Source organism: bacterium, assembly GCA_035419245.1.
In the GTDB taxonomy this organism is placed as follows: domain Bacteria; phylum Zhuqueibacterota; class Zhuqueibacteria; order Residuimicrobiales; family Residuimicrobiaceae; genus JAKPUX01.
Genome location: DAOLSP010000002.1, coordinates 288358 through 519043 on the forward strand (window position 1 = coordinate 288358; position 230686 = coordinate 519043).

The following is a 230686-nucleotide window of genomic DNA, read 5'->3' on the forward strand; positions in this document are numbered from 1 at the left end:
GCCGGTGTTCCAGAGCACCACCGACATGGCCGTCACGAACAGGATGATGAGGATCAAGGCGACGAGGCGGGTGTAATCGAGAAGCCGGGCCATGCCCTCCTGCTCGCGCATGGTGATCATCAGCGGTGAAAAATCATCCGTTGCCACCGAATGCCGGATGTTGAAGGTTTTCGCCAGGGCGTCCGCGCGATGCTGGGTGTAGTCGCCGTCATGAAAGAAACCGAGGATTTCGCCGGCCGCATCCTGCATGCCCAGGGTCTGACGGCCGGCCGCCAGGTCGATGATGAACGCCCCGTGGTCGAGCGCCTCGGTGCCGAAGCGTACGGTACCGGCGACAGTGAAGTTGTGAAAGGCCATGCTGCCCTCCATGGTGCTGCCGAAGAAGGTGAAGCGGTCACCGGGCTGGATGCCGAATTTCACCGCAAAATCGTGAGTCAACAAGGCTTCATCGGAGCGGACGGGCATTCGTCCGCTGAGCAGAGCGGCGGGCAAGTTGAAGCGTGCCGGCTCTAGTGAGCCGGGATGGAGCAGATCGATGGCATAGCCCATTGCCGGTCCCTGGGCGCGGGTGGCTCCGGCGGAGTCCGGAAAATCGATCAGGCCGCTGAAGCGGATGCGCGGAGCCCAGTCGACGCCCGGCATCTCCTGCCGCAGAGTATCGAGCAGCGCGCCGGCGCCGGTGAGGGCGAGATCGATGGGCAACTGTGCCTGCTCGCTGGCATAGGCGCGCGTCATCACCTTGAGGTGGCCGGTGCTGAAATGGGCGCTCATATCGATTGACTCCCCCATCACGCCGGTGACCCAGGCATGTCCCAGAACGGTTAACGCGACACCGATGCTGATGACGATCAGGGGCAACAGGCTGCGGTGTCGGTCCTGAAGGATGCCCTTGAGGAGAAAACGGATCACAAGGCTTTTCCTTTCAATGCGTCCGTCGGCTTCATCCGGGTGATCCGGCGGGCGGGCAGATAACTGACAATCGCGGCCGACAGGACGACGAGAGCAATGGAGGAGGCGAGCAGGCCAAAGCTGTAGACTGGGATCAGGGTGGCGGAGATGGTCATGCCCGTGGCGTCGGCGACTTCAGGCATCGAGATGCCGTGGTGACCCAGCCAGCGCAGCAGCGGCAGCCCATACAGGGTGGCTAGGAACAGGGCGAGTAGGCTGTGGGCGCTCCCCTCGATGGTGAAGAGGCGGATGATCTGGCCGCGCGTCATCCCCAGGGCCATGAAGGTGCCGATTTCGCGCTGACGCCGGAAGATCGCCAGAACCTGAGTGTCGAAAATGGCCAGGAGGGCGATGGCCAGCAGCAAGCCGTAAAGGATGCTCGAGCCGGCTTTTTTGGCCTGGATCACCTCCTCGTACTCCTTGAGCAGAAGGTCGGGCGGTTTCCATACCCAGCCGGCCAAGGGGGGGGCATTCTGGCTGCTGGAAGCGATCAGCAGGGTGGCCTCGTCCGCCAGCCCGGTCAGGGACTGCAACCGGTCCAGCGGCACCCAGATTTGACTGTTGTCAATACTGGGGACATTGGCGGAAAAGATTTGTACAATGGTGAGCTCGCGGGCATCGAAAACCCCGTTTCGGTCGCGCCAGCGTACGAGCAGGCCGTCTCCGGGCTGCACTTTCAGTGCAGCGGCCATGCGCCGGCCAACCAGGGCTGGGATTTCGGCGGAATCGCTGAGGAAGCAAGCGGTCGGCAGTGCGAGGATCTTCTGGCCAGCGGCGATGCCCTTGAGCTGCAAATTAACCATGCGTCCGCCGGGGAAGGCGACCGCTTGAGTGATGAGCACCGGAGTGAGCGTTCCAGCCGCGGCACGCTGCTGTATCTGTGGCGAAAGGGGGGCATGGGCCTCCTCGAGGGAGAAGGGATCGAAGCGGTCATAGCGCGGATGCCAATATTGGCCGCCTCCGATCTCCCAAGCCTGAGTGTCCTTGCGTGCCTGCAAATTCCAGCCGTCGAGCAGACCGTTGTAAAAGACCATAACAACGAAGGCGATGGAGAGGACCGCGGCAGTCAGCCAGGTGCGCAGACCGGCTCCGAGGAGGTTTTTAAAGGCCAGTTTAATGGCGAGCATCACCTTCCTCCTCCCCAAGACCGTCTGATGTGCCGGTGGTGCCGATAATTTTTTCGTCGCGCGCCACGGCACCATCGTTGAGGTGGATGATGCGGTCGAGATAGTGCATCACCTTTTCGTCGTGGGTTGCAAAGAGAAACGTAGTGCCGAGTTCACGGTTCAATGTCTGCATCGTCTGCAGGATATGATGTGAATTGGCCGCATCCAGATTGGCGGAGGGCTCGTCAGCGAGAACCAATTCCGGCCGCTTGACCATAGCCCGGGCGATGGAGACGCGCTGGCATTCACCGCCAGAGAGCTGGGCGGGTTTCGCGCGGGCTTTTGCGGCCAAGCCCACCCACTCCATAGCCGCCGTTACCGCCCTCCGGCGTGCGGCAGCGTCCATTTTTTGGAGCAACAGGGGAAACTCGACATTGTCGAAGACCGAAAAGACGGGGAGCAGGTTATAGGTCTGGAAAATAAAGCCGATGTGATGATTGCGCAGTTCGGCGGCGGCTTTGGGGGAGAGCCGGGCGATATCCTTCCCCAGCACTGTGACACGGCCCTCGCTGGGCCCATCCAGGCTGCCGATGATGTTGAGCAGCGTGGTCTTGCCGGAGCCGCTTGGGCCCACCAGACCGGCAAACTCGCCGGGTGCAAAGGCCAGGGTGATGCCGCGCAAGGCCGTAAAGTCACCCTCGCCGCTGGGGAAACGCTTGATCAGGTGGTGGATATCGATCAGGGGATGGTTTTGCATCGTTCTTCTCTCAGTGGGTGTAGACGATCAGGATCTGGGCGCCTTGGCCTCCATATGCAGAGGCGTTGCCTTCGGGCCGGCCGCTCAGGGCCGGAGTATGCGGATTCGAGAAAACGATCAGATGGAGGGCAAGATTCCCAGGCTCGCTCCGCCATTGCAGGAAGCGGTAGACCGCATTCTGCTCCCGGTCGACATACAGGATAGCGGTAAGTTGTGAGCTGGCGCCCAGCGAGTAGGCGAGGGAGAGGGCAAGCATGGTTCTGGCGCCGCTCAAGCCGGGAGCCGTCGAGGCCGTGCCGTACCAGAGGTTCTCCAGTACCGCATTCAGGCCGCTGCCAATCCCGAAGGTATAATCGGCTCCGAGGGTCAGCAGGGTTTGGCCGCTCGATAAATCCGGGCCGCGGCGCTGATGGATCCAGACCCCCTCAAACCAGAATCCCGCCATCCAGTCCCATCTTCCATCGAGGCCGATTCGGCTTTCCGGGAAAGATATGGCATCGGGCGCGCCCGGCAAATGAGTTTCCGCGCTGCGAAAGTGGGTGGTCAGGCCGATCTCGCCTTTCGGGACCGGGAACTGCAACCGGCCGCCTGTTTCAGGATGACCGCGGCGTGATTTATACATTTCCCATCTCTTGAAGTCCTCAGAGGGCCGGAGCAGCCAGAACCATAAGTTGGCGTTATTGAGGGCGTAATAGCGCCCGAGCAGTGCCCAGACGCCCGCGGTCAGCTGCAAGGGATCGCGTGGATCGACCTGATCGAACCACATCAGCGGGCGGATCAGTACCGCGGAGCCGAAGTTGATCTTTTGCAATCCCAACCGGATTTCCATCTGCGGCGTGGAATAACGCACCCAGAGACGATAGGCTTGCAGATTGCCGCTGCACGCAACCGGCCTGCCGGACGGCCGGTGCAGTAACAAGCGGAGGTTGGCTGACGCTTCGAGATCGACCAGGCGGCTGCCACACGTGCGCTGGAGATGGACCTGGGGGATATAGCGGCACCCTGTTTCGAGCACACTCCCCTCTGACCGGCGGTAATCGGTCCAGAGGGAGGCCTGGCCTTCGAACGGCAGGCCCGGATGGGCGTATAGCCCGGCGAGCGGCCCCATGCCGAGAAGAAATTGCAGGAGAGCTTTTTTCATTTCAGACCATGTCCGCGGCCGGTCGTAAAAAGTCCTTGCCCTCTTAGTCCGGGCTATGTATATTGAAGATAGATGTTTTTTTTCTTTTTCGCAACCACCATTTGGGCAACCCTGTCAAGGGAGGCGATCATGCATAGCGTACAGCTGACCGACGCGGAACGGGATCTGCTGCGTGAGATCCTGGAGAGCCATCTCAAGGAGATGCATACGGAGATTCACCACACCTGGAAAGCCGAATTCAAGGCCATGCTCAAGGAAAAACAGCATGTGATGATGCAGCTTATGGACAAGCTGCAGGCGGATTTGGCCTCATCGCGTCATGAAGTTCCGAACTGAACGCCACTCCAGCAAATAGAAAGGCCACTGCGTGACCGGGCATCCCATCCTGCAAGCCGAACGAGTTATGCTCCGTCCTTTTCAGCTTTCCGATGCATCGGAGGTACAGCGTCTGGCCGGGGATTTCGCCATCGCTGACACCACTGCTAATATTCCGCATCCCTACCCGGACGGAGCCGCCGAGCATTGGATCCAGAGTTACTCGAGCCGATTCGCAGAGGGCAGAGAGGTCGTTTTTGCGATCATCATCCGGGAGGAAAACCTCCTGGGTGGTGCGATCGGTCTGCATCAAATCGATACCGAGAACGAGCGTGCGGAGATGGGTTATTGGATTGGCGTGCCCTTTTGGGGCCGGGGCTATTGTACCGAGGCGGCGGCTGCGGTCATCACTTTTGGATTTACACAGCTTCAGTTGCAGCGAATTTTCGCTTGTCATTTCAAGCGCAATCCCGCTTCCGGGAGGGCGATGGCCAAGAACGGGATGAAATGGGAGGGATGTCTGCGCCAGCACCTGAAGCGCCGCGGCCGGTTTGAAGATCTGGACTATTATGGCATTTTGAGAGAGGAGTGGCTTGCTTTTCAGAACCACCGGCCAGATGCCGGCTGATCCATCCGTACAACGCTGACTTCGCCCGTTACTCAGAATGTCTACAGCAGAGGGGACCCGGATGAAAGACACGACCAAAGCCGTTGTGCGTACGTTTCTGTTTCTGATTGGCGTTTATATCTGTTATCAGGCCTATACTCAAAAGCCAGTGGAAAAGGATATATGGTGGATTTCCGGAATCTTTCTCACCGCCAGTGCATGGTTTGCCAAGCTCATTGGTGTAGCCCTCCTTGTGGTTGGAGCGGGATTCTGTGCCGTCAATTACCATAATCTCACCTCGACCGGGCCGCTGATGAATTTCTATCCGGGAGGATTCGGCTTTGGGCTCATCTGCCTGATCGCCGGCGGATTCTTTCTGGCGGTCGCGCCTTCCAAGAACAAAAAAAACAAGGACGGAGAAAAGTCCTGATCCCCCGTAGTGCAACCTGCCCATCGCTCACCTCACCTTTGACGGTTCTGCGCAACTGAAGCGGATGTGGTTTGCTGCCGCCGGCACACAGTCACCATGCTGCAAAAAAAAGGCCTGCCAGACCCACCCCTCATCTCCCTGGCTGGTCCTGATTTTGCCCCACCGGGTGGTTCGGATCAACTGGATTACCTTTTCCCCCTTGGCGATGCGGATCTTGCCTGGAGAGTCGGTGAGCCGTTTCACGGTATCGGGGAGCAGGAAAAGGGAGCGATCGGCACAGACCTCCTCTGTAATCGCGGGCCCGATGCGGCTCTCGTGCACCCAGCCGCTGGTGCCATCATCCAGCCGGATCTGAAAGGAAGCGCCCTGGATCAGCAGCCGTTGTGCCCGCATCCCGCGGCGCCGCCTCCCGCTTTTGGCGCCGGTGGTATCCGCCTAGCGATACGCGGCGGTCGTTACGCTGCCGGGTGTGGCGGCATGCAAAAGGCAGGGTAGTACAAGGGCTGGTAGGGCCAGAAGGCAGGTTCGCAGGGTCAGGGTCGTTCCTCGCAGGATCGTCTCTGTCAGCGGTTGATATTGTGGAACAGGGCTGGAGCGGAAGGCTTCAGGCCGGGCTTATCGCTCCTCGTGGGTGTAGATGACGCGTCGTGCCGCCAGATCGGCCATGATCGCTTCGAAACAGCCCGCCTCGGCGCCGAGATACTCCGGCGGGCAAATCCCTTTGCGGGCGAAACGGCCCGCGAGCACCAGGCGCGCCGCCGCAGTGGCGGTGTAGCCGGTCGTTCGCGCCATCGAGGAGGTGCGGGTCTCTTCGTCGTAGACGTCATAGAGATGATACAGATGCTTGCGCGGTCCGTCGGCTGCTCGTCCCTCCAAGATGATGCGCATGATGGTGAACTCTTTCTCCGCCTCACCCAGCTTCCATTGGGGCAGAAGAATAGAGCTCGTCAATTCACGCGGCGAAATCCGGGCGCCGTTGCACGAGATCGGTTCGTCAGATAAAAAGCCGGTATCGCGCAGGATCTTCATCAGCTGGCAGTGGCCGGGGTAGCGCAGGGTCTTTTCTTTCATGTCGGGAATGCCCGTCATGTTGAGCAGGGTGCGCAGACCGTCGGTGTTGAAGGCTTCGAGGGTGCCGACCGGGGCCAGGTTGACCAGCTCCGGTTCGGAGAGGGCCGGCCGCGTGACGATCCGGCCGTTTTCGATTAGACGGGCCGGCCGGAGGTACTCCTCGATGACGTCGAGAGGGGAGAAGGGCGCCTTGTATTCGAAGGGCCAGTCGCGCTTCAACGGCAGCCCGCCCACAAGGCACTCGAAGCGGTCGATGGACATGGCGCGCTGATGGTATCCGAGGATCAGGTTGCTCATACCGGGAGCTACGCCGCAGTCCACCACCGCGGTGACGCCCCTGGCTTGGGCCAGCGCATCGAGGCCGAAGGGGTCTTCGGGGAAGAAAGAAATGTCGACGCAGTTTACGCCGGCGGTGAGGACCGCCTCTAGGGTCCGGTATCCCATGAATCCGGGCACCGCTCCCAGGATCAGATCCTGACCAGCGGCAAGCCCGGTGACGGTTTGCGGCTGGGAAAGATCGGCTGTGAGGGTGCGGATGGGATATCCATCCTGCAGGGGTTGCAGGGCTGCAGGCTCCATGTCGACTGCGGTGACCTCAAAGTCGCGGCAGAGATCGATCGCCATCGCCTTTCCCACCATCCCGGCGCCGAGGAGCATGATCTTTTTCATGGTTGCTCTCGATTCTCAAGCTGAACGTGCATTTTTTGCAAGGAAAAGATACTCTGTTTTACGATATTAACCAACAAAAATCATACGGGGAAAACTATTCGAGAGCACTGGATATTTACTGGAAGGATGTTAATGCATGCGTCATGATGAACTGCATCGTTCGGAACGGATCGGCTGGTTGCGCGCGGCCGTCCTGGGTGCCAATGACGGTATCGTCTCAACGGCCAGTCTGATCCTTGGCGTTGCTGCGGCAGGCGGAGGCCGCGCTGAGGTTGCTGTCGCCGGCATCGCCGGACTGGTGGCCGGGGCTATGTCGATGGCTGCGGGAGAGTATGTTTCGGTGAGCTCGCAGGCCGACACCGAGCAGGCGGACCTGATGCGCGAACGCGGCGAACTGGCTGCACAATGGGAGAGCGAGGTGGAGGAGCTCAAGGGAATCTATATGGCGCGCGGACTTGATGCCGATCTGGCAGCTCAGGTCGCCGGCCAACTGATGGCGCACGACGCCCTCGGCGCCCATGCCCGTGATGAACTCGGTCTCTCCGAGATCCATAACGCCCGGCCGGTGCAGGCGGCCTTCGCCTCCGCGGGCACCTTTGCCGTCGGCGCCGGATTGCCGCTCGCGGTCGCGCTCCTGGCTCCTGAACCCGCACTGGCGTTGACGGTCGTGATCGCCTCCTTGCTCTGCCTCGGCTTCCTCGGCGGGCTGGCGGCAAAGACCGGCGGCGCCAAAGCCGGCATCGGTGCCTTGCGCGTCACCTTCTGGGGCGCCCTGGCCATGGCGCTGACCTGGGCGGTCGGTGCCCTCTTCGGCACCACCGTCTCCTGAGAGAACGAAAGCGGATCGCGCGTTTTGCCATCCATTGCCCGTTGCGGCCCTGCACCACAAGGCCGATAGCCTCCTGTGCAGCCGTACGGTAGCGGATCAGGGCTGGTTGCGCAACAGATAATAGTCGATGCCATCTGCCAGCGCCTGCCAGCTTGCCTCGATGATGTTCTCCGAGACCCCAACGGTTCCCCAGCTCGTGGTGCCGTCGGTCGATTCAATAAATACCCGCACGCTCGCAGCCGTCGCCTGGTCGCTGTTGAGGACGCGCACCTTATAGTCCGCCAGCTTGACCTTGCCGAGATCAGGATAGAAGGGGAGGAGCGCCTTGCGCAGGGCTTTGTCCAGGGCATCCACCGGACCGTGCCCTTCGGCGGCGGTATGTTCAACCTGGTCGCGGACTTTGATCCTGAGGATGGCCTCGGCGTAAAGAGAGCCGTTCTCGCTTTTATCGACGATCACCCGGGCACTTTCGAGGGAAAAATAGGGGCTGTACTGGCCCGAAGCCTTTTTGAACAGCACCTCGAGCGAGCCGTCCGCCCCCTCGTACTGATAGCCGAGATGCTCCATTCTCTTGAGTTGTTCCACCAGCTTGCGAATCTCCGCACGGTCGCTGCAGAGGTCTACCCCCATCTCCCCCGCTTTATAGAGAATGTTGCTTTGCCCGCTCTGGTCTGAGACCAGCACGCGGCGATGGTTGCCGACGCGCTCCGGCTCGATGTGTTCATAGGTGCGGTGATCGCGCTGGATGGCGCTGACGTGGATCCCCCCCTTGTGGGCAAAGGCGCTGCGGCCGACGTAGGGGCTCTCCTCGCGATGGGGGAGGTTGGTTACCTCGCTGACGTAGCGGGAGAGAGGGGTGAGTTCCTCGAGGGAGACCGCCGGGGCGAGCGGAACCTTGAGCTTGAGGGCGGCTCCGGCGATGATCGAGCAGAGGTTGGCATTACCGCAGCGCTCACCATAACCATTGATGGTGCCCTGGATATGATGGACGCCCATAGCCAGCGCCGCCAGGCTGTTGGCGACGGCGGTATCGCTGTCGTTGTGGGCGTGCAGGCCGAGCGGGATGTCGGGAAAGCGGTGCATCACCGTCCGGATGATCTCCACCAGCGGCAGAGTAAGGGTGCCTCCATTGGTATCGCACAGGACAAGGCACGCGGCGCCCGCCTCCCGCGCAGCCGCTAGGGTCTCCAGGGCATACGCCGGATCGGCCCGATAGCCGTCAAAAAAATGCTCGGCGTCGTAGACGACCTCCTTGCCATGGTCGTGGAGGAAAGCGACCGAGCTGCGGATGAGATGGAGGTTCTCTTCGAGGGTCGTGCGCAGCCCTGCGATGACGTGGAGGTCCCAGGATTTACCGAAAAGAGTGGTCACCGGGGTGCCGGCCTCGAGCAAGGCGCGGAGGTTGGGATCCTCCTCCGCGGACAGATCGACCTTGCGGGTGCTGCCAAAGGCGGCGATGCGGGCGTTCTTCCAGGGAAGCACAGCAGCGCGGCGGAAGAACTCGAGGTCCTTGGGATTGGAGCCCGGCCAGCCGCCCTCGACATAATCCGCGCCGAAGGCATCCAACCGCTGTGCGATTTTTATTTTGTCATCGGCTGAAAATGCGATGCCCTCGCCCTGGCCGCCGTCGCGCAGGGTCGTGTCATAGATGATGAGCCGGTTATCCATTTGATACTCCTTCAACTCTCGGTGTAGGCAGCGCGGATTTTATCTCCCATCTCCGCCGTGGTGATCCATGGCTCACCCGTGGTGGCGATATCACGGGTGCGCGCGCCGTCCTTCAGCACCCGGCTGATGGCACGATCCAGCGCATCGGCTTCCTTCGGCAAGTTCAGGCTGTGGCGCAGCATCATCCCCACCGAAGCCATCGTTGCGATGGGATTGGCGATCCCCTGGCCGGCTATGTCGGGCGCCGAGCCATGCACCGGTTCGTATAGGGCGGTGCCACTACCGAGGCTGGCGGAGGGGAGCATGCCGAGCGAGCCGGTGAGCATTGCGGCCTCATCGCTGAGAATATCGCCGAAAAGATTTTCGGTGAGGATGACGTCGAACTGTCCGGGATTGCGGACCAGCTGCATGGCGCAGTTGTCGACATAGAGGTGATCGAGGTGGACATCGGGGTACCCTTGCGCCACCTCGAGGACCACTTTTCGCCAGAACTGCGAGACCTCGAGGACATTGGCCTTGTCGACCGAGGTCACCCGGCCGCGGCGGCGCCGGGCGGCATCAAAGGCCACCCGCGCGATGCGCTCGACTTCATGACGATGATAGATCATGGTATTGTAGGCTCTTTCTGCCTCGATCGCTCGCGGCTGGCCAAAATAGAGCCCGCCGGTGAGTTCGCGGACGATCAGAATATCAATGTTACTGACCACCTCGGCCTTGAGGCTCGAGGCTCCGGCGAGACTGGAAAAAATGCGCGCCGGCCGAAGGTTGGCATAAAGACCCAGGCCGCCGCGCAGCCCGAGCAGACCACGTTCGGGGCGCTTCTCCGGCGGCAGGGTGTCCCATTTCGGATGGCCGATCGCCCCCAGGAGCACCGCGTCGCTCTCCTGGCAGAGCGCCAGCGTCGCCGCCGGCAACGGTTCGCCGGTGGCCTCGAGGGCGGCGCCGCCGATCAGAGCTTCCCTGAACTCGATGACGAGGCCGCTCTGCTCGCCGATCACCTGGAGCAAGGCCGCGGCTTCCCGGACGACCTCCGGGCCGATCCCGTCGCCCGGCAGAAGCGCAATGCGAATGGACATGAAGTCTCTCCTCTATTATTCCTTGTTCATCGGCGTGTCCGGCCCGGCGGCCAGAATGCGGTTGAGGGCGTGCAGATAGGCCCGGATCGAGGCCTCAATGACATCGGTGGAGGCGCCGCGACCCAGCCAGGCCACGCCGGCGTGGCGCACGCGCACAATGACCTCGCCGACCGCTTCGGTCCCGCCGGTCACGCCCCGCAGGCTGTACTCCTGCAAGGTTACTGGCAGGCGGACGATGCGGTTGAGGGCATTATAGGCGGCGTCGACCGGACCATCGCCGACCGCAGCTTCCTGCACCCGCTCACCTCCGCGGCTCAATCCCACCGTCGCCGTCGGTACGGTTGTGTTCCCCGAAAGAATATGGAAATAGTCCAGCTTCCAGGTTTCCGGGGTCTCAGCCGTCTCGGCGCTCATCAGGGCGAGGAGGTCGTCGTCAAACACCTCTTTCTTGCGGTCGGCGATCTCGAGAAACCGTTGATAAACCGAATCCAGTTCCACCGGCTGCAAGGTGTAACCGAGTTCCTCGAGCCGGGCTTTCAGACCATGGCGGCCGGAGTGGCGTCCCAGGACGATGGCGTTGGAACCGAGACCGATCTCCTGCGGGGTCATAATCTCGTAGGTAGCGGCATCCTTGATCACCGCATCCTGATGAATGCCCGATTCGTGGGCGAAGGCATTGGCGCCCACGATCGCCTTGTTAGGCTGGACCGGGATGCCCATCAACGACGATACTAACTTGCTGGTGCGCAGGATCTCCCGGGTTTCGATGCGGGTGCTCCGGCCGTAAAAATCGGTCCGGGTCTTGAGCGCCATCACCACCTCCTCGAGCGAAGCGTTGCCGGCGCGCTCGCCGACCCCGTTGACGGTTACCTCCACCTGGCCGGCGCCGTTTTGCACGGCCGCCAGGGTATTGGCCACCGCCAGCCCGAGGTCGTTGTGGCAGTGGACGCTCAGGACCGCTTGGTGCATGTTGGGGACCTTTTCGCGCACCGTGCGGATGAGCGCGCCGAATTGGTCAGGCATGGCAAAACCGACGGTATCGGGGATATTGATCACCGTCGCCCCGGCGGCAATGGCCGCCTCGACGATGCGCAGCAGGAATTCGATCCCGGTCCGCGACGAGTCCTCGGGCGAGAATTCGACTTCCTCGCAGTAGCGTCTGGCGCGGCGCACTCCGGCCACTGCCATCTCGAGGATCTCTTGCTCATTTTTACGGAATTTCTTTTCGAGGTGAATCTTCGAGGTGGCCACGAAGGTGTGGATGCGCGGCCGCTGCGCGCCCCTGAGGGCTTCACCGGCGGCGTCGATATCCTTGTCGATGCAGCGGGCCAGGGCGGCGATGACCGGACCCTTGACCTGGTTGGCGATCAAGCGCACCCCCTCATACTGCGCCTGTGAGGAGACCGGGAAACCGGCCTCGATGACATCGACCTTGAGTCGCGCCAGCTGCTCGGCAATGGTCAGCTTGTCGTTCACCCCCAGGCTGGCGCCCGGGGACTGCTCGCCGTCGCGCAGGGTGGTATCAAAGACGAAAATGGGCTCTTGCGACATAGGCTATTCCTTCTCTTTGCAGCATGCACGTCTTGAGTGCATGCTGCACTTTCACAACAAGAGGTTATTTTGTAAGCCAGCTCATCATGCTGCGCAGCTGTGCCCCCACCTGTTCGATCGGGGAACCCTGCATCAGCCGGCGCAGGGCCTTGAAGCGCGGCGCATGGGCCTGGTTCTCGAGCACCCACTCGGTGGCGAACTGGCCGGTCTGGATTTCATGCAGAATCTCGGCCATGGCCTTACGGCTTTCGGCGCCGATGACCCGCGGCCCGCGCGTCAGTCCGCCATATTCCGCAGTGTCGCTGACCGAATAATACATGCGCGAAAGGCCGCCCTCGTTGATTAAATCGACGATCAGCTTGAGCTCATGCAGACATTCGAAATAGGCGATCTCGGGCTCGTAACCAGCGGCGACCAGGGTCTGGAAGCCGGCCTGGATCAGTTCGGTTACACCGCCGCAGAGGACGGCCTGCTCGCCAAAGAGATCGGTCTCGGTCTCCTCGCGGAAGCTGGTCTCGAGCACGCCGGCGCGGGTGCCGCCGATCCCTTTGGCATAGGCCAAAGCCTTTTCGCGCGCCCGTCCCGAGGCATCCTGATGGACGGCGATGAGGCAGGGCACGCCATTGCCTATCTGGTAGACCCGCCGCACCAGGTGCCCCGGCGACTTGGGGGCGATCATGATCACGTCCACATCGGCAGGCGGTAGGATCTGGCCGTAATGAATGTTGAAGCCGTGGGCGAATGCCAGCACCTTGCCCGGCGTGAGGGCGGCAGCGATCGACTCGGCATAGACCTGCGGTTGGGTCTGGTCGGGCAACAGCACCATGATCACATCAGCGGCACTGCAGGCCTCCTGGACAGAGCGTACCGGCAGGCCTTCTTTCTCGGCTGCAGCGCGCGAGCGGCTGCCGGCGTGCAAGCCGACGACCACCTGGACGCCGCTGTCGCGAAGATTAAGGGCGTGGGCATGGCCCTGGCTGCCATAGCCGAGCACGGCCACGGTGGATTCTTTCAACAGGCTGAGATCGGCGTCTTGTTCATAATAGAGTTTCATGGTGCCTCCGGGGTTAGATCCAGTAATTAGTGACGGAAACATTTCTCACTGTGGCACAGGGGTCACGGAGAGGCAAGCATGGAGGTATTAAAGTCAGCCTGGTTCTGTTGTGCCTCCCTGTGACAGGACTTGATTCTGTACTACTCACTGCTCCTGGGATTGAAATCACGCACCATGGCGATCGGCCCGGTGCGCTCAACCTCCTTGATGCCGAAGGGCCGCACGGTCTGGAGAAAAGCGATGATCTTGGACTCGCTTCCGGTCACCTCAAAGGTCAGGGACTTGGCGGAGATGTCGACTACCTTGGCTCCAAAGATGTTGCCGACCAGCGAGGCCTCGGTCCGTTTGACCGGCGGGCAGTGGATCTTGACCAGCAGCAGCTCCCGGTTGACGAAATCCTCCTTGGTTACATCGGTTACCCGGATGACGTCGATCAGCTTGTTGAGCTGCTTGTTCACCTGCTCGATGACCCAGTCATCGCCGATCACCACCAGGGTGATGCGGGCGGTTCCATCCTCCTCGGCTTTGCCTGCGACGATGCTCTCGATGTTGAAGCCGCGGGCGCTGAAAAGCCCGACGATCCGCGCCATTACCCCGGCGCTGTTCTCCACTTCCAGATTGATGATATGTCGCATCAGGCCATCCCTCTCATCATTTCGTTCAGACCCGCGCCTGCAGGCACCATGGGGAAGACATTTTCCTCTGCGCTGATGACAAACTCGACGATCACCGGCCCGTCATGGGCGAAGGCCTTTTCGAGGAGCGGACGGACCTCCCCGGGTTGATCCGAACGATATCCGGGAATGTTGTAGGCCGCCGCCAGCTTGACGAAATCGGGCAGGTAGACAGGGCAGGATTCGCTGCGGCCGTCGCACGCCTCCGGGCAACGCGCGTCGCGGTTGAGGCAGATCCCCGAGAAACGGCGCTGATAAAAGATCGCCTGCCACTGGCGCACCATGCCTAGAGAGCGGTTGTTGAGGATTATGATCTTGACCGGCAGATGGTAGAGGGCGGCGGTTGCGAGCTCCTGGATGTTCATCTGAATGCTGCCGTCGCCGGCGATGTCGATCACCAGTTTGTCCGGATGAGCGATCTGAGCGCCGATGGCCGCTGGAAAGCCGAAGCCCATGGTGCCGAGCCCGCCCGAGCTGATCCAACTGCGCGGCTGGACGAAATCGAAAAACTGGGCGCTCCACATCTGATTTTGGCCGACCTCGGTGGCGATGATCGCTTCGTGCCGGGTCATCTCGGCGAGCGTGCGGATTACGGCCTGGGGCGAGATGCCGCCGTTTTGGGTGTATTGCAGGGGGTGGTCCCGTTTCCAGCTCGCAATCGTTTCCAGCCAGGCGTCGTGCCGCCGCGGTTCGATCCGCTGGTTGAGTTCGGTGAGGACGCACTTGATGTCGCCGACCACCGGGATCGCTACCTTGACGTTCTTGCGGATGGTTGCGGGATCGATGTCAATGTGGATGATGTCGGCTTTGGGGGCGAATTTGCTCACCTTGCCGGTGACCCGGTCGTCAAACCGCACGCCGATGGCGATGAGGAGGTCGGCTTCCTGGATGGCATAGTTGGCGTAGGCGGTGCCGTGCATGCCGACCATTTTTAGGGCGAGGGGATCGGTCTCGGGAAAAGCCCCCAGCCCCATCAGGCTGGTGGTCACCGGGGCCTGGAGGGTGCGGGCGAGGTGGCCGAGTTCATCGCTGGCGCCGCTGGAGAGGACCCCGCCGCCGGCAAAGACGACCGGCCGTTCGGCGCGGTTGATACGGGCGGCCGCCTTCTGGATCTGCGGCAGGTGGCCGTTGAGGGTGGGTTTGTAGCTCCGGATCGAGACTTGCTCGGGATAGGGCACTTCGGTGCTGGCCTGCTGCACATCCTTGGGGATGTCGATGAGCACTGGACCCGGCCGGCCGCTGCGGGCAATATAAAAGGCGGATTTGAGCAGGCGGGGCAGTTCGTCGACCTCCTTGACCAGATAATTGTGTTTGGTAATCGAACGGGTGATGCCGAGCATGTCGGCCTCTTGAAAGGCGTCATTGCCGATCAGATGGGTCGGCACCTGGCCGGTGATCGCCACCAGGGGGATCGAGTCCATGTAGGCGGTGGCCAGGCCGGTGACGAGATTGGTGGCGCCGGGTCCGGAGGTGGCCAGGCAAACCCCCACCTCGCCGGAGGCGCGGGCAAAGCCATCGGCCGCATGTACAGCGCCTTGTTCGTGCCGGGTGAGGTAGAAGGGAAAGCCCGATCGGTAGAGCTGATCGAAGATATCGATTACCATGCCGCCGGGATAGCCGAAGAGGGCACGGACGCCCTCCTGCCGCAAGGCGTGAATGATCATCTCTGCGCCGGTCATCTTGTCATTCCTTCTGCTGGGATTGCCGCCGGCAATGATACGGCGACGAACCATAATGGACCTATGGCTGCAGAGGTATACGCGGGTGGTACGAATTGGGGATGGTGTGGATGAGATTTGCGGTTATCCTCTTGCAGCCCTGATTTAGTAGATAATCAGAAGCAAGAGGCTAATAAGAATGAGATGTAGAATAGCGATCGTCTGCAGGTGGTCCATGGATATGGGGGGGAGAGAGCGCAGCACACCACGGCGCCAATGACCGGAGTCATTGCGGCGGAACGGAGCGGTGTGTTGCGGATGAATCATGGATTTCCTGCGAGCGCGTCTAATAAGGATTTTTTTAAATATAACCGAAATTCGCTTTAATGTCAAATCTTTTCTTGGCGCCGCAGAGGAATTTCGCACACAACGCTGCCCGGGCAGCACCGGGTGTCAGGATCCACTTCGGACCACCAGCCGCGCCGCTTCCAGTCCTGGCGAGCTGGCGTTGATTTCTATCGTTCCGGATTCCCCCCGCCTGGAGCGGATCACAGCCAGAACCAGACCGCTGAAGGCCTCGCGTTCAGGCGCCGGAAAGGGCACCAGGTTCGTCGGATCGCCGTTGTCGGTGGCGATGATATCCCCGGGGCCTTTTAGGGTGAATCGCACCGAATTCGTGGCGGTGGGCACTGTCCATCCCTGCGCATCGGCCACCCGGACCGTGATGAAAGCCAAATCCTCTCCGTCGGCGGTAATCCGGCTGCGATCGGTCTGTATCTCGAGACGGGCTGGAGCACCCGTTGTGTGGACGACATCTTCGGCCCATTTCTTGCACTCCTTGTAGACGACCGCTTTCAACTCGCCCGGTGTATACCGTACCTCATCCCAACGCAAGCGGGATTCGTAAGGCGCTTTGTGTTTGCGGCCGAGCGATTGGCCGTTGAGGAAGAGTTCGGCCTCGTCGCCAGAGGTGAAGAGGTGCACCGGCGTGATCTGGCCGTGACGATCCGGCCAGTTCCAATGCGGTAGGAGGTGCGCCATGGGCCGATCCGGCCGCCATCGCGCCTGATAAAGGTAAAAGCGGTCTTTTTTGAAACCGGCCAGGTCGATGATGCCGGAGTAGGAACTGCGGGCTTCATAGTAAGGGGTGGGCTCGCCGAGATAATCCCAGCCTGTCCAAACGAACTCCCCGGCCACAAAGGGATGGCGGTCGAGAGAAGCGAAGACCTTGTCCGCCGTCGAGCCAAAATCGACCGCATAGAGCTCATAGGCGCTGACCTGGTGGATCCTGGCATCTCCGCCGCGGCCCTCCCGGACCGGCGCACTCCATTCGGCTGAGACCGGAAAGAGGTAAATGCCGCGGCTGCTGAGCGCCGAGGCGGTCTCGGTGCTGACGATGACTTTGCCCGGAAAGGTCTTGTGGAAGGCCTCATACTGCGGCGCCGTGCGGATGCGGTCAGTCCCCTCGAATTCCGGCGCCTGGCGGATGCCTTCCCCCTGATAGTTGAGGCCGATGAGGTCGAGCACTGCGGGGAGCGGCATGTCCGGCTTGGCCCAGTTCATCGCGCAGGTTACGGGCCGTGTGGCGTCTTCCTCAAGGACGATGGCGCGCAGTTTTTGCGCCAATTCCGCTCCCTGCGCGCCGGTATACTGTTCACCCACTTCATTGCCGATACTCCAGAGGATCACCGAGGGATGATTGCGGTCTCGCCGCACCATGGCGCGCAGGACAGGTTCGTGCCAGTCCTTGAAGATGAGATGGAAGTCGAGCGGGGTCTTTTTCAGCGCCCAGATATCGAAGGCTTCGTCGAGCACCAATATTCCCATCTGGTCGGTCAGGTCGAGCAGTTCCGGAGCCGGGGGATTGTGCGCCATGCGGATGGCATTGCAGCCCATCTCCCGGAGGATTTCGATCTGCCGCTCAGCCGCCCGCACATTGAAGGCAGCACCCAGTGCGCCGAGATCATGATGCTGGTTGACGCCCTGGATGCGGACGGGGCGGTCGTTGACGAAGAGCCCGGAATCCGGATCGAAGCGCAGTGAACGAATGCCGAAGGGCGTTGTGAACTCATCGATAATTTTTTTCTGATGCCATAGCGTGGTGACGGCCACGTAGCAGTGGGGCGACTGCTCCGGTGGCGGGCCCCAGAGCCGCGGCTGCCGGAGCACAAGTGAACTTGAAAGCGTCGTGCTCCCGCCGGCCACTACGCTGGCCGTCAGGGGAGCAAAGCGGCCGACCGCCCGGCCGATTTTCTTGCCCCGGGCATCCAGAGCAAAGATCCGCGTCACGGCCCGGATGCTGGCCTCCTGGTGCGAATCATTGTCAATCGTGACTGTCAGATCGAGGGTTGCGGCGGCGGCGGAGATATCGTGCGCCTTGAGGGCGGTGCCCCACTGGCTGACGTGGATGGGATGGGTCTTGGTCAACCAGACATTACGGTAGAGCCCGCCGCCGGGATACCAGCGCGAGGAGGCGGGGGGATTGTCCAGGCGGATGGCCAGCTGGTTCGCGCTGTTCGGCATGATATAGGGTGTAAGGTCCAGACGCCAAGAGGAATAACCATAAGGCCAGCCGCCAACGAGGTGGCCGTTGAGCCAGACCATGGCATATGCCATGGCGCCATCGATGTCGAGAAAAATGGTTTTGCCGGCATCCGCAGCTGGAATGTCGAGCTTTTTCCGGTACCAGGCTACGCCGGGACTGGGGAGACGTCCCATACCGCCGCCGATCTCGTCGTCCCGATTCAGGATGAAGGGTCCGGCACTCGCCCAGTCGTGCGGGAGATCGACGCACGCCCAGTCGCTGTCATCGAAGCAGTCCTGCACAAAGGGAAAGGTGCTGCCGGGATCGCCTGCGGGGCGGAGATGGCGCGCGGCGGGATCCTGGATGAACCGGTTGCCGCTGGGCAGGATCCAGGCCTTGAGCACCGGCCTAGAGGTCACGGCTGCTTCCGCGTCCGTGGGCCTGGCGTCGGCGGGACGGCCGTCGGCATGCTCCTGTAGCGGCGGCCGCACGTCGTAGATCAAAGAGTCAGCGTCAGCGGCGGCGTCATACCGGAAAAACCGCCAACCCTGGTTGAGGGAGAGGCGCTGCCGGGACTCGTCCGCTGTGCCGGCTGTGGCAGCCGCCGGCAGCGGTGCGGAAAGCGTCCCTGCGGCTAGAGCAGCAAGGATGGATGCTGCCGCGATAGGGTGCTGGAAGACCGATCTCATCGTATGCTTTCCCTGTATTGGGAATCCCTTTGTGCTGTTAAAGATTCTACAACTTTACCGGCACATTCGCAAGACAATTTAATCCGGGGGAGCGAGCGTGTGGTACGCGGTGTCGGTTGGGAGCCGGATTTCCGGGACCACCCGGCTGGATGAATACTGCTTGTTTTTCATCGGACGAATGGCTAATTTGGCGGCGAAAGGTGCGACGTCATGCGAAGATCCTTCATAATCGGGAGACACCATGAAGATAAACCTTTGGGTTTTGGCTGCAGCGGTCCTGATCCTATTTCCGGCCCTGACGGCCGGCCAGAGCATGCGACTTTATACCGGCAAGTATAACGACCAGGGCGGGACGGGATTTCAGCTCATCGATCTCGATCTCAAAGCGGGCGCGTTCCGCATCGCCGCCGAGGCCGACGCCGGGCCCAATCCTTCCTATTTCTGCATCGCGCCCACCCGCGACCTGATCTACGCCATCAACGAGGTTGACGAAATGCACGGCCGGAAGGCAGGCGGTATCACCACACTCGCTGTTGATCCGGCCTCTGGCGCTGTCCGCAAGGTGAGCGAGCTGGCGGTACCGAACGGCGGCCCCTGCTTCATCTCGCAGACCGCGGATGGTATGTATCTTCTGGTCGCCAACTACGGCGGCGGCTCGGTCGCCGTTGTCCGGCTCGATGACTGCGGTATTCCTTCAGTGGTGACTGATACCCTCCTATTTCGGGGGCCTTCCGGAAGCTCCTCGCGCGCCCATATGATTGCTCCCGGGCCGGACGGAAAACGGATCTACGTCACCGATCTCGGCCTCGACCGCATCACGGTCTTTGTGCTGGATCGCGCCACGGGAAAGCTGCAGGCGCTCCCGAACGGCGAGACGGGCCTGACCAGGGGCGCAGGCCCCCGCCATTTCACCTTCAGCCGGGATGGATCCATACTCTATGTGATCAATGAGCGCAATTCGACCCTCACTGTTTTCGCTGTCTCCTCCCAGGGGTTGCTGCAGGAGATTCAGACGGTCAGCACCCTGCCCGAGGGGTACAACGGGACGAATCACTGTGCCGACATCCATCTCGGCAAGAGCGGCAAATACCTTTACGGCACCAACCGCGGCCATAATTCCATCGTCACCTTTCGCGTCGGCCGGAAGGGAGGCCTCACACTTGCCGGCCATACGTCCTGCGGCGGGGATTGGCCGCGCAATTTCGTCATTGATCCCTCGGGCCGCTATATGATCGTGGCGAACCAACGCTCGAATACCCTCAACCTCTTCGCTCTTGATAAACGAAGCGGCCTCCCGCGGCCGATGCCGGCCAGCTGCACAACGCATGCCCCAGCTTGCCTGCAGTTTGCGGTCCGGCCCGGGCCTTCCGCTGGTCAGATGGGACAGCAGGGCCGATAGCGCGGTGTGCCGGGCACACTTTTTTCGGGCGGCGGCCTGTCGCATGCCCACGCCCAGGCGACTTTGCCGCGGGTATGCATGGGCGCCGTAACCAAGAGTCGGAAGCCTTTGGCCAGTACAAAGGGGGTCTTGGCGGCGGAAGCTCGAGACGGGGTGGAAGTGGTTGCCCTCGGATCGGGGCAGGATAATTTCGATAGGGAGTGGCCGCAGCTGTAAGACGGTTCATCCAGCGCGCCTGGAAAGCGCGGGTGGTTCATCAAACAATGAGGTTGGCCAGTATGGAACAGACACGCAGGAATTTTCTCAAGGTCACTGCACTGGGGGTTGCCGGCATGGCCCTGGGGACGAGTGCGAAAAGCTACAGCCGTATTATGGGCGCCAATGAGCGTCTGAATTTTGCCATCATCGGCCTGCATGGGCGTGCGTATGCCCATCTCGATGGGGTTCGCTTTGGCGAGAACAGCGCGGTTACTCATGTCTGCGATGTCGACCGCCGGGAGCTGGATAAATTCGCGCGGATCGCCGAGGAGACAGCCGGTGCCGCCCCGGCCAAAATCGCCGACTTTCGCCGGATCCTCGATGACCAGGCGGTCGATGCCATCACCATCGCCACACCGGAACACTGGCATGCCCCTATGGCCATCATGGGACTTCAGGCGGGAAAACACGTCTACGTCGAAAAACCCTGCAGTCACAATCCCCGTGAGGGCGAACTCCTGGTGGCCGCGCAGCAAAAATTCGGCATGCTGGTGCAGATGGGCAATCAACAGCGTTCCTCCCGGCATACCCAGGAGATCATCGGCCGGATCCACGCCGGTCTGATCGGGCGGCCCTATTTCGGCAAGGCCTGGTATGTCAACTCGCGCAACTCGATCGGCGTCGGTAAAACCGTGCCGGTGCCAGATTACCTGGATTGGGAATTGTGGCAGGGACCCGCACCCCGGCGGCCTTATAAGGACAACATCCATCCCTACAACTGGCACTGGTTCTGGCATTGGGGTACCGGCGAAACCCTCAACAACGGCACCCATGAAGTCGATCTCTGCCGCTGGGCCCTGCAGGTTGATTATCCCCTGCGGATCTCGGCTGCGGGTGGCCGCTACCATTACCAAGATGACTGGGAATTCTACGATACCCTGGTGACCACCTTCGAATACCCCGAGGCCATGATCAGCTGGGAGAGTCTGAGCTGCCAGGGCAAGCAGAACTATAACCGCGGACGCGGCGTGACCATCCATGGTACCCAGGGCACGGTGCTTATCGACCGCGATGGGTATCAGGTCTACGCCCCGGATGACAAACTGCTCGAGGAGTTCAGACTGCCGACGGTGAACCGGACTCAGGATCTGCTCAGCCGGGATGAATTGACCAACATCCATTTTCAGAATTTCATCGACGGCATTCGCAAGGGAACCCCGATCAACTCGCCGATTGCCGAAGGAAACAAGAGCGTGACCATTTTGCAGCTGTCCAACATCGCCTGGAAAGTGAAACAGACCCTGGACATCGACCCGAAGACGGGGCATGTCCGCGGGAACAAAAAGGCCCATGCCTTGTGCGAACGGGAATACGCCCGGGGCTGGGAGCTGTCGCTCGGTTGAGGGGCCGGCTGTTGCAGCAATGCATACCAAACGCGAAGGGAAAGATCATGAAAAGAACTATAGGGTTTGTGGCCATGGCGCTGCTGACGCTGTGCACAGCGGCGGCGGGGAAAGACCTATGGATGGATCTCTTTAATGGCAAGAATCTGAAGGGCTGGCGGGTGCTCAACGGGGATGCCAGGTACGTGGTGCGGGACGGCACAATCGTCGGCATCAGCAAACTGCAGACGCCGAATACCTTTCTGGCGACGCAGAACACCTACGGTGATTTCATCCTCGAATATGAATGTCGGATCGATGACGGCCTCAACTCCGGCGTGCAGATCCGCAGCCTTAGCCTGCCGGAATTCCAGAACGGCCGGGTCCATGGTCCGCAAGTCGAGCTCGATCCCTCCGCGCGCGCTTGGAGCGGCGGCCTATACGATGAAGCCCGGCGGGGCTGGCTCTACAATCTTGAATGCAATCCTGCCGGCAAGGCGGCGTTCAAAGCTGGGGCATGGAATCGCTTTCGCGTTGAGGCCATCGGCCCTTCCATCCGCGTTTGGGTCAACGGCATCCCCACCGCCGATATCCTCGATGACCTAGCCACCAGCGGCTTCATCGCTTTGCAGGTGCACGCCATCGATGGCGATTCGAGCATGGCGGGCAAGGAGATCGCCTGGCGCAACCTGCGCATCCGGACGCAAGATCTCGAAGCGGCCCGGACCCCGGTCACCCGCGCCATCGCGCAGGTCAGCTACCTCACCAATCAGCTGAGCGAGCGCGAACGGGCCGAGGGCTGGCAGCTGCTCTGGGACGGTCGGACGACCGCGGGATGGCGCGGTGCCAAACTCGACCGGTTCCCGGACCATGGCTGGAAGATTGAAAACGGCGTCCTCGAGGTGGAGGCGAGCGATGGCGACGAATCGCACAATGGCGGTGATATCGTCACCATCAAGTCATATGCCAATTTTGAGTTGGAAGTCGATTTCAAGTTCACCAAGGGTGCTAATAGCGGGATCAAGTATTTCGTCGACACCAACACCAACAAGGGGGAGGGTTCGGCGATCGGCTGTGAATTCCAGATCCTCGACGATGAGTTCCATCCCGATGCCAAACTCGGCACGGCCGGCAACCGTACCCTGGCCTCCCTGTACGATCTGATCCCTCCGGAAGCCCTGCGCTATGCCCCCAACGAAAGCAGCGCCAAGCGGGTGAACCCCTACGGCTGGAACCGGGCTCGTATCAGCGTTCGGGGTTCAAATGTCAGCCATTACCTGAACGGCATCAAGCAGGTCGAGTATCAGCGCGGGACGCAGATGTGGCGGGCGCTAGTCGCCCGCAGCAAATATGCCATCTGGCCCGATTTCGGCGAAGCGCCATCGGGGCATATCCTGCTGCAGGATCACGGCAATCAGGTCTTCTTCAGGAATATCAAGATCAGGGAACTGGATTGACCCGCCGCCCGGGAGACGGGATGGTCAGGAGGCCATGAAGACGCTCCCGGCTCCCGCGGGCGCAAGCCCCTCCGAGCGGGTGACGTAAGCGGCGGTGACGACATCTCCGGTCACATTCAGCATTGTCCTGCCCATGTCGAGAATCCGGTCCATGCCGAGAATGATGGCGATCCCTTCCGGGGGCACACCCACCGCGTTCAGGACCATCATCAACATCGGCAGCGAGGCGCCGGGAATGCCAGCGGTCCCGACCGCCATGAGCACCGAGAGGATCACCACGATGGCCATGGAACCGATGCTGAGGTGTAGGCCGAAAACCTGGGCGAGAAAGAGCACCGTCACGCCCTCATAGAGCGCCGTGCCGTTCATGTTCATAGTGGCGCCCAAGGGCAGGACAAATCCAGCGATATCAGCGGGAATGCCCAGCCTCTCCTCGGATTCCTTCAGCGTCGTCGGCAGGGTGGCGTTGCTCGAGCTGGTGGAGAAGGCCGTTACCATGATAGGGATGATGCGGCGGAAAAACTCGAGCGGCCGGACCCGGCAGACGAAAAACAACAGGAGAGTGTAAACCCCGAAGAGGAAGATCAGATAACCGCCAAGGGTGATGAGCACGAAATAGAGCAGTTTTTCGAGCAGATCCGTGCCAAAGCGGGCGACGACATTGAAGATCAGGGCCGGAACGGCGATGGGCGCCAGGCTCATCGCAAACCCGACGATTTTGATCATCGCCTCGGAGGTCACCTCCAGTGCTCCTGTCACCAGCGCTGTTTTATCCGAGCGGACAAGGGTCAGGGCCGCGCCGAAAAGCAGCGCAAAAAAGATTACAGCGAGCATGTCCATGTTCACCATGGCCGCCAGGGGATTGCGTGGGATGATGTTGATGAAGGTATCGACACCAAAGCCGCCCCTCTCCTTGAAGGATTCACTCCTTTGCGCAATCTCGCCGCGGTAGGTCTCCAGGAGGCGTACCTGGGTGGCCGGATCGAATCCTTCTCCGGGCTTGAGCAGGGAGACGGAACTCATCCCTAGGAGGGTGCTGAGGGCGGTAAGCACCAAAAACATTGCGAAGGTTTTCATGCCGATGCGCCCGAGCCGCCGCATATCGCCGAGGTTGGTGATGCCGACGGTAAGGGTGGAGAAGACCAGAGGGACCACGGTCATGAAGAGCAGATTCAGGAAGATGCGGCCGATCGGCCCCGTGATGTATTTGATCAGCGTCTCATTGAGGAAGCGATTGAAGACGGGATTCCGGGCGCCGAGAAGGTTCGCGAGGATACCGAAGAGCATGCCGACAGCGAGGCCGATGAGGATTTTTGAATGGAGCGCGACTTTCTTCCTGGTGCTCATGAAGTCTCCCGTATTAGATGCGGCGGGCTGACTGCCGCTGCGAACCGTATCGGTGCCATCCGGCAAAAGGATTTGGTATCGCTGATGTTACAAATCCAGGGCACAAAAGTCAAGCAAAATGGTGGAGAGGATACGCTCCGGAATCCGGCCGACATCCGGCGCCTGGAGCCGCCGGCCGGCTGTCTTCCCGTCCTTTGCCGCACTCGGACTGCCGTCCCGGCCTGAGAAAAAACGCTTGCGCACCAGAGGAAAAATTCCGATATTCCCCAATGAAGTAACCTTCAAGCCAGCGGTTTCCGGGCAGTCCGGATGCCCCGGAGCGCCATGCTGCCGGAGACGTGACGGACGGTTCGGGCCAGAGGGCTGGCCGCATTCAAGCCGAGGATGAATATGAGATCGGACCTGATCAAAAAAGGCATCGACCGCGCCCCTCATCGGGGGCTGCTCAAAGCTTCCGGCCTGACCGATGCGGACATGGGCAAGCCTTTCATCGGTATCTGTAATTCCTACACCGATCTCATCCCGGGGCACGTCCATCTGCAGACCTTCGGCCGCAAGGTTAAAGAGTCGGTGCGCCAGGCCGGGGGGGTTCCCTTCGAATTCAACACCATCGGTGTGGACGACGGCATCGCCATGGGGCATGCCGGAATGCACTTCAGCCTGCCTTCGCGCGAATTGATCGCCGACTGTGTCGAGACCATGGCCACCGCTCATTCGCTCGATGCCCTGATCTGCATTCCAAATTGCGACAAGATCGTGCCCGGCATGGCGATGGCGGCGGCGCGCCTCAACATCCCGACCCTGTTCATCTCGGGCGGGCCGATGGCCAAGGGCTACACCGCTGCGGGTGAAGCGATCGACTTGATCTCCATTTTTGAGGGGCTCGGCCAATACCATGCGGGCCAGCTTTCAGCGGCGGCGCTCAAGGAACTCGAGGACCGCGCCTGTCCCGGCTGCGGCAGTTGCGCCGGAATGTTCACCGCCAACAGCATGAACTGCCTTCTGGAAGCCCTCGGACTGGCCTTGCCGGGCAATGGCACCCGCCTCGCGGTCGACCCGCGGCGCGAGGAACTGATCGCGCGTACCGGTCCGACCATCATGCGGCTGCTCGAACTGGACCGCAAGCCGCTCGACATCCTCACCCCTTCTGCTTTTCAGAATGCGCTGATCCTCGATCTGGCTATGGGCGGATCGACCAATACCATCCTGCACACCCTGGCGATCGCCCACGAGGCGGGGGTGAAAATCGAACTCGCCGGGCTCAATGCCCTGGCGGACCGGGTACCCTATCTCTGCAAGGTCTCGCCCGCGGTGAAGACGGTGCACATAGAGGACGTTGACCGCGCCGGCGGCATCTCCGCCATCCTGCGGGAGCTGAGCCGGATCGGCGGACTGCTCGATCTGGGTGCGCCGACGGTGACTGGCCAGAGCCTCGGTGATAACATCGCCGCATCGGAGATCCTCGATGATACGGTGATCCGCCGGCTTGAAAATCCTTACACCAGCCGGGGCGGCCTCGCCATCCTCTTTGGCAACTTTGCACCCCTCGGAGCGGTCATCAAGACCGGGGCAGTGGCGGCAGCGATGTGGCGCCACAGCGGACCGGCGCGGGTTTTCGATGGGGAGGAGGCGGCCCTCGCGGCTATCCATGCGGGCCGAATCCAGGCGGGCGACGTGGTGGTGATCCGCTACTGCGGACCCAAGGGCGGGCCGGGTATGCCCGAGATGCTCTCGCCGACCTCGGCGATCATGGGGATGGGGCTGGGCGAAAGCGTGGCCTTGATCACCGACGGCCGCTTCTCCGGCGGCACCCGCGGCGCCTGCATCGGCCATGTCAGCCCGGAGGCCGCCGCGCGCGGCCCGATCGCTGCCCTGCAAGACGGCGATCTCATCGAGATCGATTTGCACCAACGCACGCTCAACGCCCGGCTGGAGATGGCCGAGATCGCGAGACGGCTGGACCTGCTGCCGCCGTTCCAGCCCAAATATACCCGCGGCTGGCTGGCACGCTATACCCAGATGGTGACCTCCGCCAATACCGGCGCGGTGCTGGAGTAAGCCAAACCCGACCGGGAGAGTCATACTATGAGGGATCGAGTCCCCACTACCCTGTTTGAAAAGATCTGGGAAGATCATGTCGTCAGCCAGGAGCCCGAGGCTCCGGCCCTGCTCTATATCGATCTCCAGCTCATCCATGAGGTCACCTCACCGCAGGCCTTTCACGGGCTGCGCGAGCACGGCCTGCCGGTGCGCCGGCCCTCCCAGACCGTGGCGACCATGGACCATTCCATACCGACCACCGCTCCCGGGGTGCCGTGGCGCGATCCCCTCGCCAAAGCCCAGCTCGCCCAACTCGAGCGCAACTGCGCGGAATTCGGCATCCCGCTATACAGCGCCGATGATCCCGGACGCGGGATCGTCCATGTCATCGGACCCGAACTCGGACTCACCCAGCCGGGGATGACCATCGTCTGCGGTGACAGCCACACCGCCACGCACGGGGCCTTCGGTGCCCTGGCCTTCGGAATCGGCACCAGCGAGGTAGAACATGTCCTCGCCACCCAGACCCTGCTGCAGAACCGCCCGCAAACCATGGAGGTGCGAGTGGAAGGGACCCTGCAAAGGGGCGTTACCGCCAAGGACCTCATTCTGGCGCTGATCGCCCGCATCGGAGTGGGCGGTGGCACCGGCTGCGTCATCGAGTATACCGGCAGTGCCATCCGCGGCCTCGATATGGAGGGCCGGATGACGGTTTGCAACATGAGCATCGAGGCCGGAGCGCGCGCCGGAATGATCGCCGCGGATGACGTCACCTTTGCCTACCTGGAGGGCCGGCCTTTTGCCCCTGCAGGGGCAGCCTGGGAAAAATGCGTACGGGAATGGCGTCGGCTGGTCAGCGATCCTGGCGCCCGATTCGATGCGACCGTGACGCTCGACGCCGGAGCCCTCCAGCCGATGATTACCTTCGGCACCAACCCGGCCATGGGCATCGCCATCGACGGAGTCATCCCGGATCCTGCCGACCTGGCCGACCAAGAGAAGCGGCTGACTCTAGAAAAGGCTCTGCGCTATATGAAGTTAACCCCGGGCGAGGCGATCCGCGGACACAAGATCGACGTGGTCTTTATCGGATCCTGCACCAACGGGCGCATCAGCGACCTCCGTGCCGCCGCCAGTCTCCTCAAGGGCCGCAAGGTGGCGGAGGGGGTGCGCACCCTTGTGGTGCCCGGCTCACAGGCGGTCAAGCGCCAGGCCGAGGCAGAAGGGCTGGATCGCATTTTTCTCGCCGCCGGGGCCGAGTGGCGTGAACCGGGTTGCAGCATGTGCATCGCCATGAACGGCGATGAGCTCACCGCTGGACAATACGCGGTCAGCACCAGCAACCGCAATTTTGAAGGGCGCCAGGGCAAGGGGGGAAGGACCTTCCTCGCCAGCCCCCTGACCGCCGCCGCCAGCGCCGTTTGTGGCTGCATCACCGATGCGCGCGGACTGGCCTGATCCCGGCAGGCGAGAGCTCGAACTGCGGCGCAAGCCCGATATCGATGGGAGAACCCAATGGAAAAATTCAGCAGGCTGACCAGCCGCTGCGTCATCTTTCCGCTAGCGAATATCGACACCGACCAGATTATTCCGGCCCGTTTCCTCAAGGGAACGGACAAGAAGGGGTTGGGTGAGAACCTCTTTTATGACTGGCGCTATGACCAGCAGGGCCGACCGATCCCCGAGGTTCTGCTCAACCGGCCAGAGGGGAAAGACGCCAAAATCCTCATCACCGGCGACAATTTCGGCTGCGGCTCCAGCCGGGAACATGCATCCTGGGCGCTGGCGGACTATGGTTTCCGCGCTGTGATCAGCAGCAGCTTTGCTGATATCTTTCGCAGCAACGCCCTGAAAAACGGCATCCTCCCGGTGGTCCTTGCCCCCTTCGATCTCGACCGGATCATGGCCTCTCTCGCAACCCACGGGGACGCGGAGTTGACGATCGACCTGGAAGCGCAGATTGTGACGCTGCCGGACGGCGGCAGGATTGGATTTGATATCGATCCCTTCAGCAAACGCTGTCTTCTCGACGGCATCGACACCCTGGGGTATCTGCTGCAACGGGAGGGCGCGATCGCGGCCTTTGAGTCCAGCCATCCGCCGCGGGTGCAGACCCGCCCGGCTTGAACACCCCGTTCCATTCTTTCGAGGTCAGGCATGGCTAAACACGCACTTTTTCTTTTCCTCGGCACACTTTTGCTTACGGCGGTCTGCTTTGCAGTCCAGGCCCCGGATACCCTGTGGATCTCCCGGCTGGATTTGAGCGGCATCGAGCAGGGATGGGGAAATCCCCGCGCCGATATCTCTCTGGAGGGCAAGCCCCTCACCATCAACGGCCGCACCTGGAGCTGTGGTCTGGCAACCCATGCCGCCTCTTTGTTCCCGATCGATCTCAGGGGCGATGCCCTCCGCTTCCTGGCCGAAGTCGGGGTTGACGATGATGTCAAACAGGAGGCTCCTTCCAGTGTCGTCTTTGTGGTTCGCGGCGACAAGCGCGAGCTTTGGCGCAGTGCGGTTGCCAGGGCCTTTCAGCCCGCCCAGCGGGTTGACCTGAATTTGACCGGGATCCGACAGCTGGAGCTGGTGGTCGAGGATGGAGGTGATGGCATCAACTGGGATCATGCCGACTGGAACGATGCGCGGATTGTCTACCGCGGCCGCAAGCCGGCGGCGATTGTGCCGCCCAGGGTGGCGCCCTATCGGCTCACCCCTGCCCCCGGTGCAAAACCGCGCATCAACGGCCCCTCTCTTTATGGCGCCCGTCCCGGCCATCCCTTTCTTTACAGAGTTCCCGCCACCGGCAAGGCACCCCTGCGCTATGAGGCTGAGGGGCTGCCCGGTGGGCTGACGCTGGATCCGACGACCGGCATCATAACCGGTCGGGTGAATGCACGCGGGACGTACCCGGTCCTGCTGCGGGTCCTGAACGGCCGTGGCCGAGCCGAGCGGACCTTCACGATCGTGATCGGTGATCAGATCGCCCTCACACCGCCGCTGGGATGGAACAGCTGGAACTGCTTCGCCTGTGATGTCGATGACGCCAAGGTGCGCGCCGCCGCCGATGCGCTCGTGGAAAGCGGACTGGCCAGCCACGGTTGGAGCTACATCAATATCGACGACTGCTGGGCGGTCAAACCGGATGATCCCGATCCCCGGCTCTCCGGGCCGGTGCGCTATCCCGATGGCCGCATCCGCCCCAACGCCAAATTCCCCGACATGAAGGCACTCTGCGATTATGTCCATGCAAAGGGATTGAAGATCGGCATCTACACCTCCCCCGGATCGCTTACTTGTGCCGGCTATGCCGGCGCCTGGCAGTTCGAGCAGCTGGATGCGGAGCAGTTTGCCGAATGGGGTATCGATTACCTCAAATACGACTGGTGTTCCTACGGCGAGATCGCACCGAATCCCGATCTTGAGGCGCTGCAAAAACCCTACCGGGTGATGCGCGCTGCGCTCGATCGGGCGGAGCGTGATATCGTATTCAGCCTTTGTCAGTATGGCATGGGGGAGGTCTGGAAGTGGGGTTCGGAGGTCGGCGGCAACTGCTGGCGCACAACCGGCGATATCACCGACACCTGGGCGAGCATGTCCACCATCGGATTCGGTCAAGCGGGGCATGAGTCCTATGCGGGGCCAGGCCACTGGAATGATCCGGATATGCTGGTGGTCGGCTGGGTGGGCTGGGGGCCTCAACTCCATCCGAGCCGGCTCACTCCCGACGAGCAGTATACCCACATCACCCTTTGGTCGCTGCTGGCCTCGCCGCTGTTGATCGGCTGCGACCTGACCCGCCTCGATGCCTTTACGATGAACCTTCTCGGCAACGATGAGGTGCTGGCGGTCAATCAGGATGCGCGAGGCCTGCAGGCGCGGCGGGTGGCTCAACGGGATGGATGTGAGATTTGGGCGCGGCCGCTGGCCGACGGCAGCACGGCAGTAGGGCTCTTCAACCGCAACCTTGAAGCGCGGCGAATCACGGTCACTTGGTCTGAACTGGGTCTACAAGGGGAGCGGCGGGTACGCGATCTCTGGCGGCAGAAGGAGGCCGGCCGCTCCAAAACCGCCTGGGGGCACGAGGTCCCGGCCCATGGAGCGGTGCTGGCCAAGATTTACTAACAGGAATTTGCGGAAGAGCTCTAAAACCCGATCTCGATCTGATGGCGGAGAAGGCACTATGAAAAACCGGCTTTTAATCCTCTTTTCAGGCTTTTTGACACTATGCAGCTGCAGTACGCTCTATTTCGCCGGCATGGAAAAAATCGGCATCCAGAAACGCGAAATCATGGCCGACCGCGTCAAGGCGGCGCGTGACACTCAGAAGGAGGCCAAGGAGCAGTTTGTCAGCGCCCTTGAGCAGTTCAAGAGCGTCGTCGCCGTTCAGGGCGGGGATCTCGAAAAAAAGTACAACGAACTCAATGCCACGCTCAAAAAGAGCGAGGCCGAAGCCGACGCGGTGCACAGCCGGATCAAATCGGTCGAGGAGGTCTCCGACGCCCTCTTCGAGGAGTGGCGCGCCGAGATCGCGCAATACTCGAGCGACAAACTGCGCCAGGCCAGCCAGCGCAAGTATGATGCAGCCGAGGCCCGGTACCGGCTTTTGATCGGGGCGATGAAAAAGGCTGAGTCGCGGCTCGAGCCCGCCCTGATTCCGCTGCGGGATCAGGTGCTTTTCATGAAACACAATCTCAATGCCCGGGCCATAGCGGGATTGAGCGATGAGGTGGTCACTGTGGAGACCAGGGTTGATAGTCTGGTGGCGGACATCGAGGTTGCCGTCAAGGAGGCCGATGCCTTCATCGCCACATTGCAGGAAGAGGAGTAGAGATTAGCCAAACGGAGCGAGTGAAGTGAAAAAAGAGATAGCCCTTGTTGCCGTCATGACCCTCTGGATGTCCGCTGCAGGAGCACTGCGCGCGGCCCAGAATCAGCCGGCGTCGCCTTCCTGTCTATTGCGGGTCGACTATCACTACGGCGAGATCAACCCCTGGCTCTTCTACGAACGACCCATCGCAAAGGATATCGGCCTTTCGGTGGTCGTGCAGATGTCGACCCAGGGCTTCGCCCAGATTGATCTGGGAAGCGCCTTTCATCGGGGCAACTTGGCCCTGATCCCCGAATTCGGCTTTGAGTTCATCGAGACCGGAGCGAAGGGCGCCCGTCTGGGACACGTCGCACCCGAGTTCTTCGCCACCTATAATGACCCGGCATGGACTTTTGAAAGCCAAAACCTCTATTTCATCAAGGTAGCGGACGAGACTTATCCCACCTACTTTTACTACCGCGACTACCTCGGCCACCGTCTTTACCGGGATTCCTTCATCGGACCACAAGTGGAGGGTAATATCTACCGGCATGCAGCTCCGGATCATTACTTCGGTGGTCATCTCGACGTCAGCATCGGGGTCGGGCTGCTCGGCCTTTTCTACGGCCAGAACCGCGACGACCGCGGTCTTTTCCGCATGACCTTCATCCGGGGGTTGTAAGGTTCCGCTGCCGCCCGTCCGGGCGAAGCGGGTTCTATTCCAGCTGATAGCGGAAGGTGATGATCCCCTGAACCGGTTTCTGCGCGGCACCGGCCGGCAGCGGACTGAAGAGCCACTGCCGCAGGGCGGCCAGGGTGATCTTTTCCAGGGTGGGATCGCCCTTGCGCATCGGGATCAATCCGCTCAGGCGGCCGTCCGGCTGGACGGTAAACCTGAACCGGATCACCTCCTCCTGCTGCAGGCCCTCGGGATAGTCCGGGATGACCTGCTTGATGATCAGCCGCTGCGCCGCATCGCCCTCGATTGTAAATGGCTGGCCGGCGCCGGCTCCCTGACTGACCCCGCTCCCCTGTCCCGTTCCGGCGCTTCCCTGATTGGCGCTCCCCAAAGCGGAGCCCGCGCCGCCGGCGGGTACCGTGACGGCTGGCGGTGCGGCTGGGCCGCTGCCGGTCTCACCGCCGCTCCCGGCTAACCCGGCGGGCCGCTCCGCCGTGCGCCCGGGCGTGATCTTGCCATTTTCCTGGCTGCTGAGGAGGGGCTCCTCCTCTTCCAGCATCCGCCGCTTGGGCGGGACTACCGGTGAACTGCGCGGCGGCGCGGGCGTGGCACGCATCGCAGGCGGTTTTTCCTGTCGTGACGCGAGCGGGACCGCCTGCTCTTGCGGCCGGCGGACGGCGGGGCGGGTCACCGCGGCCGGCACCTGGGGTCGGCTTCGGGGCGCGGAAGAGAGGCCGGTCGGACTGGCCGCAGTGGTTGCGCCCCCCGGCGTACCAGCGATGAAAGCCACTTCGGCGAAACTCGCCGGCGTCACTTCAAAGCTCACCTGCACAAGAACGAACACTACCAGCAGCAGCAGGTGAAACAGAACCGAGGCGATGATCCCCCGCCGCAGCTCCGGCGGCATCTCTTGAATGAAAGCCATTCGATTACCTCACTTGCCGGGCTCGGTGGCGATGAGAAATTTTTCAGCCCCGGCCATCTTGGCGATATCAATCACCCGCACCGTCGCCTCGAGCGTCAAATCCTTGTCCGCGCGGATGATCACGGTTTTGTCCGACGCCATCTTGAGCTGCGCTCCCAGCTTGGCCCCTAATTCCTCGTGGCTGACAAGCTGACCATTGAGAAAAATCTGATCCGATTTGGTCATGGTCAGATAGATCCGGTTGGCCCGGTCAAAATCCCCGCTTGCAGCGCGTGGCAGCTGGACCTTGATGCCAGGGTGCACCATGAATGAGGAGGAGAGCAGGAAATAGATGAGCAGCAGCAGGACGATATCGGTCAGGCTGATCGCGGCATAACTGATGATACGCTTGCGTGAAGTCGTAAAGGTCATCTCGCCTCCCTCTCCTGGAGCATATCGAGGAATTCATTGGAACTTTCCTGCATCTCAAAGACATGGTGCTCGACGCGGCCCTGGATCCAGTTGTAGGCGATGAGAGCGGGGATGCCGACGATGAGGCCGGCCGCGGTGGTGATCAGGGCTTCCCAGATGCCGCCCGCGAGCACGCCGGCGTCGACGTTGCCGCCGCGCGTCTGGATCTGCATGAAGGCCTTGATCATCCCGGTGACCGTCCCGAGAAATCCGAACATCGGCGCCACACCGGCTACGGTTGCCAGAATGCCCATATACTTTTCCAAATGATAGATCTCGGCCTGTCCCGCACTCTGGATAGCCTCCTTGATCTCATCGCGCGGCCGGTCCTTTTTCAACAGGGCGGCCTTGGCCACACCGGCGATCGGACCCGGCGTCTCCTTGCACAGCAGGATGGCCTCATCGATGCGCTGATGTGCGAGCAGGTTGCGGATCTGCAGGGTGAATTTGCGGGAGTTGAGGCGGATCTTGCGCAGGGAGAGGTAACGCTCGATAACGATGATCGCCGCTATGAAGGAACAGATCGCGATCGGGATCATCATCGATCCGCCCAGGACAAACATATCCCACATCGACATGCTGGGGCCTCCGTTTCTGATGAAAGGTTCTTGCTTGGGGTTGCGTTAATAGATATATTTGATCTGAGCCATGATCCGGGTGCCGGGCTCGTTATAGCCCTCCCAGACGACGTATGGGCTGTTGAGCAGATTGTACAGATCGATCCCTGCAGAGAGGTGACGTCCGAAGGTCCGGCCCAGTCCTGCGCTGATCAGATTATATTTGGGCAGGCGTCCCTCCAGATCGAGGCCGCGGCGGCGCTCTCCGGCCATTTCAAGACGGCTGATGAGCTCGAGCTGCCAGGGCAGCGGCACAGTCACAGCAGCCCGGACCGTAAAGTCGGGCCGGTAGGGGATCCGGTCGTCATTGCCGAGGGAGACCGCATGCCGCAGATGGTCGCTGTTGATCTGCATCTCTCCCTGCAGCGTCATGCCGCTCTCAAACCGGATCTGCCCGCTCGCCTGAAACTCGGTCAGCGCGACATCTCTGGCTTGCTGCAGGCCAAAGAGTCCGGTCGCGCCGTCGCGTTCCCAGTAATGGAGGCGGTCGAAACGCCCGTGATAGGCGCCGAACTGAAAGAGCAGACGTCCGGCGGGCCGGAAGTCGGCGCGTGCTTGGAGCGAGAGCGGCGAATCGTCCGCCGCCAGCGGCATCGCATGGTCGATGTAGGGATTCTCGCGCAGCCGCTCGCTGTAGCTGCGATAGCGGAGTCCGGCCCACGCCATGAGCGAGAGGCCCCAGCGGTCGTTGGGAACCCAGGCCAGCCGCAGGGAGGGGGCGAACCGGCTGCCGGAGCAGCGTTCGTACCCGACGGCGGCGGTCAGCTGCAAGGGGGCCAGCAGCGAGGTCTGCACCTCGGCGCGGATCCGGCCAAAGCCGGCCGCTCCATCGAGCGAGTCGGCGCCGGGGGAGAGGGATTCGCGCTGATAGGCGGCCGAGGCGCGCAGGGTCAGATTTTCCAGCTGCCGCTGGTAGTCGCCGTGCATGCTGATGGTAAAATCGCCGGTGTGCCGCCATTCCCGGCCGCTGGTATCGCTGCTGACGCCCGCTCCGGCCAGACGCAGACCTGCGCGGGCGGAGGAGGCCTGATCGAGGGCGAACTCCGCCTCGCCCTGGAGGCTGGTGAACCGGGCGCTGCGCGTGGGTTGGGGGAGCGCTGCGCCATGGAGGCCGCGCGTCAGCCAGTCCGCCGCCGCTTCGGCACGGCCATGAAGCGCAGGCCGCAGGGGGGTGGTTGCCGACGCCGTCAGGCCGCCATCGCGATGCTGGCTGTTGTGAAAAGCACCGTTGCTGCGGTCGAACCAGCCTGTGAGACGGGTGGAGCCCCAGGGGTACTTGCCGGAATAGCCGCCGTTGGCTGTCAGAGTGGAATAGGAGCCGGTCCCGGCCCCGGCCCAATACATCCGCTCCCGAGCTGCCGCGGCAGCGTTGACCAGCGGCCGGTTGTTGTCCCGACGCTCGAAAATGGAGAGGGAGAGATACACCGGCCGGATCAGACGCGGCAGGTCATCGCCCGAGCGCTGCTTGCTCTCGACCTGACGTACGCTGCGGTCGCGGCCGAGGATCAGAACCTCGGGCAGTTCGATTCGGCTGCTGTCCGCTTCGATCTTGGCCGGGGTGCGCCGGGCTGCGAGGGTATCCGATGGAAGGGTGATGCGCGTCGGCGGCAAGGGGCGTTCCTGCGCTACAGCGGAGGTGATGCCCGTCAGCAGCAGGAGAAGGGGTACGGTTCGCATCATCGCCGCCTCACTTTCCTGCAAGCGCATCAAGACGCACGCGCGATTTGGAGACGTAATCGGTCCGGCCGGGAAAGTCATTGATCAGCGACTGGTAGAGCCGGCGCGCATCCGCAAGCCGTCCGAGCGCCTCGTTGCACCGGGCGGCCTGGTAGAGGCCGGCTGCCACCCACTCCTCTTCCTCCGGATAGAGATATTTGATCTTGACGAACGCCAGGCTCGCCCTGGACCACTCCTTTTGCTCCTGCAGGATCGAGGCCAGGAGGAACTGGGCCTCGGCGCTGATGGCGGGGGAACCTTCTCCCAGCAGCTGCTCGAGCAGGGTCTGGGCCTCTTCGTACTGCTTCTTGCCGATCAGGACCCGCGCCTGTCCGAGTCGGGCAAGCGCCCGGTCGGCGGCACTCTTGCCCTCGCTCTCCAACGCCTTGAAGCGCTCTATCGCCTGATCCGGCTGGTCGGCATCGATATCCAGTACACCCCGGGCGTAAGCCGCGGCGGAACTCAGCTTATGGTTGGGATATTCAGAACTCAACCGGGCATACCATACTGCCGCCTCCTTTTTGTCGCCTCGCTCGGCAAGCATCTGGGCGCCGGTGAAAAGAGCCTGCGGCGCCGCGGCTGCTCCCGGGAACCTGGTCCACTGCTGACGGAATGAGGCGATAGCCTGGTCGGGTTGCCCCTGGGCCTGCTGACACCGCGCGATCCCATACCAGGCGGATTGTCCCGCAGCCGTGGCGCTGTAACCGGAGAGGAGCTTCTCATACTGCGCGATGGCCTCGGGATATTGACCGTTGTCGCGAAAGTATTCAGCCTGGCGCTCCACCACCCTGGCTGCGATTTCGCGGTCCGGCAGGCGTTCGACATAGCCGGCTACGACCTGGTCCGCTTGAGCGGTCTCCCCCTTCTGCATCATGGACCACTTTAATCCGGTCAGGGCGTCGGCCACCAGCTCACTCCCGGGATAGGTATCGACCACCTTTTTATACTGGGCGATGGCTTTGTCGTATTCGCCGAGGTTGTAATAACAGTCGGCAATCGCATAGGTGGCATCGTCGAGCAGGACAGAGGACGGATAGGATCGGATCAGTTGGCTGAACAGGGTGATGGCCTCCTCGAACTCATTGGCGCGGAAGCAGGCCCGGCCGCCCAGATAGAGCGCCTCCGGAGCGAAGGAGGATTCGGGCCAGCTCTTGACGACCTCCTGGAGGTACGCACGCGCCTTGCTGAAATCGCCGCTGCGATACCAGGCCAGTCCCGTCTGATACCGGGCTTCGGCGCGGATCTTGCCGTCTCTGCTGCCTTCATAGGCGACCTGATAGGCCCGGATGGCTTCGAGAAATTTCCTGGCATTCATCCAGGCATCGCCTTGCCGCAAGCGGGCATCGTTTTGCAGAGCTTCGGAGGTGGATTTTTCAGCAGCGGTGGCGAACGCCGCGGCGGCATTCTGGAACTGACCTGACTTGAGGGCGGAGTAGCCAAGCCCGTAATAGGCCTCAGGGGCGCGTGGGGAGCCGGGTGTCTCCCGCAAAAAGAGCTGATAGGCGCTCAGGGCATCGGCATAACGGCCGAGTTTGAAAAGGGTTTCGCCGTGCCAGAAGCGGGCATCGGCCGCCACCGCGCTCCGGGTGTACACGCGCAGGATGTCTTCGAAATCCTTCAGGGCGAGGTCGTATTCTCCCGCCTGAAATCGCGAGAGCCCGAGCTTGAAGATGGCCTGGGCCTTGACCTCCGGATTGTCATACCCGCCGGCGGCCTGGCGGAAAATCCGATTGGCGGCTTCGACGTTGCCTTCGCCGAGAAAACACTCGCCGACCATCACGGCCGCATCACCGGCGACGCCGGCCTTGGGAAAGCGTTCCACGATCTGGCTGAAGAGCGCCCGGGCCCGCGTGAACTCTTTCGCCTGAAACAGGAGGCCGGCTTGCTCGAAAAGCGCGTTGGGGGCATCGGCGCTGCGCGGATATTCGGTGATCAGCCGCTTGTAGCGCTCGAGCGCCTCCTCGCTGCGGCCGCTGCGCTGCAGGGCGTGACCACTCTGGAAGAGCGCCGCCGCCTTGAGATCGGCGTCCGTGCTGGTGGCCAGCAGCTTGTCCCATGCCGTCAGCGCCTCCGCCGTTTTGTTGAGATGGAGATGGGCCAGGCCCAGACTGTAGAGGGCATCATCCGAATACCGGTTCCCGGGCATCTCGGAGATCAGGGCGAAGGCTTTGGCTGCTTTCTCATGCTCCCCTTTGCGGGCGAAGGATTCGCCAATGAAGTATTGCGCCTCGCCACGCCAACGGCTTTCCGGCCAGGCGACGATCGCCGCGGAGAGCTCCTGGATCGCCAGGTCATACTCCTGGTGGCCATATCGCGCCATGCCCTGGCGATAGGTCGCTTGTTCAGACAAGGGACTGCGCGGATATTCCTTCAGTAGCCGCTCATATGCGGCGAGTGCCGCTGCCCATTGATTCTGTTGTTCCTGGATGTCCGCCATGGCGAAGAGGGCATAATCGGCGACCTTGCTGCCGGGATATTCGGCGACGAGCTCGCCGAAATGGCGGAGCGCCTCCTCCTTGCTGCCGCCGCGCAGCAGGGCTTCGCTGTACCAGTACCGTGCATCGGGCACCAGCGGGCTGGAGGGATAGTCTCGCGGAAACTGAAGCAAGGCGATTTTGGCCTCCGCAAGTTTGCCGCTGTAAACCAGCGACTGGCCGATACGAAAGGCGGCCTGGTCGCGCAGGGTCAGGGCGGCATGGCGCTGCAGCAAGGCGCGGTAGGCCGTGATCGCCTGATCGAACAGGTTTTGCTGGAAAAAGCTCTCACCGAGGAGGAACCAGGCCTCTTCGGCCAGCGGCGAGGAGGGATATTTCTGGACAAAGGCGTTGAACTGATCAGCGGCAAGCTCGTAGAGCTGGTCCTGATAGACCTGCCGGGCCAGGGCGAAAGTGCGCTCGGTTTCGGGATCCTGGAGCTGGGCATTGGTAATCCGGGCGGTAAAAAGGGCCAGGATCAGGAACAGAACCGGATGGGCCTTGATAGGATGCATCATATCGACACGTTCTCTGAGTGGACAGGCGGTTTATTGTATAACTCGCATTGGAGCAACAAGTTCCTCATAGCCGGTAAATATAATAATTTTAGCAATTTTATGCCAAAAAAGCAAGCTCTATATAGCCTTTTTGTGATTCGAGTCAGGGCGTAGTCCGCCTCCCAAAACCCACAAGCCCCCGCCTACCGGCTCCCCCGGCGCCCAGCCGTCCACTTCAGAAAATCCCCTTGAAATTGCCGGAAATGTTCTTATTTTTAGTTTCAACATCTACAACAAAGGAGAACCCCATGCGCCTTTTTCTCTATGCCCTCTGTACCCTGCTCATCATCCAACTCAGCGCCGCCTGCGCCTTTGCCGCGGGCTTTATCGCCGTCGATCAGGCTGGTTTTCTGCCCGGTGATGTCAAGGTGGCCTACATCACCCAGCAGGCGGACAGTTTTTATGTCATCAAAAAGGGCACCCAGACGGTGATGCTCGCCGGGCGGGTAGAACTGCGCAAGCTCAAGGATCCCGCAACGGGCATGGATATTTATACCGCCGATTTCAGTGCCCTGAATCAGCCCGGCAGTTATCAGATCAGGGTGCCCGGTGTGGGGACTTCATATCCCTTCAGGGTGGGGGAGAGGGTCCATGAGGAGCTCTATACCAAGTCCCTCCGAGCCTTCTATTTCCAGCGCTGCGGCATGGAACTCAAGGTCGCCATCGCGCTGCAGTACAACCATCCCGCTTGTCACCTTCAGGATGGCTATTACCATGCCAGCACCGGCCAGAGCGGCCAGGCGCCTAGCACGGGGGGATGGCATGATGCGGGTGATTATGGCAAGTATATCGTCAACGGCGGGATCAGCGCCGGTACTCTGCTGATGGCCTTCGAGACCTTTCCAGTGAGCTGCGCTGCCGACACCTTGAAAATCCCCGAGAGCGGCAATGGTGTGCCCGATCTCCTCGACGAAGTGCGCTATGAACTGGCCTGGTTCCTCACCATGCAGGAGCCCGACGGCGGAGTACATCATAAATTAACCCGGGTTGACTTTGAGGCGATCATCATGCCGCAGAAGGACACCGCCAAGCGCTATTTCATGCCGGTCTCGAGTGCCGCGACCGCTAATTTCGCGGCCGTAATGGCTATGGCGGGCCGCATCTATCGCCCCTTCGATGCCGCGTTTGCAGACACCTGCCTGGTCCGGGCCGAGAAAGCCTGGCACTGGCTTGAGAGCCATCCCGATATTGTTCCGGTCGGTGGCTTTAAAAATCCCTCCGGCGTTTCCACCGGCGAGTACGGTGACGGCGACGACCGCGATGAGCGCCTTTGGGCTGCAGCCGAGCTCTGGCGTACCAGCCGCAAGGTCGCCTGCCACCGCTGGTATCTCGATCATTATGCGGGACTGAATCTATTCACCGCTGAGATGGGATGGGGCTCTCTGGCGCCGCTGGCGCATCTCAGCTACCTGGCTGACACCAGCGCGCTCGCGGATCAGCAGGTGCAGGGCAAACTGCGCGACGCTCTCAACAGGTATGCCGACGGCATGCTGCAGCAGGAAGCCGGCAGCGGCTTCCGCTACCTCCTCAAGCCCGGTGAATTCAACTGGGGCTCCAATTCGCGTGCGCTCAACCGCGCCATACTGCTGGCCCTGGCGGCTGAATTCGGCGGCCGGTCAAGATTTCGCGCGGCGGTTCTCGATCAGCTCCATTACATGCTCGGTGCCAATCCCCATAATGTCTCCTATATCACCGGAATCGGCACCGCCAGTATGAAAAATCCGCATCACCGGCCCTCCTGGTCCGACAATGTCCCCGCCCCTGTTCCCGGCCTCCTCGCGGGCGGCGCCAATCAATATCTGCAGGACGACGCCCTCAAGGCGACCTTCACCTCTTCCACACCGCCGGCGCTCTGCTGGATCGATGACGCCAACAGCTACGCCTCCAACGAGATCTGCATCAACTGGAACGCCCCGCTGGTCTTCCTGGCCGCATGGGCCTCTGCCGAATCCGGCGCCAGCGGAGTCGGCGCCCGGCCGGTACCTCCTGTCCGCAGCTTCCATCTCGGACAGAACTATCCCAACCCCTTCAACAGCACCACGGTGATCCCCTTCCGCCTTGAAGAGGAGGGCGAGGTAACCCTTCAGGTTTACAACATCTGCGGCGAGCTGGTCGACGAACAAGCGCTCGGCCATCTCGCCTCGGGCGAGCAGCGCCATCCCTGGCATGCGCGCGGCCCCAGCGGCCTCTACTATTACCGCATCAAAATCCGTTCCGCCGGAACGCTTCTCACCCTGGCCGGAAAAATGGCGGTGGTGCGATGAGGGGGGCCCCGGGTCTGCGGCGTGCTGTTGCTCCTGCTGCTGGCTGGCGCCGCCTCTTCGAGTGAGGCCGCAAGTCCGGCCGCGGGATCGTTTGCGCTTAAAAAAGTTGTGACGGGGATCAATATTTATGCAATTTCCGGATTTTATCCGTATATTATTTAAATGACACATCGGAATACCTTCAAGGATAACGATCATGAGAGGAGTTCGTCTTTTATTCTGGACCGCCACAGCGGTGCTGTTCATGGCCCTGCGGAGCCTGGCCCAACCCGCTATCGCGGTCCGCGTCGAAAACCTGATGGACCAGATGACGCTGGAGGAAAAGGTCGGGCAGATGACCCAGTTCACCCTCGAAACCGTCTGTGTGATGGACCAAAATGGCATCCGAGAACCTTTGACACTGGACCAGAAAAAGCTGCGCGAGGTCATTCTGGATCATGGTGTTGGGGCGTTATTCAATGTCGGCACCCATGCTCATACAGTCGAACGCTGGAACGAGATCATCAGTGAAATCCAGAATATCGCACGTGAAGGCCGGCTCAAGATCCCGGTCCTTTACGGGATCGATGCCATTCATGGCGCCACCTATACCCGGGGCGCTACGCTTTTCCCCCAATCGATCGCGATGGCCGCGACCTGGAATCCGGAGCTGGTGCGCAAGAGCAGCGAGATCACGGCAGTCGAGGTTCGCGCTTCGGGGATCCCCTGGAATTTCAATCCCGTCCTCGATTCCGGCCGGCAACCGCTTTGGCCGCGTCTGTGGGAAACCTTCGGCGAAGATGCCTACCTGACTTCAGCTCTGGGCTCGGCGTATATCCTCGGCCAGGAGGGAGAGCCCAACAATATCGCCGCGCCGAATAAGGTGGCGGCCTGCATGAAACATTTCATCGGCTACGGTGCGCCCCTCTCGGGTAAGGATCGCACCCCCGCCTGGATTCCCGATCACTATCTGCGTCAATACATCCTCCCGCCGTACAAGGCGGCCATCGCCGCCGGAGTCCACACCGTGATGATCAACTCCGCCGACGTCAACGGCGTGCCGGTTCATGTCAGCCATTACCTTCTCACCGATCTGCTGCGCGGCGAGCTGGGATTCACAGGCGTGATCGATAGCGACTATGGCGATATCAGCAAACTCTACCAGACTCATCATGTCGCCGCCGACAACAAGGAGGCGGTGCAGATGGCCGTGATGGCGGGCATCGATATGTGCATGGTTCCAGGTGATTACAGCTTCACCCGGGATTTGATCGAGCTGGTGAAGGAGGGCAAGGTGCCGATGAGCCGGATCGACGAGGCTTGCGGCCGCATCCTCACGCTTAAATATCAGCTCGGGCTTTTCGACAATCCCTATCCCAACAAATCGCTCAGGGCGCATTTTGCGACGCCGGAAGCCGCGGTGGTCAATTTGCAGGCTGCTCAGGAGGCCATGACCCTGCTCAAGAACGATGGCGATTTGCTGCCGCTGCGGAAATCAGCCCGGGTGCTGGTGACCGGGCCTTCCGCCAACCGCCTCTCGGTTCTCAATGGCGGCTGGACCTATACCTGGCAGGGTGACCGTGAGGATCTGCTCCCCAAGGACAAGCTCTCCATTCTCAAGGCGATCGTCGCCAAGATCGGAGCCAACAACGTCAATTTTCTGCCGGGTAGCGCTTATGCGACCGCTGTGGACATCCCGGCCGCGGTTAAAGCGGCGAAAAAGGCAGATGTGGTTATCGCCTGCCTCGGTGAGGAGGCTTACTGTGAAACGCCGGGCAATATCGTCGACCTCACCCTGCCGGATGCCCAGCTGGATCTGGTCAATGCGCTGGTGAAGACTGGCAAGCCGGTCGTGCTGGTGCTGGCCGAAGGGCGGCCGCGCATCATCCGCCCGGTCGTGGAGGGTGTGAAGGCCATCCTGCTCGCCTGGCTGCCCGGCATGGAGGGAGGGCGCGCAGTCGCGGATGTGCTCTTCGGCGATGCCAATCCCAGCGGCAAGCTGCCGGTCACCTATCCCCGCTATCCCAACGATTTGGTGCTTTATGACCATCTCTGGACGGAGAACACCGGCGGCACCAATACCTACAATCCCCAATGGCCCTTCGGGTATGGACTGAGCTATACCACTTTTGCGTACAGCAACCTGGCCCTTGACAAAACAAGCCTGGGCAAGGGCGAGGTGGTCACCGTCAGCGTCAGCGTGACCAACACCGGCAAGATCGCCGGCAAGGAGACCGTCCAGCTCTACCTCAGCGATCTGGTGGCTTCGCTGGCGCCGCCCAACAAGCGTCTGAAAGGATTCCGCAAGATCGAACTGGCGCCCGGCGAGAGCAAGACGATCACCTTCACCCTGAGCGCGGACGAGATGAGTTTCATCGGCCTTGACGGCAAACCCGTGCTGGAACCGGGGGATTTCAAGGTTACCATCGCCGGACTGTCACAAACTTTCTCACTCCATTGAAAGAGCGGCAGCAGGGCCGCCGCCTTGGGAACCTTTTTAAAACCCCGTTTGCAGGCGGGCAGGGTGTGACATGACTTCTGCCCGCTTTTTTTCTGTCGGCCCCAGCAAAACGCTGCAGCCGCGCCAGCGATGATTTTTTTCTTTACAAATATAAAAAAATATATTAATTTACTTCCTTGAAGCCCGGCGGCGGGAAGGGCTTCCATTCCAGTACTCCTGTGCCCAGAATAGTGTGGTGATTTTGAGGAGAACGCATGGGTCCATTGCGCTACGCCGTGGTGCTCTTTCTGATGTTGACATCCAGCGTTTTTGCCGCAAGCTATTGGGGAGCGGAGTACCGCACCCTCGAGGGATTTGTCTATGGCCGATTCGAAGCCTCTTTCAAACCACCCCGGGGCAATGGTGTCCTCGCCTCCTTTTTCACCTACCATGATATCACCGATTCCACCGCCTGGAACGAGATCGATTATGAAATCCTCGGACGTTACACCGACGACATCCAGGTGACGACGATTGGCCCGGGACAAAAATGGCGCAACAGCCATCATGCTGTTGATTTCGTCCCCCAGGATGGCTTTCATACCTATGCTTTCGAATGGACCCCCGATTACATCGCCTGGTTCATCGATGACCGCGAAATTTACCGCCAAGACCAGTTCCATATCCCGCAGTTCGTCTTCCCGCAAAAGATCATGATGAACCTGTGGAGTTCCGAATCGGCTGGCTGGGTCGGCTCCTGGGATGACCGGATTTTGCCCCTCTTCGCGTATTACGACTGGGTCAGCTACGCAAGCTATACCCCGGGCACCGGCAACACCGGCACCGGCAACAATTTCACTCGGCTATGGAATGACGATTTCGAGCGCTGGGATTCGACGCGATGGACGATGGGCACACATTCTTTCAATGGCAACCGGGTAACCTTTCGGAAGGAAAATGTGGTGTTCCGCGATGGCTGCATGGTCCTGTGCATGACCAAAGGCACCGACCTCGGTTTTACCGATAAAACGCCTCCTAGTGTGCTTTGGGCCCGCGCCGATCAGGATACCGTCACGGTCCGCTTCTCCGAGGCCATCGATCCGGCCACCGCTACCAAAGCCAACTTCGCCATCTCCGGAATTACCATCCTCAACGCCGCTTTGCAGTCCGATCAGCAAACCGTAAAACTAGCGGTCTCTGAGCTCGATACCAGCAAGCGCAACAATGTGGTGGTGATGAACATCAAGGACACGTTCTCTCCACCCAACAAACTCAGCGCCCAGCTGCAGCAAATCCTCATTCGTAAACCACTGGCGCTGCCGGTAAAAATCAATGTCGGTGGCAAAGCCTGGCGCGACTATCTGCCCGATCAGGAGTGGGGCCCGGAGGTAGATTACGGCTACCAGGACGGGGCGCCGCGCGACCGCAGCAAACCCGTTGTCGGAGTTGATGTGCTCAACACCGAAGAGGACACCCTTTATCATTCCGAAATGCATGAGTTGGTCGCGTACAAGGTGCGGCTGCCGCGTGGATCCTACAGGGTGACCCTTAAAATGGCGGAGATGAGTTTTACGGAGCCGGGAAACCGCGTCTATAACATCTACGTCGAAGGCCGCCAAGTGGCGGACCACCTCGATCTCGTGGCCCATCCCGGGCCGAAAACGGCCCTCGAACTGACCGCCGATCCGGTAGCGGCGAACGACGGCATCCTCGACATCCGTTTCGAATATCTCTGGGGATATGAACTCAGCGGCTGGGGTTCGTTGCTCAACGGATTGGAGATCGAGCCGGCTGTTTCGGGTGTGCAGAGCGGCGCCGTACGCCGGCCGGAATCTCCTGCCCTGGTGCACAACTATCCCAATCCCTTCAATACCGCCACGACGATCACCTACGAGATCCCCCGTGAAGGCCGGGCGCGGCTGCGCGTCTATGACCAGCTCGGCCGGGAGGTCGCCGAATTGGCGGATGGACCGGTGAGTGCCGGGCGCCATTCCCTCACCTGGTCGCCGGAACTGCCAAGCGGCCTTTATCTCGTGGATCTTGAACACAGCAGCGGTGCCTGTTCGGAACGCGTTCTCCACAAGATTGTCCTTTTACGGTGAATCTTCAGGGATCCAATCAACCCCGTCGCCATCATGCTGAAAGGAGGTGGGCAAGCAGGCTACATGAAGGGCTTTTAACACGCACGCAGGATCCCTGTCTTCATCCGGTCTCCCTGCGCGGCGGCATGTACCTTTAACCTGTTTTATCAATCCCAAATGGAGGAAGAAGCAATGAAGAAAGTGCTATTGGTCATGGTCTTCGCCCTGCTGCCGGTCCTGGCATTCGGGCAGATGATCTTCAATTTTGATTCCGCACCGGCGGATACCAATTTCTGGAACTGGAAAAGCAACCACGGCGGCCAGCACTATGAGGTCAATACCAACGCCTCGATCGAGCACGGCTGGGTTAAATTCTCCTATGTGACGGATCCCAAGCAGGAAGGGGCCGGCTCGATGCTGTACGAATACAGCGCCCACAACAAGGAAAGCTGGGGCGGCTACTCCAAGATTGAGCATTTCAACCCGGATACCAACGCCGTCTGGGATTGGACCAAATATGATTCGATCGGCTTCTGGTACAACATCAAGACCAAGCAGTCCCTCCCCGGCCGCGCCCATCTGCGCTTCGAGCTCTATGAAGTCAGCGACGCCGCTAATGGCAATGCCACCTATAGCGCCAGCCAGACTGAATTCTACTACAGCTTTGAATACATCCTCGATAATGACCCGGGTTGGACCTGGTTCAAGCTGCCGCTGCTAGATGGCCGCAATGAGGATCTGATGGACGAATGGAATGGCGGAGCCTTCAACCGTACCGGTTGGGCCGGCATCTCCGGAAACGATAAACTCAATACCAACAAAATCAAGGGCTTTGGCTTTGAGATCTCGATCAGCGGCGCCGGCGAAGGCGATTTTTCCACCGGCGCGTTCTATCTCGATGATTTGAGCCTGATTCACCTGGCGAAGAAGCCGATTGTCTTCTTCAACGGTCGTGAAGCCGCCGGTTTCATGGCGGGGCCCTGGACCTGGGGACAGTCCAGCTGCATCTATGACGAGGGCGCTGGCGTGGTTGCCAAGACCAACGCCATAAAATGGACCCAGGGCAACGAATGGAATAACGGCTGGTCCGGCATGGGCTGGAATCTCTCGCCGGCGGTTGACATGTCCACCATCTGGGATTCCGATTCTCTCTCCTTCTATTGCAAGACCGATGAAGGTGTTGGCCCGATCCGCTTCCAGTTCGAAGACGGCACCGCCAAGGTCGGCTCGGTCTTCACCCCGATCTCCGATGGCCAGTGGCACCGTTATGCCCTGAAACTGAGCGAATTTGTCCCCGAGGACGGGACCTCCGGTTTCAAGACTGAAGCGGTCTCCGTACTTGGCATTATGGCGGAAGGCTCGGCCATCGCCGGCAAGCAGGTCTGGTTCTCCAATGTCTGGACCGGCACTCCGGTGATCGACGTGGTCGCTCCGAACGCCCCGGCAGGCGTTTCCGCCGTGCCGCAGGATGGTTACAACCTGGTAATCTGGGAGGATGTCCCCGGTGAGGAGGGCGAGGTTTACAACGTCTATGCCAGCACCAAGCCCATCACCGATGTCACCGCCCCCGGCGTCTTTTTGATCGCCGCCAAGGTAGCGGAAGGCACCCAGACTTTCGCCCACTACATTTATACCCCCCTGGTCGACAAGACCAAGGACTATTATTACGCCGTGATCTGCAAGGACGCCTCAAGCAACGAGAGCCCGGCTGGCCTCAGCGGCGCCATTTCCAACGTCGCTAAGGGCATCGCTACAATTTCGCTGAACCCCCCGGCCAATTTCGTCGCTGACGGTGACATGAGCGAGTGGATCGCCTCGGGGATCAAGCCTTTTACCCTGAAACCGTCGACTTCGAACATCGCTTATGGTGATTTCTCGAGCGATGACGACCTGACCGTGAACGCCTATATAGCTATCGACGATAATGCCCTCTACCTGGGCATGGATGTCGTGGATGATGTCTATATGTATGCGGACGGCGGCAACTGGTACGAGGATGATGCGATCGAGCTCTACATCGGCCTCTACAACCAGACAGCGGTTCACACGGTCTTCAAACGCGGCGCCGAGCCCGATTACAGCTTTTATTTCATCACCTCCGGTCTAATGTGGGGCAACGGCAGCGGCGGCGATTTCGCCCTCTATCCGAATTCGACCCCGACCAACTATGCCTTTGTTCCCTTTGGCGCAGCGGATTATGCCTGCGAAGTCAAGATCCCGCTCGATTCGCTGGTGACCCACGGCGGCGTCAACGACACCCGCTTCCACCCGGTCAACGGGATGCGCATCCCGATCGAGATCATGTTCCATGATTCGGATGTGGCCAATGCCCGCGCCGGCGTCCTCTCCTTCTCCACCAACAACAGGGACAACGCCTGGACCAGCCCGCAGTATTGGGCTTTCACCTGGATCGGCGACCAGGAAGAGATGGTGGGCGTGGAAACCAAGGATGTGACTACGGTCGAGAGTTACACCCTCTCACAGAATTATCCCAATCCCTTCAACCCGACCACCACGATCAGCTACACCCTGCCCAAAGCGGAAAAGGTGACGATCGAGGTTTTCAACATGATCGGCCAAAAGGTGGCTACACTGGTCAATGCCAATCAGACCGCCGGTATTCACACCGTCGATTTCGATGGCGCCAACCTGACCTCGGGCGTCTATTTCTATCGCCTGCAGGCTGGAACCTTCAGCTCCATGCGCAAGATGGTGCTGATGAAGTAAGCAGGTTCAGGGCCGCCGTGGATCGACCGATCCGCGGCGGCCTCTTTTTTGCCATCGAGTCTGACCAGTGCGGCTTGGGCTTCCACGTCCGGAACGCTGTGCGCGCTCCCTTTGCACCCGGTGGAGGGAGGGCGCAAAGTGTTTCGAGACAAGATGGAAATCTGCCGGCACGTTCAAGCCCCGATGTCCGCTTGAAATGCTGTGAGCAGTACCAACGTAAACAGCAGTACAACAAAAGGAAAGAGGCATGCGAAAGATGAAACGGAACCTCGGTTGGCTCCTGCTTTTACTTGTGGTGCCCGGACTCCTCCTGGCACAAACCACAGGCAAGATTTCCGGCAAGGTCATGGACGCCAAGACTGGCCAGCCCCTGCCGGGCGCAAACATCATCGTCGAAGGGACCAGCTCCGGTGCCGTCGCTGATCTCAACGGTGATTTCTTCATCCTCAACGTGGCGCCGGGTACCTATACCCTGCGCGCCCAGATGATGGGATACGAAACCGTGCGTATGCAAAATGTCCTCGTCTCGGTCAACCGCACCACTGAGAGCAAAATCCGCATGAAGGAGACGGTGCTCGAGGGAGAGGTCGTGGTCGTCCAGGCCGAGAAGGTCGCCATGAAAAAAGACCAGACCAGCACGGTGCGTAACGTGTCGTCGCAGCAGATCGCTGCCCTCCCGGTCGAAAACATGGGGGCGGTGGTCTCGATGCAGGCCGGCGTCGTCAACGGCCATTTCCGCGGCGGCCGCAGCAACGAAGTCACCTACCTGGTGGACGGCATGCAAGTCACGGAGGCTTTTGGCGGCAGCGGCCGTAACGTGGAGTTGGAGACCGAAGCAATTCAGGACCTCGAGGTCATCACCGGGACCTTCAATGCCGAATACGGACGAGCCATGAGCGGCATCGTCAATGCCGTCACCAAGTCGGGCGGCCAGCACTACAGCGGCTCGATTGCCGAGGACCTCGGTAACTACTATACCAACCACAAGAGTATTTTTATCGGCCTCAAGGATGAGGATGTCCTGCGCAATCAGGACTTTAAATTCCAGCTCAGCGGCCCGGTCCTGCCGGGATGGAAATCCGGCCCGACCTTCTTCGTCAACGGCCGCTACCAGGACAACAAAAACCACCTCAACGGCGTGCGCCGTTTCAATCCCTGGGACCTGAGCAACTTCATACCAATCGATCCGATGATGTGGTATTCCGAACACACCGGCGACAGCTCCTATGTGCCGATGAACAAGAGCCTCAACAAATCGCTCATGGGCAAACTCGCCTTCGACATGATCAAGAACATCCGCATGTCGCTGCTGTATACCCGCAACGACGACGAATGGCACGGCTATTCGCATATCTGGAAATATAATCCCGATGGCCGCGCCACCTCATACCGCACCTCGGACCTTTTCTCGTTCGAATTCAACCACATGATCAGCAAAAAGTTTTTCTATGAGGTCAAACTCTCCTATCTCGATAACTTTAACGGCTACTATCTCTATCGCAATCCCACCGATTCACGCTACCTCCACGATAAATATCTGACCAGCGACGGCCCCGGTTTCTATACCGGCGGCCAGGACAAGAGCCACTCCCTGCGCTGGCTCAAGGATACCAACGCCAAACTGGATGTGACCTGGCAGGCCACCAAGAACCACAGCCTCAAGAGCGGCATCCTCTACACCCTGCACGACCTCGATCAGCAGTCCCGCACGATCCGCAACAAATACTATGGCACCGACCTGGAAAATGAACTGTACGAGCCGGTCGTTTACTCCGATTCCTCGGTCTATTCCGACATCTACAAGGTCAAGCCGAAAGAACTTTCTGCTTACATCCAGGACAAGATCGAGTACGACGAGATGGTGATCAATTTTGGCTTGCGCTATGACTATTTCGATCCGAATACGGTCTATCCCTCGGACTTACGCAATCCGGCCAACCAGCTGGTCTTCGCCGACAGCTTGAACCGCAAGACCACCTATCCCAAGGCGGATGCCAAAGTGCAGATCAGCCCGCGCCTCGGCCTTTCCTACCAGCTCAGCAATGCCGCGCTGCTCCATTTCAGCTATGGTCACTTTTTCCAGATGCCGCCCCTTTATGCCCTCTATGATAACCACTCGCTGCAGGTTTCGCCGACCGATTACTCGACGACCATGGGCAATCCCCAGATCAAGGCGCAGCGCACCGTCCAATACGAGATCGGCCTCTGGCAGGAGCTGATCAAGGGGATGGGGCTGGAAGTGGCTCTCTTTTACCGCGACATCTACGATCTTCTCAGCGCCAAGGTGATCACCACATACGATCAGATCGAATACGGCCTCTACAGCAACAAGGATTATGGCAATGCCAAGGGTCTGGAGGTCAAGTACGATTTCGTCTCGGGCAGTTTTTCGGCCTACGCTAACTATACTCTGCAGTACTCCCGCGGCAATGCCGACAACCCGACGACCACCTTCACCCGCGCCGGAAGCAGCATGGATCCGATCAGCCGACTGATCCCGATGAGCTGGGACCAGCGCCATACCCTGAATGTGACCCTCGGCTACAATACGATGAAATACGGCACGACGATGACCGCCTATTATAACTCGGGCGCCACTTATACCTGGTCACCGCTGGACGAGAGCCAGCTGGCCAAGGTCAACCTCTATCCCAACAACGCCAAGATGCCCAGCACCTACAGTGTGGACATGAGCGCCTATTACGATATCAAGCTCATCAAGCAGCTCAAGACGCGGATCACCATGAATATCTATAATCTCTTTGACACGCTCAACGAATGGGGCGTCAACGGCAACACCGGCCGGGCCTATACCGCCATCGTCCGCGACTCGGACCTGGCCAATCACCGCAGTAATTTCAACACCTACTACGACCGGATCCACAATCCGTCGATGTATGCCACGCCGCGGATGATCAAGCTGGGCATGGGCATCATGTTCTGAAGCGTTTCCGGAGCAGCAGTCAAGACGGATCCCTAAGAAAAGGAACCTTGCATGAAAAAATCACTCCTGTATATGGCGTTCATCCTGCTCACGACTCTTTCGCTGGTTCAGGCGCAAGGCCAGCTGTACGACGGGCCCGAGGACGAGGCGGGCGATATCACCGCCCGCCGTGAAGGGTACATGAGCGGCAACCGTGTTTTCGAGTATTTTCAGAACACCACCGAGTTGGGCAAGTGGGTGAGTGGCGCCACCGGCGGCCTTTGGTCCAAATGGCCCAATAATGACCAGGGCACTCGTATGACCGACGGCATCGGCCTGCTGATCGGCGCCAAGGTCTATGTGGACAATAATTCTGTGCCGGTGACCGATACACTGCAGATCCGCTCGCGCACGGATGTGCACGACCTCTATTTCCTGCAGACCAGCTACCGCGAGGAGATGGATACCGATCCCACCGGTACCGTGGAATGGGGCTTCTACCCCTGCTTCGGCTATTTCAATCCCGCTAGCGACTATCCAGCCTTGAGCAACAAGCCGGGATCCTGGCCTACTGCTGGCTGGCCCGCCAAGGGGCGCAGCCTCAAATGGCCCGGTGAATGGGACGGCCGCTTCGGCCGCGGCGTCATTTATGCCCAGCAGGAGACCTATTTTGTCGTCAACGACGCCCAGGATCAGGAATACCTCGGCCCCGAAGACAAGTACAAATATTACCCGCGGCCGGGCGTCAAGATCGGCTACCTTGACCCCTCCAAGGTGACCAAGCAGGTCGGCCTGCCCTGGGGCGGCATCGGCATCCGCGTTGAACAGCGCGGCTTCCAGTGGTCGAATCCCCAAAGCCGTGATTGCATCTTTTGGGAATACACGGTCGCCAACATCTCCGATTATGATCTGCCCTATATGGCCTTCGGCTACTGGGTCGATAACGGCATCGGTGGTGATAATGCCGACGACGAATACGGCTACTTCAACCGCAAGCTCGACCTGGCCTATTCCTGGGACAAGGACGGCCTGGGCGGCGGCGGCCTGCCAACCGGCACCATGGGCTTCGCTTACCTCGAGAGCCCCGGCCTGGCCTATGATGGCATCGATAACGATGACGACGGCTTGATCGATGAAAAGCGCGATAACGGCTATCCCGGCGACCCCACCAATGTGATGGTGGGACCAACTGATGGCATCGCGGACCTCAACAAGTTCCTCGAAACCTATTCATACACCCTTGATGAGCTGAAACCGCACTACGCTGCCGATGAGGACCAGGATTGGGAGGACGGTGAGGACCTCAACGGCAACGGGATCTATGAAATCAGCGAGTATGCGGGCGATGATGTCGGCCTCGATGGTGTCGGCCCCTCGGAACTCAATTATACCGGCCCGGACGCGGGCGAGTGCAACCACAGACCGGATTACGATGGCGCCAACGGCTGTGAACCCAACTTTGCTAAAACCGACGTCACCGAATCGGATATGGTCGGTTTGACCTCCTTCCAAATGTACCCGATCCCGTCCCACTCCTCCGAGGATCACTGGTTCCGCGGCGACAAGTCGATGTGGTACGTCATGAGCGCCGACACCCTGATCGAATACCTCGGCAAGGTCTCCAATCTCGTCGAGACCTTTGCTTCCGGACCCTTCCCTCTCTATCAGGGCCGCGTCGAGCGCATCTCCATGAGCGAATTGCACTCCTACGATCCGCTGACCGGTCTGACCGCCTCGGGCCACGATGCGCCGGCGCTTTTCGAACAGAAAAAGATCGTCCAGATCATCTACGAGCGCGACTATCGCTTCGCTTCCCCTCCCAAGATGCCGACCCTGACGGCGACCGCGAGCGACGGCAAGGTCATCCTGACCTGGGACAATATCGCCGACACCCGCACCAAGGACCCCTTCATCGGCAACAAGAACGATTTTGAGGGTTATAAGCTTTTCCGCGCCACCGACAAATATTTCGCCGACGCCCTGACCATCACCGACGGCTATGGCACGGCCAGTCTCTACGATCCGATCTTCGAGTGCGATCTCAAGGACAGCATTTCCGGCTTTACCAACTTTGGCATGGTAAACGGCATGGGCTACTATCTGGGAGGGGAAACCGGCATTGTCCACTTCTTTACCGATAATACCGTCCAGAACGGGCGCACCTACTATTATGCCCTGGTGGCCTATGATTACGGCGCCCCCGAGATCGAACCCGGCATCGCCCCCTCCGAAAACGAGATCGTCATCGAAAAGAACGAGGCCGAGGAGGTCACCGCCTACGGGAAAAATATCCAGATCGTCGTGCCGCGCACGACTGCTTCCGGCTATACCCCGGCACAGATTAAAATGGATACCACCGGCGTCCGCTTCGGCAGCGGTCGGATCGTCCCCAGCATCCTCGCCGAGGCGAGCCTCAAGGAGGGCCATGAGTATAAGCTCAAGTTCATGGTCGATACTTTATATACCGTCTCCGAATACGACCACGGCTTCACCTATCACAACAACGGCCTGGCGGTTTATGACATGACCGACCATAACACCCTGGTCTATTCGGAAACCCCGAAACATTACGCCTACAACAACCTCGTCTACAAGGACACCCTGGGCTACTGGATCTTTAACCAGAATGGACCTTTCAGCACGGACATCTTCGACGGAATCAATCTTACTCTGGCCAATATTCCGCTCAAGGCCAGCTACAATTACGAGAAATCGGGCTGGCTGACCGGCTCCGCCAATATCCGCATCACCCTGACCTCGGTCGAGACCGGTTATTTCCCGTGGGATTATGATATTGTCTTCACCGATAATCCCGCTGCTTACACCGGCCGGGTCCTCAACAAGACCACGATCCGCAACGAGGCCAACGCGCGCATCACGCCCAGCAGCCTGCTGCTGACGGGCCAGAATTTCAGCTTTTACGTCCTCAACAAGTCCTTCATGAATGCGGACGGCAGCTATGAAAAGATGGATCTGGTGGTGCAGGATCTCGACAAGGATGGTACGTTCAATATGCTCAAGGACCGCATCCTCGTCGGGCCGCTGAACAAAAAGGGGTGGTGGGCCGGCACGGCCTTCATCATCGACTTCAACAATGTTGCGGATCAGGCCAATCTGCCCAAACCCAACGATGTCTATCGCATGACCTTCACCCGGCCTTACATGGCAACCGACTCGGTGACTTTGAAGATCCTGCCGCAGGGTGAGGTGAACAAGGCGCAGATCAGCTACAACATGGCCAATATCAAGGTGGTGCCCAATCCCTATGTGGCCACCAATTCCATGGAACCCTCGGTGAGCAACTGGCAGCTCAACCAGCGCCGCCGTCTGATGTTCACCCACTTGCCGGCGCAGTGTACCATCAAGATCTTCACCATGAGTGGTGTCATGATCGATGAACTGGATGTGCAAAACGATGCCGCCAACGGCATGGCCCAGTGGGACCTGAAAACGAGTGAGGGGCTGGAAATCGCCGCGGGGGTGTATGTCTTCTACGTCAAGTCCGATCTGACGGGAGACACTTTCATGGGCAAGTTCGCGGTGGTCAAATAAGCGGCCGGGAGCCGGATCCCGGTTGCAGAACCCGGCTCCCGCAATCCCCTTGGGAGTTGAATACTCAAACGTTTACGAGGTACAAGACATGCATATCAAGAATTCAGGTCTCACTCTGCTCGTCGTGCTCCTCTGTTGTGCCGGAGCAGCCGTCGCGCAAAAGCCGTACCGCATCGGTACCACCGCGGCGAACTTTCTCGAGATCGGCTATGGCAGCGCCGGCGCCGCTATGGGCGACGCCTATGTCAGCGTCGCCCATGATCTCTCGTCCGCCTACTGGAATCCGGCCGGTCTCGCCTTCATGCCGCGCAGCGAAGCGCAGTTCTCCATCCAGCCCTGGCTGGTCAATATCAATACCACCTATGCCGGTGTAGGACTGGTCCTGCCGCGCGTCGGCACCCTGGCCCTGGCTATCAACCAGGTCGGCTATGGCGACATGAGCGTGACCACCATGGACTATCAGGAGGGGACGGGGGAGTTGTTCAATGCTTCCGACCTCGCGGTGAGCTTTTCCTATGCCCGTAGTCTGGCCCAATGGTTTTCGTTCGGTGCTTCGGCCAAATATATCACCTCTCAGATCTGGCATATGAACGCCAGCGCCATGGCCCTCGACCTCGGCGTGATGGTCAGCACCAACTTTTTCTCCTTCTCGGGTAAGCGCGAGGATGGCATGACCATCGGCATGAGCATCTCCAATTACGGCACTAAGATGAAGTTTGATGGAATGGATCTGACCTTTCCCATCGATATTCTCCCCGACCAGGCCGGCAACTATGCCAACACCGCCGGCCAGTTCAAGCTCGAGAGCTGGGAACTGCCGCTGATCTTTCGCGTCGGCATCGCCCTGCATCCGATCGCAACCGCCCAGAACCGTCTGACTCTGGCCGTGGACGCGCTGCATCCCAACAACAACGCCGAATCGATCAATGTGGGCGCGCAATATGCCTATACGCTGCCTTCCACCGGCACGCTCTACTTGCGCGGCGGCTACAAAGCCCTAGGACTGGCGGAGACTGAATTCGGCCCGACCGTCGGCGGTGGCATCTACCTGAGGATGATGGGCAATGTCGGAGTCAAATTCGACTATGCCTACCGCTCGGTCGGCGTCCTGGGATCAGCACATTGTTACAGCATGGGTGTTTCCTTCTGATCCGGCCTCAAGCGATCTTCCCCCTTTCATTCCCACCCGGCCCGGCCTCGGGCTAGGGTGGGAATGTTCATTTTCAAGGAACACATTTAATGGTAAACCATCATAGATACCCCTGGTCCGCCGTTGCGGCACTTGTGCTTATATTCTTCACCGCCTGCCATCGCGCCAAAGGCCCCGAAGAGACCATTCTCGCCCGCGTCGGCGACCGGACGATCTCGACGAATGAATTCATCATTCGCGCCGAGTACACCATCCGCCCGCCCTACTGCAAGGGTGACAACTATATCCAGCGTAAGATCGTCCTTAATTCCCTGATCGCCGAAAAGCTCTACGCCCTTGAAGCGGGCGAGAATAACGAACTCAGCAGCAACGAACAGTTCCAGCTTTACCTCCGGGGCCGCAAGGAACAGGCGATGCGCCAGTGGCTGTTTAACGAAGAATTCTATTCGAAGGTTGTCCTGGATACCATGGAACAGAAGACGCAGTACAAGCTGGCCGGAAGGACCTACAAACTCTCCTATTACTCGATGTCCGACAGCTCCATGGCGAGGCGGGTGCGCGAGAGCTTGCAGGAGGGCCGCAGTTTTGAGGAGGCCTTTGCACGCTACGGCGGGGCGATCGCCGCCATTCCAAAACGGGAAGTGAGCTATTCGGGGCCCGAACCGGATGCCTTCAAGGAGCACTTTTTTGCCAAACCGCTGCAGAAGGGCCAGGTGGTGGGGCCGTTCGAGGCGGAGAAAGGCCTGTATATGGTCGCCAGGGTCGACGGCTGGACCGATCGCCTGGTGATGGGCGATAAGGAGGTCCGGCAGCGCTGGCAGGATGTCACCGAGAAGCTGCGCAGCCAGCACGCCACCGCCGCCTATTCGGAGTGGGTCGGCGGGCTGATGCGCGGCAAGACCCTGCGCTTCGACGGCCAGACCTTCCCGCGGGTGGCTAAGGTCATGGCCGATTTCTATCTGAAGAGCGAGGCGGAGAAAAAACAGCTGCTCAACAAGCAGCTCTGGAACTCGGAAGATACCACCCGGACCCCGATACCGGTCGAATCGCTCGATGAAATCGCCGACCTGCCTTTCATGGTCCTGGACAAGCAGATCTGGACGGTTCGCGATTTGCAAAAACTGCTGCTCCGCCATCCCCTGGTCTTCCGCAACCGTCAGATCGCCCGCAGCGAGTTCGGCCTCGAGTTTCGCAATGCCCTCGCCGACCTGGTCCGGGACCTGGCGGTGACAGAGGCCGCCTACAAGAAAGGGTATGACCGTTCCCCCCTGGTGCAGCGCACCGTGCAGATGTGGCAGGACAACCTGCTCGCCACCTATCAGCGCAACCGCTACTTGCGCGAAAAGGGTAAGGAGGCCGATTTCTACAAGAGCTACCTCCCGGTCATCGAGAAGGAACTCAATCCGCATTTCGTGGAGTTGAGCAAAAAGTACGGCGACAGGATCGAGATCAATACCGATGCCTTTGAAAAAATAAAACTGACGCGGATTGATATGTTTGCCACCGAGCAAAATGTTCCCTTCCCGATCGTCTCGCCCAACTTTCCCTTGCTCACCACGCACAATCTGCTCGATTACGGGAAGAGGATGGCACCCCAGAAATAGGCTTGCATTTGCCTGAAAATTTATGTATTATAAAAGGTTTAGGACTTGAGAAAGTCAGGAACCTTTCCCGGCCTTTCGAGTAAAATCATGCATACAGGGGAATGTCTGTCAAGGCGGATGCAATCCGGGACCATCGCAGCCTCGGGCGAGTCGCCGCTATAATACTGCAAAGAGAGGGTACTATGACCAACGGTTTTCGCGGTCCAAAGGGACTGCACGCTGTCCACTCCCACAATGGATTCCGGGGCGTTCAGGCTCCGGCTGTCGTTATGGCTGTCGCGCTGCTGTCCCTGGCGCTGATCGTCCTCAGCGGTTGCGGCAACAAGAACAACGATAATAAAGAACTCATCGGTAACTGGTATAAGCTTTCCGATTTTGACGGTGTGCCACGCTCCGATGCCGTCGCCTTTGTTATCGGCGGCAAAGGTTATGTCGGCACTGGCTATGATGGCGAAACCCGCCTCAAGGACTTTTGGGAGTATGACCCGCAGCTGAACAACTGGACGCGCAAAGCCGATTTCCCGGGCGCCGCCCGGAATGGAGCCGTGGGGTTCGCGACCTCCACCAAGGGCTATATCGGCACCGGCTATGACGGCAGCAACCGGCTCAAGGATTTTTACGAGTACGATCCCGCCACCGACACTTGGCGTCAGATAGCCGATTTCGGCGGCTCGGCCCGCTTCGGCGCGGTCGCTTTCGCGATCAACGACAAAGGGTATGTCGGCACCGGCGATGACGAAAATTACCTCAAGGACTTTTGGCAGTATGATCCCGCCGCGAATAAATGGACGCAAAAGGTGAGCTTGAGCGGCGCCAAACGGCGCGACGGCGTCGCCTTCGTCATCGACGGCAAGGCCTATGTCGCCACCGGCCTCAATAATGGCACCTACGAAAACGATCTCTGGCAGTACGATCCGGCCAACGACAAGTGGACCAAGAAGAACGCCATCGCCGATGTCTCCAGCCAGGATTTCGACGATGATTATACCAATATCGTGGGGATGGGGAAGGTCGCCTTCGCCATCAACGGCACCGGTTTCATCGCCACCGGCGGTCAGGGCACCGCGGGCACCACCGTCTGGGCCTATAATCCCGTCAGCGATCGCTGGACGCAGAAGACCTCCCTCGAGGCCTCGGGCCGGATCGATGCGGTCGGCTTCGGCATCGGCGATCATGGCTACCTCGCTACCGGGAGAAACGCCAGCTACTATTTCGATGACCTTTGGGGCTTCACCCCTGGCGCCGCCCAGAAGGACCTCGACAAGCCAACAATTCTCGAACCCTGATTTCGGACTGCCGGACCGAAGCTGCCCCGCGCGCTCGTGCGCTGCGGGGCGGTGTCTCCCGGCTCTGGGCGCGCTGACCGCAGCAGCCTGGCTTGTATCCCCGAATCCCTACTTAACTGGATGACGACAGAGATATGACAGTTTTTCCCCGGCTGGCCGCCGGGATGCGCATCGCGCTCTTCTCCTTGCTCCTGGTTACCGCCGCGCTGTTCGTCCTGGCCTGCAGCAAGAATACCACGGAACCCGTTCTGGGCCAAAAGTACATCGAGTCCCAGACCGGTTTGACCGTCATCGATACCTTCAGCGTCCGCCTCTCCACGGTCATCCTGGACACTTTTATAACCTCGGGCACGGGGAGCATGCTGGTCGGCATCTCAGAGGATGACCGCTTCGGCAAGATCTCTAGCACGGCCTTTATGCAGCTCGGCATACCGGCCAGCTATAATGTCAAAGCCGACGACGTCTATGACTCGCTCCGCCTAGTTCTTACCTATGACCAGTACGCCACAGGCGACACCACGGCAAGCCAGAAGATCAACGTCTATCAATTGCGCGAAAAGATCAACCTTCAGGATGAACAGATCAATACCGGAACCGTTGCCCTGGACTACGATCCTGTGTCCATCGGCACCCTGATCTATTCGCCCAGACCGCACTGCATACCGGATACCCTTGTGATCCCGATCAGCGACGCGATCGGCCAGGCGCTCTTCTCCCGGATGCAGGAGAACGCGGCGGATCTCTCCGACGACAGCCACTTTATCGAATACTTTCATGGCCTGATGTTGCAGCCCGATGAGGCCTATCCGGGCGCCATCGTCGGCTTCACAGCCAGCAGCGCCAAGGCTGGCTTGCGGCTCTATGCGAGCCGGAGCGGCCTGGAGCGCGAAAAGATCGTCAACACCTTCAGCCTCTACGACGTCAGTGCCCAGTTCAATTCCATCCACCATGATTTCGCAGCCACCCCGTTCGCCTCGCTGACTGAACAGCGCCATGCGCTCGCCAGCAGCCTGACCGGCGGGTGCTCCTATATTAAGGGCGGCATCGGCGTGGTGATACGGGTCGACTTCCCCACCCTCAGTGAGCTGCTGCTGCGCGAACGCGGCAAGCTTGTGGAAGCCAAGCTCATGCTCGCTCCGCAGAAAAACAGCTACAAGGAGTTTGAACTGCCCTCGCCACTGATCCTGCAGCAGGCCGACAAGCTGAACCGGATTTCCGCCACCCAGATCACAACCGGAATGCTGACCGTCGATGAATTCTACAATGAAGAGACCTATTACACCTTCAACCTAACCGATTATCTGACCAGAGAGCTGGCCGACTCCTGGATTGATCCGGATAAAGGCCTGATCGTTTCTCTGTCCTCCAGCACCCTGAAGAGCAGGTTGGATCGTCTGGTCATCGATGCCGGAAACAAGCGCACCCGATTAAAACTTTATTATCTATCATATTGAGCCCATTCCATGATTAAAAAAACCGTCTTGCTGCTTTTGCTCACGGCCTTGCTGCTGGCGCCTGCTCTACAGGCGCAAACCAAGAATTCGGTCTATTCGATGTTTGGCATCGGCCAGGTGATCGATGACAGCTATGGCATCAACCAGTCCTTCGGCGGCGCCGGGATCGCCTTTCAGTCCGGACGGTTTATCAATCATGCCAATCCCGCTTCTTACCTGGGCGTGCTGCCACATTCTTTTATCGCGGAACTCGGGGCTTATGGCATGCTCAACCGCTCCGAATCGAACCAGTCCAACCAGCATTCCGCCGCGGTCAACATCAACTATTTTTCGATGGGGCTCTATTTAATGGACCGCTGGTCGGCCAGTGCCGGGTTCGTCCCCTATAGCTACATCGATTACGAGATCCACTCGCAGGATGAGATCGGCGGCGAGCTGACCACCTACAAGAAGGTTTTCAAGGGAACCGGAGGAATGAGCAAGGTCTATCTGGGGAATGCCGTTCAGCTGATCAAGGGGGTATCGGTCGGCGCGAATATCGCTTATATCGGCGGACCGATCACCCAGACGGAATCGGCGGCCGCGTCGGGAAGCTTTTCGGGCTATCAGCTCAAAACCGAGCGTTCCGCCTATGGCCTCTGTTTCGACTATGGTCTGCAGGCGTCCGTGCCTCTCCGCGAATGGGTTTATTCGATCGGACTGACCTATGCTCCGGCCAAAAGCCTGACCACGGACAACGAGCGCACTTTTACCTACGACAACAAGACCAGCAAGCTGGAGAAGGACCGCACACAAGATATCCGGCTCCCACAGCGGTTGGGAATCGGCGTGGCCTTGCGGCATGGCAACCGATGGCGTGCGGGCGCCGATTACGAGCTGAGCAAATGGTCAGAGATCGATTTTTCCAACCCGGTGTTGAGCACCCGCAACAGTCAGCGCATTTCAGCCGGAATGGAGTTTGTTCCAGGTGCCAAAGGCAAAGGCGCCGGGATCTTCTCTTGGAGGCTGGGCGGGCGCTACAAGAGCACCTATATGGAGATCAGCGATACCCCGATTGACGCCATGGCTGTCGATCTGGGGATGGGCATCGCCATCAACCCGGTCTTCAATTTTAACCTGACCCTAGAATATGGCCGGGAGGGGACGCTCAGCAGCCATTTGATCCGCAACAACTACCTGGCCTTGTACGTTAACTACTCTCTGCATGATTTCTGGCGCCGGCGCAACTACTACTAGGATTCAGCCAGACCCCGATCGGGCGTTTTCCGCTGGATGACGCGGGCCGGCCGGGCTGGAATTGAATTGCAGCGCCTTCTTTCCATCGCATCGCCCCCCTCATTTTGTCCCGACGCACCTGCACCCTTCAGCACCTCAGCGCACCAGTGCCATCTTGTGCACCGCCACGGCTTCGCCATGACGCAGCCGCAGAATGTAGAGGCCGCTCGGGCAGTTCGCGCCGCTCTGGCTGCGCCCATCCCAGAGTAGTTCATGCTCCCCGGCTGGCATCATCCCATGCCAGATTTGCCGCACCCGCTGCCCCAGTGCATTGAAAATCTCCGCCTCGACCGGCTCCACCACCGGCAGGGCGAAGCGAATGGTGGTACGGCTGTTGAAGGGATTCGGATAGCTGCCGGCGAGATGGAAGCGTTCGGGTGCAACGGCCGGCGTCTGTCGGGCCACTCCGTCAAGATTGGGGAGGAGAAGGTGCTGCTCCCGGGTGGCGATGGTGTAGATGGCCACACCATATGGCGGCAGGCTCACTCGCAGGGTATCGAGATCCGTGCCCCGGATGGATGTTGTGGTACCGGCATAGAGGTCGTTGAGATAATAGCGCCCCCCCGGCCGCAGGGCCTCACTGAAGAGCATCCACTCCGCGGCCTTCAGCGGCAGGGCGATCTCCTGGACCAGAGCGGAGAAATTCATCAGCGCCAGGCCATTCGCGTCGATCCAGGGGCGGGCCATGGCGTAGAGACCGGCTCCGGTCTCCAGAGGGATCTGGACGTTGCGGTCGCTGCCTGTGATCTGGCTGTCGCCGTTGGAGTCCTCGAACTGTGTCCGGAAGGCGGGAAACTGGGCGCGGATTTGTGCCAGCTTTTGGTAATGCGGCGTAAGCAGCGGCGCGTAAAGGCCGCTCCAGTTGATCGTGCCGCGGCGGCGGGCATCGAGCGTGCTGCCGTAAAGCCCCATGCCCGCCTCCTGACCGGCATAGAGCAGGGGGATACCAGTGGCCATGAACACCGCGGTGGACACCGGCAGGGTCTTCTCGCCGCCGCCGTAGCGGAAGATCACCCGGTCCTCATCCTGGTTCTCGAGGAAACGCAGGAAAAAGCTGTTGGGACCCGGGCGATAACCGCTGTTGGTGAGGCGCAGTTGCAGGGTGGCGGGCGCCGGGTAGCTGCTGAGGGAGCCGAAGAGGGTCCAGTCATAGCCCATGTCCATCCCCCCGCCTTTGTCGGCATAATTATCCTCGGTGCCGCTGCCGGTGCCGGCGGTTTCGCCCAGCAGTAGGATATCGGACTTGACGGTGCGCAGAGCGAGACGCAGGGGCTTGTCGAAGGTATTCACGCCGTAGCGGCGGTGCGGCCCCCACCAAACATCGAAGCGGAAACCGTCAATATCGAACTCGCGCAGCCAGTACTTGTAGACCTCGAGCATATAGGTCCGCGCCTCGGCATCGCTCCAGTTCCAGTTGAGCAGGGCATCCGAGAAGCCGCTGTAGTAGACGATTCCGTCGCTGGAGACCGATTGTCCCAGACCATTGGTGTCGTGGGTGATCATCTCATGCTGATAAAAATCGTAATACCGGCTGTATTTGCGGTTGGCCCGGGCATCGAGCGCGAAGGGGTGAGAGCGGCTCGAATGGTTGGGAGTGATATCGAGGATCACCCGCAATCCGACCTGGTGCGCGGTCTCGACGAACGCCTTGAAATCCGCATCGCTGCCGTACACGGGGTCGACATGCTGGAAATCGATGATGTTGTAGCCGACATTGGCGCCTTGATCGATGATGCCCTCGACATCCATCACCGGCAGCACCCAGATCACATTGAAACCTAGGGCCTTGATATAGTCGAGTCGCGGGATGGCGTCGGCGATCCGGCCGCTGGCCGTGAAGGCCTTGAAGAAGAGGCAATAGATGCGGGCGTCCCGCACCCACTGCGGCGCTGTGGCCAGGTTCGGCAGCACCACCGTGCTGTCGCTGCGCAAAGTGAAGAAGGTTTCGGCGCTGCCGCTGAAACCATCGGCGTCGGTCGCGGTCAGCTTCAAGCTGTAATCGCCGGGAAACGACGGCGGATCGATCTCGTGGACCAGTTCGCTGCTGCCATCGAGCCCCGGCAGCGGCGCCGGATTGAGCGCCGAGGTGGTCCAGCGGTAGGTCATGGTCTTGTTCTGCGGATCGCGGGCACTGCCGGTGATTTTGATCCGGTCGCCGCTGCGCGTCAGGGAGATGCCGGGAACCGGCGCCTGCGGCAAAGGATAACGCAGCCGCAGGGTATCGCTGTAGATAATCCCTCCTGAAATCTCGTTTAGGCTGACGACAAAGGCATTTTCGCCGCGGGCGCAGGTGACCGTACGGCTGTATTCGCCATCCGGCTCGGGGAGCAGCGTGACCGGGCTCTTGCCGGACTGCATGAACGAGAGCGACTTGATCTCCGTAAAACTACGGTTAACCCGCCAGCGGATGGTCCGTTCGGAAGCGAAAAGAGAGTCGCAGGAGGGGGTCATGAAAAAGAGATCGCCGGTCAGGGTGGAAAAACGGGTGGAGCCCTCGACCGTAGCACCGCTGCGGCTGACCAGCCGGATGCGGACGGCATGCTCGCCGTTTTGCAGGCGGGGCAGCGGGTAGCGGATCAACCCCAGCGTCGGCAGGTAACAGGATTCAAGGGTGGTCGACACGGTCCCGTCGATGGCGATCGTGGAGGCGGACGGCAGCAGAGAGTCGCCCGCGGCGGCAAAGGCGCCGGCGGTCAGCCAAGCGCGTTCGTCCGTGACCAGAGCGCCCGCAGCCGGAGAAACCTCGAAGAGCATCAACGGCTCTGGGATGAGCACCGAATTGTTGTTGTCGCCGGTATTGATCAGCGGATTGAGCGGATCAGAAAGCCATTGCCAGGAAGACCCTGAGGCATTGAGATGCTCGTGGAATTTATAATTGTAGGTCGTACCGACCGCGAGTTGTACCTGCTTGACGTAACAGCCAAGGCTGTCGACCCAGCTCATCTGCGAGGGCGCCCCGACGGTGATGACGCCGCTGGCATTGGGACCCCAGTTATTGAAGGTGCCGGGCACAAAGGCACGCTGCACGGTGGCGGCTGTCGGATAATGACGGAAGGTGACGGTGATGGCGGCGGGCGCTGCGGCCGTGGCCAGCACCAGCAGGAGGAAGAGCGTGAGACGTTTCATGGATTAATCACTTTCGTAGGCGAGAGATGAGGGGCACCAGAGGGCGACCGGGCATTCGGCGCAGCGGGGCTTGCGCGCCTGGCAGATGGTCCGGCCCAGTTTGAGCAGGTTCATGTGCAGCGAATAGCTTTTCCCCCGCGGAACAAGGGGCTGCATGAGCGCATGAGTTTTTTCGGCGCTGACTTTTTGCGGCACCAGCCCAAGCCGCCGGCAGATGCGGTGGACATGGGTGTCGACCGGGAATACATCTGCGCCGCAGCTGACCATCAGCACCACGCTTATGGTCTTGATGCCGACGCCCTTGAGCTGCAGGAAGGCCTCCCGGACCGCATGTGGGTCCTGGTCGCAGAGAAAGTCCAGATCGAAGGTTCCGTATGTGGCGTGAATCCAACGCAGGATGTCGCGGATGCGGACGCTCTTCTGGTTGGCCAGACCGGCCGGCCGGATTGCTTCGGCGATGTGTACCGCTGTGGCGCGGCTTACGGCCTCCCAGTCGGGGAAGGCCTGCCGCAGCCGGGCAAAAGCCTGGTCGCGATTGCGGTCATTGGTGGACTGGGAGAGCACTGTAAGAATCAATGTATCGAGCAGGGTGTCGCCGGAACGCCAGCGGGGTTCGCCAAAGGCCTCCTCGAGCCGTGCCGTGATCAGGGCGGTCCGCCGCCCCGGCCGAATGGCGGCGATCCAGGCACGGCGCGCGGCAGGGAAACCCGGCTTCAGCCCTGCCGTTGCGGCAGGGGGGATGGCGGTGCGAAAAGCCCGCGAGAACGCCCGGGTAGACAGCGCGGACTCAAGACAGGCGGGGGAGGGGCAGAGATGACAGCCCCGCCCGGGGCGCTCATGCTGAGGATCGAAGCACACCGCGCCCTGATCATCGCGGACCAGGCGCAGCAGCCTATCGGCGGGTTTGGCACTGCGGCAGCCGATGCATGTGCGGACAGGATGATGGCGGTTAGACTCCAGAGGATCTCCTTGTTATCTGGTGTCAAGTTAGCGTATTTTCCGGCTAAATTCAAGTAAAAAGCAGTTGGAGAGATCCCTTGCAGGGGATGGGACATGAATGTCACAAATATGACGAAATTATAAAATATTTAATAAAAATATAATAATTTTGTTGCATCAATGGGGCACTTTTGCTATATTGAAGTGGGACAATCAGGTAACAGCTTCTCATGCCCCAGGCAAGGCGTTCGCAGACCAGACATCAGACGGGCAGCGGTGCGGTTCGGTTTCGGAGCGATGATCGGTAGAGATGGATTCTCAGACGAACGCTACTCCTTTTCTGCAATTGCTTGCGGCCCAGGCGCTCTCGCGCATGGCGATCGGGGTGATTCTCACCGACCGCGACGGCCGGATCCAGTGGGTCAACGACCGGCAGCAATGGTTCACCGGCGTCCCGCCCCAGGGACTGATCGGATACTCCCTTTTTGAACATCCCGGGCTTTTTTTTGAGGCCCTGCATGATGCCCTCCAGTTCACCCTGGTCAAGGGCAAAGTGCGGCAGATTGTTCTGCGCCAGCACCGCCTTCACTGCCGCATCGAGGTTTCGCCCCTCACCCTCGAGGGCCGGCTCCTGGGTGCAGCGGTCTGCTTTTACGAGATGGAGACCGCCGCTGCGGAATCAGCCGCCGAGGATCCGCTAACTCAGTTGGTCGCTGATGAGCAACGGGCGATGGTGCGCTTGCTTTCCTCGTTGCTGGATGTCCTGCCGCTCGCTGTGGCCGCAGTGACCCGGGACGGCGGCGTCTTGTATACCAATACGCCTTGGCGCTCAGCCTTTGCCGGCGACGTCTTGGACCGGCCCCTGGCGGCGATGCTCCCTGCGGCGGCCCGGAGTGAGGTGGAAGAGGCGCTACAGGCTTGCTTCCGGGAGGGGCGCGGCCGGCTGGCCGGCAGTCGGGCGCAAGGCGCAGCCCGTCTGTTTTGGGTCGCCCCCCTTCAAGCCAATCCCGAGCTGACTCTCGGCCTGGTGGCCGCCCTCCCTGAATGGGCTGAGGCCGGCACAAGCCGGGATCACCCGGCTCTGCCAGTGACCCACCTCGGCCAACTGGTCTCGCAGATTGTGCACGATATCCGCAATCCCCTGACCGCGCTGAAATGCCAGATCGAGGTGTTACGCGACAAAAAGCTGTACGAGCCCGGAGGGGAGCATGTATTCCAGGAGACGATCGATCTCTTCGATAAGGAGGTCCGTGAGATCATCACCATTCTCGAGGAGATCGAACCCATCGGCGGCGGCGAACCGGGCGCAACCGACTCCTATACCCTCAGCGAGTTGGTGAAGAACGCACACTTTGTGGCCGAATGGCGCCGTCCCTGCAAGGAGGTCCACATCGCTCTTGAGCTGCCCGAGGATCTGCCGTCGATTACCTGCGACGGCGTTCGCTTCCAGAAAGCGCTCACCGGCTTGCTGCTCGAAGCGCTCGATCAGGCCGGAGCAGCGGGACGGGTCGCCCTCAGGGTCCACACCCGGGATGACGGAGCGATCGGCCTACGGCTGCTCCATAGCGCCGCCCGGATGGAGAACAAGCCATCACGGGGGCCCTCCCCGGGGGGGCGCACCTGCAATCTTCGTCTCGCCATGGCCTATGCTGTAATCGTCGAACTGGGCGGCACGCTGGAGATCCGCCGGCACGAGAGCGGCGAAACGGAAATTGCCATCACCCTCCCCGCAGTCACGCAAACGCCCATGGAGCCGCTCGGGGCCGCCCCGATCTGCTGAAGCAGATCGGGTATCTGCAGCCCCCGACATCGCATCCCTGTTTTGTGAGGAAGAATTGAAAGAGAAGGTGCAAAAAATATCGGTAGACCGGCAACTGCGCGTCGAGACCTTTTTCGGCGACCTGCTGCAACGCCGCCTCGGCGAGACGCTCAAGGCCGGCCTGGCTTTGCCGCGCCGTCTCCAGGCCATCGGCTGGCGGGAAGCGGCAGAGGCCTTGCAACAGTCGGTGCAGCAGGGCAAGAGCTCCGGGGGAGAGCAGGAGTATGCCTCGCCGCTCTGTACTTTGCAGTGGCAGGTCGAGCCCTGGATCGAAGAGGATCGGGTCCGCGGCGCCTTGCTGACGATCCGGGATATCACCATGGAGAAGCGCCGTCAGCGCCAGCAGGAACTGAATGCGAGGGTGGCGACGATGGCGCAGTTCGCCCATCAGGTGGTGTCGCGGCTTAACAATCCGCTGGCGGCCATTCTCAACCAGATCGGTTGTCTGCTGCTGGAGGAGGACGCCCACCACGACTGGCTGCGGATACGCGGAGAGCTGGCCGCCGTCCAGGAGCAGATCTATTCGCTTTCGCAGCTCACGCAAGCCCTGGATGCCTTTAGGGCAGAGGAGAACGGCAGCGGCAAACTGGTGCAGCTCACGGCTGTTCTTGAAAAGGCCATCGAGGTGAGCCGGCTCCTGACCGTGCAGAAGGGGGTTCTGCTGCGGATGCACGCTGGCCCGGAACCCCTGATCATCTATGCGAACGAGATCTTGCTGGAGCAATGCCTGCTCCAACTCCTGCGCAATGCCATCGAAGCCACGCCGGACGGGGGCGAGGTGATCGTGCGCTGCGAACAGAGCGATGGCATGGCCGCGGTGATTGTTCAGGACAATGGTCCGGGGATGAGCCCGGCGGAGCTGGCCCGCGCCTTGGAGCCTTTTTATACAACCCGGAAGCCCGATCATCTCGGGCTGGGGCTTCCGATCAGCTACAGTATTGCCGCCCAATACAGGGGATTCCTGGAACTGGAGAGCACGCCCGGCAACGGCACGACCGCGCGCCTCTTTTTTCCCATTGCTCGAGGCCTGGTCAAGAAAGGATAGAGAATGAGTGAGAAGCAAGCCAGCGATCGTTCTGTCCTGGTGATCGATGACGATCGCTCGGAGCTGGATGCCCTGGTCCGTTTGCTCAAGAAAAGCCAGTACACGTGTCTCACGGCGATGAACGCGGAGGATGGCATTCGCCTCTTCGCCCGCGAGAGGCCGCTGGTCGTCCTCTCGGATATGCGCATGCCCGCTGGCGACGACGGTATCCGGGTCCTTGAGGAGGTGCGCCGCATTGATCCCGATGCGGTGGTGATCCTCTATACCGGCTACGGCAACATCCCCAATGTGGTCGAAGCCTTTAAAAAGGGGGCTTTTGATTATATTCAAAAGGTGCAGACGCACATCGATATCCTGCAGCCCATCGAGCGCGCCCTGAAATTTGCACGCATGCAGCATGAGAATGCCTATCTGCGCAGCCGCCTGGATCTGACCGACAATACGATCTTTTACGGGGCGGTCGGTAGCACCCCGGCGATGCTCGAGCTTTTCGAAAAGGCGCGGCGGATCGCCCTCACCAACGCTTCGGTCATGATTGTCGGCGAGACCGGCACCGGCAAAGATGTCATCGCACGCGGCATCCACTATCACAGCCAGCGCCGCGATGAGTCCTTCGTACCGGTGGCGATCGGCGCTCTCCCTGACAACCTGCTGGAAGGCGAGCTCTTCGGCCATGTCAAGGGGGCCTTCACCGGCGCCACCATCGACAAACCCGGCCTCTTTGAAGCCGCCGACAAAGGGACAATTTTTCTCGACGAGATCTCGGAGGTCAGCTTCGACCTGCAGCACAAGCTGCTGCGCGTTCTCCAGGATCACAAGGTCCGCCGGCTCGGCAGCCTCAAGGAACGCGAAGTGGATGTGCGCGTTATCAGCGCTACCAATCAGGAGCCCGACCTGCTAGTCCGAGAGAAGCGGCTGCGCGAGGACCTTTTCTACCGGCTGCAGGTCATCCGCCTCTCCATCCCGCCACTGCGGGAACGCCGTGAGGATATCCCGCTGCTCGTCTATCATTTCCTGCGGCAGTACCGCCATTACGGTCCGATCGAAGTCGAAAAGATCTCGAGCGATGCCCTGCTTGCGATGCAGCAATACAACTGGCCCGGCAATGTCCGCCAGCTGCAGCATGCCATCGAACATATGATCGCCATGGCCCAGAAGAGCGAACTCGAGCTCGAGGATCTCCCGGAAGAGATCTTGCCGCGGCAGAAAAAGATGTTTGTTCAGGTGACCGACGACATGGATTTCAAGCAGGCCAAGGCGGTGATCATCGCACAATGGGAAAAACAGTACATCGAGAACCTCCTCGACAAGCACAAGACTATTGCCAAGGTGGCCAAGGTGGCGGGATTGAACCGCAAAACCATCTACCGCCTGATCGAGCATCATCACATCAAGTGGCCGCGCCACAACGCGGCAGCTTCAGAACCCGAGGAAGAAGAGGAGTTTCCGGAGGAGGAGCTGGAGGATGATCTCGCCACTGAGGAGGAGGAATAGCAGGGAGAGGCACCCCGCGCAGCGCGCGGGGTTTTTTATGGCGTGTAACAAAGCTGGTACGATTGCGGCGATGGATGTCCATTAAATGCAACGATTGTAACTATTTGATTAATATAATAATAAAGATTAGCATCGAATGAATTATCTTCACTGGTCACATTTACCGTCGCGCATGTGGCTCTCTCCCCTGGTTCCCTGCGCTCACACTGATATAATTACAGTAAAAACAAGACCAAAAAATCCCGTCGGCAATCTCCAGGTTCTGGCACAATAGTTGTTTATGAGGGAAGTGAAATCAGCTGCAACCCTGCGGGTGTCATCCGTCCGGGCAATGGGGCGGGGGAGAGCTCAGGTCAGGGTTTTGTGCCATCACAACCTAAGACAGGGACTATACGAAAGGTGCAACAGTGACCATGCAAACGACGCGCAAACCGGCCAGGATGGTCGTTGTCGCCACGAGCGATCGCCAGTTGGAGGAGACGCTGCGCGAACAGATGGCGACCGAGTACCGTGTGGAATGCGTCCGGCGCGGTGCAGAGGCGATCCTGCAGATGTTGGAAAAGGAAATCGACCTGTTGCTGGTGGACATTGATATGAACGGACAGATCGGCACGGAGATTCTCCCCGTGATCCGCCGGTTGCGTCCCCGGCTTCCGGTAATTCTCATTTCCGACGATTTCACCTACCGCATCCGCAAGACTGCTGCTGAACAAGGGGTTACCTTCCAAAGCGTCAAACCGCGTTCCTCCAGTGAAGCCCACGAGATTATCAACGTCGTGGACAAGATCATCGCCCATAAAGAGGGATTGCCCATCAATTGAAGTAACGCCCACAATCTTCCGGGTTGATGGCTGCGCACCTGCACCCCGACACTGGTTCAACAGCCACCGCATTCGCGCCGTATCCATGGGATACCGGCTATCAACCCGGCAGACTTATCCCCTCTAGCGCCTCCGTTATCTCTCCATCCCCATTCCGCAGCATGAGACATCAGTGCCACACCCACGCCCCCGCTTTGTCCCTTTCACGCGCTTTAACCAGAAATAAATATTTACTAAACAATTATTAAACCATCCGCGACAGTAATTCTAACATTATTAATATCAATTGGATAAATCTATAGAATCCATTGAAGATTTTATTTTCCGGCCCGCAGCAGAACTTGGCACGACATATGCCTAAGGAGATGCGAATGGTGTCACTCTATCCGGAGCCGATTCAATGTTGGCTGGTGGAGCGGGCGCCGCGATCAGACAAGAGTAGGCCGTGAATAAAGCAGAGGAGTAGATTCATGATTGAACATGCACGTGGTGCCCGTAGTGGCCGTGGCGAGGGTGGACGGGGATGGTATTTAACCCGCATGGTGCGTGCTATCAGCCTGTTGGCGGTAGGGCTGGCGTTTGCCGCCCCAGGGTTTGCCGGCGGATTGCTGGTGACCTGGGATGCGAACACAGAAAGCGATCTGGCCGGCTACCGTATCTATTATGGCGTCGAATCCTCCGTCTATACCCAGATGGTCGATGTCGGCAATGTCACCGCCTATACCCTCCCGGACCTGACTGAGGGGCAGACCTACTATCTGGTCGTCACAGCCTACGATCGTACGGGCAACGAGAGTCTGCCCTCGACCGAAGTGTCCGCAACGGTGACCGCCGCCGAAATTTATATCACGCTTGCTGCGGATGGCATCCAGGTTTACTGGACCGCCCTCGCCGGCGCCGACCGGTATCGCATTTATGCCTCAGGCGATCCCTATTTCACACCTGCGGCGCCAGTCGCCGAGATCACAACCTCCTCCTACAAGGAGACCATCAATTACAAAGCAGTCCCCTTCGCCCGCTATTATGTCGTTGAAGCGCTCACCGGCGGCATGGTGCTGCACACCTTTGACCGGATTGGGGTTTTCAGCCGCGGTCTACGCAAGGGGCAGAACCTGGTCTCGATGCCCCTCATCCCGGCCGACAACAGCCTCAAAGGCATTTTCGGCACCCAGCTGAACGGCGCTCCCAATGCCGGCCAGGCCGACAAAATCTTGAGCTGGAACGGAAGCGATTACGAAATCGCCTGGCTGGTGGAGGGGACCAACACTGCGTATGACGGCAAATGGATGACCCAGGCGGGTGATCAGGAATCCTCTCTGAAGCTCAACCCCGACCATTCGTTCTGGGTGGTCCTGCGCTCCTCCTCGGTTGATACGGTTTTGACCTTCACCGGCAAGTTGAGCCAGGCCGCCAATCGCGAGATCACCATCGTCCAGGGGCCCAATTTTATCGGTACCTGCTATCCTGTCAATGTCAGCCTGGCTCAAAGCGAGTTGGCGGCGGACGGCGTTGTTGTCGGCAGTTCCTCCAGCAGCAAGGCGGACAAGATCATGTGTTGGCTCGGCAGTAAATATGAAGTGGCATGGCTGGTCGGCGGCACCGGAACCGCTTGGGATGGGACGTGGCTCAACGAGAGCGGCTCGGCCTCCACGACCATTCAGTTCAATCCCGGCGTCGGTTACGTGCTGTGGATCAAGGGCAACAATGCCGCCAAGACCTGGACGTATCCCAATCCGAATCGTACTCTTTAATCAGTTTGTCTCAAAGGAGAATGACCATGAAACATCTGACCCTCTCTTTCCGGCTCCTCGCCCTGCTGTTGGGCCTCGCCGCCCTTGGCGCCTGGGCGGGCACCTTCGAAGCCATGTCCACATCCGGCATTCTGGATGTTGACAACACCTTTCTGAAGGGTAATGTCATGAGGATGAGCGGCGACCTCGTCCAACTCATCTGCACCGGTCCGGACGGCGCCATCGATGATCCGGATTCTCTCGGTCGTCCCACCGATGACGACTCCCTGCTCGGGACCACTTTCATCGGCTATGGCTACCCCTTCGAACCCGATCAGGGCAAGTTCAGCATCATCTGGACCCACGATCTGCTGACCACCGGTACGGTCGTCTACATCCGGGCCTGGAACGATTCGGTGGTCGTCCCCGGCCAGCGTATCTATTTTGGCAACTCGGAGCCTTACACCCTGGCTTCCGGCTTCGACAGTCACGATTTCCGCACCTTTGGGATGACGCGCGCCGTCTCGACGCCGGTGGAACTGGCGGCCTTTACGGCGACGGCGTTCCCCGGCGTCAACGAGATCAACTGGACCACCCAGTCGGAAACCAATAACCTCGGTTTCAATTTGTTGCGCAGCACCTCGCCCCATGGCGAGCGGGTACAGATCAACGAGAAACTCATCGAGGGTGCGGTCAATTCCCAAGTGCGCCACGATTATACCTTCAAGGACCATGATATCGTCGACAAGACGGTCTATTACTACTGGCTGGCCGACATCGCTCTGGACGGCCAGATCAACTATAACGGACCGCGGACGGCCGTAGCGGTGGCCAAACCCTCGGAATACCAGCTGGCACAAAACTACCCCAATCCTTTTAATCCGTCGACCAGCATCAGTTACACGCTGAAGGACAATGGGACGGTCAAGCTGGCGATCTACAACATCCGCGGCCAACTGATCCGCTTGCTGGTCAATCAGACCCAGATGGCGGGCCAGTACAATCAGGAGTGGGATGGCCGTGATGAAAATGGCATTGTCGTCCCGACCGGAACCTACATCTACACCCTGGAGATCAACGGATTCAAGGCGGTCCGCCGCATGACCATGGCCAAGTGATGCCCCTGTGGATGGTATGGCGAATGGCACGTATCTGAAATTAGGAGATTTCATGAAGCTGCAAGTGGTGAAACATGGGGTATTGCGAATCGCGGGGATGTCCCTTTGGCTGCTCGCCATGACCTTCCAGGTCTTCGCACAGTCGGGGACCAAGGTGCTGGAAATCGACGATCCGCTCACCAATGCGAAAACGGTCGGCACCCAGCGCGGCGGGACACTGAACAGCTCGGGCTGGACGACCAAAACGGCACTGGATTATATCCAGTATAGCATCCCCACCTGTTCCGCCGGGGAAATTTCTTTCGATGTGAAGGGCATTTATGCCAGCAATGTGGTCTTTCCCAATATAGGCCATGACAAAGCCGGCGTCGAAGTCCCCGGAAGCGAGGATGTGCACTACAACCTCTTCAGCATGTGGGATGAGGACGTGGATGTGAGCTGGTACGGGATCACCCAATGGCATAATCCCTACAAATGCTATATCCACATCTATGGCTACACCCCGGGCGATATTTACAAGTGGGGTCGGATGAAACTGCGTCTCAACGTCGCAGCCTTCAACGGCGGTTATGATGACGATCCCCATTCCTTCGAAGATCCCGCCGTGGGTCCCTTCGCCTGGGATAAAAATCATACCTATCACCACCGTCTGGTTTGGGGTGAGGGCATGATGCGCTGGTATATGGACGATGTGCTGATCAAGACCTGGGATTACTCCTCCTTCGGCGCAGAATATGCCCCTCCGGACCACCGTATCCGCATCGGCTCCGGCATGCTCTCGCGCAGCGGCGGCTTTCAGGTGCCCATCGGCATCGTCTACAGCAACTTTAAATTCTACCGTTACAAAGACCTCACCCCGCCCCAGGTGGTCCGGCTGGATCCTGTGACGACGGGTGAGGGCGTGGCGGTGGATTCCGATATTCTGGTGCATTTCAGCGAGGCGATGAATCCCACGGCGACGGCAGCGGCTTTTTCGATCTCTCCCGCCGCGGCGGGGACGACTAGCTGGGTGGGCAATGCCCTCTATTTCCGGCCATCCGGCCTTTTGCAGTCGAACACGACCTATACCGTGACGGTCACCACGGCGGCCAAGGACAACGCGGGCAATGCGTTGGTGGCGCCTTTCTCGGGCAGCTTTACCACCCGCGCCCTCAACCCCACCACCGTCGGAAAATACGAGGCGATTGACATCACCCTGATCGCGACCGGCCTGACGCCAACGACCAACCGCTATCGTGATGTGACCCTGAAAGGCGTTTTCACGGGTCCGACCAGGACCCTCGAAATCGAGGGCTTTTGGGATCTCGGCGATATTTATAAGGTGCGGATTGCGCCGACCGAAGTGGGGCAGTGGACCTACAAGATCACCAGCACCAACGCCGGCCTCAACGCGACCGGCTCCTTTGCGTGTGTCGAAAGCGGTCTGCACGGTTTCGTCCGCCGCAACCCCAAACGCCCATACAGCTTTATGTATGATGATGGCACCCCCTGGCAGTGGCGCGGCGACACCTCCTGGCGCGGCTTCACCTCGATGCTGCCTTATGAGAGCCGCTGGAAAAGCTACATCGACCTGCGAGCGGCGCAAGGCTATACCGCCATGCAATCCATTGTCGTAAGCTATATCAACGGCCTCGGCTTCTGGAAGAACGAAGGCGGAACCTGTTTTGTTGAGGGCGTCGAAACGAAGGATTATAATCGCCTCAATCCCGGCTATTTCCAATGGATTGACAAGCGCATTGACTATGCACTCAGCAAGGGCATTGTCCCGGTCATCTTTTTTACCTGGGCGCAGGAGTACGCCAAATTCAGCGAAGCCCAGTTCAACCGTTTCTGCCGCTATCTGGTGGCCCGCTATGCGGCCAAGAATGTGATCTGGGTGATTTCGGGTGAATACGAGGAGATCGTTGCCGATTACGGCCGTCCGATCTCCGAATACGAGACCTGGGGCCAGCTGATCTATGCGATGGATCCCTACGACCATCCCATCACCCTGCATCCCTCAGGCCGCGGTACCAGCGCCCCGTTTGCTTCCCTGGCCTGGTCCGGCGCCATCATGCAGCAGACGCCCTATTACGTCCGGGATATCCGCCGGGACCGGATCTACAACAAACCGGTGGTTAACGGTGAACCGCGCTATTTTTACCCGGCCGATGAGGACGAGGGCCCCAATGGACCCAGCCGCGTCGGCTTGTGGGAGATCATCTCAAATGGCGGCTATTTTACCTCCGGTTTTTTCAATACCTATGCCCCGGACAAGGGCGGCTATGACCCCGCCGCCTTGCCGGAAGAGCAGCGCTGGGTCGAGATTCTCAACAAGTTCATGGATACCCTCCCCTTTGCGGAAATGGATCCGCATCCCGAGCTGATCAGCACGGGCAATCTGATGGCCATCCCGGGCAAGTATTACTTCGCCTATAATGGTGTGGGCGGAGCGGTGACCCTCAATCTCTCGGGGTATCTCGGCAGTCTTCCGGCGCGCTGGCTCAATCCGGTGACCGGTGCGGTCAGCGCCGATTTCACGGTCCAGCTTGGCGGCACGACCGCCTTGACACCACCCTTCAGCGGTGACTGGGTCCTGACGATCGGTCTGCAGACCGCAGCCGACACCGTGCCGCCGCTGGCGCCCCGGGAACTGGGCGTCGACAACCTGACCACCCAGAGCCTGACTCTGACCTGGCAGGCCCCGGCGGCCGCTGCAGACGGCGACCTGCCGGTCAAGTACCGCGTCGTGCGCGACGGCGTGGAACTGGCGGTGGTGACCGATACCCGCTATTCGGACGCCAACCTCAAGGAGGCCAAAGAGTATCTGTACGAGGTCTATGCTGTCGATGATGCGGGCAACAATAGTACCAGTGCCGTCAACGGACGCTTTGCCTGTCACGCGGATATCGAGCCGCCCTATCTTTGCCGGGTCTCGGTGGTTGCGCCGGATACGCTGATCGCCTGGTTCTCCGAGCCGGTTCAGGCCGCCTCGGCCACGGCGGTGGGCAATTACCAGATTCTGCAGCAAGTCCCCATCTACTCCGCCATTCTGGCGGCTGATCGCAAGTCGGTCAAGCTGGTGACGGGACAGCACCAGGCCGGCAAGGTCTACACGCTGATCACACGCAACCTGCTCGATCAGGCCAGCGTTCCTAATCGCATGAGTGCGAACAATGCGCGCGGGTACTGGCTGCAGACCGATTATTCGGTGTTGCAGGTCATGCCGTCCCGATACCAGTGGGCCTGGTTGCACACCGGGGATACCTATTATCTTGACCGTACCCTGGCTTTGCTCGATATCCCGGCGCCGCTGCAGAATCTCATCTGGCTCAGGACCGCGAACGATGACCGGCAGATCAGCAGCGCGCTCTATGTCTCTTTCACCATCCCGAAGGCCTCGACCATCTATGTGGCTTTCGATTCCCAGGCAGCAGCTGTCCCCTCCTGGCTCTCGAGCTGGACGAAAACTGGGATGACCATCAAGACCAGCGATACGGCGCCCTTGATGGTTTATGCGAAGGCCTTCGACGCCGGTACCGTGCAATTGGGCGGCAATGGCGGTTCCAGCAGCGGCCGGATGTATGCCGTCCTGGTCAAGCCCAACGAGGAACTGGTCATCGGCAAACGTCCAGCCGTGCCGGGCCGTATCCGGATGATGAGCAATTAATAACACAGTCCTATTGAAAATGCGCGAGGATGAAATGAAAGGAAATCGCATACGCCGGTGGCTGGCTGCCAGCCTGGCCCTCCTCTTCACGGTGGTAACGTCTTCCTGCAGCGTGCGTCCGCATGCCGGCGGGAGCAGCGTGGAGGGCAGTAAGGTGATCGTCGCCGCCGCCCCGGTCAAAGAGAACCGGGTGGAGAAGATCAAAGAACAGAAACGCAGCAAGGTGGTGCAGGCCGACAAGAAGAAAGCGCAAGCCAAACAGCAGACAGCCCGGAAGGAAACGGCCCAGAACAAGGCGCCGGCCGCGCAAACGCAGCTGGCGGCCCAGGCCGAGGCGGTGAGTCCCAACCAGGTCGTGATTGAGCCCCGGGTTGCCTCGGTGCAAGCGCCAGTCCTGCCAATGGTCTACCGGCTCGGTTTCGGTGATGTCCTCGACGTCAAGTTTCTCGCCAGTCCAGAGTACAACGAGACCGTGACCATCCGTCCCGATGGCCGCATCTCCCTGCAGGGTGTGGGCGAACTGGATGCGCTGGGCTTGTCGCCGGCCGCCCTCGATTCGGTGATTACCGTGGCCTACAGCCAGATCCTGGTCAATCCGGATGTCACCGTGATCGTCCGCAATTTCGGCGGCCAGAAATGCTATGTGGCTGGCGAGGTGGAGCATCCGGGGAGCCTGGATATCGCCAAGGACATGACCCTGCTGCGCGCAATCGCGGCAGCGGGCGGCCCCAAGAAGAGCGCCAAGCTGGGAAGCGTCATCCTGATCCGCATGGATGCGCGCCAGCGTATCGAGGCCACGCGTCTGGATCTCTCCTACACCTCCCTGAAGGGGGGCATTGAAAATGACCTGCCGGTGGTGGGCAATGACATCATCTTTGTGCCGCGGACCTTCATCGCCGACATCAATGCAGTCGTGTCGCAGATCTACGATATCCTTCTGCCGCCGTTCGATTCCTGGACGCGGTATTACTACTGGTATCGCGGTTTACGGTGAGCCATCGAACGTTAGCACGAGGAGAGTGCCATGATTCAGTATAGCAAATATGACAGCCCGATGTCGCCGCAAAGCTTCATGGGGGTATTGCACAAGCGTCAGGGCGTGGTGTTGTTCCTCTTTTTCCTCATCGTGGGCGTGATTATCCTGGCCGCCTTTCTGGTGCCGCCGACCTATCGCGCCAGCGCCCGGCTGATGATCAACTATCAGCTCGATATCGAGAAAGAGCATCTGTTGAGCCTTATTCAGGTGCATGACAAGTCCTATTATGAGCGGCTCAGCTCGGAGCCGATCATTCTCACGATGCGCAGTGTGCTTGAACCGGTGGTGACTTCGCTGGGGCTGGACCGCAAGAAGGGTTCTGCGGCCGAGCCAAGTGCGACGGATCGCGACCGCGCCATCGAGCAGTTGGGTATGGAACTCAAAGCGGAGCGCGAAAAGGATTCGAACGTCCTCAAGGTCAGCTATGAAAGCCGCAATCCTGAACTCGCCGCCGGCATCGTCAGCCAGGTCGTCGAGCAGTATGTGAAACAACGGCCTGGGCTGGAGCGCGATGACCGGGACGCCCAGTATTTCGATCAGCAGATCCAGCAGGTCAAGGCCCAAATCAACGAGCTCGAGAAAAAGGGCATGGAGTACAAGGCGCGCGAGCGGGTGCTCTCGGTCGACCACCAGTCCTCCATTCTCTTCGAGACGCTGGCCGATTACGACAAGCGCCTCACCGATGTCCGCGCCAGCCGGCTCTCCAAAGAAGCCCGGCTCAAGGTGATCCGTGAGCAGCTGGCCAAGGGCGGCGAGATCGTCATCCCCAACACCGAAAGCGGCAACTCCGGTGGCCGGTACCTCTACATCAACGAACTCAGCAAGACCCTCCTTGGCCTCGAGATCAAAAAGAGCAGCCTGGAGCAAAAATATACACCGAACCACCCCGAGCTGGCCTCGGTGTTAGCCCAAATCGACGAGAATAAGAAGAAGATCAACCAGGCGGTCCAGGAGCTGATCCAGGGTGAAGAGCTCGATATCAAGGCCAAACAGGCCGAGGAACGGGCCCTTGCCGGGAGCATGGGCCAGGTCGCCAGCGATGTGACCGCGCTTTCGCGCAAGGAATATGAACTCGATAATCTCACCATCGGCATCGATGACCTGAAGTCGGTCTACTCCATGCTGCTGAGGCAGCGCGAGCAAGCCAAGATGGCCGCCAATCGTCAGGAGTACTTGGTATCGGTGAAGGTGTTGGAGGCCGCTTCCGTGCCGCAGCGCCCGGTCAGCCCGAACCGCCCGCTATGGATCGCCCTCGGGCTGGTGCTCGGACTGGTGGTTGCCCTCGGCGTCGCCTTTTTCCTGGAGTATTTCGACCACTCCATCAATAGCGCCGATGATGTCCATTCAAGCCTGGGACTGCCCATCTTGGCCTCCATCGGCAATATCCAGGGGCCCGGCGGCAAGCCCAATCGGCCACCCGCTGGCGAAGATCCTTCCACCACCAGGTAAGCAACGGCAGGATGGCAGCAGAAGCGAACCAACAACGAACCAGCGGAAGCTGTTGACCAAGACAATGGAGATCTGGTTATGAAGAATATGTTGAAAATCAAGCGCTGGGAAGCGGAACTCAAGCAATATGAGTTGGCCTTTCTGCTCGGCTGCAGTGCAACCTATCTTTCGATGGTTGAGAACAACCGGGTCGAGGCGACACAGGAGTTCAAGCGCAAAGCAGCGGAGATTTTTGGCGTCCCGGTCGATGAACTCTTCGGTGCCGAAGTCCATGCCACCCAGGAGATCAGGAAGAAGCAGCTCGAATCGAAATCTCACGATTGATTGAAGAGGATGCCATGTATTTGAAGTATTTCCATCTGCGGGAAGAGCCCTTCTCGACGACTCCGGATCCGCGGTTTCTTTACAAGAGTCCCGTCCACCAGGTGGCGCTGGACCGGATCACCACCTCGGTGGCCAGCCGGCGTGGCATCAATGCGATTATTGGCGAACCGGGCCTGGGCAAGAGCATGCTGATCCGGACGCTGCTTAAGGGATTCAACACCGCTGTGCAATTCGCCTGGGTGTTCAATACGACCATGAATTCCCGCGAGCTGATCCGCTATATCTGCCGCGATTTCGGCTTCAAGCCGAAAGGGGAAGACCTCGGCGATCTGCTGATCGAGCTCTATTCCTTTCTCATTCGCGAATATGAACAGGGCCGCTTTTCAGTACTGATCATCGACGAAGCCCAGAACCTTCAACCCGAGGTACTGGAAGAGATCCGTCAGCTCTCGAATCTCGAAACGGCGAGCCAGAAACTGCTGCAGGTCATACTCAGCGGCCAGCCACAGCTCGATCTCTACCTTAACGATCCGGGGCTCATCCAGCTGAAACAACGCATCAGCCTCAAGGCGACGTTGCACCGGCTCAACGCCGGCGATACCGCCGCCTATGTGCAGCATCGCCTCAAGGTTGCGGGGGCGCGCAAGCAGGAGATTTTTACGCCGGCGGCCCTGCAAAGCGTCTTTGAGATCAGTGACGGGATTCCCCGGCTGATCAATCAGGTTTGTGACAACGCGCTGAGAGCGGCAGCGGAAGAGAAAGTGAAGCAGATTGACGCTGCGCTGGTCCTCGATCTCCTCAATACGGACCGGGTGATGGCAGCCCCGCCCGAACCGGTTGCTGTGCAACCGCGCGCCGGATCCTTCGAATCTGCAGGGGTGGCCGTCCGGCCGCAAGCGGACGTTATACCAGCAGCCACTGCGGTTCAATCCGGCCAGGCGGAGAGAGTGGAGCCGGCATCGCCGGTTGCACCGGCTCCGTTTCCGGAACCGGCTCCCGTCGTGGCGCCGCAGGCGATCCCGACGGGAACGCAAACGGCCGACCGGTCGGTGTTGCCCACTGCCGAAAGGTCGCAGCCGCGGCTGGCCCCGGCGGTGGAACTCGAATTGGTCTCCGGGTTTGACGGGCTCGACCTGGGTGAACTTGCTATTTTTTAGTAAATTATTAATTTTACATTTCTGAATGTGAGGTGTCAAGATGAGTGCAATCTTCGATGAGCTGGAAAAGATCGATGCCCAGGAAGGCATTGCGGCTCCCCCGTGGCCGGACGCCGCTGCATCCGGCCTGGCTGTGAATTTTCCTGCCAATCTTCCTGCGGAGGTTCTCTCCGATTTCTATGATCTGCGCGAATATATCCGCATCGCCGGACAGCGCAGCCAGATGCGGGTGCTTTCCATAACCAGCTCGCTCTCGGGAGAGGGTGCTTCGACGATCGCTACTGCCCTCGCCTTTCTGCTAGCCGCCAATGTTTCGACGGCCGCCGCGGCCGGCGCGGAAGCAGCGGCCGACAGCGTCGCCCCCGAGACAGCGGAACTGGATGCACGTCTCGGAGGCGCCGGCGGTCGTGAGACCGATTCCATGTTCCAGGCGGGCTTTACCGATTACATCCAGAAAAAGGCGGCCGAAGCCCTGATCCAGTCGATCCGCGAAGGCGGCGTGCTTCTGGTCGACGCCAATCTGCATCATCCCGGGATCCACTCCTCGTTCGGGCTGGAGGCGGGTGAAGGCCTGGCCGAGATCATCGAGCAAGGCCGGGATTGGCGGCAGGTGATCCGGTGCATGCCTCAGAACGATTTACACATCATCACGGCCGGCACGCCCCAGGGCAACCCGGCGGATGTAGTGGGATCGGAACGGCTGGCCGAACTGGTCGCGAGCTGGCGGGAATCGTTCCGTTATGTCATTCTCGATACCCCTGCCGTCCTCAATTATGTCGATGCGCTGGCGCTCTCAGCGCTCTCAGATGGAGTGATTCTGGTCGTGCGGGCCGGTCAAACCCGGTGGGAGGTGGCCCAGAATGCGAAACGCAAGTTGTCGGTCGCCCAGGCCAATCTGCTGGGTGTTGCGCTCAACCGTCAATAGGCCGCGGCAGTCGCTGTCGGCGGCCGAGGAAAGCGAATGGATCAAGACCCTTAAGGAAGGTATACAGCCGCTATGAGTTCTTATTCGTTGCAGGAAGAGAGACCGTTAGTCCAGCAGATTATTTTCATGCTTTTATTGACCGCATTGGGCGTCGGGATATCCGCCGCAGCCTGGTTCATCTGGGGGCTGCGGGCCGGTTGGTCGATGTTCGCTTTCATTGGTTTGCTCATGCCGTTTATGCTGGCGATGGTCAAGGATGTCCGCCGCTTTGTGATGTGGTGGCTGCTTTTCCTGATCCCGTTGGGACTCGACTACAAATTCTTTTATCAGCGCAGCATCTCCGGCCACAGCGGTATTGCCGTGGGAACGACGGAGATTCTGCTCCTGCTGCTGGTGGTGCAGTGGCTGGTGAATGCGGTCCGCGAACGCCATCAGCGGCGTATCTACTGGTTTCCGGCGATCACCCTGCCCACCTTGGCCTTGATCGCAATGGCTGCGCTTTCGCTGCTCGCCGCGCGAAATGTCACCCTCGGTCTTTTCGATATCGCTATGTATTTCAAGATGCTGGTATTTTTCCTTTTTTTGGCTAATAACATCCGCGACCAGAAGGATGTGATTCTGGTCGTCTCGGCCCTGCTGCTGGGCCTGGTGATGGAAGCGGGGGTCATGGTAGCGCAGTATTATACGGGATCGGCTCTGGGCCTGGTGGGTACAGAGGAATTGAGCAATTTTGTCGCCTACAAGCGCGATGCGCGCATGATCCTGCGTCCCGGCGGCACGGTCGGCAATGTCAATGGTTTTGCCCGCTACCTCGGTTATATCTTGCCGCTGGCCTCCATTCTCATGCTGACGACGCGGGAGCGCAAGCTGTTTTTACTCTCGTTTCTCTCCGCGCTCGGCGGTCTGGTCGCCCTGATCCTGACCCAGTCGCGCAGCGTCTGGGGAGCCTTTCTGATCGCCATGTTCCTGGCGCTCTTTTTTGTATTGATGCGCCATCTAGTCACTTTGCGGACGCTCAAACGAATGGGCGGTGCCCTGATATTGATCGGCGCTCTGATCTTTTTCTACGGTGACACCGTCTATAACCGCATTGCCGGGGATGATCATGGTTCAGCCAAGTCGCGTCTTACCACAGCGCGCGTCGCCCTCGAGATCATCAATGACCACCCGGTGATCGGGGTCGGTGTGAACAATTATGACAGTTATATTCGTCAGTACTGGCATATCGAGGATCCCTTCACCAAAGTCGCTGTTGTTCATAATAACTATCTGCTGATCCTGGCGGAGATGGGGGTCATCGGTTTCTCCGCCTTCCTATGGCTGCTGGCAGCGCTGCTGCTGCGCACGGTGCGGGCCATGCGCAGCCGCGTCAAGTTTTTCCGGGAAGTGGCGGTCGGGCTTTTTGGCAGCGTCGTCTGTTTTCTCCTGGCCAGTCTGGCGGATGGCTATAAATCGAGTCTGACGCTGATGTATCTCTTCTGGACGGTTGCGGCGATCACGGAGGCGCTGATTTATCTTGATGCCAGCTGGCGCGAGCAGACCCTGGACTATCTTGAGAAAAAGAGATCCTGAAATGAACTCCAAAGAGATCGCCCGCTTCATCGGCCGGCGGCCTTGGCTGCGCCGGATCGGCTACAGGTTCATCTTTCTCACCACCTTGCGCGAATGGTATATCGCCCGGGCGCTGCGGCGTCTCCTGGCTGTTGACCCGGACATCCGGTCGGCGCTCGATGCCGGTTGTGGCATGGGACAGCACACCTATGCGCTGTCCAAACGGCGGCCGGGATTGCGTATTACGGCGATGGAGCAGGATCCGGAGCAGAGCGCGGACCTCGCCGATTTTTTCCAGCGCAGCGGCATCAAAGAGGTGGCTGTGCGGTCCGGCGATATTACCTGCGCAGACCTGGGCGAGCCGGTGGATCTCGTGCTTTGCTGCAGTGTGCTCGAGCATATCGAGGACGATCTTGGCCTTTTACGGCGTTTTCATGACCATCTCCGCGAGAATGGCAGCTTGCTGATCTATGTGCCGCTTGCGGAACGCCGGGTGCTCAAGTCGCTGGAACGCCGGATCGCGGCCATGACCCAGACAACGGGCGATCACCTCCCCCACGGCCATATACGCTATTATACCCCGGAATGGCTCGAAGCGCGGCTGCGGCAATGCGGTTTTTCTGTTTTCCATCGCGAACTCAGTTACGGCCCCAAGGGGCGCCTGGCTTATGATCTGGTGACGCGCGTGCAGTTTAGCCGCTTTTTTCTGGTGCTCTTTCCCTTTTATCTGGTTCTGCTCCATCCCCTGGTGATGGTGCTCATGGCCATCGATTATTTCGGGACCCAGCGCGAAGGCAATGGCCTGCTGCTGGTCGCCCGTAAATTGCAGGTGCTTCCCAATCTGAGTGATCAGAATGCTGCAACGCTTAATTAGGAATACCCTCTGGCGCTCGCTGGCCGATGTCGTGGCCCGTCTGGGGTCGGCGCTTTTCTGGATCCTGCTGGCGCGTTTTCTCGGCGCTGGGATTTTCGGGGCGCTCTCCTTTGCCCTGGCGCTGATGGGTTTTTTCGAGCTGGTCTCCAGCTTGGGGCTCGGGTCGATTCTGACGCGTGACGCGGCGCAGGATCCGGCCGCTGCCGGCCGTTATTTCGGGCATCTGCTGATCATAGGCATGGCGAGCGCCGTGGTGGGCGCCATGGGGATGGTGGCGGCGGCCTGGGCGATCCGTCCTGATCCGGCGACGCTGTCGATTGTCATAGTCCTCGCGCTGCTCCTGCCGCTCTCCAGCATCTCGTACTGGAGCCGGGCCATGCTCGCCGCGGCGGAAAAGATGCAGTACATCAGTTTCGGTACCCTGGTCGAGAACGGCCTGTTGATTCTCCTCGGTCTGGGATGGCTCCTGACTGGTCGTGGTCTGACCGCGGTGGTGACGGCCCTTGTGGTCAGCAAACTGGCGGCGTCGGTGCTCCTCTTCACCCTGGCCCGGAGCCAGGCAGCCCGGCCGGTCTGGCGGATTGAACGCGGCATGCTGCGCACCATCCTGTGCCAGGTTCCGCTCTTCCTGACGATCGCCGTCTGCAATGGCCTCTTCTGGTCGGTCACCGTCGTGATGATCACCTGGCTGCAGGGTGAGGTGGCGGCTGGCTATTTTTCCGCGGCTTACAAACTGATCAGCTATGCGCTGCTCTTTGCGGTCGCCTTCAGTCAGGCGCTCTTTCCTGTCGCCGCCCGTCTGGCGCAGCAAAACCGGGCGCTTTATCTTGCCCTGCTGCGGCGCGCCCTCTATTATCTGCTGATGCTCTTTCTCGGTGTGGCGCTGACGCTGAGTCTGCTGGCTAGGCCGATCATCTTGCTGCTCTATGGACCGGGGATGGCCGGGGCGATTCCGGTGTTGCGGGCGTTGGCGTGGATGGCGGTACCCTACGGCCTGATCCCGGCCCTGGCCTACACGCTGGTGAGCCATCATTATCAGCGCCGCGACATGTGGGCCAATCTGGCGGGCGCCCTCGCCGTGATAGCCGGCAACCTGGCGCTGGTTCCCGGCTGGTCCGCCGCCGGAGGCGCGCTGGCGATGGTGGCCGGCGCCTGTGTTTTCGCAGGGATCGAATTCGGATCGGTCTGCACCCTGCTCTATCCTCTCAAACCCGGCCGTAGCCTGCGCCGCCTGGGGGCTTCGGCAGGTGCGCTGGCGCTGACCCTGGTGCTGCTGCGCGAAGCACCCCTCGTATTGAGCCTTTCGCTCGGTTGTGGCATCTACGCGCTCGCTCTCTGGCTCTCACGCGCCATCGACCATCAGGATCTGATCCAACTCTGGCGCTCCGCTTTGCCGCTGCGGGAGGAGGGACTGGCATGAAAAAATCATGCGTAGAAGTGTCGGTAATCATCCCTTCGCGCAATCGGCTTGCCGTCCTGAGCCGGGTGCTCGAGGGCCTGGAGCAGCAGGATCTCGAGCCGCGCTACTTCGAACTCATCATCGTCGACGACGGGGGCAGCGACGGGACCTTCGCGTTCTTGCAGAAACAGGCTGCTCGCACGCCCTTCGCGCTCATTCCGCTGCAGGGCAGAGGAGAGGGAGCCGGCGCTGCGCGCAACCTGGCAGCGGCGGCTAGCCAAGGGCGGGTGTTGCTGTTCCTCGATGCCGATACCATCCCCGCCGTCGGCTTGCTGAGAGCGCATCTGACGCTGCATGAGCACGGTGATGCGCCGGCCTGTCACATGGGCCGCATCGAGATGTCGGTCGAGCTTCAGGCGCCCGGCCAGGCGCGCTGGAATGAACTGATGCTGTGCGCTGACCATCCGGCCACCGGAGAGATCGACTTCCGCCGCTACCGCACCGCGAATACCTCGATGCCGCGTGCTGCTTTTACCTCAGCCGGCGGCTTTGATGAGCGGTTGCCGGCCGCCGAAGACCTGGAGCTGGCTTACCGGCTCGATCAGCAGGGCGTGCGCTTTTTCTTTCATCCTGAGATCGTCGCTGTCCATCATCACCCGCTCAGCCTTGCGGAGTATTACGACAAGGGATCGATCTATGGCCGGGCGGTGGCGCGCTGGCACGCGGCTTACCCTGAACATCACCTTGAGTTGGCCCGCCGTTTCGGTCTCTATGATGCCGGACTGGACTGGCGCGAGCGCTGGCGCTACGGGCTCAAGATTCTGCTGGTCAACCGAGTCTCTGTTCATTTGCTCTCGGCCCTGGGGCGGGGATGCCGCCGATTCTGGTTTGCTGCATCCGAACGGCTCTTCAAGGCCGCCTATGGCTATCATCTGCGCCGAAGCTATCATGCTTCCCGGCTGCAGCTGGATGTGGATCAGGTCCTCTTTGGGAGGTGACGCTACCATGAAGATCAGCGTCTTTGGACTGGGATATGTGGGGTGTGTTTCGGCCGCTTGCCTGGCTGAGATGGGGCATGAGGTGACTGGTATCGATATCAATGACGACAAGGTGCGTCTGATTAATCAGGGCCACTCTCCGATCGTTGAAGAGGGGCTCGAGGCGTTGATCCTGCGGCAGCGGCAGTCCGGCCGGCTTCGGGCCACCATCGAGCCCGTTGTAGCGGATCGTGATTTGGTCTTCATCTGCGTAGGGACGCCGAGCAACAGCAACGGCAGCCTGTATCTGGGCTATGTCCAGCGCGTCTGCACCGAGATCGGCGAGGCCCTGCGCGGCGCTGAAAAGCGCGTTACCGTAGTTCTACGCAGCACGGTGCTGCCCGGCGTAGCCGAAACGATCGCCCTGCCAGCCCTCGAGGCGGCCAGCGGCCTGCGGGCGGGAGTGGATTTCGGTTTCGCCTTCAACCCCGAATTTTTGCGCGAAGGCTCCTCCATCCACGATTTTTATCATCCGCCCAAAACGGTCATCGGGGTCTTCGACCAGGATTCGGCCGACCGGCTGGTGGAACTCTACCGTGACCTCAACGCCCCGATATTCCAGCTCTCCCTGGGTGAGGCGGCGATGATCAAGTATGCGGACAACGCCTTTCATGCCGTCAAGGTCGCCTTTACCAACGAAATCGGCCGGCTGTGCAAGAACTTTCAGGTGGACAGCCGCCAGGTGATGAACGTCTTTGTGCAAGATACCAAGCTGAATCTCTCGCCCTGCTATCTCAAACCCGGCTTCGCCTTCGGCGGTTCCTGCCTGCCCAAGGATATTCGGGCGCTGAGCCATTGGGCCAAGCAGGAAGATGTCGATATCCCCTTGCTCAATGCGGCGATGACCAGCAATGAGGAACACATCCGCCATGCGCTGCGGCTGGTCAAAGCCTCCGGGCATAAAAAAATCGGGGTGCTCGGATTGAGTTTCAAACAGGGCACGGATGACTTGCGTGAAAGCCCCGTTGTCGCTTTGGTCGAAGAGCTGATGGGCAAGGGATACGAGGTCGCCATCTTCGACCGGAATGTTTCACTGGCACGGCTGATGGGCGCCAACAAGGAGTATATCGAACGTGAGGTACCCCATATCGCCCGGTTGATGTGCAGCACCATGGAAGAGCTGATGGCACGCTCCGAGGTGGTGGTCATCGGCAATAATGGCGAAGAATACGAGCGGGTTCTGGGTGATCTGCGCAACGGGCATAAAATCATTGACCTGTCAGGAATGAAGAATGGCAAGCACAAGCATATTGAAGAGGTTAACTATGAAGGGATTTGCTGGTAGAATTCTGATCATCGTTCAGAACCTGCCCGTGCCGCTGGACCGGCGGGTTTGGCTCGAGTCGACGACCCTCCGCGACAACGGCTATCAGGTTTCGGTCATTTGTCCGGCTTCCAGAGAATATTCGGCCACCTTCGAGATCATCGACGGCATAACCATTCGCCGCTACCGCATGCCCTTCGAGGCACGCGGCTTCGCAGGTTATTTTGCCGAATTCCTCTATGCCTGGCTCCAGACCGCCCGGCTCTCGATCAAGGCGCTGCGGCAGGAGGGCTTCGATGTCATGCAGGCGTGTAATCCGCCGGATACCTATTTCCTGCTTGGATGGATCTACAAATTGCTGGGCAAGGAGTATGTTTTCGACCATCACGACCTCGCGCCCGAGATGTACTCGGCCAAATTTGGCGGCCGCCGCGACCTGTTGTATTATGCCCTGCTCTTCCTCGAAAAGATCACCCTCAAGACGGCCCGGGTCGTGCTGGTCACCAATGAATCCTATCGCCAGTCCGCCTTGAAACGGGGGCACAAGGATCCGGATGACCTCTTTGTTCTTCGTACCGGTCCGGATCTCACCCGTCTGCATCCCGTGCCTCCCGATCCCGCCCTCAAGGAGGGCCGGCCGTTCCTGGTCTGTTATCTCGGCGAGATGTGCCCCCAGGACGGGGTTGATTATTTGCTGCATGCGGCGCACTATCTGCGCTTCTGGCTCGACCGGCGCGATGTCCGCTTCGTCCTGATCGGCGGCGGGCCGGCGGTGCCGGATCTGAAAAAGATGAGCCATGACATGGGCATGGATGATTTTGTCCACTTCACCGGCCGGATCAGCGACGAAGACCTCGAGCGCTATCTCTCGACCGCTGATATCTGCGTCGATCCCGATCCCTGGTCGGAATGGGCGAATAACTCCACCATGAACAAGATCCTGGAGTACATGGTATTCGCCAAGCCGATTGTCTGTTTTGATCTCAAGGAGATTCACTATACCGCCCGCCGGGCCGCGCTGTATGCCCGGCCGAACGACGTGCGGCTTTTCGCCCAGAAGATCAACGTGCTGCTGGACCATCCGGAGATGCGCAGCGAAATGGGTGCCTACGGCAGGCAGCGGGTGGTCAACGAACTGGCCTGGAGCCATACTCATCCACCGCTGCTGGCTGCCTACGCCCGGGTCTTCAACCGCACGGCGCTCGCCCGCAAAGCGGGAATGACCAAGCCTGTACTGGCTTTGCCAATGCAGCCCATAGAACTCGATCGCTTGAATTATGAACATCTGGTGCATTGAGGAGACAGCAATGCGCATCGATCACCTCCTGTTCGCTGTGATGCTCATGCTGCCGCTCGGATTCCTGCAGTGCGGCAAAAATCCCGCCGGACCTGATAAGAAAACAGAGAAGGGCTGGAGCGCCCTGCCCCTGGATATTGCAGAACGCAAAGTTCAGTGTATCGCTGTCCAGTCGGATAACGCCGCTACCCTCTATGTCGGCCTTTTCGACGGACTCTACAAGAGTACCGACAGCGGCAAGAGCTGGCGCGGGATCACCGCCGGGCTGATCAGCCGCGACATCCATTCCCTCGAAATCGTCGCCGGGAAGCCGCAGGTACTGTACGCCGGGAGCAATGGCTTCGGCATCAGCCGAAGCGAAGATTACGGGGAGAGCTGGGTCAACATGCGCGGCGGGGTTGAAAATACCCTCGTCGACCAGATCCATCTCGTCAACCAGCATGACGAGGTCATCTGGCTGGCGACCGCAACCGGCCTCTATAGCAAAAAGAGGGATGAGCTGACTTGGACCGATACCTATCCCGGTTGTCGCCTGGTCCATTCGATCACCACACTGCCCGGGAAGCCGGACACGGTACTGGCGGGACTGCTCTATATAGGGTTTATACGCGGCGCTTTCAACGCATCACTCAGGCGCTGGTCCTGGACGGCGGTCAATAACGGCATCCCGGAACGCAGCGGCAATCATGATTGTCCGAACCAGATCGGATTCGCCGGGCCCGATTCCAGCCTGGTGTACGCCGTCACCCAGGATGGTCACTTTTATATTTCTCAGGATGACGGCCTCCATTGGGAGCGGAAATATTACACCGCTGACACCGAGACCGGCGTGGCCATGATCACCCATCCCAAACTGCGCGATCGCCTCTATCTGGCGACCCGGCATCAAGTCTACCGCAGCACCAACCGGGGTGCAACCTGGACCCGGTTGACGCGCAACATGCCGGCGGTCACCATCACAGCCCTGCAGGTGGCACCAGGAGACCCTGGGGTGATCTATATCGGCACGGAGGACAATGGCCTTTATCACTATGTCGAAGCTGAATAGCCGCCGAGGCGGAGCAAGGATGTGACCCTTTCAGGCAGCCATATGACGCGGCGCAGCGGCTGGATCCTGTTTGCGATCCTGATCGCGGCCTTTGCCGCCCGCTTCATCCTCATCGCGCGGCTTGACCACCGCATCGTCTACAGCGATGAAAAGAAAAACCTGACCCTGGCAGCCAACCTGACGGACGGCACAGGCTATGTTCTGGATGATGGCCGGCCGACGGCGGTCATCCCTGCAGGATACCCGCTCTGGCTTGCAGCGCTGCGTCTGGCTGGCCTCGACCAACCCGGCGAAATCCGCCTTGTCCAGGTTGGCCTCAGTCTGCTCACCCTGATCACCCTCTTCGGCTTTGCGCGCAGCCTCTTCGGCGTGCCCGCCGCCCTTGCGACAGCGGCGGGATGCGCCCTGTACCCCTATTTTATCTTCCTTCCTGGCACGATTTTGGCGACTACACTCTTCAGCCTGCAGCTGGTGCTGGGGTGTTGGCTCTATCTTCAGGCGATAAGTAATAATAATAACAAGCTCTTGTTCTTTGATGGAATCATCTGGGGATGGGCGGTTTTGACCGTAACCACCGCAGGTGTCCTCGCCGGCGCCACATTACTGTGGCATGCATGTCACTTCCGCAGCGGCGGACGGGCCCTTCTGCGCCAGGCAGCACTCTTTCTGACCGGCATGATGCTGGTACTCCTGCCCTGGATGATCCGCAACCAGGTGAAGCTGGGACATGCGGTGCTGGCCACCAACGGCGGCTACAACTTGTGGCTGGGCAACAATCCGCATAGCAATCTGGATGAACCTTGCAGCCAGCTGACGCCACCGGAGATGGATGCGGACATCATCCGTTCCGACTCGGAGGTCTTTGCGGACTCGCTCTTCCGGGCCACAGCGCGTTCCTGGATCCTCGCCCATCCCGGTGCCTTTGTCCGCCGCAGTATGCTAAAGGCCCTCTATTTCTGGAGGCTCGATCCCTCCCCGGTAACCGCGTCCTATTTGCACGGCGGCGCCTGGATCCGGGTAGCGGGCTTGTTATCGTTCACGCCTCTCCTGGCGCTGGCCTTCTGGGGTTTCCGGAAGGCGCCGCCGGCGGTGCGAAAGCGGCTGCTCCTTTTTCTTTATTATGCCGTGGCCTTCACCGTTGTGCATGCCGTGATGATCGTCAAAGTGCGTTTTCGGCTGCCCTTGGACCACTTGGTCGTCATGATGGCCGCCTATGGGCTCATTGCCGCCTCGACCTCCAGGCGGAAACGTTTCATGGAGAGGACTAGGCCGTGAATACCACTGAGAAGAACCAACCCTCCGCCGGACCATCGCCGCTTTCGGAACGGCAACGCCGGCTTGGGCATGAAGTGCGCTCCACCGCGCAAGGGCTTCTCGGCTATATCAGCATTTTCAGCGATGAGATGAAGCAGCGATTGACACCGGAAGAGATGATCCTGATGGAGCGCATCGGGCACTATGGCAAACGACTTTCTGAACTGAGCATGGAACTGTTGAACGAGATTCAGGATCTCACCCGGCAGCTCACCTCCCGGTAATTGGAATAGCATATGAGGATTGGCATGAAGCGGAGAGCATTCACAAGAAAGCGGAAGTGGAACGTGCGGGTGATTTTCGGCTTGCTGCTGGCTGGGCTGCAAACGGCCTTGACGGCCGCAGACCTGCCCTACCGGTGCACGGTTGTCGAATCGTCCGACCGGGCCCTGGTGTGTGATATCATCTTCGATTCGGTCCAGGTGACCCAATCCTTGAGCAAGGGAGAATGGATCACTGAGGTCGCGCTGCCGGGCGCCTCCTTTACCGATGACTACGATCTGCCGCGTCTCCCGGTCACCAGTCTGGTGCTGGGCGCCCCTGCCAGCGGGCGCGTCCAGCTCACCCGGATCTCCGAAGAAAGCACGACCCGCAGCGTGGGCTCACTCCGTCTGGCCGACAAACCGCTCTATACGCCGGTCGATTCCGAAGGCCGCGAACAGGGGAGGCTCTCTCTGGCCGACCGCGAGGAATGGTATCCGGCGCAAACAGCGGAGCTTGGCCTTGATGGTTTTTTTCGCAGCCAGCGCCTGGTCCAGGTTTATCTCCACCCGGTCCGGTATGCCAGCCGGACCCAGACTCTAACCATCCTGCGCCGGCTGCGGTTGCGGCTCGACTTCGTGACCGAATCCGGGACCTACAGCCTGGCGCGGACGGCTGCGACGCCGGTGGAACCGGTGGAGTGTGAAGAATTCTTGCGGTCCATGCTGGTCAATTACGAATCGAGCAAGCAGTGGCGCAGCGCCGGCAGCGCCCCGGCGGTATTGGCCAAAACCAGTGGTGCTGCGGAGCCGCGTCTGCGGATCGCTATCCGCGAGGACGGCGTTTATGCCATCACCGGCAAGGAACTCGCCGACGCCGGCGTCAGCCTCGCCGCAATCCGTCCCACTGGCCTCAACCTCACGCATCGTGGCAAAAATGTCGCCATGCTGGTGGAGGGTGGCAGCGACGGCCGCTTTGACGCGCAGGACCGGATCATTTTCATCGGCCGTCATAACAGCGCAGAGACCTTTTATTACTCGCAGTATTCCGATAATGCCGTCTACTGGCTGAGCTGGGGGGAGGGCGCGGGCGCTCGCTTCGCCGAAACACCGGCCGCACCACCGCAGAACGCCGCCGATACGCTGAACAGCGGGCAATTCCGGATCCACCTTGAACGGGATCTGCTCTATGAGCGAACCCTCGACAACAGCGATGCCACCCTCGACCATTGGTACTGGGCTTCCGCATCGTCCGACTATGATTTTACCGTGCCGCTCCCGATCGATCATATGGTCCCCGGCGGACCGCTCGAGATGACCGTGAACATGCTCGGCCTGACGCATATTTATCAGGCCAATCCCGATCATCACGTCCGTCTTTATCTCAACGATCAGCAGGTGGATGAGGCCTATTGGGACAACCAGACGGCGGTTACCCGTACCCAGACGATTGCGAATCCGAAGATCCTGGCGGCCAACAACACCCTGCGGTTCAAGTTGCCGCTTGATCTTAAAAATGTCAGCATCGACAAGATCCTGGTCAATTCGATCGATCTCCGCTTCGCCGGCCGGCTGGTGGCGAAAAAGGATTCGCTGCGCGTCCTTCTGCCCGCCAGCGGGATAAGCATGGTACGTCTGGACGGATTTTCCAGTGAACGGATTTACGCCTTCACCGAGGAGGGGCAGATCCTTACCGGCTACCAGATGAAGCGGCAGGGGGGCAGCTGGAGCTGCTATCTCGGCTATCAGGCCGAGGCGCCGCGGAACCTCTACGTCGTCGGCGGCAACCGTCTGGCATCGGTGGCCTCGATCACTCTAGACAATCCCTCCGATCTGCATGACCCGACTAATGGCGCCGATTATATCATCATCACCCACGCCGATTTCAACGCGCAGGCCCAGCGGCTGGCGCAGTACCGCGCCGCTGAGGGATTCCGCACCGCGGTGGTGGATGTGCAGGACATCTATGACGAATTCAACGATGGTATCTACGACCCCAATGCTCTGCGCGATTTCATCTCCTATGCCTATTATAACTGGACCCGTCCTGCGCCGCTCTACGTGCTGCTCTTCGGCACCACCACCCATTTTATGGACAAGCAGGCTGGAGAGCGCCAGGGCTTGAAATCCTTCATCCCGACCCTGATGGTCTATACCAATTCCTGGGGCATGACCTCCTCGGATAATGCTCTGGTCTCGGTGAGCGGCAACGACATTCTGCCGGATCTCTATATTGGCCGATTCCCCGTAAGCGACAGTGAGGGGGCGAACACGGTGGTCCAGAAAACCCTCGATTACGAACAGCAGCCGGTCATCGATGAATGGCGGCGCAGCATCGGCATGGTGTATGCCGAAGGCGACGGCGGCCGCTTCATTCGTGACGCCAACGAACTGATCGCCAAATACACCCCTCTGAGGGTCGTGACGAATCGTCTCACCACCCTGCAGGGTTCAGTCTATTACGGCAATACCGAGACTCTCGCCGGCCTGATCAACAAAGGGCAGAGCCTCGTCAATTTTATCGGCCATGGCGGCGGTGGCGTCTACTTCGATAACGAGCTGTTCAAGATCGAAGATGTCAAACGGCTGAACAACAAGAACCGCTATCCGGTCGTTTTCAGCATGACCTGTTTTGTCGGCCACTTTGATAATCCCGAGATGCCCTCGCTGGGCATGCAGCTGGTGCTCGCCAAGGATCGCGGTGCGGTCGCTCATTTCGGCTCGGCGGCCAAAGCCTCGGCCGATGGCGATTATTATCTGGATATCGCCCTCTTCAACGCCATCTTTGCGGAGAATGCGCGGCGCATGGGTGAAATCATCACCCTTGGCAAACTGCTGTTAATCCAGAAGACCAATGGTTATTGGGACAACGTCCGTCACTTTGTCCTGCTCGGGGATCCGGGCCTTCGCTATCACATTTCCGAGGAGGCGGTCACCATCGAGCCCGCGAAAAGCGCCTGGCTCGATGGTGAGACGATCCATCTCAGCGGCCGGGCCAGCGCCATCAGCCAGGGTACGGCGGTGGTGACTCTAGCCAACGAGGCCGACTCCGTGGTGGCTCGCAAGGAGGTGCCGCTCAGGAATGGCGAGTGGCAGTGCGACCTCATGACCCTCGACACCGCTACCCTCAGCCTGTTCGGCACCGGAAAGGCGACCGCGCGGGTCTTTGTCAGCGACAGCCAGCATGATGCCGCGGCGGCGGTCACTCTTTCTGTGGCAGGGCACGCCCTGGTTGGGATCCAGACCGACCCGGTTTCGCCGGTCCATCAGGAGCCCTTTTATTTCACGGTCACCGTCGATGAAACCGCCCTTGCCAACCGCGGCGGCGTGGCCGGCGTAAGCCTCAACCTCTCCACCAATTCGGTGGAATGGCAGTCGGTAGCCCTGGAACGTCAAACCGGCGGGTTTTGGCGGACGCCGTCCGGCCGCAAGCAGAATGAAGGCTCGCGGATTTATTATCAAAGCGTGGTGACCGCGGGCAATGGTGACAAGATCGTCGGCGAGATCCGTAACACCCTGATCGGCTATCGGCCCGATCTGTCAATCGATCCGACTTCGATTAAGATCTCCGGCAATCCGACCCGCATCGCCTTCCGCCTGAAAAATTCCGGCGACAAGCCGGCGGCCAATTTCAACATCATGGTGACCGAGGGGGTGAATGCCTCCACCTACAAACCGGTTGGCGACAAGCTCAGGGTAGGCTCGATCCCTGCCAACAGCGACTCTGTGCTCACCCTCCTCTGGAACGCTCCCAATGCCGGAGAGCGCAAGTTCTGGTTCCAGTGCGATGCCGACAACCAGGTCGAGGAGAGCAACGAGGGCAATAACGTCACCCTGGCTACCGCTCGGGTGGTAACCGCTGAAGCCGGCACCAACGGGCCGCTCTACCTGCCCGAGAGCAACGGCTACATCGATATTCCGGCCGGAGCGGTAGGCCGGACGACCACCCTGACGTGGAATCAAGGATGGGATGATAACCAGACCAAGTCAGCAGCCTGGTCGGGACTGCTGCCACTCAAATTCCGCTTCTCCACTGGGACCATGCTCTACAGCTATAGCCTCGCCGACACCAGCCAGGCACTGATCAAGGAGGTCACGGTGGTCGCGCTCTTCGATCCGCAGGATGCCCAGAACCAGCTGCTTGTCCGTAACCACAGCCTGCGGTTGTATGGATGGAACGCCCGGACCGGCACCTGGAGCGGATTGAAATCGGTGGTCGATTCCACGCAGGGGACGGTTACCGCCATGCTGCCGGCCTCGCTGCGGGCTTTCAGCTTGTTGGCCAGCCAGGATGCCGAGCCGCCGGTGATCACGCTCAGCGTCGGCGGCCAGAACTTTGCGGATGGCGACGCGGTCTCACGCACGCCGGTCTTTACCGCCTACATGGAGGACGCAAGCGGCTTCGATCTCGGCGGATCGGGGATTCACGTCACCCTCGACCACCAGGCGGTGGAGCCCGGAGCGTATTCGCTCTTCCAGAGCCCCGACGCGCGCCGTTCGCTGACCCTGACCTTTTCGCCCACGCTGGAAACCGGCTCCCACACCCTGGCGGTGGAGGTCGCGGATATCAACGGCAACCCGGCTTCTCTTGAGGCGCAATTCTACGTCGACGGCGTCTTCGCGCTGGTCAGCCTCGCCAATCACCCCAACCCATTCCAGCAGGAGACCACCATCGCTTTCAATCTCAGCGAGACTGCCGCCCGCATCCGGATCGGGATTTATACCGTATCTGGACGGCTGATCCGCAGCTATGAGCTGCAGGGCGTCACGGGTTATGTGGAGGTGGATTGGGATGGAACCGATGCCGACGGCAATACGGTCGCCAATGGAGTCTATTATCTCAAATTCGTCGCTGAACAGGGCGGTAAACGTCTGGAACGTATCGAAAAAATGGCCAAATTGCAATAAGCGAGAAAGGGCATCGCGCATGGCAACGACATTTCAGCCCCGGAAGCGCAACGGGTTTATACTGTTCCTCATGGCACTCCTGTCAGGAACGACGGCGTTACAGGCAGGGGAGTATGCGGCGGATTTTACGCGCATCGGTGTGGGGGCCAGGGCCATGGCCATGGGCGGCGCTCAGGTCGCCATCGCCAATGATGCCAGTGCCAGCTATTGGAATCCGGCGGGATCCGGAGGGCAGGGGCATGGGGCCATCCAGTTCGAACATATGCCGATGTTCGACGGCCTGGCCCACTATAATACCGCCAGCGTCCGTCTGGCCTTCAATCCCCAGACCAGCGTCAGCCTGAACTGGATCCGCCTCGGCGTGGACGATATCCCCCGCTACGACGCCTTACACGGCAGTCGCCTCGACCGCTATACCACTGGCGCCGGCCGCTCCGACGGTACCCCGTTGGGTTATTTCAGCGACCGCGAAGATGCCCTCTTCATGTCTTTCCGGCGTAGCATGCTCTTCGATCTGACCATCGGCGGGGATCTCGCCGGGACCGTCCTGCCCGCCGAACTCTCCTTCGGCGTCAGCGGCAAGTATCTCCAGCAAAAACTGGACGGTAACTCCGCCAGCGGCCAGGGGCTCGATGCCGGCATGCTGCTGCGGCTCATGCCTGGCTGGCAGGACGAACCCGAGCCGCTGCATTGGGTCGGCATCGGTGCTGCGGTGCATGACCTTTCGCGCACCCAGCTGAGCTGGAATACCGCCACGAATCACAAGGATGCAATCGGCCGAGGCCTGCAGGCTGGGGTGGCGGCCTGTTATACCTGGACCCCGTTGCGCCTGCGGATCACGGCTGGATACGACCGTCTCTTCTGGAGCGAAGAAGGCAACCGCGCCGGGGCCGAGCTGACCTTTTTCAAAGTGTTGAGCATTCGCGGCGGCTATTACCGCAGCGAGCTGACCGCCGGGGCCGGTCTGGAACTGGCGGGCTTTTGTCTGGATTATGCCTTTATCGGCGGTGATCTCGGCAATTCGCACCGCATCACCGGCGCATTTCGCTTCTAACCGGGGGGTGCCTGTGGATCTGAATTTCTGGCTGGATCGCTGCTGGAGCCGCCGCTGGGGGCTGACCGCCCTGTTGGTCGCGGCGTTATACGGAGGAACCCTGACCTTCGGCCTCACCTATGACGACCTCCTGCTGGTCCGGAATTGGCCGCTGGCCAGCTTGCTCGCCGGATGGCATGAGCCCTGGTCCGAACGCTTCTACCGCCCCCTGGTCAACTATTTCTTCACCGCTGAATACCATCTCTTCGGCGCCGCGGGCTGGGGGTACCATCTGGTCAACCTCGCGCTGGCGGTGGTAATCGCCGGCCTCTACCAGGAGATCCTGAGCGGATTTCGCGTCCGAGCGTTCCCGGCCCTGCTTTGCGCCCTGCTCTGGCTCGCCTTGCCGGGAAACGGCGTCATCATTACCTGGATTTCCGCCCAAATCGATCTCTTCGCGCTTGTTTTTATGTTGGCTTCCTTTTGGCTGGCCCAGCGCGCAGCGGCGACCGAACACGGCCGCGCGGGCCATATTCTGCTTTCGCTCTTCATGGCCGCCCTGGCCTATGCCTGCAAGGAGATCAGCGTCACGCTGCCCCTGCTCATCGCCGCCTGGCTGGTCATCCTGCGCCCGGTATCGCGGCTCAGGGCCCTACAAATCGCCCTGCCCCATTTCGCGCTCTGGAGCGGCTACTTCCTCTGGCGCGCCATGGTCCTCGGAGCGCGCACGGTGGGGGAGCGGGGATTTTCCGAGCAGCCCTGGGTGGCGGCGCGGCCGCTTGCCGGCCTGGCCGGCATGGCCCTGCGTTACCTGGAAGCCCTCGTTTCGACTGTTTTCCCCGTATTTCTCATGCCGAGTTGGCTGACCGCTATACTCCTGCTCACGCTTCTGCTCTTGCTGCTGCGCTGGAGTGGGCGCGGTGCACTGCTCCAAGCCGGCCGGCCGGGATTGCTGCTGGCGGCCTTCGCCCTCCTTGCAGCCCTGCCGAATCTACTGGACGCTTCGCCGCGGCTTCTGGGGGTGCCGACGCTGGCGACGGCGGCGATGACCGTTCTGATCTGGAGCGCATCGTTCCGCCGCATGGCGCGGCGCCGTCCGCAGCTGCTGCTCCTGGCGGGGCTGCTGCTGCTATCCTATGTGCACATCAACGGCCGGGTGCAGGACTGCTTCACCCAGCCGGTTTATCAGTCGACACTCCAGTACGATGTCAACGATCGCCGCCGTTGGCCCTTCAGCGACCTGCATAATGTGCGGTATCATCTGCGTGAAACCCTTTTGAAGATGGTTCAGTGAAACCTTTCCCGAAAATTCCTCCGGCAAACGCTTATCGGCTGGCGCAGGCCGCGGCGGTGCTCCTGTTGGTGCTGCTGGCGGTTTCGCTCTGGCCGGCGACCCTCGATGATGCCTTCATCAGCTACCGGTACGCCCGGAACTGCGTCGAGGGGCATGGCCTGGTCTTCAATTGGGGCGAGCGCGTGGAGGGCTATTCCAACCTCCTCTGGATTCTGGTCTTGACCCCTTTCCTCAAGGCCGGAGCCGGGATCGAGTGGGTCTCCAAACTGATCGGCCTTGTCTGCGCCATCGCCGCCCTGCTCACCGCCCTGCGGCTGCTGCAGCGCCAGTATGGCGCTTCTGCTGCGACGGTTCTGCTCTTTGGCGTCTGGCTGGCTTCCTGCACCGGTTTTGTCTACTATGCCATTTCCGGACTCGAGACCCTCTTGTACACCCTGCTGTTGCTGCTCCTGGTTCGCTTTCTGATGGAGGAGCGGCACGCCTGGGCCGCGCTGGCCAGCGCGCTGCTCACGATCACCAGGCCGGAGGGGATGCTCTTGCTACTGCCGCTTGTGTTGTGCGCCTGGATGGGCCGGCGGCCAGCGGCAACAGCACCTGGTGCGGTGGGGCAGAGGCGTCGTCTCCCCTGGTGGCTCTATCCGGCCTTTCCCGTCCTGTTCCTGGCCCTGATCACCCTCTGGCGCTGGAGCTATTACGGTGCCCTGTTGCCCAATACCTTCAATGCCAAGATCAAGACGCACTGGGGCGTGCTTCACTATATCCTTTGGCATTCCCAGACCTTTGTTAATTATGCCTTCAAGAGCTTTGCCTGGAATGAGTGGGTCCTGGTTTTTGCTCTTTTTTATCTGCTCTTTCACCTGCGCCGCCGCGACACCGCTCCGGCGGCGGTGCTCGGCTGTCTGCTCTTTTTTGTCTGGTTCAGCGGTTCCGACTGGATGAGTTTCGGACGCTTTTACGTTCCGGCGCTGCCGCTTCTGGGTCTCTTTGCCTGGGCCGGAATCAGCAGACTCGGAGCCGCCACCGCGGATCGCGGGATTCGCGGTCCGCGGCTCAAAATCTGGCTGGCGCTGCCCATCCTATTCAATCTGGTCTCGTTTTACTATGCCGATGAGGAATTGGCCGGAGGGGGGACTATCAATCCGGCGATGCATAGCCGTCCGCATCGCACCATCGGAATGTGGCTGCGCAATCATGCGCGGCCGGAGGACCAACTGGTCGTCAACGAGATTGGCGCAATCGGCTGGTATTCGCGCTTGCCGATCATCGATTTAATCGGTCTGACTGACAAGACGATCCCAACATTCTGGAAGAGCGGGGATTTCGGTGCCTGCGCTAGGTACATCCTCAGCCGGAATCCACGTTATATCGCCTTGAACGACCGCCAGGCTCCCGGAGATGAGGGAATGGACCCGGTCCACCAGGCTCTCTACGACCGGATGATGGCCGATGGCTGCTACCGCCTGCTTTGCACCTTTCCCCTTGCCCACGGCAAGAATCTGCTTCTTTTCGAACGGCAGGGGCCATGATGAAGCCGAGTGAGCGGGGCCTCGTCCTGGTGCCGGGCCTGGCCGGGAGCGGGCTGCAGATCGCGCTGTGGGTTCTGGGCGGATACTACCTGGCTGTTTTTCTATATCTTGCGGCGCATCACATCGCCTGGCCTTTCGAGCTGGAGTGGATGGAAGGGGGGATGGTCGACCATGTACGCCGGCTGCTGCAGGGCAAGGCCCTCTATGCACCCCCCGCGCTCGATTTCACCGCCTTCAGCTACGGCCCACTCTATTTCTATGCCGCCGCGGCGATGGGCGTCCTCTTCGGGGCGGATTTCGCGCTCCTGCGTGTCCTTTCGGCCGTTTCCTGCCTAGCGAGTCTTCTGCTCATCGGCCGCTGGGTATGGGAGGAGAGCGGTTCCCGGCAAGCCGGGTTTCTGGCCGCTGCTCTTTACTTGGCCTGTTATCCGGTCAGCGGTGCCTGGTACGATCTGGCCCGCGTGGATTCCCTCTTTCTGCTGCTCCTGTTGAGCGGGTTCTATCTGATTCGCCGCCACCGGAGCGCGAGGAGCGACGCAGCGGCTGCGCTGCTGCTGGCCCTCGCCGCCTTTTGCAAACAGACCGCCGTGGTCATCACGTTGCCGTTGCTCTTCTGGCATATCGTCAACACCCCGGGGCCGCGCAAATGGATTTGGCCGGCTCTCTATCTGACCCTCCTGGGAAGCGGGTATGCCCTGATGCAAGACCTTACCGGAGGCTGGTTTTCCTACTACGCCTTCTACCTGCCGAGCCAACATCCTCCGGTCTGGTGGCGCGTCCACCATTTCTGGATCGATTACTTTTTCAAACCGCTGCCGTTCGCCACCCTGCTGGGTGCACTGGCGCTTGTCACCGGGGGCCGCCTGACCGGCCGTCGGGAGGGTTTCTGGCTCTTTTTCACTGCTGGATTTTTCGGGGGACCTTGGCTGGCCGTAGTCCCCTCGGGGGCTTATCATAATGTGGTTATGCCCGCCCACGCCGCTCTGGCCTTGCTCTGCGGCCTGGCTTACAACCAGCCCGGCCGCTGGCACCCGCTGGTTTCGGGAGCGGCGGTTGCGCAGCTCCTTCTGCTGGTCTATCTTCCGGGGCGCTACCTGCCCCCCCCGGCCGACCGCCTGGCGGGGGAAGAGCTGGTGCAGCGCCTGGCCGCTGTGCCCGGCCCGGTCTGGATACCCAGCCAGGGCTATCTCGCCGAGAAAGCGGGCAAGGCGGGCTCGGCGCATCGATGCGCCCTGGATGACGTGCTGCGCGGAGGGGTTAAAGCGGATAAACGGATGCTGCGAAGGGAGATGGAAGCGGCGCTGCGGGAGGGTCGCTTCGCGGTGGTGGTCACCGGCGCGGAGGGTTTGGCGGACAGTCTGGCAGGAGCCTATCAGGCCGGCGTCAAAATCTTTGCAGAGCCCGGCACCTTTCGGCCGATAACAGGGTGGCAGGCCCGGCCGGAATGGTGGTTTGCGCGCCGCATGGAGTGATCAGAGTCCTTCCGGAGCCGCCCCACTCCGAAAGCGGGCGATGGCCCGGGTAAAGCAGGCCATCAGACCCTCCAGGTAAAAGGTCTCCGAAAAATCACTATGGATGCGCTCCCGGCCGGCGAGTCCCATCTGCCGCACCAGCACCGGATTGGCGGCGAGACGGTCGATGCGCTCCGCCATGACGGTGGTATCGAGCCAGGGCACCATAAAGCCGGTGACATTTTCACGCAACCACTGCGGGATGCCGCCAACCTCAAAGGCGATGACAGGAGTGCCGTTGGCCATCGCCTCCAGACCCACCAGCCCAAAGGGCTCTGCCCACAGCGAGGGCATCACCACCGCCATCGCTTGACGATAGAGCTGTTGTAATGCTTCCCCCTGAACCCAGCCCATAAAGCGCACCCGGTGCAAAATCTCCTTCCTCGCCGCCAGGGACCGGATGCGGGCAGCATACCGTCCCTCCCCGGCTATCACCAGACGGACCTCTTCCCGGCAGCGCTGCATCACCTCAAGAAGCAGGTCAGCCCCCTTGTAGCGATCGGTAAGACGGCCGACAAAGAGGATCACCTTTTCCCGCGGGTACGTGGAGATGGGGTCAAAGGTACGCTCCGCTGTGAAGAGGGGGAGGGTGCTGACGCGCTCGGCGGCAAAACCATTACAGAGATAGGCCGTGCGCGCATACTCGCTCGCGGCTAGGGCCTGATGACACTGCTGTAGGGCGGCGAGCCGCTTGCGGGCCTGTTTAAGACTCTGCAGGCGCGGCCACAGGGATCCTGCTGCCGGGCGGCGGAGGAAATGGCCCCGGAGCAGACAGCGGTATCCGAGGGGGGCATCACAAAGACGGGGGAAAAAAAAGTCGCGGCGCGTCTCCTTGAGGCAGATGGGACGATAGTCATGGAACATCACCACCACCGGCCGGGCTTGCTGCAGAGCGGCTAATGCGTCATAATGGACGATATCCTGGACAAAAACGACATCGGGGTTCACCCTGGCCGCGAGATCGAGGAGTCGGCCGGGCAGATCTGCATTCCCTTTTCCCGGCAGCTGATCCAGGCCGGCAAGTTCGTAAGTGCCTGTGACCGGCAGGGATGCGCCGATATACTCTCCCTTGCGGCGGCCGTAGGCTAGGGTGACCTGATGGCCGTTGCGGTGGAGCAGCTGGATAACCTGCGTGATATAGCTCTCGATGCCGCCGGGATGACCGCCCCAGACGCTGTTGATCAGGAGTACCTTCATCATTCGCCCAGGTTGGCGGCGACTCGGGCGACTATCGCCTCCCCCGCCTCTGCACTCCTGTGGCCGGTCACACCCACTATCCAGTGCAGATGGTGCACGACGAGGACGCGTCCCTGATAGGGAAGTTCCACCTCGATTCGCCCCGGAAGTTCCGCGATCAATCTCCCCCGTTCCTTGAGGTTGGCTGTAAAGGCCGAGAAGGCGGCCAGGGACTGCCGGGTTTCCGCTGTGAGAACCAGGAAGGCCTGGAGCGTGTCGCCGGCTACCAGATACCGGGCCATCAAGCCCGCGGGAAAAGCCGATTGCCCGAGCATGCCCCGGGTGAAATACTGCAAAGAATGCGGCTGCTGTTCCGCTTGCGGCAGGAGCTGCAGTTCATGTGCCGGAGCAGCGGGCGGGAGGGAAGCGACGATGGCGCGGGCGACGCGGAGCATTTCATCCTGAACTTCTCCCTCAAAGGAGCCGGCGTTGATCTGCACAAAATAGCGGTTCTGGTAAAACCGGAGGTTCAATTCGGAGAGCGTTGCTTCCTCGCCAATCGCCGCAAAGGACAGTTCGGGGGTGCGATGCCGGCTATACAAGCCGAAGGCATCCAGCGGAGAGGCCAGTTCGCTGATATCGACGGTGTAGCTAAGGGCCATGTCGCTGCCCTTGATATAGGCAGCGGTGACCATTCCGACGAAGTGATAATCGTTGTAGAGTTCCGCCTCGCCGTCAATGTATTCGAAGAGATTGTCCGGACTATAACTTTGGGGTTCGAGGTCAAAACGCCAGCCCTTGTCAGCCAGGGGCGCCGGCAGCAGGCTGGTGAGTTGAAGCTCCTGCGCGCCGCAGCACGTTGCGACAGCGATCAGGGCGATCCAGGCTGCGCTCATTCGGTTCATGACAGGCCTTTCAGGCAAAACGCTGCACGGCGCGCTGGAGATTCGCGGCGATATCCACGCCATTACTGCAGGTGGCCGTGCATCCGGTGCAGCTCTGGCAGGCGGTGAGATTGACAGCGGGCGACAGTTCAGCGTAGGCGGTGCGCGCCAGCGCTTCGTCGCCATATCCTTCGGCATACATCAGGCAGCGCTGGATATCGCTGATGGCGACCCCGGAGGGGCATTGGGCTGAACACCGGGTACAAAACCGGCAGAGGCGGCTGTTGATCACCCGCCCGTAACGGTCGAGCGTCTTGCGGTCATTCCAGCCGAACGGTGCGCTCATGACTAAAAAGTTCTCGTTGAGCTGGTCGAAGGTGACCATGGCGGGAATAGCGCAGCAGACGTTGGGATCATTGAGGACCCATTTGAGGGCCGCCTGATGCGGATTGAGTTGGCCCATTTTGGCGTCCTCATAGCCGCCGGCCTGAGTCTTCATAGCGATGAGGCCCAGTCCGGCGGCGGCGGCCTCGGCGATGGCCCGGGTCAGATCGGGTTCGCATTTGAAATTGTAGGCGGCGAGTACGACATCGAAGAACCGGCCCCTGATGGCCGCGCGGATGACCCCGGCCATGTTGTTATGGGTCGAAAATCCGGCGAAGCGAATCTTGCCCGCTTGCTTGGCCGCTGCGAGCACCTCCAGCCACTGTGGGTTCGCCACCTCGTCATCGCGCTTGAGGCCGTGCAGCAGGAGGATATCGATATAGTCGGTGTTGAGTGCGGTCAGACTGGCCTCGATATCGGCGCGCATCCGTTCGCTGGTACCGACGGGGATTTTGGTAGTGATGACCACTTTTTTACGCTGGTCGCCGAGGGCCTTGGCGAGGATCTCCTCATTGTGGCCGTCCATATAGCGCCGGGCGGTATCGAAATTATTGATGCCGAGATCCAGGGCGTGGCGGATGACGGCCGGATCGGAGGTGCGCATGGCGCCATATCCGAGGATGGACATCTGCACGCCGGTCTTGCCGAGTTTGCGGTAGCGGACGGCTGCTTCGCGTTTCTGATCGCCGGGCGTACCGGCGGAAGCCGGAATGCCCCCCACCCCGAGCAGTAATCCGGCCGTAGTCGCATTTTTCAGAAAATGTCTGCGGGTGATTTGAGCTTTCATGGGGAGCCTCCATATGAGGGTACAGGCTTGCATCCAGCCGGCCGTTGGCCGTTCAGAATCAGGCTCTTGAAAATAAGCATAATTAGGCTCTGACGCAAGTAGATATTATCCTCGTGAGGTCCGCGGTGCTCCAGTGCGATTTGAACCGCAGGCCGCTCTTCCGCAGGTCATGGGCCGTTCGATGTATTCATCTTCGGCGGAAAAGAGGTAAAATTGTTCTTGTTTTTATGCCCTTTTGCCTTTATAATTAAAGAAACTGCTCCCATCGTTCGCAACGAGATCGCCATGCCCAAGCAAAGACTGACCAGCACCCAAATCCTGAAGCTGGTATCGCGCGTCTTCCCGCCGCTGTCCCAGGACCATAGCCTCGCCATCCTCGTCGATCTGCCGGCAAAGGAAGAGGACGATTCGGCGGCCTGGCAAGCACGCCGCCGTTTTGCGGTCACTCTGTATCAGACTCTGGCTGGTGCCGCAGCCCGGCTGGGGCTGGAGGAGGTGCTCCTGATCGCCTATGAGGCGGTCGGCGCCAACAATGGCGACCTGCCCCCGGTCTGTTACGCCCTGGATGGGCCGCTGCCCGCAACCGCGCCGGGTTTGCAGGGGGCGCTCGGCCGCATCGAAACCGAAGCACTCTTCGGCCGCTGTCAGATATTCATCGCCCCCACCGAATTCTCGGCCACGGCCCCGCTCAAGATTGCCGCCCGGCACCATGCCTTCCGCGCTGCGACCATGCCGGGGTTTTCGGAGGCGATGATCCCCGCCCTGCAGATCGACTACGAAGAGGTGGCGCAGCGGCTGGAGAACTTGAAGGGCAAACTGGATCCGGCCGACTCCGCCAGCATCCTCTTCCGGGTACGCGAGACCGAGCATTATTTTTTCGATATCGACCTGCGCCATCGCACCGCTCATCTCAGCACTGGCCGTTTTCCCGGCGCCGGCATGGTGGGCAATCTGCCTAGCGGTGAGACCTATATCGTGCCCTATGAGGGCGAACAGGAGCCCGAAAGCTGCACCCGCGGCGAACTCCCCGTCCAGTTCGGCGATGAGATCGTCCTCTACCATGTCGAACGGAACCGCGCCCGCAGCGCTTTCGGCAACGGTCCGGCCGCCCAGACCGAGAGCACACGGCTGCAGAACGAGCCCGCCTACGGCAACATCGCCGAGCTGGGATTCGGCATCCTCGCCGACTTTGGGATCGAGCCGGTGGGGGAGATCCTTCTCGATGAAAAACTCGGATTGCATATCGCCTTCGGGCGGAGCGACCACTTTGGCGGCTTCGTCGGCGCCGGACAGTTCTCTTCGCCGCAGGCGCTGGTGCACATCGACCGGATCTATATCCCGCAGTGTCAGCCCTTAATCGAGGTCGCTTCTCTCAAGCTGAATTATCCGGACGGCCGATCGGAGGAGATCATGCGCGGCGGCCGCTACCTCGATTTCGCTCCTTCCCGTGCCTGATTTTTTTGATAGGCGACGGGTATCCGGCAAGTTTTTCCTTGCATTTTAGCCTTTATTGCTGTATTTTTTAATATTTGTTGATCGAACCCATTATCCTGCCCCTGAGTTCGCATCGGCCTTCGCGATTCACTGCCCCATGCTGTTCCGCACAGGATGTGTGAACCGATTCCGCAGTATGAATGCCCATCCGGCCTATGCGCATCCTTTCAGGGTTGCAGGGGGAACCCCATGCTGAGTTCTTTGCAGCGAAAGACCGATGTGCGTATATTCTATATACCTTGTACGAAATTGCCCGAAGAAGATGGCCAAGACGGCGCCGCGCGTCAGTTGGTACTGATTTAAAAGTGCATCCCATCCAGGTGCACTTTTTTTTGTGCTTATCATCCCGCAGACCATGCGCAAAAGCAAGGAGAGACCACGTTGAGAGAGACTCTGGCAGCCCTGATCCACTTGCAGGACATCGATTGCGAACTGCGCGCCCTTGAACAGTCCAAGGGCGACCTGCCCCAGCGTATCGCCGCCTTGACCCAGGAGATCACCCGGTTCGAGGAGAGCATCACCGCAAAGAAGGGGGAGCTCGCCGCCAGCCGGCGCGAGCGGGACAGCGGTGCGCTGGAAGTCGCCTATCTGCGGGAGCAGCTGAAAAAATACCAGAACCAGCTCTACCAGGTCAAGAACAACAAGGAGTATGATGCGATCACGGTGGAGATCGAAACCACCGAGAAAAACATCGAGGCGCGAGAATTTCAGATGCTCGAGATGGAGGAGAAGGAAAAGGTGCTCCAGGCCGAGATCGAGGCGCTGCAACCCGTGCTGGCTGAAACCCAGCAGCAGCGCGGAGAGGCGCAAAACCGGCTCGATGCCATGCTGGCGGTGACCCGCGAAAAGGAGGAGATACTGCAAGCCCGGCGCCAGGAGACCCTCGCCACCCTCCCCAAGCCGATTTACAGCACCTACGAACGGACCCGGATCGGTCGCGGCGGCATCGCCGTCGCCTTTCTCAAGGACGGCTCGTGCAGCGAGTGCTCGACTCGCATTCCACCCCAGCGCGGCCTCGAGATCCGCATGATGAACCACATCTACCTCTGTGAGGTCTGCGGCCGGATTATGCTCTATGATCCCGACCGCGTCACCGTCTGTGGGGGAAGATAAATCAGTTTCAGGCTCCAAAGCAGGACAGGTGATCGCGTTCTCCCCTGCCAGGCAGGGGAGGATGAGGAAAGTCCGAACTCCGAAGAGCAGGGTGGTCCGTAACACGGACGCGTCGTGAGACGGGGAAAGTGCCACAGAAAGCAAACATCCCCGGCCCAGGCCGGGGTTAAGGTGAAAGGGCGAGGTAAGAGCTCACCGTCCCGGTGGCGACATCGGGAGCATGGCAAACCCCACCCGGAGCAAGGCCAAATAGGAGGGAAGAGGCTGCTCGTCTCGTCTGACCCTCGGGTAGGCTGCTTGAGGTGCGGAGCAATTCGCATCCCAGATAGATGATCACCCTCCCTGCAACCGCAGGGGGACAGAATTCGGCTTATCGGCCTGCTTTGGAGCCTTATTTGTATCGCCGGCAACGGCCGCCGGCTGCTAATCCCGTTAAATTATGACCATGGCTGGAGTACCGGCTCTATGCAACTCAGGTGGGATATCCTGAACCAGGTTTCCACAGAAGAGATCAGCAAGCTCTCGCAATCGCTGCGCATTCCCCCCATCATCGCCAGAATGCTGCTTTGCCGCGGCATTTCCGGCAGCACGGCCGCGCAGCGCTTCTTCGAGCCCTCCCTCGACCTGCTCTATGATCCCTTCCTTCTCCACGATATGCAACGCGCCGTGGACCGGCTGCGCAAGGCGATCCTCTCGGATGAAAAAATCCTCATCTATGGCGATTACGACGTCGATGGCATCACCTCGGTCTCCTTCCTCTACCTCATCCTCAAGGAACTGGGAGCGGAGGTCTCCTATTACATCCCGGACCGCCAGAGCGAGGGGTACGGCCTCTCCATCAACGGCATCGAGGAGGCGCGTCAATTCGGCACCAATCTGATTATCACCGTCGACTGCGGCATCACGGGGCATGTCGAGATCGATGCAGCGCACGCCTTGGGGATCGATGTCATCGTTTGCGATCACCATGAACCGGGCGAGACCCTCCCCAACGCCTATGCCGTGATCGACCCCAAGCTAGAAAATTCGACCTATCCTTTCCGCGAACTCGCCGGAGTCGGTGTCACCTACAAGCTGTGCCAGGGGCTGCTGCTGCGCATGGAGATCGATCTCTCGATCCTTGAAAATTATCTTGAACTGGTGGCGATCGGCACCGCTGCCGACATCGTTCCCCTGGTCGACGAAAATCGTGTTTTCGTCAAGGAGGGCATCGAGCGGCTCAATGAGAGTGAGAACATCGGCATCAGGGCCCTGCTCCAGGTGGCGGGATTGGGCGGCAAGGAGATCAGCACCGGTCACATCGTCTTCATCATCGCGCCGCGGATCAACGCCGTGGGCCGTATGGGCGATGCCCAACGGGCGGTCAAGCTGCTCACTACCGCTGATCCGGATGAAGCGATGGAAATCGCCAACATCCTCGAACAGGAAAATCGTCACCGCAAGAATGTCGACGAGGAAACCTACAGCCAGGCCTTGACCATCGCCGAAGAGCAGTATGCCCAGGGCAGCGCCCGCTCGCTCATCCTCCATCAGCGCGGCTGGCACCCGGGGGTTATCGGTATTGTCGCCTCGCGCGTCGTCGAACGCTTTTACCGCCCGACGGTGCTGATCTCGGTGGACAACGGGGTCGGCAAGGGCTCGGCTCGCAGCATCGAGGGATTCGATTTGCACGATGCCTTGAAACAGTGTGAAGATCTGCTGATCGGCTTCGGCGGCCACAAGTATGCGGCCGGGCTCTCGATTGCTGAGGAGCAGATTCCCGCGTTTCATGAGCGCTTCGAAAAGGTCGCGGCGAGCCGCTTGCAGGCGGAGCAGCTCATTCCCAAGCTGACCATCGATGCCGAACTGCGCCTATACGAGATCGATGCCCTGTTTCTCAAATTATTGCGCATGTTCGCCCCCTTCGGACCGTTGAATACGCGTCCGGTCTTTATGAGCCGCAACCTGCAGGTTTTCGGAACCCCCACCATCGTCGGCGGCAACCACCTGAAATTCAAGGTACGCGATGGTGGCGCGGCCTTCGAGGTGATCGGCTTTAATATGGGCGGCATGCTGTCGCGCATCCAGCAAACCGAACGTGCTCTCGATCTGGTTTATGTTATTGAGGAAAATGAATATAACGGCAGGAAAACCATCCAGCTGCGGGCCAAGGATTTACGGTAATTCCGTGCAATAGACCGCCCAACTGAGATAAGGAGAGAATGATGGATGCAAGAGACGAAAAAAGCAAGATCTGGATGAATGGCAAGTTCATCCCCTGGCATGAAGCGACCATCCATGTCATGTCGCATGTGATCCATTATGGCTCGAGCGTTTTCGAGGGGCTTCGTTGCTACGACACCCCAAAAGGGCCGATGATCTTCCGGCTCCGCGAGCACATCCGCCGTCTTTTTGACTCGGCCAAGATCTACCGGATGGAGGTTCCGTTCAGTCAGGAGGAGATCGTCCAGGCGTGCAACGACCTCATCAAGGTCAACGGCTTTACGGCAGCCTACCTTCGTCCTGTAGCCTATCGCGGTTATTTTTCGCTTGGCGTGGATCCGCGCAAATGCCCGGTCGATGTGGCCATCGGTGCCCTCAATTGGGGCAAGTACCTCGGAGATGAGGCGCTTGCTGCGGGCGTCGATGTTCGCATCGCCTCATGGCAGCGGTTCGCCCCCAACACCCTGCCGGCTATGGCCAAGGCGGCCGGCAATTATATGAACTCGGCCCTGATCAAGCAGGAGGCCAATGCGGATAACTATGTGGAGGGGATCGCCCTCGATGTCAATGGCTTTGTCAGTGAGGGCAGCGGTGAGAATGTCTTCGCCGTCCGCGATGGCATCGTCCACACCCCGCCGGTCTCGGCGAGCATTCTCAGCGGCATCACCCGCGACAGCGTGCTCCGCCTCTGCGCCGAGCTCGGCCTGACAGTGCGGGAAGCCCCCATTCCGCGCGAGCTGCTCTATATCAGCGATGAAGTCTTTTTCACCGGCTCGGCTGCCGAGATCACGCCCATCCGCTCAATCGACCACTATGTGATCGGGTCTGGCAAGTGCGGTCCGGTGGCAGCGCAGCTGCAAAAACGTTTCTTTGAATATATCAACGGGGAACGCGAAGACCGGTATGGCTGGAACCACTATGTCCGCTGATTTCAGCGAAGATGAGGACATTTATCACGCCTCGGCGCCCGGCTCGCGGCGGCGCGGACGCGAGATCGCGCTGCAAGGACTGTACGCCATTGAACTCTCAGGCGAAGCGGTAGCCAAGGTCCTCCGCGACCTTATGACCTTCCATGAGGAGGAGAGCATCATCCGGGACTTCGCCCGGGATGTGGTGGCCAAGGCGGTCGAACATCACGACGAGCTGGACCGGCTGATCCGCCAGCACGTCACCAACTGGGACTTTGACCGGATTGCCATCATCGACCGCATCATCCTGCGTATGGCCATCTGCGAGTTTTTGTACTTTTTTGATATTCCCCCCAAGGTCTCCATCGACGAGGCCATCGAGATGTCCAAGCTCTACAGCACCGAGCAGAGCGGCCGGTTCGTCAACGGCATTCTTGACGCGGTGCTTCTTGACCTTAAAAAGAGCGGCCAGCTGGTTAAAAGCGGCCGCGGCCTCCAGAATGGATCCAGCATCGAAAAACCGGAAACATCCTGAGCGCTTAAGTCGTTGTAATAGGCATACTGGTCCGGATGCCGCCCGTTCTCAGGGCGGCGCCTTTTTTTTGGGCCGGTCCTTTTGGCCCCCCATTCCCGAACTGAGGAAAATACTGCATGAGTTCATTTACCAATATGCTCTCCCGGCTGGTCGGCGGCACCAGCAACGAAAAACAGATCAGACGCATGAATCCGATTGTTGCCAAGGTAAACGAATACGCCGCCGCCTACCAGCAACTCAGCGATGATGAGCTGAAGGCCAAAACCCCCGAGTTCAAATACCGGCTCAACACCGGCGAAACCCTCGATGACCTCTTGCCGGAAGCCTATGCCGCGGTCAAGGAGACCTGTCGGCGCTTACTGGGGAAAAGCTGGCTGGTCCGCGGCCAGGAGATCACCTGGAATATGGTGCCGTATGATGTGCAGATCCTTGGCGCCATCGTTCTCCATGAAGGCAAGATCGCTGAGATGGCGACCGGCGAAGGCAAGACCCTCGTCGCCACGATGCCGCTTTACCTCAACGCTCTGAGTGGCAAGGGCGCCCATCTGGTGACGGTCAACGATTATCTCGCCCAGCGCGACTGCGAATGGATGGGCAAGATATACGAATTCCTGGGACTTACAGCCGCCGCGCTCCATGGCGAGATGAGCCCCGAGGAGCGCCGCGAAGCCTATAATGCCGACATCACCTATGGCACCAACAACGAATTCGGCTTCGATTACCTGCGCGACAATATGGCCGCCGATGTCTGGAACGTTGTGCAGCGCAAGCTCAACTATGCCATTGTCGACGAGGTCGACAGTGTTCTCATCGACGAATCGCGCACCCCGCTGATCATCTCCGGGTCGGTTGGTGCGCCGCGCAATATCTATTATGAGCTCAAGCCGATTGTCGCCAATCTCTACCGGCGGCAGATGGAGCTGGTGGCCGAACTGCTGCGCAAGGGCAAGGAACTGCTCGAATCGGACCAGGATGCGGGCGGCATGGCCTTGTTGCGCGTGCTGCGCGGGGATCCCAAGAACAGCCAGCTTCTGGAACTGCTCACCTCGGAGTTCTGGGTCAAGAAGCTGATCGAGGGCATCCAGGCGCAGTATGAGATCAACAAGGAGATGCATATTGTCGATGCGGAGCTCTACTATACCATCGACGAAAAGAGCCACGTTGTCGATATCACCGAGAAGGGCCGCATCTTTCTTTCAGGCGGCCGCGATCAGGATATTGTGCGCAAGATCGGCCTGCTCGACGCCCTCGACGAGCAGCTTGGCAAGCTGGTCGAGCAAAAGAATCCGCAGCGCTACTTCTCGACCGACGCCCTGACCGGCCTGTGCAACGGCATCTCGCTGGCGGGTCAAGTGGCGCTCACCGGCGCCGCCAAACCGCTCGACGAGGGCCTAGCCGCGGCCGCGGACCGGCTGGCCGCCCGTATCGCCGGCATGGCCGAGGCCGCCGCCGAGATTGCCCAGCAGCAGAAAGTGGACAAGGCGGCTGCCTGGCGCCAGCTCTACACCTGGTCGAAAAAGGCCGACCGCCTCGTCATCGGCCTGACGGAACGGGGCATGACCCGGCTCACACAGGGCGAAGAGGATGCCCTCGATCTCGCTCTCGCCCAGAGTTACGACCGTTTGCTCCATCAGCTCGAGCCCGGGGATGGCGAAGACCGCCAGGAAACCGAACGCCGCCGCGAGTTCGCCGCCCAGCTCTTTGAACTCGACAAAAACAGCAACGCTCCCGTCGCCCTGCGGCCCGAGGGCCGGATCGCACTCCTTGCTGTGCATCTGCAGGGCGATCCGCAGGGCGCTGCGTTCATCGCCCGGATGGATCAGCTGCTGCACGGGAACGATCCCCTCGACGCCCGGCGTCAAGAGTATTTCGAATTCAGCGACAAGGGCGGCTTTCCGCGCCATGTGTCGGAGAAAGGGCGTATCGCCTTGCTCGGCGGCAATCCGGACCTTTACATCCTGCCCGATCGCAGTCTGGTGGAGGAACGCGACCGCCATATCCAGGAACTGCTCGACCGTACCCTCAATCAGAATACCTTTGACTATACCGAGCGCGTCCGTGCCATCGAGGCGATGGATCACGATCTGGAGCAGCTCCATGCCCTGAACGGCGTCGAACAGCGCTTTTTCAAGCCGGAGGAAGGCGACGCAGCCCGCTTTCAAATTACCGCGCCAGGAGCAGCCTTTCTGGCCGATTTTGTGGAGGAGGCCCTCGCGGTTGTGGCGCAGTTCGATCGCGATTTGCGCGCCGAAAAACACCCCGCCGGAACGGTTCTGATGCCGGACGACCAAGGTGGCTATGCCGGACTCGCCAAGCCGGAGCGCGACCGCCTGCTCGGCGCACCCGATGCGGCGGTGCGCGCCAAAATCGCCGAGTGGCAGTCCCGGCAGAATCCCGGCACCCACGCCCAACCGGTCGCCCTGCGTATCAGCCTTGATGCCTTCCTGGCCGAGGCCTTTCCGGATCAAGCGGGGAACACAGCAGGCAGCCTTTCGCGCCGCTTCGAGGAGGTGGAACGCCTCGACCGCGCCCTGCAGATGATCTTCTCCTGGTACCGTCGCGGCGACTTCAGCGACAGCGAACGCTTGCGCCATCTGCGCCGGACTTTTGATGTCGACCCCCTCGTCATCCACGCCCGGCCGCTGCAGGAGATCCAGCTCAATGGCCTCTCCGAAAGCGGCATGCGGCTGCTTCCCGGAGCCGCTGAAGCGCGCAGTCAGGTCAGCAGCCGGCTCCTGCACCTCGCCGCCGACAAGGAACTCGAACCGCAGAATCTTTTCGATCTAGATGCCGAAGGACTCCCGGTCCGCCTGAAAAAAGGAGCGCGGGCGTTGCTCCTCGATGGCCTCCCCTTTTACAGTTACACCGAAGAGCTGACCCGGTTCCGTGAAGAGGTGCTCTTCCTCGCCACCAAAAAGGTCAACAGCCAGCAAGAGTATGAAAGCCTCCTGGCCAAGGAGAAGGCCCACCTGCGCGGCAAACAATTCCTCCTCGACGACCGGGAGATGGCGGAACTGATCCTCAAGGCGCACGCCCCCAATGAAACCCTCGCCGCGGAAGAGATCGAACAGTGGTGCCGCCTCCAGTTCGAGCGCAAGCCGCGCCGGCTCCTCGAGGAACAGCGCGAGGCCCTCTGGCAGGATTATACCGCGATCGAGGAGCGGGTGCAGAACATCTCACAGCTCTTACGCGCCTATACCCTCTATCAGCGCGACGTGGACTATGTAGTCAAGACCCTCGATGATGCCGACCTGCGCGGCCGCGTCTCCGGGCGCAAGGGGGCCAAGGCGGTGATGATCGTCGACCAGTTCACCGGCCGCCTCATGCCGGGGCGCCGCTACAGCGACGGACTCCATGAAGCCCTCGAGGCCAAGGAGGGGGTCGAGGTCCAGGCCGAATCCCAGACCCTGGCGACCATCACCATCCAGAACTTCTTCCGCCTTTACGACAAGCTCGCCGGCATGACCGGTACGGCCGAGACCGAATCCCAGGAGTTTTTCAGCACCTACAAACTCGAAGTGGTCGTCATCCCCACCAACCGGCCGGTCATCCGGAAAGACGAGAATGATGTCATCTTCCGGACGCGGAAGGAAAAGTATAACGCCATCGTCGAAGAGGCCATCGCCATGCACGAGGAGGGGCGCTCGGTGCTGGTCGGTACCATTTCAGTCGAGGTCTCGCAGCTGCTCAGCGACATGCTGACCCAGCATGGTGTGCCCATTGCCAACTGGCTCAAGAAAGGCGACGTCAGCCAGGAGCTGGAGTCGGGCCGCTTTCATACCGTGCTCAACGCCAAGTATCACCGCCAGGAAGCGGAGATCGTCGCCAAGGCGGGTCTACCCGGCAGCATCACCATCGCCACCAACATGGCGGGGCGCGGCACCGACATCAAACTTCATCCTGAAGTAGCCCGCCGCGGCGGACTCCACATCATTGGTTCGGAGAAGCACGAAGCACGGCGCATCGACCGCCAGCTGCGCGGCCGTTCCGGCCGTCAAGGCGACCCCGGCTCCTCCCGCTTCTACCTCTCACTCGAGGACGACCTGATGCGCCTCTTCGGCTCCGACCGCATCAGCACCATGATGAGCCGCCTCGGCCCGATGGAAGAGGGCGAACGGATCGAACACCCGCTCATCACCCGCTCCATCGAACGGGCGCAGAAAAAGGTCGAGGAGCGCAACTTTGAAATCCGCAAGCACCTCCTCGACTATGACAACGTCCTCAATGATCAGCGCAAGATTATCTACAAGCGCCGCCAGAACCTTCTCGGATTTGCCGGGGCGGAGGATTTCGTCGAATCCAAGGCGAAACTCTATTTCAATGAGGAAACCGACCGCACTGAATGGGATCTACAAGGCTTGATCGACAACCTTCAGAGCTTTTTCAAATCCGATACCCCCTTTGATGCCGAAGACCTCGACCGGCTCAAGCAGGAGGAGATCAAGGAGACGCTGCGCGAATGGGTGACCGGACAGATCGAAGCGGAGAGCCTGGAGCGCCAGCTGCAAATCCGTCACCGGCTGATGGGGTATGCGCCTTTCAGCCGCACGCTGGAGGAACTGGTGCGGCTCAAGATCCGGCTGCACAACGGCGGGTCGCGGGATCTCTCGCGCTGGAACATGGAGGGCATCCGCTACGAGCTTGAACGCATCTTTGGGAGTGCTCCGGAGTGGTTGAATACTCAGGCTGCAGGCGCGGAGGCTCCGGCTTTTGAGAACCGCATCGTCGCTTGGGCTGAGGCCCTTTATCGAGACTGCCTAGAAGCGGATCACGCCGGCCTCGATTTAGCCCTCTTCGCTACTCTGGCGCCGGAGGAAATGGTCAAGGCCGCGCTGCACGGCCTGATGACGCTGCATCTCAACGAGAACGCCGCGCAGATCAACTGGACGCCCGAGGAGTTTCTTCTTGACCTCGAACACCTCTTCGAGGAGCGCCCCCAGCTGGGGATCAACGAGCTCCGCACGATCCAGCGGCCGCGCATCGCCGCCATGGTTGAAAAATGGGCTCTGGAGCGCCTCCACAACATCGAGGAGAAGAGCCTGCGCCATCGCATTGTCGGCTATTTTTCCATGGGCTTTTTCATCGATGTGCTGATTCATTACGCCCTGGCCGAACTGGGCGATCCCCAGGCCCGTGCGCTCAACCCGGGGCAACAGGAATTTTTAGCCGCTCACTTTGGCAACGAAGCCGTGATCCACGACAGTCAGGAGAATGCCAGCGCACTGGCCCGGGCCCTGAGCCGGAGCGTCCATATTGCCTGCAATGAGCGGCTCGATGCAGTGCGCGAGGGGTATCTTCAGGCGATGCTCACCCGCGCCTCGATGGATGAATTCCTGACCGCCGCCATCCTGGCGTTGATCAAATCGATCGCCGCGGGCGAAGGCTCCATCGAGCTGCGGCAGCGGCAGCTCAGCAGCCGGGTGGAATTCATCCTACAGCAGCGGCCTCCCAAATCGCTTCCCGAGAGCCGCGACGAGGCGGTGATCGCCTCCTACGCTGAGGATATCCGCGCCTGGGCGTTGAAATGGTACGCCACCTTTGCAGACCGCCAGGAGCGGCTGCATCAGGAGAGCTTGAGTTCCGAGATCGTCCGTGATTCGGTTCTGATGATGATCGATGACACCGTCTATACGATGATCAACAACCTCCTCGGGGAGGAGGACGTACTCGACGATGCGGCGATCCGCCGGCTGGAATCGGAGTGCCGGCTGGTTTTCCGGCAGGCGCCGCGTCTCGCGGACGAGTCGGCCGAGGGCTACGAGCCCAAAGCGGTGATGGCGCAGGTGAGCCAGTGGGCACGGGCGATCTACCAGAAACGCATTGCCGAACTCGGCGCCGATCGGGCGACGCGCTACGAACGCTACTTTGTCCTCGAAAAGATCGATGAGAACTGGCGTCAGCATCTCAATGCCACCGATGAGTTGCGCGAGGGTATCGGCTTGCGCGGTTACGGACAGAAAGATCCGCTGCTCGAATACAAACGCGAGGCCTTTGATCTATTCCTCAAGATGAATGAGCGGGTCAACCGCGATGTCGTCAGCCAGCTGTTCAAGTTCTTCGACGTCGGCGGCGAGCTGGAGGAGCGGCAGATCCGTCGTGCCGAGCCGAAGAATTACAGCGCCACCCATTCGCAGGTGGAGACCTTCAAGCAGGCGCCGGCACCGCAGCCGCAGGCAGGGGGTGCCGCCGCGGTGACGCCGCAGGCGCCGGCCAGGGCGGCACAGGTGATCAAGGCGGCGCATGTAGGCCGTAATGATCCCTGTCCCTGCGGCAGTGGCAAGAAGTACAAGAACTGCTGCGGCCGCAACTGAGCAACCGCCGGCCCGGCCGCGCTCAGGCGCACCCGTTCGCGCCGTACCAGCCGCTCCGGCGCGGTTTTTCCCAAAAGGCGGCCGCAGCGATGGAAAGAGCTTGCTTTTGCAAATTTATTTCTTATATTGAGGTGGATGTCCGATATGTGCCATCCAACACGCCAGCATGGAGAATTGAATGAATAAAAGACTGCTTGAGATCATAGCGTATGCAATGAAGGAAATTAAAGAAAACTCTATTGAAAATATTGATTTACAGTTTATCACCGAGGTATTGCTGGAGCGGGGTTTTTCGGAGGAAGAGATTTCCGGGGCCATGGCTTGGCTTGTCAGCCATGGCGAAACCATTGACCGGATCATTCAAAAACAGCTGGAGGGCATGCCGCGGCCGGTTTGGCGCATGCTGAATGAGACCGAGCGTCAGGCGATTTCCCCAGAAGCCTACAGTTACCTCTTTCATCTGCGCGAGATGGAACTTTTGAATGATGATGACATGGAGACGATCATCGAGCGCGCGGTAAATATCAAGCTGCCTTCTTTGGATATCGAAGATATGCAGGATTTGATTGCCATCGTGGTTCTCGATTTTGAGAACAATGCATCCGAGGGTTATTTTCAGTATACAGCCAACCACCTGCCCAACTGAGGGGCAGGCCGGCCGGTGGATAGTGCGGCCGGCGCTGCATGGCATGGGGTGACACTAGTCAGGCCTCGCGGCGGTATGGGGAAGTGAATTTGACCCGCCGAAGAGCACGTGGGCTAATTTGGGCTCTACATGGCGATCTCATCATCACCGGATACCCTTCCGTACTGGATTCAACGTTTCGAACACGCCCTGGAAGTCGAACGACACTGTTCCGCTCATACCCGTCAGGGGTATAGGGCTGATCTCGCGCAATGGCGGGCTTATCTGACCGAGCGATTTCAGTCTGATCCCCCGGGTGTCGCTTTGTTGACGCGCCCGGCAGTCCGCGGCTTCCTCTCCCACCTCCTCCGTCATGGTTATTCCCCGCGTTCGATCGCGCGCAAACAAGCCACGCTGCGCTCCTTTGCCCGGTATCTGGTGCGGGAGTCGGTGCTGCCGGTGAATCCGCTCATCGCGCTCCGCACACCCCGGCTGCCGAAGCGGCTGCCGGATTTTCTCAGCCGCGAGGAGGTTCAGGAACTCCTGCGTCTTCCGGATTCGAGCTCCTTCACCGGTCTGCGCGACAGTCTGGTGTTGAAACTTTTTTATGTCACCGGCGTTCGCATCAGTGAGGCAGCTCAGCTGCAGGTTGCTGATGTGCAGTTATGGGATGGTGCGCTGCGGGTGCATGGCAAGCGCGACAAAACGCGGCTGTTGCCGCTGGGCCGGCATATGATTCAGCTCCTGCAGGCCTATCTGCCCTTGCGCCAGGAGATCGCCCGGCATACACCCCCCAGCGGTGGCCCGCTGCTGCTCACGGATGCCGGTGAGCCCTACACCCGCCAGCAGCTGGCCCGGGTCATTCGCGGCTATATGCTCCGCGTAGTCGATCCGGACAAGGCGCATCCGCATGCCCTGCGCCATAGCTTCGCTACCCATCTGCTGGATGAAGGTGCGGAAATCCTGGCCGTCAAGGAGCTTCTCGGGCACGCCAGTCTGTCAACCACCCAGATCTATACCCATGTTTCCGCGGAGCATCTGCGCCGCGTCTATAAACAGGCGCATCCTCGCGCCGAAAAGGAGTAACCACGCAGCTCTGGCTGCGGGACTCGAGTGCAACCAGCAAAGGAGGTCCATCCGATCGAACCTGCTTCCTTATTTGGCGCCGTTGTCCAAAGCATTCTTTGAAAGGAGGTCTGCCATGCGCGTCACATTCACGGCTCGTCACTTCAAACCTTCGGAGCGTCTAAAAGAACATGCTATTTCTGAGGCAGAAAAGCTTAAAAAATACAGCGATGGTATACTTGACATAGAGATAATTTTGGATTATATTAAGCAGGTGCAAAAAGCGGAGGTGGTGGCCAAGGTCTATGGCACGCGCCTCACGGTGGTCGAGGAGAGCGAAGATATGTACAAATCGATCGACTTGGCCATGGACAAGTTGAGCCGGCAGCTGCAGCGGCACAAGGACAAGCTGCGCGCCTTTGAAAACGACCGGATTGCGGAGAATGTCGAGAATCTGGAATCCTGAATGCATGGTCGGGCCCCCACGCGGGGCCCGACCGTTCTTCGAGAGCAGAAAATACGATGGCCGAACAAAACGAAGCTGATTTCATCACCGTTGAAACCCTCTATCAGATGAGCCAGAAGCAGGTCGGGCTGAGCATCGTCAATAATACGGCCAGTTTTTCCCGCAAGATCCGTGAACGTGAACTCCATCGGCCCGGATTGGCGCTGAGCGGTTTTGTCGACGTCTTCACCTACTGGCGCGTTCAGATCATGGGCAATACCGAAATCGGCTATCTGAACACACTGCCCCCCGAGGAGCGACGGCGCTCGATCATGACTGTCCTGGGATTCGAGCTGCCCTGCATTATCATCACCAACAATCATCCCCCGCCTGCAGAACTTCTGCAGATCGCCAATCTGAACGGCATCACCCTCTTCTCCACGGCCTTGAGCACCACCGCGGTCACCCATCATCTAAGCGAGTACCTTGATACCGTGTTCGCGGAGACGATGATCCAACACGGCACGCTGGTTGATGTCTACGGCGTGGGGGTGCTGATCACCGGAGAACCGGCCATCGGCAAAAGCGAGCTGGCGCTGGATCTCATCGAGCGCGGTCACCAGCTGGTCGCGGACGATGCGGTGCGCATTACCCGTATAGGCATGAACCGGCTGGAGGGCGCGCCCAGCGGAAAGCTCAAACATTATATGGAGATCCGCGGCCTGGGTATCATCGATATCCGGAGGATGTTCGGCATCCGTGCCATCCGCGGCAAAAAGATCATCACCATCAACGTCCATCTGGAAAGATTTTCGCCCGACCGCGACTATGAACGCATTGGGATCGACGAAAAGACCACCACATTCCTTGGGGTGCACGTACCGCTGGTGGAACTGCCAATTATGCCGGGAAAAAATATCACGGTCATCACCGAGGTGGTGGCGATGAACCAGAAGATGCGCGATCTGGGCGAGAATCCCGCGGAGGAATTCAATGCACAGCGCATCGCATCCATGCGCGCCCAACAAAAACCATAAAACTTCAGGCCCACGGCTACGCCGCTGGTGGGCCGAATTTCAAGGAGAGCGATGAAACACGCCATTCTGCTGACCCACGGTCCCATCGGCGAGGCCCTGATCGAGGCGGTACGGGGCATCATGGGCCTGGATGAGGGACTGCATGCCCTTTCGGTCACCGATATGTCGATCACCGAGATTGCATCGCGGCTGGAGGCTATGGTGAGCGGACCGGATGAGAAGCAGGACGGTGTAATCATCATGGCCAGCCTGCGGGGTGGCAGCTGCTGGAATGTGGCCGTAGGTACGGGCAGCGGCCGGTCCAACGTGAGGATCGTTTCGGGGGTGAATCTCCCGATGGTGCTCTCGTTCATCACCAAACGGCAGGATCTTTCCCTCGATGCCCTGGCCGAGGAGGTGGAGCAAGACGGCCAGCGCGGAATCTGCCGGCCCGTTCCCGGAAAAGGCTGTTGAGAGAACGCAACCCCGATTTAACGAGCGACCGGATGTAAGGGAGAAAGATTGATATGCCTTTGGTGCAAGTGCGAATAGATGACCGGTTGATTCATGGACAGGTGGTGGTGGGGTGGCGGCATGTACTTGATCCGCAGCGGATCATGCTGTGCAGTGACGAAGTGGCGACTTCAGACTGGCAAAAGACGATCTACATGTCCGCGGTGACCAACGATATCGCCGCCTCGGTGCTGACGCTGCAGGAGACGGTTGCAGAGCTCGGCAGCGGCCTCCTGGAGAAAGAGCGGGTGCTCTTGCTGGTCGACTCCCCCAAGATGCTGGTGCAACTGGTGGATGCCGGCGTGCCCATCACCGAGGTCAACGTCGGCGGCATGCATTTTCGCGCGGGCAAGAACCAGATCGCGCCCTTTATTTTCGTCGATGAGGAGGATATCAGCCATTTCCGGACGCTCTATGAACGCGGCATCAAGCTCGAAGGCCGGGACGTCCCGACCCGATCGCCCATCGATATCGCCCATGCGCTGCGCTTTGAGCCGCTCTAGGATTGTGCAAAATGTACACAATCGCCGGGTCCGGTGTTGCAAAAATAACACATAATCCCGATTTCCAGCTTTGGCGAAAATGATATAAAATTTGATTTAACAATATATTATTACGATAGGCCATTTCTGGCGCGGTTATTGCCTCTCTATTTTTGCCGAGGGAGACTTTCAGCCCATGAGGGGAAAGTCGCTGTTTGTCAGACAACAGCGGCTTTTTTTTATAAGGGCTCTGCCCGGTTCAGGACCGGCCCTCAACGCCTGCGCGATCGGCTCGCGCTGCCTGCCCCACGATCACCTGCTTCCCGGTGCACCAGACTCAGGATCGAACCGTTTGCATACCCCACACTGCAGCCGATCAGCACATACCAGGGCCAGGCGATATGCGGTGATGCGATCTGCGTGATCAGCAGGAGCATCGCTGCACTCCAGAGGACCACAAAGATCCGGCCGCTCCAGCTGCGCAGCCGGACCAGAAGCCAGATCCCCGCAGCCAAAGCGAGCAGGGCCGGTATCCATATCCCTGCCCCTTTCTGCCCGATAATCCAGACCATGAAAAATATGGCGCTCCACATCGCTAAAAGTCCTTCATCCTCTTGTGCCCGCTGGTTGGTGATACCCAGGAAAAAGGTGCCCAGCAACCCGCCGTAGGTGAACGAGGCGATGGCGAGGCCGAGTTCGACCACGGGATTCTTGGTGTCCGTAAAAAATGTGGCGCTGAGGATGAATACGGCACCCCAGAGGACGGTGAAGGAACGGGAGATATACAGTTCGCGCCCAGGGTTGTCCTCCTTTTTGCCGCGCAGCGGTTTGTAAAGATCGAGCATACTGGAGGAGGCGAGTGAATTAAGAGATCCGCTGAGGTTGCCCATCGCCGCTGCAAAGATCCCGGCAATGATGATACCAGAGAGGCCGTGCGGCAGCCCCTCGACGATGAACCGCGGCAGCACCTCATCAGAGCGCATCGCGGCGCCCTGGTAGTAGGCATAGAGGGCCAGTCCTAGAGTGAGAAAGAGGGCAAACTGGATGAGAACGACTACCCCGGAGCCGATGAGCGCTTTCTGGCTTGAGCGGAGGTCGCGGCAGGTCAGCAGCCGCTGGACGATCAATTGATCGGTGCCGTGCGAAGCCATCGATAAGAACGCCCCACCGAGCAGGCCGGATAGCAGAGTATAGTTGATGGTGAAGAATTCCTTGAGGGAGCGATCCAGACCCACTTCGAGAATGGCCAGCTTGTGACCGGGCGCAGCGGCGGCGACGACACTGTCCCAGCCCTGCGGCAGCCGCCCGAGAATCAGCGCCAGGGCCAACACCGCACCGGTGATGTAGACGCTCCACTGCAGCACGTCCAGCCAGACGACGGCGCGGATGCCGCCGATAAAGGTATAGAGGATGGTGACCAGAGCGATGACGATGATGCTGGTGCTGTAGTTCCAGCCGGTGATGATGTGCAGCGGGATGGCCGTCGCAAAGAGCCGGACTCCATCCGCCAGCAGCCGCGTGAGCTGAAAGACGATCGATGAAAAGCTGCGCATGCGTGGACCAAAGCGGTTGCCGAGCAGATGATAAGCGGTCTGCATCTCGCCGCGATAGTAACGTGGCAGCAGGACCAGGGCGATGACGATACGGCCGATCAGATAGCCTGTGGCGAGCTGGAGAAAATTGAGATTGGTGAGATAAGCGAGGCCGGGGATGCTGATGAAGGTGAGGGTGCTGGTCTCGGTGGCGACGACAGAGAGGCAGACCGCCGGCCAGGGGAGATCGCGGCCGCCGAGGAAATAGTCCGCAGTACTGGTTTGTTTCTTGCCGAGCCAGGCTCCGAGCAACGTGACGCCGGCCAGATACATAAAGACGATGGCGAGATCGAGGGGCGCAAAGTTCATGGGTCCGCTTCCTTTCGGGAGTTTAGGTTCTAATTTACGAAAAAACGGGCGATTTTCAAGGACAAACTGCTGCGGCCGGCGGGCCGGCAGCCCGAAGCAGACGCCCTGAAGTTGACAAGAATTTACTTGCTTATCAGCGGTGACATAATTATATTTTAAATTATTTAAAGGAGTTATGAGCTCAGGGCATGAATAATCCCTACAAGCGGAATGACCTCTTCGCCTGCCATTACGCCCGGCATGCTGCCTTCGCCAACCGCGTCTCTGCCTGGCATGTGCTGGTGGCCAAAAAGTGCTATCCCCAAGGCTGCCTTGAATTCAGGTGGTCCTGTGCCCTGCTCAACAAGGGCAAACGCTGCAGCCGTGGTTTCAACCGGATGGGGCGCCTTTGCCCCGGCTGTGCGCAGTACCGCGACGAAAAGGTCCATTACCAGCCGCGCCTGCTTCTGACCCCCGCCGAGTTCGCCCGCTTCCAGCAGGAGCGGGAGGCTTTCGATGAATGGGTTGATGAGAATCAGGGACGGGAGAAGGATGTGACCTTCCGCATCGATGCGCTCAAGCCGCGGTTTCGGAAAGAGCTCGATGCCCACGGCGCCCGCTTGCGGCTCGACGGCTTTCTCCTCATCGCTCGTGCGGGATTCATCGGCAGCGAGGCCTTCGATGATTATTTATACGCGATCATCACGCCGCAGCAGCAGGAACGCTTCCTTCTGGCCCCCGGCGATCTCCTGGATGGACGCGGCACCTTCACTCTGGACCAGGGTCGGCTGCTTTTCCCGCGCTTGCACGCCATCGAACCCACCGAGCGTTCGGGCGCAGCAACCTGGCGCAGCAGTCAGGCACTGATCGCCCGGCAGAGCGCCCGGCCACTGCAAGGCCAGCCGGAGCGCTGCCTTCATTGCCGCCAGGGTGCACTCATCGACGTCCTTGACCGCCGCAGCCGGCCGGAGCGCCGCCGCCGCGAACTGATCTGCCTTGAAGGTTTAGAGGGCGAGTCATCCTGTTATTATCAGGCCGCAGAGCAACTCAACACCGGGAGCATAGGCTGTCCGGCCCAGTCCGAATCCCGTCGTTAACAGAATCCATCAGGCAGGAGCTTATGGCCAAAGGAATCACCACACGCGAAGCTGATTATTCACAATGGTATCTGGATGTTGTGGCGGCAGCCGAACTCGCCGAACATGCCGCAGTCAAAGGCTGCATGGTCATTAAACCCACCGGCTATGCCATCTGGGAGATGATCCAGTCCCAACTGGACAAGATGTTCAAGGCCAGCGGGCATGTCAACGCCTATTTCCCCCTCTTTATCCCGGAGAGCTTTCTCAAGAAAGAGGCCGAGCACGTCGAAGGCTTCGCTCCAGAATGCGCAGTGGTCACCCATGGCGGCGGCAAACGGCTTGAGGAGCCGCTGGTGGTCCGCCCCACCTCGGAGACCATTATCTGGTCGACCTACAAGAACTGGATCCAGAGTTATCGCGACCTGCCCATCCTGATCAACCAGTGGGCCAACGTTGTGCGCTGGGAAATGCGCACCCGCCTCTTTCTGCGCACGACCGAATTTCTCTGGCAGGAGGGGCACACCGCCCACGCCACGGCCGAGGAGGCTGAAGCGGAGACCCTCAAGATCCTCGATATTTACCGCCGCTTCGCCGAAGAGTACATGGCGACGCCGGTTTTCTATGGCCTCAAGACCGATGCCCAACGCTTTGCCGGCGCGGTGCGAACCTACTGCATCGAGGCGATGATGCAGGACCGCAAGGCCCTGCAGGCGGGAACCTCGCATAATCTCGGCCAGAATTTTGCCAGGGCTTTTGATGTCACCTTCCAGAGCGAGCAGGGGCGGCTCGAGTATGTATATGCGAGCAGTTGGGGCGTTTCGACGCGGCTGATCGGGGGGTTGATCATGACCCACAGCGATGACAACGGCCTGGTCCTGCCGCCGCGGCTGGCGCCGGTCAAGGCGGTCCTCGTACCGATTTGGAAAGAGGATGCGGAGCGGGAGAAGATGACAGCCCGGGCGCGCGAGCTGACGGCCGGTTGGGAGGAGTCGATTTCGTTCAGGATTGACGATCGCGACCAGTACCGTCCCGGTTACAAGTTCAACGAGTGGGAGAAAAAGGGGGTGCCGGTCCGGATCGAGATGGGGCCGAAGGATCTCGCCGCTCACCAGGTCGTCCTGGTCCGCCGTGACACCGGCGTCAAGATCACCGTGCCGCAGGAGAATCTGCTCCCCCGTCTCCAGAACTTGCTGGAGGAGATTCAGAAGAACCTCTTCGAGCGCGCCAGGGTCTTCCGCGATGCCAATACCTTCACTGTCGATGCCTATGCCGATCTCGCTGACCAGATCGAAAAGCCGGGCGGTTTTTTCTGGGTTCATTGGTGCGGTTCTCCGGCGTGCGAGGAAAAATTCCAGGAAGAGCACAAGGCGACCATCCGTCTTGTGCCCTTGAATGAGAAAAAGGAAGAGGGCGCCTGTATCGTGTGCGGCAAACCCTCCCACCAGCGCGTTCTGGTGGCCAAATCCTATTAATCCCCGGGCTGCTGGTTCGCGGCCCGGAATTTTATGGTGCGGAGGATGCATGTCCAAGAACAAGGATATCGTCGAACTGGAAGTGCCCAGCAAGGTGCTGCGCATCCAGAACGCCAGCTGTCCCAACGGCCATAGTCTCATGGATGAAAACCATCTCATCAATGGCTATGCTTCTGTAACAGTCCTGGCCAAATACAATGACGAGATCGGTCAAATCCATCTTGATCCGATTTACGGCAGCTTCAAAAACATTTCGCAAATCAATGTGCCTGAGGGCGCATTGGTCGAGTTTCTCTGCCCAACCTGCAAGGTGACCCTGCAGGATGCCGATCAGCACTGTTCGGTTTGTTCAGCGCCCATGTTCGCCATGCAGCTGCCCAAGGGCGGCATCGTTGAAGGGTGTCTGCGCAACGGCTGCCAGTTCCATAACCTCAAGCTGGTCAGCAGTGATGAGCTGGTGAAGCGGCTCTACGAATCCCACAGCCTCGACTCCTACCTGTGAGCCAGACTCCACAGCAGGAAGAAAAGGGGGGCGCGGGCCCCTTCCGCTCCGGCTACGTTGCTATCGCCGGGCAGCCCAACGTCGGCAAGTCGACCCTGATCAACCGGCTGATGCAGTTCAAGCTGTCGATCACGACCCCAAAGCCGCAGACGACCCGGCACCGCATCATGGGCATTCTCACCGCAGAAGCCTATCAGATTGTCTTTCTCGACACCCCGGGCCTGATCACCCCCAGCTACCGGCTTCAGGAGGTGATGATGGAGACGACGCACCGGGCGGCGGCCGACGCCGATCTGGTGCTCTTCATGGTAACCGCTGCGGGCAAGCCGGAGCCGCGCGACCTCGAGATCCTGGCCGACCTTGCCGCGCTCGGCAAATCCTTACTGCTCGGGATCAACAAGATCGATCTGGTGGAGAAGACCACCTTGCTGCCTTTTCTCGACGCATGGAATGGCCACCATCGTTTTGCCGCCATCATCCCCTTCTCGGCGCGCAGTGGTGAAAACTGTGAGGTCCTGCTGGAGACCCTGGTCGGACTCCTGCCGGCCGGAGCGCCCTTTTATGACCGAGAGACCTTGACCGAGCATCCGGAGCGTTTCTTCGTCAGCGAGATCATCCGCGAGAAGATTTTTGCCCATTACGGCGAAGAGATCCCGTACTCGACCGCGGTGATCATTGATGAGTTCAAAGAGGGGCGGCCGGGCCGCAAGGACGTGATCAAGGCGCGGATTGTGGTGGAGCGGCAGACGCAAAAGGGGATCATCATTGGCAAGGGCGGGGCGATGCTACGCAAGCTGGGTGAGGAGTCGCGGCTCGAGATCGAGGCCTTTCTGGAACGCCCTGTTTTTCTCGAGCTTTGGGTGACCGTGCGGGACAAGTGGCGCACGAAGGATACGTTTCTCAGGGAATTTGGCTATCAGGGGTAGAGGGCAGAGTATGAAACGGACTAATAGATTCATTCTCGCAGGATTGCTGTTGCTGGCCGCCGGCTGTGCGCGGATGCGCTACGTCCCCGTTGTCGGCGATCCAATCATCCGCGTCGGCATCGTGGAAGATCAGGATGCGATCTATTTCGAGCCGCAAAATGAGTTCACCGTCCTCAGTTATGAGGAGAAGGAAAATTTTCGGGCTTTGGAGAAGGGCCTGTGGAAAGCGACGATTCACTCGCTGATCCCCAACGCCCTGCAGTATCAGATCCAGCTATATGAATCCCTCGAAGCAACGCGCGCCGATGAGCGGGCGCGGCAGTATCGCAGCAGGGGCATGGCGGTCGTCCTCAAGAATCAGGGGGAGCAGCTTCAAGCGGGCGACAAGATGCTGATTGACCGCACCTATCATCGGGTTTTGCTCGATCGTAATTTTGCCAGCGCCGAGGAGGCCGAAACCTATCTCAGATCCAGCAACTCGCTGGCCGGCGGCCGGGTGGTGCGAAGCCTGGACGATGTGGTCATGGGCAAGATCGCCCTGCAGTCCCCCTCCAGTCGCACCACTATCATCACCCAGGCCCTGCGCATCACCGGTGCCAACGTCATTTTGCGCGATGTCGAGGTGGGCAGCGGGTATCACTGGGCGCGCAACGAGGCCCGCACCTACGGCGGTGAGATGGAGCTGCGTATCAGCGCCAAGGGCAAACTGACGGCGATCAACGTCGTCCCCCTCGAATTGTATTTACGCGGCGTGGTGGCCGGTGAAATGGCCAACACCTTTCCGGATGAAGCCCTCAAGGCCCAGGCGATCATCTCACGCACGATGTTCCTCAACAGTTTCGGGCGTGTGCATCGCGGTGCCGAATTCGATGTCTGCGACGATGTTCATTGCCAGGCTTACGTCGGGATTGCCCGTAACAGCGAGGCCGTCGATAAGGCGGTCTCCGGGACCAAGGGTTTGGTGCTGACCTGGCATGACGAACTCTGCTCCGCGAGTTACTCGGCCATGTGCGGCGGACATACCGCCAATGCCGCTGAGGTTTGGGACGGCGGCGGCGAACCTTACCTCAAGGGTCTGCTCGACACCCGCACCCCTATCGGTCAGTTCGATCTGAGCAAGGAAGAGAATGCCCGGATCTGGGTCCGCTCGAGACCCGATGTCTGCTGCAATCTCGAGGCTGCCGGCCACCCCGATTTCGGCAAATACGCGGAGAAATACTTCCGCTGGGTGGAGCGTATCCCGCGCGTCGAACTGGAAAAATCGATCGCCGAGTATGCCGGCACTTCCATCGGGCAACTGGTGGACATCGTGCCCTTGCATCGCGGCGTCTCGGGCCGTTTGGTGAGCATCAATTGCGTCGGCACCGAGGAGAGCGTTCAGGTGCGGAAGGAATTGAATATCCGCCGGGCGCTCTCCAAATCGACGCTCTATTCCTCCTGTTTCACCATTGAAAAGGAGGGCGTGAAGAATGGTCTGGCCGAAACCTTTGTTTTCCGGGGCGCCGGCTGGGGCCACGGTGTCGGTTTATGTCAACTCGGCGCCGGAGTCCGCGCCCAGAAAGGCGAGACCGTCAGTGAAATTCTGGCCTGGTACTACCCCGGCACCCAGATCAAGCAGCTCTATTGAGGAAAAATCCCATGACCGTGCATGAACCTTCCATCTGGCTTTACATCATCCTCGGTCTCTGTGCCGGCACGCTTTCGGGTTTTTTCGGGATTGGCGGCGGCATCATCATCGTCCCGGCGCTGGTCTATTTCGCCGGATTCACCCAGCAGATGGCGACCGGCACCAGCCTGATGATCCTTCTGCCGCCGGTCGGCCTGGCTGCGGTCATGGTCTATTACCAGAATGGCCAGGTCAACATCAAGGCCGCGATCATCATCGCCCTCTGTCTCTTCATTGCGGCCTGGGCGGCCGCCCACATCGCCAGCAAACTCAACCAGATGTATTTGCGGCTGGCCTTCGGCGTGGTGATGATTGGCATGGGGATCTTTATAGCTCTTGATTCCTGGGCCAAGATGCATAAATGAAGCGGATTGCGGCGTTGCAGCATATCCTTCTGGTTTTTGTTGACGGCCTCGGGATCGGACCGCATGATCCCGATACCAATCCCTGTTGCCGGCCGGGCCTACGGCTACTCCACCAGTGCTGCGCGGCTCTCTTCCCGAACCGGGTCGAGCCCGATGGGGTGGCCCTGGGCCTCGATGCCACGCTCGGCGTCGAAGGGCTGCCGCAGAGCGCCACCGGACAGACGGCGCTGCTGACCGGCGTCAATAGCGCGCAGCTCCTCGGGCGCCATCTCAATGCCTTCCCCAACAAGGCGCTGCGCGAGGTCATCGCCGGGCACAATATCCTCAAACGCTGCACCGATTTGGGCTACCGCGCCGCTTTTCTTAACACCTTCCGTCCGCCCTTTTTCGATCTTGATCCCTTCGCGATTATCTCGCATCTCTCCGTCACCTCGGTCAGCAATCTCTATGCCGGCCTGCGTTTCTTCGACCTCGATGATCTCCGCGCCGGCCGCTCCGTCTATCAGGACATCACCGGGGCCTCGCTGCGCGATCATGGCTTCGACGTTCCGCTCCTGTCGCCGCGGGAGGCGGGGGCGGTCATCGGACGCGCCAGCCGGCTCTACGACTTTAGCCTCTTTGAATACTTTCAGACGGATGTCGCCGGCCATAGCCGCGATTTCGGCCGCGCCCTGCCGATATTGCTCCGCCTCGAGGATTTTCTCGCCAGCTTGCTCGAGACCGTCGATCGGGCCAATACCCTGGTTCTGGTCACCAGCGATCACGGCAACATCGAAGACCTCTCGGTCAAGGGACATACCCGCAATCCTGCCATGACCCTGCTTTTCGGCTGCGGCCGCGAGGAGATCGCTGCGCAGCTGCACACCCTCACCGACGTCACGCCTACCTTATTGCAGGCGATGGCTTGCGGTGTTAATGGCCAAGGGGCAGTGACGTCTTCAGGTTGAGCGGGAGAAAGAATGCCCGCCCTCATCACATCCTTCAGTACGGAAAGGTCACTGTTTTCATCGGCGCTGCAGCCGGCCAGTTTCCGAATACATTATGCCAGGGATCATAAACCCCGGTTGCGTGATGGATCGTTGACACTGCAAGGGACAAGGGCCCGATTTTCGAATTACGCAACGGGTCGCCAGCGACAGTTATATACCCTTCTACATCAGGGGGACCGGCAACCACCGATGTTGTCAACAGTCCGCCCCATGCGCCATAAATATATGCCCCAGTAACGGTTGATGAGACAGCCTATTCGATCTGGCAGCCATCTGAGAGATTCACGACAGGATGACCTGTCCGGTTTTCGGGATCGACAGCGAGAAGGTTTTGGCCATCCATCGCGAAAACATCCATGGTGGTATTACGATCGGGCGGGACTTTTTCCGAGACTGGGCGCCATCCTGAACTTCAGTCTTCGTCGGCGCCTCGCTCTGAACCGGATTGTGGGATTTCTCGCAGCGTGAGAGTATAAACAGCGAGACAGCCAGTGACTTTGGCGCCTTAGGTTAGGAGGACAATCGAAATATTGGTTGAAAAATTCAGTTTCAATCCTTACAATAAGTATCAGTTCATCGATCTCTTCCGGAGGCGATTGATTTTCTCCCATACCTATCCTGTGCTTTCTCATTTTGCCGCGGCGGAGGTTCCTGTATGAATGCCATACCCCTCGTCCCCTCGCCTGAGCCGATCCCGGCACCCTGGCCGGTATTCGAAATTCTCGGGGTCCTGCTTTTTATGCTCCATATCCTTTGCATCAATGTCGTTCTGGGAGGTTCACTCCTGGCGCTTCTCAGCAAAGGGCCGAAGGAAAACAGCGTTGCAGAGGCGATCCTGAAAAAGATCCCCTCAGCGCTCGCTTTGGGTGTCACCCTGGGCATCGCGCCGCTGCTTTTTCTTCAGGTCCTTTATGGTCATCTGATTTACACCAGCTCGATTCTCATGGCGCTCTGGTGGATCCTGATTATCCCGCTGCTCATCATTGCCTATTATGGTACCTACCTCCATGCCCATACCCCGGTACGCTGGCTGGGGAGGGTGTCGATTGGCCTTGCGGCCCTGATCTTCCTCTATATCGTTTTCATCTATACCAACAACATGACCTTGATGCTGCAGCCGGAAAAGTGGTCCGGATATTTCACTCAACGCGGCGGAACCCTCCTCAACTGGAGCGATGCGAGTCTTTGGCCGCGCTATCTCCACTTCGTCGTCGCATCGGTGGCGGTCGCCGGCCTCTTTACCGGCCTGGTCTGGCAGATCCGTCTGAAGAAGGGCGTGCCGGGCGCTGCGGAGGAGGTCCGCAAAGGGTTGCGGCTCTTTGCCATCGCCACCACACTCCAGGTGGCTGTCGGCCTGTGGTTTCTTGTCACCTTGCCGCGGGAGATCATGCGCGCTTTTATGGGGGGGCATCTGCTCTATACAATCCTGCTGGGGTTGGGGATCATCCTGGCGATCGGAGCGCTGGTGCTCGCATTTAAGGGCAAATTCTGGCCTGCCTTTGCTCATCTGATCGCCCTGACCCTGGTCATGGTCCTTAACCGGATGGCCGTGCGCGACCTCTACATCGGCCGTTTTTTCAGGGTCTCGGATCTACCGCTCAAACCGCAGTATGATGTGATGATCCTGTTTGTCCTCATCTTGTTCGCCGGCCTGGGGGCGGTCTGGTATATGGTGCGCGTTGCCATGGCCGCCGGTGAAAGGAGGGAGGGCTTATGAATTACCCCATCTGGGAGCTGACGTGGTTCGGCGGCAGTTCGTTGATCGCGCTGATCGCTGTACTGCACGCCTACATCTCACATCTAGCCGTCGGCGGCGGGCTGTTCATCTGGCTGATGGACTGGAAAGGATTCCGCGAAAACAATCCCGAGATCCACGTCTTCGTGCGCAAGTATACCTGGTTTTTCCTGCTGCTGACGATGGTCTTCGGCGGCATCACCGGCGTGGGCATCTGGTTTATCATCGCCCTGGTCCATCCCGCAGCCACCTCCAGCCTGATCCATACCTTCGTCTTTGGTTGGGCGATCGAGTGGGTCTTTTTCGTCGGCGAGATCACGGCGCTGCTGGTCTACCACTACCAATTCAGCAAGCTCGAGAAAAAGCCCCGCCTGGTCGTCGCCTTTCTCTATGCCCTCTTCGCCTGGCTGAGTCTGGTGGTCATCAACGGTATCCTGACGTTCATGCTCACCCCGGGCGAATGGTTGCAGACCGGACGGTTTTTGAATGGATTTCTCAATCCCACATTTTTACCTGCAACCTTGTTCCGCACCGGGATTGCGGTGATGATCGCCGGGCTCTTCGGGATTTTCGGCGCCGTGCGCATTCCCGGCGGCTACTCGCGAAATGAGATCCTGCGCACGTGCAGCCGCTGGATTCTCACGGCCCTGCCCTTCATGGCCGTGACCGGATGGTGGTACTATCACCGCCTGCCCGCCGCGGTCCGTCTGACCGCCTTCAGCCTCAATCCTCAAAGCACGCCGTTCATCACCATCGGCTTGGCGGCGGCTGCGGCGATTCTCCTTCTGGCCTTCTTTTTCCTGTTCAGAGCGCCGCGTGGCCTGCAGCGGATCTTCTCGGTCCTGCTTGTCCTCCTCGGCCTCGGGGTCTACGGCGGCTTTGAGTATCTCCGCGAGATCGCCCGCAAACCCTATATTATCTATGATTATATGTACAGCACCTCGATCCTTGGGGCGGATCTCAACCGCCTGAATGACGAGGGCGTGCTGGCGCACGCCAAATGGAGCACGGTTCACGAAGTGACCGCCGACAACCAACTCGAGGCAGGCAAGACCCTTTTCGAGATTCAGTGCCTGCCCTGCCACACGGTAGGCGGCGTGCGTAATGATATCCTCACGCGTACGGCAACCTTCCCGCTGGATGGGATACGCGCCTCCCTGCACGGCCAGGGTAAAGTGAAATCCTACATGCCGCCGGTGGCAGGAACCCCGGCCGAGCGGGAGGCGCTGGCGCTCTATATCATCCAGGGCTTGCAGAAAAAGCCCGCTGAGGCGGCGGAATCGCACCCGCCGACAGTGAAGGCCCAAGAGACAATTCCCCCCTTCGACAGCCGTAAGGCCGAGTATGTGCTGCTGGCCTGGAATGACCTCGGCATGCACTGCATGACCGACTGCGATGCCTGGTTTGTGGTGCTGCCGCCGGCCAACACCCTGCATGCCCAGCTCATCCGCCGCGGCGATCCCCCGATTCTGGTCCGCGAAGGCGTGACCCTGCACTATCAGGTGGAGAAGGGTCATGAGGATCCGGCGGCGCAGATTCCCTTCTGGGACTATGCCCGCTTCACTTTCACGACCGAGCTCGAGCATAACATCGGCCTCGGCGGAAAGGGGCTCATTGGCACCATGGATTGGAAGCCCGATTTCTCCAGCTTTGTCGCCGAGATGCTTCCGGTTGCACCCTATGATGTAAAGGGAAACTTTGCGCCTTTTCCGACTTTTACAGTGGAGGCTCAGGAGGCCGGCAGCGGCAAGCTGATCGCCAGCACCCGGGTGGTGGCGCCGGTCTCCTCGGAAATGGGCTGCCGCTCCTGCCACGGCGGCGGCTGGAAGAGAGGCGTCGCAGGGGTCAGCGATGAAACCGCCATCAACATCCTTACCGCGCACGATCGCGACAGCGGTACGACCCTGCTGGCGGAAGCCCGGGCGGGGCGTCCGGCGCTGTGCCAGAGCTGCCACGCCGATCCGGCCGTGGGCGCCAAGGGCGACGGCCGCAGCCTCAATTTTTCAGCCGCCATGCATGGCTGGCACGCCAACTATGTCCATCTCGAGGGAGCCGCCGCCTGTGCTTCCTGTCATCCGGCCAAACCCGACGGCGCCACCCGCTGCGCCCGCGACTTCCACAAGGAACTGGGCGTCACCTGCGCCGAGTGTCATGGCACCCTCGAGGAGCACGCCATGGGCCTGCTGCGCGGTGAAGAGGCCAAGGCTCCGGCCGCACAGCTCATCCGGAACCTCAAATCAGACCGGGTAGCGGGTCCAGCCGAAGTCCATCCCAGAACCCCTTGGCTGCAGGAACCCGACTGCCTAAACTGCCACAGCGGCTTTCAGCCGCCGCAAGATCTCGCCAGCTTCAACCAGTGGACACCAGGTTTCAGTGCGCTCTACCGCGTCCGCACCGACAACGCCGGCCTCCGCTGCGAAGCTTGCCACAGCGCCACCCATGCCCTCTACCCGGCGGATAATCCCTTCACGCTCTATCGGGACAACATCCAACCGCGGCAATATATGGGCCTCTCGTATGCCATCGGCGCGAACAAGAATTGCGCGGTTTGCCATAAAAAGGCCATGACCGATCCGATCCATCATGAAAACATGCTCGGTATGGCGCGTAATCCCTTCGATTTTTAACAGCAGGCGCACATAATAAAGCCTCCTTGATGGAGGTGTAAAACAGGAAAGGAGCACATATGGGAACTAAAGGACGCGAAATCGTCGGCATGGATGTCAGTCATGTCATCGAACTGCTCAACAAGGCCTTTGCCGATGAATGGCTGGCCTATTATCAGTACTGGCTGGGAGCCAAGATCATCACCGGCCCGATGAAAGATGCGGTTATCGCCGAGTTGATGCAGCATGCCGCCGATGAACTGCGGCATGCCGACATGGTTTCACTCCGCATCATCCAGCTCGGCGGGACACCGTTGACGACACCGAAAAAATGGTTCGAGATGAGCAATTGCGGCTACGATGAACCATCGGATCCTTTCGTACGCAGAATCCTAGAACAGAACATCCACGGCGAACAATGCGCCATTTCGGTCTATAACGCCCTCATTCAGGAGGTTGGGATGAAGGATCCGGTCACCTATAACATGGCCATTCAGATCCTGCAGGATGAGGTGACGCATGAGGAGGATCTCCAGGCGCTGCAGGAAGACCTGGATTTTATGCTGAAGCGATAGGCGGGAGCAGCCCGCCGATTTGAAAAGGATCCGGCTCTCCGGCGATTCGATATAGCCGATCGTATAGCAGGGCACCCACTTGCCGTTCTGCAGGCACTCGGCTATGTTATGCCTGCTGCCGTCAGCCCGGAGCCCGCTGAGGATGACGAACAGCGTGTTTTGCATGGTTTCCTTCGAAAAACAAGGCCGTTTATGCTGGTAGACATACCAACACAAACGGCCTATTTTTTCACACCGGCGTCTCCGATCTCGAGGCCGTACCGCCTTTTGCTGTCTTTAACAGCCTGGCCCCTTAATAGCTGTGCGAATCGAGCTTGACCTTGCCGCGGAAGATCCAGTAGATGCTGCCGGTATAGGCGAGCACCATCGGCACGCCGCAGAGGGCGATGATCAGCATGATCTGCAGGGTCTTGTGCGACGAGGCGGCGTTGTAGATGGTCAGGCTATGGGCCGGAAGGGGATTGGAATAGATCAGATTCGGATAGGTTCCGATGCCGAAGAGTAGGAGCAAGGCGATCACCGCCGCGCAGCTCGAAAGAAAAGCGCGCATCTCGCGGCCGTGAAAAATCTCGCGCGGGATGTTGGCTATGGCCAGCATATTGGCCAGGGCCACCATGAAGAGCCAGGGATTGGCGCGGATGGTATCGGTCATGTGTGGTACATAGAGCAGGGTGAACATGGTGACGGTGATGTAAAAAAGGATGAAGGAGATGATGGTCGAACGGGTCCATTCGCGGATCTGCTGCTGTAGCGTCCCCTCGGTCTTCATCACGAGATAGATCGATCCGTGCATGGCGAAGAGGGCGACCGTGCAGAGGCCGACCAGCAGGCTATAGGGATGGATCAGGCTCCAGAAGGAGCCGTTGAAATTGCCCTGGGCGTCGAGGGGCACACCCCAGGCCATGTTGCCGAGGGCCACGCCGATGAGCAGGCTCGAGAGAATGCTGCTGAGACTGAAGCTCACGTCCCAAAAGCGCCGCCACCAGGCCATCGGCTGTTTGCTGCGGAACTCAATGGCCACCGCCCTGAAGATCAGTCCGAAGAGTAGGAGCATGAAGGCGATGTAAAAACCGGAGAAGGCCGTCGCATAGACCTCGGGGAAGGCGGCGAAGAGGGCGCCGCCGCCGGTGACCAGCCAGACTTCGTTGCCGTCCCAGATCGGGGCAATGGCGTTGAGCAGAATACGGCGGTTCTCATCGCCGCGGGTGAAGAGGTGAAGGGCGCCGACGCCGAGGTCAAAGCCGTCGAGTAGGGCATAGCCGGCGAAAAGGACCCCCACCAGAAAAAACCAGATGGTATTGAGATCAAAGGCCAGGTTCATGCGCGGTGTCCCTCCAGGCTGGTGCTGTCGTCCGGGCCATGCTGGATCTTGTCGTTGAGCAGATAGATAAAAAGGGCCAGAAGCAGCGCGTAAATGATGAAAAACATCACCAGAGAAAAGAGGAGTTCGCCTCCCGAGACATTGGGCGAGAAGGCGTCGCGAGTTCGGAGCAGATTCTGCACGATCCAGGGCTGACGGCCGACCTCGGCGGAAGCCCAGCCGAGCTGGTTGGCGGCCTGCGGCCCGAGCACGGCAAAGACGAAGATCCAGAGCAGCCAGCGCTGCACAAAGAGCCGGTTGCGTAGTTGCAGCAGCAGCGCGAGCAGAGCCAGGCCGATCAATCCCATGCCGAGGAGGACCATGAGATGGTAGGTCTGGAAGACCAGATTGACAGGCGGCCGCGCATCCGGCGGAAAGGCCTGCAGTCCGGTTACCGGGGCCTTGCGGTCGCCGTGGACCATCCAGCTCAGCATTCCGGGGATCCTGAATCCGAGCTGCACCCGCTCCTGTTTCTCGTTGACCCAGCCGAATAAAAACATGTCGGCCGGGGCGCTGGCGGGGTAATGCCCCTCGAAGGCGGCCAGTTTGGCCGGCTGGTTTTGGGCAACGCCGCTGGCGCTGGCGTGGCCGGTCAGCAGCTGCAGCAGAGAGGCGATCACCGCCACGGGCAATGCGATCCGGAAGGAGGCCTTGCTGAATTCGAGGTGCTTCTTGCGCAGCAGGTAAAAGGCGGCAACGCTGAGGACGAGAAAGGCTCCGGCCTGCCATGCGCCGGCCACTGTATGGCTGAGGCGGTGCAGGGAGGAGGGGTTGAAGACCACCTGCCAGAAATCGACGATCTCGGCGCGCACGCTATCGCCAAAGCCCACAATGTGGTGCCCTGCGGGTGTCTGCTGCCAGGAGTTGGCGACGATGATCCAGACCGCGCTGAAGTGGGCCCCGAGTGCCACCATGCAGGTGGCGATAAAATGAGTCACGGGTTTGACCCGGTTCCAGCCGAAGAGAAGGATGGCCAGAAAGCCCGATTCGAGGAAGAAGGCGAAGATCCCCTCCGCGGCCAGGGCGCTGCCGAAAACGTCGCCGACGTAGCGGGAGTAGACCGACCAGTTGGTGCCGAACTGGAACTCCATGACGATGCCGGAGGCGACCCCCAGGGCGAAGATGAGCCCGAAGAGGCGCGACCAGAATTTGGTCATCTCCAGATAGAGCGGATCCCGCGTTTTGAGATAGCATGCTTCCATGATGACCAGGAGCACGCCAAGGCCGATGCTCAGCGGCGGAAAGATGTAGTGAAAGGCGATCGTGAAGGCGAATTGCAGTCGCGAAAGCAGGAAGACATCCATAGGAGCGCTCCCAGGTAGGATTAGCCGCTCCGCTCACGGAATGAGGGCCCTGAGCAGAGGCAGATACCATTCGTTTTTATTGAGATTATAGACGGCGAAACCCGAACCGAACTCCCAGTAGCCCCAGCTCATGGCGCGGTTCTCCGCCTGCCGCGCCACCGCTTCGGTCCATAACTTGCGGCTGTTCATATCCGCTTTGTTGAAGGCGCCGAACTCACCCATGAAGAGCGGCCGGTTGTTGGTCCGCGCCCAATTGCGCGCCACCTCCAGTTCGTTTTGCAGGGCCGCCAGATCGGCGGCGGACCCCCAAGTCGTGCCGAGCCAGGCGTCGGAGCCAGCAACCCAGCCCGCCCCCTGGTGGGTGAAGTGAAAGGGATTGTAGTAATGAAAGGTGATGATGAGATTGTTTTCGCCCGGCGGCAGCACCAGTTTATTGAGCGAGGCGTAACTGTTCCAGTCCACCGGCCCAATCACCAGGGTGCGGTAGGGATTGGACTCGCGAATGACGGCGATCACTTCGGCCAGATACTGATTCCAGAGGGGAGAGGTCAGATTGGTGTTGGGCTCGTTGAGGGGCTCAAAGAGCAGGTCGGCTGGATACGCCTTGTAATGCTCGGCGATCTGCCGCCACATCGCCAGAAAGCGCTCCTTGTGGCTGGGGGGATCGGCAAAAATTTCCTCATAATGGTGCATGTTGATGACGATGGCCATGCCGCGGTCGAGGGCTTGCGCGACTGCCCAGTCGATGCGGTCGAAAAAGTCGGAGGAGATGGTGTAGGGGTTGGCGCTCTGGGCATGGGTTGACCAGCGGATGGGGAGACGAATGCCGGTGAAACCGGCCTCATCGAGGAGCTGGAAATAGCGCGTTTCCAGGGTGATGCCCCATTCGCCCTCTTTGGGGGCCTCGAGCGCATTGCCGAAATTGACCGATTTGGCGAGGCGCTGGTTGACAGCGAAAGGATCCAGCGGCGCGGTGATCGGCGGGTATTTGGGCGTGATCTTTTTAGGCGCGGTGCTCTGCTTTTCGCAGCCGTTACCGGCCAGTAGGGCCGTGAAGAGAAGGGGCAGAAAGACGATGGTCCGGGGGTGGCAATGTGGCATGGCAGGTTCCTTGCAACGTAAATGGCTCACGATAACCTGCCAAATTAGGCATTCCCCGGGAAAAAGGCAACGGGAATCTCGCATCCGCAGTGTTTTACCGGCCTAACCTGCCTCCCGGCGGGAGCCGGAAACCAACAGGCGCGGGATCGACTGGATTGGCGGATTATTTCTGTTGATTTTGTCCAGAATATCCATCACTTTAAAGCGGACGGACAAGCCGTGCAGTTCAACCGCAAGAGGAAATTGAGTATGCGAAATTTACTGTTTTCATTGGCCCTGCTGCCGGGCCTGCTGGGGACGGCAGCAGGGAGAGGGAGCGCCCCGGCGCCGGATTATGCGGACTGGGTCAATCCTCTCGTCGGCACCGATTCGGATGTCGGACTATCTAATGGCAACACCTATCCCGCCATCGCTTTACCCTGGGGGATGAATTTCTGGACGCCGCAAACCGGCCGCATGGGTGACGGATGGCAGTATACCTATAGCGCCCGCAAGATCACCGGATTCAAACAAACTCATCAGCCTTCACCCTGGATCAACGATTATGGGGCGTTCGCCATCCTGCCAGAGACCGGACGGCTCAGGGTGGGGGAGATCGAGCGGGCCTCATGGTTCAGCCACAAGCGCGAAACCGCCAGGCCCTATTATTACCGCGTCTACCTCGGCGACTATGATGTCTGGACGGAGATCACCCCGACCGAACGCTGCGCGCAGTTCCGGATTACCTATCCGGCGACGGATAGCGCTCGCTTGGTGATCGATGCTTTTGATGGGGGATCCTGGATCAAAGTCCTTCCCGAAGAGAAAAAGATCCTCGGTTTCTGCCGCAACAACCACGGCGGGGTGCCAGAAAATTTCCATAATTACTTTGTCATCCACCTGGATGCGGAGATTGCATCCTTTGCCACCTGGGAGGGCGATCAGCTGTTTCCCGGCCGCGCGGAGCGGCAAGGCGGGCATGTCGGCGCGGCGGTTCAGTTCAACCTCCAGGCCGGCGGAGCGCTCCACCTCCGGGTGGCCTCTTCTTTCATCAGCATCGAGCAGGCTGAGCTCACCCTCGCCCGCGAAGTGGGCGGGGACTCGTTCGATCAAACGCTGCGCAAGGCCAAATCGGTCTGGAACGAAGGATTGGGGAGGATCGAGGTTTCGGGTGGCACCCCGGCCCAACTGCGCACCTTCTACACCGCCCTCTATCGCACCATGCTCTTCCCGCGGAAATTCTTTGAATTCGATCGCACAGGCCAGGTCGTCCATTACAGCCCCTTTAACGGCCAGGTGCGGCCGGGCTATCTCTTCACGGATAATGGCTTCTGGGATACCTTCCGGGCGGCCTTCCCCCTGATGACCATCCTGCATCCCACCCTGGTCCGTCAATTCATGGAGGGGCTGGTCCATACCTATCGGGAGAGCGGCTGGCTGCCGGAATGGGCCAGCCCGGGTCACCGGGACTGCATGATCGGCTCCAACTCCGCCTCCATCATCGCCGAAGCCTGGCTCAAGGGGATCCGCGGCTATGATATCCAGACCCTTTATGAAGCCCTCCTTAAGAATTCAGAGCAGGAGGGGCCGCTGCGATCGGTGGGCCGCTTCGGCGTGGACTTTTATAATACCCTGGGCTATATTCCCTATGATGCCGGTGTGAACGAAAATGTCGCCCGGACCCTAGAATACAGTTATGATGATTTCGCCATTCAGCGGCTCGCCCAGGCGCTTTCCCGGCCGGCGGAGGAGATCGCCCGCTTTTCCCGGCGCGCGCTCAACTACCGCAACGTCTTTGATCCCTCCACCGGCTTCATGCGGGGCCGCAATCGCGACGGCCGCTTTCAGATCCCGTTCCGCCCCGACAAATGGGGCGATGCCTTCACCGAGGGCTGTGCCTGGCACTATACCTGGTCGGTCTTTCATGACCCCCAGGGATTGATCGATTTGATGGGAGGAAAAGCCCCCTTTACCGCCCGGCTGGATTCCGTCTTTACAGCCCCGCCAACCTTTGATTTTTCCTATTATGGATACCAGATTCATGAGATCACGGAGATGGCAATCGCCGGCATGGGGCAGTACGCCCATGGCAATCAGCCTATCCAGCATGCCCTCTATTTGTATGATTGGGCCGGTGAACCCTGGAAAACCCAGAGACGGGTGCGCGAGGTGATGGATCTTCTCTATACGCCCGATCCAGACGGCCTTTGCGGTGACGAGGACAATGGCCAGACCTCCGCCTGGTATGTTTTCTCTGCCCTGGGGTTTTATCCGGTCTGTCCGGCGACTGGGCAGTATGCCCTGGGATCACCTCTTTTCAGCCGGATGGTTCTGCATTTGGAGGACGGAGCACGCTTTACTGTCGACAGCGCGAAAAACAGCCCTGAAACGGTCTATATCACCGGGGCGTGGCTGGATGGCAAAGCCTGCACGAAAAACTATATCATGCACCAGGATGTGATGCGGGGAGGACGGCTCAAATTCACCATGAGTTCCCAGCCCAATACCAGGCGGGGAACGGATCCCGCGGATTATCCCTACTCCTTCTCGAACGAAGTGAAATATCCTTGAAGCGAGTCGATCACAGGTTGGTCGCGGGTGGTTTGTTCCGCCGGATTCTCCTGTCAGATCCTCCGGCCGGATCAGCGTGGGCTCACCCCTTGAGTCCGCGCCGGAGGAGCGCGAGCAGGGCGGGCAGATCGCCGGCAGCTTCGATACCGGCGTGGAGGCCGGTCTGCTCCATGATCCTCTCCCGCGATTCCAGCCGGTCGAGCCGCAGCGAGAGGGTGCCGCCCAGGGTTTCGGCAATGCGGCCCTTCATGCCCTGCGGTGTGGGGGCATGCAGCAGACCGGCTCTAGCGCGCTCGGCGCGGATATGGAGGCGGTGGTGGCGGTCGCGCACCTGTAGAAGGATCTCCGCGTCGCCGATCTCGAGGGCTTCGACCTGGGCGCCGGTGTAGGTGGCGAAACGGTAGAGGTGGTGGCGGTGGTGCAGCCCGATGATAAAACCGGGGAACGCGCTGCGCAGCCAGGGGATGATGGCGACCGAAGCCATGAAGCTCGTTTCCGCCGCCGGGAAATGGTTGCTCTGCAGCCAGATATACGCATGCGGAAAGGAGCGGCCCCAATCCTTCTCGATATAGCCGCGGCCACCGGCAAAGTCGATCCCGCGGCCGTTAAAGAGCACGGTGCCCTTGAGTTCGTGGGAAAAGCTGACCACCCCGTGATAGCATTCCATGAAGGGCACCCATGCATACCAGCCCATGGCGCCAGGGGAACGCAGGGTGACCGGCCAGGGGCTGAGGGGGCCGAAAGTAATCTCCCCCTTGAGCTGCCAGCCTTCGGCTTCGATGTCGAGTGCCAGCCCGTTTTGGCTGAAACAGCAGGCACCGACGTGCTGCTCGAGGCCTCGGGGATCGGCGTGGAACTGCTCTGCCGGCACCCGATGATAAAAGCTGCGGCCGCTGCTGCCATCGAGGATCTGAAGGAAGGCGTGATCTTGCTCCGGCTCCCGATGACGCGCAATGCCGGGGATCAGCGCCAAGCGGTTCTCCCCAGCCCCGTCGACGCATTTGTAATACCAGCCCTCGAAAAATGGCGCTTTCTTTTTTTCACCGTGATAACCCTCCAGATGGAGGAGTGAGCGTATGGCAATCACCAGAACTCTCCACAGGGTGAAAGCTCATTGCAGGATCAGGACTGCCAACAAGCCGAGAACCAGCAAGGCGGACATGCCCAAATGGATTTGCACATTCCAGCACGCCGCGGTCTTGAGTTCCTCCGGCTGGTCGTGGTAGCGCGCAACCTGCTGCCAGGTGCGCGGCAGAAGGGCGTAAGGCAACAGGGCTGCGAGCAAAGGCCAGCCGTGCGGCAGGACGGCCATCGCCAGGATGAGCAGGTTGACGATGAGGAGGAGATGAATCAGCAGTAATCCCCACCGTCCGCGCCGGCTGCCCAGGCGCGCAACCAGGCCGTGCTTGCCGGAGCTATAGTCGGCCTGAAGATCGATAAGCTGCCCCATCCAGAGAATCGAGGCCGTACTGAGTCCGGTGACCGGCATGGCGGTGAGGAGGTACGGGTGGAAGAGGATATTTTGGCTTATGGCGGCAACCAGGATGGCCATGGGCCCGAAGGCGAACCAGACGGCCACTTCGCCAAAGCCGCGGTAGGCCAGTTTGACCGGGGCGGCTGTGTAATACTTGCTGAAAAAGGCCGAGAGCAGATAGAGGCCTGCGAGCCAGGGCCAAAGGTTTTTGCGGGTAAGAAAGAGGAGGAGCAGAACCGCGGCCCCAGCGACAATCAAAGCGAACCGGGCGACACGGTACATCCCGGGGAGCAGATCGGGGTGCTCAAGCAGAAAACCACTGCCGCCGCTGAACTCGTTGCGGTGCAGGTTGATACGGTCGGTCCCTTGCAGGGTATCGAAGATGTCATTATAGACATTGGTGGCCGCATGCAGCGCGACACCCATCACCAGCACGACGGCGAAACCGGCCGGAGAAAAATGGCCGGAGGCGATGACCGCCAGCAGGGTGCCGGCGCAGAGGGGAGCGAGAATCGAGGAGAAAAAAGGCGCCCGCATCAGGGCGAAAAGACCGGGCCTTGTCGCTACCATGGTGTGTACTCCTGTCTGGTTGGCTGCTCTCTTCTTAACAGCGGTTCGCTAAACTGCATTCCTGAACCGAGTGAATTTATTTCCTCGCCTGAAGCTCCGGATCCTGGCAGGGCGCATTTGGGGAGCCGAATTCCGCTTAATTTTTTCGATCCAGACGATAAGTTCTTGCCTGATATCCTCTTTTTCCCTATACTTTAGGGATTGAAAACAGGCTTCCGTACCTCCCACGGAGACGTGCGCTATGGATTTTCCCATTTTCCATCTCGATTTCATCGGCGACCGCATGCTCATTGCCATCACCGCCATCGTCCATGTCATCATCAACCATCCCATGGCGGTGGGGGCCATCCCGATGGCGACGCTGCTGGAGTGGATCGCCTACCGCAAAAAATGGGCGGACCTGGACCGGCTTGCCTACAAGATCACCTTTGTCTTTTTTGTCATCACCACCTCGCTTGGTGCGATGACCGGCGTCGGCATCTGGTTTACCACCTCGCTGGTCAACCCGGATGCCATCGGCAGCCTGATCCGCGTTTTCTTCTGGGCCTGGTTCAGTGAATGGGTGGTCTTTTTCCTCGAAGTGGTCTTCATCATGGTCTATTTCCTCACCTGGAAGCCCTGGAACAGAGCGAGGAAGCGGCTGCATCTCTGGACCGGCTTGTGCCTGAGCCTTTTCTCCTGGCTGACCATGGCGATCATCACCGGCATCCTTGGATTCATGATGAACACCGGCCGGTGGATGCCCTACAGCCATGAATGGGTGCCCGAATCGAGCCTCTTCATTGCCTTTTTCAATCCCCTTTATCTGCCGCAGCTCATCTTCAGGACTTCCGTGGCCTTTCTGGGCGCAGGACTCTTTTTTCTCTTTCTCATCCCCTTTTTCACCAAGCGCACCGCGGAGGTGCGCGGGCGCGCAGTGCGCCCGATCAGCCTCTGGGTGTTGGGCTGGCTGCCGGTCGCCATCGCCGGGGCGTTTTTTTACTGGCACCGCATCCCGGTCTACATGCAGGCCAACGCCCCCGTCGCGCTGGCGACGCAGGATTTTACCCGATGGTACCAGACCATCCTCTGGTTTCTCTTCGGCATGGCCGCGATCGTCCCCCTGGCCGCCCTCTGGGGCGCCCTGAAACCGAAAAAGCTGCCGGCCGCCGCCCTGGTCATCCCCTTCATTGCAGTCGCCACGCTGCTCGGCACCTTCGAACGGCTGCGCGAGTTTGTACGCAAGCCCTGGATCATCCAGGGCTATCTCTATGCCAGCGGCCTACGCGCCCAGGATTACCCGCTCTACAAGGAGGAGGGCGTGCTTTCCCGGGCTACCTGGGTGCGCCATCATCAGGTGACCGAGGAGAACAAACTGGAAGCGGGGGGAGAGGTCTTTATGGTCTCCTGCAGCCGCTGCCACACCCTGAGCGGGGTCAACAGCGTCCGCACCCGGTTTCAAAAGCTTTTTCCCGCCAACAAATGGCAGGAGGATCAACTCGCCGCCTATATCAGCACGATGCATAATGTGCGCATTTTCATGCCGCCGTTTCCGGGAAATGATGCGGAGCTCAAGGCCTTGAGTGCCTGGCTGACCGCCAATCAGCATCTTGCCCTCCGCGCAGAGGGGGGGCAGACCGCCTTGCTGCCCAATGCGCCGGTGTTGAAATAGCAGCGCGGAACAGCGCAGTGCGTTGCCACGGCGTCCGCACCTCTCGATCTGTGCGCAAGAAGCTCACTTTTGAATCAGGACCTATCCATGAATCCTCTGACTGTGCCTCATGACATTCCCTTGCAGTTACCCCTGCCTGCGGGGCTGGTCAAGCACCTGCTGGTACTGCTCTTTCTGGTTCATATCCTCTTTGTCAATTTCATGCTCGGCGGCCAGACTCTGGCGGTGCTTTTCGAGTTCGCCGGACTCTGGCGAAAAAAATACGACCGACTCGCTTATGAAATCGCTTCCACGGTCACGGTGAACAAAAGTCTCGCCGTGGTCCTCGGCGTGGCGCCCCTGCTGGCCATCAATGTGGCCTATACCCTTTTTTTTTACTCCTCGACGGCCTTGATAGGCTTCGCTTGGATCATGATCATCCTGATGGCCACGGCTGCCTTTCTCCTCACCTACCTGCATAAATACACCTGGGAGCGCTGGGGCGAACGCCATCGGGCCCTTCATTTGACCGTCGGCGCGGCGGCGATGGTGCTTTTTTTCAGCATCGCCCTGGTCTTCATCACCAACATCAATCTGATGATCCTGCCCGGCTGGTGGCCGCGCGTGGCCGGTTTCCTCTCGGCGTTGCTGCTCCCGAGCGCCCTGCTGCGCTATCTCCACTTCATCCTCGCCACCCTGGCCATTTCGAGCCTGTTCGCAGCGGGCTGGTTCGGCCGTTCTGGTTTCGCGATGGAACGATTGCCCGGGTTTACCCGCGGCGAGGTCATCACGCTCTTTTTCCAGATCGCTTTCCTGATCACCCTGCTGCAATTCCTCGCCGGACCAGCTTTGCTGCTCTCCCTGCCGGTGCAGGGCCACTCCCTGACCGTTTGGCTGCTCTTTCTCACCGGCGCAGCGGTTGCCATGTTCCTCGCCTGGCTGCTGTGGCGGGAGGTGGATCGGCCGCATGAGGTGTTGCGCGGCAGCTACTTGGCCCTTCTCGCCCTGCTGACGGTCACAGCCCTCTTTATGGCCTACGGCCGCCATTTTTACCGCGAGCGCGCCGTCGCGCCATACCATCAAGCGATGCTGGCCAAGACCGAGACGATGATGTGGGATTCGCGCGCCGCCGCCTCCCGGGCGCGTATGGGATTAACCAAGGTCGTCTATGCCTCCGAGGGGGAGAAGGGTTTCAAGACCAGCTGTGCCGCCTGCCATGGGGCGACCACGACCATCGTCGGACCACCCCTCACCGAGGTGCGCACCCTTTACGCCGGCAAACCCGATGCACTGATCGCCTGGGCCAAGGCTCCGGGTGTCAAGCGCGGCGGAGCGCCGATGCCCTCCTTCAAGCATCTGCCGGACCAGCTGCTCCACGACATCGCAGAATATATCCTCCGGGGTCAATGAATGACGCAGTGAAATAATTCTCCCTGGACCACTGTTATGCACAATGATATTCATCTGAGAAGGGAAATTATTTCATGCGAAGTCGGATTCCGTTCACACTCGTACTGCTTTTTGCCGCTGGTAAGCTACTGGCGGATCCTCTTGAGGTGCAGCGCTTCGGCCGGATCACCGGCCATGTCCATGATGCGGTCACAAAAGAGGCGCTCATCGGCGCCAATGTCCAGGTGGTCGGCACAACACTGGGGGCGGTCTCGGCCGCCGATGGCACTTTCACCATCGAGCGCGTGCCCGAGGGCATGATCGCTCTTCAAGTCTCCATGATCGGTTACAAACCGGTCATCCAGCCTGACCTGATGGTCACGCCCATCAAACCCCTCGAGGTCAATATTGGCCTCAATCAAACGGTCCTGGCTGGCGCCAGTGTCACGATCAAACCCAGCTATTTTGAATCGGTCAGCGACAAACCGCTGAGCGTCCAGACCCAATCTTATGCTGAAATCCGCCGTCTGCCCGGCGGCTATGAAGATGTGGTGCGCGCCATTTCCATCCTCCCGGGCGTAGCTCAGGCCCAGAATGGCCGCAATGACCTGATCGTGCGCGGCGGTGCCCCCTCCGAAAACCTCTATGTCATCGACGGCGTTGAGGTCCCCAACATCAACCATTACGGCACCCAGGGCGCCACCGGCGGTCCCCTGAGCTTTGTCAATCTCGATTACGTTGAAAACACTACCTTTTCGACGGGCGGCTTTGGTGTGCGTTACGGCGACCGTCTCTCGTCGGTGACCAATATCGAGATGCGCAAGGGTCGTGAGGACCGCTGGGGCGGCAAGGGCACCATCTCCGCCTCCCAGTTCGGTCTCAATCTCGAGGGCCCGATCTCGGAGAAGGGGAGTCTGGTCTTTTCCGCCCGGCGCAGCTATCTGGATTTTATTTTCAAGGCGGCCGGCTTCGCCTTTGTGCCGGAATACTGGGATTTCCTCGTCAAAGGCGATTACAAACTGGGGCCACATGACCAGCTCTCACTGACCGCCCTGTCCGCCATCGATAACGTCAAGCTCTTTAACGATACCGCCGAAAAGCGCTACGACAACTCCCGGGTTGTCAAGACCGACCAGTATGAGGCCGTCGCCGGTCTGACCTGGCGGCATCTCTTCACGTCGGGTTACACAACCCTCAGTCTCAGCAACAACCGGTTCCGCTATGATTTGCTGCAGTCCGACACCACGCAAAAGTCGATCTTCAAGAACAACTCGCTCGAACGCGAAACCTTGCTGACGGCTAATCTGGTCCTCAAACCGGCGCGGCGCACCGAGGTGACCCTGGGCGGACAGGCGCGTGCTGTGCTCTTCGAAAGCGCCATCGCCGTTCCGCCCTTCACCAGTCCCTTCGGCCAGCTCTTCAGCATCGATGCCACGCTGGATACGACAGCGGTCAAGGGATCGACCTGGCTGCAGCTGGTTCAGAAAAGCGGTCCCTTCAGCCTAACCGTCGGCGGCCGCTACGATTACTTCAACCTGATCAATCAGGGATCGGCGTTCTCGCCCCGCGCTTCCCTCGAATACGCATGGGGCCCGCTAACGCGACTGAGCCTGAGCGCCGGACGCTACCATCAGGCGCCCGCCTATATCTGGCTGGTCGCCAATCCGCTCAATCGCCGCCTCCGGCAGATCCGGGCGGACCAGTTCATCCTTGGCGTTCAGCATCTCCTGCGCGATGACCTCAAACTCAATCTCGAGGGCTATTACAAAAAGTACAGCCGCTACCCGGCCAGCACCCTGCAGCCCTGGCTGGTGATGGCCAACACCGGTGCGGGCTATGGCGGTGCGGAGGAGGGCTTCGCCTCCTACGGGATCGATCCCCTAATCAGCGAGGGGACCGGCTGGGCGCGCGGCATCGAACTCTTCGCGCAGAAACGGTTGTCGCAGGCTCCCTGGTACGGCCTGCTCAGCGTCAGCTATAACGAGGCGCAGTTCAAGGGTCTGGATGGCATCGGACGCCCCGGGAGTTTTGATCAGCGCTGGATTGCCAACCTCGGCGGCGGGTGGATCCCCAACAGCCGCTGGGAGTTCAGCACCCGGTTCCGGCTGGCTACCGGCCGGCCTTATACGCCCTACAATGCCGACTATAGCAGGTCGGGCGGCTTGTACAACACAGTCCGTATCGGGGTGAATCACTCCCTTGATCTCCGCGTCGACCGCCATTGGCAGACAGGCGGGATGGGTCTGATCACCTTCATCGATATTCAAAACATCTATAACCGCAAGTTCAAGGATGTGCCGCGCTGGAATGCCTTCAAAAAAGAACTCGACGAGACCTCCAGTATCGGCATTCTGCCGACTATCGGCATCAGTGCTGAATTCTAGGTCAGGTCGTAAAAAAAGCCCGGCTGCAGCCGGGCTTTTTTTTGCCCACCATCAGCGGCGCCGGTCGAGTACGGCAGGGAGCGCGGAGGCCAGGTCAGGGTGGTGGAAGTGAAAACCGGCTGAAGTGAGGCGGGCCGGGAGGACCCGGGCGCTGCTCAGCAGCATCTCCTGTGCCATCTCGCCCAGAGCCAGGCGCAGCGCGAAGGCGGGGACGTTGAAGAGGACGGGGCGGTGGAGGGTGTGAGCGGCGATGCGGGTGAACTCGGCGTTCGTTACCGGCGCCGGAGCGGTGACATTGACCGGTCCGCTCACTCCAGGCGTTTCGATCAGGAACGCCAGGGCGCGGTGGACATCGGTCATCGTCACCCAGCTCCAGTACTGTCGGCCGCCGCCGAGCTTGCCGCCGACGCCCCCGCGCAGCAGCGGCAGCAGCCGCCCCAGCGCACCGCCGGACGGATCGAGGATGATCCCGAAGCGGCTGTGCAGGACCCGGATCCCGGCCTGGCGGGCGGGCTCGGCCGCACTCTCCCAGGCTGCGCAGACCTCCGCGAGAAAACCACTGCCGCCGGCCGACGATTCATCCAGCACCTCCTCGCCGCGGTCGCCATAGAAACCGGTCGCTGAAGCGCTGATGAAGACGGCCGGCGGCCTCTGCAGCCGGGCCAGCGCAGCGGCCACCAGCCGGGTCCCCACCCGGCGGCTCTCCATGATCTGTTCCTTCTTTCGGGGTGTCCAGCGGCCGGCCAGATTCTCTCCGGCCAGATGGATAACGGCATCCATGCCCTCCAGGCCGGTGTGGTCGATCTCCCCCTTGTCTGGATTCCAGAAAATCTGCCGGGCGGAGTGCAGCGGCCACTGCCGCACCAAAGGATGAATATCGTGTTTTTGCATTTGCAGATAAGCGGATAATCCGGCTCCAATCAGACCGGTCGCGCCGGAGATGGCGATTTTCATGGTCACCTCGCGTGAAGCGGTGTATGACGGCGTCGTGCGGGACGCTTTCGCCGAAGGACAGGGCTTAAAACAATATATAACAAATTGTCCGGCCAATTGCAAAAAAAATCTTGATTCGCATCCGATATATTGCATAATTGTAGCCACTGATAAGAATGCCCGCTCCCGCCTCTTTACTACGGGAGCGATGCCGTGAAGCCCACTTCGGACATTTGAAAATGAGCGCCAGCCCGATACTTGAAATGCGCCACATCCGCCGGGTTTTCCCCGGTGTCGTCGCGCTGGATGACGTTCACTTCGATCTCTTTTCGGGCGAGGTGCATGTTCTGCTGGGTGAGAATGGCGCCGGCAAATCCACCCTGGTCCGGATCCTCAGCGGAGCCCTCCCGGCTGGCAGCGGCGAAATCCTCCTCGACGGCAAAGCGGTCCGCATCGATTCCGCACGCCGGGCGCAGCAGCTGGGCATCGCCAGCATCTATCAGGAGCTGAATCTCATCCCCGCACTGACAGCCGCGGAGAATATCTTCCTCGGCCGGGAGCCGCAGCGATATGGCCGCATCGATCAGCGTGCGCTGAACGAACGCGCGCAGGCCTTCCTGGACGAGCTGCATGCGGGCATCGACGCTCGCAGCCGCATCCGCGATCTGGGCACCGCCCAACAGCAAATGGTTGAGGTGGCGCGCGCCCTCTCGCTGCAAGCACGCATCCTTATCATGGACGAACCCACCTCGGCCCTGACCGAACAGGAGATCGCAGCGCTTTTCGCCCTGATCGGCCGCCTCCTCAAGAACGGGGTTGCGGTGATCTATATCTCCCACCGCTTCGAGGAACTCTACGAAATCGGCAACCGCGTCACCATCCTGCGCGACGGCCGCTTTATCGCCACCCGGTCGGTCGCCGGGAGCTCCCGGGAGGAACTCATCCGCCTGATGGTCGACCGCAAGCTCGAGGACTTTCCGCGAGTCAAGACCACCCGGGGCGAGGAAGCCCTGCGCGTCGAAGGCCTCAGCCGCAGGGGCGTGCTCGACGATATCTCCTTCACGTTGCACCATGGCGAGGTGATGGGCATCGCCGGGCTCCTCGGCTCCGGACGCACCGAGCTGGCGCGTGCGATCTTCGGAGCCGACCCGATCGACCGCGGCCGCATCCTGGTCCACGGACGCGCGGTCCGCATCCCTTCGCCGCGGGTGGCCATCCAGCTGGGGATCGGCCTGCTGACGGAGGACCGTAAGCACCAGGGGTTGGTGCTCGGCCTCCCGGTCACCGACAACATCACGCTGCCGAGCTTGAATGCCTTCTCGCGACTGGGATGGATCCGCCGCAAAGCAGAGCATGCTGCTGCAGCGAACTACGCCGGGAGGCTGCACATCCGCGCCCTCAGCCTCGGCCAGCCGGTCCGCTATCTGAGCGGCGGCAATCAGCAAAAAGTGGTGCTGAGCAAGTGGTTGTGCTCACACGCAATGATCCTTCTCTTCGACGAGCCGACGCGCGGGATCGATGTGGGGGCCAAATTCGAAATCTATCATCTGCTGAACCAGCTCGCCGCTGATGGCGCCGCCATCCTGATGATCTCCTCCGAACTGCCGGAGATCCTCGGCCTGAGCGACCGGATCCTGGTTATGTGCCGCGGGCGCATCGCAGCCGAGTTCCCCACCGCGGCGGCGACACCGGAAAAGATACTGAGTTACGCTCTGGGAGAAAACTGAGTTGCGCACGAAATGCCTCGTTTTGCACTACGGCCGCCAGTTGGGCACTCTGATGGTGCTCATCCTCCTCTCGCTCCTGCTCTGGGGGCTCTCCCCCCATTTCATGACTCTTTCCAACGCCCTGAATATCGCCCAACAAACCTCCATCAATGCCATCATCGCCGCCGGAATGACCTTTGTGATCATCAGCGCCGGCATTGATCTCTCCGTCGGTTCGGTCCTGGCGCTGGCCGGCGTGACGATGGCCAGCAGCCTCAAGGTCGGTGCGCCGATCCCATTGGCCATCCTGCTCTGCCTGGCGATTGGATTCCTCTGCGGCAGCGTCAACGGCCTGCTCGTCGCACGCGGCAAGCTGCCTCCCTTCATCGCCACGCTGGGCATGATGAGCATCGCCCGCGGCGGCGCCCTGATCTTCACCGATGGCCGGCCGGTCTCGGGCTTTGCCGAGGGATTCCGCACCATCGCTAATGGCGAATTCCTGGCCGTGCCCATCCCGGTTTGGGTGATGCTGCTGGTCTATTTCGCCGCGCACCTGGTACTGGGGCGGACCAAAATGGGACGCTATACCTATGCCATCGGCGGTAACGAGGAGGCCGCGGTGCTCTCCGGGGTTAATGTCCCTTTTTACAAGACCCTGGTCTATGGGCTTTCTGGCGTGCTCAGCGGACTCGCGGCGGTTTTGCTGACGGCCCGTCTGAACTCGGCCCAGCCCATCGCCGGCATGAACTACGAACTGGACGCCATCGCTGCGACGGTGATCGGCGGCGCCAGCCTTTTGGGCGGAGAGGGACACATCACAGGCACTCTGATCGGGGCTTTCATCATGGGGGTATTGCGCAACGGACTCAACCTGCTCGGCGTTTCATCGTTCGTGCAGCAGACGGTGATCGGCACTGTGATCATTGTCGCCGTGCTGCTCGATATGGCGATCAAAAAACGCCGCATCTGACCGGAGAATGGTAATGGAAAAACGCGTTTTGTTGCTGCTTCTGTTGGGCCTGCTGACCGGCTGTCAGCAGCAGCCGAAAGGGAGCGGCGCCCCCGCCGTAGCCCTGGTCATGAAGACTCTCAACAATCCCTTTTTCGTGGAGATGCAGCAGGGAGCAGAGGAGGCGGCCGCCCGGTTGCAGGTGCAGCTGATCGTCCAGGCGGCTGAGCGTGAGCTCGATGTCGAAAAGCAGATGCAGATCATCGAGAATCTCATCCAGAGGAGGGTCGCCGCGATATGTCTGACCCCGTCCGGCTCCCGCGAGGTCATCCCCGCCATTTGCAAGGCCAACCGCGCCGGCATTCCGGTGCTGATCATCGACTCGGGGGTCGACTCGGCTGCGCTGGCCGAGGCCGGCGGCAAGGTGGCTACCTTCATCGGCTCGGACAATTTTGAGGGCGGCCGCCTGGCGGGGCAGATGGTCGTCGACAAACTCGGTGGCAAGGGGAATGTGGCGATCCTCGAGGGCATTCCGGGGCACGAGACCGGCGATTCGCGTTTGCGGGGATTCCATGCCGCGATCGACCGGGTGCCCGGCATCCGGCTCGTCGCGTCCCAGACCGCCAACTTTGAGCGGGATCAGGGCTACACGGTCTTCCAGAATATTTTGCAATCTCACCCCGAAGTGCAAGCGGTCTTTGGCTGCAACGACATGATGGCGCTCGGCGCTATCGAGGCCATCGCCGCGGCGGGCCGGACGCAGGATATCCTTGTTGTCGGTTTTGATGCTATCACCGATGCCCGCGAAGCCATCCAGGCGGGTCGAATGGCGGCTTCGATCGCCCAGAATCCGCGCGCCATGGGCAAGCTGGCGGTTGAAAACAGTCTCCGCGTGCTCCGTGGTGAGCACCTTCCGGCTGTGATCCCGGTCCCGATCGAACTGGTGCATTAGCCCGCTCTCAGGCTGCCTCCGAGGATTGGAGCAGCGATTAATCAGGAGAGTGCGGCGCCGATGGCGGTGGCATACTCCGCATCCGCGGGATATTCGAAGCTGACGGGGTAGAGGCGGGAAATTTCGCCGAGGATGTTCTGGCCGATCCGGTTGTTGCTGCCGTTGCCGGTGACCACGACCATATCGTATCCTTTCCCTTGCGCGGCGAAGACGGCGAGCATGCCGATGACCTGATAGGTCAGGTTGATCAGGCCGAGGGCGATATCCTCCGGATGGGCGGTATCGAGCATCTTGCCAAAGTTGGCCGCGGTCGCCTCCTTGTTGAGAAAACTGATGCGGGCGTCGGTAATGTCGCCGATCAGCAAGTCCACCTGCCGCAGTTCCCCCTTGCCGGCCAACTTCATGATATGGGCGAAATCGGTGGTCTTGAGCAGCGCCTTGGACAACCCGATGATCGTCCCGCCGCCGATGCCCGTTCCGCCAAGGTGAGTAATCCGCTCTTTTGTAGCCTCGATGAAAGCGGTCCCGGTGCCGATGTTGGCGATGAGCACCCGTTCCCGCTGCTGCAGGAAGAGGGCGCCTTGGCCGATGGCGGTGATCTCATCGACCTTGCTGGTCGGAATGGCAAAGATATCGCCGTGGATCTTGCTGGCGCCTACCCCGGTGATGATGATCCGTTCGATCTCGCGGATCTGGACCTCCTTTTCCAGCGTCAGTTTGCCGATGATGCCGGTTGCGGAGGTGATGGCGTCGATGGCCCGGGTTTTCAGCCGGCAGAGGATGCCGTCCGCGGCCATCGCGACGGCTTTGGTGGTGGTGCTGCCGATATCAATTCCGACGATCATGTCGACTCCTCAAGCTTGCTTTTTCGTCCCCGGCGCATCTGTAAGGTATTCCCTCATTTACAGCGTGCGGCCCGAAGCAGTCCGATGATTTAGACGGGGCGGAATTGCTGTTGTCCGGGGCTCGAACCGCCCCTAGCGCAGCAGCAGCATTTTTCCGGACGATTTTTGCTCTCCGAAGCGGAGGGTGAAGAAATAGAGCCCGCTGGGCAAGGCGAGTCCGGCACCATCGCGGCCGTCCCACCGAAAGCGGTGCTCGCTGCCGGCGGGGAGGGCCTCGAAGCGGCCCACCTCGCGGCCGAGGGCATCGGTGATCAGGAGCTGCAACCACTCGCGAGGGTGTGATGCCGGCAGCAGGCAGAGGATGGAAGTGGAGGCATTGAAAGGATTGGGCCAGGCGCCGGCCAAACGAAACCGGTCCGGTGCGCTCTCGCAGCGCGCTTCGACTCCGGTTGTCAGGGTAAAGTCGATATAGTTGAGGTTGAATCCTCCCCTTGAGGCTTGGATGCGCAGGGTATGGCTCCCCTGGGTAAGAGCGGCCGTAGTGCTGATGCTCTGCCAGATTTGCCAGCCGCCGGTGACCGGCAGGTCGAGTGTGGCGAGCAGGCTGCTGCCATCGATCACCTTGATCTGGCCGGACTTGCTTTCCGCGGCAACGCGAAAATCCATCCGGTAGCTTCCCGCCGTCGCCACTTCGACCTGATAGACCAGGTAATCCCCGGTATCGATATAGCCGACATTCAAGCCGCCGCCTGTATCCGTCGTGTTCTCGGTCTGCACTCCCTGCATCAGGATATAATCCTCCGCCTGGATCCGGCCAGGCACCGGGTCCTTGCCGGCGATATCATTGCACAGGTTGTAAACCGGCTGGGCTGCGAAGGGTGCGAGCTGGCCGCCGTCGGCGCTGCGCACCATACTGCCATTGTAGACCACCTGAATCACATCATGCTTGACCACGGCATGGCCGAGGGCGAGGCGAAAAAGGGTGGGATCTTTCGGGTCGCGGGCGATTCCGGTGATGCCGCTCAAGCCCCAATTGACCAGGACCGTCCACTCCGCCGGGGTGCTGGCGGCGGGATCGGCCATCGCCTTGTTGAAGCCAACCAGCACGGTATCGCCGGCCGTATTGACCGATGCCGCATAAAACTCCGGAGCGCTGCCTGGATCGGAATCGGCGAGGCGGGTTATACCGTAGCCGTAGGGGTAGAGGGGCCTATAGGGATCATCACCGCAATTGATCGGGATATCGCCCATGACGCGCGGCCAGGAGTGCGGGAGCTTGCCGGAGGGTGGGTAGCTGCCGAAGAGGACGTCGGTGATGCCGCGGGCCTCGGTGCCGGGGAGCCAGGCGGCGATGAGGACGTCCGCCCAGGGCAGGATGGAATCGATGAGCATCGGCCGGCCAGAATAGAGGAGGACCACGGTCTTCAAGCCCGCTTTCTTCAGTGCCCGCACCGGCTCGACGATTTTGGCGGCGAGATGGAGATCGTTCCTGTCGCCCTGGCCCTCGGCGTAGGGGGTTTCGCCGATGACGGCGATGCCGAGGTCAGCCCCCTCGGCTCCGGAGCCGTCGAGGGAATAGGTGAACTGGACCGCCGGGGCCTCGGCGCGCAGAGCCTCGAGCAGGGTGGTGCCGTCGGTGATGTCGCCGCTGGAGCCCTGCCAGCTGATGGTCCAGCCGCCGCACTGGTTGCCGAGGTTGTCGGCGCCGTTGCCGGCTACGTGGATGCGCCGGGCGCTGCGGGAGAGGGGCAGGATCCCGTCCTTTTTGGCAAGCAGCACCAGGGATTCGCGCACGCAGGCGCGGGCCACCTCGCGGTGGGCGGCGCTGCCGATCGCCGCGGTGAGAGCCGGATCGGTCGAGGCATCCTCGAAAAGCCCCATGCGGAATTTGACGGTGAGGATGCGGCGGACCGCATCATCGATGCGCTCCAACGTCACCTCTTTGGCGTTGACCGCGGCGGTCAGCTCGCGGATGAAATCGCGGTAACTGTCCGGCACCATGCCCATGTCGACGCCGGCGTTGACCGCGGCAACGATCTGGGCATGATAGGTGCTGCCCGGCAGCCGCTTGATACCGTCCCAGTCCGACACGACAAAACCCTTGAAGCCCAGCTCACCCTTGAGCACGGTGGTCAGCAGATAGCGGTTGCTGTGCATTTTGGCGCCGTTCCAGCTGCTGTAGGAGGGCATGATCGTGGTGGCGCCGGCCGCGATGGCGCGGGCGTAGGCGGGGAGGTAGAGGGCGCGAAGGGTGGTCTCATCGCACACCGTGTTGCCCTCGTTGACGCCACCGCTGGTGCCGCCATCACCGAGATAGTGCTTGGCGCAGGCGAGGATGCGGTCGCGCCGTCCCAGTGTGTCGCCCTGGAAGCCGCGGACTTGGGCAACGCCCATCATCTCCGCCAGCTCCGAGGTCTCGCCGAACGCCTCATAGGTGCGGCCCCAGCGCTCGTCGCGGGCGACGGCCACGCAGGGGGCAAAGGTCCAGTCGATGCCGGTTCCGGCCACCTCAAGAGCGGTGATTTCCGCGGCCCGGCGCACCAGGGTGGTGTCCCGGGTCGCGCCTAGGCCGATGTTGTGGGGAAAAATGACTGCACCCTTGACGTTGTTGTGGCCGTGCACGGCGTCGATGCCGTAGAGGAGCGGGATGGCCAACCGGGTGGAGAGGGCCTGCGATTGCATCCGATCGTACATTTCCGCCCAGCCCGCTGGGGAATTGTTTTCCGGGGCCGAGCCGCCGCCGCTGAGTACCGAGCCGAGGTAATATCCGGCGATGTCGGCCTCGCTAGCGAGACCGCCGCGGTCAGCCTGGGTCATCTGGCCGATTTTTTCGGCCAGGCTCATGCGGCCGAGCAGATCCTCGACGCGGTCAGCGATCGGGGCGCCGGGATCGAGGTAGATCTGGGAAGCTGCTGGCAAGGCCAGGCTGATGAGGCAGAGTAAAGCGGCCTGAACGGCCTTTCTATACCTTTTATGCATAACCGGTCTTTCAGTATTTGAATGAAGGCGGGATCGTCGATTTTGCCGCGGTGCCGTTTTGATCACCGGGCCGTCGGATCGCAATGGTTCGGCGGATTACTCCCGGATCTTGTCCTATGCCGGGAATTTACTTTACTTGACCCACGATCACCGTGTAATTTTTTCCATATTTTTTCGCACATTTGGGGCAGGTCGTATACCACATGTACCATTTCCGGACCTCCAGCCCCTTGTCCTTGGCCCGTGCGCTGAAATCTGCACACCATTTCCCGGTGTCCCGAAAGGGTCCTTCATAGACTTTAGTCATGAAGGATCCGGTCAGGGTGGTATTTTCTGCACCGGGGATCTCCCGGTCAACGGCGAGATAGACATCCATGTTCCATCTGGAGGTGTGATCGGACAAGCAAAGGCTGTGGGCAAAGGTCCCGCCCGCTGCCGTCACTTTCTCATCCAGACGTTTCATGACCGAGCCGAAATTGAGCGGCATGAAGAAGAAGGTGCGAACCTTCTCCTTGATGAATTTTTTATCCGACCATTCCATCATCTTGTCCTCCCAAGGATCCGGGTCGAATTTCGGACAGCAGGTTATCTCGTCCATAGGTTTCTCCATGAAAGATTGCGTTCTATTCCAATAGGCAACGAGCCCCGGCGCCACCTCGGCGGCGGGTTTCCTGTTCAATAAAGGTGCAGGGCCATCCTGCCGCCCTATCGGCCGGCCGCGGCGGTACAGCTCTCTACTCCGGGCTGAAGCGATGCGCCGCTTTCATTTGTTCCAGATGGCTCAGGAGATAAGCCCAAAGGGCCTTCGAGCCGTCCGCGACCAGGGCGGCGTTCAGCGCCACCACCCGGTCAAAGGAGATGCCGTTTTTTCTCCAGGTCTCACCGCCATGGTGGATGTTCTGCAAAATCGGCTCGGCGCGGTCGATGGCATTGGCGTAGCGCGCCTCGGGCGTCGAACGGGCCTCGAATTCGCGCAACAAGGCGGAATACTCTTCCTGCCGGACTGGTCCCAGCAGGCCAAGAAATGCCTGCGCGGCTTCCATCTCCCTGCGCTTGTGATCCTCATTCTTGGCGTAGACGATGGTATCGCCGCAAAAGATCTCCCCCAGATCGTGTAGGATAAGCATCTTCAACACAGTGGCGATGTTGACCGCCTCGTTGGCATAAGGCTGCAGGGTGATGGCCATGAGACCGATGTGCCAGGAGTGCTCGGCATCGTTTTCGAAGCGCTCATTGGAAAAGTTCCGCGTCTTGCGGAAGATATTCTTGAGCTGGTCTGCTTCCTTGATAAATTCGATGGCTTGATCCATCCGGCTGACAGCCTCCTTTTCCTGATACCGGGCAAGTGCCGGTTCGATGGGTTATTTACATTACAAAAAAGAAGTGTGGCATGCAAGGAAAAACCGGGAGCACGACGCATGGCCCCGGTCACCCGTGCCGTTCCGGCGCGCCGAACGCGCTTCAGGCCCCGAGTTTCTCCGCTGCCAGGACAAAGAGGGGAAAATGCCGCAGGACGCCGCCGGCCATGCGGGGGATCTCGTAGGCCGTCTCGAAACGGATGTTGACAAAGCCCGCCTTCTCGACCATGTGGCCGAGTTCAGCTCGGTCAAAGCCGTGGTGGCCCGTAAAATCTCCGCTGTGAAAGGAGCCGTCCTCGCGATCGAGATCGGCAATGCAGAGCCAGCCGGGTGCCACCAACATTTCGTTGAACTTGTCGAGGATGGCCGGGATATCAGGGATATGGTGCAGGGTGAGGAGGGTGAAAAGCAGGTTAAAGCGGTCCTCCGGCAGGGGGTCCGTGAGCAGATCAAGTTTCATGACCCGCATATCTTCGTCCAGACCGGCATTGGCAATCTTGGCATCGGCCACCGCGAGCATGCCCGCGGAGGTGTCGGCGAGGACGATGCCGCCGATCCATTGCTGGAGTGCAAAACTGAGTAACCCGGTTCCGGCTCCGTATTCCAGGCCGTACATCATGGGATCCAGGGGTACCATCCGGGCGATGGTGTCGGCCACAGCGCGGGCGCGCTCGACTCGGATATGATCATCGTCCCAGGTGCGAGCGCGGGAATCAAAATCGGTCATTGTTCTCTCTTGGCTCTTTTCTGCCAGGACCGTCATGGCGGTGATAAATACAGGGCGATGCAGCGCTGTCAGGATTGCACCTTTTGCCGACGTGGCAGGAAGAAAACCGCCAGCGCCAGCAGTACGATCCCGACGGTGGTGAGCGCCACCATCCACGGGTGCGTCCTGCGGCTTTGCGCCCACATGGTATAATCGGCGAGAAAAAACTGCTTGGCGGAGACCGGCCATGCGATCCCGGATGAATCATCGGCCTGGCCGTTGCTCGACTGGATTTTTCCCGGCATCACGACACGGTTGAGATATTTCGCATGGCGCACATCGTCGTCAAACTCCAGTTTCTCCTCGATGACCTTGTAGGTGGTATCCAGCGCGGGTTGGAGGCGACGGACCGCGGGCGTGCCGAGAATCCGCTCGCAAGTAGCTACGATAGCATTGAGATCATCCTCCTTGGCCGAATCGATCAGGGCGGTGCGCAGCCGCTCTTTACGGGAGGCGATCCAGGCCGGGGTCAATCCGGGATCCTGCAAACGCGCGGCATGGTTCTGCAGCGACTGGTAGAACTCTTCAAATACTCCGGCCATCAGCCAGCTCTCCACCTTTTCATCCAGGGTATCATCGCTGTCGGGTGCGGCGATCCAGGCGGCGAGATCCTTTTCACTCAGATAGCCTGACCGGGGCGGCAGCTGATAAGGATTGAAGGCATGGTAGGTTTCGCGGTACTCATAGCTAGTATAAAACCAGCGAAATTTTTTCCTGACTTCCACATCGATCCGGACCTGCCAGGGACGGGCACTGGCGCGATTGTAGAGCGCTTGCAGCTCACCGGCGGAAGTAAAACGCTTGCGCGCAACCGTTTTGGCATCCCGCCCCTCCTTGGCGGCCGGCGTCGTGGAGATGCTCCAGGTGGAATCGACCGGCAGGGTGAAGCAGCTTTTCGAAAACCGGCCCGGCTCGCGGTTGAGGACGATTATGCGCTCAATGCTGCCATCGGCGAAGATCCGCGTCGTGGTCTCGATCTCTTTGCAGTTTAGGAGGATAGAGGCCAGGAGAGATCCGCCGACAAGGAGACGCTTCGCTTTTTGCATGTCTATCTCCTGATCGCTGTAAGGTCCGGACTCAATGAGGCGTTTCGCGCCGAGTGGCCGAAGCTCCCGTCTCGGTGCACGGGATCGCATGGGCCGCTGCAAATTCCTTCAACAGCGACTTGAGGCGTCGGTTTTCGCCATAATCGAACGCAGACATCGCAATGGCACGGCGGGGGTCCGTTTTCAGAAAGAGATCCACCCGGGATGGATGAATTTCGAGGTGATCGATTTCGTTTGAGGAGAAGGAACGCCGTTTTTCCAGAAAAGCGGGCTTGATCGCCACCCCGGCCTCGCCCAGCTCGACACGCGGGACGCCGCTGCGACGGCTATAAATCAGTAACGTGATGCCGGCGATGACAAACACCAGCAAAAAGGCGGCGTAGAGAAGGGCCAGGGGACGCCGCTGCAGGATCATCAAGATGGCCTGGCTGGCGAACACCAGCAAGCTGAAGAGATAGGCGATGATCAACCACTTGTTGGTGGCTTTTCCCTTGTAACCGAGGTATACGGTTTCTTCCATGGCGGGCCTCACGGTGTGGTTTTCTCGCGAACGAATCCGATCGACTCCAACCCATGATCCAACATACAGCAAATTTGTACAACGGTCAAGGGAAAAAATCGCTACAGCGGCGGCGCGGGTGGGCGCCAGAGGCGGGGCAACCCGGGCAGGCCAACCCTAACTCTATTAGCTTAAGCTTGGGTGCGGCTAAGAATTTTTATAAAATATGAGAATTTCCTTGCTATTCTAATTACCATTTTGTACTTTATTTTAGTAATCGTCTCCGCAGTTGGGCCGCTTTCTGAATTCGGTAACCAGACTCTCGATTATACCCGCAAATCCATACGAATCGTGTCGGTGAGCTCTAATAAAGCTTCTGGTGCGATTTTTTGTTTTGGGGCAAAGAGCGGCCTCGAGCGGAACCAGCAGTAAACGTTTTAAGGAAAGGTTGAGTCGATGGAAACCGGTACTGTAAAGTGGTTCAACAGCTCCAAGGGGTATGGCTTTATTACGCGCGAAGCCGGCGATGACGTCTTCGTGCACTACAAGAACATTCAGGGTGAGGGCTACAAAACCCTGGATGAGGGTGATCAGGTGCGGTTTGACGTCGGCCAGGGCCCAAAGGGCCTCCAGGCTACCAATGTCACCAAAGTCTGACTTGACATAGCCCTCCTTTTCGCAGCCCCGTCTGCAAGCAGGCGGGGCTTTGCTGTCTTGGCCCTTTTCCGCCCGTCATCTTCTCATCCCCTTCAGATCGTTTCCGCAGCCGGCCCGATGAGGCGCAGGCTGTCGAGTCGCAGCCGCGCTTCGAGCACCGATTCCTCCAGCAGGGTTTCCTCGGTGGCCAGCGCGGCCATCCGCGCGGCGTTCTCCGGGTCATCGGCCGGCGCCAGCTCGCGCAGCCGCCCGATCTCCTGCTGCAGCGCTTCGTGCAGGCGTCCGGCCGCAGCCGCGATCAGAACCGATCGCCGCTTCTCCGCCTCCCGCTGCGCCGCGTCCAGCAATCCGGGAAGCAGCGTCTGCTTGAAGGAATCGGCTGCGGCGAGCCGGGCGTGGGGGTCGTTGCGTACTGATGTGGAGAGCGAGTGCATCGGCCAGGCCGCGGTGCACTCTTGCAGATTCTGATCAATGACGACGCGGATCGGGGTCGGCGGCAGAAAACGGTCGGGATGGACGCGCTGGTGGCGGATGCATTCAAGCAGGAAGAGGGCCTCGAACAGGAGTTCTCCTTCACCAAGATCCGTCATCAGGCAGACCGCGCAGTTGCCCTTCTCATGGCCGAGAAGGAGATCGATGGCGCCGATGACCATGGGGTGGTCCCAGGTCAGGAATTCGATCGCTTCGTGGCTGAGGGCGGTGCGTCGGTCGAAGGTCACCACCAGCTGTTCACGTTTGAGGGCGGGGAGGGGGAACTCGGGCTGTGAAAGGAGGGAGAGGTTGAGCTGGAAGGTGCGCCGGCCGATCTCCTCGGCGAGGATGCCATAGAGGTCGAAGAGTTTCAGCATGAATTTATCCAGCTCGAGCGACTCGTCCATGGTGGCGATGTTCTCCTGCAGGGCCCGCGCCGCCTCCGGCCGGCAGGAGTTGAGCGCCAGCAGGCGGTCCTGCCCCTTTTGCAGCACTGCGGCGATCTCGACGCGCAACGCGCATGTTCTTTGAATGAACGCCTCTAGACCATCCAGATCGGCGGAGACGGCGCGTTCGGCCAGCTCTGCGCCGAGGGTGGCATGTATTTTCCAGGATCCCGGCAGGTTGGAGGCAAAAGCGTTCAGTCCCTCGTGGTGCCAGCGGGCGATCACCTCCTGGCCGCTGCCCTCGAGATAGGGGACGAGGATGTCGATCGTCTCCGTCTGGCCGATGCGGTCGAGTCGGCCGATGCGCTGCTCGAGCAGTTCGGGATCGGGCGGCAGATCGAAGAGGAAGAGCGTGTGACAGAACTGGAAGTTCCGGCCCTCGCTGCCGATCTCCGAACAAACCAGCACCCGCGCCCCCTCCGCCTCGGCGAACCAGGCGGCCTGGCGGTCGCGCTGCAGCAGCGAGAGCTGTTCATGAAAGAGGGCGATGCGGATGTTGATCAGCTTCTGCAGGGCGGCTGCGACGGCCACCGCCTGGCCGGCGGTGTGGCAGATCAGCAGCACCTTGGTGCGGCGGTGCTGGCGCAGATGCTGGGCCAGCCAGACCAGGCGCGGATCGTCCTGATAATCCATGACGCCCGCAGCGGCGGAGTCGAGAAATCCCGAGATCTCCCGGGCCGCCCGTTCCCGATCCGCTGTTCCTCCCGCCAGCGGGATCATTGTCACGCGCCGCTCCGGGAATCCGCTCATTTCCGCCCGGCTGTTGCGAAAGACCGCACGCCCTGTCCCCTGGCGATCGACCACTTCGGCGATGAAGGCTTCGCGAGCCGCTGCATCCTCGCGCAGCCGCCGGACGAGGTTGCTCCCTTCGCGCGCAGCCCAGGAGGGGGCTAACTCCGCCAGCCGGCCCGCCTCGCGCGACGTCAATCGGCTGCCATCGAGGATCTTGTTCAGCAGGGCCGCCCGCCCGGCATAGGCCTGCTCCTCCGCCTCAAAACGCTCCGGATCACTGTATTTGACCGGATCGAGCAGCCGCAGCCGCGAGAAATGGCTGGCGTGTCCCAGTTGCTCGGGCGTGGCGGTTATCAGCAGCACGCCGTCCGCAGCCGCGCAGAGAGCGCCTGCCAGATCATAGGCGGGACCCGGATCGACCAGATGATGCGCCTCATCGATCACTACGATGTCCCAGCCCGCGGAGACCGCCTGTTCCGCCCACTCCGGATGACCGGTGAGAAGGTCGATTGAGCAGAGCACCAGTTGCTCCTCGAGAAACACATTGGTCCCGGGCTGGCTTGCCAACAGGGATTCGATGTATTCCACATCGAAAATGCGAAAGAGGAGATTGAAGCGGCGTAGAAGCTCAATGAACCACTGGTGCACCAGGGGATCGGGAAGCGCGATCAGGACCCGCTCGATCCGGCCGATGGCCAGGAGGCGGTGGAGAATCAACGCGGCTTCGATGGTTTTGCCCAGGCCGGTCTCGTCGGAGAGGAGGACGCGGGGATGTGGCCGGGAAGAGACGGTCGCAGCTACATAGAGCTGGTGCGGGATGAGGTCTATGCGCCCGCCGATAAGGCCGCGCAAGGGGGAGTGGCGGTAGCGGTAGCGGGCCAGGTGGGTGCGGTACCGCAAAAGATAGTCCGAGTTGGAATCGATATAGAGGTTGATCAGCCGGTCGCGCGGGGTATTGATACGGATGGTGTCGGCCAGCATCTCTTCGCCGGCGCCCATCTGCTCACCGCTGTAGCGCATCAGACCCTCCGCTTCCACGGCATCCAGGATGCGGAAGGAGGTGCCATCGCGCAGGGTGATCGTATCCCCCGGCTGAAAGCGGATGCGGCGCAGCGGGGCGGAGGCGATGGCGAAGCAGCGGGTGCAGCCGCTGGCGGGAAAATCAATAGTCACGACGCGGCGGTGGACTGCCGTGACGCTCCCCAGGCCCAATTCGGGCTCCATCTCACTGATCCAGCGCTGGCCGATCCTGAACATGGTGATGCGGACTCTCGCAATGATAAGGTGCACGCTTCGGGGTGGCGCCGGCAGCACACCCCCGGCAAGCACTTAGGGATTCACGTAGCGGTTATGGAAGGCGATCCACTCCGGCAACACCTCATTGAGCAGATTCTGGGGCGGTAGAAAGGCGATGCGCAGGTGATGGGTGCCGGACTTTTGTCCGAAACCCTGGCCGTTGACGGTACAGATCCCGGTCTCCTCGAGCAGGTTCATGCAATAGTCGAAATCGCTGGTGCCGGCCGGCAGCTGCTCCATCTTCGGGAACAGATAAAGCGCGCCGATGCGGCCGTAACAGCGCATCCCCTCCATTTTAGTGAAAGCCCGCTTGATGGTCAGGGCTTTTTCGTAAAGCTCCTCGAGGATCTGTTTTCTCTCCGCCTGCATCTGCAGATGGACGGCCGAACCCTCGCGCGGCGGCGTCACCATGAGATAGGTGAGCACCTGGCCGACGGTATTCGAGCAAAGGCTGACCGAAGCCTGCTTGACCAGGAGGTCGATGAAGGTGTGCTTGCTGTTTGCAATCCGCGGCGCGTTGCGCACTTCGAGATAGCCGCCGCGGTGACCGCACTCGCCGAAAAAGCCCTTGGAGATGCTGTGCAGGCTGAAAAGGGGTATTGGATCGTCACCGACCAGGCGGGCGAAGGAGGTGAAGCTGCCGTCGTAGACATTTTCCTGATAAACCTCGTCTGCGATGATCGCCAGCCCGTTTTTGGCGGCGAACTCGATCACCTCGCGCTGGCTGCGCTCGCTGAGGATGGCCCCGGTCGGATTGCCGGGATTGATCACCACAATCGCCTTGACCTGAACCCCCGCACCCTGCGCCCGCACGAGTGCCTCCTCGAGCATCGCCGGCTCCAGGTTCCAGTCGGCCTCCTCATCGGGATAGTAATTGACCTGGTTTCCGCCAAGCTTCTTGATCGCCGCCGAATAAAGGGGATACTGCGGAATCGGCACCATAATGCCGTCCTTTGGGCCGGCGATCAGCATCTCGAGGATGTATTTGACGCCCTCGCTGGCGCCATTGGTCAGGAAAATATGATCGGGATCGGCTGGCACCCCCTGTCCCGGAACGACGCCATCACGTCGGTCGATGAAACGGGCGATCGCCTCACGGATGAAGGCGGGACCGCGGCTCTCGGTGTAGGCTCCCATGCCCGACTCCATCTTGTCGACAATGGTTTGCGCCTGATCGAGGAGCTCCGCCGCCAAGGCCGGAACACCCGGTGCCGCCAGCGCCTGCAGCTGACGCTCGCGCTCCAGCCGGCCGGGATCCTCGACCAGACTGAGGACCTGGCGCAGGTACGTCAGCGGTTTTTGCCCGAGCGCCTGCGGATTGCCGATGTTGCACAGGATCACACGGCGGCCCTGTCTTTTCATCTCCGCAGCGCGCGCTGGGATGGGACCGCGCACCGCATATTCCATCTCGATGATATTGGGATTGACCGTCGTTTCGGTGGCGGATCGGGACGGCATAGAGACCTCCGGAAAGTGACGTTATATCAAAGACGGCTCTCGCCGTCCTGCAATATTCCGGGGCCAATATAGCGCAAATTCGCATATAAAACAAGATTTTTAAGCGGCGCTTTCCCGCTTGACTCTCTCCCCGATCCTGAGTAAATTGGAGCGATATGGACCGCACGATTTGAAGGAGGACCAAGGTGGCCCAATCCATAACAGCGATGAGAGCGGAGATCGTCGAGGCGGGACGGCGCCTCTGGAGCCGCGGCTACGTTGCCGCCCATGACGGCAATATCAGCGCCCGCATCGACGCCCGTCGCGTGCTCATCACCCCCACAGGCGTCAGCAAGGGCTTTATGAAACCCGCCGATCTGATCGTCGTCGATCTCGAAGGGAAACCTCTGTCCGGTACCCGCAAGCCGAGCTCGGAACTCTCCCTGCACCTGGCGATCTATCGGGAACGACCAGACGCCGGCAGCGTCTGTCACGCCCATCCTCCGATTGCCACCGGCTTCGCCGTGGCGGGCCTGCCGCTCGACGCCTGCATCCTGCCGGAGGTCGTCATCGCTCTCGGCAGCATCCCCATCATTCCCTATGGCACCCCCGGGACGGCTGAACTCTATGCACCGCTCCTCGAGCGGCTCAAGGAGCATGATGCCTTCCTGCTCGCCAACCACGGCGCGGTCACGGTCGGCGCTGATATCTATAATGCCTACTACAAGATGGAGACTCTCGAGCATTTTGCGCAGATCAGTCTGACGGCCCGCCAAATCGGCCGGGTACGGGTGTTGAGCGAAACCGAGGCCGAAAGCCTCTACGCCCTGCGCGAGCGTTTCGGCGTAACCGTCACCGCCAGGGGCAAAGCGCGGAAACGCTGAGGCTCCCGAAATAAAAAGCCCTGGCGGTTGGGCCAGGGCTTGGGCAGGGCACTGTCGCGGCGTTCTCAGCTCTTGATGTTCGGCAGCTGCAGCCCATATCCCTTTTTGCTGTCCTCCATCTTGAGCAGGAAAGCGAAGATCAACGAGAGCACGCCGATTACGGCGAAGAGGATCATAGGCAGGGTGTAGCTGTAGACCGTGGTCGTCACCCCGTTCACGGTCGATTGCGATGCGATGCAGTAATGATCGAGGACCCAGCCGATCATGGCCGGGATGAACATCAAGGCGATCATATTCTGAATCCAGAAAACCAGCGCATAGGCGCTGCCCAGCCGCTTCTCGGGGATAATTTTAGCCAGCGAGGGCCACATTGCCGAGGGCACCAGGGAAAAAGCGATTCCGAGGATGATCATCAGCAGCACCGCCACGGTCCAGTGGCTGAAGGCGGGCACGGCGAAGAGCGAGTGGACCAGGATGATCAGCACCGCACCGAGGATCATAATCGTCGCCCCCTTGCCCTTGCGGTCATAGAGATTGCCGAAGAGGGGGGTGAGCAGGATCGTGCCAAAGGGCAGCAGCCCGGGAATCAGCCCCGCCAGGTTTTCGGAAACGTGATATTTGTTGATCATCAAACCGGTTGCGTATTTAAGGAAGGGAAAGACGGCTGAATAAAAGAGCGCGCACAGGATCGCCAGATACCACCAGCCGCGGTTGCCAATGATCGCGCCGATGTCGCTGAGATGAAACTCCTCGTCGGCCTGTTTTTCGGATCCGCCGTGGAGCGTGGCCAGCGAGGCATCGAGCCTCTTATCGTTGAAGGTATAGACGAAGAAGGCGAGTAGGCCGATGCAGAGCATCACCAGGCAGATGAGGAGGGGGGCGCTGACCGTATTGAAATGCTTGGAAATCGGCAGCGAGGTGGAGAGGGCCAGAGCAGTGCCCATGCGGGCGATGGCCAGCTGCAGCCCCATGGCCAGGGCCAGCTCATGCCCCTTGAACCACTTGACGATCACCTTGGAGACCGTGATGCCCGCGACCTCGACGCCGACGCCGAAGATGGCGTAGCCGAGGGCGGCCATCCATACCTGCGCCGGGAAGGTCCAGAAGAGGATGTGCCAGCTTTGACTGGTGAGGCTTTGGGTGGTGATCGCCCAGTACTTGATCAAGGCGCCGCCGACCATGACGATGGCGGCGGTCAGGCCGGTGAAGCGCACCCCCATCTTATCGAGAATGATGCCGCCGATGATGAGGAAGAAGAGAAAGACGTTGAACCAGCCGTAGGCGCCCGTGTACCAGCCGTAGTCGGTGGCGCTCCAGCCCAGTTGTTTCTGCAACATGACCTGCAGGGGGGCCATCAGATCGGCCATATAATAGCCCGCGAACATGGTAAAGGAGACGATAAGCAGGGCGGTCCAGCGTGCCCCTTTGGAGTCACTGAGCAGACGGTGCAGTTTTTCAGCCATAGGTCGTTCTCTCGGGAAGAGTTGAAAAATTTTATAATTATAACCAAATTGGCGCAGATTTGCAAGTCAATTCTCAGGCACCCCACGAGAAGGGGACGATAATACAGAGGATGGTCTATGCCCCGCTGGCTGAACACTCGTCCCCACCTCGACAATGGGCATCCCGGCCTGACTCGGACCCGACTCATTCTCGTCATCACCTGGAGATCAAAATCGGGGCGTGACAGGATGATGTATCAGGATGGGAGTGTAAAAAGGGGGCGTGTTAGGATCGAGATCTGATGAAATGAAGAAGAAATGCGCATCCTGTTCTTGCCGCAAACAACCCGGCAAGGTACATCCAGCCGTGCGCGTAGATTGTAAGCCATGGCAGGAAGGGGTGAAATTACACAAGGTGTTCATAGCTTGCTTCGTTGGCGGTGTAGAACTGGTCTGCAAACTAATGCAGCAGGGCATATCTGTCCAGGTCCTGAATTATCTAAATCCGTTCCTGTTTTTAATCAAGTCGTGCGGTCGGTCAGGCGGGAGCGGATCGGGGTGGTCCGGACACATGGCGCGCGCGGAATTTCTACGCCCATTTATCTGCAGAATTGTTGGCGCCCGATACATTATATCGACCTGACGCTCTTGGACAATTCGCTCTTGCAGGAGGCCTTTGGTAAAAAGGCTCGGGCCAACCCGGTGGAGAGAGACGCGCTGGCCCGTATGAGCCTGTCCTGGGAAGAACTATATTCGGAGGGAGTGCAGAATGGCTAGCGGCAGACTGAAGATGCTATCGATGTTTAATAGCTGGGCGAAATGGCCAACGGCCGGCATGAAGGTCGCTTTACTTGGGATGCTTTTCACCGGAGCGTCTCTGGCGCAGTATCCCGGCCAGTTCGCGGGGCGGTTGAAGGCCGACTGTAAGGTCCCCGTCCAGGCCTATGCCTTCGATCTGGAGGCGGTGCAGATCACCGCATTCCGCTTCCGGCACGCCATGGAGATGGATGCCGCCTACCTGCTGGCCCTCGATCCCGGCCGCCTTCTGCACCGTTTCCATGCCCATGCCGGCCTTCCGGTTCAGGGAGCGCTCTATGGCGGCTGGGAAAGTGAAGGCCTCTCCGGCCATACCCTCGGCCATTACCTCTCCGCCTGCGCCATGCATTTCGCCAACAGCGGCGATGCCCGGTTCAAGGAGCGCATTAACCGGATCGTCGACGAGCTGGCACGCTGCCAGCAGGCACGACGAAGCGGCTACGTCGGCGCCATCCCGGGCGAGGATACCCTTTTCGCCCGGGTGGCCCGCGGCGATATTCAATCCAGCGGCTTCAACCTCAACGGTAGCTGGTCACCCTGGTACACCGTCCACAAGCTGATGGCCGGACTCGTCGACGCCTATCTCTATGCGGGCAGCACCCGGGCCCTGCAGGTCGTTTGCGGCATGGCCGACTGGGCCGCCGGCGTGGTCAATCCCCTCTCCGAGACGCAGCGCCTCGCCATGCTCAATTGCGAATACGGCGGCATGAACGAAGTCCTCGCCAACCTTTATGCCATCACAGGGGAGCAAAAATACCTCGCACTCTCGCGCAAGTTTCACGACGAATTCGTCCTCGGGAAATTGGCCCAGGGCATCGACCCCTTGCCCGGCAAACACTCCAATACCAATGTGCCCAAGGCCGTCGGCGCCGCGCGCCGCTACGAACTCACCGCCAATACCACCGACCGCACCATCGCCCGTGTCTTCTGGGAGAGCATGGTCCGGCACCACACCTACGTCATCGGCGGCAACAGCAATTATGAATACTGCGGGGAGGAGGACAAACTCAACGATCGTCTGAGTGACAACACCTGCGAGACCTGCAATACCTACAACATGCTCAAGCTCACCCGCCATCTCTTCTGCCAGGCCCCGGATCAGGAGCTGGCCGACTATTACGAACGCGCCCTCTACAACCACATCCTCTCCAGCCAGAATCCGGCTGACGGCATGATGTGTTATTTCGTGCCGTTGCGCATGGGTACGCACAAGGTCTTCAGCGACTCGTTCAACACCTTCACCTGCTGCGTCGGCAGCGGGATGGAGAATCATGTGAAGTACGCCGAAGCCGTTTACTACAAGGCCGCGGATGGGGGGCTCTATCTCAATCTCTTCATCCCCTCCGTCCTGACCTGGAAAGAGCGCGGCCTTGTTCTCACCCAGACCACCGACTTTCCGGAGAGCGAGATGGTGACGCTGACGCTGACCGCGAAAAAGCCGCAGCATTTTGGCCTCTATTTGCGCCAGCCCGCCTGGAGCGCAACGATCGAGGTGCAGGTCAACGGCAAACGCGCCGCCCCGCGCCGCAACCGGCAGGGTTTCTGGGTTGTTGACCGAAAGTGGCGCGACGGCGACCGGGTGGAGATCCGCCTGCCGATGCACCTCCGCACCGAAGCGATGCCGGACAATCCCGAGCGCATCGCCTTTCTCTATGGCCCGATCGTTCTGGCCGGTCAGCTCGGCGATACCCTGCCGGATCCGGTTTACGGTACGCCGGTGCTACTGACGGATGACCGGCGCCCTGAAAGCTGGATCGAGCCAGCCGGCGCGCCCCTCGCATTCCGGACTTGTGGTGTCGGCATGCCCCGGGATTTCCTGCTCAAACCCTTCTACGCTATCGCAACCGGCTATTACAGCGTCTATTTCGATTATTTCACCCCGGCGGCCTGGGCAGCGAGAGCGGAAGCCTATACGGCCGAGAAGCGGCGGTCGCAGGAGATCGAGGCACGGACGATCGATCACTTCCGCATCGGCGAGATGCAGCCCGAGCGCGACCACGGCCTCGAGAGCGGTGAGCGTTCCTACGTCGACCAGGCCCTGGGCCGTTCCGGCCGCGAGGCGCGCGCCGGAAGCTGGATCGCCTTCACCATGGCGGTCCGGCCGGAATGTCCCAACGCCTTGCTCCTCACCTGCATCGGCGACGACCGCGACCGCGCCTTTGACCTGCTGATTGAGGGAGTTAAGATCGCTGAAGTGGATTGGAAGGGAGGGGAGACCGGCCGATTTTATGATCTCAGTTATTCCCTGCCGGCCGCGTTGATCGCAGGCAAGAGCCGCGTGACTGTGCGGATCGAGGCCAGCCACGGCCGCACCGCCGGGCGCTTCTTCGGCTGCCGCACAGTCACAGAAGTTAAAAAATAAAGTCGGTGGAGAGGAACTGGGATTTCCGCTCCGTGACGATGGTTTTGATGATCTGCTGATTGACCGCGCTCTCCTTGGCCGCCACCAGGGCGCGGATGGTGAAGACCCGCAGGGCATCCGAGACCGACAGGGTGCCCTCAGCCGAATCCTTACGCCCGGTGAAGGGAAAAGTGTCGGGTCCGCGCTGGCACTGGCTGTTGAGATTGACGCGGCAGACCTGGTTGACCAGCGGATCGATCAGACCCGCCAGCACCGCCGGATCGCTGCCGAAGAGGCTCACCTGCTGGCCGTAATTCGATTCGGCGATATACTGCAGCGGCTCATCGATGGTGCGGAATGAGGCGACCGGGAGGATGGGACCGAACTGCTCCTCGGTGTAAAGCCGCATCCCCGCCCGGACCGGATAAACGATGGCCGGGAACATGCAGGTCGCGTTGACCGTTCCGCCCCCTTCATTGACAACCCGGGCGCCCTTCTCCACGGCGTCCTGAATCAACTCGAGCAGTCTGCTCGTCTTGCCCTCCTCCGGCAGCGGTGTGATCTGAACCCCGGCTTCCCAGGGCATGCCGCATTTCAGCGCCCCCACCGCTGCAGTGAGCTTGCCGAGAAAGGCCTCGCGGACCTCCTCGTGCACAAAGATCATCTTGAGGGCGGTGCAGCGCTGGCCGTTGAAGGAGAGCGCGCCGAGCACACACTCCTTGACCGCCAGGTCGAGATCGGCATCCTTTAGGATGACCGCCGGATTCTTGGCGTCGAGGCCGAGCACACAGCGCAGACGGTGCGGTTTGGGATGCTGCTTGCGCAGGATATCCGCTACCCGGCTGGTGCCAATGAAGGCGAGGACATCGACCCGGCCCGATTCCATCAGCGGCCCGACGATCGTCGCCCCATCGCCGTACACCGTATTGATGACCCCGGCCGGGAAACACTCCTGGAAGGCGGCAAGCAAGGGCTCGAACAGCAGCACGCCCAGCTTGGGCGGCTTGAAGAGGACCGGATTGCCCATGATCAGGGCCGGGATCAGCGTCGTAAAGGTCTCATTGAGGGGATAATTGAAGGGCCCCATACAGAGCACCACCCCGAGCGGAGAACGGCGGATCTGGCCGATCACTCCCTCTTCGATCACGAAACGCGAGGAGACGCGGTCGAGCTCCTTGAGCGCGGCGATGGTATTGCGGATGTACTCGACCGTGCGGTCGAACTCTTTCTCCGAATCCACTTGGCTCTTGCCGATTTCCCACATCAGCCGCTTGACGATCTCGCCCCGCCGCTCCTGCATCCGTGCCGAGAAGGAGGCGACCCGGCTGATCCGTTCGGCTACCGGCATGGTCGGCCATTCCCCCTGCCCCTGATCCCAGGCTCGGACAGCGGCTTCCAGGGCCTGAAGCGACGCCGCCCCGGTCATGAGCGGATAACTGCCCAGGAGTTTGCGCCGCGGTTCGCCGGCGCCGGGCTCGCAAACCGGCGAGAAGACCGGCTGCTGCAAACCCTCCCAAGTGCGGATTTCACCGCCGCAGAGCCAGCTGCGCTGCTCGATCGGGCCGGCAAACCGGAAAGATTCGGGAATGCTTTCGGGTGCGGGATAGAAGGACGAGGGGAAGAGCGGGTTCATGCAAAGGATCTCCGGAGGGGGAGGAGTCAGGATTTTTTCGGGAAAAGTTTTATGCGCAGGGCGGCGCCGCTATAGGTCCCGGCAAAGGCGACGACCAGAGCCAGAATCGTCCAGAGGTTTTGCAGCCGGAAGAGCCCGAAGAGCGGAATCCAGATGCCCAGAACCAGGGCAAAAAGCCAGGGGTATTTCGGCTGGATGAAACCAAAGAAAAAGGCCAGTATGAAGAGGGCGATGGCGATAACGGCGAAATGCGCTTCGGGGCGGGTTGCGACATAGGTGATGATCCCTCCCAGCGCGAAGGCGATGCCCAGCAGTATTTTTTGCATGATGACTAACCTCCCTTTGCCTGTCAGCGAATTATGGCTTACGCTGCCCGCCGTGCGGGCTCGCGTGCGAATGAAATCCCGGACTCAATCCAGATTTTTTTCCGCTGCCGCCACGGTCTGGGCGATCAGCGTGGCGATGGTCATCGGGCCGACGCCTCCCGGCACGGGCGTATAGGCCGAACAATGCTCCTTCGCCACCGCCAGTTCGACGTCGCCGATCCCGCCGGGATGATAGCCGGCATCAACGACCACCGCCCCCGGCTTGATCCACGCTCCGCGGATGAACTCCGGTTTGCCCACCGCCCCGACGACCAGGTCGGCGCGGCGGACGATCGCCGCCAGCTCCTGCGTGCGCGAGTGACAGATCGTCACTGTGGCATGGGCATTGAGCAGCATCATCGCCACCGGTTTGCCGAGAATCGGACTGCGGCCGACCACCACCGCCTCCTTGCCCTGAAGGGGAATCCGGTAGTGCTCGAGCAGCCGCATGATCCCGGCAGGCGTGGCCGAGCCCCAGGCGGGTTCGCCTAGGGCCATCCGCCCGAATCCGAGTGCCGTCACGCCGTCGACATCCTTGTCGATGGCGATCCGGTCGAAACAGGCGCGCTCATCGATCTGAGCGGGCACCGGATGCTGCAGCAAAATGCCCTGAACCTCCGGATTGGCATTGAGACGGTCGATCTCGCCGAGCAGTTCTGCAGTGGTCGTCGCCTGGGGCAAAATCACCTTGAGCGAATCCATTCCCACCCGCTGACAGGCGTTGCCCTTCATTCGCACATAGGTCGCCGAAGCCGGATCATCACCAACCAGAATGGTCGCAAGGATCGGGGCTCTGCCGCGCCGCTCCTTGATCCGGGTCACCCGCTCCGCCAGCTCCGCCTCGAGCTGTTGTGAAAGGGCTTTGCCATCCAGTATGAGCGCACTCATCGCGGTCCTTTCTCTATCTCAACTCTTGCCAATGCCGTCGCTGTAACCGGGCACATACTCGCCCCGCTTGATCTTGTTGGTCGGAGTCTTGATGAAGGGGGTGGACTGCTCAAAGACCCGGCTGAGGCGCGAAAAGACGGGCAGCCGCTGGTTGACCTCCTTGCGCACCTCCTCGAGGATCCCGGCGATGTCGCGCGCGACCACCCCCTCGGCGCGATCACCCTCCATGCTCTCGATGTAGCCATAATTGGGAAAAATACGCGCTACCAGCTGGCCGTCGAGCTGGTAGACCAGCGTCTCCTCGACGTAGATGGATTCGAGCAACTTGGCCTCGATGGTCTCGGGATAGATGTTCTCGCCCGAGGGACCGATGATGACATTCTTGGAGCGGCCGGTGATAAAGAGAAAACCATCACGGTCGAGGTAGCCACGGTCGCCGGTGATGAACCAGCCGTCGGCGGTGAAGACCTTGCGGGTTTCAGCTTCATCCTTATAATAGCCCTTCATGACATTGGGGCCCTTGACGAGGATCTCGCCGATGCCGGTGTCGGCATCGGGCTCGGCAATTTTAAGGGTGACATCGGTGATGGCGTGACCCGGTGAGCCGAGCTTTTGTTCCGCCATCGAGGAAAAGGTCACCAGCGGGGAGCATTCGGTCAGGCCATAGCCGCAGCAATAGGGGATATGCCCCTGCTTCATAAAGGTCTCGACCTCGGGTGAGAAGGCCGCCCCGCCAATGATGACACAATCGAGACGGCCGCCGAGCAGCTTGCGGATCTTTTTGCCGATGATCTTGTACAGCAATCGCCGCGTCGCTCGGGTTTTGGAGAGCAGCCGCAGCGCACGGCTGGCGGCGATCGTCGGCACCACTTGTTTGTGGTAGATTTTTTCGAAGACCAGAGGGACCGCCCCGAAGATGGTCGGCCGGATCTTTTGCATCGCCGCCAGCAGCACTTTAGGGGCCGGCGGTTTGTTGAGGAAATAGATCAGCGCGCCATGGCGGATGATCGAGAGAAAGCCGGAGGTAGAGCCAAAGGTGTGCGCGAGTGGGAGGATGGAGAGAATGATGCTCTTCTCGTGGATGCAGCGGATCAGGTCCGGACCCTCGAACAGGTTGCTCACAAGATTGCTGTGGGTCAGCATCACCCCCTTGGAGTGGCCGGTCGTGCCGGAGGTATAGATGATTTCGGCGATATCCTCCTCTTCGATCCCGCCGGCTGGCGCGGGCTGGGATTTCTCCAGGCTCTTGAGCACCTTGCCGCTGAAATCCTGCAAACCCTTCCAGAAACCGGAGCGGGAAGAAGGCTCCTTGGAGAGCAGCGATAAATCGCCGAGGCTGAACACAACCTTGTCCTCGTCGAGGCTCCGCAGATTCAGATTGGCGTGGAGGGATGGCGAGATGAAAATGGCCGACGCCTCCGAATGGCGGATGATGTGATCGATATCGGCTTCGGGAAATTCCTCGAGGATGGGGACGGCGATGGCCCCCATGGTGGTGAGGGCCATGAAGGCGATACACCAGTTGGGAGAGGAGGCCCCGAGCAGGGCCGCCTTATCGCCCGGCTTAATGCCGAGCTGGCGCATCCTTTCCTGCAGTGCGGTGACACGCCGGCCGAATTCGGCATACGTGAAGGGGGCTTCGTCCACCAGCGCCAGGGCGGGACGGTCGGGATAGAGGGCGAGAACCCGGTTGAAGAAACAGTCGAGCGTATACCGTTCCAGGCCAAACTTGTGATTGAGCGGGATCATCTGAACCTCCATAGAACCGCCCGGTAGAAGGGCAGCGGCCACAATATACACCACTTCGGCAAGTTTTCAAACTCTTTTTTCTGCCGGCGCCGGTGCCGACGCCCTGGAAAAGTGTGACGGGAACAGAAAAATGTCAAAAAAGTGCTTGATTCGTGTGGCCACAGAGAGTATACTGTAATAACATACTTTCCGGATCTGTTTCCATTAATCCGATGGCCCCACAAGAATGGGAGGTGCTATGCGCAGCATTGTGAAGATGTGGCTTTGCCTGGGCGCGCTCGTGCTGCTGGTGCCCGGTGCCAGGGCACAGAAGCTGGAGGATTACCTTTCCCGCTATCTGGGCGATAACGGTAAAAAATACCTGCAACCTCTGGGAGACGCCTTTGGCGCCAATATGAACAGCGGCCTCTATCATTCCGCGCACATCCCCCGAGTGGGACTCCATCTCGGCCTCGACTTGCTGATTCCCGCTGCCCTGATCGCAGAAGATCAGCGCACCTTCACCGCGACGACCGAGGAGGGATTCTATCCGGTGACCACCCGGGAAGTGCCCACCGTCTTCGGTGATACCCAGCCGGTTTCCATCGCCGGACAAGGCGGCACGGTTTACAATTTCCCCGGAGGCTACGATCTCTCCATGCTGCCCCTGGCCATTCCCCAGGTCACGGTGGGCTCCTTGCTGGGGACCGAACTCACCCTGCGCTACGCAGTGGCCCAGCTGAATGAGGATATCGGTGACCTGACTCTGACCGGCATCGGCATACGCCATAGTGTGAGCCAGTACATTCCGCTTTTCCCCATCGATGTCTCGGTTTCCTATTTCCATCAAACCCTCAAGGTGGGGGATATCCTCGATGCAGCGACCGATGTGGTCGGGGTGCAGGCGAGTAAATCCTTCAGCCTTCTCACCCTATACGGCGGCGTCGCCTACGAAAAGGCCGGAATGGATGTCTCCTACACCCATGGCGAAGGGGCGGAAGCCGAAACCATCGCTTTCAGCCTGGAAGGGCAGAACAAGATGCGGATGACGGTGGGTGCAAACCTCCATCTCGCCCTCTTTCAGTTGCATGCGGATTATAGCCTGGCCTCCCAGAACAGCGCCTGTCTGGGACTGTATATCGGCCTGTAAACGGCCACGGACCTGACATGCTGTGAGAAATACGGAGGAGATATGAAACGGCGAATCCTTATGGTTCTGATGATCAGCGCCGGGCTGCTGGCCTGCGGCTGTCAAAAAAAACTATTTCACTTTGTCGTGCCGCTTAAAAAGATCGCGGTGGTGTCGGTTAACCAGAAAGGCGAGTTCGCCGGGACCGACCGGATCAGGGCGGCCGATGTGCGCAACGCTCTGAATGTACCCGAAAACGGCACGATCACCGGTGTGGATATCGAATCGCTGCAGATCAAGGTGCGGGTGCTGACCGGCAACGAGGCCAAATGGCTCAAACTCTCAGGCTATGTGGTCGACAAGGGCAAACCACTGCTGCTCTTCGAGAAAAAATCGATCACGTTGATCGCCGTAGATGCGCCCTATGCCGGCTTGAATTCCCTGATCGAGTCGGGCGTGAGCCGGCTCAAGGCAAAGATTAATGACCAGGTGAAGAAAGTCAATGATGCCGATATCGAGGTGGGGCTGACCGGAGACAGTGACCCCGCCGGGCAGCAGATCAAGGTGGAGATCGATTTCAAGATCACCGCCACAGTCCGCTACGATCAATGCGTCGAAGTGGTCGATTTCATCGGCGGAGAGGACTGCACCGAATAACCCGTTCTTCTGGCAGTCGGGGCCGGCGTACGAGGAGGGCGGCGCCGGCCCTTTGCTGTTTTGGCGCTTGCGCGGCCGCATGCCGGCGGCGTTCCTGTTTCCCGCAGGGCTTCCTCCTGGCTACTTTTTTGATTCACCGCAACAATTCCCTTGACATTGGCTCATTTTCTGCTAAATTTATCATGTAAACGGTTACATCCGCTCTCCCTGGAGGCCTGCATGCGCCGGTATGCCCTGTTCGCTCTGCCGATCGTCCTCATCGCTCTCGGCCTCGCCTGCCGCCGCGCGGACACCGCGAAGACCGTCCTCGATTTTTGGGCGATGGGGACCGAAGGAGAGAATATCCAGCGCCTGCTGCCGGACTTTTATAAAAACAATCCGGAGATCAAGGTGCGGGTGCAGAACATCCCCTGGGGTGCCGCTCACGATCTTCTCCTCACCGCCTTTGCCGGCGGCTCTCAGCCCGACCTCTGCCAGCTTGGCAATACCTGGATACCCGAATTCCAGGCCATCGGCGCCATCCGCGCGCTCGATTCCTTCCTCGCCGATTCCGCCATTACCCGCAGCGGCTACTTCCCCGGCATCTGGGAGACCAATGTCATCCAGGGCGCTGTCTACGGCATCCCCTGGTATGTCGATACCCGCTTGCTCTTCTACCGCAGCGATCTTCTTGCCGGGGCCGGATACACCCGGCCGCCGCGCAACTGGGACGAGTGGCGCGACGTCAGCTGCCGCCTGGTCCGCCAGCACCCAGGCCGCTATGCCCTCTTCCTCTCGACCATTTTCAACGACTGGCAGGTCCCCGCGATCCTTATCCTGCAGAACAATGGCCGCTTGCTCCGCGATAACGACTGCTTCGGCGCTTTCTCCGAGCCCGCCACCCTCGAGGCGCTGCGCTATTATATCTCCTTTTTTCATGATACCCTGGCGGTCATCAATATGAGCGAGGTGGCCAATATTTTTCAGGGCTTCAACGACGGCGTTTTTGCGATGATGGTCACCGGCCCCTGGAATGTTAATGAGATCCGCAAACGGCTCCCCGCTCTCAGCGGCCGCTGGAGCGCAGCGCCGCTCCCGGCACGGCGCAACGGCGCCTCGATCGCCGGCGGCGCCAGCCTGGTGATTTTTAATCAGTGCCGTCGCCCCGAAGCCGCCTGGAAATTTATCCGTTATCTCTCCAGCATCGGGACGCAGCAGGCTTTTTTCAGACTGACCCGCGACCTGCCGGCCGTCCGGCGCGCATGGCAGCTTCCCGAGATCGCCGCCGACACCGAAATCCAGGGCTTTTACCGCCAGCTCGAACAGGTATTACCCGCCCCGCGCATCGCCGAATGGGAACAAGTAGCGGTCAAGATGCAGGAATATCTCGAGCAGGTCATCTACCGCCGCCTCACCCTCGATGAGGCGGTGGTTCGCCTGGACCGAGACGTCGACCGCATTCTCGAAAAACGCCGCTGGATGCTCGCGCGGCAGCTGCTTTAGGGGAGGGAGGAGGATGAAACGCAACACCCTGATCCCCTGGTTTTTTCTGGCCCCGGCCCTGGGGACCCTCCTGGTTTTTTTCTTCCTGCCTGCCCTGGCCTCGCTGCTGCTCAGCTTCAGCGATTTTGATATCTACGCCCTGGGACATTTCTCGCGGGCGCGCTGGACCGGAGTGGAGAATTACAGCCGCCTTCTCCGGGATCCGCTTTTCTGGAAGGCGCTTGGCAATACAGTCTATTTCGTCCTCGCGGGTGGGCCGTTGACGATCCTCGCTGCCCTTCTGGCCGCCCTCGGCCTGAACAGCCGCCGCCTCCGGCTGCGCGACTGGTTCCGCCTCGGCTATTTCACCCCGGTCATCACCTCGCTGGTCGCCGTGGCCGTGGTCTGGCGTTATCTCTATCATCCCCGGTTTGGCCTCTTCAACTATCTGCTCTCCTTTGCCGGGATCGGGCCGGTCAACTGGCTTGGGGATCCGGTCTGGGCCATGCCGGCGCTGATTCTTCTGGCCGTGTGGAAGAATTTCGGCTATTACATGATGATTTTTCTCGCCGGGCTGCAGACCATCCCCGACTATCTCTACGAGGCCGCGCGGCTTGACGGTGCCGGCTGGTGGGGGCAGTTCCGGCATGTCACCCTGCCGCAACTCGCCCCCACGACCTTCTTTGTCACCCTGATGACGATCATCGGTTACTTTCAGTTCTTCGCCGAGTCCTATGTCATGACCCAGGGAGGGCCGGTCAACAGCACCCTCAGCGTCGTTTTTTACCTCTACCAGCAGGGATTCCGCTGGTGGCGGATGGGCTATGCCTCGGCGATCGCCTTCATGCTCTTTTTCATCATCTTTTTTCTGGCCCTGGCACAGATGGCGGCGCGGCGGCGGGAGGCGACGGCATGAAGGAAAAATGGTTACAAGGCGCTGCCTTGCATCTGATCATGCTGCTCGGATTGGCTGTGGTTCTGTTGCCCTTCTGGTGGATGGTCATGGCCTCCTTTATGCCGGGCGGTGAGGCGAGCACCTTTCCGCCGCGTTTCTGGCCTTCGCGCTGGAGCCTGGAGCATTACATGACGCTCTGGCAGCGCCTGCAGATCAGCCGCTATTTTCTCAACAGCCTGATCCTTGCCGGCGGGGTGACGCTGGTCAGCCTGCTCGTCAACTCCCTGGCGGGCTATGCCTTCGCCAAGTATGCCTTCAGGGGCAAGCGGGCGCTCTTCGGACTGCTGCTCTCGTCGCTGGTCATCCCCGGCCAGGTGACGATGCTGCCGGTCTTTCTGCTGCTCAAGCAGATGGGCCTGCTCAACAGCTATTTTGGCATCATCATCCCAGGGATGGCAAGTATTTTCGGCATTTTTCTCATCCGACAGTACCTCGAGGGGGTGCCCGACAGCCTGATCGAGGCGGCGCGCATCGATGGTGCCGGGGATTTGCGCATCTACTGGACCGTCATCCTGCCGCTGGCCAAGCCGATCCTGGTGACCCTGGCGCTCTTCACTTTCATGGGCACCTGGAATGATTTTCTCTGGCCCTTGATCGTCCTGAACCGTCAGGAGATGTACACCCTGCCGGTGGCGATTGCCAATCTTATGGGCGAGCATGCGCCTGATCCCGAGCTGATGATGGCCGGCGCCGTGGTGACCATTGTACCGATTCTGGTGCTTTTCCTTAGCCTGCAAAAGTACTACATTCAGGGGATCCTGATGGGCGGTTTGAAGGAGTAGTTTTTTTGCGCGCCCACCCACCCCGCCTCTTATCCCGCTGCTCCTTCCCTCGCGCCCAATCGCCCCAACCTACTCCACCCCTTCGCTTGCGCCGCGATAATTCTCTTGCATTCTTGGGGCAAAACCGATACATTATAGAAAATGTAACCGTTTTCCATGCCAATCTGTTCGAGGCGATGTCGTGGTCAATATGCATAAAATAGCCGCGCTGGCCGGCGTCTCTATCGCTACGGTCTCGCGCGCCCTCAACAACAGTGGACCGGTCAAGGAGGCCACGCGGGCGCGCATTCTGCAGCTGGCCAGCGAGTACCAGTACAAACCCAACCCCATCGCGCGTTCCCTCTCGACGCAGCAGACGGATACCATCGGCCTGATCCTGCCGGAGATGGCCGACGAGTTTTTTATGGACATCATTCGCGGCGTTGATGAAGAGGCCTATCGGGCCAAGCGCTTCCTGCTGGTCTCGAGTTTTCATACCGAGCGCGACATCGCCGAGACGCTGCTCGAGTTCATGGGCAGCGGCCGGGCGGACGGCGTCATCCTGATGGCCCCGGAGGGCAAGAATGGTCTGATCAATACCTTGCGCCGCAGCCGCCGGCCGATGGTTCTGCTCAATCCGCCCCCTGAGGCCGAGGAGTTTGTCTATTTCAAGATCAACAATTTCCAGGGGGCTGTCGCCGTCCTCGAGCATCTGTTCGGCCATGGCTTCCGGCGCATTGGCATGATCACCGGGCCGCGGGGCAACAGCGATGCCGAGGAGCGGCTGAACGGCTGCCGGGAAGCCCTTCATCATCATGATCTGCCGCTCCACGAGCAGTTTATCATCCCCGGCGATTTCAGCGCCCGCTCCGGCTATTACGCCTTTATGCGCTTGATGAGCCAGCGGGAGAAGCCCGAAGCCATTTTTGCCGCCAATGACATGATGGCCATGGGGGCCTACCAGGCGGCGCGCAGCCTGCACCTGCGCATCCCACAGGATGTCGCGCTGGCCGGTTTCGATGATATTTTTCTCAGCCAGCTGCTCACGCCGCGCCTCACCACCGTGCATGTGCCGATCGCGGAGCTGGCGAGCAAAGCGGTCCGGTACCTCCTGCAAATGATCAACGGCGAGGTGGATCCGGAGGCGCCGCACCATGAGGAATTGGCCGCGGGATTGGTGATCGGAGGCAGCTGCGGCTGCGACGGTGCAGCCGTTATCATGCCGGACTGAACGCCGGGGGTGTCGCAGGGCCCCTCTCCGCTGCACCGACGCGCGGGGTGAGGAGGACCCGGCCGACGGGAGAGCCTGCAGAAGCATATCTGCAGGCTCTTGTCATTCAGGGAGGGCGGGGTGTGAAAAAAGGGAAAAAGAGTGTTGACTGTTTTTGAAAAAAGGAATATATTGATTAGTATTTTTTGCGAGAAAAAAAACAAGCCAGATTATGCCGGCATCGAAGGGCCGCAGCAGTCCAGCCAGACCGGAACCGGAAGAAGGGCGGAGTGATGTCATGAAGAAGATCATCACCGGCGATTATCGTCTCGTCAAAAACCTCAACAGTCATATCGTCCTCAATCTCATCCGCACGCGCGGACCTATCTACGGCGCCGATCTGGCCAAGATTACCGGCATGCGCCCCTCGACCATCATGAGCATCCTGCGCAATCTCGAGAAAAAGGGGCTGATCTTCAAATCCGGTACCGGCGCTTCTTCGGTCCAGGGCGGCCGCAAGCCCACCCTCTGGGAGATCTGCGGCAATTACGGCTATATCATCGGCTTGCAGGTGGAACTCAACGAGGTGAACGGGGTGCTGATTGACCTCAATTCCCGCGTCCTCGCCCGCAGCGCCCTGCCGGTGGAGGGGGTGATGACGCTCGAGGAGTTGAACGCCTCTATCTTCCGGATTGTCGATACCCTGCTGACCCCGCAAAAGATCAGCCGCAAGAACCTCCTCGGCATGGGCATCGGGGTCTCCGGGCTGGTGGATTACCGCAATGGCATCATCGTCCGAACCGCCCTTCTGGGTGAGGGGCCTGTTCCTCTCAAGGCGGCCCTCGAGAAGCATTTTGATTTCCCCATCTTGATCGAAAATGACGCCAATGCCGCCGTCATGTGCGAAAAATGGTATGGTAAGGGCAAGAATATCAATGAGTTGATCTATATGCTCCTGGTCATGGACCAGCAGGTCTTCGGCGTCGGCTATGGACTCTGCCTCGAAGGCCGGATCTATCGCGGCGCCCATATGTTCGCCGGTGAGACTGCCCCGCAACCGATTTCTATCAAACAGATGCTCGAGCAGGTCGCCCCGGAACTCGGCGAGGAGGTGATACTCAATGGCCGCACCTTGCGCAAGGAAAAGATCACCCTGCAGGAGCTGATCGACGCCGCGCAGAACCAGGACAGCCTGGCCATCCGCTATTTCCAGGAACTGGGCCGGATTGTCGCCCGGGATCTGGCCCATATCATCAATCTGCTCGATCCCGAGATGGTCCTGCTCGGCGGCGAAGTGAGTAAAGTCGGCGATCTACTGCTGAATCCCGTCCGCAATGCCCTCTACCTGGATACGCGGGGCATGGTGATGAAGGATCTCGACGTCAAGATCGAGACCTCGACCGTGGTGGATGCGGTGGCGATGGGTGCGACGACGCTGATCCTGCAGACCATCTTTAATGGGCCCTTGCTGCAGAGCGAAAGTCTACTTTAAGCAAGGCCCTGATGAGGCCCAGCTACGGCTGGGTCTTTTTAGCAGCTGATCTATTTTTTCAACAAAAAAACTAACAGTGCTTTGACGGAGGCCTTGATGCAGCGGCACCCCTCCAATCCCGTCCTGACCCGGCAGCAAATTCCCAATTATCCGCCCCATCTGACCGACGTCTCCGCGGTTTTTAATCCCGGTGCCGTGCTCTTCCGCGGCGAGACCATCCTGCTGCTGCGTGTCCAGAACCGCGGCCGCGAGACCTATACCTTGACCGCCCGCAGCCGCGATGGCGTCCATTTCACCGTCGCGGCCCCCGAAATCACCCTGCGCGGCCTCGAAAAAGTCACCCAGCCCGTCTTTCACTGCTACGACATGCGCATCACCCCCCTCGAAGGCCGCTTCTATCTCATGTTCGCCATGGATATGGAGGGCGGCTGCCGCCTGGGTCTGGCGGTCACCGACGATTTCTCCCGATTCGATTTTCTTGGCATCACCAGCAGCGAGGACACACGCAACGGCGTGCTCTTTCCCGAACGCTTCGACAACCTTTATCTCCGCCTAGAACGCCCCAACCGCGTCCAGCTCGAGAACGGCCCGGCCAGCGGCAGCACCATCCTCCTTTCCGCGTCGCCCGACCTGCTCTCGTGGAGCCCGGTCGGGGAGGTGGCCTCCGGCCGGTTTCACTATTGGGATGAGCTGATCGGCAGCGGCCCGCCACCGGTCAAGACCCGCGCCGGCTGGCTCGCCCTCTATCATGGTGTCGCCACCCACTTCGCCAGTGCGAATATCTACCAGGCAGGGGTGATGCTCCTCGACCTGCAGAATCCCTGCAAACTCCTGGCGCGCAGCCGCTATAACATCCTCGAGCCGCGCGAAAGCTGGGAACTTACCGGCCAGGTTCCCAATGTCGTCTTTCCCTCCGGCCTCGTCGTCGAGGCCTACGACGACCAGGGTTTTGCCCGTTTTGACTCGCCCTTCCGGCTCTACTACGGCGCCGCCGACACCGCGGTCGGCCTCGTCACCGGGCGGGTCGCCGATTTGATCGAAGCTGCGACGGCTTGAGGCGCCGTGCGGCTGCCCTGATGATGCCTTTCATCGACCTGAGGACCTTCACAATGGCCAAATACCTGATGGCCTCCCTGCTCTGCCTGCTCTTCGTCAGTCCGCTGCCGGCGCAAACCACCGGCAAAATTGCCGGCAAGGTCACCGACGCCCAGAGCGGAGAGAGTCTGACCGGCGCCAACATCCTCCTCGAAGGCACCAGCCGGGGGGCGACCGCCGACCTCAACGGCGACTTTTTCATCATCAACCTTGAACCCGGCACCTATACGGTGCGCATCTCCATGGTCGGCTATGAGACCCTGCGCCTGCAGAACGTGCGCGTCTCGGTCAACCGCACCTTCGAGGTCACCGCCAAGCTCAAGGCCACCGTGCTCAGCGGCCAGGAGGTGACAGTCATAGCCGACCGCGTCGCGGTCAAGAAGGACCAGACCAGCTCGGTGCGCAATGTCTCCTCCAGCCAGATGGAGATCCTGCCGACCGAGTCGGTCAGCGCGGTTGTAGCGATGCAGCCTGGAGTGGTACTCGGCCATTTCCGCGGCGGCCGCAGCGATGAGGTCACCTACCTCATCGACGGCATGCAGGTCGACGAGTCCTATGGCCGCGGCGGCTGCACCGTCGATGTGGAGAAGGATGTCGTCGAAGACCTCGAGGTCATCACCGGCATCTTTTCCGCCAAATATGGCAACGCCATGAGCGGCGTCGTCAACGCCGTCACCAAGGACGGCGGCCGCCGCTATCACGGCTCGGCTTCCATCGGCTTCGGCAACTATCTCACCCCGCACAAGGATATCTTCATCGGTCTCGAGGACAGCGATTTCGCCCGTCGCAAGGATTTCCAGTTCGCCCTCAACGGACCGATCCTCGGCGACCGCCTCACCTTCGCCAGCAACCTCCGCTACCAGAACAACAAAGGCCATCTCAACGGCATCCGCCGCTTCGAACCGGACAATTACAGCGACTATACCTCCGCCGATTCGACCCAGTGGTACAGCGAACATACCGGAGACAATGCCTATGTGGCGATGAATACCGCGAAGAACCTCAACGTCTGGGGGAAGCTGACGATGCGGCCGACGGCAAAGATCAAGACCTCGCTTCAGTATATTCTCAACGACGATGAAGGCCAGGGTTACAGCCACAGCATGAAATACAATCCCGACGGTCGTGGAACCGGTTATCATACTTCCCATCTTGCTTCATTTCAGCTTAACCATATGCTCTCGGAGAGGGCCTTCTATGAACTCAAGGGCTCCTACGTCTCCGATTACAATGCCAGCTACCTGTTCAAGAATCCCTACGACAAACGCTACATCCATGACCTTTATTCGCGCAGTGAGGGACCGGGTTTTTCCACCGGCGGCCAGAGCAAGGGCCACAGCGAGCGCACCCTCCAGGATTATACCGCCAAGGGCGATTTCGTCTGGCAGCTGCACCCCCAGCACAGTCTCGAGGGCGGCGCGCAGTACTCCGCCAAAATCCTCGAGAACGAGTCCTACACCATCCGCAACAGATACTACGGCACCGCCTACGAGAATCTTTGGGAGATCGATCCCGCGACCGGTCGGCGGCGCTATCTCTTTTACGAGCCGATGATCATGCCCGATTCAACCCTCTGGCATCAATACTACAAGGTCAAACCCGTCGAACTGAGCGCCTATCTCCAGGACAAGATGGAGTTCGCCGAGATGGTGATCAACCTGGGCGTGCGCCTCGATTACTTCGATCCGAAGATCACCTACCCCTCCCAATGGCGCAATCCCTCCAATCAGCTCAGTTTTCCGGACAACCCGGAAAGGATGAGTCATCCGGTCACGGCGGATCCCAAGTACCAGATCAGCCCGCGCCTCGGCATCTCGTATCAGCTCGGCAAGACCGCCCTCCTGCGTTTCGGCTACGGTCATTTCATGCAGATGCCGCCTCTCTATGCGATGTACGACAACTTCGCCCGCCTGGTGCCGGCCGATGATTACTCCACCACGATGGGCAATCCCCAGGTGCGCGCGCAGCGGACAATCCAGTACGAGGTCGGCCTCTGGCAGGAGCTGATCCCGAACATGAGCCTCGAGGTGGCGCTCTTTTACCGGGATATCTATGACCTGCTCAGCGCCCGGGTGCTCACCACCTACAACCAAATCCGCTACGGTCTTTACAGCAACAAGGATTACGCCAATGCGCGCGGCCTCGAGCTCAAGTACGAGTATATCACCGGGCGCCTCTCGGTGGTGGCCAATTATACCCTCCAGTTCAGCCGCGGCAATGCGGACACGCCGACCAGCACTTTCAGCCGCGCCGGCGCCAAGCAGGATCCGGTCAACAAGATGATTCCGATGAGTTGGGACCAGCGCCATACCGCCAACATGACCATCGGCTATGCCATGCCGCGCTACGGCGCGACCATGACGGTTTACTACAACTCGGGCAGCCCCTTTACCTGGAGCCCGCTCTCCGACAGCCCGCTCTCGCGCGTCAATCTCTATCCCAACAACGAGCATATCCCGAGCAGCATCAGCGTCGACCTCAGCGGCCATGCCGATCTCTTGCGCTTTGCCGGCATCAAACTGCGCGCTACCCTGCTCGTCTATAACCTGCTCGACGCCCTGAACGATAGCTGGGTCAACAGCACGACCGGCCGCGCCTATACCGCCATCATCCGCGCGACCGACCGGGCCAGCCATCACAGCGATTTCAATACCTACGAGGACCGCATCCACGATCCGACCATGTACAGCACCCCGCGTCTGGTCAAATTGGGACTCGAGATGGTCTTTTAGTCCTTCCCTGACTTGAGGACATACCGCATGAAGCGTTTCCGTGGACTCTTTTTCCTTCTGCTCCTCCTGCCGGGAGTACTCCGGGCACAGGGCCACAAGTACGACGGGCCCGACGACCCAGCCGGCGACATCGCCGCCATCCGCGAAGGCTGGATGAACGGCAACCGGGTGTTGCTCTACTTCAAGAACACCACCGAGTTGGCCAACTGGCCCAATTTTGACCAATCCAAATGGCCCAACGACTATACCGGCACCGGGATGCACGATGGTATTGCCCTCTATATCGCCGCCAAGGTGCACATCGCCGGCGACTCGAATCCGGTTACCGATCCGGCCGAAATCGCCAGCCGCAGCGACCTCAAGGAACTCTTTTTCTGTCAGACCAGCTACCGCATGGGCATGGATTATACCCCCGACGGCCTCATCCGCTGGGGTCTCTACCCGGTTTTCGGCTACTTTAATCCTAACAGCGAATATCCGGCGATGAGCAACCGCGAGGACTCCTGGCCGGCCCAGGGCTGGCCTTCGGCGGGCGAAACCCTCAAATGGCCGGGAGAGTGGGACGGCCGCTTTGGCCGGGGCATCAAGTATGCGGATCTCGAGACCTATTTCGTCGCCAACGATGCGCAGGATCTCGAGTACGTCCAGCCCAAGGCTCCGATCAAATACTATCCCCGCCCCGGCTACAAGATCGGCTATAAGGATCCCGGAGTCACCATCCAGGCCGGCGAGCCCTGGGGCGGCCTCGGCATCCGCGTCAAACAGCGCGGTTACCAGTGGAACAATCCCCAGACCCGCGATGCCATATTCTGGGAATATGACATCTCCAACATCTCCGACTATGACCTTGCCAACGTCGCCTTTGGCTATCTGCTCGATGCCGGCATCGGCCACCGCGGCAATCAGGGCGAATCCGATGACATCGGCTTTTTCGACAAGTATGATGACATCGCCTACGCCTGGGATTACGACGGCATCGGCATCGGCGGCGTGCGCACCGGCATCCTCGGCATGGCCTTCCTCGAAAGTCCTGGCAGCTGGAACGACGGCCTCGACAACGATGATGACGGTCTCACCGATGAACGGCGCGACAACGTCGCCACCCGGCTGATCGGCCCGACCGAGGGCATCACCGATCTGGCCAAATTCCTGGAATGGTACGGCCGGGCCGAGGATCAGCTCAGGAACCATTGGGATGCCGATGAGGACCAGGACTGGACGGACGGCAAGGACGCCAACCATAACGGCGTATATGACCTGGGCGAGGATTTCGGCTGCGACGTCGGCACCGACGGCGTCGCTCCCACCGACCTCAACTACCGCGGCCCGGATGCCGACGGCAGCGAGTGCAATCACCGCCCCGACTTCGTCGAGGGCCTCGGCTGCGAGCCTAATTTCGCCCTTACCGACATCTCTGAATCGGACATGATCGGCCTGACCGGTTTCCAGATGCTGCATCACCCGCAGGAGAACGAGCCGCCCTTCGCTGCCTACGACAAGGAGGCCTACCTGCAGATCGCCTCGCCCCGCCTCGAGGAGTATTTCGGCGAACTGGCCAACCTGATCATGACCTTCGGCGCCGGCACTTTCCGCCTCCCTCGCGGCTTGACCGAGCGCATTTCAATCTCCGAACTCCACTCCTATGAGGAGTTATCGGGACTCAACTCCCCCGCGCACTCCGCCCCCTCACTCTTCGAGAAGAAAAAGATCGTCCAGTTCATCTACGAGAGCGACTACCGCTTTGCCCAGCCGCCGCTCATGCCGGTGCTCAAGGCCACTCCCGGCGACGGCCGCGTCATCCTGAGCTGGGATGATACCTCCGACCGCTTCACCCGCGAGCCTATGCTCAACGCCACCAACGATTTCGAGGGCTATAAGCTTTACAAGGCAACCGACAAGTACTTTTCGGACGCGGAAAAGCTGACCGACATGTATGGCAACTCGGTCGGCAAGCTGCCGATCTTCCAGTGTGACCTGATCGACGGCAAGAAAGGCGCGGCCGACTTTGCCAACATCAACGGCGAACTCTATTATCTCGGCAGCGACGCCGGCTTGCAGCATTATTACGTCGACACCGATGTCCAGAACGGCCGCACCTATTACTATGGTCTCGCTGCCTATGATTACGGCATCGAGGGGCTCGAAGTAGCGATCATGCCGGCCGAAAACAATATCGTCATCGATCTCGATGAGGACGAGGCGATCCGCTTCACTGGACAGAACGTCACCATCGTGGTGCCCGAAGTCCAAGCCGCCGGCTATACCGCCCCGAAGATCGACGCCGCAGGCCTGAAACAGATCGAGGGCTGCGGTACCGTGAGCGTCGAAATCCTCGATCAGAGCGCGGTGCTCCCGGATCATTCCTACCGGGTCAAATTCCTCGCCGACACCCTCGGCTATGCCCGGCGCAACAAGGGGATGCGCCATCCGCTCGATGCCGTGACCATCAACACCGGCCTCGAGGTCTGGGATGAAACCCTGGATTCGCTGGTTTATCGTGAAACCAGCGCCAGCTATCCCGGCGACCATTTCCTCAATGGCGGCAAGAGCTATGTCAACGACGGTCAGGAACTGGTCCAGTACCGCTACTATGACACCACACGCGAGTTGACCACCGATATCTTCCACGGCATCCGCCTGCACTTCAGCGTGCCGACGCAGCTGGGCGATCTCGATGCGGCGCGCACCGGCTGGATCACCGGACAGGGGCCGCTCCAGGTCCAGGCCAGCATCTATGAGTCGCATGGCTTCCCCTACAGCTTCGACATCATCTTCACCTCCGACGATTCCGCCACAGTCTGCAAGCTCAACCAGGGCTCCTATATCTACGACGTGAACGGCGAGACCATGAAGAGCTACCTGCTCGGACAGGCCTTCAATTTCTATGTCGTCAACCGTCAGGCCGTCGATTCGACCGGGCAGTACGAGCGCCTCGATCTCATCGTCCATGACGTCAACCTCAACAAACGATTCGACCGTTTCGAGGATATTATCCTGGCCGGACATACGATCAAAAAGAAGAGTATCACCGGCAAGCCCCTGGTCTACTGGTCGGGCACCGTCTTCAGCATAGACTTCCGCCGTTACATGAGCGAGGAGGAGCTGCCCCGGCCCAACGATGTCTATCGGGTCAGCTTCAAACGCCCCTTCTCGCCGGCCGACACCCTGATCTTCTCGACCAAACCGGCCGTCGCAGCCGGGACCAGAAGCCTCGCTTCCGCCCTCGACCAGATCCTGGTGGTGCCCAACCCCTATGTCGCCACCAACGCCATGGAGACGGCGATCTCCAATCCCTATCTCAACCAGCGCCGCGTCCTGATGTTCACCCATATCCCGGCGCAGTGCACCATCCGGATCTTCACCGCCAGCGGCATCTTTGTCGACGAGATTGTGGTCGACAATCCCCCGGAGCGCGGAATTGTTCACTGGGACATGCTCACCCGCGAGGGGCTCGAGATCGCCGCCGGGGTCTACGTTTATCACGTCCGGACGCCCTCCGGTGACGAAAGGCTTGACAAATTCGCGGTGATCAAATAGGGCGCCTGGCTCGCTGCCGGGAGCGGCCGCCGGACGATTCATACGGAAAAAACTGAAGGGTGTTTGATGAGAATTCTACACTGGGCGCTTGCACTGATCGGCACGGTGGCCCTGGTCCTGCCGCTGCGGGCGCAGGAACCGACCCGTATCGGCACCACCGCGGCCAATTTTCTCGAGATCGGTTACGGCACCGCCGGATCGGCCATGGGCGACGCTTACGTGAGCATGGCCAACGATCTCACCGCCCTCTACTGGAATCCCGCCGGGCTGGCGGCGATGAAGAAAAACCAGGCCCTCTTCGTCTATCAACCCTGGATCGCCGGGATCAAGACCTCCTTCACCGGAGTCGGCCTCAACCTGAACAGCTACGGCACCCTCTCCTTCGGCTTCACCAGCGTCAATTACGGCGACATGAAGGTGACCACGATGGCGATGCAGGAGGGAACCGGCGAGCTTTTCTCGGCCAATGACATGGCCTTCAGCTTCGCCTATGCCCGCAAGCTGACCAACTGGTTCTCCTTCGGCGGCGCCGGCAAATATGTGCGCTCGTCGATCTGGCACACCGACGCCTCAGCCATGGCCATTGACCTCGGCGTCATCATCAATACCTATTTCTTTTCGCCCAATGGCCGCCGCGAACAGGGACTGAACATCGGCATGAGCATTTCCAATTACGGCTCGCGCATGCGCTATGACGGCATCGACCTGATCCATCCCATCGACATTCTCACCGACGAGAACGGCAATTTCAGCGATGTCCCAGGACGCTTCCATCTCTCCGAATGGGAGCTGCCCCTAATTTTCCGCCTCGGCGCCTCGGTGACGCCGCTCTACAGCGATCATCATGAGCTGATCCTGGGCTTCGATGCCATCCATCCGAACAACAACAACGAGTCGATCAATCTCGGCGCGCAGTATGCACTCACCTCACCCGGCTTCGGACGGCTCTTTCTGCGCGGCGGCTACAAGGCATTGTTCATGGACCATTCCGAGTTCGGACCGACCTTCGGCGCCGGCGTGGAGATGTTCACGCTGCACAATACCGGCGTCAAGATCGACTACGCCTGGCGTGATGTCGGTATGCTGGGTAATATCAACACCTTCGGGGTGATGGTGATGTTTTAAAGATCTTTCTGACCGGCGCACAGAGGGTGGAGCGGCTGACAACAGGATCTTTAGGCTATTTATTATGCGCGCGTCATCCTGGTGACTCTAGTATTTTGAGGTATAATAATGAAAAAACTGATCCTTACCGTCCTTCTGCTGGCCGGAGTGGCTCCGGCCCAGACGCGCTATGAGGCCGATTGGAAATCCCTCGACGCACGGCCCACCCCGCAGTGGTACCGCGATGCCAAATTCGGTATTTTCATCCATTGGGGCCTCTATTCGGTGCCCGCCTTCACCCGCAAGGGTGGCTACGCCGAATGGTACTGGAACGGCATCAGCGACTCCTCCACCTTCCTGTACAAATGGCACCGCCGCACCTACGGCGATGATTTCCGTTACCAGGATTTCGCCCCCCTCTTCAAGGCGGAGCTTTTTCAGCCAGACAAGTGGGCCGAACTCTTCGCGCGCGCCGGCGCCCGCTATGTGGTGCTGACCTCCAAGCACCACGATGGCTTTTGCCTCTGGCCCAGCGCCCAGAGCTGGAACTGGAACAGCGTCGACACCGGCCCCCACCGCGACCTCCTCGGCGATCTAACCGCCGCTGTCCGGGCGCGTGGCCTGCGCATGGGCTTTTACTACTCCCTCCTCGAATGGTTCAATCCGCTTTACCGGCATGACATCCAGCGCTACGTCGCCGAACACCTGCTCCCCCAGTTCAAGGATGCGGTGAGCCGCTACCAGCCCGCCCTGATCTTTTCCGACGGCGAGTGGGATTACGACAGCAAGGTCTTGCGCAGCGAGGAGTTCCTCGCCTGGCTCTACAACGATTCTCCCGCCCCCAAAGATGTGGTAGTCAACGACCGCTGGGGCGGCGAGACCCGCTTCAAACACGGCGGCTATTTCTCGACCGAGTACGAGTCCGCGACCAGCGAGCGTTCCGTTGAATTTCTGCGCCGCGGCTGGGAGGAGTGCCGCGGCATGGGCCGCTCCTTCGGCTTCAACCGCAATGAGGAGGTGGAGGATTACCAGACCGCCGTATCCCTGATCCACATGCTGATCGAGATCGTCAGCCGCGGCGGCAACCTCCTGCTCAACATCGGCCCGGCCGCCGACGGCACCATCCCGGTGATCATGCAGGAGCGGCTGCTGCAGATGGGCGAATGGCTTAAAATCAATGGTGAGGCCATCTACGGCAGCCGCGTCAACCGTACCCCTGGTGAGGGCGATTCGGTACGTTTCACCCGCAGCGCCGACGGCCGGTTTCTCTATGCCATCTGCCTGCGCCACCCCGGTACGCAGCTGCGTCTCGGTACTGTCGAGGCCCTGCCCGGCACGGCGGTTCGTCTACTCGGCCTCGACCGCGACCTCGCCTGGCGGCAGGAGGGGGGCACACTGGCGATCGATCTGCCCGTCGCGGTGATCCCGCACTTGCCCTGCGACCATGCCTGGGTTTTCCGCATCCAGGCCAGGCCCTATGTCGAGATCCCGGTTATCCAGGCGGATTCCTTCATCCGTGTCGGCAAGCCCCTGCGCATCACGCTTTCGGCGCAGCCGGCCGATGCCGCCATCCGCTATACCCTCGACGGCCGCGAACCGGATGAATTCAGCCCGCTCTATACCGCTCCGTTTTCCATCAAAACGAGCAGCACCCTGCGCGCCCGTGCGTTCAAGCCCGGTTGCACACCCAGCCTGACCGCGGCGCAGGAGATCAGCATCCTCGATGCCCGGGAGAACGGCCTGCGCTACCGCTATTATGAGGGCGAGTGGCCGCTTTTGCCTGATTTCTCCAGCCTTAAGCCGGCACGGGAGGGCCGCGCCTGGGATTTCAGCCTCGCCCCGCTGGTCCAGCGCGAGGATAAATATGCGCTGCTCTTCGAAGGCTATATCGGGATCGATCAGCCGGGCATCTATACCTTTTTCACGCGCTCTGACGACGGCTCGCGCCTCTGGATCGATGAGACGCTCGTGGTCGACAACGACGGCCTGCACGGCGCCAGGGAGGCGGAGGGAAAAATCACCCTGAGCGCCGGCCGCCATGCCCTGCGCGCCGCCTTCATGGAAAACGGCGGGGCGGAACTCCTCGAGATCTCGTACCAGGGCGCGGGGATGCCGAAGCAGCCGGTGCCGCCCTCCCGGTTGTATGTTCATCAATAGGAGCGGTCATGCATCCCCGAATCGCTGCTCTCTTCCTTTTTGTCACCGCAGCCGCCTTCGGGCAGGTCCGCGGCATCCCTGAATCCAGCCGCATCGCCGCATGGCGGGTGAGCGACAACGCCGGCGATTACCGGCCCGGGGCCCCGAGCGCGCCTGCACCCGCCCTTGCGCGGGTCGACGCGGCCGATTATGTGCTCATCGATCAGGTCGCCATCGCCGACTACCTGCTGCCCAGGCAGCGTTGGGCGGTCTCCTACGAACCCGCCTCCCGATCCCTTGCGCTCCACCTGCCCGCCGGCGTCGCCGGTCTGAACGAGGCGGCGCGGGCGGCGGCCGAACGCGCCCCCGACTGGCTGTCACAGGACCTGCGTTTGCTCTTCACCCTGCTTACCCCCGAATACCAGACGCTATGGGCCAATGCCATCCTTGAGGCGGAGGAACCCTTCATCGACGAGGTCGCCTTTGCCGTCGCCCATGCCTCACCCCAGTACCTGATGTCCGGCTACGGCTCACCGGCCCTCTTTCTCGAAAACGCCCGTTCGATCTATGCCAACGATGTGGCCCTTGATTATGTCGAGGTGGTCGACTATGGCACCGCAGCGAGCGATCCGGATTACTATACCACCACCCGCTACAAATCGTTGCGCGGCGGCAGTTTGGTCGAGGTCACAGCGCCGCGCGAGGTCTATTACTGGTACATCGTCTACCCCCGCGCCACCAGTGAGATCCCGGCCTGGATCGATCCATCCATTCCGGAGGACAACGGCCTGCGCAACAACAACTTGGCTGCGCCTCCCGCCGGGGTCTTTTGGCGAGACTGGCTCCTCAATCACGCCGATGACGGCTATCCCCGGCTACGCGATCTGCTCGCGGGTTGTGGCGCCCTCTTCGACGGCACCCGCGGCAAACCGGACGGCAAGGTGACCGCCATGGGGCGCCTCAATACCTGGATGGAGCGGACGCTTGCGTTCGATTCCCGGGAGGAACGCCCGCACCAGCCGGTGCGCATCTACCGCGTCCACATGGGCCGCTGCGGCGAATGGTCAGACCTGCGCAACGCCGCCGCCCGTTCCGCCCTGATCCCCTGCACCAGTGTCGCATCCTATTCAACCGACCATGTCTGGAACGAGTTCTGGGACGGCCAGTGGTACCACTGGGATAACGAGACCAATTATCCGCTGATGTACTACCTCGAATGGGGCAAGGTCTTCGGTACCGTCTTCGAGATCCGCAGCGACGGCGCCCTGACCTCGGTCACCAACCGCTACACCCGCGGCATCTCCTACATCGATCTCTACGTCACCGACAAGGCTGGCCGGCCTGTTGACGGCGCCGAAGTCAATCTCTACACCAAGGACCCCGCCAGCGGCGAACTCTGGTGGGACATGTATGCCCTTACCGATGACCGCGGCATGTGCACCTTCATGGTCGGCAAGAACCGGAGCTACTATGCCACGATCACCTCGGCGATCGGCAATTATCCGGTGCAGCAGGGCAATGTCGTAGAGGTGGTCGCCAATGCCGTCAGCGGCAGCGATTACAGCAAAAAGATCAAAATGACAGCAGTCAAGCCCGCTCCCAGCTGGACAGCCGTCGCTGCCCCGGCAGATGCGGAGGGTGACTATTACCTCGAGGCCGCCTTCACTGCGCCGAAAAAGCTCCTCAACGGAGCGGTCCGCTTCGACGACGTCCGCCGTGACGCCCAGCTCTACCAGGCGGATTACGACGGCAGCGTCGATTTCTACTTTGCCGACTCGGCGGGTTTTGCCGCGGCCTCGGAGGGCCGGGCCTTCAATGGTGTCGGACTGCTGCCCGATTCGCTGGAGGGCTACGGCTGGCTCAGCCTGCCGGCGGCGCAGCGATGGTATGCAGTCTTCGGCAGCGAGCAGAACAGCCGCAATGTAGAGCAGCTCGCGGCGACGGTGCGGCTGTTCGCCTGCACCTCGGCGCTGACGCGGCAGGAGCTGCGTTGCACGGCGGGATGGAACTGGATCGGCCTGAATGTGGTGCCGGCGACGACGGCGGTGGGGGAGGTGCTCACGCCCCTGGGGAGTAACGCGTTGAAGATCAGAGCCCTTGCAAAAGAGTCGGTTTATGAGGCCGGAAAAGGGTGGAGCGGGAGTCTCGAGAATCTCGTGGCGGGAAAAGGCTACCTGCTGCAGCTCGCCGATGCCCAGGATTTTACCCTGCATGCGCCGCTGCTGTCGGTCGATCAGCCGTTAGCCCTGGAGAAAGGTTGGAACTGGGTGGCCTATCTGCCGCATGCTGTCCTGCCGGTGGCGGCGGCCCTTGCGCCGGTCGCCGGCAGCCTCGTCCAGATCAAGGGACAGCAGCACTCGGCCATGTATGTGAAGGACCGCTGGATCGGCGATCTGACCTTGCTCGAGCCGGGGGCGATGTACAAGATCCTGATGAACGGGCCGGCCACCCTCACGTGGCCGAATCCCCAGCCCGCATTGGAAAAGGGTCCTGATACCCCGTTGTCTGAGCAAGTCATAACCGGCACCCCCGGCAACATGGTGGTGATTGCGCGCATCGTCAGCTCCCATCCCTTCGCCATCGCCGGCGTCGTAGATGAGCAGGGGCGCGCCCGCGGCTATGGTGTGCCCATCCCCGGGACCGGATTGCATTATTTCACCATCGTGGGCGAGACCGAAAACGAGCCGCTTTTCGTGGGCCTTCGGGCCAGCCCCACCGGCTATCAGACCGATTGCCTGCAGACGCTCAGATTCAGGGACGATGCCACTCTGGGCAGTCTGGATGCGCCGGTCTACCTTTCAGACCAAAGTCTCAGCTTCCAGCTGCAGCAGAATCATCCCAATCCCTTCAATGGCGGCACCACTATAACCTATGCGCTTTCCCAGGCGGGGCGGGCGCGGCTGGCGGTCTATAACCGCCTCGGGCAGGAGGTGAGGGTGCTCTTCGCAGACAGCCGGCCGCAGGGGGAGGGCACGGCACACTGGGATGGCCGGGATGAGGCCGGGCAGCCGGCAGCGGCCGGGGTCTACATCGTGCGGCTCGAGGCCGGGGATTCGCGGCAGTCGCGCAAAATCCTGCTGCTGCGCTGACCGTGCCGGGCTCGCGCCCTGCTCTCGCCCCCACCCGGCTCGCTGGTCACTTTTTGAACGGCAGCCCGAGGTAGTGCTCCCCCAGGACTGACAGCTCGCCATCGTTGGCGGTAAACACGTAGGTATAATGGGTGTCCGGGAAGCCGCCGCGCCCGTAGAACCAAGCGTAACGGAAAACGTCCGCCCGGTTCTCGCAGACCGTCACCATCTCGGTCATCTGCTGGATCTGTTTGGCGTAGGAGTTGATCTGGCTGTTCCAGTTGGCCATCTCCGTGACCCAGATCTTTTTATTGTACTTCTTCAACCGGTCGAGCTGGCCGGCCAGGCCGTAGTCGTACCAGTGAAAGGCGAGATAGTCGATCTGCGGTTCCCGGCCGTTGTTGGCGGTCTTGTAAGCGGCAAGAAAGGCATCGAGCCACACCACTGGATCGGCGTACCCGGCCATGGTGCCCCAGGTCATTGCCGGACCCACGAGGTGGACCGTACGGCCGAGGTCGGCGAGCTCCCGGACCACCTGTTCGTAACGGATCCAGTCGGCAGCCGCCTCGCCTGGGGTGCGGTTGGCCTGGTTGGTGAGGTTGGGCTCGTTCATCACCAGTATGTACTGCACTTTCGGATGACTGATGACGAAGGCCTTGATGCGCGTGATGTCGGTTGCGCTGGTATTGCCGCCCCAGAGCATCGGCACAAAATCCATGTCATAGGCCGTTTCATACTCCGCCGGAGCGCTGCTGCTGGGCGTGATGGCCCAGTTGTACCACCAGCTCACACCTTTCGAGAGCGCCGCAAAATCGGCGGGCGTGGCGAGGTTGAAGGCGATGCCGCGCTTCCAGCTTTTGGTTGCGGCATCACCGGTATCGGGCTTGGTCGGCGACTTGTCCTTGCAGCCGCTCACCAACACCAGCAGCGCCAGCAGACTCAGGGTTGCCATCCGTTTCATCACAGCACTCCCGTTTTGGGTTATTCAGATTCTTCCAGCGGCGCCAGCACGACGATCGTCGCGCCCCAGCCGCCGCGCTCCTCACCGGCAAGCTGGAAATGGCGCACCCACGCCAGCCGCCGCAGCACGGCATGCACCGTCTCGCGCAGCGCCCCCGTCCCCTTGCCGTGGATAATGCGCACCTCGAGGATCCCCTGCTCGCGGCAGGCAGTCAGGTATTCAGGGACCAATTCCTTTACCTCTCTCGGCGCAAAGGTGTGGAGATCCAGGGCCCCCTCAATCGGGATCGGGATGGGGTCGGGTTCTTTCATCACGCGCCCTCAAGCCTGGTTCGCCGCAGCGCTGCGGACAATGTGGCGCATCTCTCCGGGGATCTCAAGGGAGAATGCGGTCAGCCCCGAAAAATCACAAACCACTATCGCTCCGGCGATCCCTTCGAGCCAGTCCAGTGGTATACTTTCCATGCTAATCTCCGTAACCGTCATGATTGCTGCAGACCTATAATAGCCAATCGCCGCATCAAAGTCAATACTCTTCAGGGTGCCACGCTTGCAAAAAAAGATTGCATGGAATCGCCGAAAAGAGTAACATATCGGTAATAGACCCCTGATATGCCCTGAAATCTGAGTCCTGCCGGGTGGAGGAGAAGGTGGGCTGGTGGGTCGGCTGGGTCGAGCGTCCGGACGGCGCCGTTTTCTTCGCCCTCAACATCGATATGCCCGGCGACGGCGCGGATGCCCCTAAACGCGAGTCGATCGGCCGGGCCATCCTGCACTCCATTCAGGCCCTGCCGGGAGAATAAAACTCTGGAGTGGATATCATGAAAAAAATAATCCTGGCAGTTGTGCTTCTCGTGCTGATCTTTATCGGGCTGCATGAATATCGTTCTCCGGACACCGCGCCGGCCGTGGTCAACGGTTCACTGATCGCAGGCGAAAACAACGCCCCGTCGGAAATGATCTCCAGCAAAAAACCGGCGGAGGGCGCCCCATCGGCAACGAGCGGGTCGGCTTTTTCGGCAGTGGAGGTCGAGCTGATCCTTCAGCGTCACAACCAGGCGCGCGCGGCCGTGGGCGCCCGTCCCCTGATCTGGTCGCAGGATCTCGCTCGCTACGCCCAGGAGTGGGCGGATCATCTCGCGGCGGCGGGCTGCCGCTTCGAGCACCGGCCGGAAAGCGGCCCCTGGAAAGAGAAATACGGGGAAAACCTCTTCATGGGCACGGCCGGTTATTACGGCGCTGGGGAGGCTGTGGACTCGTGGATCAGTGAAAAACGGTTTTATCAGGGCCAGACTCTCAACGAGGCCAACTACCATGAGTTCGGCCACTATACCCAGCTCGTCTGGAAATCGACCAAAAAGGTTGGCTGCGGCCAGGCGCTCTGCAATGGCGAGGTGATCATCGTCTGCAACTATGCCCCCGCCGGCAATGTCATCGGCGAAAAGGCGTGGTGACCCTCCTTTCGCGCGTCGGTCCCGGCAGAATCGGCTTTCATCCTCCCCCTCTTGATTTTTCTTAAGAACATATTTTCCCGTGCTGCGTTTTATTGATGGACAACCCCGATTCGATACCACCGGGGGGGAGGTAACCCGGCTCGCATCCGGCGATCCGGGCATTCGAGAAAGAGAGGAAGTGTATGAAAAGAAACCAATGGATTGCAAGCTTGATGCTCGGATCCGCCGTGATTCTGCTTGCCGCCATGGCCGCGCCGGCACAGCCGCCGCGCTGGAGCGTGGATGAACAACTCAAGCGGCTCGAACAGGATCTCAAACTGACAACCGAGCAGAGCAAGACCATCAAAGCGATTCTCACCGATCAGCAAAAAGAGATGCAGACGCTCCGGGACCAGAATCAAGGTGACCGCGAATCCATGCGGGAGAAAATGCAGGCCCTCCGCAAAAAGTACGATGAAAAGATCCTCGCCGTGCTGAATGATACCCAAAAGGCGGAATACAAAAAGATGATCGAGGAACGTGCCAAATGGCGTCAGGGCCGCGGCCGGCACGGCGCTGACAATCCTCCGCCTGCCAAATAACCAAAACTGCAGGGAGCTGTCCATAACGGATTCCTGAACGGGTAACTTGTATGAAACAGAGAAAAATGCTCCTCCTCATCGCACTGCTGGTGATCCTGGGGGGGCTGGCGGCGATTCTGTCGCGCAAGCCTTCCAGCGGCAAGGTTGAATACCAGTTCGTTGAGATTACGCGCGGCAATGTCCAGAATACCATCAGCAGCACCGGGACCATCGAGCCGGTCAGCAAGGTTGAGGTGGGCACCCAGGTGAGCGGGACCATCGACCGCATTTATACCGATTTCAATCAAGTGGTCCACAAGGGACAGCTCCTCGCGGTGCTGGATACCGTCCTTCTCAAGGCGGCCGTACTCGACGCTCAAGCCAATCTGGAGAAGGTCAGCGCCCAGCTGGAACAGGCCCGGGCGGATTTCGAACGCAACAAGACGGTCTATGAGAAGAAGCTGATTTCGGAGGCGGAGTATCTGCCTTACAAGGTCAACTACGCCGCGCAGGTCGCCAATCTGAAATCCGCCCAGGCCAACCTCGTCCGCGCCGAGCGCAATTTAAAATTCGCGGTGATCCGCTCACCCATCGATGGGACTGTGATCAGCCGCAATGTCGAGGCGGGCCAGACGGTCGCCGCCAGCCTTCAGGCGCCGGTGCTTTTCATCATCGCCGGGAATCTGAACAAGATGGAGATCCACGCCGCCGTCGATGAGAGCGATATCGGCTCGATCCGGGAAGGCCAGATGGTGCAGTTCCAGGTGCCCGCCTACGCGGACAAGACCTTCACCGGCACCGTCCGGCAGATCCGTTTGCAGCCTGAGACCGTCCAGAATGTGGTGAACTATACGGTGGTAGTCGATGCCGATAACGTGGACAATCTCCTGCTGCCGGGGATGACCGCCACCCTCGACTTTATTGTCCAAGACCGCCAGGATGTGCTGCTGGTGCCCAATGCCGCCCTCAATTTCAAACCCACCGATGCCATGCTGCAGCAGATCCGCAAAAACCGGGAGGCGCTCGCTGCCGGCATGCCCGATTCCCTGCGCGGTCGCATGCGCTGGAATGTGGGAGGCGACAACGCCGCGGGAGGAGGCGCCCGCACGGAAGGCGGCGGAAATGGCATGCCAGGCGGCTTGGCGCGCGAAGGTGGCGCTCCGGGCATGCCCGGCGGCGGATTCATGCGCAACGGCTCCCTGCCCAAAGATATGGGCCGGCTCTATTTTCTCGATGAGAAGGGCAATCTGGCCATGGCCATGATCCAGACCGGTGCCAGTGATGGCAAATCGACGGAGATCGTACGCGGCCGGCGCATACGGGAGGGGATGAAGGTCATCAGCGGCCTGGTGGAGAGCAGCTCCGGCAAGCCCCGGGTGCAGACGACCCGAACGCCGGCTATGGGACCGGGCATGGGCGGACGGCCCTTCTAGAGGGTAGCCTGGATCAAGCAGACAGCGAGGAGAGGCATGCAGACGGTCATTGAAACCCGGCATCTGAAAAAGACCTATCAGATCGGCGATATCGCCGTGCACGCCCTGCGCGGTGTCGATCTCGTCATCAACCGGGGCGAATTCCTGGCGATCATGGGAGCGTCCGGTTCGGGCAAATCCACGCTCATGAATCTCCTAGGCTGCCTCGATGCCCCCAGCTCCGGAGAGTACTATCTCAACGGCCGGCGGATCAGCGAACTCTCCCGCAATGCCTATGCGGAAATCCGCAACCAGAATATCGGCTTCGTCTTTCAGGGGTTCAACCTGCTGCCGCGCACCTCAGCTCTCGAAAACGTCGAGCTGCCCCTCCTTTACGACCGCACCCATCGCATCCCCGATCACCGCCAGGCCGCTCTCGACGCGCTCAGGATGGTCGGGCTGGGCGATCGCATCCATCATGAGCCCAATCAGCTCTCCGGCGGCCAGCAGCAGCGCGTCGCCATCGCCCGCGCCCTGGTGAACCGGCCGGCCATCATCCTCGCCGACGAGCCGACCGGCAACCTCGACAGCCGGACCTCCATCGAGATCATGGCGGTCTTCCAGGCGCTCAACCGCCAGGGCATCACCATCATCCTGGTGACCCACGAGGCGGATATCGCCGCGCATGCTCATCGCATCGTCGAGATGCAGGACGGGCTCATCCGTCGTGATGCGCCCCACGCGGCGTCCCGCGATGCTGCGGGTGAACTCGAGACCTTGCGCCTGGCGCCCGCCGTCCCGGAGGAGGAGTAACCCATGTTGCAGCTGAGAAATCTGATCCGCACCGCCTTGCGCAGCCTGACGAAAAACCGCATGCGCAGCCTTCTGACCTCTCTGGGCATCATCATCGGTGTCAGCGCGGTGATCATCATGGTGGCCATCGGCGAGGGCTCGCAAGCCCAGATCGCCCGGACGATGAATATGCTCGGGACCGACCTGATCATCGCCTTTCCCGCCTCCAGCCGTATGGGCGGAGTCAGCCGCGGCGCCGGCAGTTTCAACCGCTTCACCTTCGCCGATGTGGAGAAGATCCGACAGAGCGCCCAATATATCGCCGCGGTCTCCCCGGTGGTCACCTCGGGAGGCCAGATCATCGGCGGCGGCAAGAACTGGAGCACGACCGTCTTCGGGGTGACGCCAGACTATTTCACCATCCGCAACTGGCAGGTCAAGTCAGGCGACTTCTTCAGCGACCGCGACGACCGGTCACGCCGCAAGGTCTGCCTTCTCGGCAATACGGTCGCCGAGGCGCTCTATGGCGATCAGGATCCGGTCGGCCAGAAGGTGCGCATCCGCAACACCCCTTTCACGGTGGTCGGGGTCCTGCGCAGCAAAGGCCAGTCGGCTGCCGGAGCGGATCAGGATGATGTCATTCTCGCGCCGTCCACGACAGTTCTTTACCGGCTGCGGGGCGGGCAGAATATCAACATGATCAACGCCAGCGCCAAATCGGGCGCCGTGGTAGCCCAGGCCCAGGCCGAGATGGCGGCTTTGCTGCGGTCGGCGCATCACATCGAGCCGGGCGAGGAGGATGATTTCGTTGTCCGCACCCAGGCGGAGATCACCGAGGCAGCCTCCGCGGCTTCCAAGGTCATGACCATGTTGCTCGCGGCGGTGGCGGGCGTCTCGCTGATCGTCGGCGGGATCGGCATCATGAACATCATGCTGGTCTCGGTGACCGAACGCACCCGGGAGATCGGCATCCGCATGTCGGTGGGCGCGCGCAGCAGCGACATCCTCACCCAGTTTCTTTCCGAAGCGGTTGTGCTGAGCCTGAGCGGCGGTTTGATCGGCATCCTGCTGTCGGTCATCCTCTGCAAGCTGCTCAATCAGTTCACCTCGTATTATACCGTGATCAGCCCCGAGATTGTGTTGATTTCGGTCCTCTTTTCCGCGGCTGTGGGGGTATTTTTCGGCTTTTATCCCGCGCGCAAGGCCGCCGGTCTCAATCCCATCGATGCGCTCCGTTATGAGTGAGCGCGGGATGGGGTGGCGGCGCCGGATAGTATAAAATAGTTCACTTTCTCCTTGCACATTTCCATAATTTGCCATATACTGTGTTAGAGTTTGGCACGACGCCTTCTCCGGAGTTGATTTCTGAGCTGCTGGATTGCAGGATCCTTACGATGAGCACAATCGCTTTTATTACATACTGTCCCCAACGGTCTGACATCCGGGTTTCAGCGGATGACCCTCCCCGACCTGTTTTAACCTGGTCCGTATAAAGTAGTCCCTTTTTCGTTCATGTCGTCTGGACATGAAAATTCGCGCTCTGCAACGTAGTTGTATGGACAACCGGTCAAATGCACAAGAAATGAAAGCCACCGTGCATCTTTTGCTCTCGGATGGTCTCAACCGGCCGCACCGGTTCCTGGTGCTGCTGCTCATGACCTGCTTTCTGGTTTCCTGCGATGCTCCGGTCAAGGTCGGCTTGATTGGCGACCAGTTTGGCGCGGCGACTGCCGACTCCGCTTATGCGGTGATGGACAAGGCGGTTTTGCGCTTGCAGCGGGAACAGCCGGATGTCGTGGTTCATGTCGGGGACATGGTGGAGAGCGTGCGCAACATTCATTCCTTCGAGGATTATCAGAAAAACTGGCTGACAGCTGCCTCGATTATGAACAAACTGAATCGGCCGTGGTTCCTGGCGTTCGGCGATCATGACGTCGTCCCACCTGAGTATCAACCCCTCTCCGCCGATCATTCGCGCGAGGAATGGGCATTCAGACTGGCGCATCTGCAGGGACTCCCCGTCGATTCGCTGCCCTATTACGGGGTCTCCATCAAGGGGTATCATTTCATTTTTCTTTACAGTCTTGAAAATCTGCACACCGACCCCCGCTGGGGATCCATTTTCCTGAATTCCATTTCAGACCGCCAGATGAGCTGGCTGAAAACGGAGTTGGATACCCATAAAGATTCCAAGGGGATCGTCGTTATCCTCCATCATCCGCATTGGTATGTCTGGTCCAATTGGTACCGGATTCATGAATTGCTGCGCCGATATCCGGTAAAGGCGGTCATTGCCGGCCACTTTCACTATTCCCAGGATGATGGTATCCTGGATGGCATCCGCTATTGCGTTATGGGTTCCACTGGCGGAGTGATCAATGACACCGATCCCAATAGCGGGGGAGCTTTCGTCTACGGCCTGATGACGCTCTTTGAGAGGAAGCAGCCAGGGTTCGTCGTCAGATCCGTCAAATCGGACAGCGTTATCAGCGTTCCCTCAAGAAGAAGCATGGATCGGATCCAGGCCATCGAATGCATGCTGGATGGCTTGTGGCAGGATGAAAATATGGTCCTGCGGCAGGGAAGATTATTTGACAAGAATGGCGACAAGCTCACGTTACTGCATGGGATCGGACTGGAATCGATAGCGAATCCGGTTGATGTCCCGATTACCATCGCTATTGAATACGATACGACTCTGATTGGGGCGACCCGATGGAATATCGGCCCGGCGCCGGTGGATGGCCGTGCAAAACTGGAATTGAAACCCGGGCTTGGCATGGGTTGGGCCAATTATTCGAATGTCGGCAAGTGGGATAAAAGCAAACCGGTTTGGGCTGCTGATCTCCGGCCGCAAATCAGGCATGACCTGAAGAGCATCACGCTGAATGTCTTCGTCAGTTTCCAGGATGACCGGGTACGCCGGGTAAAACGGACCATTACCTATAGCATTAACTGAGCGGAATACCATGCATGAATCTCTTTTCAACCTGGACAAATCCAGCATCATTCCGTACTATTATCAGCTACAGGAAGTTCTGGAAAACCTCATCGAACAGGGGGTATACAAGCCGGATGAAAAGCTTCCGTCGGAAAATGAATTGAAGGATTCGCTGGGCATCAGCCGTGCAACGGCCCAGCGTGCATTGCAGCACCTGGTCGACCGGGGCATGGCGCGGAGAATTCAGGGCAAAGGCACCTTCGTCGCCAATAAAACGATCACCTACAGCGTGGTTGCGGCGTTCAGTTTCTCCGCTGAAATGCTCGGCTTGAATAAAAAAGTGCACAGCAAACTGATTTGCGCGGAAGAAATTCAGGCGCACAGCCTCATTTCCAAGATGCTGCAAACGGCCGCCGATACCAAATTTTACAGTATCCAGCGCATCCGCTATGTGGACAGCGAACCCATCTCGCTGCAGACCTCGTATCTGCCGGTGGGCCTGGTGCCTGGCCTGATCGCAAAAAACTTCGAAGAAGAATCGCTGTTTGAGACGATCAAAAAGGACTATGGTTTGACCATCAAGGATGCCCAGGAAACCTTGCAGGCGGTGAAGGCTACGGAATACGAAGCCAGACACCTGAGTATCAAGGAGGGCGATGCGGTGTTCCTGCTGGAACGGATTACCCGGATCACCTCAGGGGAAATTCTGGAATTTGTCAAAACCATTCTCAGGGGTGATACCGGAAAATTCTATATCGAATTATCGCCGGAATTAAAGTGACGGGAGCCGTTGTGTCCTCTTTCAATCTGGACGATCTTTATACACTGCTGAAATCGCGGCGGTCGGATCTGGGGCGGATCCATTCCGTCCGGGATTTGACCAGAATTCACCTGGATCAGCACTACTCATTGATTGTTGCGGTGGATTCGGATGGGGGTATCGGCCCGATGGAGGCGGATACCGTTTATTGCCCGGCCTATGATTTAGGCCGGCTTGCCATCCGCGTGCCGCTGCTGGAAATCCTATGTTCGGGCGCGATTCCCTTGGCCGCTTATGATATGCTGACCATGAAGATGGAAGGCATCGGCGCTGAGATTGTCCGCGGCATCCGGGATGAATTGAAATTGGCTGGTTACGGCGAGGACTTTCATCTGTCAGGCAGCACCGAGGATAATGTGCCGACGAGGATGACCGGCGTGGGGACCACCATCATCGGGCTGGTTCGGGCCAATGAGTTCCGGCCGGGATCGTCGCAGCCGGATGATAGCGTCGTGTGCCTGGGTTTGCCCAAATCCGCCCCCGAGGATCGCGTCCGGACGGATGATCCCGAAATCATCCAGCAAACCGATCTTGAGGTGGTACTGGGCATCAGCAGCGTTCATGATATCCTCCCGGTGGGAAGCCATGGCATCGGCTATGAGGCGGAGGCCATGGCCAGGGATGCCGGGTTACACTTTATAAGGGACGTTCACTGCCCGTTGAGTTTTCAGAAATCGGCGGGTCCTTCCACCTGCGTTATTGCTTCATGCCAGAACAGCGTCGTAGAAAAGCTGTCAGGGATAATTCACGCCCCGGTCACCCTGCTGGGAAAAATGAGCCTACCTAACTGAGACCGCCTCTATGCCATTGGATGTGCTTCAAAAACGGATCAAGGGATGCCTGGTTGGGGTCGCCGCGGGCGATGCCATGGGTATGCCCTCTTCGATGATGAGTCCGGAAACGATACAGAATACCTTCGGCCACATTGATACCTTTCTGCCCGCACCACCCGGCCACCTTCTGCATCATGGCATGGCCGCCGCTACGGTGACCGATGATACCCAGCAAACCCTCCTGATTGCCGACTCGATCATCGCCAAAGGCGATATCTATCCGGAAGATATCGCGCAACGCCTGATCCGGTGGGGAGAGGAAATCCGTGCTTTCGACTCCATGGCGGTCGGCCCCAGCTCGCTCAGGGCCTTGTATGCCATCAAGTCAGGAAAATCTATCTATGAAGCGGGCCGGGCCGGAGATACCAACGGCGCGGTGATGCGCATCGCTCCGGTAGGGCTTCTGGGTTTCGGGAACCGGGATAAAACCCTGGATCTGGTCAGACGGGTCTGCATCCCGACCCATAACACCAATATTGCCATCGCCGGCGCAGCCGCGGTCGCCATGGCCATCGGTTTGGCGTTGCAGGGGGAGCAGGATGTCGAGACCCTGATCAAAAGTTCAATCGAGATCATCGAACCGGCGATGAAGCTGGGAAATATCTGGTACAGCGCCTCCATTCATGACCGGGCCAATCTGGCGCTGGATATTGTCACCCGGGCCCAAGATCGCGCTGAAGCGATGAGCAGGCTCTACCGGGTCATCGGGGCCGGCGTACAGATTTCAGAGACCGTTCCAACCTGTCTGGCCTTGACCAGACTCGTCGACGGCGATCCGGTGCAGGGCGTGATTGCCGCCGCCAATCTAGGGGGAGACTGCGATACCATCGGCGCCATCACCGGTGGCATATGCGGCGCGATAAAGGGAATTGACGCCTTCCCCGACGACTGGGTTGAGCAGTTGAGTGGGACCAATAACATTGATTTTGACTGGTATACAGGACAGCTTTACCACCTCATTACGGGTAAGGAGTAACTATGATTCGCAAATCCTTCTGCCTTTGGTTCGGGATCCTGATCATGGTGGCAATCCTCAGCAACGCCCAGAGTCAGGATGCGAAAGAGAAAGAAAAATCGACCTCAGAAGTTGCTTTGACTAAAGAAGATTTTATCAAAAACAATTGCGAGAACGTCGGCGATGCGCTGCAGACGATTTCCGGCGTTTACATCAACGCCGAGGGCGAGATTTCGCTGCGGGACGTCAGTGCATCCAAGGTCGTCGTTATCATGGATGGACAGCGGTTGAACACCCCGGGCTCAACCAGCGTCAATATTGCCTCCTTGCCGATTCAGAATGTGGAGAAAATCGAACTGCTGCGCGGCGGACGCTCGGCCCAATACGGCGCGGATGCCGTGGGCGGCGTGATCCTGATCACCACGAAAGGCCAGGAGGAGAGTCAGAAAGCCTTGAACCTCAGTGCCAAAGGATCTTTCGGCTCATACAACCGGCAAATCTATAATGTCACCGAATCGTATGGTAAGAAGAATCTCAACTCCTTTGTCTCTTACCAGCGCGAGACCTGGGATGGCAATTTTACCTACGACGACTATTACGGCGTCAGGCAAACCCTGATCAACAATAAACAATCCTCCCATAATATCTTCGGGAAGGTCGGCTACAGTCTCGATCAGAATCAGCAGCTCAGCACCTCGGCGAACTGGTACTATGCGGATAACGGCACACCCGGCATGATTGATAATCTCACCCCCAAGGCCCGTTTGCGCCTGGACAACCGGTCCTATAACCTGACCTACGACAACAAGAAAACATTCAAGGATTTTTCGCTCAAAGCGCAAAGTTATTACCTGGATCTGGAGACTAAATTTGATAATCCGGATGCCTTTGGCGGTGCCGTGCACAGCGATCACAATAACTACGCGCTGGGACTCGAATTATCCCAGTCCGGTTCACTCGGTGCGAACCTCTCTCTGGACTACGGCTATTCCTTCCGCAACGATCGCATCAGAAGCACGGATGTGGGCAAAAAGCAGCGCAACACCAACAGCGGGCATATCGCCCTCACCGGTCATACCGAGCTTCCCGGCTGGCTTTATCTGACCGCTCTTGAAGCCTCGATAGCGGCACGCTATGATGCGCCGACCGATTTCCGGTCCGCTACCAGTCCGAGGTTCAGTGCGTCGCTGTCCCACAAGGGCGAGGTTGCTGTTTCGCTGACGGGGCATGTCGCCCAATCGTATAAGGCGCCTTCCTTCAATGACTTGTACTGGCCGCAGGATGCCTTTGCCGTCGGTAATCCGGATCTGGTCCCGGAAGACGGCTTCAATTATGACATCGGGATCTCCTCCAATTATAAAGCCTTGTCCCTTGCAGCCAATTATTTCAGAAATGATATCAATAACCTGATTCTCTGGGAACAGGACCCGGCCTTGAATAATCTCTGGACGCCGAAAAATATTTCGAAATCAAATACCTACGGTATTGAGACCTCCATGAATCTGGATTTATGGAACCGCATGATTTCATTGAATTCCGAATACACCTACATGAAAGCCTTGGACAAGGGGCCGGATCCCAGCCGGCATAACCGCTATATCATCTACCGTCCCAAAAACAAACTGGATCTCACCGGCACGCTGCGGCTCTGGAAGATGGAATGGAATACGATTTATCATTATAAAGGCTTGCGTTTTACCAATGCGGCCAATACCAATTGGCTTCCGGCCTATCATACCATCGATACCAATCTGACCTACAAATTCGGTTTCAGTAACCTGCAGTGGGTCACTATTTTTGAAATGAGCAATTTGACGGATGAAAGCTTTATGCAGGTGTTGGGGACGGCTGAACCCGGGCGGATGTTCAAGATTTCTTTGGGTGCCAATTTTTAAGTAAAGCAAGATAATGAAAATCAGAATTATACCCATACTGTTCGTTTTGTTTTTTGTCCTGCCGGCTGTGGTATCGGCCGGCACAGGGCAGATAAAGGGGACGGTCTGCAATGAAGCCACGAACGAACCTCTGCCCGCGGCCAATGTCTATCTGAAAAACACCCATGTGGGCTGTGTGACGGACAAACAGGGCGGTTTTCTGATCGATCAGATACCGGCCGGCGAGTATATCCTGGTGGTCGAATATGTGGGCTATCTCGATGATTCGAGAACGGTCCGGGTAAATGACGGTACGACGCTGGCGCTCCAGATCAAGCTGAAACCGACGCTGTACCATTTTAATGATCCGATTACGGTGACGGCAACCCGCGGCGTCTCGCTTGCTTCGGAGGTCCCAGCCTCCGTGAATATCGTCAATGCCAAAGAGATGGAGGCCCGCTTATCCAGCAACGCGGCAGAGGCGCTGCAGAGCACCCAGGGCATTACCATCAAGGATTATGGCGGTCTGGCCGGCATGAAGACCGTCTCCCTGCGCGGCTCCAGCTCCGAGCAGGTGCTGGTGCTGCTCGACGGACAACGCATCAATAACCCCCAGACCGGCCAGGTCGATCTGGGGCAGATCCCTCTGGAAGGCATCAAACAGATTGAAGTGGTGCGCGGCGGGAACTCGGCCCTCTACGGCGCCGATGCCGTCGGCGGCGTCATCAATCTGATCACCGATGACGGCAGCCATAGCAAACCCGGCGCCTCAGGGTCTGTCAAAATGACCGGCGCTTCCTTCCAGACCTATGGTGTGGAGTCCTTTTTCAAATACCTTTACAACCAATGGCAGGTGCAGTCCTCCATCGATATCCTCTCTTCCAAAGGCGATTTCCCCTACCAGGACAACTATGGCGTCTCCCGGACCCGGAAAAATGCGGATGTGTTTTCGAAGGATTTCTATGCCAAAGTTGTCCGGAATTTCGGCCGTGTCGAATCCAACCGCAAACTTGATTTAAGCTTTAAATGGTACGATGCCGAGCGGGGAGCGCCGGGCACAATCGAGCCCTATTACTATCATGCCCGTCAATGGGACAGCAATCGTCTCTTCAACCTGTTGTTCACCAGCAAGGTATTCAACTATCTGAATGACCTGCGCATCCAGACCTATTACTATGATAACTGGAATAAATACAAGAATGATGAAAGCCTGACGCCGATACGGTCGGAATTCCGGGCCAAAACCGCCGGTTCGGAACTCCAGATGGAGAGCATACTTAAAACCTATTGCTCCCTGACCTACGGCCTTGGCTTCCGCATCGATTATATGACCGATTATGAAGCGGGTACGGACAGGCAGCGCTTGAACTACTATCTGTTTTTGCTGAATCAGAGCACCTTCCGCATCGACCGGCGCTGGCTCAAGTCGGTGGTGCTCGTGCCATCACTGCGCTACGACAACAATTCGGATTATTCGGATAATTTTTCACCCAAAGCCGGCGTGGTGATCAACATCGGCGAAAACTGGAAGACCTCCATCAAGGGCAATATCGGCTACAGCTACCGGGCGCCGACTTTCAATGATCTCTACTGGCCGGAAGATGCCTGGACCAAGGGCAACAGCGCATTGAAGCCGGAACACGGCTACGACTGGGACAGCGGCCTCCGGCTGCAGATTCCGCTTCTGAATGGCATCTCGCTGGAGTCCACCTATTTTCAAAATCGCATGGTGGACCTGATCATCTGGGCGCAAAATGATCAGGCGCTGTGGATGCCCGATAATGTGGACCGGTCGCTGATCCGCGGAGTGGAAAACTCGATTTCCTTCAGCCCTGTCAAAAGATACTGGCAGCTTGGCGGCAATTACACCTATCTGGATGCGCGTAACCTCTCGGGTAACGCCCTGGAAAAAAACAAACTCCTGGTGTATCGCCCCAAACATACCTTGAACCTCTTTTCCGATTTTACCCTGGATGCGTTTTCTGTCAATTACCAGTTTCAGTTCATCAGCCGGCGGTTTGCTGACAAAACGAACTATTGGGAGAATTCACTTGAACCGTATACCCTCTCCACCGTGGGGTGTTCGTATAACTGGCGCATCGACCATCTTGGTTTGAATACTTCCCTGCAGGTGCGCAATCTTTTTAACACGGATTATCGAACCATCAAAAATATGCCGATGCCGGGACGTGAATATCGTTTCTCGGCAAAGCTAATAATAAACCAATAGTTAACTAACCTAAAAGGAGTGGTTATGAGACGGCTATCCGCTTTCTTGCTCATCCTGCCGGCGTTATCGTTCCTGATTTCGGCCTGCGAGGATGAACCGACCAAACCCAAGACGCCGGCAGTGTCCAAGGCGATCTATGTGCTTAACTCTGCCGCCACCAGCATCTCGGTGATCGATCTCACAGAAGACAAGGTCTATAACAATGTTCAGACGGTGGGCACCTGGCCCAATCAGCTGGTTTACCGGAATGGCTATCTCTACTGTGTCAATTCCGGCTCCAACAACATCATGAAATTCGACGTCAACAACTGGCAAGCCCAACCCCCTGTCGCCCTTGGCACCGGCAAGAACCCGATGAACATGGTTTTTTACAATAACCAGTATGCCTATGTCGCCTGCTCGATGTCGAATGAAGTCCTGCGCGTGGATATGACCAACAATACGGTGGTGAAAACCATCAAGGCGGGCGTCGGCGCGACCGGCATCGAAATCGCCAATAGCAAGGTCTATGTAACCAATACCGGATACGCCGGCTGGGGGAATCCCTACCTGACCGGCACGGTGACGGTTATCAATGCGGCCACCGGTGATTCCCTGAGAACCATCAAGGTCGGGACCAATCCGCAGTCGATTGCCGTGGCCAAGGATGGCAAACTGCATGTATCCTGCACAGGTGATTATGGCGCCATCCCCGGGGTAGTCAGTGTGATCGATCCTGCCACCGATACGGTTGTACAAACCGTGAATATCGGCGGCTCGCCGGGTTTGATCGCGCTGGCTCCGGATGCAAAACTCGGTTTCCTCTCCGTATGGGGCGCGGGTGCGCTGGTCTATAATACCTCCACCTATGCGGTGGTGAACGGGCCGGCCAGCATGTGGCTGGGCAAAGGCGGTTCCGGCATTCTGGTGGACACCGACGAGCATATCTGGCTCAGCGTTTGGGACGATGATCAGGTTGTTAAGGCCAAAACCGACGGGACGATTCTCGCTACCTACAATGTGGGCGACAGCCCGGCCGCGTTGGCGCAGAAAATCGACTAACGGACATGCAAAAGGGGATAGTTCTATCCCCTTTTTATTTATCTGGCATAGGAGTTCGCACGATGGAGTATCAGGTTCAGGATATTACCCTGGCTCCCCTGGGGCAGATCAAAATTGACTGGGTGGCCAAATGGATGAAGGTAGTCAACCAGATGGCCGGAAGGTTCGCATCAGAGGGCGTTTTCAAGGGTAAGACTATTGCGATATGCATTCATCTGGAAGCGAAAACCGCCTATCTGGCCCAGACGCTGCACCGTCTGGGGGCCGAAGTCTGGATTACCAGCAGCAATCCGCTTTCCACCAAGGATGATGTCTGCGCCGCCCTGGCTCGGAGCGGCGTCCATGTCTTTGCCCGGCACGGCGCCTCGATGGAGGAATATCACTCCTTTATCCGGGCGATCACCGCGGCAAAACCCCATGTCATTGTGGATGACGGCGGGGATATCTGCGAGTTCCTGCATGCAAATCCGGAATTTGCCGTCAACCTGAAGGGCATCTGCGAAGAAACGACCACCGGGGTGAACCGGGCCAAAAAGCTGGACCAGGCGGGTACCCTGCGCTACCCGGTCATCGGCATCAATGATGCCCTGTCCAAGTATCTGTTCGATAACCGCTATGGCACCGGGCAATCCACATGGACAGCGATCACCCACCTGACCAATCTCAGCGTTACCGGCAAAGTCGTCGTCATTATCGGGTACGGCTGGGTCGGCAGGGGACTGGCCATCCGCGCCAACGGGCTCGGCGCTGAGGTGATTGTGACCGAGATCAATCCATGGAAAGCCATGGAAGCGCGCATGGATGGCTTCCGCGTGATGCCCATCGCGGATGCCGCCGGACTGGGGGATTTTTTCATTACCGCCACAGGTGAGCGCTCCGTCCTGCGCTTCGAGCACATGGTCAAGATGAAGGATGGCGCGATGCTGGCCAATGCCGGCCATTTCGATTTCGAGATCGATGTGCCGGAGCTGGAACAGCATATTCCCGCCAAAAAACTGGTGCGCGAGGAAATCGAGGAATATGAGCTGCCCAATCATCACCATATCTATCTGCTGGCTCAAGGCGGAATCATCAATATAGCCGGCGGCCTCGGCCATCCAGTGGAAATTCTCGATCTCAGCTTTGGGCTGCAGCTGGCGTCGGTTCATTACGTACTCTCCTCGGACGGGCTGGAAGCGAAATTTTATCCCGTGCCCCAGAGCATCGATGAAACCATCATCCGCGCCAGAATGCAGGCGGATGGGATTGCCATCGACACACCGCGGTAAGGGAAAATAACCGGCGGAATTCCGGACTAGGTTACGCTGCACATGGCGATGAAGAACGCTAATCTCATTTCGTGCATGCCCAAGGTGGAGCTGCACCTCCACCTGGAAGGCGCCTTTACCCTGGAATTTCTACTGGCGCAGATCCAGACCTATGACCCCAGGCATGCGCCCCGCTCGCTGGCGGAACTGCGGCAGCGCTTTATCCTGCGGGACTTTGACCATTTTATCGAGACCTGGTTCTGGAAAAACCGCTTTTTCCGTTCGGCCCGGGATTTCGAACAATCGGTCTACCAGACCCTGGCCAGCCTGTCGCGGCAGAATGTGATCCACGTGGAGGCTTTCTTCTCGCCCTGGGATTTTGCGGCCAATGGCCTTGCGGCGCCGGAAATCATCGAGGCCACCATCGCCGGCAAACAGGCCGCCACACGGGATTTCGGCATCAGCTGTTACCTGATCGCTGATCTGGTCCGGGATCACGGTTATCAGACCGCCGACAGCCGGTTGAATGATGTGAAAACGTACCGCGATCATATCATCGCCATCGGCTTGGGCGGAAACGAGTCCCGCTACCCGACGCATCTCTTTGCCGATGTTTTTAAGATAGCCGGACGGAGCGGATTTCATCGCGTGGCGCATGCCGGGGAGGCGGCCGGGGCCGGCTCCATCCGTGAGGCCCTGGATCTGCTGCATGCCGAACGGATCGGCCATGGCATCGCCGCCGTGCAGGATGCGGAGCTGATGGCGGAACTGCGCGATCGCCAGATTCCTCTGGAGATATGCCCCACCAGCAATCTCATGACCCGAGTGGTGGACGACCTCGCGCACCACCCGGTCAGGCAACTGTACCAGGAGGGGCTGCTGGTGACCATCAATTCCGATGACCCGACCATGTTCAACAGCACCCTCACCAACGAGTACCAGCTCCTGCATGACCGGCTTGGGTTCAGCCTGAGCGATATACGGCAGCTGGTCATCAATGCGACACGAGCTTCATTCTTGTCCTCGGAAGAAAAGAAAAGAATAATGCAATTAATCGACCGTTTCTGGCAGCCGGTGAATCTTAACCAGGAAGCATAAGATGGAAAATCCAGTTGCAGCGATTCTTTTATCCGCCCTGTCGGGACTGAGCCTTGCCCTGATCGGCATCGCCTTCCGCATCGGGCAGTCCAGGAATATCGTCCCCCTGCATATCGCGACCAGCATCGGCCTCTGCGGGGCGCTCTTTTTCGGAGCCCAGATGGATTGGGGATTGCTCCAGGAAATCCCGCTTTTCATTTTTATCCTAGCCCTGCTGAATGCCGGTGGACAAATTCTGGCCATGGAACTGACCAAGGTCAGCCTGAAAAAAGGGCCGCTCTCCCCGGTGTGGTGCGCGCTCAACCTTAATTTTCTGGTGGTGATTATTTATTCCGGCATCGCCTTCCACGAGAATATTTCGCTCTACCAGGGGCTCGCCTTGCTGTTCGGCATTTCCAGCGTGATCGCCGCCGCCAATATCGGCAGCACGGGCAGCGGCGAGAATCGTGCCATGACCCTGCGGGACAAGGTGATCTATGGTTCGATCCTCTTCGTGATCCTGATCGCCAACAGTGTGGTCTTTTTGACGATCAAGGATCTCAGCACACGGCTGGTGCCCGGCAGGGAGATGACCTATCTGGCGGCCTATCTGCCGAACATCTATTTTATCCTCTATGCGGTCATGGCGGTGCTTTGCGGCGCGGTCGTGGCTTTCCAGAAGATCAAACCGCGCAGTGGTCTGGATCTGGTCAAGGTGGGATTGATGGCCGGCTGCGGCTCGATTGCGGGGTTGTTCCTGCTCAGCCTGTGCGCCCGTTACCCGGCGGCCCTGGTGTTCACCGTGAACGGGGCGGTCACCATTCTGGGCGGCAGCCTGGCTTCGGTCTTCTTTTTCGGCGAGGCGCGCAGCCGCGCCTGGTACCTGACGATCGGTACGGCCATCGTGGCCGTGATCCTGTCCAATTTTTCCCGGTAATTTCTTAATCTGACAGAGGCTGTATATGAAAAAACTATTCTCTTGTGGCGGCATCCTGGCTCTGGCCTTGACGCTGATGGCGTTCTCACTCTCCTGGAAAGGTCCCGATCGGCCCAAAATCGTGAGCTGTTCACCCACCTTGACCGAAATCGTCTACGAGCTTGGCGGGGGAGAGCAGGTGATCGGGGCGACCACTTTTTGTTACTTCCCGGAGCAGGTCATCAAGGATAAAGAGAGCGGCCGGGTTGCGGTTGTCGGGGATTATATCCATATTGATTATAAATTGGTAGACGCCCTCAAGCCGGATGTCATCCTGACCGACACCAACATGCAGCGCCATCATGCCGATACGCTGCGGACCCTCGGGTACCACGTGCTGCATTACGAGCCGAATCACCTGGAGGACGTGCTGGCTTGTATACAGGAGATCGGCAAGGCCATCGACCGGGAAGAGAACGCGGCCAAAATGGTGCAGAATATGCGCCAGGAATTCGCGGCGATCCGCCAGGTGAGTGAAACCCTGCCCAAGGTCAACGTTTACATGGAAATCAACCACATGGGACCCTGGACTTTCGGCAGCGACTCGCCGCTGCAGGACCTGATCGAGATTGCCGGGGGTAAAAACGTCTTTGGCGATACCACCACCGGCGTATTTTTGACCAACAACGCCGCCGTCGTCAAACGCAATCCCGACATTATTCTTTCTCCCATCTGGCTGGAGGCGGAATCGGGCGGCTGGAAAGGCATTACCCCGCTCGTCGAGATTTATACGCGGCCCGGCTATGGCGAAACCAATGCGGTCAAGCGCAGCCGTATTTTATACTATGATTCCGCTTTGATGAAGCACTTCGGCCCGCGCCAGGTCCTGGCGACCAAAAAACTCGCCTATCTGCTGCATCCGGATGTTTTCAGCAATCCCCCGGATACGATCCCCTGGGAGCTGGGATGGATCAAATAGGCGGGGCGAAGAGCAGGCCCATCCCATTGCCACCGGGATGGGCCGGTTCATGACCAGTTTTTTTCTTCCGTACTTCCCCCACTAAAGAAAGATTTCTTCCGGCTTCATGCGTATGAATTCTTCGATGGCGAGACCGTCTGCTCCAACCAGCCACTTTGTATCACGCTTGAACTGCCTGGCGAAAAAGGTTAGACCGGGCGGGCTCTCCTTGCGTTGGCCGTTCTTCACTTCGATAGCCGCGATTTTGGTGCCCTTGGCCGACACAAAATCGACCTCATGATTGCGCTCGTTCCAATAGTACAGCCGGTTGGACCTGCCGCGAGTGCGGTTGGCCAAATGTGCACCGGTGACGGACTCCGTGAGTCTCCTTCAACCGGCGCTGCCTTGAACAACCTCTAATAATCACTTAGGCCTGGAGATAGCCGTATTAGTCACACGATTCTAGGTGGACAGGCTCCGGTTTAATAAGGGGTGCAGGAATCTTATTAGCAGTGGTTTTCGAATTTCAGCAGGTGTCATTTTTCTTTTGATTTTCCGGCACTCCTGTGTATATTTCCTGCAAACAGGGGCTGATTTTAACTCGGGGATTCCTATGCCGCGTTCCTATCGCATCATTCTCGCCTTGGTTATTGGCACATCATTCATCCTGACAGCGACGATCTGGTGGCCATGGCTGCTGGACAGAATCAAGGCCAGCAAAGAGGAACTCTCGGCGGTACGGGCTCTGCTTGGCATCCTCGGTACTGTCATCAATGTCGTGACAGGGATTTATCTCTGGATTCGCTATGGCAAAACCAAGCCGTCCAGCCCGCCAGATCATCCGCAAAAAATTACAGTGGTCCATCAACATAAAGAACCCCGAACTCACGCACGTAAGGTTGCAGACCGCGAAGCCTATCTCAATGGATTGATGAAAAGCTGCTGCGATATCTTTCTCAGCGGCATCGACCCCCAATCGGCCGGCGATCCCGACGCCTATATCCACCTCGAAGCGGTCTATACCGCGCTCAACACCTTCGAGAGCGAGAATCTCGATTACAAGACGCTTGAGGCCGGCATACGGCCTGAACGCCAGGCCATCTCCGCGCTGGCGGTTCTCGACAAGCGTGACAAACTGGTTTTGCTTGGCGAACCCGGCAGCGGCAAATCCACCTTTGCGCAGTTTGTCATCAGCTGCATCTGCGGCCAGATGCTGGGAAATGAGCAGATCAACCTGGAGCTGTTGACCGCGCCGGTTCCCGATGAGAAGGGTGAAGATCAGAAGGAGAGACAACCCTGGGACAGCCGGCACACCTTGTTGCCGGTGCGCGTCATCCTGCGCGACCTGATCACCGCCCGGGCGCTGCCTCGCGATCAGAAACTCACGCCGGATCATCTTTTTGCTTTCCTGCGCAGCAATCTCGAAAAAGCCAATCTGGCGGATTACGTTGAGGAGTTGGAGGAGGAACTGCGCACCGAGGGCGGTTATCTCTTTTTCGATGGTCTCGACGAAGTACCCGAAGCCGATGCCCGGCGGCTGCAGATCAAAAAGCTGGTCGAACAAATGGTCACCGCCTATCCCCGCTGCCGTTTCCTGATCACCAGCCGGACCTATGCCTACAAGAATCAGGACTGGAAAATGGACGGTTTTGCCGAAGCGGCTCTGGCGCCCTTCCATCGCGGCCAGATCGTCCGCTTTGTGCAGCGCTGGTATCAGCATGTCGCCATTATACAGCACAAATCGCCGGAGGAGACGGCCGGTCGCGCTGCAGCCCTGCTACAGGCCATCTTCAGCGTTTCGCGCATCGAGGAGCTGGCGCAGCGGCCGCTGCTCCTTACTCTGATCGCCAGCCTGCACGCCTGGCATGGCGGCGAACTGCCCGAAAAAAGGGAACGGCTCTACGCCAACACCATCGATCTTCTGCTCGACCTGTGGGAAAAGCAGCGCGCTCAAAGAGACGAGCAGGGTCGTTACACCGCTTCAGAACCGGCGCTGGCGGAATATCTCAAAACCGATAAATCCAGAATCCGTAGCCTGTTGGAAAAACTGGCCTTCCAGGCTCATGCCGCCGAAATTGATCATTCCGGCACGGCGGATATCCCGGAAGCGGATCTGCTCGCCGGGTTGAAGACCATCAGCGAAGAAAAGGACTGGAATATAACCCTGTTGATCAAGTTTTTGCAGAATCGCGCCGGCATCCTCATCCCGCGCGCACCGGGCGTCTATTCCTTTCCGCACCGTTCGATCCAGGAGTACCTCGCCGCATGCTGGCTCACCGGGGGGGAGGTTCAATATCCCGGTACGCTGGTCGGACTTTCCACAGCGGATCCGGATCGCTGGCGCGAGGTGCTGCTGCTGGCCGCAGCCAAGGTGAAGACAGGCCAGGGAGATGCCGACTGGGAACTGGCCGCAGCCCTCTGTCCCCGGCCTGTTGCGGATGATGCAGAAAGTGCACAGCTATGGGGCGCTCATCTGGCCGGGCTGGTGCTGCGGGAAACCCGGCAGGGGGAGATGGTAAAGAGGTGGCACGAGGAGAGGCGCGACCGCATCCGCGATGCCGGCTTGCTGCTCATCCGGCGGCAGGATTTCCCTGCCCGCGAGCGCGCTCTGGCCGGCCTGACGCTGGCCGGCTTGGGCGACCCGCGGCCGGAAGTGGGGGATGTCGATGCGATGCAGTTCTGCCTGGTGCCCGGCGGGCCGTTTAAAATGGGCGGAGATCGGTATGATGATGAGAAGCCAATCCATACATGCGTATTGCTTGACAAGGAGTATTGGCTGGCGCGCTATCCGGTCACAGTGGCGCAATTCCGCAGGTTCGTCGAGAGCAATCACCATTTTAAGTTGAGCGATTCACGCTGCTTGTCGGACCCTGCCAATCATCCGGTGAGCTGGGTCAGCTGGCATGAGGCCCTGGCTTTCTGCCGCTGGCTGGAGGCGCGCTGGCGGAAGGAAAAGTGGCTTCCCGATGATCTGCAGGTCACGCTGCCCTCGGAGGCGGAATGGGAGAAGGCCGCGCGCGGCGGACTGGAAATTCCGTCTGCACTGGATCGCCGTATATGCACCATTGCCCATCTGGACCCCAGAAAGCCACCACTTGAAAAGAACCTGCTGCAGGGGCGCGAATATCCCTGGGGGATGGAGCCGGATCCGGAACGGGCGAATTATGATAATACTGGAATCAATACTACCAGCGCGGTGGGCTGTTTTCCGGGAGGCACATGCCCTTATGGCTGCGAGGAGATGAGCGGCAATGTCTGGGAGTGGACAAGATCGCTAAATGAATCTTATCCCTACCAACCCGGAGATGGCCGGGAGGATTTGCAAAGCGATCGGGCCCGTGTGTTGCGCGGCGGCTCGTGGGACGATGATCGGACCTACGTGCGCTGCGCCCTCCGCTTCGGGTTCAATCCCGGAGACGGGGCCGACAATATCGGTTTTCGGGTTGTTCTGTCCCCACGTTCTTGATTTTCTGAACTCTGATTTCTCTGAACTCTGGACCGAATTTTTAGGGTATTTTTTATGCAGCAGATGCCGATTTTCAGCCGGACTTTTGATCTGTTGACCTGGCTTTTGCCGGCGACCAATAATTTCCCCAGATCACAGCGCCATGCCTTCACCCACCGCATACTGAATGCCGCCTTTGACCTGCGCGAGCGGCTGGAGGAGGCCAATTTCCGTACCGGATCCGCCCGCCGGCAGAAGCTCATCGAAGCCGATGAATCCTTGGCGCATCTCCGGCTCTATATCCGGCTGGCCGCGCAATGGCAATGGCTCAGTGCCGGACAATATGAACACGTGGCGAAAATGGTTGATGAGGTTGGCAGGCTTTTAGGCGGCTGGAAGAAAGCATCGTCAGAATGATCTTTCCCCTTTTCCGGACAGTATTATGCTGCTCGGAAAAGGGGCAGGTTCAAAAGGACCGTGTGTTGCGCGGCGGCTCGTGGAACAATAATCAGAACAACGTGCGCTGCGCCAACCGCAACAGGAACAATCCCGGAAACAGGAACGACAATATCGGTTTTCGGGTTGTTCTGTCCCCACGTTTTTCATTCGCTGGCATTGTCCGGCGGAATACCATCTTCCGGATCGAGGCGAAAAATGGCGGAGCCTGTTCCTGGCTGTGCGGGCTTGTGCCGTACAGGCGAATATCAACTGTCCCGCCTCCTCGGCCTTGCGCCCTGAGGCGGGGCATTATTCCCTATGTTTACTCAACTATTGCAGTGGCAAAATCTGTTGCTTGCCTTTCACCGGGCGGCCAAAGGCAAGCGCGGCCAACCGGAAGTAGCGGAATTCGAATACCGCCTGGAGGAGAACCTGTTATCTCTTCAGCGGGAGCTTGCCAATTTTTTCTATCGACCAGGCCGGTATCGCAGTTTCCCGATCCATGAGCCCAAATCCCGGTTGATCAGCGCAGCCTCTTTCCGCGATCGGGTTGTCCATCATGCCCTCTGCAATCTCATCGAACCGGTTTTTGACCGCTCCTTCATCCACGATAGTTACGCCAATCGCCTCAACAAAGGGACCCACAGGGCGCTCAACCGCTGTCAACAGTTTGCCAGGCGCTATAAGTATGTTCTATCATGTGATATTGTGCAGTTTTTCCCCGCCATCGATCATGCAATTCTCCTTAAAACCTTAAAGCGTAAAATCAATGATCGACGTATCATTTGGCTCATTCAAACTATCCTCAAGAGCGGCGCGGACATTCTTTCAGAGCGCTATGATATGGTCTATTTCCCGGGAGATGACCTCTTTGCCGCGTTGCGCCCGCGAGGGTTGCTTATCGGCAACCTGACCAGCCAATTCTGGGCGAATGTCTATCTCAATCCCTTCGACCATTTTGTCAAGCGCGAACTGCGCTGTCCGGCTTATCTGCGTTACGTGGATGATTTTCTTTTATTCGCCAAGGACAAAACAAGTCTTTGGGGAATGCTGGAAAGAATTGAACTATTTCTCATGAAATACCGGTTGACCATTCATCCAGGCAGTCATCCCCGGCCGGTCGCGGAGGGCATTTCCTTTCTGGGATTTATCGTTTATCCTCAGCGGCGCCGTTTGAAACGGCGAAAGGTAGTACATTTTCAACGCCGACTCAAGCGGTTGATCGCAGATTATCAAACAGGTATTATCGATAGGGAAAAGCTGGATGCCAGCGTGCAGGGATGGATCAATCATGCGCGCTATGGGAATACGGAAGGTCTACAGAAAAAAGTCTTATCGCATTACTATAGCCTTGAGTAGCCTGCTGGCGTGTGCCGGGTCTTTACCCGCGACCAAGCTGATAGTATAGCACTGTGCTCCTGCAGACCGACTTTAGGAAGAATTAGTGGAAAAAGCTCATGGTAGATGATGCATCTCGCCAGAGACTCGCAACTTTGTCGCAGCAGATCAGGCGAAGCGCTGCCCAATATAAATAGCGAGCGTCGTTGTCGGGTCGATCGACCAGCACACGGAACTCGCAGAACTAACCCGGCAGCCGCTGTATCTCATCAATCACGCCAAGGCCTTTGAGTCATTTCAGAGCCAACATGGGGTCAGATACGCTTGCCAGGACTTCCGGATTCTCTAGATCAAAGAATGCGGCACCTGCGGCTTTCTGCTCGGCCACCTGGCGCGCCAGTGTTATGTTACCGACCTGGCGGGCACCAATTATGCCGACAACCGGATGGGATTCGAGCAAATGCCTGACTTGTTTGATTTGTTCAGTGCGGATGATCAACCGGTACAGTCCTTGAAAAATGAAAGACACAATATTAGTATTTAATGACAATAAATAATTAAGTATAATATAATTATTTTAATTATGTTTAACTGTTACCTCATTGGGATGCAGGAGATAATGAGTTATGGCAGAAAAAAATCACGTATGCAGTATTTGCGGAGAAGCCCTGGAGGACCCGGAATTCACGGCTATCTATCCCAACTTTGTCTGCAGGGCGTGTGACGAGAAGGCGGTCACTGTTCAGGGCAAACTGCCCTGCCATTTCAGCGATGCAGATGATGGCGATAATCCTGTGTTTATCGATGGCAGGAAATGCTGGAGACGTTACCGTTTCGGCGGATATATTACCATGTTGGATGACCTGGACTGTCAGACACTCGACGAGTTCTATGCCAGGCATAAATGAAACTGATCGGTAACCGATCGATTGCGGTTTTCTGAATTGCAGAGATTTTCTTGCTATACCCACCAGCCCTTTTTCTCAAACTTCCACATCCAGGTTCGATCCTGCCGCGATATCGTCTGATTCTTTATTTTTTATTACATTTAACTTGATTTTTCTGACCTGTTTGGCTAATTTGGATTCAAGCTGAAAGCGGCATGACCCGTCCGAATGGTCCAGAGATGCAAAGAGGGACATTGCATGAGCACTCCCCGCGAGAGGATGCGTGAAGCGATGGAGTTGGGAACTCCGGCACGTGTCCCTTTGATGTGTCAGCTCAGCATCGGACACATGCTGCTGCAGCTCGACGTTTCACCGCTCGAGTTTTGGCACGACGCCGATCTCTTTGCAGAGGGACTCTGCCGCCTGCGGGAGATCTATCAGTTCGATGGCGTGCTGGTTAGTCTGCACGGCCACGACCCGGACTGGAGATCGGGCATCAGATCCCGGAAAGAAACGCCCTCCGGTGAAGAGGTAACCTGGGAGGACGGCACCACCCTTCGCTATCTCTCTGATGACCTTCCCCAACCGGTCGTCGATGAACGATCACCCGGGCTTTCCGCAAGCGCGGCGCTCGATTTGCTCCCCCCAAGGCTTACCTTCATTCCCGTCTCGCAAGGCCTCAGATTCCGCATCCATCCGGAGCACAAGTTTGATATCTTCCGCAAGGTCAGAAACCGCCTCGGGGACGCCTTCTCGCTGCATGGGGAAATCACCTCTCCGTTCGACTACTTCCTCGATCTTCTCGGCCACCAATCGGGATTGCTCAGCCTTCTGCTCGAGCCCGAGCCGTCAAAGGAAATCCTGCGCTGGTACACCGGACTGATCAAGGAGCTTGCGGTGGAGATGTGTTCGGCGGGGATCGATGCGATCAAGGTCTCTTCGCCCTTCGCCGGGTCGGGATTCATCTCGCCGGAGATGTATCGTGAGTTCGTGCTCCCTTTCGAGGGCGACATCGCCCGTGCGGTGCGCAGCCGCGGCATCCCGATCTACACCCATACCTGCGGCGCGATCTCCGACCGCCTGGAGATGCTCTTTGCGGCCGGGGTCAGCGGCATAGAGTGCCTTGATCCGCCTCCGCTCGGAAATGTCGAGCTCGCAGATGCCAAGCGCCGGATCGGCGCCCGCGGATTCATCAAGGGCAACATCGACTCCGTCAACACCCTTCTCCTCGGCTCCAGTGCGCAGATCCTTCAGGATGCCCGGCAGCGCATCGAGACCGGCAAGCAGGGTGGAGGGTTCATCCTGAGCACGGCCTGCTCGGTTGCGCCGTATGTCGAGCGTGAGAAACTCCAGTTATTGCATGAAGCGGTCGATCGCTGGGGATAACCAGCAGCAAAGAGGAACACCGTATGGCTCATCTCACTTCGCGTTCCGCCTACCGGAATCTGGTTGAACGCCTGAACCGGTTCCCGCAAGGGGCTCCGCCGTCGCAGCTTCTCGATAAAATCCTGCAGCTGCTCTTCACCGAGAAGGAGGCGCAGCTGGTCGCCCTTCTCCCTATCAAGCCCTTCCGGGCGGCCGCTGCGGCCCGCCTGTGGAAAATGCCGCTCGCCGAGAGCCGGGCGATCCTTGACCGGCTGGCGGACAAGGGGATCGTGCTCGATGTGGACAAGAACGGCGAGCCGATCTACACCCTGCCCCCGCCGATGGCGGGATTCTTCGAGTTTTCGATGATGCGGGTGCGGACGGATGTCGATCAGAAGGTACTGGCGGAACTCTTCTATCAGTATCTCAATGTGGAAGAGGAGTTCATCAAGGCGCTCTTTACGGATGGGCAGACGCAGCTGGGACGGACCTTTGTCCACGAGCCGGCGCTTCCTCCGGAAATCTCCCTGCATGTGCTCGAGTACGAGCGCGCCAGCGAGGTCATACGCAGCGCCCGATTCCGGGCGGTGGGTGTCTGCTACTGCCGTCACAAGATGCAGCATCTGGGAAAGGCCTGCAGCGCCCCGCTCGACATCTGCCTGACCTTCAACGGCCCGGCCGAGTCCCTGATCAAGCATAACGTAGCCCGGGCCATCGATGTCCAGGAGGGGCTCGACCTTCTCCAGCAGGCCTATGACCACAAGCTGGTTCAGTTCGGTGAGAATGTCCGGGAATCGGTCGGATTCATCTGCAACTGCTGCGGATGCTGCTGCGAAGCGATGCTCGCGGCCAAACGGTTTGGAGCGCTGCACCCGGTGCATACGACCAACTATATTCCGGAGATCGTGGAGAGTACGTGTACGGGATGCGGCAAGTGCGTGGAGGTCTGTCCGGTTGAAGCGATGGCCCTGGTCTCAGCCGGAGATCCGCTCCGCAAGAAGAAAAAGAAAGCGCGTCTCGAAGAGGAGATCTGTCTCGGATGCGGGGTGTGCGTCCGGGCCTGCCCGGAAGAAAGCCTTCAGTTGAAGGCCAGGGTCTCCCGGGTGATCACCCCGCTCAATTCCACCCACCGTGCGGTCATCATGGCCGTCGAGCGGGGCAAGCTGCAAAACCTGATCTTCGATCAGGGCGCGCTGCAAAGCCATCGGGCGATGGCCGCGATACTTGGCGTGCTGCTCAAAGCCCCCCCAATCAAGCAGGCCATGGCCAGTGAGCAGATCAAGTCGAGGTATTTTGAGTGGCTGGTGTCCAGGCGCAAGAACTGAGCATTCTGCAATTCCGCTGTGAACGGCTGTGCTACCGGCGGTTCGGGTTATACCGCACCGGCTTACCGGCCACCCGTTCGATCGGATCATTGACATAGACCTTGCCAAGTCCGATCGCTGAGGTGAAGGTTCCCCCTTTTCTGTCCTCGCTGATCCCGTCTGAATACCCCAAATCCACCGGTATCTTGCCACGACCGCCCTGCGCGTCAATGACAAAGGTGGGGCGCAAAAAGCCGGTGGTCGCGCCGCAGAGGTCCCGGCAGATCTCCTTGCCTCTGTAGACCTCGGTGCGGAAGTGGCCGGTTCCCTCGACCAGATCGGCATAATAGAGATAGTAAGGCTTGACGCCCATGCGGCCGAGGCCGTGCATCAGCTCACGCATGATATCGGTATCGTCGTTGACCCCCTTGAGGAGCACCGTCTGACAGCCGATGGGAATGCCCAGATCCCGCAAGCATTTGACCGCCTGATAGCTCTGATCGGTGATCTCGTTGGGATGATTGAAATGGGTGTTGATGAAGAGCTGGGGCTCTTTCAGTGATTTGGGCGTATGACTCTTGAGCATATCGAGGAATTCCTGGTCCTCGTAGATCCGCATCGGCCAGACGCAGGGGACCCGCGTACCGATGCGGATGATGTCCAGGTGTTTGATCTCCCTCAGCTTGCCGAGAATCTCATCCAGTTTCTTGTTGGCCAGCAACAGGGGATCGCCGCCGGAGATGAGGACATCGCGGATGTCATCATGCGCGGCGATATACTCGATTCCCTTGTTGATCTCTTCGCTGGAGACATTCTTGTGTTCATCGCCCACCTTGCGCTTGCGCGTGCAGAAACGGCAATACATCGCGCACTCGATCGAAACGAAGAGCAGGACACGGTCCGGATAGCGGTGAATAATGGTCCTGGGGCCGCCCAGAGGGATATCGCCCTCTTCATCGAGGGGATCTTCGCTGAGATCCATGTAATGCACCAGCTCCTCGACATCCGGCACCGCCTGTTTCCAGATGCCGTCGTTCATTTTTTCGATGAGGCCGAGGTAATAGGTGTTGATCCGCATCGGATATTTCGCGATGACATCCCGGAGGCGGGGATCGACCCGCGCCTTTTGATCGGTGAGCCATTTTTCGAGGTCTTCGTAGCTTTTCAATGAATTTTTAAGGATCTCTTTGTACGCCATGGTACTTCTCCGGTAAAGGACAGTTTTCAGGTGAACCGCTTCCACGGACGGATGGGCCGCTGAGGCCTCCTGATGTTATATACGATCGCCGGCGTATCTTTCGCCACGCGATCCGGCATCCGAAATCATTCAGGTTGGTCTTGCATCCCTCAATGCCAGACCGCCGAGGGACGTTTCGCGGTATTGGCTTTGCAGGCTGATCCCGGTTTCATACATGGTTTTCACCACTTCATCAAAGCTGATCCGGTGACGGCCGTCGGACATGAGGGCATAGGTGTTGTGGGCCAGGGCGCGCTGTGCGCCGAAGGCATTTCTTTCGATACAGGGTATTTGCACCAGTCCTTCCACCGGATCACAGGTTAATCCGAGGTGATGTTCCAGGCCCATTTCCGCGGCGTATTCGATCTGAGTGATGGTACCGCCCATGATTTGTGCTGCGGCAGCGGAAGCCATCGCACAGGCCGTACCCACTTCCCCCTGGCATCCCACCTCAGCCCCGGAGATGGAGGCATTGGCTTTCACCAGGCTGCCTATCAATCCGGCAGTGGACAAGGCTTTGAGAATAACCTCCCTCTCTGTCTTGTACACTTTTTTATGGTAGTACAGCACAGCAGGCAAAACTCCACTTGCACCGCAGGTGGGAGCCGTTACAATTACCCCTCCAGCTGCATTTTCTTCGGATACAGCGAGGGCATAAGCAAAGATCTGCGCTCTGCGCCTGAAAGGCCCGGAATACTGATCTGCTTTTGCCTTGAATTGACGAGCTTTGCGGGGGAGTTTCAAACTGCCGGGCAAAATGCCATCCGAAATCAGGCCGCGACGAATGCTCTCCTGCATCGCATCCCAGATGTGTTTTAAAAAATCCCAGATTTCCGGACCTTCGACTTTCTCGACATATTCCCAGAATTTCAGTCCGTTATGAAGACAGTATTCCAGAATCGAATTCATGGTGGTATGCGGATAGATCGGAACGGTTTCCAGACCAGAGGTATCATCCACCACGGCGCCTCCCCCCACACTGTAGGCTATCCAGCGATCAATCAAGGATCCGGCCTGGTCAAATGCTGTAAATTCCATGGCGTTGGGGTGCCTGGGCAGAAAAATGCCGGGTTCCCATTTGATTTCCGCCCTCCGGCCGGAAAAAACGTTGTGAATGACCAGATCCGTCAAGTGCCCTTTGCCAGTGGCTGCCAGGCTGCCGAACAAGGTAATGTTGAAATGGTCAGCCTGGCTGTTTTTTCCGAGAAACCGTTCAGCGGCCTTCCGTGGTCCCATGGTATGGCTGCTTGAAGGCCCATGTCCGATTTTGTATATCTCTTTGATCGATTCCATCATGATGGTAGAAAGCTTGATTTTGCTGGGGTTGAAAAAATGAATGACACCAGAAGACAAGATCTTACAGAGAGTCAAAAAACGAGGCATCCATTATTGGTTATGCGCCTGATACCCGGCGTTTTCCCCATTATTAGCAGAGCCCAGCCCTCTGCTGCGCCCACATTGTTACCAACCTGCCGGAAAATTAGCCAACATAAACCTGAAAAGCAAATAAAATCCCCAAGCATGTCAACAGGCCATTCCCGGCTGGATCGACCTGCGCAGAGATTAAGAAAGGATTTTTTAGCCAAATAAAACCTCGGGAAAAACCGGGTTGACAAGTGTCCGCAAATGGGCAAAATGGCGGCGTTTGATAAAGAAAGAGTTCCGTATTACCAGAACTCTCTCATGAATTTTATTACTTCATCTTGGCGGGGCCGACGGATCTCGAGCCCACGGCCTCTGGCTTGACAGGCCAGGAACAGTGGGCTAGAAATTGGCCTAACTTATTGATTATTTGTACGGGTTGAAAAATACTGGCCTAAAGTTGGGCTAATTGAATCTCGGTGGATTTCACGCGAGAAATACTTGTTAGGAGTGGTTGACAATAAATTACAGTTACAGGCGATGAAGTGAAGGTGACTTTATATCATTCGTCCTTCTCTGATTGCTGCGCGAGTTGATCCTGCAGCGATAGGGCCTGGTTATATACCTTTTTGCACTTTTCCTTGGTTTTCAGATCCTGATTGACTAATTTCCGGGCATCGAGTGGGCGATGAGGGGGCCGGGCAAGGGCTTGGCGCTATGAAAATGGGGTATCAGGCGCTTAACCGAGGACGATTTCCTCAGTTTTTTGCCCCCTAGCAAAATCAAATTTCCTGTCAGCCTT

Annotated in this window: 171 protein-coding genes, 1 other RNA gene and 1 pseudogene (2 of these 173 running past the window's edge); 121 read left to right on the plus strand and 52 right to left on the minus strand. The window is 59.6% G+C overall.

Features of this window, described 5'->3' with window-relative positions; all coding sequences use genetic code 11:
- The 4 genes in view from PLH32_05050 to PLH32_05065 are tightly spaced (at most 10 nt apart) and all read right to left on the minus strand, a layout consistent with a single transcriptional unit that may run on beyond the window.
- Nucleotides 1-909 carry the 5' portion of an ABC transporter permease gene (locus PLH32_05050; GenBank protein ID HQJ63962.1) on the minus strand. Its footprint begins 366 nt before the window's first position, so 909 of the gene's 1275 nt are visible here — the first part of the coding sequence; the start codon lies at nucleotides 907-909; its stop codon lies beyond the left edge, outside the window.
- Entirely contained in the window at nucleotides 906-2075 is a 1170-nt protein-coding gene (locus tag PLH32_05055) for an FtsX-like permease family protein (GenBank protein HQJ63963.1), read from the minus strand. The genes PLH32_05050 and PLH32_05055 overlap by 4 nt, the downstream gene beginning before the upstream one ends.
- Nucleotides 2062-2811: an ABC transporter ATP-binding protein gene (locus tag PLH32_05060; protein ID HQJ63964.1), complete on the minus strand. Its 750-nt coding sequence runs from the start codon at nucleotides 2809-2811 to the stop codon at nucleotides 2062-2064. The genes PLH32_05055 and PLH32_05060 overlap by 14 nt, the downstream gene beginning before the upstream one ends.
- 10 nt (nucleotides 2812-2821) lie before the next feature.
- Nucleotides 2822-3952 carry a hypothetical protein gene (locus PLH32_05065; protein ID HQJ63965.1) on the minus strand — a complete coding sequence of 377 codons (1131 nt, stop codon included), beginning with the start codon at nucleotides 3950-3952 and terminating at the stop codon, nucleotides 2822-2824.
- Nucleotides 3953-4081: 129 nt separating this feature from the next.
- On the opposite strand from PLH32_05065, the gene PLH32_05070 reads away from it, so the two are divergent.
- The 3 genes from PLH32_05070 (at nucleotide 4082) to PLH32_05080 (ending at nucleotide 5304) form a co-directional block, all read left to right on the plus strand.
- On the plus strand, nucleotides 4082-4288 hold the full coding sequence (locus PLH32_05070; GenBank protein ID HQJ63966.1) for a hypothetical protein: 207 nt from the start codon (nucleotides 4082-4084) through the stop codon (nucleotides 4286-4288).
- 67 nt (nucleotides 4289-4355) lie between these two features.
- Nucleotides 4356-4895, plus strand: a complete 540-nt coding sequence (locus tag PLH32_05075; protein HQJ63967.1) for a GNAT family N-acetyltransferase — start codon at nucleotides 4356-4358, stop codon at nucleotides 4893-4895.
- A gap of 61 nt (nucleotides 4896-4956) precedes the next feature.
- Entirely contained in the window at nucleotides 4957-5304 is a 348-nt protein-coding gene (locus PLH32_05080) for a hypothetical protein (GenBank protein ID HQJ63968.1), read from the plus strand.
- 27 nt (nucleotides 5305-5331) lie between these two features.
- Here PLH32_05080 and PLH32_05085 read toward each other — a convergent pair whose 3' ends face one another.
- Entirely contained in the window at nucleotides 5332-5697 is a 366-nt protein-coding gene (locus PLH32_05085) for a hypothetical protein (protein HQJ63969.1), read from the minus strand.
- Nucleotides 5698-5919: 222 nt separating this feature from the next.
- Complete coding sequence (locus tag PLH32_05090; GenBank protein ID HQJ63970.1) at nucleotides 5920-7044, minus strand: saccharopine dehydrogenase C-terminal domain-containing protein; 1125 nt, start codon at nucleotides 7042-7044, stop codon at nucleotides 5920-5922.
- 136 nt (nucleotides 7045-7180) lie between these two features.
- Here PLH32_05090 and PLH32_05095 point away from each other — a divergent pair, with 136 nt between their 5' ends.
- Nucleotides 7181-7873 carry a VIT family protein gene (locus PLH32_05095; GenBank protein ID HQJ63971.1) on the plus strand — a complete coding sequence of 231 codons (693 nt, stop codon included), beginning with the start codon at nucleotides 7181-7183 and terminating at the stop codon, nucleotides 7871-7873.
- A 96-nt stretch (nucleotides 7874-7969) separates the two neighbouring features.
- On the opposite strand, the gene cimA is transcribed toward PLH32_05095, so the two are convergent.
- The 7 genes from cimA to galB all read right to left on the minus strand — a co-directional run bounded on the left by cimA (nucleotide 7970) and on the right by galB (nucleotide 18767).
- Entirely contained in the window at nucleotides 7970-9541 is a 1572-nt protein-coding gene (gene cimA, locus PLH32_05100; protein HQJ63972.1) for a citramalate synthase, read from the minus strand.
- Nucleotides 9542-9552: 11 nt separating this feature from the next.
- Complete coding sequence (gene leuB, locus PLH32_05105) at nucleotides 9553-10617, minus strand: 3-isopropylmalate dehydrogenase (protein ID HQJ63973.1); 1065 nt, start codon at nucleotides 10615-10617, stop codon at nucleotides 9553-9555.
- A gap of 15 nt (nucleotides 10618-10632) precedes the next feature.
- Nucleotides 10633-12168, minus strand: a complete 1536-nt coding sequence (locus tag PLH32_05110) for a 2-isopropylmalate synthase (protein ID HQJ63974.1) — start codon at nucleotides 12166-12168, stop codon at nucleotides 10633-10635.
- 64 nt (nucleotides 12169-12232) lie between these two features.
- On the minus strand, nucleotides 12233-13222 hold the full coding sequence (ilvC, locus tag PLH32_05115) for a ketol-acid reductoisomerase (protein ID HQJ63975.1): 990 nt from the start codon (nucleotides 13220-13222) through the stop codon (nucleotides 12233-12235).
- Between the two features lie 140 nt (nucleotides 13223-13362).
- Nucleotides 13363-13857, minus strand: coding sequence for an acetolactate synthase small subunit (gene ilvN / locus PLH32_05120; protein HQJ63976.1), 495 nt, complete (start codon nucleotides 13855-13857; stop codon nucleotides 13363-13365).
- Nucleotides 13857-15575, minus strand: a complete 1719-nt coding sequence (gene ilvB / locus PLH32_05125; protein ID HQJ63977.1) for a biosynthetic-type acetolactate synthase large subunit — start codon at nucleotides 15573-15575, stop codon at nucleotides 13857-13859. Before ilvB ends, ilvN begins: the two co-directional genes overlap by 1 nt.
- A gap of 432 nt (nucleotides 15576-16007) precedes the next feature.
- Nucleotides 16008-18767: a beta-galactosidase GalB gene (gene galB / locus PLH32_05130; GenBank protein HQJ63978.1), complete on the minus strand. Its 2760-nt coding sequence runs from the start codon at nucleotides 18765-18767 to the stop codon at nucleotides 16008-16010.
- A 241-nt stretch (nucleotides 18768-19008) separates the two neighbouring features.
- On the opposite strand from galB, the gene PLH32_05135 reads away from it, so the two are divergent.
- The 3 genes from PLH32_05135 to PLH32_05145 all read left to right on the plus strand — a co-directional run bounded on the left by PLH32_05135 (nucleotide 19009) and on the right by PLH32_05145 (nucleotide 23203).
- Nucleotides 19009-20166 (plus strand): lactonase family protein, encoded by a 1158-nt coding sequence (locus PLH32_05135; protein HQJ63979.1) that lies wholly within the window; start codon nucleotides 19009-19011, stop codon nucleotides 20164-20166.
- A 278-nt stretch (nucleotides 20167-20444) separates the two neighbouring features.
- On the plus strand, nucleotides 20445-21767 hold the full coding sequence (locus PLH32_05140; protein HQJ63980.1) for a Gfo/Idh/MocA family oxidoreductase: 1323 nt from the start codon (nucleotides 20445-20447) through the stop codon (nucleotides 21765-21767).
- 47 nt (nucleotides 21768-21814) lie between these two features.
- Nucleotides 21815-23203 carry a DUF1080 domain-containing protein gene (locus PLH32_05145; GenBank protein HQJ63981.1) on the plus strand — a complete coding sequence of 463 codons (1389 nt, stop codon included), beginning with the start codon at nucleotides 21815-21817 and terminating at the stop codon, nucleotides 23201-23203.
- A 24-nt stretch (nucleotides 23204-23227) separates the two neighbouring features.
- Here PLH32_05145 and PLH32_05150 read toward each other — a convergent pair whose 3' ends face one another.
- Nucleotides 23228-24550: a dicarboxylate/amino acid:cation symporter gene (locus PLH32_05150; protein ID HQJ63982.1), complete on the minus strand. Its 1323-nt coding sequence runs from the start codon at nucleotides 24548-24550 to the stop codon at nucleotides 23228-23230.
- Between the two features lie 390 nt (nucleotides 24551-24940).
- On the opposite strand from PLH32_05150, the gene ilvD reads away from it, so the two are divergent.
- From ilvD to PLH32_05180, 6 genes are read left to right on the plus strand one after another with little or no spacing between them, the layout of a single operon-like run.
- Nucleotides 24941-26608, plus strand: coding sequence for a dihydroxy-acid dehydratase (ilvD, locus tag PLH32_05155; protein ID HQJ63983.1), 1668 nt, complete (start codon nucleotides 24941-24943; stop codon nucleotides 26606-26608).
- 27 nt (nucleotides 26609-26635) lie between these two features.
- Nucleotides 26636-28048 carry a 3-isopropylmalate dehydratase large subunit gene (leuC, locus tag PLH32_05160; GenBank protein HQJ63984.1) on the plus strand — a complete coding sequence of 471 codons (1413 nt, stop codon included), beginning with the start codon at nucleotides 26636-26638 and terminating at the stop codon, nucleotides 28046-28048.
- A gap of 57 nt (nucleotides 28049-28105) precedes the next feature.
- Entirely contained in the window at nucleotides 28106-28717 is a 612-nt protein-coding gene (gene leuD, locus PLH32_05165) for a 3-isopropylmalate dehydratase small subunit (GenBank protein ID HQJ63985.1), read from the plus strand.
- Between the two features lie 30 nt (nucleotides 28718-28747).
- Nucleotides 28748-30709 (plus strand): NPCBM/NEW2 domain-containing protein, encoded by a 1962-nt coding sequence (locus tag PLH32_05170; protein ID HQJ63986.1) that lies wholly within the window; start codon nucleotides 28748-28750, stop codon nucleotides 30707-30709.
- 58 nt (nucleotides 30710-30767) lie between these two features.
- Nucleotides 30768-31415, plus strand: a complete 648-nt coding sequence (locus PLH32_05175) for a DUF2959 domain-containing protein (GenBank protein ID HQJ63987.1) — start codon at nucleotides 30768-30770, stop codon at nucleotides 31413-31415.
- Nucleotides 31416-31440: 25 nt separating this feature from the next.
- Nucleotides 31441-32076: a hypothetical protein gene (locus PLH32_05180; GenBank protein HQJ63988.1), complete on the plus strand. Its 636-nt coding sequence runs from the start codon at nucleotides 31441-31443 to the stop codon at nucleotides 32074-32076.
- A 34-nt stretch (nucleotides 32077-32110) separates the two neighbouring features.
- Here the strand turns inward: PLH32_05180 and PLH32_05185 are convergent, their stop codons facing one another.
- From PLH32_05185 to PLH32_05205, 5 genes are read right to left on the minus strand one after another with little or no spacing between them, the layout of a single operon-like run.
- On the minus strand, nucleotides 32111-32998 hold the full coding sequence (locus PLH32_05185; protein HQJ63989.1) for an energy transducer TonB: 888 nt from the start codon (nucleotides 32996-32998) through the stop codon (nucleotides 32111-32113).
- 9 nt (nucleotides 32999-33007) lie between these two features.
- The gene (locus tag PLH32_05190; GenBank protein ID HQJ63990.1) at nucleotides 33008-33409 is read right to left on the minus strand and encodes a biopolymer transporter ExbD; all 402 of its coding nucleotides are present in this window, start codon (nucleotides 33407-33409) and stop codon (nucleotides 33008-33010) included.
- Nucleotides 33406-34026, minus strand: coding sequence for a MotA/TolQ/ExbB proton channel family protein (locus PLH32_05195; GenBank protein ID HQJ63991.1), 621 nt, complete (start codon nucleotides 34024-34026; stop codon nucleotides 33406-33408). Before PLH32_05195 ends, PLH32_05190 begins: the two co-directional genes overlap by 4 nt.
- A gap of 45 nt (nucleotides 34027-34071) precedes the next feature.
- Nucleotides 34072-35745 (minus strand): TonB-dependent receptor, encoded by a 1674-nt coding sequence (locus PLH32_05200; protein ID HQJ63992.1) that lies wholly within the window; start codon nucleotides 35743-35745, stop codon nucleotides 34072-34074.
- A gap of 7 nt (nucleotides 35746-35752) precedes the next feature.
- On the minus strand, nucleotides 35753-38773 hold the full coding sequence (locus PLH32_05205) for a tetratricopeptide repeat protein (GenBank protein HQJ63993.1): 3021 nt from the start codon (nucleotides 38771-38773) through the stop codon (nucleotides 35753-35755).
- Between the two features lie 287 nt (nucleotides 38774-39060).
- On the opposite strand from PLH32_05205, the gene PLH32_05210 reads away from it, so the two are divergent.
- The 11 genes from PLH32_05210 to PLH32_05260 all read left to right on the plus strand — a co-directional run bounded on the left by PLH32_05210 (nucleotide 39061) and on the right by PLH32_05260 (nucleotide 61508).
- On the plus strand, nucleotides 39061-41076 hold the full coding sequence (locus PLH32_05210) for a glycoside hydrolase family 9 protein (GenBank protein ID HQJ63994.1): 2016 nt from the start codon (nucleotides 39061-39063) through the stop codon (nucleotides 41074-41076).
- A gap of 196 nt (nucleotides 41077-41272) precedes the next feature.
- Nucleotides 41273-43516, plus strand: a complete 2244-nt coding sequence (locus PLH32_05215; GenBank protein HQJ63995.1) for a glycoside hydrolase family 3 N-terminal domain-containing protein — start codon at nucleotides 41273-41275, stop codon at nucleotides 43514-43516.
- A gap of 254 nt (nucleotides 43517-43770) precedes the next feature.
- Nucleotides 43771-45597: a family 16 glycosylhydrolase gene (locus tag PLH32_05220; protein HQJ63996.1), complete on the plus strand. Its 1827-nt coding sequence runs from the start codon at nucleotides 43771-43773 to the stop codon at nucleotides 45595-45597.
- A gap of 171 nt (nucleotides 45598-45768) precedes the next feature.
- Entirely contained in the window at nucleotides 45769-48303 is a 2535-nt protein-coding gene (locus PLH32_05225) for a T9SS type A sorting domain-containing protein (GenBank protein ID HQJ63997.1), read from the plus strand.
- A gap of 247 nt (nucleotides 48304-48550) precedes the next feature.
- Nucleotides 48551-51247: a TonB-dependent receptor gene (locus PLH32_05230; protein ID HQJ63998.1), complete on the plus strand. Its 2697-nt coding sequence runs from the start codon at nucleotides 48551-48553 to the stop codon at nucleotides 51245-51247.
- A gap of 51 nt (nucleotides 51248-51298) precedes the next feature.
- Entirely contained in the window at nucleotides 51299-54778 is a 3480-nt protein-coding gene (locus tag PLH32_05235) for a hypothetical protein (GenBank protein HQJ63999.1), read from the plus strand.
- Between the two features lie 88 nt (nucleotides 54779-54866).
- Nucleotides 54867-55928, plus strand: coding sequence for a PorV/PorQ family protein (locus PLH32_05240; GenBank protein HQJ64000.1), 1062 nt, complete (start codon nucleotides 54867-54869; stop codon nucleotides 55926-55928).
- Nucleotides 55929-56017: 89 nt separating this feature from the next.
- On the plus strand, nucleotides 56018-57532 hold the full coding sequence (locus PLH32_05245) for a hypothetical protein (GenBank protein HQJ64001.1): 1515 nt from the start codon (nucleotides 56018-56020) through the stop codon (nucleotides 57530-57532).
- 182 nt (nucleotides 57533-57714) lie between these two features.
- Nucleotides 57715-58818 (plus strand): kelch repeat-containing protein, encoded by a 1104-nt coding sequence (locus PLH32_05250; protein ID HQJ64002.1) that lies wholly within the window; start codon nucleotides 57715-57717, stop codon nucleotides 58816-58818.
- Between the two features lie 134 nt (nucleotides 58819-58952).
- A complete protein-coding gene (locus PLH32_05255; GenBank protein HQJ64003.1) occupies nucleotides 58953-60272 on the plus strand; it encodes a DUF4270 family protein in 1320 nt (439 codons plus the stop codon).
- A 9-nt stretch (nucleotides 60273-60281) separates the two neighbouring features.
- Nucleotides 60282-61508: a hypothetical protein gene (locus PLH32_05260; protein HQJ64004.1), complete on the plus strand. Its 1227-nt coding sequence runs from the start codon at nucleotides 60282-60284 to the stop codon at nucleotides 61506-61508.
- Nucleotides 61509-61643: 135 nt separating this feature from the next.
- Here the strand turns inward: PLH32_05260 and PLH32_05265 are convergent, their stop codons facing one another.
- Together PLH32_05265 and PLH32_05270 are read right to left on the minus strand one after the other, a co-directional pair.
- Nucleotides 61644-64673, minus strand: a complete 3030-nt coding sequence (locus PLH32_05265) for an alpha-amylase family glycosyl hydrolase (protein HQJ64005.1) — start codon at nucleotides 64671-64673, stop codon at nucleotides 61644-61646.
- Between the two features lie 3 nt (nucleotides 64674-64676).
- Nucleotides 64677-65597, minus strand: coding sequence for a DUF448 domain-containing protein (locus PLH32_05270; protein ID HQJ64006.1), 921 nt, complete (start codon nucleotides 65595-65597; stop codon nucleotides 64677-64679).
- A 325-nt stretch (nucleotides 65598-65922) separates the two neighbouring features.
- On the opposite strand from PLH32_05270, the gene PLH32_05275 reads away from it, so the two are divergent.
- From PLH32_05275 to PLH32_05400, 26 genes are all read left to right on the plus strand, one after another.
- Nucleotides 65923-67392: a PAS domain-containing protein gene (locus tag PLH32_05275; GenBank protein HQJ64007.1), complete on the plus strand. Its 1470-nt coding sequence runs from the start codon at nucleotides 65923-65925 to the stop codon at nucleotides 67390-67392.
- 67 nt (nucleotides 67393-67459) lie between these two features.
- Nucleotides 67460-68476: a HAMP domain-containing sensor histidine kinase gene (locus tag PLH32_05280; GenBank protein HQJ64008.1), complete on the plus strand. Its 1017-nt coding sequence runs from the start codon at nucleotides 67460-67462 to the stop codon at nucleotides 68474-68476.
- Nucleotides 68477-68479: 3 nt separating this feature from the next.
- Nucleotides 68480-69970: a sigma-54 dependent transcriptional regulator gene (locus tag PLH32_05285; GenBank protein ID HQJ64009.1), complete on the plus strand. Its 1491-nt coding sequence runs from the start codon at nucleotides 68480-68482 to the stop codon at nucleotides 69968-69970.
- Nucleotides 69971-70383: 413 nt separating this feature from the next.
- Nucleotides 70384-70791 carry a response regulator gene (locus PLH32_05290; protein ID HQJ64010.1) on the plus strand — a complete coding sequence of 136 codons (408 nt, stop codon included), beginning with the start codon at nucleotides 70384-70386 and terminating at the stop codon, nucleotides 70789-70791.
- A 470-nt stretch (nucleotides 70792-71261) separates the two neighbouring features.
- Nucleotides 71262-72542, plus strand: coding sequence for a fibronectin type III domain-containing protein (locus PLH32_05295; protein ID HQJ64011.1), 1281 nt, complete (start codon nucleotides 71262-71264; stop codon nucleotides 72540-72542).
- A 26-nt stretch (nucleotides 72543-72568) separates the two neighbouring features.
- On the plus strand, nucleotides 72569-73639 hold the full coding sequence (locus PLH32_05300) for a FlgD immunoglobulin-like domain containing protein (GenBank protein HQJ64012.1): 1071 nt from the start codon (nucleotides 72569-72571) through the stop codon (nucleotides 73637-73639).
- 52 nt (nucleotides 73640-73691) lie between these two features.
- On the plus strand, nucleotides 73692-77288 hold the full coding sequence (locus PLH32_05305; protein ID HQJ64013.1) for a DUF4038 domain-containing protein: 3597 nt from the start codon (nucleotides 73692-73694) through the stop codon (nucleotides 77286-77288).
- Nucleotides 77289-77322: 34 nt separating this feature from the next.
- Nucleotides 77323-78282 carry a polysaccharide biosynthesis/export family protein gene (locus tag PLH32_05310; GenBank protein ID HQJ64014.1) on the plus strand — a complete coding sequence of 320 codons (960 nt, stop codon included), beginning with the start codon at nucleotides 77323-77325 and terminating at the stop codon, nucleotides 78280-78282.
- Between the two features lie 30 nt (nucleotides 78283-78312).
- Nucleotides 78313-79773: a GumC family protein gene (locus PLH32_05315; GenBank protein ID HQJ64015.1), complete on the plus strand. Its 1461-nt coding sequence runs from the start codon at nucleotides 78313-78315 to the stop codon at nucleotides 79771-79773.
- A gap of 78 nt (nucleotides 79774-79851) precedes the next feature.
- Nucleotides 79852-80097 (plus strand): helix-turn-helix transcriptional regulator, encoded by a 246-nt coding sequence (locus PLH32_05320; GenBank protein ID HQJ64016.1) that lies wholly within the window; start codon nucleotides 79852-79854, stop codon nucleotides 80095-80097.
- 14 nt (nucleotides 80098-80111) lie between these two features.
- A complete protein-coding gene (locus PLH32_05325) occupies nucleotides 80112-81254 on the plus strand; it encodes an AAA family ATPase (GenBank protein ID HQJ64017.1) in 1143 nt (380 codons plus the stop codon).
- Between the two features lie 40 nt (nucleotides 81255-81294).
- Nucleotides 81295-82179: a CpsD/CapB family tyrosine-protein kinase gene (locus tag PLH32_05330; protein ID HQJ64018.1), complete on the plus strand. Its 885-nt coding sequence runs from the start codon at nucleotides 81295-81297 to the stop codon at nucleotides 82177-82179.
- 126 nt (nucleotides 82180-82305) lie between these two features.
- Nucleotides 82306-83751 (plus strand): O-antigen ligase family protein, encoded by a 1446-nt coding sequence (locus tag PLH32_05335; protein ID HQJ64019.1) that lies wholly within the window; start codon nucleotides 82306-82308, stop codon nucleotides 83749-83751.
- 1 nt (nucleotide 83752) lies between these two features.
- Nucleotides 83753-84604: a class I SAM-dependent methyltransferase gene (locus tag PLH32_05340; protein HQJ64020.1), complete on the plus strand. Its 852-nt coding sequence runs from the start codon at nucleotides 83753-83755 to the stop codon at nucleotides 84602-84604.
- Nucleotides 84585-86024 carry an oligosaccharide flippase family protein gene (locus tag PLH32_05345; protein HQJ64021.1) on the plus strand — a complete coding sequence of 480 codons (1440 nt, stop codon included), beginning with the start codon at nucleotides 84585-84587 and terminating at the stop codon, nucleotides 86022-86024. Before PLH32_05340 ends, PLH32_05345 begins: the two co-directional genes overlap by 20 nt.
- Nucleotides 86021-87001, plus strand: coding sequence for a glycosyltransferase (locus PLH32_05350; GenBank protein HQJ64022.1), 981 nt, complete (start codon nucleotides 86021-86023; stop codon nucleotides 86999-87001). The genes PLH32_05345 and PLH32_05350 overlap by 4 nt, the downstream gene beginning before the upstream one ends.
- A 7-nt stretch (nucleotides 87002-87008) precedes the next feature.
- A complete protein-coding gene (locus PLH32_05355) occupies nucleotides 87009-88325 on the plus strand; it encodes a UDP-glucose/GDP-mannose dehydrogenase family protein (protein HQJ64023.1) in 1317 nt (438 codons plus the stop codon).
- On the plus strand, nucleotides 88306-89601 hold the full coding sequence (locus tag PLH32_05360) for a glycosyltransferase family 4 protein (GenBank protein HQJ64024.1): 1296 nt from the start codon (nucleotides 88306-88308) through the stop codon (nucleotides 89599-89601). The genes PLH32_05355 and PLH32_05360 overlap by 20 nt, the downstream gene beginning before the upstream one ends.
- Before the next feature lie 10 nt (nucleotides 89602-89611).
- Entirely contained in the window at nucleotides 89612-90649 is a 1038-nt protein-coding gene (locus PLH32_05365; GenBank protein HQJ64025.1) for a hypothetical protein, read from the plus strand.
- A 21-nt stretch (nucleotides 90650-90670) separates the two neighbouring features.
- Nucleotides 90671-91924, plus strand: a complete 1254-nt coding sequence (locus tag PLH32_05370) for a glycosyltransferase family 39 protein (GenBank protein ID HQJ64026.1) — start codon at nucleotides 90671-90673, stop codon at nucleotides 91922-91924.
- Nucleotides 91921-92187, plus strand: coding sequence for a hypothetical protein (locus PLH32_05375; GenBank protein HQJ64027.1), 267 nt, complete (start codon nucleotides 91921-91923; stop codon nucleotides 92185-92187). Before PLH32_05370 ends, PLH32_05375 begins: the two co-directional genes overlap by 4 nt.
- Nucleotides 92188-92211: 24 nt before the next feature.
- A complete protein-coding gene (locus PLH32_05380; GenBank protein ID HQJ64028.1) occupies nucleotides 92212-97071 on the plus strand; it encodes a C25 family cysteine peptidase in 4860 nt (1619 codons plus the stop codon).
- Between the two features lie 19 nt (nucleotides 97072-97090).
- Nucleotides 97091-98125, plus strand: coding sequence for a hypothetical protein (locus PLH32_05385; GenBank protein HQJ64029.1), 1035 nt, complete (start codon nucleotides 97091-97093; stop codon nucleotides 98123-98125).
- A gap of 13 nt (nucleotides 98126-98138) precedes the next feature.
- Nucleotides 98139-99398 (plus strand): hypothetical protein, encoded by a 1260-nt coding sequence (locus PLH32_05390; GenBank protein HQJ64030.1) that lies wholly within the window; start codon nucleotides 98139-98141, stop codon nucleotides 99396-99398.
- Nucleotides 99395-100924 (plus strand): hypothetical protein, encoded by a 1530-nt coding sequence (locus PLH32_05395; GenBank protein ID HQJ64031.1) that lies wholly within the window; start codon nucleotides 99395-99397, stop codon nucleotides 100922-100924. Before PLH32_05390 ends, PLH32_05395 begins: the two co-directional genes overlap by 4 nt.
- Nucleotides 100921-102396, plus strand: a complete 1476-nt coding sequence (locus PLH32_05400) for a hypothetical protein (protein HQJ64032.1) — start codon at nucleotides 100921-100923, stop codon at nucleotides 102394-102396. Before PLH32_05395 ends, PLH32_05400 begins: the two co-directional genes overlap by 4 nt.
- Here PLH32_05400 and PLH32_05405 read toward each other — a convergent pair whose 3' ends face one another.
- The 3 genes from PLH32_05405 to PLH32_05415 are packed head-to-tail and all read right to left on the minus strand — an operon-like array spanning nucleotide 102397 to nucleotide 105666.
- Nucleotides 102397-103632 (minus strand): glycosyltransferase family 4 protein, encoded by a 1236-nt coding sequence (locus PLH32_05405; protein HQJ64033.1) that lies wholly within the window; start codon nucleotides 103630-103632, stop codon nucleotides 102397-102399.
- Complete coding sequence (locus tag PLH32_05410) at nucleotides 103632-104516, minus strand: hypothetical protein (protein HQJ64034.1); 885 nt, start codon at nucleotides 104514-104516, stop codon at nucleotides 103632-103634. The genes PLH32_05405 and PLH32_05410 overlap by 1 nt, the downstream gene beginning before the upstream one ends.
- Nucleotides 104517-104526: 10 nt before the next feature.
- Entirely contained in the window at nucleotides 104527-105666 is a 1140-nt protein-coding gene (locus PLH32_05415) for an aldo/keto reductase (protein ID HQJ64035.1), read from the minus strand.
- 285 nt (nucleotides 105667-105951) lie between these two features.
- Here PLH32_05415 and PLH32_05420 point away from each other — a divergent pair, with 285 nt between their 5' ends.
- The 13 genes from PLH32_05420 (at nucleotide 105952) to PLH32_05480 (ending at nucleotide 122396) form a co-directional block, all read left to right on the plus strand.
- Nucleotides 105952-107121 (plus strand): hypothetical protein, encoded by a 1170-nt coding sequence (locus tag PLH32_05420; protein ID HQJ64036.1) that lies wholly within the window; start codon nucleotides 105952-105954, stop codon nucleotides 107119-107121.
- Between the two features lie 420 nt (nucleotides 107122-107541).
- Nucleotides 107542-108273, plus strand: coding sequence for a hypothetical protein (locus PLH32_05425; protein ID HQJ64037.1), 732 nt, complete (start codon nucleotides 107542-107544; stop codon nucleotides 108271-108273).
- Between the two features lie 16 nt (nucleotides 108274-108289).
- An RNA gene (rnpB, locus tag PLH32_05430) (RNase P RNA component class A) lies at nucleotides 108290-108662 on the plus strand.
- A gap of 76 nt (nucleotides 108663-108738) precedes the next feature.
- The gene (gene recJ / locus PLH32_05435) at nucleotides 108739-110436 is read left to right on the plus strand and encodes a single-stranded-DNA-specific exonuclease RecJ (protein ID HQJ64038.1); all 1698 of its coding nucleotides are present in this window, start codon (nucleotides 108739-108741) and stop codon (nucleotides 110434-110436) included.
- 41 nt (nucleotides 110437-110477) lie between these two features.
- Entirely contained in the window at nucleotides 110478-111404 is a 927-nt protein-coding gene (locus PLH32_05440; protein HQJ64039.1) for a branched-chain amino acid transaminase, read from the plus strand.
- A complete protein-coding gene (gene nusB / locus PLH32_05445) occupies nucleotides 111379-111918 on the plus strand; it encodes a transcription antitermination factor NusB (GenBank protein ID HQJ64040.1) in 540 nt (179 codons plus the stop codon). The genes PLH32_05440 and nusB overlap by 26 nt, the downstream gene beginning before the upstream one ends.
- Before the next feature lie 116 nt (nucleotides 111919-112034).
- Nucleotides 112035-118229, plus strand: a complete 6195-nt coding sequence (locus PLH32_05450) for an SEC-C metal-binding domain-containing protein (protein HQJ64041.1) — start codon at nucleotides 112035-112037, stop codon at nucleotides 118227-118229.
- Nucleotides 118230-118407: 178 nt separating this feature from the next.
- Complete coding sequence (locus tag PLH32_05455) at nucleotides 118408-118875, plus strand: DUF494 family protein (GenBank protein ID HQJ64042.1); 468 nt, start codon at nucleotides 118408-118410, stop codon at nucleotides 118873-118875.
- A 129-nt stretch (nucleotides 118876-119004) separates the two neighbouring features.
- Entirely contained in the window at nucleotides 119005-119940 is a 936-nt protein-coding gene (locus tag PLH32_05460) for a tyrosine recombinase XerC (protein ID HQJ64043.1), read from the plus strand.
- 115 nt (nucleotides 119941-120055) lie between these two features.
- A complete protein-coding gene (gene raiA / locus PLH32_05465) occupies nucleotides 120056-120385 on the plus strand; it encodes a ribosome-associated translation inhibitor RaiA (GenBank protein ID HQJ64044.1) in 330 nt (109 codons plus the stop codon).
- Nucleotides 120386-120441: 56 nt separating this feature from the next.
- Nucleotides 120442-121401, plus strand: a complete 960-nt coding sequence (hprK, locus tag PLH32_05470) for an HPr(Ser) kinase/phosphatase (protein HQJ64045.1) — start codon at nucleotides 120442-120444, stop codon at nucleotides 121399-121401.
- A 51-nt stretch (nucleotides 121402-121452) separates the two neighbouring features.
- Nucleotides 121453-121854, plus strand: coding sequence for a hypothetical protein (locus PLH32_05475; GenBank protein ID HQJ64046.1), 402 nt, complete (start codon nucleotides 121453-121455; stop codon nucleotides 121852-121854).
- Between the two features lie 53 nt (nucleotides 121855-121907).
- Nucleotides 121908-122396, plus strand: coding sequence for a PTS sugar transporter subunit IIB (locus PLH32_05480; protein HQJ64047.1), 489 nt, complete (start codon nucleotides 121908-121910; stop codon nucleotides 122394-122396).
- 251 nt (nucleotides 122397-122647) lie between these two features.
- Here the strand turns inward: PLH32_05480 and PLH32_05485 are convergent, their stop codons facing one another.
- Entirely contained in the window at nucleotides 122648-124276 is a 1629-nt protein-coding gene (locus PLH32_05485; protein ID HQJ64048.1) for a sodium:solute symporter, read from the minus strand.
- A 188-nt stretch (nucleotides 124277-124464) separates the two neighbouring features.
- Here PLH32_05485 and PLH32_05490 point away from each other — a divergent pair, with 188 nt between their 5' ends.
- The 10 genes from PLH32_05490 (at nucleotide 124465) to PLH32_05535 (ending at nucleotide 136170) form a co-directional block, all read left to right on the plus strand.
- The gene (locus PLH32_05490) at nucleotides 124465-125352 is read left to right on the plus strand and encodes a hypothetical protein (GenBank protein HQJ64049.1); all 888 of its coding nucleotides are present in this window, start codon (nucleotides 124465-124467) and stop codon (nucleotides 125350-125352) included.
- A 23-nt stretch (nucleotides 125353-125375) separates the two neighbouring features.
- Nucleotides 125376-126806, plus strand: coding sequence for a proline--tRNA ligase (gene proS / locus PLH32_05495; GenBank protein ID HQJ64050.1), 1431 nt, complete (start codon nucleotides 125376-125378; stop codon nucleotides 126804-126806).
- Between the two features lie 49 nt (nucleotides 126807-126855).
- Nucleotides 126856-127308: a hypothetical protein gene (locus tag PLH32_05500; GenBank protein ID HQJ64051.1), complete on the plus strand. Its 453-nt coding sequence runs from the start codon at nucleotides 126856-126858 to the stop codon at nucleotides 127306-127308.
- A complete protein-coding gene (gene era / locus PLH32_05505) occupies nucleotides 127305-128234 on the plus strand; it encodes a GTPase Era (protein ID HQJ64052.1) in 930 nt (309 codons plus the stop codon). Before PLH32_05500 ends, era begins: the two co-directional genes overlap by 4 nt.
- Nucleotides 128235-128244: 10 nt before the next feature.
- Nucleotides 128245-129861 carry a SpoIID/LytB domain-containing protein gene (locus PLH32_05510; protein ID HQJ64053.1) on the plus strand — a complete coding sequence of 539 codons (1617 nt, stop codon included), beginning with the start codon at nucleotides 128245-128247 and terminating at the stop codon, nucleotides 129859-129861.
- Nucleotides 129862-129872: 11 nt separating this feature from the next.
- Entirely contained in the window at nucleotides 129873-130265 is a 393-nt protein-coding gene (locus PLH32_05515) for a sulfite exporter TauE/SafE family protein (protein HQJ64054.1), read from the plus strand.
- The gene (locus PLH32_05520; protein HQJ64055.1) at nucleotides 130262-131212 is read left to right on the plus strand and encodes a hypothetical protein; all 951 of its coding nucleotides are present in this window, start codon (nucleotides 130262-130264) and stop codon (nucleotides 131210-131212) included. The genes PLH32_05515 and PLH32_05520 overlap by 4 nt, the downstream gene beginning before the upstream one ends.
- A gap of 697 nt (nucleotides 131213-131909) precedes the next feature.
- The gene (locus tag PLH32_05525) at nucleotides 131910-132971 is read left to right on the plus strand and encodes a hypothetical protein (protein HQJ64056.1); all 1062 of its coding nucleotides are present in this window, start codon (nucleotides 131910-131912) and stop codon (nucleotides 132969-132971) included.
- Nucleotides 132968-135616 carry a c-type cytochrome gene (locus PLH32_05530; protein ID HQJ64057.1) on the plus strand — a complete coding sequence of 883 codons (2649 nt, stop codon included), beginning with the start codon at nucleotides 132968-132970 and terminating at the stop codon, nucleotides 135614-135616. The genes PLH32_05525 and PLH32_05530 overlap by 4 nt, the downstream gene beginning before the upstream one ends.
- 59 nt (nucleotides 135617-135675) lie before the next feature.
- Nucleotides 135676-136170 carry a ferritin-like domain-containing protein gene (locus PLH32_05535; GenBank protein ID HQJ64058.1) on the plus strand — a complete coding sequence of 165 codons (495 nt, stop codon included), beginning with the start codon at nucleotides 135676-135678 and terminating at the stop codon, nucleotides 136168-136170.
- Between the two features lie 292 nt (nucleotides 136171-136462).
- Here PLH32_05535 and cydB read toward each other — a convergent pair whose 3' ends face one another.
- From cydB to PLH32_05550, 3 genes are read right to left on the minus strand one after another with little or no spacing between them, the layout of a single operon-like run.
- The gene (gene cydB, locus PLH32_05540) at nucleotides 136463-137491 is read right to left on the minus strand and encodes a cytochrome d ubiquinol oxidase subunit II (GenBank protein HQJ64059.1); all 1029 of its coding nucleotides are present in this window, start codon (nucleotides 137489-137491) and stop codon (nucleotides 136463-136465) included.
- Entirely contained in the window at nucleotides 137488-138834 is a 1347-nt protein-coding gene (locus tag PLH32_05545) for a cytochrome ubiquinol oxidase subunit I (GenBank protein ID HQJ64060.1), read from the minus strand. Before PLH32_05545 ends, cydB begins: the two co-directional genes overlap by 4 nt.
- A 33-nt stretch (nucleotides 138835-138867) precedes the next feature.
- On the minus strand, nucleotides 138868-139935 hold the full coding sequence (locus PLH32_05550; GenBank protein ID HQJ64061.1) for a glycoside hydrolase family 5 protein: 1068 nt from the start codon (nucleotides 139933-139935) through the stop codon (nucleotides 138868-138870).
- A 249-nt stretch (nucleotides 139936-140184) separates the two neighbouring features.
- Here PLH32_05550 and PLH32_05555 point away from each other — a divergent pair, with 249 nt between their 5' ends.
- Entirely contained in the window at nucleotides 140185-142485 is a 2301-nt protein-coding gene (locus PLH32_05555) for a GH92 family glycosyl hydrolase (protein ID HQJ64062.1), read from the plus strand.
- A gap of 82 nt (nucleotides 142486-142567) precedes the next feature.
- On the opposite strand, the gene PLH32_05560 is transcribed toward PLH32_05555, so the two are convergent.
- Together PLH32_05560 and PLH32_05565 are read right to left on the minus strand one after the other, a co-directional pair.
- On the minus strand, nucleotides 142568-143572 hold the full coding sequence (locus PLH32_05560; GenBank protein ID HQJ64063.1) for a tocopherol cyclase family protein: 1005 nt from the start codon (nucleotides 143570-143572) through the stop codon (nucleotides 142568-142570).
- A 24-nt stretch (nucleotides 143573-143596) separates the two neighbouring features.
- Complete coding sequence (locus tag PLH32_05565) at nucleotides 143597-144529, minus strand: prenyltransferase (protein ID HQJ64064.1); 933 nt, start codon at nucleotides 144527-144529, stop codon at nucleotides 143597-143599.
- A gap of 241 nt (nucleotides 144530-144770) precedes the next feature.
- Here PLH32_05565 and PLH32_05570 point away from each other — a divergent pair, with 241 nt between their 5' ends.
- The 3 genes from PLH32_05570 to PLH32_05580 all read left to right on the plus strand — a co-directional run bounded on the left by PLH32_05570 (nucleotide 144771) and on the right by PLH32_05580 (nucleotide 149932).
- Entirely contained in the window at nucleotides 144771-146180 is a 1410-nt protein-coding gene (locus PLH32_05570; GenBank protein HQJ64065.1) for a c-type cytochrome, read from the plus strand.
- Nucleotides 146181-146267: 87 nt separating this feature from the next.
- A complete protein-coding gene (locus PLH32_05575; GenBank protein ID HQJ64066.1) occupies nucleotides 146268-147569 on the plus strand; it encodes a cytochrome c in 1302 nt (433 codons plus the stop codon).
- Nucleotides 147570-147643: 74 nt separating this feature from the next.
- On the plus strand, nucleotides 147644-149932 hold the full coding sequence (locus tag PLH32_05580; protein HQJ64067.1) for a TonB-dependent receptor: 2289 nt from the start codon (nucleotides 147644-147646) through the stop codon (nucleotides 149930-149932).
- Between the two features lie 51 nt (nucleotides 149933-149983).
- On the opposite strand, the gene PLH32_05585 is transcribed toward PLH32_05580, so the two are convergent.
- Nucleotides 149984-150886 (minus strand): TIGR01777 family oxidoreductase, encoded by a 903-nt coding sequence (locus PLH32_05585; GenBank protein HQJ64068.1) that lies wholly within the window; start codon nucleotides 150884-150886, stop codon nucleotides 149984-149986.
- 242 nt (nucleotides 150887-151128) lie between these two features.
- Here PLH32_05585 and PLH32_05590 point away from each other — a divergent pair, with 242 nt between their 5' ends.
- Genes PLH32_05590 through PLH32_05600 form a run of 3 tightly spaced genes read left to right on the plus strand, consistent with a single transcriptional unit; the run spans nucleotide 151129 to nucleotide 154472 of the window.
- Nucleotides 151129-152592, plus strand: a complete 1464-nt coding sequence (locus PLH32_05590) for a sugar ABC transporter ATP-binding protein (protein ID HQJ64069.1) — start codon at nucleotides 151129-151131, stop codon at nucleotides 152590-152592.
- Between the two features lies 1 nt (nucleotide 152593).
- The gene (gene rbsC / locus PLH32_05595; GenBank protein HQJ64070.1) at nucleotides 152594-153541 is read left to right on the plus strand and encodes a ribose ABC transporter permease; all 948 of its coding nucleotides are present in this window, start codon (nucleotides 152594-152596) and stop codon (nucleotides 153539-153541) included.
- Nucleotides 153542-153554: 13 nt separating this feature from the next.
- Entirely contained in the window at nucleotides 153555-154472 is a 918-nt protein-coding gene (locus tag PLH32_05600; protein HQJ64071.1) for a sugar ABC transporter substrate-binding protein, read from the plus strand.
- A 41-nt stretch (nucleotides 154473-154513) separates the two neighbouring features.
- Here PLH32_05600 and PLH32_05605 read toward each other — a convergent pair whose 3' ends face one another.
- The 7 genes from PLH32_05605 to PLH32_05635 all read right to left on the minus strand — a co-directional run bounded on the left by PLH32_05605 (nucleotide 154514) and on the right by PLH32_05635 (nucleotide 161986).
- Complete coding sequence (locus PLH32_05605) at nucleotides 154514-155317, minus strand: pantothenate kinase (GenBank protein HQJ64072.1); 804 nt, start codon at nucleotides 155315-155317, stop codon at nucleotides 154514-154516.
- Nucleotides 155318-155449: 132 nt separating this feature from the next.
- Nucleotides 155450-158296 carry a glycoside hydrolase family 3 N-terminal domain-containing protein gene (locus PLH32_05610; GenBank protein HQJ64073.1) on the minus strand — a complete coding sequence of 949 codons (2847 nt, stop codon included), beginning with the start codon at nucleotides 158294-158296 and terminating at the stop codon, nucleotides 155450-155452.
- Between the two features lie 127 nt (nucleotides 158297-158423).
- Entirely contained in the window at nucleotides 158424-158894 is a 471-nt protein-coding gene (locus PLH32_05615; protein HQJ64074.1) for a hypothetical protein, read from the minus strand.
- Nucleotides 158895-159030: 136 nt separating this feature from the next.
- Nucleotides 159031-159606, minus strand: a complete 576-nt coding sequence (locus PLH32_05620) for an HD domain-containing protein (protein ID HQJ64075.1) — start codon at nucleotides 159604-159606, stop codon at nucleotides 159031-159033.
- A 151-nt stretch (nucleotides 159607-159757) separates the two neighbouring features.
- On the minus strand, nucleotides 159758-160381 hold the full coding sequence (locus PLH32_05625; GenBank protein ID HQJ64076.1) for a methyltransferase domain-containing protein: 624 nt from the start codon (nucleotides 160379-160381) through the stop codon (nucleotides 159758-159760).
- Between the two features lie 68 nt (nucleotides 160382-160449).
- A complete protein-coding gene (locus tag PLH32_05630) occupies nucleotides 160450-161466 on the minus strand; it encodes a hypothetical protein (protein HQJ64077.1) in 1017 nt (338 codons plus the stop codon).
- A 31-nt stretch (nucleotides 161467-161497) separates the two neighbouring features.
- Entirely contained in the window at nucleotides 161498-161986 is a 489-nt protein-coding gene (locus PLH32_05635; GenBank protein HQJ64078.1) for a hypothetical protein, read from the minus strand.
- Between the two features lie 435 nt (nucleotides 161987-162421).
- On the opposite strand from PLH32_05635, the gene PLH32_05640 reads away from it, so the two are divergent.
- The gene (locus PLH32_05640; GenBank protein ID HQJ64079.1) at nucleotides 162422-162622 is read left to right on the plus strand and encodes a cold-shock protein; all 201 of its coding nucleotides are present in this window, start codon (nucleotides 162422-162424) and stop codon (nucleotides 162620-162622) included.
- A 92-nt stretch (nucleotides 162623-162714) separates the two neighbouring features.
- On the opposite strand, the gene rapA is transcribed toward PLH32_05640, so the two are convergent.
- Together rapA and PLH32_05650 are read right to left on the minus strand one after the other, a co-directional pair.
- Entirely contained in the window at nucleotides 162715-165528 is a 2814-nt protein-coding gene (gene rapA, locus PLH32_05645) for an RNA polymerase-associated protein RapA (GenBank protein ID HQJ64080.1), read from the minus strand.
- 72 nt (nucleotides 165529-165600) lie between these two features.
- Nucleotides 165601-167025 (minus strand): aminotransferase class I/II-fold pyridoxal phosphate-dependent enzyme, encoded by a 1425-nt coding sequence (locus PLH32_05650; protein ID HQJ64081.1) that lies wholly within the window; start codon nucleotides 167023-167025, stop codon nucleotides 165601-165603.
- Nucleotides 167026-167210: 185 nt separating this feature from the next.
- Between PLH32_05650 and PLH32_05655 the strand changes: the two genes are divergently transcribed.
- Entirely contained in the window at nucleotides 167211-167888 is a 678-nt protein-coding gene (locus PLH32_05655; protein ID HQJ64082.1) for a class II aldolase/adducin family protein, read from the plus strand.
- A gap of 65 nt (nucleotides 167889-167953) precedes the next feature.
- Here the strand turns inward: PLH32_05655 and PLH32_05660 are convergent, their stop codons facing one another.
- The gene (locus PLH32_05660; GenBank protein ID HQJ64083.1) at nucleotides 167954-169351 is read right to left on the minus strand and encodes an MFS transporter; all 1398 of its coding nucleotides are present in this window, start codon (nucleotides 169349-169351) and stop codon (nucleotides 167954-167956) included.
- A gap of 748 nt (nucleotides 169352-170099) precedes the next feature.
- Between PLH32_05660 and PLH32_05665 the strand changes: the two genes are divergently transcribed.
- A complete protein-coding gene (locus PLH32_05665) occupies nucleotides 170100-172508 on the plus strand; it encodes a glycoside hydrolase family 127 protein (protein ID HQJ64084.1) in 2409 nt (802 codons plus the stop codon).
- Here the strand turns inward: PLH32_05665 and PLH32_05670 are convergent.
- From PLH32_05670 to PLH32_05685, 4 genes are all read right to left on the minus strand, one after another.
- Entirely contained in the window at nucleotides 172498-174120 is a 1623-nt protein-coding gene (locus tag PLH32_05670; protein ID HQJ64085.1) for an NADP-dependent glyceraldehyde-3-phosphate dehydrogenase, read from the minus strand. The two genes, PLH32_05665 and PLH32_05670, sit on opposite strands and share 11 nt — an antisense overlap.
- A 26-nt stretch (nucleotides 174121-174146) precedes the next feature.
- Nucleotides 174147-174446 (minus strand): hypothetical protein, encoded by a 300-nt coding sequence (locus PLH32_05675; protein ID HQJ64086.1) that lies wholly within the window; start codon nucleotides 174444-174446, stop codon nucleotides 174147-174149.
- 84 nt (nucleotides 174447-174530) lie between these two features.
- Nucleotides 174531-175373 (minus strand): bifunctional methylenetetrahydrofolate dehydrogenase/methenyltetrahydrofolate cyclohydrolase FolD, encoded by an 843-nt coding sequence (folD, locus tag PLH32_05680; GenBank protein HQJ64087.1) that lies wholly within the window; start codon nucleotides 175371-175373, stop codon nucleotides 174531-174533.
- A gap of 18 nt (nucleotides 175374-175391) precedes the next feature.
- Nucleotides 175392-177122 carry an AMP-binding protein gene (locus PLH32_05685; protein ID HQJ64088.1) on the minus strand — a complete coding sequence of 577 codons (1731 nt, stop codon included), beginning with the start codon at nucleotides 177120-177122 and terminating at the stop codon, nucleotides 175392-175394.
- Between the two features lie 238 nt (nucleotides 177123-177360).
- Here PLH32_05685 and PLH32_05690 point away from each other — a divergent pair, with 238 nt between their 5' ends.
- The 13 genes from PLH32_05690 to PLH32_05750 all read left to right on the plus strand — a co-directional run bounded on the left by PLH32_05690 (nucleotide 177361) and on the right by PLH32_05750 (nucleotide 198459).
- Nucleotides 177361-178251, plus strand: a complete 891-nt coding sequence (locus PLH32_05690; protein ID HQJ64089.1) for a hypothetical protein — start codon at nucleotides 177361-177363, stop codon at nucleotides 178249-178251.
- Between the two features lie 42 nt (nucleotides 178252-178293).
- On the plus strand, nucleotides 178294-178887 hold the full coding sequence (locus tag PLH32_05695) for a hypothetical protein (protein HQJ64090.1): 594 nt from the start codon (nucleotides 178294-178296) through the stop codon (nucleotides 178885-178887).
- A gap of 219 nt (nucleotides 178888-179106) precedes the next feature.
- Nucleotides 179107-180369, plus strand: a complete 1263-nt coding sequence (locus tag PLH32_05700; GenBank protein HQJ64091.1) for a sugar ABC transporter substrate-binding protein — start codon at nucleotides 179107-179109, stop codon at nucleotides 180367-180369.
- A 13-nt stretch (nucleotides 180370-180382) separates the two neighbouring features.
- Nucleotides 180383-181264 (plus strand): sugar ABC transporter permease, encoded by an 882-nt coding sequence (locus PLH32_05705; protein HQJ64092.1) that lies wholly within the window; start codon nucleotides 180383-180385, stop codon nucleotides 181262-181264.
- Nucleotides 181261-182085, plus strand: coding sequence for a carbohydrate ABC transporter permease (locus tag PLH32_05710; protein HQJ64093.1), 825 nt, complete (start codon nucleotides 181261-181263; stop codon nucleotides 182083-182085). The genes PLH32_05705 and PLH32_05710 overlap by 4 nt, the downstream gene beginning before the upstream one ends.
- A 190-nt stretch (nucleotides 182086-182275) precedes the next feature.
- Entirely contained in the window at nucleotides 182276-183295 is a 1020-nt protein-coding gene (locus PLH32_05715; protein HQJ64094.1) for a LacI family DNA-binding transcriptional regulator, read from the plus strand.
- 277 nt (nucleotides 183296-183572) lie between these two features.
- Complete coding sequence (locus tag PLH32_05720; protein ID HQJ64095.1) at nucleotides 183573-184766, plus strand: ROK family transcriptional regulator; 1194 nt, start codon at nucleotides 183573-183575, stop codon at nucleotides 184764-184766.
- A gap of 96 nt (nucleotides 184767-184862) precedes the next feature.
- Nucleotides 184863-185822, plus strand: a complete 960-nt coding sequence (locus PLH32_05725) for a glycoside hydrolase family 130 protein (GenBank protein ID HQJ64096.1) — start codon at nucleotides 184863-184865, stop codon at nucleotides 185820-185822.
- A 53-nt stretch (nucleotides 185823-185875) separates the two neighbouring features.
- Nucleotides 185876-188593 carry a TonB-dependent receptor gene (locus PLH32_05730; GenBank protein HQJ64097.1) on the plus strand — a complete coding sequence of 906 codons (2718 nt, stop codon included), beginning with the start codon at nucleotides 185876-185878 and terminating at the stop codon, nucleotides 188591-188593.
- A 27-nt stretch (nucleotides 188594-188620) separates the two neighbouring features.
- Nucleotides 188621-192130 (plus strand): hypothetical protein, encoded by a 3510-nt coding sequence (locus PLH32_05735; GenBank protein HQJ64098.1) that lies wholly within the window; start codon nucleotides 188621-188623, stop codon nucleotides 192128-192130.
- A 66-nt stretch (nucleotides 192131-192196) separates the two neighbouring features.
- A complete protein-coding gene (locus PLH32_05740) occupies nucleotides 192197-193255 on the plus strand; it encodes a PorV/PorQ family protein (GenBank protein HQJ64099.1) in 1059 nt (352 codons plus the stop codon).
- Nucleotides 193256-193363: 108 nt separating this feature from the next.
- Nucleotides 193364-195391: an alpha-L-fucosidase gene (locus PLH32_05745; GenBank protein ID HQJ64100.1), complete on the plus strand. Its 2028-nt coding sequence runs from the start codon at nucleotides 193364-193366 to the stop codon at nucleotides 195389-195391.
- Between the two features lie 8 nt (nucleotides 195392-195399).
- Nucleotides 195400-198459, plus strand: a complete 3060-nt coding sequence (locus PLH32_05750) for a FlgD immunoglobulin-like domain containing protein (GenBank protein HQJ64101.1) — start codon at nucleotides 195400-195402, stop codon at nucleotides 198457-198459.
- Nucleotides 198460-198505: 46 nt separating this feature from the next.
- Here PLH32_05750 and PLH32_05755 read toward each other — a convergent pair whose 3' ends face one another.
- From PLH32_05755 to PLH32_05765, 3 genes are read right to left on the minus strand one after another with little or no spacing between them, the layout of a single operon-like run.
- Nucleotides 198506-199399, minus strand: coding sequence for a glycosyl hydrolase (locus tag PLH32_05755; protein HQJ64102.1), 894 nt, complete (start codon nucleotides 199397-199399; stop codon nucleotides 198506-198508).
- A gap of 20 nt (nucleotides 199400-199419) precedes the next feature.
- Nucleotides 199420-199710 (minus strand): Smr/MutS family protein, encoded by a 291-nt coding sequence (locus tag PLH32_05760; protein HQJ64103.1) that lies wholly within the window; start codon nucleotides 199708-199710, stop codon nucleotides 199420-199422.
- Nucleotides 199711-199719: 9 nt separating this feature from the next.
- A complete protein-coding gene (locus PLH32_05765) occupies nucleotides 199720-199863 on the minus strand; it encodes a hypothetical protein (protein HQJ64104.1) in 144 nt (47 codons plus the stop codon).
- Nucleotides 199864-200048: 185 nt separating this feature from the next.
- Here PLH32_05765 and PLH32_05770 point away from each other — a divergent pair, with 185 nt between their 5' ends.
- The 17 genes from PLH32_05770 (at nucleotide 200049) to PLH32_05850 (ending at nucleotide 218529) form a co-directional block, all read left to right on the plus strand.
- Nucleotides 200049-200201, plus strand: coding sequence for a hypothetical protein (locus PLH32_05770; GenBank protein HQJ64105.1), 153 nt, complete (start codon nucleotides 200049-200051; stop codon nucleotides 200199-200201).
- A gap of 18 nt (nucleotides 200202-200219) precedes the next feature.
- Nucleotides 200220-200852, plus strand: a complete 633-nt coding sequence (locus tag PLH32_05775; protein HQJ64106.1) for a CAP domain-containing protein — start codon at nucleotides 200220-200222, stop codon at nucleotides 200850-200852.
- A 182-nt stretch (nucleotides 200853-201034) separates the two neighbouring features.
- The gene (locus PLH32_05780) at nucleotides 201035-201433 is read left to right on the plus strand and encodes a hypothetical protein (GenBank protein ID HQJ64107.1); all 399 of its coding nucleotides are present in this window, start codon (nucleotides 201035-201037) and stop codon (nucleotides 201431-201433) included.
- Between the two features lie 50 nt (nucleotides 201434-201483).
- Nucleotides 201484-202845 carry an efflux RND transporter periplasmic adaptor subunit gene (locus PLH32_05785; GenBank protein HQJ64108.1) on the plus strand — a complete coding sequence of 454 codons (1362 nt, stop codon included), beginning with the start codon at nucleotides 201484-201486 and terminating at the stop codon, nucleotides 202843-202845.
- A gap of 36 nt (nucleotides 202846-202881) precedes the next feature.
- Complete coding sequence (locus PLH32_05790) at nucleotides 202882-203637, plus strand: ABC transporter ATP-binding protein (GenBank protein HQJ64109.1); 756 nt, start codon at nucleotides 202882-202884, stop codon at nucleotides 203635-203637.
- Between the two features lie 3 nt (nucleotides 203638-203640).
- The gene (locus PLH32_05795) at nucleotides 203641-204861 is read left to right on the plus strand and encodes an ABC transporter permease (GenBank protein HQJ64110.1); all 1221 of its coding nucleotides are present in this window, start codon (nucleotides 203641-203643) and stop codon (nucleotides 204859-204861) included.
- Between the two features lie 337 nt (nucleotides 204862-205198).
- A complete protein-coding gene (locus tag PLH32_05800; protein ID HQJ64111.1) occupies nucleotides 205199-206575 on the plus strand; it encodes a metallophosphoesterase in 1377 nt (458 codons plus the stop codon).
- A 10-nt stretch (nucleotides 206576-206585) separates the two neighbouring features.
- Nucleotides 206586-207338, plus strand: a complete 753-nt coding sequence (locus tag PLH32_05805) for a GntR family transcriptional regulator (GenBank protein ID HQJ64112.1) — start codon at nucleotides 206586-206588, stop codon at nucleotides 207336-207338.
- An 11-nt stretch (nucleotides 207339-207349) separates the two neighbouring features.
- Nucleotides 207350-208168 carry a hypothetical protein gene (locus PLH32_05810; GenBank protein HQJ64113.1) on the plus strand — a complete coding sequence of 273 codons (819 nt, stop codon included), beginning with the start codon at nucleotides 207350-207352 and terminating at the stop codon, nucleotides 208166-208168.
- Between the two features lie 10 nt (nucleotides 208169-208178).
- A complete protein-coding gene (locus PLH32_05815; protein HQJ64114.1) occupies nucleotides 208179-209186 on the plus strand; it encodes an ADP-ribosylglycohydrolase family protein in 1008 nt (335 codons plus the stop codon).
- A gap of 2 nt (nucleotides 209187-209188) precedes the next feature.
- Nucleotides 209189-211060, plus strand: a complete 1872-nt coding sequence (locus PLH32_05820) for a TonB-dependent receptor (protein ID HQJ64115.1) — start codon at nucleotides 209189-209191, stop codon at nucleotides 211058-211060.
- A gap of 13 nt (nucleotides 211061-211073) precedes the next feature.
- Nucleotides 211074-213269, plus strand: a complete 2196-nt coding sequence (locus PLH32_05825) for a TonB-dependent receptor plug domain-containing protein (GenBank protein HQJ64116.1) — start codon at nucleotides 211074-211076, stop codon at nucleotides 213267-213269.
- A gap of 24 nt (nucleotides 213270-213293) precedes the next feature.
- Nucleotides 213294-214310 (plus strand): YncE family protein, encoded by a 1017-nt coding sequence (locus PLH32_05830; GenBank protein ID HQJ64117.1) that lies wholly within the window; start codon nucleotides 213294-213296, stop codon nucleotides 214308-214310.
- Between the two features lie 62 nt (nucleotides 214311-214372).
- Nucleotides 214373-215578 carry an adenosylhomocysteinase gene (locus PLH32_05835; GenBank protein HQJ64118.1) on the plus strand — a complete coding sequence of 402 codons (1206 nt, stop codon included), beginning with the start codon at nucleotides 214373-214375 and terminating at the stop codon, nucleotides 215576-215578.
- Nucleotides 215579-215620: 42 nt separating this feature from the next.
- A complete protein-coding gene (add, locus tag PLH32_05840; GenBank protein HQJ64119.1) occupies nucleotides 215621-216655 on the plus strand; it encodes an adenosine deaminase in 1035 nt (344 codons plus the stop codon).
- Between the two features lies 1 nt (nucleotide 216656).
- Nucleotides 216657-217571, plus strand: a complete 915-nt coding sequence (locus PLH32_05845) for a hypothetical protein (protein ID HQJ64120.1) — start codon at nucleotides 216657-216659, stop codon at nucleotides 217569-217571.
- Nucleotides 217572-217596: 25 nt separating this feature from the next.
- Nucleotides 217597-218529: an ABC transporter substrate-binding protein gene (locus PLH32_05850; GenBank protein HQJ64121.1), complete on the plus strand. Its 933-nt coding sequence runs from the start codon at nucleotides 217597-217599 to the stop codon at nucleotides 218527-218529.
- A gap of 81 nt (nucleotides 218530-218610) precedes the next feature.
- Here PLH32_05850 and PLH32_05855 read toward each other — a convergent pair.
- Nucleotides 218611-218883, minus strand: a pseudogene (locus PLH32_05855) (DUF4143 domain-containing protein).
- A gap of 238 nt (nucleotides 218884-219121) precedes the next feature.
- Between PLH32_05855 and PLH32_05860 the strand changes: the two are divergent.
- Genes PLH32_05860 through PLH32_05875 form a run of 4 tightly spaced genes read left to right on the plus strand, consistent with a single transcriptional unit; the run spans nucleotide 219122 to nucleotide 223750 of the window.
- The gene (locus tag PLH32_05860) at nucleotides 219122-221974 is read left to right on the plus strand and encodes an SUMF1/EgtB/PvdO family nonheme iron enzyme (protein HQJ64122.1); all 2853 of its coding nucleotides are present in this window, start codon (nucleotides 219122-219124) and stop codon (nucleotides 221972-221974) included.
- A gap of 54 nt (nucleotides 221975-222028) precedes the next feature.
- Entirely contained in the window at nucleotides 222029-222370 is a 342-nt protein-coding gene (gene avd, locus PLH32_05865) for a diversity-generating retroelement protein Avd (GenBank protein HQJ64123.1), read from the plus strand.
- A complete protein-coding gene (locus PLH32_05870; protein HQJ64124.1) occupies nucleotides 222367-222897 on the plus strand; it encodes an SUMF1/EgtB/PvdO family nonheme iron enzyme in 531 nt (176 codons plus the stop codon). Before avd ends, PLH32_05870 begins: the two co-directional genes overlap by 4 nt.
- Before the next feature lie 13 nt (nucleotides 222898-222910).
- A complete protein-coding gene (locus PLH32_05875) occupies nucleotides 222911-223750 on the plus strand; it encodes a reverse transcriptase/maturase family protein (GenBank protein HQJ64125.1) in 840 nt (279 codons plus the stop codon).
- A 271-nt stretch (nucleotides 223751-224021) separates the two neighbouring features.
- Here PLH32_05875 and PLH32_05880 read toward each other — a convergent pair whose 3' ends face one another.
- Entirely contained in the window at nucleotides 224022-224228 is a 207-nt protein-coding gene (locus PLH32_05880) for a hypothetical protein (protein ID HQJ64126.1), read from the minus strand.
- A gap of 127 nt (nucleotides 224229-224355) precedes the next feature.
- Between PLH32_05880 and PLH32_05885 the strand changes: the two genes are divergently transcribed.
- The 3 genes from PLH32_05885 (at nucleotide 224356) to PLH32_05895 (ending at nucleotide 227306) form a co-directional block, all read left to right on the plus strand.
- A complete protein-coding gene (locus PLH32_05885) occupies nucleotides 224356-224637 on the plus strand; it encodes a hypothetical protein (protein ID HQJ64127.1) in 282 nt (93 codons plus the stop codon).
- 237 nt (nucleotides 224638-224874) lie between these two features.
- A complete protein-coding gene (locus PLH32_05890) occupies nucleotides 224875-226002 on the plus strand; it encodes a uroporphyrinogen decarboxylase family protein (GenBank protein ID HQJ64128.1) in 1128 nt (375 codons plus the stop codon).
- 23 nt (nucleotides 226003-226025) lie between these two features.
- A complete protein-coding gene (locus tag PLH32_05895; GenBank protein ID HQJ64129.1) occupies nucleotides 226026-227306 on the plus strand; it encodes a 4Fe-4S dicluster domain-containing protein in 1281 nt (426 codons plus the stop codon).
- Between the two features lie 31 nt (nucleotides 227307-227337).
- Here PLH32_05895 and PLH32_05900 read toward each other — a convergent pair whose 3' ends face one another.
- Together PLH32_05900 and PLH32_05905 are read right to left on the minus strand one after the other, a co-directional pair.
- Complete coding sequence (locus PLH32_05900) at nucleotides 227338-228483, minus strand: KamA family radical SAM protein (GenBank protein ID HQJ64130.1); 1146 nt, start codon at nucleotides 228481-228483, stop codon at nucleotides 227338-227340.
- Between the two features lie 129 nt (nucleotides 228484-228612).
- Nucleotides 228613-229815 carry an L-serine ammonia-lyase gene (locus PLH32_05905; protein ID HQJ64131.1) on the minus strand — a complete coding sequence of 401 codons (1203 nt, stop codon included), beginning with the start codon at nucleotides 229813-229815 and terminating at the stop codon, nucleotides 228613-228615.
- Between the two features lie 835 nt (nucleotides 229816-230650).
- Between PLH32_05905 and PLH32_05910 the strand changes: the two genes are divergently transcribed.
- Nucleotides 230651-230686, plus strand: the 5' portion of a protein-coding gene (locus PLH32_05910; GenBank protein HQJ64132.1) for a hypothetical protein. 267 nt of this gene lie beyond the right edge of the window; the window shows 36 of its 303 coding nt (coding positions 1-36); the start codon lies at nucleotides 230651-230653; the stop codon falls past the right edge of the window.

Bases quoted from the DNA above. Each gene is read 5' to 3' on its own strand.
- PLH32_05055 (HQJ63963.1), bottom strand. From the start codon at position 2,075: ATGCTCGCCATTAAACTGGCCTTTAAAAACCTCCTCGGAGCCGGTCTG.
- PLH32_05060 (HQJ63964.1), bottom strand. From the start codon at position 2,811: ATGCAAAACCATCCCCTGATCGATATCCACCACCTGATCAAGCGTTTC.
- PLH32_05065 (HQJ63965.1), bottom strand. From the start codon at position 3,952: ATGAAAAAAGCTCTCCTGCAATTTCTTCTCGGCATGGGGCCGCTCGCC.
- PLH32_05070 (HQJ63966.1), top strand. From the start codon at position 4,082: ATGCATAGCGTACAGCTGACCGACGCGGAACGGGATCTGCTGCGTGAG.
- PLH32_05075 (HQJ63967.1), top strand. From the start codon at position 4,356: ATGCTCCGTCCTTTTCAGCTTTCCGATGCATCGGAGGTACAGCGTCTG.
- PLH32_05080 (HQJ63968.1), top strand. From the start codon at position 4,957: ATGAAAGACACGACCAAAGCCGTTGTGCGTACGTTTCTGTTTCTGATT.
- PLH32_05085 (HQJ63969.1), bottom strand. From the start codon at position 5,697: ATGCGGGCACAACGGCTGCTGATCCAGGGCGCTTCCTTTCAGATCCGG.
- PLH32_05090 (HQJ63970.1), bottom strand. From the start codon at position 7,044: ATGAAAAAGATCATGCTCCTCGGCGCCGGGATGGTGGGAAAGGCGATG.
- PLH32_05095 (HQJ63971.1), top strand. From the start codon at position 7,181: ATGCGTCATGATGAACTGCATCGTTCGGAACGGATCGGCTGGTTGCGC.
- cimA (HQJ63972.1), bottom strand. From the start codon at position 9,541: ATGGATAACCGGCTCATCATCTATGACACGACCCTGCGCGACGGCGGC.
- leuB (HQJ63973.1), bottom strand. From the start codon at position 10,617: ATGTCCATTCGCATTGCGCTTCTGCCGGGCGACGGGATCGGCCCGGAG.
- PLH32_05110 (HQJ63974.1), bottom strand. From the start codon at position 12,168: ATGTCGCAAGAGCCCATTTTCGTCTTTGATACCACCCTGCGCGACGGC.
- ilvC (HQJ63975.1), bottom strand. From the start codon at position 13,222: ATGAAACTCTATTATGAACAAGACGCCGATCTCAGCCTGTTGAAAGAA.
- ilvN (HQJ63976.1), bottom strand. From the start codon at position 13,857: ATGCGACATATCATCAATCTGGAAGTGGAGAACAGCGCCGGGGTAATG.
- ilvB (HQJ63977.1), bottom strand. From the start codon at position 15,575: ATGACCGGCGCAGAGATGATCATTCACGCCTTGCGGCAGGAGGGCGTC.
- galB (HQJ63978.1), bottom strand. From the start codon at position 18,767: ATGAGATCGGTCTTCCAGCACCCTATCGCGGCAGCATCCATCCTTGCT.
- PLH32_05135 (HQJ63979.1), top strand. From the start codon at position 19,009: ATGAAGATAAACCTTTGGGTTTTGGCTGCAGCGGTCCTGATCCTATTT.
- PLH32_05140 (HQJ63980.1), top strand. From the start codon at position 20,445: ATGGAACAGACACGCAGGAATTTTCTCAAGGTCACTGCACTGGGGGTT.
- PLH32_05145 (HQJ63981.1), top strand. From the start codon at position 21,815: ATGAAAAGAACTATAGGGTTTGTGGCCATGGCGCTGCTGACGCTGTGC.
- PLH32_05150 (HQJ63982.1), bottom strand. From the start codon at position 24,550: ATGAGCACCAGGAAGAAAGTCGCGCTCCATTCAAAAATCCTCATCGGC.
- ilvD (HQJ63983.1), top strand. From the start codon at position 24,941: ATGAGATCGGACCTGATCAAAAAAGGCATCGACCGCGCCCCTCATCGG.
- leuC (HQJ63984.1), top strand. From the start codon at position 26,636: ATGAGGGATCGAGTCCCCACTACCCTGTTTGAAAAGATCTGGGAAGAT.
- leuD (HQJ63985.1), top strand. From the start codon at position 28,106: ATGGAAAAATTCAGCAGGCTGACCAGCCGCTGCGTCATCTTTCCGCTA.
- PLH32_05170 (HQJ63986.1), top strand. From the start codon at position 28,748: ATGGCTAAACACGCACTTTTTCTTTTCCTCGGCACACTTTTGCTTACG.
- PLH32_05175 (HQJ63987.1), top strand. From the start codon at position 30,768: ATGAAAAACCGGCTTTTAATCCTCTTTTCAGGCTTTTTGACACTATGC.
- PLH32_05185 (HQJ63989.1), bottom strand. From the start codon at position 32,998: ATGGCTTTCATTCAAGAGATGCCGCCGGAGCTGCGGCGGGGGATCATC.
- PLH32_05190 (HQJ63990.1), bottom strand. From the start codon at position 33,409: ATGACCTTTACGACTTCACGCAAGCGTATCATCAGTTATGCCGCGATC.
- PLH32_05195 (HQJ63991.1), bottom strand. From the start codon at position 34,026: ATGTCGATGTGGGATATGTTTGTCCTGGGCGGATCGATGATGATCCCG.
- PLH32_05200 (HQJ63992.1), bottom strand. From the start codon at position 35,745: ATGATGCGAACCGTACCCCTTCTCCTGCTGCTGACGGGCATCACCTCC.
- PLH32_05205 (HQJ63993.1), bottom strand. From the start codon at position 38,773: ATGATGCATCCTATCAAGGCCCATCCGGTTCTGTTCCTGATCCTGGCC.
- PLH32_05210 (HQJ63994.1), top strand. From the start codon at position 39,061: ATGCGCCTTTTTCTCTATGCCCTCTGTACCCTGCTCATCATCCAACTC.
- PLH32_05215 (HQJ63995.1), top strand. From the start codon at position 41,273: ATGAGAGGAGTTCGTCTTTTATTCTGGACCGCCACAGCGGTGCTGTTC.
- PLH32_05220 (HQJ63996.1), top strand. From the start codon at position 43,771: ATGGGTCCATTGCGCTACGCCGTGGTGCTCTTTCTGATGTTGACATCC.
- PLH32_05225 (HQJ63997.1), top strand. From the start codon at position 45,769: ATGAAGAAAGTGCTATTGGTCATGGTCTTCGCCCTGCTGCCGGTCCTG.
- PLH32_05230 (HQJ63998.1), top strand. From the start codon at position 48,551: ATGCGAAAGATGAAACGGAACCTCGGTTGGCTCCTGCTTTTACTTGTG.
- PLH32_05235 (HQJ63999.1), top strand. From the start codon at position 51,299: ATGAAAAAATCACTCCTGTATATGGCGTTCATCCTGCTCACGACTCTT.
- PLH32_05240 (HQJ64000.1), top strand. From the start codon at position 54,867: ATGCATATCAAGAATTCAGGTCTCACTCTGCTCGTCGTGCTCCTCTGT.
- PLH32_05245 (HQJ64001.1), top strand. From the start codon at position 56,018: ATGGTAAACCATCATAGATACCCCTGGTCCGCCGTTGCGGCACTTGTG.
- PLH32_05250 (HQJ64002.1), top strand. From the start codon at position 57,715: ATGACCAACGGTTTTCGCGGTCCAAAGGGACTGCACGCTGTCCACTCC.
- PLH32_05255 (HQJ64003.1), top strand. From the start codon at position 58,953: ATGACAGTTTTTCCCCGGCTGGCCGCCGGGATGCGCATCGCGCTCTTC.
- PLH32_05260 (HQJ64004.1), top strand. From the start codon at position 60,282: ATGATTAAAAAAACCGTCTTGCTGCTTTTGCTCACGGCCTTGCTGCTG.
- PLH32_05265 (HQJ64005.1), bottom strand. From the start codon at position 64,673: ATGAAACGTCTCACGCTCTTCCTCCTGCTGGTGCTGGCCACGGCCGCA.
- PLH32_05275 (HQJ64007.1), top strand. From the start codon at position 65,923: ATGGATTCTCAGACGAACGCTACTCCTTTTCTGCAATTGCTTGCGGCC.
- PLH32_05285 (HQJ64009.1), top strand. From the start codon at position 68,480: ATGAGTGAGAAGCAAGCCAGCGATCGTTCTGTCCTGGTGATCGATGAC.
- PLH32_05290 (HQJ64010.1), top strand. From the start codon at position 70,384: ATGCAAACGACGCGCAAACCGGCCAGGATGGTCGTTGTCGCCACGAGC.
- PLH32_05295 (HQJ64011.1), top strand. From the start codon at position 71,262: ATGATTGAACATGCACGTGGTGCCCGTAGTGGCCGTGGCGAGGGTGGA.
- PLH32_05300 (HQJ64012.1), top strand. From the start codon at position 72,569: ATGAAACATCTGACCCTCTCTTTCCGGCTCCTCGCCCTGCTGTTGGGC.
- PLH32_05305 (HQJ64013.1), top strand. From the start codon at position 73,692: ATGAAGCTGCAAGTGGTGAAACATGGGGTATTGCGAATCGCGGGGATG.
- PLH32_05310 (HQJ64014.1), top strand. From the start codon at position 77,323: ATGAAAGGAAATCGCATACGCCGGTGGCTGGCTGCCAGCCTGGCCCTC.
- PLH32_05315 (HQJ64015.1), top strand. From the start codon at position 78,313: ATGATTCAGTATAGCAAATATGACAGCCCGATGTCGCCGCAAAGCTTC.
- PLH32_05320 (HQJ64016.1), top strand. From the start codon at position 79,852: ATGAAGAATATGTTGAAAATCAAGCGCTGGGAAGCGGAACTCAAGCAA.
- PLH32_05325 (HQJ64017.1), top strand. From the start codon at position 80,112: ATGTATTTGAAGTATTTCCATCTGCGGGAAGAGCCCTTCTCGACGACT.
- PLH32_05330 (HQJ64018.1), top strand. From the start codon at position 81,295: ATGAGTGCAATCTTCGATGAGCTGGAAAAGATCGATGCCCAGGAAGGC.
- PLH32_05335 (HQJ64019.1), top strand. From the start codon at position 82,306: ATGCTTTTATTGACCGCATTGGGCGTCGGGATATCCGCCGCAGCCTGG.
- PLH32_05340 (HQJ64020.1), top strand. From the start codon at position 83,753: ATGAACTCCAAAGAGATCGCCCGCTTCATCGGCCGGCGGCCTTGGCTG.
- PLH32_05345 (HQJ64021.1), top strand. From the start codon at position 84,585: ATGCTGCAACGCTTAATTAGGAATACCCTCTGGCGCTCGCTGGCCGAT.
- PLH32_05350 (HQJ64022.1), top strand. From the start codon at position 86,021: ATGAAAAAATCATGCGTAGAAGTGTCGGTAATCATCCCTTCGCGCAAT.
- PLH32_05355 (HQJ64023.1), top strand. From the start codon at position 87,009: ATGAAGATCAGCGTCTTTGGACTGGGATATGTGGGGTGTGTTTCGGCC.
- PLH32_05360 (HQJ64024.1), top strand. From the start codon at position 88,306: ATGAAGGGATTTGCTGGTAGAATTCTGATCATCGTTCAGAACCTGCCC.
- PLH32_05365 (HQJ64025.1), top strand. From the start codon at position 89,612: ATGCGCATCGATCACCTCCTGTTCGCTGTGATGCTCATGCTGCCGCTC.
- PLH32_05380 (HQJ64028.1), top strand. From the start codon at position 92,212: ATGAAGCGGAGAGCATTCACAAGAAAGCGGAAGTGGAACGTGCGGGTG.
- PLH32_05385 (HQJ64029.1), top strand. From the start codon at position 97,091: ATGGCAACGACATTTCAGCCCCGGAAGCGCAACGGGTTTATACTGTTC.
- PLH32_05400 (HQJ64032.1), top strand. From the start codon at position 100,921: ATGATGAAGCCGAGTGAGCGGGGCCTCGTCCTGGTGCCGGGCCTGGCC.
- PLH32_05405 (HQJ64033.1), bottom strand. From the start codon at position 103,632: ATGAAGGTACTCCTGATCAACAGCGTCTGGGGCGGTCATCCCGGCGGC.
- PLH32_05410 (HQJ64034.1), bottom strand. From the start codon at position 104,516: ATGAACCGAATGAGCGCAGCCTGGATCGCCCTGATCGCTGTCGCAACG.
- PLH32_05415 (HQJ64035.1), bottom strand. From the start codon at position 105,666: ATGAAAGCTCAAATCACCCGCAGACATTTTCTGAAAAATGCGACTACG.
- PLH32_05420 (HQJ64036.1), top strand. From the start codon at position 105,952: ATGCCCAAGCAAAGACTGACCAGCACCCAAATCCTGAAGCTGGTATCG.
- recJ (HQJ64038.1), top strand. From the start codon at position 108,739: ATGCAACTCAGGTGGGATATCCTGAACCAGGTTTCCACAGAAGAGATC.
- PLH32_05440 (HQJ64039.1), top strand. From the start codon at position 110,478: ATGGATGCAAGAGACGAAAAAAGCAAGATCTGGATGAATGGCAAGTTC.
- nusB (HQJ64040.1), top strand. From the start codon at position 111,379: ATGGCTGGAACCACTATGTCCGCTGATTTCAGCGAAGATGAGGACATT.
- PLH32_05450 (HQJ64041.1), top strand. From the start codon at position 112,035: ATGAGTTCATTTACCAATATGCTCTCCCGGCTGGTCGGCGGCACCAGC.
- PLH32_05455 (HQJ64042.1), top strand. From the start codon at position 118,408: ATGAATAAAAGACTGCTTGAGATCATAGCGTATGCAATGAAGGAAATT.
- PLH32_05460 (HQJ64043.1), top strand. From the start codon at position 119,005: ATGGCGATCTCATCATCACCGGATACCCTTCCGTACTGGATTCAACGT.
- raiA (HQJ64044.1), top strand. From the start codon at position 120,056: ATGCGCGTCACATTCACGGCTCGTCACTTCAAACCTTCGGAGCGTCTA.
- hprK (HQJ64045.1), top strand. From the start codon at position 120,442: ATGGCCGAACAAAACGAAGCTGATTTCATCACCGTTGAAACCCTCTAT.
- PLH32_05475 (HQJ64046.1), top strand. From the start codon at position 121,453: ATGAAACACGCCATTCTGCTGACCCACGGTCCCATCGGCGAGGCCCTG.
- PLH32_05480 (HQJ64047.1), top strand. From the start codon at position 121,908: ATGCCTTTGGTGCAAGTGCGAATAGATGACCGGTTGATTCATGGACAG.
- PLH32_05485 (HQJ64048.1), bottom strand. From the start codon at position 124,276: ATGAACTTTGCGCCCCTCGATCTCGCCATCGTCTTTATGTATCTGGCC.
- PLH32_05490 (HQJ64049.1), top strand. From the start codon at position 124,465: ATGAATAATCCCTACAAGCGGAATGACCTCTTCGCCTGCCATTACGCC.
- proS (HQJ64050.1), top strand. From the start codon at position 125,376: ATGGCCAAAGGAATCACCACACGCGAAGCTGATTATTCACAATGGTAT.
- PLH32_05500 (HQJ64051.1), top strand. From the start codon at position 126,856: ATGTCCAAGAACAAGGATATCGTCGAACTGGAAGTGCCCAGCAAGGTG.
- PLH32_05510 (HQJ64053.1), top strand. From the start codon at position 128,245: ATGAAACGGACTAATAGATTCATTCTCGCAGGATTGCTGTTGCTGGCC.
- PLH32_05515 (HQJ64054.1), top strand. From the start codon at position 129,873: ATGACCGTGCATGAACCTTCCATCTGGCTTTACATCATCCTCGGTCTC.
- PLH32_05520 (HQJ64055.1), top strand. From the start codon at position 130,262: ATGAAGCGGATTGCGGCGTTGCAGCATATCCTTCTGGTTTTTGTTGAC.
- PLH32_05525 (HQJ64056.1), top strand. From the start codon at position 131,910: ATGAATGCCATACCCCTCGTCCCCTCGCCTGAGCCGATCCCGGCACCC.
- PLH32_05530 (HQJ64057.1), top strand. From the start codon at position 132,968: ATGAATTACCCCATCTGGGAGCTGACGTGGTTCGGCGGCAGTTCGTTG.
- PLH32_05535 (HQJ64058.1), top strand. From the start codon at position 135,676: ATGGGAACTAAAGGACGCGAAATCGTCGGCATGGATGTCAGTCATGTC.
- cydB (HQJ64059.1), bottom strand. From the start codon at position 137,491: ATGAACCTGGCCTTTGATCTCAATACCATCTGGTTTTTTCTGGTGGGG.
- PLH32_05545 (HQJ64060.1), bottom strand. From the start codon at position 138,834: ATGGATGTCTTCCTGCTTTCGCGACTGCAATTCGCCTTCACGATCGCC.
- PLH32_05550 (HQJ64061.1), bottom strand. From the start codon at position 139,935: ATGCCACATTGCCACCCCCGGACCATCGTCTTTCTGCCCCTTCTCTTC.
- PLH32_05555 (HQJ64062.1), top strand. From the start codon at position 140,185: ATGCGAAATTTACTGTTTTCATTGGCCCTGCTGCCGGGCCTGCTGGGG.
- PLH32_05565 (HQJ64064.1), bottom strand. From the start codon at position 144,529: ATGGTAGCGACAAGGCCCGGTCTTTTCGCCCTGATGCGGGCGCCTTTT.
- PLH32_05570 (HQJ64065.1), top strand. From the start codon at position 144,771: ATGGATTTTCCCATTTTCCATCTCGATTTCATCGGCGACCGCATGCTC.
- PLH32_05575 (HQJ64066.1), top strand. From the start codon at position 146,268: ATGAATCCTCTGACTGTGCCTCATGACATTCCCTTGCAGTTACCCCTG.
- PLH32_05580 (HQJ64067.1), top strand. From the start codon at position 147,644: ATGCGAAGTCGGATTCCGTTCACACTCGTACTGCTTTTTGCCGCTGGT.
- PLH32_05585 (HQJ64068.1), bottom strand. From the start codon at position 150,886: ATGAAAATCGCCATCTCCGGCGCGACCGGTCTGATTGGAGCCGGATTA.
- PLH32_05590 (HQJ64069.1), top strand. From the start codon at position 151,129: ATGCGCCACATCCGCCGGGTTTTCCCCGGTGTCGTCGCGCTGGATGAC.
- PLH32_05600 (HQJ64071.1), top strand. From the start codon at position 153,555: ATGGAAAAACGCGTTTTGTTGCTGCTTCTGTTGGGCCTGCTGACCGGC.
- PLH32_05605 (HQJ64072.1), bottom strand. From the start codon at position 155,317: ATGATCGTCGGAATTGATATCGGCAGCACCACCACCAAAGCCGTCGCG.
- PLH32_05610 (HQJ64073.1), bottom strand. From the start codon at position 158,296: ATGCATAAAAGGTATAGAAAGGCCGTTCAGGCCGCTTTACTCTGCCTC.
- PLH32_05615 (HQJ64074.1), bottom strand. From the start codon at position 158,894: ATGGACGAGATAACCTGCTGTCCGAAATTCGACCCGGATCCTTGGGAG.
- PLH32_05620 (HQJ64075.1), bottom strand. From the start codon at position 159,606: ATGGATCAAGCCATCGAATTTATCAAGGAAGCAGACCAGCTCAAGAAT.
- PLH32_05625 (HQJ64076.1), bottom strand. From the start codon at position 160,381: ATGACCGATTTTGATTCCCGCGCTCGCACCTGGGACGATGATCATATC.
- PLH32_05630 (HQJ64077.1), bottom strand. From the start codon at position 161,466: ATGCAAAAAGCGAAGCGTCTCCTTGTCGGCGGATCTCTCCTGGCCTCT.
- PLH32_05635 (HQJ64078.1), bottom strand. From the start codon at position 161,986: ATGGAAGAAACCGTATACCTCGGTTACAAGGGAAAAGCCACCAACAAG.
- PLH32_05640 (HQJ64079.1), top strand. From the start codon at position 162,422: ATGGAAACCGGTACTGTAAAGTGGTTCAACAGCTCCAAGGGGTATGGC.
- rapA (HQJ64080.1), bottom strand. From the start codon at position 165,528: ATGTTCAGGATCGGCCAGCGCTGGATCAGTGAGATGGAGCCCGAATTG.
- PLH32_05650 (HQJ64081.1), bottom strand. From the start codon at position 167,025: ATGCCGTCCCGATCCGCCACCGAAACGACGGTCAATCCCAATATCATC.
- PLH32_05660 (HQJ64083.1), bottom strand. From the start codon at position 169,351: ATGGCTGAAAAACTGCACCGTCTGCTCAGTGACTCCAAAGGGGCACGC.
- PLH32_05665 (HQJ64084.1), top strand. From the start codon at position 170,100: ATGGCTAGCGGCAGACTGAAGATGCTATCGATGTTTAATAGCTGGGCG.
- PLH32_05670 (HQJ64085.1), bottom strand. From the start codon at position 174,120: ATGAACCCGCTCTTCCCCTCGTCCTTCTATCCCGCACCCGAAAGCATT.
- PLH32_05675 (HQJ64086.1), bottom strand. From the start codon at position 174,446: ATGCAAAAAATACTGCTGGGCATCGCCTTCGCGCTGGGAGGGATCATC.
- folD (HQJ64087.1), bottom strand. From the start codon at position 175,373: ATGAGTGCGCTCATACTGGATGGCAAAGCCCTTTCACAACAGCTCGAG.
- PLH32_05685 (HQJ64088.1), bottom strand. From the start codon at position 177,122: ATGATCCCGCTCAATCACAAGTTTGGCCTGGAACGGTATACGCTCGAC.
- PLH32_05690 (HQJ64089.1), top strand. From the start codon at position 177,361: ATGCGCAGCATTGTGAAGATGTGGCTTTGCCTGGGCGCGCTCGTGCTG.
- PLH32_05695 (HQJ64090.1), top strand. From the start codon at position 178,294: ATGAAACGGCGAATCCTTATGGTTCTGATGATCAGCGCCGGGCTGCTG.
- PLH32_05700 (HQJ64091.1), top strand. From the start codon at position 179,107: ATGCGCCGGTATGCCCTGTTCGCTCTGCCGATCGTCCTCATCGCTCTC.
- PLH32_05705 (HQJ64092.1), top strand. From the start codon at position 180,383: ATGAAACGCAACACCCTGATCCCCTGGTTTTTTCTGGCCCCGGCCCTG.
- PLH32_05710 (HQJ64093.1), top strand. From the start codon at position 181,261: ATGAAGGAAAAATGGTTACAAGGCGCTGCCTTGCATCTGATCATGCTG.
- PLH32_05715 (HQJ64094.1), top strand. From the start codon at position 182,276: ATGCATAAAATAGCCGCGCTGGCCGGCGTCTCTATCGCTACGGTCTCG.
- PLH32_05720 (HQJ64095.1), top strand. From the start codon at position 183,573: ATGAAGAAGATCATCACCGGCGATTATCGTCTCGTCAAAAACCTCAAC.
- PLH32_05725 (HQJ64096.1), top strand. From the start codon at position 184,863: ATGCAGCGGCACCCCTCCAATCCCGTCCTGACCCGGCAGCAAATTCCC.
- PLH32_05730 (HQJ64097.1), top strand. From the start codon at position 185,876: ATGGCCAAATACCTGATGGCCTCCCTGCTCTGCCTGCTCTTCGTCAGT.
- PLH32_05735 (HQJ64098.1), top strand. From the start codon at position 188,621: ATGAAGCGTTTCCGTGGACTCTTTTTCCTTCTGCTCCTCCTGCCGGGA.
- PLH32_05740 (HQJ64099.1), top strand. From the start codon at position 192,197: ATGAGAATTCTACACTGGGCGCTTGCACTGATCGGCACGGTGGCCCTG.
- PLH32_05745 (HQJ64100.1), top strand. From the start codon at position 193,364: ATGAAAAAACTGATCCTTACCGTCCTTCTGCTGGCCGGAGTGGCTCCG.
- PLH32_05750 (HQJ64101.1), top strand. From the start codon at position 195,400: ATGCATCCCCGAATCGCTGCTCTCTTCCTTTTTGTCACCGCAGCCGCC.
- PLH32_05755 (HQJ64102.1), bottom strand. From the start codon at position 199,399: ATGAAACGGATGGCAACCCTGAGTCTGCTGGCGCTGCTGGTGTTGGTG.
- PLH32_05760 (HQJ64103.1), bottom strand. From the start codon at position 199,710: ATGAAAGAACCCGACCCCATCCCGATCCCGATTGAGGGGGCCCTGGAT.
- PLH32_05765 (HQJ64104.1), bottom strand. From the start codon at position 199,863: ATGGAAAGTATACCACTGGACTGGCTCGAAGGGATCGCCGGAGCGATA.
- PLH32_05775 (HQJ64106.1), top strand. From the start codon at position 200,220: ATGAAAAAAATAATCCTGGCAGTTGTGCTTCTCGTGCTGATCTTTATC.
- PLH32_05780 (HQJ64107.1), top strand. From the start codon at position 201,035: ATGAAAAGAAACCAATGGATTGCAAGCTTGATGCTCGGATCCGCCGTG.
- PLH32_05785 (HQJ64108.1), top strand. From the start codon at position 201,484: ATGAAACAGAGAAAAATGCTCCTCCTCATCGCACTGCTGGTGATCCTG.
- PLH32_05790 (HQJ64109.1), top strand. From the start codon at position 202,882: ATGCAGACGGTCATTGAAACCCGGCATCTGAAAAAGACCTATCAGATC.
- PLH32_05795 (HQJ64110.1), top strand. From the start codon at position 203,641: ATGTTGCAGCTGAGAAATCTGATCCGCACCGCCTTGCGCAGCCTGACG.
- PLH32_05800 (HQJ64111.1), top strand. From the start codon at position 205,199: ATGAAAGCCACCGTGCATCTTTTGCTCTCGGATGGTCTCAACCGGCCG.
- PLH32_05805 (HQJ64112.1), top strand. From the start codon at position 206,586: ATGCATGAATCTCTTTTCAACCTGGACAAATCCAGCATCATTCCGTAC.
- PLH32_05815 (HQJ64114.1), top strand. From the start codon at position 208,179: ATGCCATTGGATGTGCTTCAAAAACGGATCAAGGGATGCCTGGTTGGG.
- PLH32_05820 (HQJ64115.1), top strand. From the start codon at position 209,189: ATGATTCGCAAATCCTTCTGCCTTTGGTTCGGGATCCTGATCATGGTG.
- PLH32_05825 (HQJ64116.1), top strand. From the start codon at position 211,074: ATGAAAATCAGAATTATACCCATACTGTTCGTTTTGTTTTTTGTCCTG.
- PLH32_05830 (HQJ64117.1), top strand. From the start codon at position 213,294: ATGAGACGGCTATCCGCTTTCTTGCTCATCCTGCCGGCGTTATCGTTC.
- PLH32_05835 (HQJ64118.1), top strand. From the start codon at position 214,373: ATGGAGTATCAGGTTCAGGATATTACCCTGGCTCCCCTGGGGCAGATC.
- add (HQJ64119.1), top strand. From the start codon at position 215,621: ATGGCGATGAAGAACGCTAATCTCATTTCGTGCATGCCCAAGGTGGAG.
- PLH32_05845 (HQJ64120.1), top strand. From the start codon at position 216,657: ATGGAAAATCCAGTTGCAGCGATTCTTTTATCCGCCCTGTCGGGACTG.
- PLH32_05850 (HQJ64121.1), top strand. From the start codon at position 217,597: ATGAAAAAACTATTCTCTTGTGGCGGCATCCTGGCTCTGGCCTTGACG.
- PLH32_05860 (HQJ64122.1), top strand. From the start codon at position 219,122: ATGCCGCGTTCCTATCGCATCATTCTCGCCTTGGTTATTGGCACATCA.
- avd (HQJ64123.1), top strand. From the start codon at position 222,029: ATGCAGCAGATGCCGATTTTCAGCCGGACTTTTGATCTGTTGACCTGG.
- PLH32_05870 (HQJ64124.1), top strand. From the start codon at position 222,367: ATGATCTTTCCCCTTTTCCGGACAGTATTATGCTGCTCGGAAAAGGGG.
- PLH32_05885 (HQJ64127.1), top strand. From the start codon at position 224,356: ATGGCAGAAAAAAATCACGTATGCAGTATTTGCGGAGAAGCCCTGGAG.
- PLH32_05890 (HQJ64128.1), top strand. From the start codon at position 224,875: ATGAGCACTCCCCGCGAGAGGATGCGTGAAGCGATGGAGTTGGGAACT.
- PLH32_05895 (HQJ64129.1), top strand. From the start codon at position 226,026: ATGGCTCATCTCACTTCGCGTTCCGCCTACCGGAATCTGGTTGAACGC.
- PLH32_05900 (HQJ64130.1), bottom strand. From the start codon at position 228,483: ATGGCGTACAAAGAGATCCTTAAAAATTCATTGAAAAGCTACGAAGAC.
- PLH32_05905 (HQJ64131.1), bottom strand. From the start codon at position 229,815: ATGGAATCGATCAAAGAGATATACAAAATCGGACATGGGCCTTCAAGC.